The organism is Microbacterium sp. IEGM 1404 (assembly GCF_030056775.1).
Lineage (GTDB): Bacteria > Actinomycetota > Actinomycetes > Actinomycetales > Microbacteriaceae > Microbacterium.
On record NZ_JASHKP010000005.1, the window covers coordinates 1 to 219,073 of the forward strand.

Annotated in this window: 229 protein-coding genes, 1 tRNA gene and 1 pseudogene; 140 read left to right on the top strand and 91 right to left on the bottom strand. The window is 70.7% G+C overall.

Annotation, left to right across the window (positions count from 1 at the left end):
• The first annotated feature begins 790 nt into the window (after positions 1 to 790).
• The 18 genes from QM517_RS16630 (at position 791) to QM517_RS16715 (ending at position 17,755) form a co-directional block, all read left to right on the top strand.
• Complete coding sequence (locus QM517_RS16630; protein ID WP_083735209.1) at positions 791 to 1,438, top strand: tetratricopeptide repeat protein; 648 nt, start codon at positions 791 to 793, stop codon at positions 1,436 to 1,438.
• A complete protein-coding gene (locus QM517_RS16635; RefSeq protein ID WP_283289075.1) occupies positions 1,435 to 2,472 on the top strand; it encodes an HAD-IIA family hydrolase in 1,038 nt (345 codons plus the stop codon). The genes QM517_RS16630 and QM517_RS16635 overlap by 4 nt, the downstream gene beginning before the upstream one ends.
• A gap of 19 nt (positions 2,473 to 2,491) precedes the next feature.
• Positions 2,492 to 2,653, top strand: a complete 162-nt coding sequence (locus QM517_RS16640) for a hypothetical protein (RefSeq protein WP_278101303.1) — start codon at positions 2,492 to 2,494, stop codon at positions 2,651 to 2,653.
• Positions 2,650 to 3,450, top strand: coding sequence for a TlyA family RNA methyltransferase (locus tag QM517_RS16645; RefSeq protein ID WP_283289078.1), 801 nt, complete (start codon positions 2,650 to 2,652; stop codon positions 3,448 to 3,450). Before QM517_RS16640 ends, QM517_RS16645 begins: the two co-directional genes overlap by 4 nt.
• A complete protein-coding gene (locus QM517_RS16650; protein WP_077052614.1) occupies positions 3,447 to 4,367 on the top strand; it encodes an NAD kinase in 921 nt (306 codons plus the stop codon). Before QM517_RS16645 ends, QM517_RS16650 begins: the two co-directional genes overlap by 4 nt.
• Positions 4,364 to 6,064 carry a DNA repair protein RecN gene (gene recN, locus QM517_RS16655; protein WP_283289082.1) on the top strand — a complete coding sequence of 567 codons (1,701 nt, stop codon included), beginning with the start codon at positions 4,364 to 4,366 and terminating at the stop codon, positions 6,062 to 6,064. The genes QM517_RS16650 and recN overlap by 4 nt, the downstream gene beginning before the upstream one ends.
• Positions 6,065 to 6,196: 132 nt before the next feature.
• Positions 6,197 to 7,906 (top strand): CTP synthase, encoded by a 1,710-nt coding sequence (locus tag QM517_RS16660; protein WP_283289461.1) that lies wholly within the window; start codon positions 6,197 to 6,199, stop codon positions 7,904 to 7,906.
• A 1-nt stretch (position 7,907) separates the two neighbouring features.
• The gene (locus QM517_RS16665) at positions 7,908 to 8,486 is read left to right on the top strand and encodes an NUDIX domain-containing protein (protein WP_283289084.1); all 579 of its coding nucleotides are present in this window, start codon (positions 7,908 to 7,910) and stop codon (positions 8,484 to 8,486) included.
• Position 8,487: 1 nt separating this feature from the next.
• Positions 8,488 to 9,417, top strand: a complete 930-nt coding sequence (gene xerD / locus QM517_RS16670) for a site-specific tyrosine recombinase XerD (protein ID WP_283289086.1) — start codon at positions 8,488 to 8,490, stop codon at positions 9,415 to 9,417.
• 79 nt (positions 9,418 to 9,496) lie between these two features.
• Complete coding sequence (locus QM517_RS16675) at positions 9,497 to 10,399, top strand: ParA family protein (protein ID WP_202400785.1); 903 nt, start codon at positions 9,497 to 9,499, stop codon at positions 10,397 to 10,399.
• Positions 10,383 to 11,219, top strand: a complete 837-nt coding sequence (locus QM517_RS16680; RefSeq protein ID WP_283289090.1) for a segregation and condensation protein A — start codon at positions 10,383 to 10,385, stop codon at positions 11,217 to 11,219. The genes QM517_RS16675 and QM517_RS16680 overlap by 17 nt, the downstream gene beginning before the upstream one ends.
• Complete coding sequence (gene scpB / locus QM517_RS16685) at positions 11,209 to 11,808, top strand: SMC-Scp complex subunit ScpB (protein ID WP_077052608.1); 600 nt, start codon at positions 11,209 to 11,211, stop codon at positions 11,806 to 11,808. The genes QM517_RS16680 and scpB overlap by 11 nt, the downstream gene beginning before the upstream one ends.
• Positions 11,805 to 12,566, top strand: coding sequence for a pseudouridine synthase (locus QM517_RS16690; RefSeq protein ID WP_283289094.1), 762 nt, complete (start codon positions 11,805 to 11,807; stop codon positions 12,564 to 12,566). Before scpB ends, QM517_RS16690 begins: the two co-directional genes overlap by 4 nt.
• A 52-nt stretch (positions 12,567 to 12,618) precedes the next feature.
• Complete coding sequence (locus QM517_RS16695; protein ID WP_283289095.1) at positions 12,619 to 13,752, top strand: prephenate dehydrogenase; 1,134 nt, start codon at positions 12,619 to 12,621, stop codon at positions 13,750 to 13,752.
• Positions 13,745 to 14,485, top strand: a complete 741-nt coding sequence (gene cmk, locus QM517_RS16700) for a (d)CMP kinase (RefSeq protein ID WP_283289097.1) — start codon at positions 13,745 to 13,747, stop codon at positions 14,483 to 14,485. Before QM517_RS16695 ends, cmk begins: the two co-directional genes overlap by 8 nt.
• Complete coding sequence (gene der, locus QM517_RS16705; RefSeq protein WP_077052605.1) at positions 14,475 to 15,998, top strand: ribosome biogenesis GTPase Der; 1,524 nt, start codon at positions 14,475 to 14,477, stop codon at positions 15,996 to 15,998. The genes cmk and der overlap by 11 nt, the downstream gene beginning before the upstream one ends.
• A 206-nt stretch (positions 15,999 to 16,204) precedes the next feature.
• Positions 16,205 to 16,648 (top strand): DUF805 domain-containing protein, encoded by a 444-nt coding sequence (locus QM517_RS16710; RefSeq protein WP_077052604.1) that lies wholly within the window; start codon positions 16,205 to 16,207, stop codon positions 16,646 to 16,648.
• Between the two features lie 204 nt (positions 16,649 to 16,852).
• Positions 16,853 to 17,755: an NUDIX hydrolase gene (locus QM517_RS16715; protein WP_283289100.1), complete on the top strand. Its 903-nt coding sequence runs from the start codon at positions 16,853 to 16,855 to the stop codon at positions 17,753 to 17,755.
• Between the two features lie 92 nt (positions 17,756 to 17,847).
• Here the strand turns inward: QM517_RS16715 and QM517_RS16720 are convergent, their stop codons facing one another.
• Together QM517_RS16720 and QM517_RS16725 are read right to left on the bottom strand one after the other, a co-directional pair.
• The gene (locus tag QM517_RS16720; protein WP_283289102.1) at positions 17,848 to 18,231 is read right to left on the bottom strand and encodes an RNA-binding S4 domain-containing protein; all 384 of its coding nucleotides are present in this window, start codon (positions 18,229 to 18,231) and stop codon (positions 17,848 to 17,850) included.
• A gap of 39 nt (positions 18,232 to 18,270) precedes the next feature.
• Positions 18,271 to 18,849, bottom strand: a complete 579-nt coding sequence (locus tag QM517_RS16725; protein ID WP_283289104.1) for a GNAT family N-acetyltransferase — start codon at positions 18,847 to 18,849, stop codon at positions 18,271 to 18,273.
• Between the two features lie 144 nt (positions 18,850 to 18,993).
• On the opposite strand from QM517_RS16725, the gene QM517_RS16730 reads away from it, so the two are divergent.
• The 6 genes from QM517_RS16730 to QM517_RS16755 all read left to right on the top strand — a co-directional run bounded on the left by QM517_RS16730 (position 18,994) and on the right by QM517_RS16755 (position 25,074).
• Positions 18,994 to 19,067, top strand: a tRNA-Pro gene (locus QM517_RS16730).
• A gap of 374 nt (positions 19,068 to 19,441) precedes the next feature.
• A complete protein-coding gene (locus tag QM517_RS16735; RefSeq protein ID WP_283289106.1) occupies positions 19,442 to 20,011 on the top strand; it encodes a zinc finger domain-containing protein in 570 nt (189 codons plus the stop codon).
• A 264-nt stretch (positions 20,012 to 20,275) separates the two neighbouring features.
• Positions 20,276 to 21,073, top strand: coding sequence for a hypothetical protein (locus tag QM517_RS16740; RefSeq protein ID WP_283289108.1), 798 nt, complete (start codon positions 20,276 to 20,278; stop codon positions 21,071 to 21,073).
• On the top strand, positions 21,066 to 22,193 hold the full coding sequence (locus tag QM517_RS16745) for an XRE family transcriptional regulator (RefSeq protein ID WP_283289111.1): 1,128 nt from the start codon (positions 21,066 to 21,068) through the stop codon (positions 22,191 to 22,193). The genes QM517_RS16740 and QM517_RS16745 overlap by 8 nt, the downstream gene beginning before the upstream one ends.
• The gene (locus QM517_RS16750; protein ID WP_283289112.1) at positions 22,190 to 23,368 is read left to right on the top strand and encodes an SIR2 family protein; all 1,179 of its coding nucleotides are present in this window, start codon (positions 22,190 to 22,192) and stop codon (positions 23,366 to 23,368) included. The genes QM517_RS16745 and QM517_RS16750 overlap by 4 nt, the downstream gene beginning before the upstream one ends.
• On the top strand, positions 23,365 to 25,074 hold the full coding sequence (locus tag QM517_RS16755) for an ATP-binding protein (protein ID WP_283289115.1): 1,710 nt from the start codon (positions 23,365 to 23,367) through the stop codon (positions 25,072 to 25,074). The genes QM517_RS16750 and QM517_RS16755 overlap by 4 nt, the downstream gene beginning before the upstream one ends.
• Here QM517_RS16755 and QM517_RS16760 read toward each other — a convergent pair.
• Positions 25,053 to 25,556: a hypothetical protein gene (locus QM517_RS16760; protein WP_283289117.1), complete on the bottom strand. Its 504-nt coding sequence runs from the start codon at positions 25,554 to 25,556 to the stop codon at positions 25,053 to 25,055. The genes QM517_RS16755 and QM517_RS16760 overlap by 22 nt on opposite strands.
• A 154-nt stretch (positions 25,557 to 25,710) precedes the next feature.
• Here QM517_RS16760 and QM517_RS16765 point away from each other — a divergent pair, with 154 nt between their 5' ends.
• From QM517_RS16765 to QM517_RS16805, 9 genes are all read left to right on the top strand, one after another.
• Positions 25,711 to 26,805: an MSMEG_0568 family radical SAM protein gene (locus QM517_RS16765; protein WP_283289119.1), complete on the top strand. Its 1,095-nt coding sequence runs from the start codon at positions 25,711 to 25,713 to the stop codon at positions 26,803 to 26,805.
• On the top strand, positions 26,775 to 28,196 hold the full coding sequence (locus QM517_RS16770) for an MSMEG_0567/sll0787 family protein (RefSeq protein ID WP_308208920.1): 1,422 nt from the start codon (positions 26,775 to 26,777) through the stop codon (positions 28,194 to 28,196). Before QM517_RS16765 ends, QM517_RS16770 begins: the two co-directional genes overlap by 31 nt.
• A 101-nt stretch (positions 28,197 to 28,297) precedes the next feature.
• On the top strand, positions 28,298 to 28,825 hold the full coding sequence (locus QM517_RS16775; RefSeq protein ID WP_077052596.1) for an MSMEG_0572/Sll0783 family nitrogen starvation response protein: 528 nt from the start codon (positions 28,298 to 28,300) through the stop codon (positions 28,823 to 28,825).
• Positions 28,826 to 28,833: 8 nt separating this feature from the next.
• Positions 28,834 to 29,736, top strand: a complete 903-nt coding sequence (locus QM517_RS16780; RefSeq protein ID WP_283289123.1) for a carbon-nitrogen hydrolase family protein — start codon at positions 28,834 to 28,836, stop codon at positions 29,734 to 29,736.
• A 1-nt stretch (position 29,737) separates the two neighbouring features.
• Positions 29,738 to 30,028, top strand: coding sequence for an MSMEG_0570 family nitrogen starvation response protein (locus tag QM517_RS16785; RefSeq protein ID WP_303655743.1), 291 nt, complete (start codon positions 29,738 to 29,740; stop codon positions 30,026 to 30,028).
• Positions 30,025 to 31,281: an MSMEG_0569 family flavin-dependent oxidoreductase gene (locus QM517_RS16790; RefSeq protein ID WP_283289126.1), complete on the top strand. Its 1,257-nt coding sequence runs from the start codon at positions 30,025 to 30,027 to the stop codon at positions 31,279 to 31,281. The genes QM517_RS16785 and QM517_RS16790 overlap by 4 nt, the downstream gene beginning before the upstream one ends.
• 24 nt (positions 31,282 to 31,305) lie before the next feature.
• Entirely contained in the window at positions 31,306 to 32,163 is an 858-nt protein-coding gene (locus tag QM517_RS16795) for a carbon-nitrogen hydrolase family protein (protein WP_077052593.1), read from the top strand.
• Between the two features lie 28 nt (positions 32,164 to 32,191).
• Positions 32,192 to 33,298 carry an MSMEG_0565 family glycosyltransferase gene (locus tag QM517_RS16800; protein WP_283289129.1) on the top strand — a complete coding sequence of 369 codons (1,107 nt, stop codon included), beginning with the start codon at positions 32,192 to 32,194 and terminating at the stop codon, positions 33,296 to 33,298.
• Positions 33,298 to 34,758: an AMP-binding protein gene (locus QM517_RS16805; protein ID WP_283289130.1), complete on the top strand. Its 1,461-nt coding sequence runs from the start codon at positions 33,298 to 33,300 to the stop codon at positions 34,756 to 34,758. Before QM517_RS16800 ends, QM517_RS16805 begins: the two co-directional genes overlap by 1 nt.
• 233 nt (positions 34,759 to 34,991) lie before the next feature.
• On the opposite strand, the gene QM517_RS16810 is transcribed toward QM517_RS16805, so the two are convergent.
• Positions 34,992 to 35,456: a MarR family winged helix-turn-helix transcriptional regulator gene (locus tag QM517_RS16810; protein ID WP_283289131.1), complete on the bottom strand. Its 465-nt coding sequence runs from the start codon at positions 35,454 to 35,456 to the stop codon at positions 34,992 to 34,994.
• Between the two features lie 181 nt (positions 35,457 to 35,637).
• Here QM517_RS16810 and QM517_RS16815 point away from each other — a divergent pair, with 181 nt between their 5' ends.
• The gene (locus QM517_RS16815; RefSeq protein WP_303655744.1) at positions 35,638 to 36,471 is read left to right on the top strand and encodes a VOC family protein; all 834 of its coding nucleotides are present in this window, start codon (positions 35,638 to 35,640) and stop codon (positions 36,469 to 36,471) included.
• A gap of 18 nt (positions 36,472 to 36,489) precedes the next feature.
• Here QM517_RS16815 and QM517_RS16820 read toward each other — a convergent pair whose 3' ends face one another.
• Positions 36,490 to 37,743, bottom strand: coding sequence for a multidrug effflux MFS transporter (locus QM517_RS16820; RefSeq protein ID WP_303655735.1), 1,254 nt, complete (start codon positions 37,741 to 37,743; stop codon positions 36,490 to 36,492).
• A 46-nt stretch (positions 37,744 to 37,789) separates the two neighbouring features.
• Between QM517_RS16820 and QM517_RS16825 the strand changes: the two genes are divergently transcribed.
• Entirely contained in the window at positions 37,790 to 38,251 is a 462-nt protein-coding gene (locus tag QM517_RS16825; RefSeq protein ID WP_283289134.1) for a MarR family winged helix-turn-helix transcriptional regulator, read from the top strand.
• A gap of 115 nt (positions 38,252 to 38,366) precedes the next feature.
• The gene (locus QM517_RS16830) at positions 38,367 to 38,624 is read left to right on the top strand and encodes a hypothetical protein (protein ID WP_283289136.1); all 258 of its coding nucleotides are present in this window, start codon (positions 38,367 to 38,369) and stop codon (positions 38,622 to 38,624) included.
• Between the two features lie 13 nt (positions 38,625 to 38,637).
• Here the strand turns inward: QM517_RS16830 and QM517_RS16835 are convergent, their stop codons facing one another.
• The 7 genes from QM517_RS16835 to paaK are packed head-to-tail and all read right to left on the bottom strand — an operon-like array spanning position 38,638 to position 44,480.
• The gene (locus QM517_RS16835; protein WP_283289138.1) at positions 38,638 to 39,423 is read right to left on the bottom strand and encodes an enoyl-CoA hydratase/isomerase family protein; all 786 of its coding nucleotides are present in this window, start codon (positions 39,421 to 39,423) and stop codon (positions 38,638 to 38,640) included.
• 7 nt (positions 39,424 to 39,430) lie between these two features.
• Entirely contained in the window at positions 39,431 to 40,546 is a 1,116-nt protein-coding gene (gene paaE, locus QM517_RS16840) for a 1,2-phenylacetyl-CoA epoxidase subunit PaaE (protein WP_283289140.1), read from the bottom strand.
• Between the two features lie 2 nt (positions 40,547 to 40,548).
• A complete protein-coding gene (gene paaD, locus QM517_RS16845; protein ID WP_283289142.1) occupies positions 40,549 to 41,037 on the bottom strand; it encodes a 1,2-phenylacetyl-CoA epoxidase subunit PaaD in 489 nt (162 codons plus the stop codon).
• Positions 41,034 to 41,876: a 1,2-phenylacetyl-CoA epoxidase subunit PaaC gene (paaC, locus tag QM517_RS16850; protein ID WP_283289144.1), complete on the bottom strand. Its 843-nt coding sequence runs from the start codon at positions 41,874 to 41,876 to the stop codon at positions 41,034 to 41,036. The genes paaD and paaC overlap by 4 nt, the downstream gene beginning before the upstream one ends.
• On the bottom strand, positions 41,873 to 42,178 hold the full coding sequence (gene paaB / locus QM517_RS16855) for a 1,2-phenylacetyl-CoA epoxidase subunit PaaB (protein ID WP_283289146.1): 306 nt from the start codon (positions 42,176 to 42,178) through the stop codon (positions 41,873 to 41,875). Before paaB ends, paaC begins: the two co-directional genes overlap by 4 nt.
• Positions 42,178 to 43,134 (bottom strand): 1,2-phenylacetyl-CoA epoxidase subunit PaaA, encoded by a 957-nt coding sequence (paaA, locus tag QM517_RS16860; RefSeq protein WP_303655736.1) that lies wholly within the window; start codon positions 43,132 to 43,134, stop codon positions 42,178 to 42,180. The genes paaB and paaA overlap by 1 nt, the downstream gene beginning before the upstream one ends.
• Positions 43,135 to 43,187: 53 nt before the next feature.
• Positions 43,188 to 44,480, bottom strand: coding sequence for a phenylacetate--CoA ligase PaaK (paaK, locus tag QM517_RS16865; protein WP_283289151.1), 1,293 nt, complete (start codon positions 44,478 to 44,480; stop codon positions 43,188 to 43,190).
• A gap of 181 nt (positions 44,481 to 44,661) precedes the next feature.
• Here paaK and QM517_RS16870 point away from each other — a divergent pair, with 181 nt between their 5' ends.
• Complete coding sequence (locus QM517_RS16870) at positions 44,662 to 46,071, top strand: aldehyde dehydrogenase family protein (RefSeq protein ID WP_283289153.1); 1,410 nt, start codon at positions 44,662 to 44,664, stop codon at positions 46,069 to 46,071.
• Between the two features lie 33 nt (positions 46,072 to 46,104).
• On the opposite strand, the gene paaI is transcribed toward QM517_RS16870, so the two are convergent.
• From paaI to QM517_RS16895, 5 genes are read right to left on the bottom strand one after another with little or no spacing between them, the layout of a single operon-like run.
• A complete protein-coding gene (gene paaI, locus QM517_RS16875) occupies positions 46,105 to 46,506 on the bottom strand; it encodes a hydroxyphenylacetyl-CoA thioesterase PaaI (RefSeq protein WP_308208921.1) in 402 nt (133 codons plus the stop codon).
• On the bottom strand, positions 46,503 to 48,593 hold the full coding sequence (paaZ, locus tag QM517_RS16880) for a phenylacetic acid degradation bifunctional protein PaaZ (RefSeq protein WP_283289155.1): 2,091 nt from the start codon (positions 48,591 to 48,593) through the stop codon (positions 46,503 to 46,505). The genes paaI and paaZ overlap by 4 nt, the downstream gene beginning before the upstream one ends.
• Positions 48,593 to 49,474, bottom strand: a complete 882-nt coding sequence (locus QM517_RS16885; RefSeq protein WP_077052579.1) for a 3-hydroxyacyl-CoA dehydrogenase family protein — start codon at positions 49,472 to 49,474, stop codon at positions 48,593 to 48,595. Before QM517_RS16885 ends, paaZ begins: the two co-directional genes overlap by 1 nt.
• The gene (locus tag QM517_RS16890) at positions 49,471 to 50,223 is read right to left on the bottom strand and encodes an enoyl-CoA hydratase/isomerase family protein (protein ID WP_077052578.1); all 753 of its coding nucleotides are present in this window, start codon (positions 50,221 to 50,223) and stop codon (positions 49,471 to 49,473) included. The genes QM517_RS16885 and QM517_RS16890 overlap by 4 nt, the downstream gene beginning before the upstream one ends.
• The gene (locus QM517_RS16895) at positions 50,216 to 51,418 is read right to left on the bottom strand and encodes a thiolase family protein (protein WP_077052749.1); all 1,203 of its coding nucleotides are present in this window, start codon (positions 51,416 to 51,418) and stop codon (positions 50,216 to 50,218) included. Before QM517_RS16895 ends, QM517_RS16890 begins: the two co-directional genes overlap by 8 nt.
• Before the next feature lie 195 nt (positions 51,419 to 51,613).
• Between QM517_RS16895 and QM517_RS16900 the strand changes: the two genes are divergently transcribed.
• From QM517_RS16900 to QM517_RS16910, 3 genes are all read left to right on the top strand, one after another.
• Complete coding sequence (locus tag QM517_RS16900) at positions 51,614 to 52,237, top strand: TetR/AcrR family transcriptional regulator (RefSeq protein WP_077052577.1); 624 nt, start codon at positions 51,614 to 51,616, stop codon at positions 52,235 to 52,237.
• Positions 52,234 to 52,662: a PaaI family thioesterase gene (locus QM517_RS16905; RefSeq protein WP_283289159.1), complete on the top strand. Its 429-nt coding sequence runs from the start codon at positions 52,234 to 52,236 to the stop codon at positions 52,660 to 52,662. The genes QM517_RS16900 and QM517_RS16905 overlap by 4 nt, the downstream gene beginning before the upstream one ends.
• Positions 52,663 to 52,791: 129 nt before the next feature.
• A complete protein-coding gene (locus tag QM517_RS16910; protein WP_077052575.1) occupies positions 52,792 to 54,354 on the top strand; it encodes a GMC family oxidoreductase in 1,563 nt (520 codons plus the stop codon).
• A gap of 105 nt (positions 54,355 to 54,459) precedes the next feature.
• On the opposite strand, the gene QM517_RS16915 is transcribed toward QM517_RS16910, so the two are convergent.
• The 7 genes from QM517_RS16915 to QM517_RS16945 form a co-directional block, all read right to left on the bottom strand.
• Positions 54,460 to 55,494, bottom strand: coding sequence for a helix-turn-helix domain-containing protein (locus tag QM517_RS16915; RefSeq protein WP_083735205.1), 1,035 nt, complete (start codon positions 55,492 to 55,494; stop codon positions 54,460 to 54,462).
• 173 nt (positions 55,495 to 55,667) lie between these two features.
• Positions 55,668 to 56,015 carry a hypothetical protein gene (locus tag QM517_RS16920; protein WP_283289162.1) on the bottom strand — a complete coding sequence of 116 codons (348 nt, stop codon included), beginning with the start codon at positions 56,013 to 56,015 and terminating at the stop codon, positions 55,668 to 55,670.
• 163 nt (positions 56,016 to 56,178) lie between these two features.
• Entirely contained in the window at positions 56,179 to 56,967 is a 789-nt protein-coding gene (locus tag QM517_RS16925) for a dienelactone hydrolase family protein (RefSeq protein WP_077052573.1), read from the bottom strand.
• Positions 56,968 to 57,014: 47 nt separating this feature from the next.
• Entirely contained in the window at positions 57,015 to 57,473 is a 459-nt protein-coding gene (locus QM517_RS16930; protein WP_077052572.1) for an acyl-CoA thioesterase, read from the bottom strand.
• A 44-nt stretch (positions 57,474 to 57,517) separates the two neighbouring features.
• On the bottom strand, positions 57,518 to 58,507 hold the full coding sequence (locus QM517_RS16935) for a zinc-binding metallopeptidase family protein (RefSeq protein WP_283289165.1): 990 nt from the start codon (positions 58,505 to 58,507) through the stop codon (positions 57,518 to 57,520).
• A gap of 91 nt (positions 58,508 to 58,598) precedes the next feature.
• A complete protein-coding gene (locus tag QM517_RS16940; protein WP_283289167.1) occupies positions 58,599 to 59,078 on the bottom strand; it encodes a hypothetical protein in 480 nt (159 codons plus the stop codon).
• A gap of 28 nt (positions 59,079 to 59,106) precedes the next feature.
• Entirely contained in the window at positions 59,107 to 59,547 is a 441-nt protein-coding gene (locus QM517_RS16945) for a DUF2000 domain-containing protein (RefSeq protein WP_077052569.1), read from the bottom strand.
• Between the two features lie 48 nt (positions 59,548 to 59,595).
• On the opposite strand from QM517_RS16945, the gene QM517_RS16950 reads away from it, so the two are divergent.
• Both QM517_RS16950 and QM517_RS16955 read left to right on the top strand, forming a co-directional pair.
• Positions 59,596 to 60,372, top strand: coding sequence for a helix-turn-helix transcriptional regulator (locus tag QM517_RS16950; RefSeq protein ID WP_283289170.1), 777 nt, complete (start codon positions 59,596 to 59,598; stop codon positions 60,370 to 60,372).
• Positions 60,373 to 60,438: 66 nt separating this feature from the next.
• The gene (locus QM517_RS16955; protein ID WP_283289172.1) at positions 60,439 to 61,251 is read left to right on the top strand and encodes a shikimate 5-dehydrogenase; all 813 of its coding nucleotides are present in this window, start codon (positions 60,439 to 60,441) and stop codon (positions 61,249 to 61,251) included.
• A 49-nt stretch (positions 61,252 to 61,300) separates the two neighbouring features.
• Here the strand turns inward: QM517_RS16955 and QM517_RS16960 are convergent, their stop codons facing one another.
• Both QM517_RS16960 and QM517_RS16965 read right to left on the bottom strand, forming a co-directional pair.
• Complete coding sequence (locus tag QM517_RS16960) at positions 61,301 to 62,605, bottom strand: ABC transporter permease (RefSeq protein ID WP_077052566.1); 1,305 nt, start codon at positions 62,603 to 62,605, stop codon at positions 61,301 to 61,303.
• Entirely contained in the window at positions 62,602 to 63,309 is a 708-nt protein-coding gene (locus QM517_RS16965) for an ABC transporter ATP-binding protein (RefSeq protein ID WP_077052565.1), read from the bottom strand. Before QM517_RS16965 ends, QM517_RS16960 begins: the two co-directional genes overlap by 4 nt.
• 131 nt (positions 63,310 to 63,440) lie before the next feature.
• Between QM517_RS16965 and QM517_RS16970 the strand changes: the two genes are divergently transcribed.
• Both QM517_RS16970 and QM517_RS16975 read left to right on the top strand, forming a co-directional pair.
• Positions 63,441 to 64,649: a sensor histidine kinase gene (locus tag QM517_RS16970; RefSeq protein WP_283289177.1), complete on the top strand. Its 1,209-nt coding sequence runs from the start codon at positions 63,441 to 63,443 to the stop codon at positions 64,647 to 64,649.
• Positions 64,646 to 65,311 (top strand): response regulator, encoded by a 666-nt coding sequence (locus QM517_RS16975; RefSeq protein ID WP_283289179.1) that lies wholly within the window; start codon positions 64,646 to 64,648, stop codon positions 65,309 to 65,311. The genes QM517_RS16970 and QM517_RS16975 overlap by 4 nt, the downstream gene beginning before the upstream one ends.
• 8 nt (positions 65,312 to 65,319) lie before the next feature.
• Here QM517_RS16975 and QM517_RS16980 read toward each other — a convergent pair whose 3' ends face one another.
• The 3 genes from QM517_RS16980 to QM517_RS16990 all read right to left on the bottom strand — a co-directional run bounded on the left by QM517_RS16980 (position 65,320) and on the right by QM517_RS16990 (position 68,657).
• Positions 65,320 to 66,264 (bottom strand): hypothetical protein, encoded by a 945-nt coding sequence (locus QM517_RS16980; RefSeq protein ID WP_283289181.1) that lies wholly within the window; start codon positions 66,262 to 66,264, stop codon positions 65,320 to 65,322.
• Positions 66,265 to 66,302: 38 nt separating this feature from the next.
• Complete coding sequence (locus tag QM517_RS16985) at positions 66,303 to 67,259, bottom strand: alpha/beta hydrolase (RefSeq protein ID WP_077052561.1); 957 nt, start codon at positions 67,257 to 67,259, stop codon at positions 66,303 to 66,305.
• A gap of 195 nt (positions 67,260 to 67,454) precedes the next feature.
• Entirely contained in the window at positions 67,455 to 68,657 is a 1,203-nt protein-coding gene (locus tag QM517_RS16990; protein WP_283289183.1) for an MFS transporter, read from the bottom strand.
• A gap of 115 nt (positions 68,658 to 68,772) precedes the next feature.
• Between QM517_RS16990 and QM517_RS16995 the strand changes: the two genes are divergently transcribed.
• Positions 68,773 to 69,219, top strand: a complete 447-nt coding sequence (locus QM517_RS16995) for a MarR family winged helix-turn-helix transcriptional regulator (protein ID WP_077052559.1) — start codon at positions 68,773 to 68,775, stop codon at positions 69,217 to 69,219.
• A gap of 25 nt (positions 69,220 to 69,244) precedes the next feature.
• On the opposite strand, the gene QM517_RS17000 is transcribed toward QM517_RS16995, so the two are convergent.
• The 3 genes from QM517_RS17000 to QM517_RS17010 form a co-directional block, all read right to left on the bottom strand.
• Positions 69,245 to 69,472, bottom strand: a complete 228-nt coding sequence (locus QM517_RS17000; RefSeq protein ID WP_283289185.1) for a hypothetical protein — start codon at positions 69,470 to 69,472, stop codon at positions 69,245 to 69,247.
• A 39-nt stretch (positions 69,473 to 69,511) separates the two neighbouring features.
• Positions 69,512 to 71,254, bottom strand: a complete 1,743-nt coding sequence (locus tag QM517_RS17005; protein ID WP_283289187.1) for a Na+/H+ antiporter — start codon at positions 71,252 to 71,254, stop codon at positions 69,512 to 69,514.
• A 158-nt stretch (positions 71,255 to 71,412) separates the two neighbouring features.
• On the bottom strand, positions 71,413 to 72,204 hold the full coding sequence (locus QM517_RS17010) for an SDR family NAD(P)-dependent oxidoreductase (RefSeq protein WP_283289188.1): 792 nt from the start codon (positions 72,202 to 72,204) through the stop codon (positions 71,413 to 71,415).
• A gap of 58 nt (positions 72,205 to 72,262) precedes the next feature.
• On the opposite strand from QM517_RS17010, the gene QM517_RS17015 reads away from it, so the two are divergent.
• Positions 72,263 to 72,934 (top strand): TetR/AcrR family transcriptional regulator, encoded by a 672-nt coding sequence (locus QM517_RS17015; RefSeq protein WP_283289190.1) that lies wholly within the window; start codon positions 72,263 to 72,265, stop codon positions 72,932 to 72,934.
• Positions 72,935 to 73,014: 80 nt separating this feature from the next.
• Positions 73,015 to 73,329, top strand: a complete 315-nt coding sequence (locus QM517_RS17020) for a hypothetical protein (RefSeq protein ID WP_283289192.1) — start codon at positions 73,015 to 73,017, stop codon at positions 73,327 to 73,329.
• A 49-nt stretch (positions 73,330 to 73,378) separates the two neighbouring features.
• Here QM517_RS17020 and QM517_RS18745 read toward each other — a convergent pair whose 3' ends face one another.
• On the bottom strand, positions 73,379 to 74,284 hold the full coding sequence (locus QM517_RS18745) for an SbcC/MukB-like Walker B domain-containing protein (protein ID WP_283289194.1): 906 nt from the start codon (positions 74,282 to 74,284) through the stop codon (positions 73,379 to 73,381).
• Between the two features lie 170 nt (positions 74,285 to 74,454).
• Between QM517_RS18745 and QM517_RS18750 the strand changes: the two genes are divergently transcribed.
• A complete protein-coding gene (locus tag QM517_RS18750; RefSeq protein WP_283289196.1) occupies positions 74,455 to 75,312 on the top strand; it encodes a hypothetical protein in 858 nt (285 codons plus the stop codon).
• A gap of 754 nt (positions 75,313 to 76,066) precedes the next feature.
• The gene (locus tag QM517_RS18800; protein ID WP_374114707.1) at positions 76,067 to 76,630 is read left to right on the top strand and encodes a hypothetical protein; all 564 of its coding nucleotides are present in this window, start codon (positions 76,067 to 76,069) and stop codon (positions 76,628 to 76,630) included.
• Here QM517_RS18800 and QM517_RS18755 read toward each other — a convergent pair.
• The 4 genes and pseudogenes from QM517_RS18755 to QM517_RS17050 all read right to left on the bottom strand — a co-directional run.
• Positions 76,546 to 76,725, bottom strand: a pseudogene (locus QM517_RS18755) (ATP-binding protein); the annotation flags it as partial. The gene QM517_RS18800 and the pseudogene QM517_RS18755 sit on opposite strands and share 85 nt — an antisense overlap.
• A complete protein-coding gene (locus tag QM517_RS17040) occupies positions 76,722 to 77,456 on the bottom strand; it encodes a DUF4194 domain-containing protein (RefSeq protein WP_283289198.1) in 735 nt (244 codons plus the stop codon). The gene QM517_RS17040 and the pseudogene QM517_RS18755, both read right to left, overlap by 4 nt.
• Positions 77,449 to 78,924 carry a DUF3375 domain-containing protein gene (locus tag QM517_RS17045; RefSeq protein ID WP_283289201.1) on the bottom strand — a complete coding sequence of 492 codons (1,476 nt, stop codon included), beginning with the start codon at positions 78,922 to 78,924 and terminating at the stop codon, positions 77,449 to 77,451. The genes QM517_RS17040 and QM517_RS17045 overlap by 8 nt, the downstream gene beginning before the upstream one ends.
• Positions 78,925 to 78,973: 49 nt before the next feature.
• The gene (locus QM517_RS17050; RefSeq protein ID WP_283289202.1) at positions 78,974 to 79,627 is read right to left on the bottom strand and encodes a DUF1028 domain-containing protein; all 654 of its coding nucleotides are present in this window, start codon (positions 79,625 to 79,627) and stop codon (positions 78,974 to 78,976) included.
• Positions 79,628 to 79,757: 130 nt separating this feature from the next.
• On the opposite strand from QM517_RS17050, the gene QM517_RS17055 reads away from it, so the two are divergent.
• The 5 genes from QM517_RS17055 to QM517_RS17075 all read left to right on the top strand — a co-directional run bounded on the left by QM517_RS17055 (position 79,758) and on the right by QM517_RS17075 (position 85,715).
• Complete coding sequence (locus QM517_RS17055) at positions 79,758 to 81,317, top strand: ABC transporter substrate-binding protein (RefSeq protein ID WP_303655737.1); 1,560 nt, start codon at positions 79,758 to 79,760, stop codon at positions 81,315 to 81,317.
• Between the two features lie 106 nt (positions 81,318 to 81,423).
• Positions 81,424 to 82,389 carry an ABC transporter permease gene (locus QM517_RS17060; protein WP_308208922.1) on the top strand — a complete coding sequence of 322 codons (966 nt, stop codon included), beginning with the start codon at positions 81,424 to 81,426 and terminating at the stop codon, positions 82,387 to 82,389.
• A complete protein-coding gene (locus QM517_RS17065; RefSeq protein WP_283289204.1) occupies positions 82,386 to 83,357 on the top strand; it encodes an ABC transporter permease in 972 nt (323 codons plus the stop codon). Before QM517_RS17060 ends, QM517_RS17065 begins: the two co-directional genes overlap by 4 nt.
• Positions 83,354 to 84,979, top strand: a complete 1,626-nt coding sequence (locus QM517_RS17070) for a dipeptide ABC transporter ATP-binding protein (RefSeq protein ID WP_283289206.1) — start codon at positions 83,354 to 83,356, stop codon at positions 84,977 to 84,979. The genes QM517_RS17065 and QM517_RS17070 overlap by 4 nt, the downstream gene beginning before the upstream one ends.
• Before the next feature lie 142 nt (positions 84,980 to 85,121).
• Entirely contained in the window at positions 85,122 to 85,715 is a 594-nt protein-coding gene (locus QM517_RS17075) for a helix-turn-helix domain-containing protein (RefSeq protein ID WP_077052547.1), read from the top strand.
• Here QM517_RS17075 and QM517_RS17080 read toward each other — a convergent pair.
• From QM517_RS17080 to QM517_RS17095, 4 genes are all read right to left on the bottom strand, one after another.
• Positions 85,696 to 86,220, bottom strand: coding sequence for a hypothetical protein (locus QM517_RS17080; protein WP_283289208.1), 525 nt, complete (start codon positions 86,218 to 86,220; stop codon positions 85,696 to 85,698). The genes QM517_RS17075 and QM517_RS17080 overlap by 20 nt on opposite strands.
• A 91-nt stretch (positions 86,221 to 86,311) precedes the next feature.
• On the bottom strand, positions 86,312 to 87,667 hold the full coding sequence (locus QM517_RS17085; protein WP_077052545.1) for an APC family permease: 1,356 nt from the start codon (positions 87,665 to 87,667) through the stop codon (positions 86,312 to 86,314).
• A 217-nt stretch (positions 87,668 to 87,884) separates the two neighbouring features.
• A complete protein-coding gene (locus QM517_RS17090; RefSeq protein ID WP_077052544.1) occupies positions 87,885 to 89,279 on the bottom strand; it encodes an aspartate aminotransferase family protein in 1,395 nt (464 codons plus the stop codon).
• Positions 89,276 to 89,746, bottom strand: a complete 471-nt coding sequence (locus tag QM517_RS17095; protein WP_022878024.1) for an Lrp/AsnC family transcriptional regulator — start codon at positions 89,744 to 89,746, stop codon at positions 89,276 to 89,278. Before QM517_RS17095 ends, QM517_RS17090 begins: the two co-directional genes overlap by 4 nt.
• A gap of 168 nt (positions 89,747 to 89,914) precedes the next feature.
• On the opposite strand from QM517_RS17095, the gene QM517_RS17100 reads away from it, so the two are divergent.
• Positions 89,915 to 90,682 carry a HEAT repeat domain-containing protein gene (locus QM517_RS17100; protein WP_283289211.1) on the top strand — a complete coding sequence of 256 codons (768 nt, stop codon included), beginning with the start codon at positions 89,915 to 89,917 and terminating at the stop codon, positions 90,680 to 90,682.
• Between the two features lie 6 nt (positions 90,683 to 90,688).
• Here QM517_RS17100 and QM517_RS17105 read toward each other — a convergent pair whose 3' ends face one another.
• The 3 genes from QM517_RS17105 to QM517_RS17115 are packed head-to-tail and all read right to left on the bottom strand — an operon-like array spanning position 90,689 to position 94,985.
• Positions 90,689 to 92,113, bottom strand: coding sequence for an aminobutyraldehyde dehydrogenase (locus QM517_RS17105; RefSeq protein WP_283289213.1), 1,425 nt, complete (start codon positions 92,111 to 92,113; stop codon positions 90,689 to 90,691).
• Positions 92,110 to 93,471, bottom strand: coding sequence for an aspartate aminotransferase family protein (locus tag QM517_RS17110; protein WP_283289214.1), 1,362 nt, complete (start codon positions 93,469 to 93,471; stop codon positions 92,110 to 92,112). Before QM517_RS17110 ends, QM517_RS17105 begins: the two co-directional genes overlap by 4 nt.
• 26 nt (positions 93,472 to 93,497) lie before the next feature.
• Positions 93,498 to 94,985, bottom strand: coding sequence for a CoA-acylating methylmalonate-semialdehyde dehydrogenase (locus tag QM517_RS17115; RefSeq protein WP_283289216.1), 1,488 nt, complete (start codon positions 94,983 to 94,985; stop codon positions 93,498 to 93,500).
• A gap of 98 nt (positions 94,986 to 95,083) precedes the next feature.
• Between QM517_RS17115 and QM517_RS17120 the strand changes: the two genes are divergently transcribed.
• From QM517_RS17120 to QM517_RS17130, 3 genes are all read left to right on the top strand, one after another.
• A complete protein-coding gene (locus QM517_RS17120; protein ID WP_283289218.1) occupies positions 95,084 to 96,739 on the top strand; it encodes a helix-turn-helix domain-containing protein in 1,656 nt (551 codons plus the stop codon).
• A gap of 51 nt (positions 96,740 to 96,790) precedes the next feature.
• On the top strand, positions 96,791 to 98,461 hold the full coding sequence (locus QM517_RS17125) for a cellulase family glycosylhydrolase (RefSeq protein WP_283289220.1): 1,671 nt from the start codon (positions 96,791 to 96,793) through the stop codon (positions 98,459 to 98,461).
• A gap of 80 nt (positions 98,462 to 98,541) precedes the next feature.
• Positions 98,542 to 100,611: an ArnT family glycosyltransferase gene (locus QM517_RS17130; RefSeq protein WP_283289222.1), complete on the top strand. Its 2,070-nt coding sequence runs from the start codon at positions 98,542 to 98,544 to the stop codon at positions 100,609 to 100,611.
• 27 nt (positions 100,612 to 100,638) lie between these two features.
• Here QM517_RS17130 and QM517_RS17135 read toward each other — a convergent pair whose 3' ends face one another.
• The gene (locus tag QM517_RS17135) at positions 100,639 to 101,436 is read right to left on the bottom strand and encodes an alpha/beta fold hydrolase (RefSeq protein ID WP_283289223.1); all 798 of its coding nucleotides are present in this window, start codon (positions 101,434 to 101,436) and stop codon (positions 100,639 to 100,641) included.
• A gap of 57 nt (positions 101,437 to 101,493) precedes the next feature.
• Between QM517_RS17135 and QM517_RS17140 the strand changes: the two genes are divergently transcribed.
• From QM517_RS17140 to QM517_RS17160, 5 genes are all read left to right on the top strand, one after another.
• Positions 101,494 to 102,063, top strand: a complete 570-nt coding sequence (locus QM517_RS17140; RefSeq protein WP_283289225.1) for a mismatch-specific DNA-glycosylase — start codon at positions 101,494 to 101,496, stop codon at positions 102,061 to 102,063.
• 77 nt (positions 102,064 to 102,140) lie between these two features.
• The gene (locus QM517_RS17145) at positions 102,141 to 102,437 is read left to right on the top strand and encodes a DUF1905 domain-containing protein (RefSeq protein WP_077052533.1); all 297 of its coding nucleotides are present in this window, start codon (positions 102,141 to 102,143) and stop codon (positions 102,435 to 102,437) included.
• A gap of 4 nt (positions 102,438 to 102,441) precedes the next feature.
• Entirely contained in the window at positions 102,442 to 102,894 is a 453-nt protein-coding gene (locus tag QM517_RS17150; protein ID WP_283289228.1) for a prepilin peptidase, read from the top strand.
• Between the two features lie 88 nt (positions 102,895 to 102,982).
• Entirely contained in the window at positions 102,983 to 104,005 is a 1,023-nt protein-coding gene (locus tag QM517_RS17155) for a YhjD/YihY/BrkB family envelope integrity protein (protein WP_283289230.1), read from the top strand.
• A 28-nt stretch (positions 104,006 to 104,033) separates the two neighbouring features.
• A complete protein-coding gene (locus tag QM517_RS17160) occupies positions 104,034 to 104,741 on the top strand; it encodes an NAD(P)H-hydrate epimerase (RefSeq protein ID WP_283289232.1) in 708 nt (235 codons plus the stop codon).
• 40 nt (positions 104,742 to 104,781) lie between these two features.
• Here QM517_RS17160 and QM517_RS17165 read toward each other — a convergent pair whose 3' ends face one another.
• The gene (locus QM517_RS17165; protein WP_283289235.1) at positions 104,782 to 105,537 is read right to left on the bottom strand and encodes a glutamine amidotransferase; all 756 of its coding nucleotides are present in this window, start codon (positions 105,535 to 105,537) and stop codon (positions 104,782 to 104,784) included.
• Positions 105,538 to 105,605: 68 nt separating this feature from the next.
• On the opposite strand from QM517_RS17165, the gene QM517_RS17170 reads away from it, so the two are divergent.
• Positions 105,606 to 105,833 carry a response regulator gene (locus QM517_RS17170; protein ID WP_077052528.1) on the top strand — a complete coding sequence of 76 codons (228 nt, stop codon included), beginning with the start codon at positions 105,606 to 105,608 and terminating at the stop codon, positions 105,831 to 105,833.
• Positions 105,830 to 106,471: a CYTH domain-containing protein gene (locus QM517_RS17175; RefSeq protein WP_278101399.1), complete on the top strand. Its 642-nt coding sequence runs from the start codon at positions 105,830 to 105,832 to the stop codon at positions 106,469 to 106,471. The genes QM517_RS17170 and QM517_RS17175 overlap by 4 nt, the downstream gene beginning before the upstream one ends.
• 60 nt (positions 106,472 to 106,531) lie before the next feature.
• Here QM517_RS17175 and lpdA read toward each other — a convergent pair whose 3' ends face one another.
• On the bottom strand, positions 106,532 to 107,929 hold the full coding sequence (gene lpdA, locus QM517_RS17180) for a dihydrolipoyl dehydrogenase (RefSeq protein WP_283289237.1): 1,398 nt from the start codon (positions 107,927 to 107,929) through the stop codon (positions 106,532 to 106,534).
• Positions 107,930 to 107,938: 9 nt separating this feature from the next.
• Positions 107,939 to 108,580, bottom strand: coding sequence for a copper resistance CopC family protein (locus QM517_RS17185; protein WP_238592326.1), 642 nt, complete (start codon positions 108,578 to 108,580; stop codon positions 107,939 to 107,941).
• Positions 108,581 to 108,839: 259 nt separating this feature from the next.
• Here QM517_RS17185 and QM517_RS17190 point away from each other — a divergent pair, with 259 nt between their 5' ends.
• The 3 genes from QM517_RS17190 to QM517_RS17200 all read left to right on the top strand — a co-directional run bounded on the left by QM517_RS17190 (position 108,840) and on the right by QM517_RS17200 (position 110,659).
• Positions 108,840 to 109,334, top strand: a complete 495-nt coding sequence (locus tag QM517_RS17190) for an FHA domain-containing protein (protein ID WP_077049866.1) — start codon at positions 108,840 to 108,842, stop codon at positions 109,332 to 109,334.
• Positions 109,334 to 110,020, top strand: a complete 687-nt coding sequence (gene ftsR, locus QM517_RS17195; protein ID WP_283289240.1) for a transcriptional regulator FtsR — start codon at positions 109,334 to 109,336, stop codon at positions 110,018 to 110,020. The genes QM517_RS17190 and ftsR overlap by 1 nt, the downstream gene beginning before the upstream one ends.
• A 96-nt stretch (positions 110,021 to 110,116) precedes the next feature.
• Positions 110,117 to 110,659, top strand: a complete 543-nt coding sequence (locus QM517_RS17200) for a MerR family transcriptional regulator (protein WP_077049868.1) — start codon at positions 110,117 to 110,119, stop codon at positions 110,657 to 110,659.
• Between the two features lie 133 nt (positions 110,660 to 110,792).
• On the opposite strand, the gene QM517_RS17205 is transcribed toward QM517_RS17200, so the two are convergent.
• A complete protein-coding gene (locus QM517_RS17205; RefSeq protein ID WP_278101403.1) occupies positions 110,793 to 111,605 on the bottom strand; it encodes a ParA family protein in 813 nt (270 codons plus the stop codon).
• 69 nt (positions 111,606 to 111,674) lie between these two features.
• On the opposite strand from QM517_RS17205, the gene QM517_RS17210 reads away from it, so the two are divergent.
• The 3 genes from QM517_RS17210 to QM517_RS17220 are packed head-to-tail and all read left to right on the top strand — an operon-like array spanning position 111,675 to position 117,729.
• Positions 111,675 to 115,082: a pyruvate carboxylase gene (locus QM517_RS17210; RefSeq protein WP_283289243.1), complete on the top strand. Its 3,408-nt coding sequence runs from the start codon at positions 111,675 to 111,677 to the stop codon at positions 115,080 to 115,082.
• A gap of 47 nt (positions 115,083 to 115,129) precedes the next feature.
• Positions 115,130 to 117,241: a nucleotide-binding protein gene (locus tag QM517_RS17215; RefSeq protein ID WP_283289245.1), complete on the top strand. Its 2,112-nt coding sequence runs from the start codon at positions 115,130 to 115,132 to the stop codon at positions 117,239 to 117,241.
• The gene (locus QM517_RS17220; protein WP_278101405.1) at positions 117,238 to 117,729 is read left to right on the top strand and encodes a peptide deformylase; all 492 of its coding nucleotides are present in this window, start codon (positions 117,238 to 117,240) and stop codon (positions 117,727 to 117,729) included. Before QM517_RS17215 ends, QM517_RS17220 begins: the two co-directional genes overlap by 4 nt.
• A 66-nt stretch (positions 117,730 to 117,795) precedes the next feature.
• On the opposite strand, the gene QM517_RS17225 is transcribed toward QM517_RS17220, so the two are convergent.
• Positions 117,796 to 119,622: an AMP-dependent synthetase/ligase gene (locus QM517_RS17225; protein WP_283289248.1), complete on the bottom strand. Its 1,827-nt coding sequence runs from the start codon at positions 119,620 to 119,622 to the stop codon at positions 117,796 to 117,798.
• A 159-nt stretch (positions 119,623 to 119,781) separates the two neighbouring features.
• Between QM517_RS17225 and QM517_RS17230 the strand changes: the two genes are divergently transcribed.
• The 3 genes from QM517_RS17230 to QM517_RS17240 are packed head-to-tail and all read left to right on the top strand — an operon-like array spanning position 119,782 to position 122,780.
• Positions 119,782 to 120,717 (top strand): ROK family glucokinase, encoded by a 936-nt coding sequence (locus QM517_RS17230; protein ID WP_278101407.1) that lies wholly within the window; start codon positions 119,782 to 119,784, stop codon positions 120,715 to 120,717.
• A gap of 2 nt (positions 120,718 to 120,719) precedes the next feature.
• Entirely contained in the window at positions 120,720 to 121,433 is a 714-nt protein-coding gene (locus QM517_RS17235) for a lysophospholipid acyltransferase family protein (protein ID WP_077049875.1), read from the top strand.
• A 9-nt stretch (positions 121,434 to 121,442) separates the two neighbouring features.
• Positions 121,443 to 122,780 carry a class II 3-deoxy-7-phosphoheptulonate synthase gene (locus QM517_RS17240; RefSeq protein WP_077049876.1) on the top strand — a complete coding sequence of 446 codons (1,338 nt, stop codon included), beginning with the start codon at positions 121,443 to 121,445 and terminating at the stop codon, positions 122,778 to 122,780.
• Between the two features lie 62 nt (positions 122,781 to 122,842).
• Here QM517_RS17240 and pknB read toward each other — a convergent pair whose 3' ends face one another.
• Complete coding sequence (gene pknB / locus QM517_RS17245) at positions 122,843 to 124,789, bottom strand: Stk1 family PASTA domain-containing Ser/Thr kinase (protein ID WP_283289252.1); 1,947 nt, start codon at positions 124,787 to 124,789, stop codon at positions 122,843 to 122,845.
• A 54-nt stretch (positions 124,790 to 124,843) separates the two neighbouring features.
• On the bottom strand, positions 124,844 to 125,848 hold the full coding sequence (locus QM517_RS17250) for a LysM peptidoglycan-binding domain-containing protein (RefSeq protein WP_283289253.1): 1,005 nt from the start codon (positions 125,846 to 125,848) through the stop codon (positions 124,844 to 124,846).
• Positions 125,849 to 125,985: 137 nt separating this feature from the next.
• Between QM517_RS17250 and QM517_RS17255 the strand changes: the two genes are divergently transcribed.
• The gene (locus QM517_RS17255) at positions 125,986 to 126,330 is read left to right on the top strand and encodes an Rv2175c family DNA-binding protein (protein WP_278101410.1); all 345 of its coding nucleotides are present in this window, start codon (positions 125,986 to 125,988) and stop codon (positions 126,328 to 126,330) included.
• A 19-nt stretch (positions 126,331 to 126,349) separates the two neighbouring features.
• On the opposite strand, the gene QM517_RS17260 is transcribed toward QM517_RS17255, so the two are convergent.
• A complete protein-coding gene (locus tag QM517_RS17260; RefSeq protein WP_283289257.1) occupies positions 126,350 to 127,441 on the bottom strand; it encodes a polyprenyl synthetase family protein in 1,092 nt (363 codons plus the stop codon).
• Between the two features lie 64 nt (positions 127,442 to 127,505).
• Between QM517_RS17260 and QM517_RS17265 the strand changes: the two genes are divergently transcribed.
• From QM517_RS17265 to QM517_RS17355, 19 genes are all read left to right on the top strand, one after another.
• Complete coding sequence (locus tag QM517_RS17265) at positions 127,506 to 127,892, top strand: DUF3040 domain-containing protein (RefSeq protein ID WP_077049881.1); 387 nt, start codon at positions 127,506 to 127,508, stop codon at positions 127,890 to 127,892.
• Positions 127,893 to 128,191: 299 nt separating this feature from the next.
• Complete coding sequence (gene mraZ / locus QM517_RS17270) at positions 128,192 to 128,623, top strand: division/cell wall cluster transcriptional repressor MraZ (protein ID WP_076490712.1); 432 nt, start codon at positions 128,192 to 128,194, stop codon at positions 128,621 to 128,623.
• Positions 128,624 to 128,719: 96 nt separating this feature from the next.
• The gene (gene rsmH, locus QM517_RS17275) at positions 128,720 to 129,673 is read left to right on the top strand and encodes a 16S rRNA (cytosine(1402)-N(4))-methyltransferase RsmH (protein ID WP_077049882.1); all 954 of its coding nucleotides are present in this window, start codon (positions 128,720 to 128,722) and stop codon (positions 129,671 to 129,673) included.
• Positions 129,670 to 130,290, top strand: a complete 621-nt coding sequence (locus QM517_RS17280) for a hypothetical protein (protein ID WP_077049883.1) — start codon at positions 129,670 to 129,672, stop codon at positions 130,288 to 130,290. Before rsmH ends, QM517_RS17280 begins: the two co-directional genes overlap by 4 nt.
• A gap of 4 nt (positions 130,291 to 130,294) precedes the next feature.
• Positions 130,295 to 132,091: a peptidoglycan D,D-transpeptidase FtsI family protein gene (locus QM517_RS17285; protein WP_077049884.1), complete on the top strand. Its 1,797-nt coding sequence runs from the start codon at positions 130,295 to 130,297 to the stop codon at positions 132,089 to 132,091.
• Positions 132,092 to 132,143: 52 nt separating this feature from the next.
• Positions 132,144 to 133,556, top strand: a complete 1,413-nt coding sequence (locus tag QM517_RS17290; protein ID WP_283289285.1) for a UDP-N-acetylmuramoyl-tripeptide--D-alanyl-D-alanine ligase — start codon at positions 132,144 to 132,146, stop codon at positions 133,554 to 133,556.
• On the top strand, positions 133,553 to 134,659 hold the full coding sequence (mraY, locus tag QM517_RS17295; protein WP_283289287.1) for a phospho-N-acetylmuramoyl-pentapeptide-transferase: 1,107 nt from the start codon (positions 133,553 to 133,555) through the stop codon (positions 134,657 to 134,659). The genes QM517_RS17290 and mraY overlap by 4 nt, the downstream gene beginning before the upstream one ends.
• Complete coding sequence (gene murD / locus QM517_RS17300) at positions 134,656 to 136,176, top strand: UDP-N-acetylmuramoyl-L-alanine--D-glutamate ligase (RefSeq protein ID WP_077049887.1); 1,521 nt, start codon at positions 134,656 to 134,658, stop codon at positions 136,174 to 136,176. The genes mraY and murD overlap by 4 nt, the downstream gene beginning before the upstream one ends.
• Positions 136,177 to 136,193: 17 nt before the next feature.
• The gene (gene ftsW / locus QM517_RS17305) at positions 136,194 to 137,432 is read left to right on the top strand and encodes a putative lipid II flippase FtsW (RefSeq protein WP_283289291.1); all 1,239 of its coding nucleotides are present in this window, start codon (positions 136,194 to 136,196) and stop codon (positions 137,430 to 137,432) included.
• A 56-nt stretch (positions 137,433 to 137,488) separates the two neighbouring features.
• Positions 137,489 to 138,562 carry a UDP-N-acetylglucosamine--N-acetylmuramyl-(pentapeptide) pyrophosphoryl-undecaprenol N-acetylglucosamine transferase gene (locus tag QM517_RS17310; protein WP_283289294.1) on the top strand — a complete coding sequence of 358 codons (1,074 nt, stop codon included), beginning with the start codon at positions 137,489 to 137,491 and terminating at the stop codon, positions 138,560 to 138,562.
• 107 nt (positions 138,563 to 138,669) lie between these two features.
• Complete coding sequence (gene murC, locus QM517_RS17315) at positions 138,670 to 140,076, top strand: UDP-N-acetylmuramate--L-alanine ligase (RefSeq protein WP_283289297.1); 1,407 nt, start codon at positions 138,670 to 138,672, stop codon at positions 140,074 to 140,076.
• 3 nt (positions 140,077 to 140,079) lie between these two features.
• The gene (locus tag QM517_RS17320; RefSeq protein WP_283289298.1) at positions 140,080 to 141,003 is read left to right on the top strand and encodes an FtsQ-type POTRA domain-containing protein; all 924 of its coding nucleotides are present in this window, start codon (positions 140,080 to 140,082) and stop codon (positions 141,001 to 141,003) included.
• Between the two features lie 150 nt (positions 141,004 to 141,153).
• Complete coding sequence (gene ftsZ, locus QM517_RS17325) at positions 141,154 to 142,332, top strand: cell division protein FtsZ (protein ID WP_077049892.1); 1,179 nt, start codon at positions 141,154 to 141,156, stop codon at positions 142,330 to 142,332.
• A gap of 65 nt (positions 142,333 to 142,397) precedes the next feature.
• Positions 142,398 to 143,081: a YggS family pyridoxal phosphate-dependent enzyme gene (locus QM517_RS17330; protein WP_283289302.1), complete on the top strand. Its 684-nt coding sequence runs from the start codon at positions 142,398 to 142,400 to the stop codon at positions 143,079 to 143,081.
• Positions 143,082 to 143,112: 31 nt separating this feature from the next.
• On the top strand, positions 143,113 to 143,574 hold the full coding sequence (locus QM517_RS17335; RefSeq protein WP_077049894.1) for a cell division protein SepF: 462 nt from the start codon (positions 143,113 to 143,115) through the stop codon (positions 143,572 to 143,574).
• A 6-nt stretch (positions 143,575 to 143,580) separates the two neighbouring features.
• Complete coding sequence (locus QM517_RS17340) at positions 143,581 to 143,883, top strand: YggT family protein (RefSeq protein WP_022877736.1); 303 nt, start codon at positions 143,581 to 143,583, stop codon at positions 143,881 to 143,883.
• A 121-nt stretch (positions 143,884 to 144,004) separates the two neighbouring features.
• The gene (locus QM517_RS17345) at positions 144,005 to 144,622 is read left to right on the top strand and encodes a DivIVA domain-containing protein (protein ID WP_077049895.1); all 618 of its coding nucleotides are present in this window, start codon (positions 144,005 to 144,007) and stop codon (positions 144,620 to 144,622) included.
• A 9-nt stretch (positions 144,623 to 144,631) separates the two neighbouring features.
• Entirely contained in the window at positions 144,632 to 145,216 is a 585-nt protein-coding gene (gene lspA, locus QM517_RS17350; RefSeq protein ID WP_278101422.1) for a signal peptidase II, read from the top strand.
• Between the two features lies 1 nt (position 145,217).
• The gene (locus tag QM517_RS17355; protein WP_278101423.1) at positions 145,218 to 146,141 is read left to right on the top strand and encodes an RluA family pseudouridine synthase; all 924 of its coding nucleotides are present in this window, start codon (positions 145,218 to 145,220) and stop codon (positions 146,139 to 146,141) included.
• 9 nt (positions 146,142 to 146,150) lie between these two features.
• On the opposite strand, the gene QM517_RS17360 is transcribed toward QM517_RS17355, so the two are convergent.
• A complete protein-coding gene (locus tag QM517_RS17360) occupies positions 146,151 to 146,624 on the bottom strand; it encodes an NUDIX domain-containing protein (protein WP_283289308.1) in 474 nt (157 codons plus the stop codon).
• A 99-nt stretch (positions 146,625 to 146,723) separates the two neighbouring features.
• Here QM517_RS17360 and dnaE point away from each other — a divergent pair, with 99 nt between their 5' ends.
• The 5 genes from dnaE to QM517_RS17385 all read left to right on the top strand — a co-directional run bounded on the left by dnaE (position 146,724) and on the right by QM517_RS17385 (position 154,466).
• Positions 146,724 to 150,188, top strand: a complete 3,465-nt coding sequence (dnaE, locus tag QM517_RS17365) for a DNA polymerase III subunit alpha (RefSeq protein ID WP_374114713.1) — start codon at positions 146,724 to 146,726, stop codon at positions 150,186 to 150,188.
• Between the two features lie 98 nt (positions 150,189 to 150,286).
• Entirely contained in the window at positions 150,287 to 151,561 is a 1,275-nt protein-coding gene (locus tag QM517_RS17370) for a hypothetical protein (protein ID WP_283289312.1), read from the top strand.
• Between the two features lie 63 nt (positions 151,562 to 151,624).
• On the top strand, positions 151,625 to 152,926 hold the full coding sequence (gene hisD / locus QM517_RS17375; protein WP_283289314.1) for a histidinol dehydrogenase: 1,302 nt from the start codon (positions 151,625 to 151,627) through the stop codon (positions 152,924 to 152,926).
• A 12-nt stretch (positions 152,927 to 152,938) separates the two neighbouring features.
• Entirely contained in the window at positions 152,939 to 153,430 is a 492-nt protein-coding gene (gene nrdR / locus QM517_RS17380) for a transcriptional regulator NrdR (RefSeq protein ID WP_077049902.1), read from the top strand.
• A 10-nt stretch (positions 153,431 to 153,440) separates the two neighbouring features.
• Positions 153,441 to 154,466: a quinone-dependent dihydroorotate dehydrogenase gene (locus tag QM517_RS17385; protein ID WP_283289320.1), complete on the top strand. Its 1,026-nt coding sequence runs from the start codon at positions 153,441 to 153,443 to the stop codon at positions 154,464 to 154,466.
• Positions 154,467 to 154,582: 116 nt separating this feature from the next.
• On the opposite strand, the gene QM517_RS17390 is transcribed toward QM517_RS17385, so the two are convergent.
• The gene (locus QM517_RS17390) at positions 154,583 to 155,155 is read right to left on the bottom strand and encodes a DUF3043 domain-containing protein (RefSeq protein WP_077049904.1); all 573 of its coding nucleotides are present in this window, start codon (positions 155,153 to 155,155) and stop codon (positions 154,583 to 154,585) included.
• A gap of 46 nt (positions 155,156 to 155,201) precedes the next feature.
• Here QM517_RS17390 and QM517_RS17395 point away from each other — a divergent pair, with 46 nt between their 5' ends.
• The 6 genes from QM517_RS17395 (at position 155,202) to QM517_RS17420 (ending at position 161,063) form a co-directional block, all read left to right on the top strand.
• Positions 155,202 to 156,596 (top strand): dipeptidase, encoded by a 1,395-nt coding sequence (locus tag QM517_RS17395; protein ID WP_160897368.1) that lies wholly within the window; start codon positions 155,202 to 155,204, stop codon positions 156,594 to 156,596.
• Between the two features lie 72 nt (positions 156,597 to 156,668).
• On the top strand, positions 156,669 to 157,034 hold the full coding sequence (gene erpA / locus QM517_RS17400) for an iron-sulfur cluster insertion protein ErpA (protein ID WP_076490686.1): 366 nt from the start codon (positions 156,669 to 156,671) through the stop codon (positions 157,032 to 157,034).
• Between the two features lie 168 nt (positions 157,035 to 157,202).
• Positions 157,203 to 158,084, top strand: a complete 882-nt coding sequence (ctaC, locus tag QM517_RS17405; RefSeq protein ID WP_083734962.1) for an aa3-type cytochrome oxidase subunit II — start codon at positions 157,203 to 157,205, stop codon at positions 158,082 to 158,084.
• A gap of 2 nt (positions 158,085 to 158,086) precedes the next feature.
• Complete coding sequence (ctaD, locus tag QM517_RS17410; protein ID WP_077050115.1) at positions 158,087 to 159,850, top strand: aa3-type cytochrome oxidase subunit I; 1,764 nt, start codon at positions 158,087 to 158,089, stop codon at positions 159,848 to 159,850.
• 3 nt (positions 159,851 to 159,853) lie between these two features.
• On the top strand, positions 159,854 to 160,270 hold the full coding sequence (locus QM517_RS17415; protein ID WP_077049907.1) for a cytochrome c oxidase subunit 4: 417 nt from the start codon (positions 159,854 to 159,856) through the stop codon (positions 160,268 to 160,270).
• A gap of 4 nt (positions 160,271 to 160,274) precedes the next feature.
• On the top strand, positions 160,275 to 161,063 hold the full coding sequence (locus QM517_RS17420; RefSeq protein ID WP_283289329.1) for a PP2C family protein-serine/threonine phosphatase: 789 nt from the start codon (positions 160,275 to 160,277) through the stop codon (positions 161,061 to 161,063).
• Between the two features lie 104 nt (positions 161,064 to 161,167).
• Here QM517_RS17420 and QM517_RS17425 read toward each other — a convergent pair whose 3' ends face one another.
• From QM517_RS17425 to ctaE, 5 genes are all read right to left on the bottom strand, one after another.
• On the bottom strand, positions 161,168 to 161,590 hold the full coding sequence (locus QM517_RS17425) for a rhodanese-like domain-containing protein (protein ID WP_283289331.1): 423 nt from the start codon (positions 161,588 to 161,590) through the stop codon (positions 161,168 to 161,170).
• Between the two features lie 146 nt (positions 161,591 to 161,736).
• Entirely contained in the window at positions 161,737 to 163,563 is a 1,827-nt protein-coding gene (gene qcrB, locus QM517_RS17430) for a cytochrome bc1 complex cytochrome b subunit (RefSeq protein WP_077049910.1), read from the bottom strand.
• Positions 163,560 to 164,618, bottom strand: coding sequence for a cytochrome bc1 complex Rieske iron-sulfur subunit (qcrA, locus tag QM517_RS17435; RefSeq protein WP_077049911.1), 1,059 nt, complete (start codon positions 164,616 to 164,618; stop codon positions 163,560 to 163,562). Before qcrA ends, qcrB begins: the two co-directional genes overlap by 4 nt.
• Positions 164,619 to 164,656: 38 nt before the next feature.
• Positions 164,657 to 165,466 (bottom strand): cytochrome bc1 complex diheme cytochrome c subunit, encoded by an 810-nt coding sequence (gene qcrC / locus QM517_RS17440; RefSeq protein WP_077049912.1) that lies wholly within the window; start codon positions 165,464 to 165,466, stop codon positions 164,657 to 164,659.
• Positions 165,467 to 165,482: 16 nt separating this feature from the next.
• Positions 165,483 to 166,118: an aa3-type cytochrome oxidase subunit III gene (ctaE, locus tag QM517_RS17445; RefSeq protein ID WP_077049913.1), complete on the bottom strand. Its 636-nt coding sequence runs from the start codon at positions 166,116 to 166,118 to the stop codon at positions 165,483 to 165,485.
• A gap of 169 nt (positions 166,119 to 166,287) precedes the next feature.
• Between ctaE and trpD the strand changes: the two genes are divergently transcribed.
• Together trpD and QM517_RS17455 are read left to right on the top strand one after the other, a co-directional pair.
• Positions 166,288 to 167,349 (top strand): anthranilate phosphoribosyltransferase, encoded by a 1,062-nt coding sequence (gene trpD / locus QM517_RS17450; RefSeq protein ID WP_283289336.1) that lies wholly within the window; start codon positions 166,288 to 166,290, stop codon positions 167,347 to 167,349.
• A 2-nt stretch (positions 167,350 to 167,351) separates the two neighbouring features.
• Entirely contained in the window at positions 167,352 to 168,344 is a 993-nt protein-coding gene (locus tag QM517_RS17455) for a PHP domain-containing protein (RefSeq protein WP_283289339.1), read from the top strand.
• A gap of 7 nt (positions 168,345 to 168,351) precedes the next feature.
• Here the strand turns inward: QM517_RS17455 and QM517_RS17460 are convergent, their stop codons facing one another.
• Entirely contained in the window at positions 168,352 to 169,278 is a 927-nt protein-coding gene (locus tag QM517_RS17460; protein ID WP_283289341.1) for a 5'-3' exonuclease, read from the bottom strand.
• Between the two features lie 43 nt (positions 169,279 to 169,321).
• Here QM517_RS17460 and QM517_RS17465 point away from each other — a divergent pair, with 43 nt between their 5' ends.
• From QM517_RS17465 to QM517_RS17480, 4 genes are all read left to right on the top strand, one after another.
• Entirely contained in the window at positions 169,322 to 169,717 is a 396-nt protein-coding gene (locus QM517_RS17465) for a YchJ family protein (protein WP_283289344.1), read from the top strand.
• 71 nt (positions 169,718 to 169,788) lie between these two features.
• On the top strand, positions 169,789 to 170,172 hold the full coding sequence (locus tag QM517_RS17470; protein WP_063257004.1) for a PPOX class F420-dependent oxidoreductase: 384 nt from the start codon (positions 169,789 to 169,791) through the stop codon (positions 170,170 to 170,172).
• 1 nt (position 170,173) lies between these two features.
• On the top strand, positions 170,174 to 170,839 hold the full coding sequence (locus tag QM517_RS17475) for an SDR family oxidoreductase (protein WP_077049919.1): 666 nt from the start codon (positions 170,174 to 170,176) through the stop codon (positions 170,837 to 170,839).
• Entirely contained in the window at positions 170,836 to 171,612 is a 777-nt protein-coding gene (locus QM517_RS17480; RefSeq protein WP_283289347.1) for an isocitrate lyase/PEP mutase family protein, read from the top strand. Before QM517_RS17475 ends, QM517_RS17480 begins: the two co-directional genes overlap by 4 nt.
• Before the next feature lie 6 nt (positions 171,613 to 171,618).
• Here the strand turns inward: QM517_RS17480 and QM517_RS17485 are convergent, their stop codons facing one another.
• From QM517_RS17485 to QM517_RS17495, 3 genes are read right to left on the bottom strand one after another with little or no spacing between them, the layout of a single operon-like run.
• On the bottom strand, positions 171,619 to 172,281 hold the full coding sequence (locus QM517_RS17485) for an LON peptidase substrate-binding domain-containing protein (RefSeq protein WP_283289350.1): 663 nt from the start codon (positions 172,279 to 172,281) through the stop codon (positions 171,619 to 171,621).
• Between the two features lie 49 nt (positions 172,282 to 172,330).
• A complete protein-coding gene (locus QM517_RS17490) occupies positions 172,331 to 173,386 on the bottom strand; it encodes an FUSC family protein (RefSeq protein WP_077049921.1) in 1,056 nt (351 codons plus the stop codon).
• Between the two features lie 26 nt (positions 173,387 to 173,412).
• Positions 173,413 to 173,781, bottom strand: coding sequence for a winged helix-turn-helix transcriptional regulator (locus tag QM517_RS17495; RefSeq protein WP_308208923.1), 369 nt, complete (start codon positions 173,779 to 173,781; stop codon positions 173,413 to 173,415).
• 93 nt (positions 173,782 to 173,874) lie between these two features.
• Here QM517_RS17495 and QM517_RS17500 point away from each other — a divergent pair, with 93 nt between their 5' ends.
• Positions 173,875 to 174,723, top strand: coding sequence for an SDR family oxidoreductase (locus tag QM517_RS17500; protein ID WP_283289353.1), 849 nt, complete (start codon positions 173,875 to 173,877; stop codon positions 174,721 to 174,723).
• A 70-nt stretch (positions 174,724 to 174,793) separates the two neighbouring features.
• On the opposite strand, the gene QM517_RS17505 is transcribed toward QM517_RS17500, so the two are convergent.
• Positions 174,794 to 175,150 (bottom strand): DUF2834 domain-containing protein, encoded by a 357-nt coding sequence (locus QM517_RS17505; RefSeq protein WP_283289355.1) that lies wholly within the window; start codon positions 175,148 to 175,150, stop codon positions 174,794 to 174,796.
• A gap of 75 nt (positions 175,151 to 175,225) precedes the next feature.
• Between QM517_RS17505 and QM517_RS17510 the strand changes: the two genes are divergently transcribed.
• From QM517_RS17510 to QM517_RS17520, 3 genes are all read left to right on the top strand, one after another.
• Positions 175,226 to 175,567, top strand: a complete 342-nt coding sequence (locus QM517_RS17510; protein WP_077049925.1) for a TraR/DksA family transcriptional regulator — start codon at positions 175,226 to 175,228, stop codon at positions 175,565 to 175,567.
• Positions 175,568 to 175,595: 28 nt separating this feature from the next.
• Entirely contained in the window at positions 175,596 to 175,811 is a 216-nt protein-coding gene (locus QM517_RS17515; RefSeq protein WP_283289360.1) for an SCO4848 family membrane protein, read from the top strand.
• A 112-nt stretch (positions 175,812 to 175,923) separates the two neighbouring features.
• The gene (locus QM517_RS17520; protein ID WP_283289362.1) at positions 175,924 to 177,171 is read left to right on the top strand and encodes an MFS transporter; all 1,248 of its coding nucleotides are present in this window, start codon (positions 175,924 to 175,926) and stop codon (positions 177,169 to 177,171) included.
• Here the strand turns inward: QM517_RS17520 and QM517_RS17525 are convergent.
• Together QM517_RS17525 and QM517_RS17530 are read right to left on the bottom strand one after the other, a co-directional pair.
• Complete coding sequence (locus tag QM517_RS17525; RefSeq protein ID WP_077049928.1) at positions 177,126 to 177,884, bottom strand: YidC/Oxa1 family membrane protein insertase; 759 nt, start codon at positions 177,882 to 177,884, stop codon at positions 177,126 to 177,128. The genes QM517_RS17520 and QM517_RS17525 overlap by 46 nt on opposite strands.
• Positions 177,885 to 177,968: 84 nt before the next feature.
• A complete protein-coding gene (locus QM517_RS17530) occupies positions 177,969 to 178,256 on the bottom strand; it encodes a DUF6412 domain-containing protein (protein ID WP_077049929.1) in 288 nt (95 codons plus the stop codon).
• 65 nt (positions 178,257 to 178,321) lie between these two features.
• Between QM517_RS17530 and QM517_RS17535 the strand changes: the two genes are divergently transcribed.
• Entirely contained in the window at positions 178,322 to 178,831 is a 510-nt protein-coding gene (locus tag QM517_RS17535; RefSeq protein WP_283289367.1) for a glycine cleavage system protein R, read from the top strand.
• Here the strand turns inward: QM517_RS17535 and QM517_RS17540 are convergent.
• Positions 178,815 to 179,204: a DUF3054 domain-containing protein gene (locus tag QM517_RS17540; protein ID WP_077049931.1), complete on the bottom strand. Its 390-nt coding sequence runs from the start codon at positions 179,202 to 179,204 to the stop codon at positions 178,815 to 178,817. The genes QM517_RS17535 and QM517_RS17540 overlap by 17 nt on opposite strands.
• Positions 179,205 to 179,242: 38 nt before the next feature.
• Here QM517_RS17540 and QM517_RS17545 point away from each other — a divergent pair, with 38 nt between their 5' ends.
• Positions 179,243 to 179,746 (top strand): metallophosphoesterase family protein, encoded by a 504-nt coding sequence (locus QM517_RS17545; RefSeq protein WP_077049932.1) that lies wholly within the window; start codon positions 179,243 to 179,245, stop codon positions 179,744 to 179,746.
• A 7-nt stretch (positions 179,747 to 179,753) separates the two neighbouring features.
• Here the strand turns inward: QM517_RS17545 and QM517_RS17550 are convergent, their stop codons facing one another.
• On the bottom strand, positions 179,754 to 180,860 hold the full coding sequence (locus tag QM517_RS17550) for a fatty acid desaturase family protein (RefSeq protein ID WP_077050116.1): 1,107 nt from the start codon (positions 180,858 to 180,860) through the stop codon (positions 179,754 to 179,756).
• A 239-nt stretch (positions 180,861 to 181,099) separates the two neighbouring features.
• Positions 181,100 to 181,303 carry a cold-shock protein gene (locus QM517_RS17555; protein WP_026095524.1) on the bottom strand — a complete coding sequence of 68 codons (204 nt, stop codon included), beginning with the start codon at positions 181,301 to 181,303 and terminating at the stop codon, positions 181,100 to 181,102.
• A gap of 584 nt (positions 181,304 to 181,887) precedes the next feature.
• Here QM517_RS17555 and QM517_RS17560 point away from each other — a divergent pair.
• Positions 181,888 to 182,376 carry a pyridoxamine 5'-phosphate oxidase family protein gene (locus tag QM517_RS17560; RefSeq protein ID WP_283289373.1) on the top strand — a complete coding sequence of 163 codons (489 nt, stop codon included), beginning with the start codon at positions 181,888 to 181,890 and terminating at the stop codon, positions 182,374 to 182,376.
• A gap of 20 nt (positions 182,377 to 182,396) precedes the next feature.
• Here QM517_RS17560 and QM517_RS17565 read toward each other — a convergent pair whose 3' ends face one another.
• Positions 182,397 to 182,528 carry a hypothetical protein gene (locus QM517_RS17565; RefSeq protein ID WP_272918306.1) on the bottom strand — a complete coding sequence of 44 codons (132 nt, stop codon included), beginning with the start codon at positions 182,526 to 182,528 and terminating at the stop codon, positions 182,397 to 182,399.
• Between the two features lie 113 nt (positions 182,529 to 182,641).
• Between QM517_RS17565 and QM517_RS18805 the strand changes: the two genes are divergently transcribed.
• Both QM517_RS18805 and QM517_RS17575 read left to right on the top strand, forming a co-directional pair.
• Entirely contained in the window at positions 182,642 to 182,797 is a 156-nt protein-coding gene (locus QM517_RS18805; RefSeq protein WP_077050117.1) for a DUF2256 domain-containing protein, read from the top strand.
• Positions 182,794 to 184,263, top strand: a complete 1,470-nt coding sequence (locus QM517_RS17575) for a cryptochrome/photolyase family protein (protein WP_283289378.1) — start codon at positions 182,794 to 182,796, stop codon at positions 184,261 to 184,263. The genes QM517_RS18805 and QM517_RS17575 overlap by 4 nt, the downstream gene beginning before the upstream one ends.
• Before the next feature lie 83 nt (positions 184,264 to 184,346).
• On the opposite strand, the gene QM517_RS17580 is transcribed toward QM517_RS17575, so the two are convergent.
• The gene (locus QM517_RS17580; RefSeq protein WP_283289380.1) at positions 184,347 to 184,562 is read right to left on the bottom strand and encodes a DUF2945 domain-containing protein; all 216 of its coding nucleotides are present in this window, start codon (positions 184,560 to 184,562) and stop codon (positions 184,347 to 184,349) included.
• A gap of 172 nt (positions 184,563 to 184,734) precedes the next feature.
• Between QM517_RS17580 and QM517_RS17585 the strand changes: the two genes are divergently transcribed.
• The gene (locus tag QM517_RS17585; protein ID WP_283289383.1) at positions 184,735 to 186,264 is read left to right on the top strand and encodes a catalase; all 1,530 of its coding nucleotides are present in this window, start codon (positions 184,735 to 184,737) and stop codon (positions 186,262 to 186,264) included.
• Positions 186,265 to 186,286: 22 nt separating this feature from the next.
• Here the strand turns inward: QM517_RS17585 and QM517_RS17590 are convergent, their stop codons facing one another.
• Genes QM517_RS17590 through QM517_RS17600 form a run of 3 tightly spaced genes read right to left on the bottom strand, consistent with a single transcriptional unit; the run spans position 186,287 to position 188,432 of the window.
• The gene (locus tag QM517_RS17590) at positions 186,287 to 186,874 is read right to left on the bottom strand and encodes a hypothetical protein (protein ID WP_283289385.1); all 588 of its coding nucleotides are present in this window, start codon (positions 186,872 to 186,874) and stop codon (positions 186,287 to 186,289) included.
• Positions 186,871 to 187,698: an endonuclease/exonuclease/phosphatase family protein gene (locus QM517_RS17595; RefSeq protein WP_283289388.1), complete on the bottom strand. Its 828-nt coding sequence runs from the start codon at positions 187,696 to 187,698 to the stop codon at positions 186,871 to 186,873. The genes QM517_RS17590 and QM517_RS17595 overlap by 4 nt, the downstream gene beginning before the upstream one ends.
• Entirely contained in the window at positions 187,698 to 188,432 is a 735-nt protein-coding gene (locus tag QM517_RS17600) for a glycosyltransferase family 2 protein (RefSeq protein ID WP_283289391.1), read from the bottom strand. Before QM517_RS17600 ends, QM517_RS17595 begins: the two co-directional genes overlap by 1 nt.
• Positions 188,433 to 188,499: 67 nt before the next feature.
• Here QM517_RS17600 and QM517_RS17605 point away from each other — a divergent pair, with 67 nt between their 5' ends.
• From QM517_RS17605 to QM517_RS17615, 3 genes are read left to right on the top strand one after another with little or no spacing between them, the layout of a single operon-like run.
• Positions 188,500 to 189,240 (top strand): sulfurtransferase, encoded by a 741-nt coding sequence (locus QM517_RS17605; RefSeq protein WP_283289394.1) that lies wholly within the window; start codon positions 188,500 to 188,502, stop codon positions 189,238 to 189,240.
• A gap of 3 nt (positions 189,241 to 189,243) precedes the next feature.
• A complete protein-coding gene (locus tag QM517_RS17610; protein WP_283289397.1) occupies positions 189,244 to 190,197 on the top strand; it encodes a dipeptidase in 954 nt (317 codons plus the stop codon).
• Complete coding sequence (locus tag QM517_RS17615) at positions 190,194 to 190,694, top strand: GNAT family N-acetyltransferase (RefSeq protein WP_283289399.1); 501 nt, start codon at positions 190,194 to 190,196, stop codon at positions 190,692 to 190,694. Before QM517_RS17610 ends, QM517_RS17615 begins: the two co-directional genes overlap by 4 nt.
• 2 nt (positions 190,695 to 190,696) lie before the next feature.
• Here the strand turns inward: QM517_RS17615 and QM517_RS17620 are convergent, their stop codons facing one another.
• Genes QM517_RS17620 through QM517_RS17635 form a run of 4 tightly spaced genes read right to left on the bottom strand, consistent with a single transcriptional unit; the run spans position 190,697 to position 194,203 of the window.
• Positions 190,697 to 192,106, bottom strand: coding sequence for a hypothetical protein (locus tag QM517_RS17620; RefSeq protein ID WP_283289403.1), 1,410 nt, complete (start codon positions 192,104 to 192,106; stop codon positions 190,697 to 190,699).
• A gap of 1 nt (position 192,107) precedes the next feature.
• Positions 192,108 to 192,434, bottom strand: a complete 327-nt coding sequence (locus tag QM517_RS17625) for a YciI family protein (RefSeq protein ID WP_077049942.1) — start codon at positions 192,432 to 192,434, stop codon at positions 192,108 to 192,110.
• A 45-nt stretch (positions 192,435 to 192,479) separates the two neighbouring features.
• Positions 192,480 to 193,712, bottom strand: coding sequence for an NAD(P)/FAD-dependent oxidoreductase (locus QM517_RS17630; RefSeq protein ID WP_283289406.1), 1,233 nt, complete (start codon positions 193,710 to 193,712; stop codon positions 192,480 to 192,482).
• Between the two features lie 50 nt (positions 193,713 to 193,762).
• On the bottom strand, positions 193,763 to 194,203 hold the full coding sequence (locus QM517_RS17635) for an AAA family ATPase (RefSeq protein WP_283289409.1): 441 nt from the start codon (positions 194,201 to 194,203) through the stop codon (positions 193,763 to 193,765).
• A gap of 32 nt (positions 194,204 to 194,235) precedes the next feature.
• Between QM517_RS17635 and QM517_RS17640 the strand changes: the two genes are divergently transcribed.
• The 4 genes from QM517_RS17640 to QM517_RS17655 all read left to right on the top strand — a co-directional run bounded on the left by QM517_RS17640 (position 194,236) and on the right by QM517_RS17655 (position 196,314).
• A complete protein-coding gene (locus QM517_RS17640; RefSeq protein WP_283289412.1) occupies positions 194,236 to 194,841 on the top strand; it encodes a hypothetical protein in 606 nt (201 codons plus the stop codon).
• 50 nt (positions 194,842 to 194,891) lie between these two features.
• Positions 194,892 to 195,437, top strand: coding sequence for a hypothetical protein (locus QM517_RS17645; protein ID WP_283289414.1), 546 nt, complete (start codon positions 194,892 to 194,894; stop codon positions 195,435 to 195,437).
• Between the two features lie 77 nt (positions 195,438 to 195,514).
• Positions 195,515 to 195,913 carry a MerR family transcriptional regulator gene (locus QM517_RS17650; RefSeq protein WP_283289416.1) on the top strand — a complete coding sequence of 133 codons (399 nt, stop codon included), beginning with the start codon at positions 195,515 to 195,517 and terminating at the stop codon, positions 195,911 to 195,913.
• Entirely contained in the window at positions 195,910 to 196,314 is a 405-nt protein-coding gene (locus QM517_RS17655; RefSeq protein ID WP_077049948.1) for a carboxymuconolactone decarboxylase family protein, read from the top strand. Before QM517_RS17650 ends, QM517_RS17655 begins: the two co-directional genes overlap by 4 nt.
• On the opposite strand, the gene QM517_RS17660 is transcribed toward QM517_RS17655, so the two are convergent.
• The 3 genes from QM517_RS17660 to msrB all read right to left on the bottom strand — a co-directional run bounded on the left by QM517_RS17660 (position 196,311) and on the right by msrB (position 197,815).
• The gene (locus QM517_RS17660; protein ID WP_283289420.1) at positions 196,311 to 196,679 is read right to left on the bottom strand and encodes a GntR family transcriptional regulator; all 369 of its coding nucleotides are present in this window, start codon (positions 196,677 to 196,679) and stop codon (positions 196,311 to 196,313) included. The genes QM517_RS17655 and QM517_RS17660 overlap by 4 nt on opposite strands.
• A gap of 84 nt (positions 196,680 to 196,763) precedes the next feature.
• Complete coding sequence (gene msrA / locus QM517_RS17665; RefSeq protein ID WP_283289422.1) at positions 196,764 to 197,318, bottom strand: peptide-methionine (S)-S-oxide reductase MsrA; 555 nt, start codon at positions 197,316 to 197,318, stop codon at positions 196,764 to 196,766.
• Between the two features lie 38 nt (positions 197,319 to 197,356).
• Positions 197,357 to 197,815, bottom strand: coding sequence for a peptide-methionine (R)-S-oxide reductase MsrB (gene msrB / locus QM517_RS17670; protein WP_283289424.1), 459 nt, complete (start codon positions 197,813 to 197,815; stop codon positions 197,357 to 197,359).
• 186 nt (positions 197,816 to 198,001) lie between these two features.
• Between msrB and QM517_RS17675 the strand changes: the two genes are divergently transcribed.
• From QM517_RS17675 to QM517_RS17690, 4 genes are all read left to right on the top strand, one after another.
• Positions 198,002 to 198,829, top strand: a complete 828-nt coding sequence (locus QM517_RS17675; RefSeq protein ID WP_283289427.1) for an SDR family NAD(P)-dependent oxidoreductase — start codon at positions 198,002 to 198,004, stop codon at positions 198,827 to 198,829.
• Between the two features lie 81 nt (positions 198,830 to 198,910).
• A complete protein-coding gene (locus tag QM517_RS17680) occupies positions 198,911 to 200,338 on the top strand; it encodes a ferredoxin reductase family protein (RefSeq protein ID WP_283289429.1) in 1,428 nt (475 codons plus the stop codon).
• A 20-nt stretch (positions 200,339 to 200,358) separates the two neighbouring features.
• Positions 200,359 to 200,880, top strand: a complete 522-nt coding sequence (locus QM517_RS17685) for an FMN-binding protein (protein ID WP_283289432.1) — start codon at positions 200,359 to 200,361, stop codon at positions 200,878 to 200,880.
• On the top strand, positions 200,877 to 201,731 hold the full coding sequence (locus tag QM517_RS17690; RefSeq protein ID WP_283289434.1) for an FAD:protein FMN transferase: 855 nt from the start codon (positions 200,877 to 200,879) through the stop codon (positions 201,729 to 201,731). Before QM517_RS17685 ends, QM517_RS17690 begins: the two co-directional genes overlap by 4 nt.
• On the opposite strand, the gene QM517_RS17695 is transcribed toward QM517_RS17690, so the two are convergent.
• Genes QM517_RS17695 through QM517_RS17705 form a run of 3 tightly spaced genes read right to left on the bottom strand, consistent with a single transcriptional unit; the run spans position 201,684 to position 203,660 of the window.
• Positions 201,684 to 202,655, bottom strand: coding sequence for a sensor histidine kinase (locus tag QM517_RS17695; RefSeq protein ID WP_283289435.1), 972 nt, complete (start codon positions 202,653 to 202,655; stop codon positions 201,684 to 201,686). The genes QM517_RS17690 and QM517_RS17695 overlap by 48 nt on opposite strands.
• Complete coding sequence (locus tag QM517_RS17700) at positions 202,652 to 203,332, bottom strand: response regulator transcription factor (protein WP_077049957.1); 681 nt, start codon at positions 203,330 to 203,332, stop codon at positions 202,652 to 202,654. Before QM517_RS17700 ends, QM517_RS17695 begins: the two co-directional genes overlap by 4 nt.
• Positions 203,333 to 203,348: 16 nt before the next feature.
• Positions 203,349 to 203,660: a hypothetical protein gene (locus QM517_RS17705; RefSeq protein WP_283289437.1), complete on the bottom strand. Its 312-nt coding sequence runs from the start codon at positions 203,658 to 203,660 to the stop codon at positions 203,349 to 203,351.
• A gap of 97 nt (positions 203,661 to 203,757) precedes the next feature.
• Here QM517_RS17705 and QM517_RS17710 point away from each other — a divergent pair, with 97 nt between their 5' ends.
• From QM517_RS17710 to QM517_RS17730, 5 genes are all read left to right on the top strand, one after another.
• Positions 203,758 to 204,483 carry an NUDIX hydrolase gene (locus QM517_RS17710; protein WP_283289439.1) on the top strand — a complete coding sequence of 242 codons (726 nt, stop codon included), beginning with the start codon at positions 203,758 to 203,760 and terminating at the stop codon, positions 204,481 to 204,483.
• 63 nt (positions 204,484 to 204,546) lie between these two features.
• Positions 204,547 to 206,226, top strand: a complete 1,680-nt coding sequence (pgi, locus tag QM517_RS17715; protein WP_283289442.1) for a glucose-6-phosphate isomerase — start codon at positions 204,547 to 204,549, stop codon at positions 206,224 to 206,226.
• 418 nt (positions 206,227 to 206,644) lie between these two features.
• Positions 206,645 to 207,559: a hypothetical protein gene (locus QM517_RS17720; protein ID WP_283289443.1), complete on the top strand. Its 915-nt coding sequence runs from the start codon at positions 206,645 to 206,647 to the stop codon at positions 207,557 to 207,559.
• Positions 207,560 to 207,647: 88 nt separating this feature from the next.
• Positions 207,648 to 208,223: a PadR family transcriptional regulator gene (locus QM517_RS17725; protein ID WP_077049961.1), complete on the top strand. Its 576-nt coding sequence runs from the start codon at positions 207,648 to 207,650 to the stop codon at positions 208,221 to 208,223.
• 52 nt (positions 208,224 to 208,275) lie between these two features.
• Complete coding sequence (locus QM517_RS17730; protein ID WP_283289445.1) at positions 208,276 to 209,973, top strand: ABC1 kinase family protein; 1,698 nt, start codon at positions 208,276 to 208,278, stop codon at positions 209,971 to 209,973.
• 121 nt (positions 209,974 to 210,094) lie between these two features.
• On the opposite strand, the gene QM517_RS17735 is transcribed toward QM517_RS17730, so the two are convergent.
• The 6 genes from QM517_RS17735 to QM517_RS17760 all read right to left on the bottom strand — a co-directional run bounded on the left by QM517_RS17735 (position 210,095) and on the right by QM517_RS17760 (position 216,205).
• Entirely contained in the window at positions 210,095 to 210,283 is a 189-nt protein-coding gene (locus tag QM517_RS17735) for a hypothetical protein (protein WP_283289447.1), read from the bottom strand.
• 373 nt (positions 210,284 to 210,656) lie between these two features.
• Entirely contained in the window at positions 210,657 to 211,469 is an 813-nt protein-coding gene (locus QM517_RS17740) for a prolipoprotein diacylglyceryl transferase (protein WP_139340590.1), read from the bottom strand.
• Between the two features lie 3 nt (positions 211,470 to 211,472).
• Entirely contained in the window at positions 211,473 to 211,790 is a 318-nt protein-coding gene (locus QM517_RS17745) for a hypothetical protein (protein ID WP_077050122.1), read from the bottom strand.
• Positions 211,787 to 213,373 (bottom strand): radical SAM protein, encoded by a 1,587-nt coding sequence (locus QM517_RS17750; RefSeq protein WP_283289451.1) that lies wholly within the window; start codon positions 213,371 to 213,373, stop codon positions 211,787 to 211,789. Before QM517_RS17750 ends, QM517_RS17745 begins: the two co-directional genes overlap by 4 nt.
• A gap of 153 nt (positions 213,374 to 213,526) precedes the next feature.
• Positions 213,527 to 214,411 carry a hypothetical protein gene (locus QM517_RS17755; RefSeq protein ID WP_283289453.1) on the bottom strand — a complete coding sequence of 295 codons (885 nt, stop codon included), beginning with the start codon at positions 214,409 to 214,411 and terminating at the stop codon, positions 213,527 to 213,529.
• 279 nt (positions 214,412 to 214,690) lie between these two features.
• A complete protein-coding gene (locus QM517_RS17760) occupies positions 214,691 to 216,205 on the bottom strand; it encodes an MFS transporter (RefSeq protein WP_077049965.1) in 1,515 nt (504 codons plus the stop codon).
• Between the two features lie 106 nt (positions 216,206 to 216,311).
• Here QM517_RS17760 and QM517_RS17765 point away from each other — a divergent pair, with 106 nt between their 5' ends.
• The 3 genes from QM517_RS17765 (at position 216,312) to QM517_RS17775 (ending at position 218,922) form a co-directional block, all read left to right on the top strand.
• Positions 216,312 to 216,941 (top strand): TetR/AcrR family transcriptional regulator, encoded by a 630-nt coding sequence (locus QM517_RS17765; RefSeq protein WP_077049966.1) that lies wholly within the window; start codon positions 216,312 to 216,314, stop codon positions 216,939 to 216,941.
• A gap of 246 nt (positions 216,942 to 217,187) precedes the next feature.
• On the top strand, positions 217,188 to 218,642 hold the full coding sequence (gene rpsA / locus QM517_RS17770) for a 30S ribosomal protein S1 (RefSeq protein WP_283289459.1): 1,455 nt from the start codon (positions 217,188 to 217,190) through the stop codon (positions 218,640 to 218,642).
• Positions 218,643 to 218,748: 106 nt separating this feature from the next.
• A complete protein-coding gene (locus QM517_RS17775) occupies positions 218,749 to 218,922 on the top strand; it encodes a hypothetical protein (RefSeq protein WP_160897373.1) in 174 nt (57 codons plus the stop codon).
• Positions 218,923 to 219,073 lie beyond the last annotated feature (151 nt).

Consider the following 219,073-nt stretch of genomic DNA (forward strand, 5'->3'; position numbering starts at 1 on the left):
TTCTAAGACGAAATGGCCACCCAACGCTGGGTGGCCATTTCGCATATACGGACACTTTTCCGGGGGAAGGATCGTCATGTCGAACGACGACGCGAACGAGCGCAACGTCAACGGAGGTCGCTCCGACGACCGATCCCGACCCCGATCATCCTCGGGTGGCGGCTCCGACCGGGGCCGTTCAGCCCGTGATTCCTCCGCCCGCCCCTCCCGTGGAGCGGGCGAACGCAGCGCGCGTCCGCGCCGAGACGGTGATGATCGCGCACCGCGTCGCGCGGGTGACCAGCCGTATCGTCCCCGCCGGGACGGCGATGGCGGAGCACGTCCGTCGGGTGGCGATGGCCGTCCGCATCGTGACGGGCAGGGGCGCACGTCGAACGCCGGCGGTGCTGACCGACCGCGTCGCGACGGCGATTCCCGCCCCTACCGTCGCGAGGGCGGCGCCGCTGATCGGCCGCGTCGCGATGGCGACGCCCGTCCGTATCGTCCGCGTTCGGAGGGTGGGGATTCTCGTCCGTATCGTCCGCGTTCGGAAGGTGGGGATTCTCGTCCTTACCGCCCGCGCGGGGAGGCGGGAGATCGTCGGCCGTCTGGTGACCGTCGGCCTGGTGCCGGAGCGCCGCGCCGTTTCGACCGCACGGAAGGCCGCGCCACACGTCCGCCGCAGGATCAGCGGGAGCGTGGGCCGGAGATCCCCGAGGACGTCACGGCCCGTGACCTGCCCGGCGCGGCGCGCAACGAGCTCAAGACACTGAGCAAGGACAACGCGGAGAACGTCGCTCGACACCTGGTGATGGCATCCCGTCTGATCGACGACGACCCGGCCCTCGCACATCAGCACGCGTTGGCCGCATCGCGGAGCGCGGGACGCATCGCGATCGTGCGCGAGACGGTCGCGATCACGGCCTATGCCATCGGCGACTTCGCGCTCGCGTTGCGCGAGCTCCGCACCCACCGCCGGATCTCCGGATCGGACGAGCAGCTTCCGCTCATCGTCGACAGTGAGCGTGGTGTCGGGCGCCCGGACCGCGCGCTCGAAGAGGGGCGTGCCGTCGACCGGTCGACGCTGCCGACGGCCGTGCGTGCGCAGCTCGCCATCGCGATGTCGGGCGCGCGTCTGGATCTCGGAGAGCCGGAGCGTGCCCTCCAGGAACTCGACATCCCCGAGGCCGATCCCGATCGTGCCTTCGAATGGAGCCCCGCGCTGTTCGCGGCGCGTGCCGCGGTCCTCGAAGAACTGGGGCGCGACGACGAGGCTGCCGAGTGGTTCCGCCGCGCGGAGATCGCAGCCGAGGCGCTCGACGCGGCCGCGGGCGTCGCGGACCGCGAGGTCATCGTCGTCGAGGAGATCGATCTCGTCGATGACGAGGGCGGAGTGGACGTCGCATCCGGGGTGATCCCCGTGCAGGATGCCGGCGAGGACGAAGGCGAAGAACGATGATCTTCGGGCGAAGCAGGACGGAACGCACACCGCTCGACGGCGTCGATGTCGTGCTCGCCGACCTGGACGGCGTGGTGTACGCCGGCCCCGGCGCCTTGCCCCACGCCGTCGACAGTCTGAACCGCGCCGCCGCCGAAGGCCGCCGGCTCGGCTACATCACGAACAACGCCTCGCGCACGGACGCCTCGGTCGCCGAGCACCTCACTTCGCTGGGGTTGCACGTCGCACCCGAAGACGTCGTGACGAGCCCGCAAGCGGCGATGCGGCTGCTCGCGGAACTTGTCCCCGCCGGGTCGACGCTGCTCGTGGTCGGGGGAGAGGGTCTCGTCGTCGAGGTCGAGAAGGCGGGGTTCGTCGTCACCCGTAGCGCGGACGACTCACCCGCGGCCGTCGTCCAGGGCTTCGCCCCGGAGGTCGGGTGGAAGCAGCTCGCGGAGGCGGCGTACGCCCTCGCGACGCCCCTCGAGGACGGCGGCATCCCCTGGATCGCCACGAACACCGACTGGACGATCCCGCAGGCGCGCGGTATCGCGCCGGGGAACGGCACCCTGGTCTCGGCCGTGCACACGGCCGTCGGCCGACTGGCGACGGTGGCAGGCAAGCCCGAGCGACCGATCTTCGACGTTGCCGTCGCGAGGACCGGCGCCACGTCGCCGCTGTTCATCGGTGACCGTCTCGACACCGACGTGCAGGGCGCGCGCGGAGCGGAGATGGCGTCGGTGCACGTGCTCACCGGAATCGATCGGCCGAAGCAGCTCCTCGCCGCGGCGCCGAATCAGCGCCCCGACTACATCGTCGAGGACCTGCGGCAGCTGTTCGAACCGTACCCCGCCACGATCGTGAAGGGCGAGCGCACCCGCGTAGGCGACGCGATCATCGAGGTCGACGGCGTCGACCTGCGCATCGTGTCCGAAGGAAGCAGGCAGATCGACCTCCTGCGCGCGGGAGCGGCCGCGATCTGGAACTCGGGTCGCGCGATCTTCGGCTTCCGGGTTCCGGAGCAGTTGTACGCGGACCCGTTCCGCGTGCGGTGACGCCGATACGATGGCATCCATGTCGGATGACCGTGAGACCGATGCCGACGCCGAACTGATCGGCCGCCTCCGCATCATCGAGGAACAGCCGCTCGAGGCGCGCGCCGACGCGTACGCGGCGCTGCACGACGAACTCGCGCGTCGGCTCGAGTCGGGCGTCACCCCGTCGGCCGACGGATGACCGGGCGCCTGGATGCCGAGCTCGCCGCCCGCGGTCTGGCGCGCTCGCGTACGCACGCCGCACAGCTGATCGCGGACGGTCTGGTGACCGTCGACGGGCGCGGCGTGGTCAAGTCCTCGGTGCGCGTCGAAGACGATTCGCGCATCGAGGTGGCCGTCGCCGACCACTACGTCAGTCGCGGCGCTCACAAGCTGTTGGCCGCCCTCGACGCGTTCGAGCTGGATCCGTCCGGACGTGTCGCCCTCGACCTCGGTGCGTCCACGGGAGGCTTCACGCAGGTCCTGCGGGAGCGGGGCGCCCGCCCGGTGCTGGCCGTCGACGTCGGGCACGGGCAGTTGGCCCCCACCGTCGCCGGCGATCCCGGCGTCGTGTCGGTCGAGGGCTACAACGTCCGGTTCATGACCGCCGCGACCCTCGCCGCCGCGACCGGGGTCGAGGAGCGTCCGTCGATCGTGTCGGGCGACCTCTCGTTCATCTCCCTGCACCACGTGCTGCCGGCTGTCGCGGAGACGTCGGCGCCAGGCGCCGACATCGTCCTGCTGATCAAGCCGCAGTTCGAAGTCGGACGCACGGCGGTGAAGGGCGGACTCGTGACCGATCCCGCCCTGCGCGCCGACGCCGTGCACGGCGTGCTGTGGGCGGCGTGGGACGCGGGCCTGAGGACGGCGGGACTCATCTCGTCGCCGATCGTCGGGACCCACGGCAACCACGAGTACGTGGCGTGGTTCTCGGACGCCCGCGGCACCGACCCCTCAGAATGGGAGAGCACCGTGACCCGACTGACCGGAAGCCGATGACCCCCAGCGAACGCCGTATCCTCCTCGTCGTCCACGCGCGCCGCGACGACACCGTCGAGGCCGCGCAGCGCGTCCTGAACGCCGTGCGCGCGGCCGGGGCGATTCCCGTGGTGTCCGCCGAGGATCGCCCCGAGCTCGCGGAACGGCTGCCCCTCGACGGGGTCGAGACCCTGGGCGTCGACGTCGGGGTGGAAGACCTCGAGCTCGCGATCGTCCTCGGGGGAGACGGCACGATCCTGCGCGCCGCCGAGACGGTGCGCGGGGGCACGGCGCCGATCCTGGGCATCAACATGGGGCACGTCGGGTTCCTCGCCGAGATCGAGCGCGACGACATGGACGACGCCGTACGTCGCGTGATCGCCCGTGACTACCGCGTCGAGGAGCGCCTCGCTCTCGCGGTCAAGGTCCTCGATGCCGACGACCGCGTCATCTTCGAGACCTGGGCGCTGAACGAGGCGACGGTCGAGAAGGCGAGCCGCGAGCGCATGCTCGAGGTGGTCATGGAGGTCGACGGGCGGCCGCTGTCGTCGTTCGGATGCGACGGCATCGTCGTGGCGACCCCCACCGGGTCGACCGCGTACAACTTCTCCGCCGGCGGGCCCGTCATCTGGCCCACCGTCGAGGCCATCGCCGTGGTGCCGCTGTCGGCCCACGCGCTCTTCGCCCGTCCTCTCGTGGTGAGCCCCGACGCCACCGTCGCCGTGGAGGTGCTCGAACGCACGAGCGGGAGCGGCATCCTGTGGTGCGACGGACGGCGCTCGCACGAACTGCCGCCTGGAGCCCGTGTCGTGGCGCGCCGGTCGTCGCGGCCCGTGCGCCTCGCGCGCCTGCACCCCGCAGCCTTCACCGACCGGCTGGTGCGGAAGTTCCGGCTGCCGGTGACCGGGTGGCGTGGCGCGCTGGGAGGGACGCCGTGATCGAGGAGATGCGGCTGCGCGACCTCGGCGTGATCGCCGACGCGACCCTGCCGATCGGGCGCGGGTTCACGGCCATCACCGGCGAGACCGGCGCAGGCAAGACCATGGTCGTCACCGGTCTCGGGCTGCTGCTCGGCCAGCGTGCCGATTCGGGCGCCGTGCGATCGGGCGCGGCGCAGGCCGCGGTCGAGGGCGTGTGGCTCGTCCCCGAGGACGGTCCGGTGGCCGCGCGCGTGCGCGAAGCCGGGGGAGACGTCGAACCGCTCGGCGACGGCGCCGCCGAGCTGTACCTCGGACGCACGGTCTCGAGCGAAGGCCGTGGGCGCGCGACCGTGGGGGGCCGTACCGCTCCCGCGGGCGTGCTCGCCGACCTCGCGGACGACCTCGTGGTGGTCCACGGCCAATCCGATCAGCTGCGGTTGCGCTCGGCATCCGCTCAGCGCGACGCGCTCGACCGCTTCGGCGGAGATGCGGTCACCGCGGCGCGTGCCGTCTACCGGAGCGCGTGGGACACCTGGCGCGAGCTGGATGCCGAACTGACGACCCTGACGGCGGACCGCGACGGCCGCGCCCGCAAGGCGGAAGAACTGCGCGCGGCGATCACCGAGATCGAGGCGGCCGCGCCGATCGCCGGCGAGGAAGAGGATCTCGCCCGTCGCGCGGAGCGCCTCGCGAACGCCGAGGAGCTGCGGATCGCCGCGGTGAGCGCCCACGCGGTGCTCTCCAGCGACGACGACGGCCCCGACGTGGTCGTGCTGCTCGCGGAGGCGCGCCGCGCCCTGGAACGCGTGGCCTCGAGCGACGCGGAGCTCGCGTCCATCGGAGAGCAGATCGCCGACCTCGGTTACCGTGCCACCGACATCGCGGTCGCGCTGTCGGGCTACCTCGCGGACCTCGACGAATCCGGCCCGCACGAACTCGCCGCGGTCGACGAGCGGCGCGGAGTCCTGGCGGCGCTGGCTCGTGCCCACGGTTCGGTGGATGCCGCCATCGCCCTGCTGGAGACCGGATCGGCCCGGCTGCTCGAGCTCGACGACGACGGCGATCGCGTCGAACGGCTCGGCGTGCAGCGCGATGCGGCGGCCGCCGACCTGGATGCCGCCGCCGAGGCCCTCACCGCGGCGCGACTCGAGGCCGCCGCGCGGCTCGGCGCCGCCGTCACCGAGGAACTGCACGCCCTCGCGTTGCCCGACGCGAAGCTCGCCGTCGAGGTCACTCCGTCGTCGACGCCGGGGGCGCACGGGCGCGACGACGTCGCGATCCTGCTCGCACCCCACCCCGGCGCCGACCCGCGACCGGTCTCGCGCGGGGCGTCCGGTGGCGAGTTGAGCCGCGTGATGCTCGCGATCGAGGTCGTCATCGCCGGCGTCGATCCGGTGCCGACGTTCGTCTTCGACGAGGTGGATGCCGGGATCGGCGGCGCCGCGGCGATCGAGGTCGGACGGCGACTCGCCCGGCTGGCGGAGTCGTCGCAGGTCATCGCGGTGACCCACCTCGCCCAGGTCGCGGCCTTCGCCGGCAACCATCTCACCGTGGTCAAGGGCAACGACGGCGCGGTCACGGCATCCAGTGTCCGTCGTCTGGAAGGCGCCGAACGCGAGGCCGAGATGGCCCGTCTGCTCTCGGGACTCAGCGACTCCGACGCCGCGCTCACCCACGCGCGCGAGCTGCTGGAGACGGGCCGCGGCGCGCAGTGAACCCGCCCGGGCGACACGGGATCGTCACGTCCGGGTGACACGCGTGTCGGTGGTGGATGTCAGACTTCCTCCAACGCGCGGAGCGTTCCGCGCGGCCACCCTCCGAGACGACTGATAGGATCGAAGCCCGTGATGCAGACTTCGGACGCGGGACATTCAGACGACAACACCACGGCATCGACCTTCACGACGAAGCACATCTTCGTCACCGGAGGAGTGGTCTCGTCACTCGGCAAGGGCCTGACGGCGGCAAGCCTCGGCAACCTTCTCACGGCGCGTGGACTGCGCGTCGTCATGCAGAAGCTCGACCCCTACCTCAACGTGGATCCGGGCACGATGAACCCGTTCCAGCACGGTGAGGTGTTCGTCACCGACGACGGGGCCGAGACCGACCTCGACATCGGGCACTACGAGCGCTTCCTCGACATCGAGCTCAGCCAGGCAGCGAACGTCACGACCGGCCAGATCTACTCGCAGGTCATCGCCCGCGAGCGCCGCGGCGAGTACCTCGGCGACACCGTGCAGGTCATCCCGCACATCACCGACGAGATCAAGCGCCGCATGCGCCTGCAGTCGACCGAGTCGCCCCAGCCCGACGTGATCATCACCGAGATCGGCGGCACGGTGGGCGACATCGAGTCGCAGCCGTTCATCGAGTCCGCGCGGCAGATCCGCCACGAGCTCGGCCGCAAGAACGTCTTCTTCGTGCACGTCTCGCTGGTGCCCTTCATGGGTGCGTCGGGCGAGCAGAAGACCAAGCCCACCCAGCACTCCGTCGCGGCCCTGCGCTCCATCGGCATCCAGCCCGATGCGCTGGTCCTGCGCAGCGACCGGCCCGTCACCGAGTCGAACAAGCGCAAGATCGCGCTCATGTGCGACGTCGACGAGGACGCGGTCGTCAACGCCGTGGACGTGCCGAGCATCTACGACATCCCCACGATGCTGCACGACCAGGGACTCGACTCCTACATCGTCGACGCGCTCGACATCGACAAGGCCGCCGACGTCGACTGGTCGCGCTGGCAGCGGGTGCTGCAGGCGGTGCACAACCCCAAGCACGAGGTCACCATCGGACTCGTCGGCAAGTACATCGACCTCCCCGATGCCTACCTGTCGGTGACCGAGGCCATCAAGGCCGGAGGTTTCGCGCAGGAGACCCACGTCAAGATCACGTGGATCCCCTCCGACCTCTGCGAGACGCCCGAGGGCGCGGCGAAGGCCCTCTCGGCGGTGGACGGGATCATCGTCCCCGGCGGGTTCGGCATCCGCGGGATCGAAGGCAAGCTCGGTGCGCTGCGGTTCGCCCGTGAGCAGGGGATCCCGACGCTCGGCATCTGCCTCGGCCTGCAGTGCATGGTCATCGAGTACGCGCGCACCGTCGCCGGCCTCGAGGGAGCCTCGTCGAGCGAGTTCGACCCCGACACCGTGCACCCCGTCGTCGCCACGATGGCCGAGCAGATCGACATCCTGCAGAGCGGCGACCTCGGCGGCACGATGCGCCTGGGTCTCTACCCGGCCGACCTCGCCGAGGGGTCGCTCGCGGCCGAGGTGTACGGCGGGAACCGCGTGTCCGAGCGGCACCGCCACCGCTACGAGGTCAACAACTCCTACCGTCAGCAGCTGAGCGACGCGGGCCTGGTCTTCTCGGGGCTCAACCCCGACCTCGACCTCGTCGAGTACGTCGAGCTGCCGCGCGACGTCCACCCGTACTACATCGCCACGCAGGCCCACCCCGAGCTGCGGTCGCGCCCCACCGAGCCGCACCCGCTCTTCCGCGGACTGGTCGGCGCGGCGCTCGAGCGTCACCGTTCGAGCGAGCTGTTCGACGTCGAGGAGGACTGACATGGAGTCGCTGCGCGACGAGCCCGTCGACCTGGAGGTCGTCGCCAGCGACCTCGTCTTCCAGGGGGCCGTGTGGGACCTCCGCTCCGACACCGTGAAGTACGGCGACGGGGAGATGACCCGGCAGTACGTCGAGCACCCGGGCGCCGCGGCGGTCGTCGCCCTCGACGACGACGGCCGTGTGGTGCTCATCCAGCAGTACCGGCAGCCGATCAAGGAGCGCGACTGGGAGATCCCGGCCGGTCTCCTCGATGTCGCGGGGGAGCCGCCGCTCGAGACGGCGAAGCGCGAGCTGACCGAAGAGGTCGACCTCGTCGCCGAGCGGTGGCAGCAGCTGGTCTCGGTGCACACGACGCCGGGCGGCAACGATGAGATCGTCCACCTCTTCCTCGCCCGCGGCCTGTCCGAGGTCGTCACCGACTACGAGCGCGAGCACGAGGAGTCCGACATGCGCGTCGAGCGCGTGCCGCTGGCCGACGTGATCGACGGGGTGCTCGAGGGGCGCCTGCGCAACGGCATCCTGGCCACGGGTGTGCTCGCGGCGGCCGAGGTGCTGCGCCGCGAGGCCGCGTCGGCCTGACGTGGACCTCGGGCGCGCGGTCGAGACGTACCTCCGGCACGTCGCGCTCGAGCGGGGCCTGTCCGACCACACCGTCGCCGCGTACCGCCGTGACCTCGCCGTCTACACGGAATGGCTGGTCGCGCGGGGGATCGGCGACACGGATGCCGTGACCCCGGCGATGGTGGCCGAGTTCGCCGCCGAGCGCGCCTCGGCGGAGCCGCCGCCCGCCGCCTCGTCCCTCGCGCGACTTCAGTCGTCGGTGCGGGGGCTGCACCGCTTCCTCGTGCGCGAGGGACGCGCCGACGACGACCCGAGCGGGCGGCTGCGCCCACCGAAGGCGCCTCGCCGGCTCCCGAAGGCGCTGTCGATCGGTCAGGTCGAACAGCTCCTGGATGCCGCTGGCCCCACACCCGGGTCGGAGGACGCCACGGCGGCGGACCCGTCGGCCGTCCGCGACCGTGCGCTGCTGGAACTGCTGTACGCCACGGGCGCGCGCGTGTCGGAGATCGTGCAGCTCGACGTGGACGACACCGCGCACGGCGACGTGCTGCGGGTGCGGGGCAAGGGCGCGAAGGAACGGATCGTCCCGGTCGGGTCCTACGCCCGCGCCGCCGTGGAGGCGTATCTCACGCGGGTCCGGCCCGCGTGGGCGGCCAAGGGCAGGGCCACTCCGCGGCTGTTCCTCGGCGTCCGCGGGGCGCCGCTGTCGCGCCAGAGCGCGTGGCTCATCATCCAGGCCGCCGCTGAGCGGGCGGGGCTCACCGCGCACGTCTCGCCGCACACGCTCCGGCACTCCTTCGCGACGCACCTGCTGCAGGGCGGCGCCGACGTGCGCGTGGTGCAGGAACTCCTCGGTCACGCGTCGGTGGCCACGACCCAGATCTACACGCACGTCTCGGTCGACGCTCTCCGCGACGTGTACGCCACCGCGCACCCGCGGGCGCGGTGAACATCGGCGGCCGGAACGGCCATGCTCACCGCGTGGTCTCCCGGCGGGCGACGGGCCGGCGAGTAGACTCGACACCGTTATGACGAAGGCGGGAGACTCGGTGTCGGCGAGCACGAAGGGGACGGCGAAGAGCGCGGACGAGGTCATCATCGGACCCACCGGACGGCCGTACCGCGGATTCCCGACGCCCGCGAAGCTCGACAGCCACGGTCCCGCCCGCATCATCGCCCTCTGCAACCAGAAGGGCGGCGTCGGCAAGACGACGACGACGATCAACCTCGCCGCCTCGCTCGCGGGCTACGGCCGTCGCGTGCTCGCCGTGGACTTCGACCCGCAGGGTGCGCTGTCGGCGGGTCTCGGCATCCAGACGCACGACGTGCCCACGATCTACGATCTGCTTCTGGACACCAAGCGCGACCCGCGCGAGGCGATCGTGCACACCCGTGTCGAGGGCCTTGATCTGATCCCCGCGAACATCGACCTGTCGGCCGCCGAGGTGCACCTCGTCAACGAGGTCGCGCGCGAGACGATCCTCGCCCGCGTCCTCCGCAAGGTCGCCGCCGACTACGACGTCGTCCTGGTCGACTGCCAGCCGTCGCTCGGACTCCTCACCGTCAACGCGCTCACCGCCGCCCACGGCGTGCTGATCCCGCTCGAGTGCGAGTTCTTCGCGCTGCGCGGTGTCGCCCTCCTCATCGAGACGATCGACAAGGTGCGCGATCGCCTCAACCCCGCGATCGAGCTCGACGGGGTCCTCGCCACGATGTACGACCCGCGCACCCTCCACTCGCGCGAGGTGCTGGAGCGCGTGGTCGAGGCGTTCGGCGACGACGTCCTCGAAACGGTCATCGGACGCACGGTGAAGTTCCCGGATGCCTCGGTCTCGGGCATGCCGATCACGGAGTTCGCGCCCGAGCACGCCGCCGCACAGGCCTACCTGCGGTTGGCGCGGGAGCTGGTCGCCCGTGGCGCCGTCGCCTGACGACGGCATCGCCCCCGCGGCGCCGGAGGGCGTCGACTCCACCGGGTTCCGCGTCTCGCTGCCCGTCTTCGACGGACCGTTCGACCTGCTGCTGAACCTGATCTCGGCGCACGAGCTCGACATCACCGAGGTCGCGCTGAGCCGGGTCACGGACGAGTTCATCGCGCACCTCCGCGCGCTCGGCCCCGAGGGCGATCTGGACGAGGCATCCGAGTTCCTCGTTGTGGCCGCGACCCTGCTCGACATGAAGATCGCCGGTCTCCTGCCGCAGGGCGAGCTCGTGGATGCCGAGTCCGTGGCGTTGCTCGAAGCGCGCGACCTGCTCTTCGCGCGTCTGCTGCAGTACCGGGCCTTCAAAGAGGTGTCGGCGTGGTTCGCGCGCTGCCTCCAGCGCGAGGACCGACGGCACACGCGGAACGTGCGGCTGGATGCCAAGTACCGCAGCGCCGTCCCGGAGCTCGTGTGGACGCTCAGTGCCGAGGACTTCGCCGCGCTCGCCGTGGTCGCCCTGGCCCCGAAGCAGCCGCCCACCGTCGGCCTCGACCATCTGCACGCGCCGCTGGTGAGCATCCGCGAGCAGGCCGCCATCGTCGTGACGCTGCTGCGCGGATCGGGGACGCTGAACTTCCGCGACCTGGTCGCCGGAGTGACGCAGACCGGGGTCGTCGTGGCGCGGTTCCTCGCGATCCTCGAGCTGTACCGCCACGCCGCGCTGTCGTTCGAGCAACTCGAACCGCTGGGGGAGCTGACTCTGCGCTGGACCGCCGAGAGGTGGTCGGAAGAGAACCTCGCCGCCCTGGGAGCCGACTATGACCGATGACCCGACCGAGCCCGCCGCGCGCCCGAATGACACGGCATCCGTCGCCCGCCGGCTCGAGGCGATCCTGCTGATCCTCGACGAGCCGCAGAGCCTCGTGTCGCTGGCGGCGGCCGTCGCCGCACCGGTCCCGGCCGTGCGTCAGGCCATCGAGGGGCTTGTGGCCGACTACGACGGCGAGACCGGTGGCCCCCGCCGCGGCTTCGAATTGCGAGAGGTCGGGGGCGGGTGGCGGCTCTACGTCCGTGAGGAGTACGACGACGTCGTGGGGGAGTTCGTCAACACGCAGGCGCCCTCGCGGCTGTCGCAGGCGGCGCTGGAGACCCTGGCCGTGATCGCCTACAAGCAACCCGTGACGCGCGGGCAGGTGGCATCCATCCGCGCGGTGAACGTGGACTCGGTCGTCCGGACGCTCCTCGCGCGCGGACTCATCACCGAGGTGTTCACCGACCCGGACACGGGTGCGATCCACTACGGGACGACCGACCAGCTGCTGGTCAACCTGGGCATCAACTCGCTCGACGAGCTGCCCCACATCTCGCCGTTGCTCGACGACGGCGCGGACGGATTCGACGGAGAGGTGCTCAGATGAGCGAAGAGGGTGTACGCCTGCAGAAGGTGCTCGCGAACGCGGGGGTGGCTTCGCGCCGGGTCTCGGAGGAGATGATCGTGGCCGGCCGCGTGCGGGTCAACGGCGAAGTGGTCACCGAGCTCGGCTCGCGGATCGACCCGGAGACCGACCTCGTCGACGTCGACGGCACGGCGATCCAGCTGGACACGTCCAAGCGCTACGTCATCCTCAACAAGCCGACCGGCGTGGTCAGCTCGATGAGCGACGACCGCGGGCGCCCAGACCTCCGCCGCTTCACGAAGGACTGGGACGAGCGCCTGTTCAACGTCGGACGCCTGGATGCCGACACCTCGGGGCTCCTCGTCCTCACCAACGACGGCGACCTCGCCCACGTGCTCGCGCACCCCTCGTTCGGCGTGACGAAGGTGTACATCGCGAAGGTCGAGGGGCAGGTGCTGCCGCAGACGATCCAGCGACTGATCAAGGGCGTCGAGCTCGAGGACGGGCGCATTGCGGCCGACAAAGCGCGGCTCCTGGACTCCTCGCGCGGGGAGAGTCTGGTGGAGCTGACGCTGCACTCGGGGAAGAACAGGATCGTGCGACGCATGATGGCCGAGGTCGGCCACCCCGTCGTCGAACTCGTGCGGCGCCAGTTCGGCCCCCTCCACCTGGGAACTCTCCCGGTGGGGAAGGCCCGCGAGTTGACTACAGTAGAACGTGGCGCACTGCTCACGCTGTCTCGTCGAGACGGCGACACTCCGGCCGCTCCGGCCGAGTGACCCTCGGGCGCCGCGCGGTGCGAACGCCACCGCCAGGGCAGCAGGAGACCCGATGATCGAACCGAACGGAACGTCCGCGCGCGCGGAGGCGCCGTTGGCGACCCGTACCAGCGGCACGGTCCGCGTCGTCGGGTCGGGCCTCCTCGGGGCGAGCGTCGGCCACGCCCTCACCGCTCTCGGCGTCGACGTCGTGCTCTCCGACACGTCGCCGTCGCAGCTGCGCCTCGCGATCGACTACGGCGCCGGGCGCGCCGAGCGAGATGACGACCGGCCGTCGCTGATCGTCGTCGCCGTGCCGCCGGACGTCGTCGCCGACGTGGTGGAGCGCGAGCTCGCGGCCTACCCGGGGGCCGTGGTCACCGACGTCGCGAGCATCAAGCTCGAGCCGCTGCGGACGCTCCGCGCTCGCGGGGTCGACCTCACGCACTACATCGGGTCGCACCCGATGGCCGGACGCGAACGCGGGGGAGCGATCTCCGCGCGCGCCGACATCTTCGTCGGACGCCCGTGGGTGGTGTGCCGCGATGCCGAGACCTCGGCGCACGATCTGTCCCTCGTCGAGGGACTCGCCCTCGACCTGGGCGCCACGCTCATCGAGATGACGCCCGAAGAGCATGACGAGTCCGTCGCGCTGATGTCGCACGTTCCGCAGCTGGTCGCGAGCCTTCTGGCCGGCCGGTTCATCGAGGCGCCCGACGGCTCCCTGCGCCTCGCGGGACAGGGCGTGCGCGACACCACCCGCATCGCGGCATCCGCCCCCGAGCTGTGGGTGCAGATCCTCGGCGCCAACGCGGCTCCCGTGGTCGAAGTGCTCGACCAGCTCGCCGCCGACCTCGGCGACGTGGCCGCCGCACTGCGCGATCCGGACGCCCCCGGCGCCCGCCGCACGGTCGCCGACACGATCCGCCGCGGCAACGAGGGCGTCGAGCGTCTGCCGGGCAAGCACGGGCAGAACCGCCGGTTCGACACCTTCGTCGTCATGGTCGACGACACCTCCGGCCAGCTCGGCCGCCTCTTCGGCGAGCTGGGCGACCTCGACGTCAACGTCGAAGACCTGCGTCTCGAGCACTCGCCGGGGGCCCCCTTCGGCCTGGCCGAGATCAGTGTCGTCCCCGACGCCGTCCGCCGAGCCGTCGACGGGCTCCAGCAGCGCGGATGGCGGATTGCGAGCACCACCCATGACTGACCCCACCATCTTCCGGCCCGGCGTCGTCGCCCCCGCCGAGGGATCGGCATCCGGAGTTCCCGCCGTCGTCGCGATCGACGGTCCCGCTGGCAGCGGCAAGTCGAGCGTCTCGAAGGCCACGGCCGTGCGCCTCGGCTACGGATTCCTCGACACCGGGGCCGCCTACCGCGCCCTCGCGTGGCACGCGCTCGAGCACGGCAGCGACACCTCCGACGCCACCGCGGTGCTGGAGGTCTTCGGCGACTTCGACTACGCCATCTCGCTTGACCCGGCCGACCGCTGGGTCCGCGTCGGCGGCACCGATGTCACGACGGCGATCCGCGAACCGCGCGTGACCGATGCGGTGAGCGGCGTGGCCCGCGTCCCCGCCGTGCGACAGGCCGTGAACGACCTGTTCCGTCGGCTCGTGGCATCCTCGGGCCTGCGGGGTGTCGTGGTCGAGGGCCGCGACATCACCACGGTCGTGTACCCCGATGCGCCCGTGCGCATCCTTCTGACCGCGGCGCCCGAGGTGCGCGCCGCCCGCCGCAGCGCCGAGCTGACCACGCAGGACGCCGCCGCGGTCGCGGCAGCGCTGCACAAGCGCGATGCGGCTGATTCCACGGTCGTCGACTTCCTCACCGCCGCCCCCGGCGTGCAGGTCGTCGACTCGACCCACCTCGATTTCGAACAGACCGTCGACGCCGTGCTGAACGTCGTCGACTCCACGATGGGAGCCCGCGATGGGCGTTGACGACGAGTACGAAGGCGGGCCCGACCAGCTCGCCGAGAAGATGGCCGAGCTGGACGAGGTCCTGGCCGAACAGCGCGCGCAAGCGCTGCGCGCGGGCCTCGAGGACTTCGACCTCGACGAGGACGACGCGGCGCTGCTCGCGGGTCTCGCCGGGGGAGAGGACGGGATCGAGTTCCTGCCGGCGCTGCCGGTCGTGGCGATCGTGGGTCGCCCGAACGTCGGCAAGTCGGCGCTGGTGAACCGCATCCTCGGCCGCCGCGAGGCCGTCGTCGAGGACACCCCGGGCGTCACCCGCGACCGCGTGACCTACAAGGCCGAGTGGCTCGACCGCCGGTTCTCGCTCGTGGACACGGGCGGGTGGGAGCCGGACGCGCGCGGAATCGACCGCTCGGTGGCCGCGCAGGCCGAGGTGGCGATCGACCTCGCCGACGTCGTCCTGTTCGTGGTGGATGCCACGGTGGGCGCGACCGCGACCGACGAGCACGTCGTGCGGCTGCTGCGCAAGACCAAGAAGCCCGTGTTCCTCGTGGCGAACAAGGTCGACGACGCCCGCCAGGAGCCCGAGGCCGCGGCCCTGTGGAACCTCGGTCTCGGTGAGCCGCACCCCGTCTCGGCCATCCACGGCCGCGGTGTCGCCGACCTCCTGGACGAGCTCATGAAGGTGCTGCCCGAGATCTCGGCGGTCGCCAAGTACGAGATCGGCGGCCCGCGCCGCGTTGCGATCCTCGGCCGCCCGAACGTGGGCAAGTCGTCGCTGCTGAACAAGGCCGCCGGCGAGGAGCGCGTCGTCGTGAACGAGCTCGCGGGCACGACCCGCGACCCCGTGGACGAGGTCGTCGAGCTCGGCGGCAAACTCTGGACGCTCGTCGACACCGCCGGCATCCGTCGTCGCGTGCACCTGCAGCAGGGCGCCGACTTCTACGCGTCGCTGCGCACCTCGACCGCCCTGGAGAAGTCCGAGGTGGCCGTCGTCGTGCTCGACGTGTCGCAGTCGATCAGCGTGCAGGACCTCAACATCATCGACCTCGTGCTCGAGTCGGGGCGCGCGCTCGTGCTGGCGTTCAACAAGTGGGACCGTCTGAACGACGACGACATGGAGAACGCCGACCGTCGCCGCTACCTCGAGCGCGAGATCGAGCAGGACCTCGCGCACGTGACGTGGGCGCCGCGCGTGAACATCTCCGCCCGCACCGGTCGTCACCTCGACAAGCTCGTGCCGGCGCTCGAGACGGCGCTGGAGTCGTGGGATCAGCGCATCCCGACGGGCAAGTTCAACGCCTTCCTCGCCGAACTCGTCGCCGAGCACCCGCACCCGCTGCGCGGCGGCAAGCAGCCGCGCATCCTGTTCGGGACGCAGGCGTCGACGCGTCCGCCGACCTTCGTGCTCTTCACCACCGGGTTCCTCGACCCGGGCTACCGCCGGTTCATCCAGCGGCGCCTGCGCGAGATCTACGGTTTCGAGGGCACCCCGATCGTGCTGAACATGCGCATCCGCGAGAAGCGCCAGCGCTGAGTCGCCCCCACGAACGCCCCGGTTCCGGCCGGGGCGTTCGTGTTGTCCGGGGGTCTCGGCATCCCCGGGTTCCCGTCCGCCGGGTGTCCGGGCCGTCACAGTCTGAGAAATTCCTGGGCGCGGAGGCGGTCGGTCGGTAGTGTCCGTGAGGCGGGCGTTCGGCCCGCAGACGCGCATCCGTGGGGGATGCCGAAGGGGGAAGCATCATGTCCAGTTCCGTCAGCGCGCCGCCGCTCGACCAGCCGTACTACGGGGCTCCGCTGAGCGCGGCCGTCCGCCGGTTCTTCGCGAAGTACGCCACGTTCACCGGTCGCGCGAGCCGCAGCGAGTACTGGTGGTGGTGGCTCGTGGCCGCCGTCGTCAACTTCGTGCTGCAGATCCTCGCGCTGGTCACGGGAGGCCTCAAGGCCGGCTCGGACGGCGCCGTCGTCGTCGGCACGGGTCTCGGCATCGTCTTCCTCGTGCTGGTCATCGTCTGGGGGCTCGGGACGATCGTCCCCGGCATCGCGGTGCTGGTGCGGCGCCTGCACGACTCCAACCACAGCGGATTCTGGGTTTTCATCGGTCTGGTGCCGCTCGTCGGCGGTCTCATCCTGTTCATCTTCACGCTGCTCGGACCGAACCCCCAGGGTGCTCGCTTCGACCGGTAGTCCGTCGCGCGTCGTGCCGGGCGGCGGCCGGGGTCGCTGACGCGGGAGCCGCGAGACTGCATCCACCTGACATCGCCATTGCACACTGCAGTGGAATCGTCGGGGGGATGCAGTCTCGCCGTTCCGGCGGGGGTTTTCGCGGCGGACGGCGGCGTGTGACACGCGGGGCGTCTCGCGGGCTGTGGCTGTGCCAGGCTGGGGAGGATGACGATCCAACCCCCCGCCCCCGGTGAGCCGCGGCGTCCGCACGGACCCCGCGATCCCGGCGACGCCTGGGTCGAAGCGCCCACGGGCGAGCGCTACTGGGGACGCTTCGGCGCCGCAGGGCTGCTCGCCGTCGACGCGGAGCGCGGTGTTCTACTGCAGCATCGCGTTTCGTGGAGCCATTTTGGCGACACGTGGGCGTTGCCCGGTGGCGCGCGGCACCAGGGCGAATCCGCCCGCGACGGCGCGCTGCGCGAGTCGGCGGAGGAAGCGGGTGTCCCCGTGGATGCCGTGCAGCCACGGTTCGAGAGCGTCCTCGACCTTGGGATCTGGTCGTACTCGACGCTCGTCGCCGACGTGACCACGCCGTTCGAGCCGGTGATCAGCGACCCCGAGAGCGTGGCGCTCGAGTGGGTGCCGGTCGAGGAGGTGGCATCCCGTCCCCTGCACCCCGGGTTCGCTTCCGCGTGGCCGATGCTGCGCGACGCGCTGTCGGTGCGACCCGCGGTGATCGTCGACGTCGCGAACGTCGTGGGGTCAGTGCCCGACGGGTGGTGGAAAGACCGCGCCGGATCCGCCGAGCGGCTGTTGACGCAGCTCTCTCGGCTCGCGATCGACGGGATGGATGCCGAGCAGCTCGGCCTCTCCGCGACGCGCTGGTTCCCGTTCGTGTCGGCGGTGCTCGAGGGCGACGCGCGCGCGGCGGACGTGGACGCGGACCAGGTGGGCGTGTTCCGGGCTGCGGGTTCGGGCGATGACGAGATCGTCGCCGTCGCGCGCAAGCTCGTGGGGTCGTGGAACCCTGTCGTCGTCGTGACCAGCGACCGCGGGCTCGCGGCGCGTGTCGAGGAGCTCGGTGCGTCGGTGCGCGGGGTGCGGTGGCTGCGGGAGCAGTTGGGCTGAGGCCGGCGGCGTCGGCTCAGTGATTCGCCCGGGGGGAGTCGCGGGCGTGGGGTCGTGGCTGAGGTTGTGCGGATCGCTGAGGGTGCCCGGCTTCAGCCGAGGTCGCGCCCGCGGAGCTTCTCGATCTCGCGGCGGTCGCGCTTCGTGGGGCGTCCGGCGCCGCGGTCGCGGACGGGCACGAAGGGGGTGCTCTCGCGGGGCGGCGGCGGGGGAGTGCGGTCGTCGGCAGCCTCGGCGACGAGCGCGGCACCGACACGCTTCGCGATGGTCTTCTTCACCACGAGGATGCGGTCGAAACCCTGGATGCGCACGCGCAGCTCATCGCCCGGGCGGACCGGCTGGGCGGCCTTCGCGCGCTCGCCGTTGACGCGCACATGACCGGCGCGGCACGCCGTGGTCGCGGCCGACCGGGTCTTGTAGACGCGGATCGCCCACAGCCACGCGTCGACGCGCGCGGTGGGCGTGGCATCCGTCATCGAGGCTCCTTCGGGGAACCTCCATCGTAGGTGGGGGGATCAGTCGCGGAGCGTGAGGGACGCGAGCGCGCGGTCGGGCTGGGGGCGGTCGACCACGGTGAACCCCGCGTCTTCGAAGATCGACACCGTGCCGAGGTAGAGGTCGTTCACCGGGATCTTCGCCGCGGACGGGTCGCGCGGATACCCCTCGACGACGCGCGCGCCGCCCTCGCGGGCGGCGTCGACGGCGGCATCCAGCAGGTCGCGCATCAGCCCGCCACCGCGGTGGGCCTTGCGGACGACGAAGCACGTGACCGCCCAGACGCGGTCGTCGTCGAGCGGTTCGGTCGTGGAACCGGTGACGTTGCGTGTGCGGGCGAGTCGAGGCTGGGCCGTCCGCGGGCCGACACGCACCCACCCGGCCGGTTCGCCATCAACGTAGGCGATGAGTCCGGGTGGCAGGTCGCCGTCGAGTTCGGCGCGGAACATCTCGGTGCGGTCGGCGACCGACGCGTCCTTCCACGGACCGTTCGGCAGCAGCCACCACTGGCACTGGCACTCGGGACCGTCGCCGCTGTCGAGCGCCGTCTCGGCGTCGTCGAAGCGGTCGCCGGTCGCGGGGAGGATCTCGATAGCCATGCGGCGACCGTAGCGAGGGGGTCGGACACGGGCAAGGGATGCCGCGGGGGTTGCGGATCGGCGGGCGCACACGCCCGGGGCGCCGCTGGTTCGCGGGACGTGCGCGGAGCGGGTAAGATAATCGAGTTGCCCGCTCGCGGGCGACGGGATGTGGCGCAGCTTGGTAGCGCACTTGACTGGGGGTCAAGGGGTCGCAGGTTCAAATCCTGTCATCCCGACGGTTGAGGCCCGGATCCCCGCAGAAATGCGGGGGTCCGGGCCTCTTGACGTTGGTAGGCGACGCGGGTGCACGATGCCGCGAGCTGTCAGGTGATGGACACCCGCACCGACGGGCTGGCCCCGATCTAGGTCTCGAGCGGCGGGGAAGCTGCGGTAAGCTGCGGCGCGTATTCGATCGTTCTGGGGGAATCTGATGGTGGGAAGCCGAACCTGTTCGCACTGCGGGCGCTCTGGTCATGATCGTCGCACGTGCGATGTGCCTCCTAACGCGAGCGTGTGTAGCGTGTGCCACTTCCGAGGCCACGACAAGCGCAACTGCCCCCAGGCGTAGCTGGTCGGATCCCGGCGGTTCGTGTGAGGATCAGGGCGCTTCATGACGATCGGCTATGTCTACACCACCAGCAACGACATCAATGACTGGGTCTATGTCGGGCAGTCGACCCGGCTCGATCCGGACAACCTGCGGACCTATCTTGGTGGCGGGGACTACCTCAGAAACGCCATGGAAGAGCTGGGCCGCGAGCACTTTCACAAACGCATCGTCTCGTACCACGACACTCGAGAAGACCTGGACTACGCCGAGTTGCTGCTCATTGCGGAGATGCGCGCGGCCGGAGCGAACCTCCTGAATGGCGGCCGCGGTGGGCCGCGGTTTGAATGGCCGTTCATCAAGGCGATGTCAGAAAGGTTCGGCCCATCCGAATCGCGAGAGGGATGGCTCGCGACACTCAGAGACAACCAAGGAGAGGTGAAGCGGCTTCTCACCCTTGGCTATAGCGTGGCCACCGAAGCCGCCTACATCGAGCTTGAGATGCAGCTAATGGCCACCCAGAACCTCAGCGTGGCATGCGAGAAGTGCGGAGCCGACATAGGTGCTGTGTGCCGGACCAACACGGGAAACCCCGCGCGCAACCATGCGGCACGACGTTCAGCGTCGGTGTGAATACGCTTGCAAAATAGTCGCCCGACCGTGAGGTGAGCGAACTGCTCATGCTCCCCGCAGGGGTGCCAAGGTTTAGGCTCGCCACGGACTTGGCCGCCGTCGCGGCGGCGAGCACGTGACTTCGCGTCCGAAACTCGACCGGAGGTCGCTTGGGGCCCTTCGTCGCGATGCCTTGAAGAGTGTCTAGTTTGGGAGTAGTCCGATTTGACTCGCCCAGAGTGAAAAAAAACACGTGATGTACTGACCTCCGTGTATCTTTAGCGCATGACCGCAGAAGATGACACCCTCTCCGCTCTCCACGCCGCCGGGCTCCTGGATGTCCTGAAGTGGGGAGCACCGGTGGCGTTTGCTGCGACGGACCAGCTCTACGACGAGGACCAGGGGCACGATCAGGGTGTCGTGGGGTACCTCAACTTCAAGCACTTCAAAGACCTCATTGACCGGGCGACCGCGAATGGCCGCTTCAAGCTGGGTGAAGGGCTTGAGAGTCTCGGCGCTGATGTCCTCGAGCGTGGCATCACGCCGGAGGCGTTCAGCGCGATGCCGGTCCTGCCGACTGACGCGGTCGCTCGCAGGGACTACAAGCAGTCTCCGGGGTGGGCCATCGAGGACTACCGCGTCCTGCTGCAGTCCTATCCCTTCGGCAAGGTCGATGAGATCAAGTGGGGACAGCGCAGCACGGCAAAGAAGCGCGTGGCAGACCAGTTCTTCGACGACGGTAACGCGCTTTTCTCGCCCGAGGACTTTGGCCTCGAGACGATCCCGGGCATCCCAGACGACGACGACTTCGAGGGTGTCACCTTGATCGCGGCACACGCGTTCAATCCGACGACAAAGCAGTACGAGCTCTACATCGGTCAGAGCAAGAACCCAGTGTCCGCCGCCGACGCCTGCTGGTACTGGAGAGAGCCGCTGCTCTCCGGTGGCACTCCGATCGGCGGGACAGGTCTGCCGATCACGCCGCAGATGCCGACCGGTGGCGCGTCGACGGACGTCGAGGACGTGCCGGTGCGGATCAAGCGGACTGGCGCGGGCGAAGGGTCGGGCACCGCGAATGGCTGAGGTGCGTCGACCGTCCCAGACGCTCGCCACCGCAGCTTCGTTCTTCAACGGTGAGCGCCTCACCATGGCCCGTCAGCTCAAGGGGCTCAAGAAGTCCCACCTGGCAAGCCTTATCGAGATGTCGCCTGCCTCGGTGACGGCGTGGGAGAGCGGCGCCAAGCAACCCAACCGCGCGACGGTGGCGAAGCTTGCGCTGGCGCTCCGGGTCGAGCCGCAGTTCTTCGGGGGAGGTGCGCCCCCCAACGTCAGTAAGCCGAACTTCAGGTCGCTGCGCTCGACTCCGCAGGTTGCTCAGGATGAGGCCGAGGCGTACGGACGGTTCGTGGCAGAGATCACGGGAATGCTCGACAATGCCGTCGAATTCCCCGAGGCGCTCCTCCCAGATCTGCCAGTCGATTCTGACGAGCGGTCGATGACCCCGGAGCAGGCGGCACGGGAGGCCCGCGAGTACTTTGGCATCGCGCCGGGGCCGGTGCAGCACGTCGTGCGGCTTGCGGAGCGTAGTGGCGTTGTGGTGGTGTTCAGCGAGCCGGGTGTGGCCTCGATCGACGCGTACTCGCTGCACTCGGCAACTCGTCCGATCATCGTGCTGAACCCCGTGAAGGACGACTACTACCGACAGCGGTTCGACACCGCCCACGAACTCGGGCACTTGATCATGCATCACGATGCCGAGCCCGGTGGCAAGGTCGCAGAAGAGCAAGCTAACCGGTTCGCGTCCGAGTTCCTAATGCCGGCGGAGGAGATCGCGCCGTCGTTGCCTGCCTCCACTGCGGGAAAGGCGTGGGCCACACTTGCCGAGCTCAAGGAGTATTGGGGTGTCAGCCTCGCCGCGCTGCTCTATCGTTCTCGGGCCCTCGGGATCATGGGCGATGTCTCGTATCGGAACGCCGTCATCCGTATGTCGCAGAACGGTTGGCGCCGGGCAGAACCGGGACGGATCTCGTCGCTTGAGATGCCGTCGATGCTGCCGCGTGCTCGTGAGGTGCTGCGCGACGCTGGCGTCGACGAGGCGTCCTTCCTTGCAGGCTCGGGTCTGCCCGTCTGGCTTTATGCCATCGCGGCATCGAGAGTGCCTGCCTCCACGGTGACCTCGGAGAAAGAGAGCAGCACCGCATGACGCGCGATATCGAGGTGCTTGGCGGATACACCAAGGGCGCTTGGCAGTCGCTCGACGGAGCAAACGCGGGAGATCTAGATGCAATCGCTCTCCAGGAGGTGACGTCTCGCTCGCTCCGCGAAGAGCTCTCCTTGATCACGAATGCGGAGAATCTCGTGGTGCTCGCGGGTCTTGGCACCTCACTCGGGATTAAAAACTCGAAGGACGCAGGCAAGACTGCGCCAAAGATGTCGGACTTGTGGAGCGACGTAGAGAAGCTCAGTTCGTTCAAGTCGGCAAAGGCGACTCTCAATCCGGACCTCGTCAAGAAGCAGAACCTCGAGCATGTCCTATCTGATGCGCAGGCGCGCTTGGCGCTGAACCCTACGAGTGCCGAACTGGATGCGTTTGTTTGTGAAGCGGAGGACGTGGTTTGGCGGAGCTGCAGTTTCATCGACGATCACTCCGAGGTCGAGAGTCATGAGCTCTTCTTGCGGAAGGTCGCTCGCCGATCCACCCGCCTGCAGCGGACTCAGCTGTTCACGACGAACTACGATCTCGCGTTCGAACTGGCCGCTCGGCGGGCACGGTTCAATGTCATCGACGGTTTCGGCTATGGCGGCCAGGACTTCGATGGTGCGTCATTCGATCTCGACTACGTGCGCCGACGACCGCATGAGCCGCTCGCGCTGGAGCCCAGCGTGTTTCATCTTCTCAAGCTGCATGGCTCTGTGGACTGGGGAGCTACGGAAGCAGGTGTGAGCAAGGCTCCGGGACTTGAGAAGCCAGAGAATCCGGTGCTGATCTATCCGTCGTCTGCCAAGTATCAACTGTCGTATCAGCAGCCCCACCTCGAGTTCATGTCTCGGTTCCAGATCGCTCTTCGTCAGCCCGATGTCGGTTTGATCGTGGTTGGCTTCGGATTCAACGACGATCACTTGGTTGCGCCGATCGAAGCAGCGCTCCGCAGCAATATCGGCCTTCGCGCGGTCGTTGTTACCCCAGGAGCGCGCGACAAGAAGCGCTCCAGAACACTGGCCTGGTTCGAAGAGCTGATCGAACGCGGGGACCGGCGTCTCACCTTGCTTAACGGAACTTACGACGACCTCGTCAAGCTCCTCCCAGATATCCCTGCTCGCGACGAGAGAGACGCGCACGCCGACCGGGTGTCCGCGGACGGTGCCTCACGCTCATGATGGAGCTTCATCCGTTCAGCCCTGAGCGTCGGATCGGCCACGTCTACCAGGTGGAGGGGTCATTTGCTGACGTCGCGCTCATCGCGGCGAACAAGCTGCCGAGAGCCCACTTCGGTGAGTATCTCGGCCGTGGTGAGGTTGGCGAGTTTGTCGTCGTGGATGTCGGTGGCGTTGCTACTTTCGGGCGCCTGCTTCGCGTTGGTACCGCGCTCGGGCGTGCAGACGACGTCTCAGCTCAGGGCGACAAGAAGATTCCGATCGAAGGTCGAGTTCAGTTGCTTTCGACCCTCGAGCTAAGCGGGGCCACCACCCGAGGTATCTCGAAGTATCCGAAGGTCGGCGATGCCGTCTACGCCGCGAGTTCGGAGGCGATCCTCGCCGTCATCGGCGCCGCGTCTAGCTCGGATGCCGCAACGCTGCCGCTCGGGCGGCTATCCGTTGACGAGTCCGTTCCGGTTGCTGTTCCGCTCTCGCGCCTGTTTGGTAGGCACCTCGCAGTTGTCGGTGCAACTGGATCAGGCAAGAGCTGGACAGTCGGTCATCTTGCAGAGAGCGTTGCCGCGCTGCACGGCAAAATGATCCTGATCGATGCCACGGGGGAGTTCCGAACGCTCGCCGACAGGGCTACCCACCTGGCCTTCAGCTCGATAACAGGAGAGCCGCCAGGAACCGTCGCGGTCGGGATTCCCCACTACATGATGCGTGAGGCGGACAGGAATGCGTTCCTCAACCCCTCGAGTGGTTCTCAGCTTCCGCGACTGAGGGAAGCTGTTCGCTCCCTTCGACTGGCTAACGCAATCCGGGCGGATGGCGCCGCAGATCCTGCACATCAACGCATGGTTCAGGCCTCGGGCGAGATCGTCAAGCGCAATGGCACGATTGCAGTTCATCAGACCGCGTGCAACAAGTACATCGCAGCGGTAGAAGATCCAAACGCTCCTTTCGAAATTCGCCTGCTTGCTGCCCAGGTTCAGAACGAGTGCATCTGGGGCACGGATCGCAACAACGCGGCAAAGTTCGGTGACACCGACCAGGCATCTCTCGGCTACGTGGCATCGCTGGTCAGTCGAATCAGCGACTTGCTCCAGACGCCAGAGATCATGAACGTGATCGACCCTCCGGCGGGCGTGAGCAACGTCATTGAAGAGATCGAGAACTGGCTTAAGAACAAGAATCAGCATGTCCTACGCATCTCACTCAAGAACCTGACGTTCGCCAATCATCTGCGAGAGATTGTCGTCAATATCCTCGGGCAGACGTTGCTCACTTGGGCGAGGGGCGGTGCATATGCCTCGGCACCTGTCGTCGTTGCCGTGGATGAAGCGCACCAGTTCTTTGACGTCACAGTCGGGGACGAGTTCGCTAGCACTCACCTCAACGCCTTCGACGCGATTGCGAAGGAAGGTCGGAAGTACGGGCTCACCGTCTGCGTAGCCACTCAGCGGCCTGGCGACCTGCCAGCCGGCGTACTCAGCCAGGTCGGAATGACAATCGTGCACCGACTCGCGGATGGGCGTGATCGTCAGCGAGTTGAGCAGGCGGCTGCCGAACTTGATCACTCCGCCACGAAGCTTCTCCCGGGCCTCGTGCCTGGAGAGGCGATCTTGATGGGCGTCGACTTCCCCGTTCCTGTGAGCGTGCGGATTCAGAAGCCGGTGGCACCGCCAGCATCTGATGGCCCGAGCTACGACAGCTGGGGTGGATAAGTGAGGTGTGCACACTTATGCGGATTTGCCCGTGTCGGCTCACGTAGGACAACACCGGCCTTCAGGATGGCCGTCCGCATGGTCTCCTGGTTCACGTCGAGCCGCTTCGCGACCTGCGAGAGCGACAGCCCAGATTCGTAGAGGCGCGCTGCTTCACCGACTTGATCCTGCGTCAGCGGCTGTCGACGAACGACTACGCGTGCTTCTCGCAGAATCCGCAGGATCGTGGACTTGGCGACGCCGTAGTCCTGGGCCAATGCAGTCGATGTCACCCCGCTGCTGTATCTGCTGACCGCCGCGGCCTGCTGTTCTGCGCTCAGACGGTTCCAGCCGCGCTTCACGCGCGGTTGGAGCCTCCGCTCAGAATGCCCGATTCCAGCGGAAATCCGCTGAATCTCGGCGGCTGTAACAGAGGTCGTCGATTTATTGGAACAGAGGTAGACGATGTCGACAGTGGAGCCCTGATGAGGTGAAAATCTCATCAGGGCTTCGTCGTTTCTGGGGGCGGTGGAGACGCGGGACCCGCGCGGGCGCGAACCGGGCACCCCGCGGAAGCGACGCGGGCTGGCGACCGCGAAACGCGATCGCTATCCGACCGTCGTCGTATGGAAACACCGCGCGGTTCTACTGGACTGCATGGACAACGCGTCAGCCCTTGCACCGGTGGATCGTGACCGGGTCTCGACCCGTGTCAGCCTAGCTCTCCTCGGCGTCCGCAGCGACGCCCCCGTGCGCCGCACGGGTGGAGCGGGCCCCAGCGACGACGGTCACTTCGTCGTCGACGGGGAGGGGGCGGCAATCCCCCTCAACCCGAACAGTCCCTACGTGGTCACCGCGGCCGGCCGGCTGACACGCGACGGCGCCGACCTCGGATTCGACGTTGCGCCGGTGGTGCGGCCCCGGTTCTACGATCTCGAGACGGCCGAGGGGGTGGCCTACGACAAGATCGCGAAGCTGCACGGGAAGAACGTCCTCGCCACGACCGTCGTGCAGACGTGCGTGCGCTACGACGAGAGCGAGCGCTGCCGCTTCTGCGCGATCGAGGCGTCGCTCGACGCCGGCACGACCATCGCGGTCAAGACACCGGCGATGCTCGCCGAGGTGGCCGAGGCCGCGGTGCGTCTGGACGGTGTGACGCACATGGTCATGACCACCGGTACCTCCAACGGCTGGGACCGCGGCGCCAAGCATCTCGCCCGCTGCGTGCGTGCGGTGAAGGCCGCCGTTCCGGAGCTCGAGATCCAGGTGCAGTGCGAGCCGCCCGCCGATCTCCAGGCCATCACCGACCTCTACGACGCGGGCGCCCGGTCCATCGGCATCCATGTCGAATCGATGGACGACGACGTGCGTCGGCGATGGATGCCGGGAAAATCCCGCGTCAGCATGGACGAGTACCGCGCCGCGTGGCGTGAAGCGGTGCGGGTGTTCGGCTGGAACCAGGTGTCGACGTACCTGATCGTCGGCATGGGGGAGGACCCGGACGAAGCCGTGGAGGGTGCCCGCGAGCTCATCGAGATGGGCGTGTACCCGTTCGTCGTCCCCTTCCGTCCGCTCAAGGGCACGCTCGCGACCGACATCGACAAGGTCCCGGCTCCGCATCGCGCGGTCGTCGACGACATCACCTCGCGCGTGGCAGGACTTCTCCACGCCGCGGGGATGCGCGGCGAGGACCAGCGCGCGGGCTGCGCCGCGTGCGGGGCGTGCAGCATCCTCAAGACGGCGGGCGCGTGATGTTCGACGTGCCGGTGCTCACCGGTTCGCGCGCGCGGCTCGAGGTGCCGGCGTGGGAGATCCACGTCGCGGACGACGCCCGGACGCGCGCCTACCGCGCACTGCGGCGTGACGTCTTCGTCGACGAGCAGGGGCTCTTCGCCGCGAACGACCACGACGACATCGACGACGATCCGCGCACGGTGGTGCTGGTCGCGGTGACTCCGGCGGGAGACGTCTTGGGCGGGGTGCGTCTCGCCCCCGCGACGACGCGCGACATCGGATGGTGGACGGGAAGCCGTCTCGCGGTGCGGCGCGGCGCGCGCCACGCCGGGGGCATCGGATCCGCCCTGGTGCGCGCGGCGTGCCGCGAGGCCGTGGCCCGCGGGGTCATGAGATTCGAAGCGACCGTCCAGGACCGCAACGAGCCGCTCTTCCGGCACCTCGGGTGGGAGCGCTGGGGCGAGGCCACGGTCGCGGGTGCGCCGCACGTGCGGATGCGGTGGCCCATCGACCGGTTCGCAGCCCTCGTGCGGGCCACCAAGAACCCCCTCGGGGAGGTGCTGTCGGGGATCCGCGACGATCACCCCGACGGTCTCGGCGGCGCCGGCTGGATCGGTGACGACGGGGCCCTCGTCTCGGGAACCGACGTCGTCGTGGCGACCGACGCGATCCTCCCCGCCCTCATCGACAAGGACCCGGAGTGGGCCGGCTGGTGCGGGGTTCTCGTCAACGTGAACGATCTCTCGGCGATGGGCGCGCACGCGGTGGGACTCATGGATGCCGTGTCGGCGCCCACGGCATCCGCGGTCCGTCGCATCGTCTCGGGGCTGCGGAGCGCCGCGGTGGCCTGGGGCGTCCCGATCCTCGGCGGACACACCCAATGGGGAGGTGCGTCGTCGCTCGCGGTCACGGCCATCGGTCGGACGGCCCACCCCGTGCCCGGGGGAGGAGGACGACCTGGCCAGAGTTTGGGCCTCACGGTCGACCTGCATGGACGCTGGCGGCGCGGGTTCGAGGGCCGCCAGTGGGATTCGACCTCCACCCGTACTGGCGCGGAACTCCGCCATCTCGCGGGCGTCATTCCGGAGCATCGCCCCGCGGCGGCGAAAGACGTCAGCATGGCCGGGATCGTCGGGACGGCGGCGATGCTCGCCGAGGCATCCGGGACCGGTGCGCGCATCGACGTGGCCGAGGTCCCCGCCCCCGACGCCGCCGCGTTCGGCGACTGGCTCACCTGCTTCCCGGGCTTCGGCATGCTCACCGCGGACGCCCCGCCGATCTCGTCGCCGCTCGCGACGTCGTCGACGATCGGCTCGCTCACCGGTGCTCGCGGGGTGGTGCTGCGGTGGCCCGACGGCGTCGAGACCGTCGCCGTCGACGCCGGTGCCACCGGCCTCGGCCAGGCGTAACGCAACCTCATTCCGGCAGAAACCAATTCGAAACATCCCGCCGCGATTCTGATACCAGAACGCGCTCCATCCCCGGCTCCACCGACGTGAAGGACACGACCATGACCACCGACATCGACGCTCAGATCGCCGAGAACATCGCCAAGTCGCTCGGGGAGGTGCCCCACCCGGCCCTCCCGAAGGGCAGCAACATCTATGGCTCGACCAAGCTCTTCCCCGACTTCCAGGCCGAGGACGGCGAGACCTACTTCACGCTCATCCACGGCATCCCGCACGAGTCCTCGGTCAGCTTCGTCGCGATCCTCCAGGCGACGCGTGCTCTGCGCAAGGGCTTCGAGTCGGCGATCTACCTGTACGGCCCCGGCACCCTGGCCGCGACCGCCAACCGCGGCTTCCCGACCACGGGCGACGCGGGCTTCCCCGGCGAACTGAACATGAACAACTCGCTCGAGACGTTCATCAAGGAGGGCGGCACCGTCTACTGCTGCCGCTTCGGTCTCGCGCTCCACGGCATCCGGGAAGAGGACCTCATCGAGGGCGTCATCCCCGCGCACCCGCTCGACGTGCAGGACGCGCTCATCTACTACGCGCGCAAGGGCGCGATCATCAACTCGACCTACAACCTCTGAGGCCCGCCATGTCGATCACCGTCGCCTCCGTCTCGGCGAACTTCACCCGGGATCTGGAGCAGAACTACGCGCTCATCGCCGATCTGGTGGCCGAGGCGCGGGCCGCGGGAGTGTCGTTCCTGGCGTTCCCCGAGGCCGCGATCGGCGGGTACCTCTCGTCGCTCGGCAACCACGGCGACACGATCAAGACCACGACGAAGTCGATGCCGCCCGCCATCCGGCTCGACGGCCCCGAGATCGCCCGCGTGCAGGAACTCGTCGGCGACATGATCGTCACGATCGGGTTCTGCGAGCTGGCCGACGACGGCGAGACGCGGTACAACGCCGCGGTGTGCCTGGACGGCGAGAACATCTACGGCTCGTACCGCAAGGTGCATCAGCCGCTGGGCGAGAACATGTCGTACTCGGCCGGCGACACCTACCAGGCGTTCGACACCCCCGTCGGACGTGTGGGGATGCAGATCTGCTACGACAAGGCCTTCCCCGAGGCCGCGCGCATGCTCGCCCTCGATGGCGCCGAGATCGTCGTGAGCATGTCGGCCTGGCCGGCTGCCCGCACCGCGACCGCCGAGAACCTGCAGGACGACCGGTGGACCTACCGGTTCAACCAGTTCGACATCGCGCGCGCCCTCGACAACCAGGTGTTCTGGATGGCATCCAATCAGTCGGGCACCTTCGGGTCGCTGCGGTACGTCGGCAACGCGAAGGTCGTCGACCCGGGCGGCAACATCCTCGCCACGACCCTGCTCGGGACCGGGCTCGCGATCGCCGAGATCGACATCGAGGACACCTTCCGGGCGATGCGCGGGGGGATGTTCCACCTGCGCGACCGCCGCCCCGACGTCTACGGCCCGGTCGCCGAGACCACCGGCGCGCACGTCGAGGGATGGAAGGAGCTGGCCCGTGCCTGAGATGCGCTTCGCCGTCCGCTGGCCCGACGGCGCCGAGTCGTCGCACTACTCACCGAGCCTGGTGATGCACGACTACCTCTCGACGGGGGAGAGCTACGGCGTGGTCGACTTCGTCGCCCGCTCGAGCGAAGCGCTGGATGCCGCGGGCGAGCGCGTGCGCGCCGCGTACGGCTTCGCGTGCACATCCGCGATGGCATCCCGCGACGAGATCGCCCGGACGGCGGCCGCCTACGGCGCCGGCGAGGTCACGGTGCTCCTCATGGAACCGCCCCTTCCGGCGGTGGCGTCGTGATCCCCGTCGAGCTCCGGGCAGGAGACCACTATCCCGCCGTCATCGTCGGCGGCGGTCAGGCCGGTCTCTCGGTCAGCTGGCATCTCGTGCAGGCGGGCGTGGAGCACGTGGTCATCGAACGGGAGTCGGCGGCGCACGAATGGCGCGACGGCCGCTGGGACAACTTCACCCTCGTGACCCCCAACTGGCACTGCCGCCTCCCCGGCTACGCGTACGACGGTCCCGACCCCGACGGGTTCATGACACGCGACGAGGTCTACGCCTGGGTGCGCGGCTACGCCGACAGCTTCGACACGCCCCTCGCCGAGGGCGTGGAGGTGCGGCGGGTGGACCGCCGCGACGACGGGGTCTTCGTGGTGCAGACCAGCGTGGGGGAGATCACCGCCGACGCCGTGACCTCGGCGACCGGGGGATACCACCGGCCGATCACCCCGTCGTGGGCCGGCGCTCTGCCCGATCGGATCGTGCAGATGCACTCCCACCACTACCGCAACGCCGGGCAATTGCCGGGCACGGTGCTCGTGGTGGGCACCGGGCAGTCGGGGACGCAGATCGCCGAGGACCTCCACCTCGAGGGGCGCCGCGTGCATCTCGCCGTGGGGCGCGCCCCGCGCGTGGCGCGGTTCTACCGAGGACGCGACTGCATGACGTGGCTCGCCGACATGGGCGTCTACGACGTACCGGCGGGTGCGCAGGCCGCGGCGAAACGCGCCGCGACCAATCACTACGTCACCGGGCGCGACGGCGGTCGGGACATCGACCTGCGGACCTTCGCCGCACAGGGGATGGGTCTGCACGGTCGGGCCACGGGCGTCGCCCGCGGCGCCCTCGCCTTCGACGACACGCTCGCGGCCAACCTCGACCACGCCGACTCGGTGGCCGAGTCGATCAAGAACGACATCGACGCCTACATCGCCCGCGAGGGGATCGACGCCCCCACCGAGGAGCGCTACCGACCGGTGTGGGCGCCCGACGGGGGTCCGACGACGCTCGACCTCGACGACGTCGACGCCGTCGTCTGGGCGATCGGCTTCCGCGCGGACTGGTCGTGGCTCGGCGACCTCGGCGTGCTCGACGTCAGCGGCCACCCCCAGCACGAGCGGGGGACCACCGCGGTGCCGGGATTCTCGTTCGTCGGGCTGCCGTGGCTGCACACGTGGGGGTCGGGGCGCTTCCACGCGATCGCCCGGGATGCCGAACACGTCGCCGCCTCGATCGTCGCGGCGTCGCGGGACGTCCTCGCGGTGCGCTGAGCGGCTACCGCGTACTCTCGGGGAATGGCATCCGTCACGATGGCTGCGGTGGCGGCCCATTTCGGTCGCGACGTCGAACGCACGCTCGCCAAACTCCCCGGCATCGTCGAGGACGCCCGCGGGCGCGGGGTCGATCTGCTCGTGCTCCCGGATGCCACGATCGGCGGCTACCTGCTTGACCTCCACCACCCGGTGGAGGAAGGCGACGGCATCCCGCACTCGGTCGAGATCGACGGGCCCGAGACGGCGGCGATCATCGCCCTGGCCGGCGACATGACGGTGTGCTTCGGGATCGCCGAGCGCGCGGTCGAGAACGGTCGGGAGCGGCGCTACAACACAGCGGTGTGCGTCACCGGCGACGGCGTGCTCGGCGTACATCGCAAGGTGCACCTGCCGCTGGGGGAATCCGACGTGTACGCCGCGGGCGAGGAGTTTCGCGCGTTCGACACCCCGGTCGGACGGATCGGCATGCTCATCGACTTCGACAAGACGTTCCCCGAGGCGGCGAGGTCGGTGGCGCTGGACGGCGCGGAGATCATCGCGTGCCTGAGCGCGTGGCCGGCCAGCGTCACCGACCGCTCCGACCGCATCCGCAACGACCGCCAGGCGCACCTGTTCGACCTGTACGACTGCGCGCGCGCCGCCGAGAACCAGGTCTACCTGGTGTCGTCGAATCAGACGGGCGTCCTCGGCGGACTGCGGTTCCTCGGCCAGGCGAAGGTCGTCGACCCCGCGGGCGAGATCGTCGCCAAGACTTGGGCGAAAGGCGGCCTCGCCGTCGCCGAGGCCGACGTCTCCGCCGACGTCGCCCGGGCGCGACGCTCGCTCAACCACCTCGCCCAGCGTGCCGAGCACGCCTACCGGCTGACCGCACCGGCGTAGACCGCCCGCAGCCGCGGAAAGGACGATCATGCGCATCGCGCAACTGACCTACTCCACCAAACCCCGCGGCGGGGTCGTGCACACCCTGGCGCTCGCCGAGGCGCTCGCCGCGTGTGGCCACGACGTCGAGGTGTGGACGCTCGGGCGCGGCGACGACGCGGCGTTCTTCCGTCCGGTCGACCCGCGGGTGCGCGTTCGCGTGGTGCCGTTTCCTCCGCGTGACGGCGAGGGCGTGGGCGAGCGCATCGAACGGTCGATCGAGCTCCTGGCCGCCGCCCTCGACACCGCGGCGGACATCGTCCACGCGCAGGACTGCATCTCGGCGAACGCGGCGCTGCGCCGTGGCATCCCGGTCGTCCGGACGATCCATCATCTCGACGCGTTCACGACCCCCCAACTCGTCGCCTGCCACGACCGCGCCGTGATCGAGCCGGTGGCTCGCCTGTGCGTCTCGCACGCGGTCGCACGGGAGGTGGAGCGCGACTACGGCGTGCGTCCCGCGGTCATCGCGAACGGGGTGGATGCCGAGCGCTTCGGGGCCGCGGCCGGCGTCGACGGGGATGCGGGACGCGCCCGGTGGGCATCGCAGCTCGGCGACTACATCCTGGCGCTCGGGGGGATCGAACCGCGCAAGGGCTCGATCGATCTGCTCGAGGCGTACGCCCTGGTGCGGGAGACGCGCCCCGACGTCCGGCTGGTGTTCGGGGGCGGGGAGACGCTCTTCGACTACCGCGACTACCGCGCGCGGTTCGAAGCGCGGGCGGCGGAGCTCGGCATCGAGCCCACGGTCCTCGGACCCGTCGACGACGACGCCCTGCCCTCCCTCGTCGCCGCGGCCCGCGCCCTGGCGTTCGTCTCGACGAAGGAGGGCTTCGGTCTCGCCGCGATGGAGGCTCTCGCGGCATCCGTCCCCGTCGTGGCGCGCGATCTGCCGGTGATCCGCGAGGTGTTCGGGAACACCGTGCTCTACGCCTCGACCCCGACGGAGATCGCCGAGCGGTTCGACGCGCTGCTCGGCGGTGGCGCCGCGACGGACACCCCGGCGGGGGTCGCCCTCGCCCGCGCGCACACGTGGGACCGCGCCGCGCGCGCGCACGAGGAGTTCTACGCGCGCCTGCCGATCGGCAGCCACTGATGGCGACGCGCACCTTCTCGGCGATCCTCGCCGCCCGGGCCGCGGCCGACCCCGACGAGCCGATCGTCGTCGATGCGGAGGGAACGATGACGGCGGGGGAGTTGGATGCCGCGGCGTCGACGCTCGCGCACGCACTCGTCGACCGCGGTGTCCGGCAGGACGACCTCGTGTCGGTGTCGCTCCCGAACGGCCGCGACATGGTGACGGCCTGCTTCGGGAGCTGGCGGGCGGGGGGCACCCCGCAGCCGCTGTCGAGCGACCTCACTCCGTCGGAGCGGGCCGACCTCGAGGCGCTCGCTCGCCCGGCCGCCGCGATCGGCGTGCAGCCCTCGTCGGATCGCGTCGCCTGGCTGCCCGATGTGCGCCTGCCCGCGCGGACCGGCCCGCTTCCCGACCTGGCGGCGTCGTGTTGGAAGGCGCCGGCGAGCTCGGGATCGACGGGGCGACCGAAGATCGTGCGCGCGGCAGCACCCGCGACCCTCGACCCGTCGCGACCGGTCGCCGAGTTCCTTCCCCGGAGGGCGACGCAGATCGTCGCCGGGCCGCTCTGGCATTCCGCGGTCTTCACGTACGCGTTCCGCGGTCTGCTCACGCAGCATCGCCTGGTGATCCTCGACCGCTTCGACGCGGCTCGCTGGATCGACGCGGTCGAGGCGAATCGAGCCACGTGGGGACTGCTCGTGCCGTCGATGATGGCGCGGTTGTTGCGCCTCCCACCCGAGGTGCGCGCGGTCGAGCGGGTCGCGAGCATCGAGAGCGTGCTGCACATGGGCGCGCCGTGCGCTCCCGCCCTCAAGAGCGCGTTCCTCGACTGGATCGGACCCGAGCGCGTCGACGAGGTGTACGCCGGCAGCGAGTCCAACGGCCTCACCCGCATCACCGGGACGGAATGGCGGGAGCGCCCCGGGAGCGTGGGGCGACCGATCGCGGGAACCGAGATCCGCGTCCGCACCGAGAATGGCACCGACGTCTCCGCCGGCGAGAGCGGTCTGGTGTGGATGCGACGGGGCGACGCGGCGGCGTACTCGTACGTGGGCGCCTCATCTCGCCGTGACGACGACGGGTGGGACACGCTGGGCGACATCGGACACGTGGATGCCGACGGCTATCTGTTCCTGCACGACCGGGCGGACGACATCATCAATCGCGGCGGCGACAAGATCGCTCCCGCCCTGGTCGAGGCCGCGCTGGAGTCCCACCCCGCGGTGGAGGAAGCCGTGGCGTTTGGCGTCGCCGACGACGACCTGGGGCAGGTCGTGCACGCCGCGGTCCGCCTCTCCGACGCGGAAGCCCTTCCGCTCGTCCTGGCGGAGGCTCGGGCCGGGCTCGGCCGGCGGGCGCCCGTCGCCCTCCACCTGTGGCCGACGCCGTTACGGAACGCCGCGGGGAAGGTGCGGCGGTCGGCGCTCGCCGCGCGCATCGGTGGCGGCGGGGACGACGCGCTGACGAGCGACCGCTGAGGGGCGCGACGCGCGTGCTCGTGCGCGTCCCCCGGTGGCGATCGCGGCATCCATGTCTCGTTCCTCCTCTCCAATGAGCGTCCACGAGAACCGGCGCGACGCGCGTCGTCATGTGGCGACGTGGCGCAGGAACGCCTCCGTCGCGTCCAGGCATCGACGAGATCACGGGACTCGCGGAGCTGACCCACGACGCGCGGGGCAACCGCGTGCGCGCGATCTGAGAGTCCGACGCGTCAGTGAGCCTCGGTGGCCGACTCGGAGCCGCCCTCGAGCCGCCCCCGGATGACCGCCGTGATCTCGGCGAGGGCGTCGAGCTGCGCCGGAGTGAGCGCATCCACGACGAGTCGTCGCGCCGTCTCGATGTGCCGCGGGGTCGCGCGGATGAGGTCGCGGCGGCCGTCCGCGGTGAGGCGGACATCGGTCGCGCGCCGATCCTCCACGGAGGCGAACCGCTCGACGAGTCCGCGCTTCTCCAACCGCGCGCACACGTGCGAGAGGCGGGGGAGAGTGGATGCCGTCTCCGCGGCGAGCGCGGACATGCGGAGCGTCTGCTCGGGGGTGAACCGCAGCACCGTGAGCACGGTGAACTCGAAGTGGGTCAGTCGCGAGTCGCGCTGGAGCTGTGCGTCGAGCGCGGCCGGAAGAAGCTGGCTGACGGTGACCAGCCCCACCCACGCCGCCGACTCTTCGGGGGTCATTCGGGGTGCCTGGAATACCACGCGCCCATCCTAGGTTAGTTGTAGCGACAACCAATCGCCCGAGCGGTTGCGACGACACGGACACAGGGAGCGCCTCGTGGATCAGGCATCGACACACTCAGCCCCGTCGTGGAGCGCGCCGGCCGTGCCGACTCCCGGCGCGGCGCCGGACGGCACGCGCATGGACACCGTCGAGCTGCTCGTCAGCGACCTCGACGCGATGACCGACTTCTACCGGCGCGCGGTGACGCTCGACGTCCTCGACCAGACCGGAGCCACCGCGACCCTCGGGCGCGGCGGTCTCGCGTCGATCGTGCTGCGGCAGGAGAAGGACCTGCCGGGCCGCGACAGTCGTGGCGCGGGGCTCTACCACACCGCCATCGTGTTCCAGGATCAGGCGCGGCTCGCTTCCGCCCTGGCATCCATGGCCCAGCACGCCGGGCAGTTGTACGAAGGCTCCGCCGACCACCTCGTCAGTGAGGCGTTCTACTTCCACGATCTCGAGGGCAACGGACTCGAGCTCTACCGCGATCGCCCGCGCGACGAGTGGACGGTCCACGCCGACGGCAGGGTGCAGATGGGGGCGGAGTTCCTCGACCCGAACCAGTTCCTCCAGCGCTGGTACGACCCCGCGGTCGAAGAGAACGGGACGGATGCCACGGCCGCCATCGGACACGTGCATCTCCAGGTGGGGGACATCCCGACGGCGCGCCGCTTCTACCAGGGCATCCTGGGGTTCGACGTGACCGCGGACCTGGGGTCGGCGCTGTTCCTCTCCGCCGGCGGGTATCACCACCACCTCGGCATGAACACGTGGCACAGCGCCGGCGCCGGGCCCCGCGCCGCGACCCTGGGGCTCGGCGACGTGCGCATCCTCGTGCCCACTCGCGACGACGTCGAGGCGTTCGCCGAACGCGTGCGCGACCACGGCATCGCCGCGGCCGACGACGGTCGCACCCTGCGCCTCACCGACCCGTGGGGGACGCGCCTCGCGATCGCCCCCGAACTCGGGTGACGCCCGGCCGCGCCGCGGCTACTGCGCGCGCGTGACGCGGGTCGAGCGTCCCCGGGTGATCGCGAGGGCCACGACGGCGACGACGGCTGCCGCGAGCATGACGATCGCCAAGGGCGCCGCGGTGTCCTCGCCGCCGACGCCCACGAGCGGGGAGACCAGGGCGGCGAGTCCGAATTGCAGGGCGCCGAGCACCGCCGAGGCGCTGCCGGCGACCTGGGGCACCGCGCCGAGAGCCAACGCGGTCGCGTTGCCGAAAACCAGACCGAGCGACCCGATCGCCGTGAGCAACGGCACCGCGAGCCACAGCGCGGGCGCGCCCGAGAAGACGAGGATGGCGAACGCGATCGTCGAGGCCGTCACGAGCGCGAGCCCGAGCGTCAGCACGCTTTCGACCGACCGGGTCGCGGTGAGCTTGGACGACAGCACGCTCACGGCCATGAGCGCGAGCGCGTTCAGGCCGAACAGGAGCCCGTAGCCGACGGTGTCGAGCCCGAGCATGTTCTGGTACACGAACGGGGATGCCGAGATGTACGCCATCATCACCGCGAACCCGAAGGCGAACACCATCGTGTAGCCCAGGAACGCCCGCGATCGCAGCGCGCGCAGGGGCGACCCGGAGGCGGCACGCTCGGCGCGCAGCGCGTCGCGGCGCGTCCGCAGGTGCGTCTCCCGCACGACCACCAGCACGGAGACGAACATCGCGACCGACAGTCCGAGGACGATCCCCAGGAGCCCTCGCCAGCCGAGCGGCCCGGTGAGCAGTCCGCCCAGGAGCGGGGCAACGACCGGGGCGACGCCGCCGACGAGCATCATGAGCGAGAACGCGCGGGCGGCGGACTTCCCGGTGGCGAGGTCGGAGATGACGGCACGGCCGATGACCATGCCGGCCGCGCCGCCGAGACCCTGGAACAAGCGCGCGGCGATGAGGACGCCGACATTCGGCGCGAAGACGGCGACCACGCTCGCGACGACGCAGAGCGCGGCTCCGAACACGAGGGGCGGCACGCGACCGAATCGGTCGGAGAGCGGGCCGAAGACGAGCTGGCCGGCGGTCACGCCGACGAGGAAGGCGGTCAGCGTGAGCTGGACGGCCGTCGCGGACGCCGTCAGGTCGGTGGTCATCTGCGGGAAGGCCGGGAGGTACAGGTCGGTCGCGAACGGGGCGACAGCGCTCAGGAGGCCGAGGACGAGCAGGAGAGGCATCGTGATGTCTCTCGACGGCGAGGAGGAGGCGGCCGCGGGGATGCGGAGGGAGGCGGTGTTCGTCGTCATGGTTATGAAAGCATAACTGAATTCTCTCCGATGGTACAGTGGCCCGGTGAAGCCCGCGGTCTCCGATGGTGTCCTCGCCGCGTTCGCCGACGTCGTCATGCGTATCGCGCGTGAGATCGATCCGAACGGTCCCCACGGACTCGACATCGTTCCGCTCACCGGGACCGAAGCGCTCGTGATGCGATGGGTGCACCACAATCCGGGCACCTCGCCGAGCGCCGTGGCCGAGGCCACCGCGCTGCAGCGCAGCAACTGCAGCGTCGCGCTCCGCTCGCTGGTGGCGAAAGGCATGATCGAACGCCAGACGGCGCCGGATGACGCGCGGGCGGTCCGCCTGCTCCCGACCCCTCTCGCCGACCGGAGCGTGGAGAAGCTGCACGCCTACTGGGCCGACCGTCTGCGCGCCGCCCTCGACGACGACCAGAAGGGGTTCGCGGATGCCGCCGAGCTCCTGATCCGCGTCGAGGACGGGCTGCGCCGCCACCCCGCGGCACCCGTCTCGGACTGAGCCGGTTCCTCGGTGCGCCTCGCGCGGGTGTTACGTCCGGCTACGCCGCGGATCGCCCGCACCCACGGCATCCCGTAGCTTCATCTCACCGAATCCCTCGAAGGCAGGTGAAGCCATGTCCCGCACGATCTCGTCGACAGTCCACCCGATCCAGCGCTGCATGGCATCCGCCAACCCGAGCGCGTGGTGGGACGCTCTGGTCGTCGCCGCCGACAGCGCGGGCGTGACCCTCGCCCTGCTCGACGGATCGACGGTGCGCCTGCGGGTCGTCGGCCCGTCCGTCGACATCGCAGTGGGGGAGCCCGTGGCCTACCACCCGGTCGCGGAACTGCTCAGCGCGACGGCGGTCGTCACGACCGCTCGCGTGGCCTGAACGCGAAGCGGCGTCAGCGCCCGCGGAACGTCGGCTTCCGCTTTGCCTGGAACGCCGCGAACCCCTCGCGATAGTCGTCTGAGTCGCACAGCTCGGCCTGGGCGCGGTTCTCCAGCTCCAGAGCCTCCCAGAACCCGACCCGCGGGTCGCGCAGGCGGGCGACGAGCCGCTTGCTCTCGAGGAACGCGCGGGTGGGGCCGGATGCGGCCGTCGTCGCGGCACCGTGGGCGATCGCCTGCAGGTCGTCCGGGGGCAGTGCGCGCGAGAACAGTCCGGAGCGCACCGCTTCCTCCCCCGACATGAGCTGCCCCGAGTAGATGAGATCCAGCATCCGGTGCGCGCCGAGCCGGTCGAAGAACAGCGCGTGTCCGCCCGAGTCGAGCGTGGCGCCGAGGGCGGCGAACGGCGAGCCGATCTTGGCGTCGGCGGAGACGTACACGACATCCGTCGCGATGAGCAGCCCCAGTCCGACGCCGAGGCTCGCCCCCTGCGCCGCCGCGAACGTCGGTGCGGGGAACTCCGCCATGCGCCGCAGGAGCGGGGTGAGGAGGCCGTCGAGATACCCCCCTACGTCATCGCTCCGCGGGTCGACCTCCGAGATGTCGCGGCCGGCGCAGAACGCGCGGCCCTCGCCGCGCAGGAGCAGCGCACGCACGCCGTCGGCTTCGGCCCGCGCGTAGGCCGCGTCGAGATCGAGCAGGGCCTGCTCGTTCAGGGCGTTGAGCTTCCCGGGACTGTTCAGGGTGATCACGGCGAGCGTGGCATCCGTCCCGGCTTCTTCGAGGGCGTAGTCGATCACGGGAGCCTCACACGTCGTAGTCGACGACGACGCGATCGCTCGTCGGGTGGGACTGACAGGTCAAGACGTACCCGCGCTCGAGTTCGTCGGGTTCGAGCGCGTAGTTCTCGGTCATGTGGACGCTTCCGGACACCACCCGTGCGCGGCACGTGCCGCACACCCCGCCCGCGCACGCGAACGGAACGTCGGGACGTGCCCGCAGGGCCGCCGTGAGGATCGACTCGTGCGCGCTGACGGGCGATGTCACGGTGGCCGAGGTCCCGTCCAGGGTGACCTCGATCGACCGCACGGGTTCGTCGTCACGCACCACGACGGGTGTGCCGCCCGAGCCGCCCGACGGAGCCTCTCCGGTCGTGAACAGTTCGAAACGCACGTCCGCGGCGGCGACGCCGACGCTCGCGAGCACCTCGCGACACAGCTGGACGAGGTCGAGCGGGCCGCACAGGAACCACTCGTCGACGGTCTCGGGACGCACCAGCGACGACAGGATCAGGCGGAGCCGGTCCTCGTCGATCCGCCCCGAGAGCACGGGCGCGGTTCGCTGCTCGCGGGAGAGCACGTGGTGGATCGCGAACCGCGTCGGGTAGCGGTCCTTCAGGTCGGCCAGCTCGTCGACGAACATCACGTCGGTCGACGAGCGGTTCGTGTACAGCAGGGTGAACGTCGACGTCTCCGACACGGAGAGGAAGAATGCCGCGAGCGCCATGATCGGCGTGATCCCCGAGCCCGCGGCGATGCCGACGATGTTCCCCGTCGACACGTCGGGCCGCATCGAGACGAATGTGCCCTGCGGGCTCATGACGTCGATCTCGTCTCCGGGGCGCAGTTGCGTCTGCGCCCAGGACGAGAAGCGTCCGCCGGGGTCGCGTTTGATGCCCACCGCGAGCATCCCCGGGGTCGGGGGGCGGCAGATCGAGTAGGACCGCCGGACCTCCTGGCCGTCGATCCTCGCGCGGAGGGCGACGTACTGCCCGGGGGCGTAGTCGAAGGCGTCGGCGAGGGCCTCGGGCACGGTGAACGTCACCTCCACGGCATCCGCCGTCAGGGGTCGGACGTCGGCGACGCGCAGAGTATGGAATCGCGCCCGGCGGCGCCCGGTCGTGCGGACCTCGGTCAACGTCATGCTCAGTGCACCTTGAAGTGGTCGAAGGGTTCCCGGCACTCGACGCACTCGTACAGCGCTTTGCACGAGGTCGAGGCGAAGCGGGAGATCTCGCGGGTGTCGAGTGATCCGCAGCGCGGGCACCGGACGCCGATGCGCAGGCGGATGGGCCCCACGGCGGCGCGACCCGTCGGCGGGGCGATGCCGTACTCGATGAGCTTGCGCTTGCCGGCGTCGGTCATCCAGTCGGTCGTCCACGCGGGGGCGAGCACGGTGCGCACGCGCACGTCGTCGAAGCCGGCGTCGGTCAGGGCGAGGACGAGGTCGGCGCGGATGGTGTCCATCGCGGGGCACCCCGAATACGTCGGGGTGATCGTGACGACGACGGCGCCCTCGCGCATCTCGACGTCGCGCAGCACCCCGAGGTCGTCGATGGTCAGCACGGGAACCTCGGGATCGCAGACGGATGCCGAGACCCGGCGGGCCCGGTCGAGATCGGTGTCGGCGCTCACCACGTCGCTCCCGGGTGCTGCCGTGCGAGGACCTGCATCTCGGCGAGGAGGAAGCCGAGGGTCGGGAAGTGCCTTCCCTCGCGCCCCCTGCCCGAGGCGATCGGCGACCGGGGGACGTCGAGCCCCTCCTCGGCGAGCACCGCGTCGATGACGCCGTCGAACCGGCCCCGCAGACGCGACGGGCGCACCGCCACCCCCTCGAGGTCGTCGATGAGCGCGTCGTCGCGGAACAGCTCGTCGACGTACGGCCACATGTCCGTCAGGCCCGCGATCATGCGCTCGCGGGAGAACGCGGTGCCGCCGGCGAGGCGCAGGGTCCACTGCACGGCGTGATCGCGGTGGTAGTCGACTTCCTTCACGGCCTTGCCGGCGATGGCGGCGAGCCCGGGATCGGCGGATGCCGCGAGCTCGCTGTACAGCTCGTACTGGTACACCGAGGCGATCAGCTGACGTGCGATGGTGTGGGCGAAATCGCCGTTGTCCTGTTCGAACAGCCACGCGCACCGGAACTCGGGTTCGTCGCGGAAGTAGGCGAGATCGTCCTCGCTGCGTCCGTCGTACGACCCGGCGAAACGCAGGAGCGATCGGGCGTGTCCGAGCAGGTCGAGGGCGATGTTGCCCAACGCCACGTCCTCCTCGAGTTCGGGGGCGTTCGCGATCCAGCGCGAGAGCTGCTGCGAGAGGATCAACGCGTCGTCGCCGAGGCGCAGGGCGTACTCCGCGACCTCCGCGGTCCTCGCCCGCTCGGCCGCGCCCTGCAGCTCGTCGGACAGTGTGTGCACGTCGACGGACACGTCGCCGTGCGGATCGTCGATGTCGGTCGTGTCGTGAGCGGTCATAGGTGGGGCACCCCCTCCGACGCCGTGTAATGGACGGCGTGACGGTAGTTCTTGCCCGCGGGCGACTCGAAGAACGCGCCCTTGGATCCGGGATCGCTGGTCGTGACGGCATCCGAGGGGACGACCCAGATCGAGACGCCTTCGCTGCGCCGCGTATAGAGATCGCGGGCGTTGCGGACGGCGAGATCGGCATCGGGCGCGTGGAGCGAACCGACGTGCACGTGGCTCAGGCCGCGGTTCGCGCGGACGAAGACCTCCCACAGCGGCCAGGTCTCGGTGGGGTCAACGCCGGGCGTGGGCATCAGGCCGCCGCCTCGGTCATGACCGCGGACTTCTTCGCGGCGTACGCGGCGGCCGCTTCGCGCACCCAGGCGCCCTGCTCGTGCGCGTCGCGACGATTCTGGATGCGCACCGCGTTCATCGGCCCGCGACCGGCGATGACCTCGTGGAACTCGGTCCAATCGATCTCGCTCGTGTGCCAGCGCTCCTCCTTCTCGTCCCAGCGCAGTTCGGGGTCGGGGAGGGTGACGCCCAAGACCTCGGCCTGCGGGACGAGCATGCCGATGAACCGCTGACGCAGTTCGTCGTTGGAGAACCGCTTGATCTTCCACGCCGTGGACTGCGCCGAGTTCGGCGACTGGTCGTCGGGCGGTCCGAACATCATGAGCGAGGGCCAGTACCAGCGGTTCACGCTCTCCTGCGCCATCGCCCGCTGGGCGTCGGTGCCGCGCATCAGCGTCAGCAGGATCTCGAAGCCCTGCCGCTGGTGGAACGACTCCTCCTTGCAGATGCGGACCATCGCGCGTCCGTACGGCCCGTAGGACGCCCGGCACAGCGGCACCTGGTTGCAGATCGCGGCGCCGTCGACGAGCCAGCCGATCGCGCCCATGTCGGCCCAGGTGGGGGTCGGGTAGTTGAAGATCGAGGAGTACTTGGCGCGGCCCTCGATGAGCTGGCGGGTCATCTCGTCGCGGGTGATGCCGAGCGTCTGCGCGGCGGAGTAGAGGTACAGGCCGTGGCCCGCCTCGTCCTGGACCTTCGCCATCAGGATCGCCTTGCGCGCGAGGCTCGGCGCGCGGGTGATCCAGTTCCCCTCGGGCTGCATCCCGATGATCTCGGAGTGCGCGTGCTGGGAGATCTGGCGGATGAGCGTCTTCCGATACGCCTCGGGCATCCAGTCCCGGGGCTCGATGCGCTGATCGGCGGCGATGAGCGCGTCGAACTCGTCCTGGAGTTCGGTCGGAGTGGGTGCGGTCATTGTCTGCTCCTCGGTGGCGGTGTTCGACAATTTACAGAACGATCGTTCAGTTATCAAGCGCGCAGGTCGTAGACGCGCTTGTATTTCCCCTCGCTGCGGGCGAGGGTTCCGGGCTCCTCCACCCGCACGGCCACGGTCGTGCCGACGTGCACCTTGATGCGCTGACGCAGGACCTGGGCGGCTTGCTCGCACACCTCCCGTTCGAGGTCGGGATGCCGCTCGATGCGGACCGTCATGGCATCCATCCGCCCCTCGCGCGTGAGCTCGAGCACGAAATGCGGGGTGAGGGACTCGATGCCGATGACCAGCTCCTCGATCTGCGTCGGGAAGAGGTTCACGCCGCGCAGGATGATCATGTCGTCGTTGCGGCCCGTGATCTTCTCGATGCGGCGCATGGTCGGGTAGGCCGTGCCCGGGAGGAGGCGCGTGAGGTCGCGCGTCCGGTAGCGGATGACCGGGAACGCCTCCTTCGTGAGCGAGGTGAACACGAGCTCGCCGATCTCCCCGTCAGGGAGGGGCGTTCCGGTGTCGCCGTCGATCGTCTCCGGGAGGAAGTGGTCCTCCCAGACGTGCGGGCCGTCCTTGGTGAGCGCGCTCTCGCTCGCGACGCCCGGCCCCATCACTTCGCTGAGCCCGTAGATGTCCACGGCGTCGATGTTCAGGCGGCGTTCGATCTCCTGCCGCATCTGGTTGGTCCACGGCTCCGCACCGAGCACGGCCACGCGGAGCGACGTCTCGCGGGGGTCGAGGCCCGCCTCTTCGATGGCATCCGCGATCGTGAGCAGGTAGCTCGGCGTGCACAGGATCGCCGTCGGCTGGAAGTCGGTGATCAGCTGCACCTGCCGCGCCGTCTGGCCCCCGGACATCGGGATCACGGTGGCGCCGAGGCGCTCGATGCCCGCGTGCGCTCCGAGGCCGCCGGTGAACAGGCCGTAGCCGTAGGCGTTGTGCACCCGGTCGCCGGGGCGGATGCCCGCTGCGGCCAGGGAACGGGCGATGAGGTCCGCCCAGCGGTCGAGGTCGCCGGCGGTGTAGCCCACGACGGTGGGGCGGCCCGTCGTCCCCGACGAGGCGTGGATGCGGCGCACGTCCTCCATCGGCACGGCGAACATGCCGAACGGGTACGTGGCGCGAAGGTCCTCCTTCGTCGTGAAGGGGAGCAGTCGCACGTCGTCGAGGCTTCGGATGTCGGCGGGGGAGACCCCGGCGTCGTCGAACTTCGCGCGGTACAGCGGGACGTTCTCGTAGGCGTGGCGCACGGTCCACTGCAGGCGTGCGAGCTGCGTCGCCCGCAGCTCGGGGGAGGTCAGCGTGAGCGCGTCGGCGGGGGCGGCGGTCGTCGGCATGGGTGACTCCTTCATCACGGATGCCATTATCCAAACGATCGGTCAGGAAATCGAGTGGGCGGAGGGTGCACAGGAGTGTGCACGGCGTGCACGATGGGCGCCCGAGCCTGTGCACGTCCGCGCACGCTTCCTACCGTCGGACACAGCGGACGCCGTCGTCCGCCCGACAAGGAGGACCACTGTGAGCACCGCAGTCACGATCACCGAGTCCGTCTCGGTGCCCGAGGGCGAGGGCCGCCCGATTCCGGACGCCGCCACGCGAGAGATCATCGGCTACGCGCCGGTGCACACGCTCGCCGACCTGGACCGCGCCGTGGCGGCGGCGGAGGCGGCGCAGCCGGCCTGGGCCGCCCTCGGTCACGCGGAGCGCAGCCGCATCCTGAACGAGATCGCCGACGACATCGAAGCCCACGCCGAAGAACTCGCCCGGCTCCTCTCACGGGAACAGGGCAAGCCGCTCAACGGCCCCAACGCCCGATTCGAGGTCGGGGCGTGCGCCCTGTGGCTGCGCACCGCCGCCGACACCCCGCTCGAGCCCGAGGTGGTCTTCGAGCACGAGGGGTCTCGCGCCGAGGTGCACTACGACCCGCTCGGCGTCGTCGGGGCGATCGGTCCCTGGAACTGGCCGATGATGATCAGCGTGTGGCAGATCGGCCCGTCGCTGCGGATGGGGAACACCGTCGTCGCCAAGCCCAGCGAGTACACGCCGCTCTCGGTCCTCGCCCTCATCGAGGTCTTCAACCGGCACCTGCCCGAGGGCGTGCTGACCGGCATCTCCGGCGATCGCGAGGTGGGCGCCGCGATCGCGGGCCACCCGGGGTTCGCCAAGATCATGTTCACCGGATCGACCGCGACCGGACGCAAGATCGTGGAGTCGTCGGCGCACAACCTGGCCCGTCTGACCCTCGAGCTCGGCGGCAACGACGCCGGGATCGTCCTGCCGGGCACGGACGTCGCCGCGATCGCGGAGGGTCTGTTCTGGGGCATCTTCATCAACACGGGCCAGACCTGCGCCGCGCTCAAGCGGCTGTACGTCCACGAGTCGCAGTACGAAGACGTCGTCCAGGCGCTCGCGGGCCTGGCCGCGGCGATGCCGATGGGCAACGGCCTGAGCGAGGACACCGTCCTCGGGCCCCTGCAGAACGAGAAGCAGTTCGACATCGTCCGCGACCTCGTCGACGACGCCCGTGCGCGCGGCGCGCGGATCGTCGCGGGCGGTCGGCCGGCCACCGAGCTCGGCCCGCTGTTCTACGAGACCACCATCGTCGCCGACATCGAGGACGGCGCCCCGCTCGTCGACGAGGAGCAGTTCGGGCCCGTCGTGCCCGTGATCAAGTACACGGACATCGACGACGCCGTCGCCCGCGCCAACGCCTCCTCGCAGGGACTCGGCGCCTCGGTGTGGGCGAACGACCCGGAGGACGCGATCGCCGTCGCCGCGCGCGTTCAGGCCGGCACCGTCTGGATCAACCAGCACGGCGCGATCAACCCGCACGTGCCGTTCGGCGGCATCAAGGCATCCGGCTACGGCCAGGAGTTCGGCGTCGCAGGACTCAAGGCGGTCGCAGCGCCCAAGGTCATCCAGCGCTGAGGGACGCCACACCGTCGCGAGGGCGGGACCCGCTCAGTCCGGAGGCGTGCGGTTCGTCGTGACCGACCGCCCGCGCACCTCCGCGACGATCGCGCCGGATTCGTCCGAGACGCGCACGTCGTAGAGGCCGGTGCGCCCCGACCGCGCGCGCCGGACGGCGTGCGCGGTCAGGGTCTGGCCTGCCGTGGTGGAGCGGAGGAACGCGATGTCGGCCCCGGCGGCGACCGTCACCCGATCGTCCTCGTTGCACGCGATCGCGAAGGCGGTGTCGGCGAGGGCGAAGACGAACCCGCCGTGGGTGATCGCGAACCCGTTCAGCATGTCGGGGCGGACGGTCATCGTCACGAGCGCGTCCCCCGGCTCGGCGCGCTCGACGACCATCCCGAGCAGGGCGGATGCCGCATCCCGAGCCATCATGTCGGCGGCACCGCTCACGCCACGGCCTCCGCCGCGGTCGGCCACTCCTTCGCCACGAGGGTCAGGACGTCGTACTCGGCCACGAGCTCGTCGCGATCGTTGCGGATGACGGCATCCCACCGGACCTCGCCGTACTCGTCGGTCTCGCGCGGCGTGATCTGCTTCGCGGTGAGCGTCACGCGGATGCGGTCGCCGGGCACGACGGGGGTGACGAAGCGGAGGTTCTCCAGGCCCGAGTTGGCCAGGACGGGGCCCGGGTCGGGGTCGACGAACAGGCCCGCCGCCCACGACACGAGCAGGTACCCGTGGGCGACCCGCCCCGGGAAGAACGGGTTCGCGGCGGCCGCGTCCTCGTCCATGTGGGCGTAGAAGGTGTCACCCGTGAAGCGCGCGAACGTCTCGATGTCCGCGAGCGTCACCTCGCGCTCGGTCGAGTCGACGCGGTCGCCGATGCGGAGGTCTGTCAGCGGCTTGCGGAACGGGTGCGTTCCGGTCGCGTCGGCCGCAGCTCCGGTGTGCCACACCCCCGTGAGGGCGGTCAGCATGCGCGGCGTCCCCTGGATCGCGGTGCGCTGCATGTAGTGGAGGACGGCGCGGATGCCGCCCAGTTCCTCGCCGCCGCCCGCGCGGCCGGGGCCGCCGTGGACGAGGTGCGGCACGGGGGAGCCGTGCCCGGTCGAGGTGCGCGCGTCATCGCGATCGAGCACGAGCACGCGCCCGTTGTAGGCGCCGATGCCCGAGACGAGCGCGACGGCGACCTCCGGGTCGTGGGTCGCGACGCTCGTGACGAGCGATCCGCCACCGCGGCGGACGAGGGCGACGGCCTCGTCGATGCTCCGGTAGCCGAGCAGGCTCGTCACCGGCCCGAACGCCTCGATCTCGTGCACGGCGCTCCCCGCCTCGGCGTCGGCGGCGTCGAAGGACACCACGAGCGGCTCCAGGAACGCGCCCCCGTCCGCGGGGCCGGTGGTCCCGTCGGCACGGCGCACCGGCGGGTCCTCGAGCGATCCGACGACGAGGTGGCCGCCGGCATCCACCAGGGCGCGGACGCTCCGGCGCACCTCGTCGCGCTGCTCCGTCGAGACGAGGGGACCCATCGTCACCCCCTCGGCTCGGGGATCGCCGATCACCACGCGCGTGGAGATCGTCTGCGTCAGCGCCTCCACGATCGCGGGACGGACCTCTTCCGGCACGATCGCCCGGCGGATCGCGGTGCACTTCTGCCCGGCCTTGGTCACCAGCTCGGCGAACAGCTGCCGCACGTACGCATCGAACTCGGGGGTTCCGGGGGTCGCGTCGGGGCCGAGGACCGACGCGTTGATCGAGTCGGTCTCGCTGGTGAACCGCACCCCGTGCCGCACGCGCGAACGCAGACGCTCCGCCGTCGCCGCACTGCCGGTGAAGCCGACGCTGTCACCGAGGTCGAGCGCTTCGAGGAGCCCCGGCACGCTGCCGCTGACCAGCTGCAGAGAGCCGGCGGGCAGCAGCCCCGACTCGACGAGGATCCGCACCCACGCCTCGGCCACGTAGCCGGTCGGGGTCGCCGGCTTCACGATCGTGGGAACGCCGGCCAGGAACGCGGGGGCGAACTTCTCCAGTGCTCCCCAGACGGGGAAGTTGAACGCGTTGATCTGCACCGCGACCCCGGACAGGCGCGTGTACACGTGCCGTCCCAGGAACGAGCCGTCCTTCGACAGCGGCTCGGGCGGCCCGTCGACGATGATCCGGGAGTTGGGCAGCTCGCGCCGGCCCTTCGACGAGTACGTGAACAGCACACCGATGCCGCCGTCGACGTCGCTGAGGTTGTCGCGCGCGGTCGCTCCCGTGTGCGCCGAGAGCGCGTAGAGCTCCGCCTTGCGCTCGCTGAGCGCGATCGCGAACTGCTTCAGCAGCAGCGCGCGCTGGTGGAAGGTCAGGGCGCCGAGGCTGTCCTGGCCGACCGTGCGCGCGTGGGTCAGGACCGCGGGCAGGTCGAGGCCGGCGGTGCTCACCCGGCCGACCTCCTCACCCGTCGACGCGTCGCGCACGCTCGTCGCGTCGATGTCGTCGGTGTCGGCCGGCGACCACCAGGCATCCTGCACGTAGCTCTCCAACAGCCGGGTCATCACTCACTCCATTCGTAGAAGCCCGAGCCGCTCTTGCGGCCCAGGTGCCCTTCGGCGACGAGACGTCGCAGCAGTGCGGGAGGGGCGAAGCGTTCGCCGAACGCCGCCTCGAGTTCTTCGGCGATGCCCAGGCGCACGTCGAGGCCGACGATGTCGGTCGTGCGCAGCGGGCCCATCGGATGCCGGTACCCGAGCTCCATCGCGGTGTCGATGTCGGCGGCCGAGGCGACGCCCTCCTCGAGCATGCGGATCGCCTCGAGGCCGAGCATCACGCCCAGGCGGCTGGAGGCGAAACCGGGAGAGTCGCGCACCGTGACGGCGGTCTTGCCGATCGCCGCGACCCACCCGCGCGCCGCGTCGGCGAGGGCGGGGGCGGTGGCGCTGCCCAGGACCACCTCGACGAGCGCCGAGGTGGGCACGGGGTTGAAGAAGTGCAGCCCGAGCAGCCGGTCGGGGCGGCGGAGTGCGGCTCCCAGCGCGTCGATCGAGATCGACGAGGTGTTGCTGGCCAGAGCGGATGCCGCGGGCAGGGTGCGCTCGATCCGGGCGAGCGCATCCTCCTTGAGGGCGCGGTCCTCGGGCACGGCCTCGATGACGAGCTCGGCCGCGGCGAAGACGTCGAGGTCCGTGCCGACGGAGAGAGCGGCATCCACCTCGGCCGCGGATCTCGACGTGGCGCGGCGCTCGACGGAGCGGACGACGCTCTGGCGGATGCGGTCGGCCGCGGCCTCGGCGGACGCGCGGTCGCGCTCGACGACGTCGACGCGGCTGCCGGCGAGGAGGAAGGCGTGCGCGATTCCCGCTCCCATCCGTCCGCCCCCGAGAACGCCGACGCGGGCGGGGACGACGGCGGGCGTGTCCGTGGTGGTCTGGTCGCTCATCGCTGGTCCTTCCGTGCGCGCCGCTCCAGGAACGCGGTCATGCGGGCGCGCTTGTCGTCGCTGTCGAAGAGTTCGGCCTGCAGCTCGAGCTCGATCGCCGGATGAGCTTCCGGCGGCGCCAGCAGGGCGCGTTTGGTGAGTTCCGTCGCGCGGGGGCTGTTGCGTGCGATCCGGTCGGCGAGCTCGTGCGCGGCGGTCAGCAGCGCGGCGGGCTCGTGCAGGGCCGACACGAGCCCCCAGTCGAGGGCGGTGTCCGCGTCGACGGTGCGTCCGGTGAGGAGGAGGTCGCTCGCGCGGGCGTGACCGACGATCTCGGGCAGGCGCCAGGTGGCACCGGCGGCCGCGATGATCCCGAGGCTCGTCTCGGGGTTGCCGAACCGGGCGCGGGGCGTCGCGATCCGGATGTCGGCCGCGTAGGCGAGCTCGGCGCCACCCCCGAGCGCGTACCCGTCCACGGCGGCGATGACCGGCATCGGCAGGGCGCGGATCCGCCGGAAGACGGTGGAGTTGATGCCGCGCCGCGCGTCGGCGGCGGTGCGCTCGCGGAGCTGCGCGATGTCGGCGCCGGAGGCGAACACGCCGTCCGCCCCGGTGAGGATGAGCGTCTTCGGGGTGGTCTCGAGGTGCGCGCACAGGTCGTGCAGCTCGTCCACCATCCGCTGGTCGATCGCGTTGCGGGTGGCGGGTCGGTCGAGGGTCGCGACGACCCGATCGGCGCCCTCCTCGAGTCGCACGGAGGGGTCAGGCATCCCGGACCTCCGTCACGCGCTCGATGATGATCGCCTGCCCCTGCCCCACGCCGACGCACATGGTCGCGAGCCCGTAGCGGGCGTCTTCGCGTTCGAGGCGGCCCATGAGGGTGACGACGAGTCGCGAACCGCTCGATCCGAGGGGGTGGCCGAGGGCGATCGCGCCCCCGTCGGCATTGACGATGTCGGCGTCGAGACCGAGCCTCCGGATGGAGGCGAGCGACTGGCTCGCGAAGGCCTCGTTCAGCTCGACCGCGCCGAGATCGCCCACGCCGAGCCCCGCCTTGGCGAGCGCCTTCTCGGTGGAGGGGACGGGGCCGAGCCCCATGATCTCGGGTGCCAGCGCGGCGGCGGCGTGGGAGACGACCCGGGCCCGGGGGATGAGCCCGTAGCGCTGCACGGCCGCGGCGCTGGCCACGACGAGGGCGGACGCTCCGTCGTTGAGCGAACTGGAGTTGCCCGCCGTCACGACGTCCCCGCCCGCGACGACGGGGCGGAGCTTCGCGAGGACCTCGGCGGACGTGTCGCGGCGCGGGCCCTCGTCGGTGTCGACGGTTCCGCCCGCGGTCGGCACGGGCACGATCTCGGCGGCGAAGCGGCCCGCGTCGATCGCGGCGACGGCGCGGGCGTGGCTGCGCAGGGCGAACGCATCGGCGTCCGCGCGGGTCACGCCGTCGAGGCGCGCCACCTCTTCGGCGGTCTCCGGCATGGAGTACGCGGCCTTGTCGCGGGCCGTGAGCCGCGGGTTGGTGAAGCGCCAGCCGATGGACGTGTCGTACGCCTCGCCCGGCTTGGCCCACGCGCGGGCGGGCTTGGCCTGCACCCAGGGCGCGCGGGTCATGGATTCGACACCGCCGGCGACCACGATGTCGGCGTCGCCGGCGCGGACGGCGTTCGCGGCGAGGGTGATCGCGGACATGCCCGAGGCGCACAGTCGGTTGACGGTGATTCCGGGGATCTCGTCGGGCAGACCCGCCAGCAGCACCGCCATGCGCGCGACGTTGCGGTTGTCCTCACCCGCCTGGTTCGCCGCGCCGAGGATCACCTCGTCGATCGCGGCCGCCGGGACCCCGGCGCGATCGACCGCCGCGCGCACGACGAGGGCGGCGAGATCGTCGGGGCGGACCCCCGACAGCGCGCCGCCGTAGCGGCCGACCGGTGTGCGTGCGCCGCCGATCAGGTAAGCCTCGGACATCGTCATCCTCTCCGTCGCCCTCGACGCTTTGCAGAACGAGCGTTCAGTAATAGTGTCAAGAGTCCCGCTCCTCGGCAAGGACGGCCGCTCGGTCGACGTGACGGGGTGCGTGCGGGGCACACGATCGGGCGTCCCCGGCACAGTCGGGATGCCGCGACCGTCGGGCCCCGCCCGGCGAGGGGCCAGACTGGAGGCATGACGGTGGATGCGACGCAGGCCGCGGTACGCCGCGGCCGTCCCGGGTACGACCGCGAGCAGGTGATCACGATCGCCGTTCAGCTGTTCAACGACCAGGGCTACGACGCGACGAGCGTCGCGGACCTCGCCACGAAGCTCGGACTGACGAAGTCCGCGCTCTATCACCACGTCGAGTCGAAGGAAGCGATCCTGCGCGTCGCCCTCGACGATGCGCTCTCCGCCCTGGAGGGGGCCCTCGACGAAGCCCTCGCCGCCCACGACGTCGCCATCGACCGGTTGCGGCACATCGTCGCCGGCGCGGTCGCGGTCCTCGCCGCGAAGCTTCCCCAGGTCACCCTCCTGCTGCGTGTCCGGGGGAACAGCGACATCGAGCGCGCGGCGCTCGAGCGACGCCGCTCGTTCGACCACCGTGTCACCGCGATCGTCCGCGACGCCCAGGCGGAGGGCGCTCTCGCCGACGACATCGAGGCCTCCGTCGCCACGCGCCTCATCTTCGGGATGGTCAACTCCCTCACCGAGTGGTACCGACCCGGTGGACCGGTCACGCCGGACCGCCTCGCCGACGACGTCCTGCGTATCGCGCTGGACGGGCTCGACCGGGCGCCGCGAGGGGAATCGTGAGCGCCGTGGATGCCGAAGCGAAAGCCAGCCCGCAGGAGCCGTGGCGGATCGCTCTCGGCGCCCTCGACGAGAAGCTCGGGATCACCGTCGTGGAGCAGTCGGTCGCGGCGGTCGTGGCCACGATGCCCGTCGCGGGCAACACCCAATCCCTCGGCCGTCTGCACGGCGGGGGGAGTGCCGCGCTCGCCGAAGCGGTCGGATCCTGGGCGGCGCTGGTCTACGCCTCGACCCACGGCAAGGTCTGCGTGGGGGTGGACCTGAACATCACGCACCACCGCGGCGCACGGGCGGGGACCATCCGCGCCACCGCGACGCCGCTGCATCTCGGCGCGCGCTCCACGAGTCACCAGATCGTCATCGAGCACGAGGACGGCGCTCACCTCGCGACCGCCCGCATCACCAACTTCCTGCTCGATCCGCACTGATCGCCGCGCAGCCGGGTCCGATGCGCGTCGGGCACACCATCGTGCGCGCGAGGCGTACCCGGGCGGACCGGCCGCGCGCATTCTTCTAGGCACAGGGCGACAGCGCCCTCTGTTCAAGGAGGAACGACAATGGCAGATCTCACCGACACCGCCGACTACGTCGTCGTCGGAGCCGGCTCGGCGGGAAGTGCGATCGTGCGCCGGCTCGTCGACGCGGGCCACAGCGTCCACGTCATCGAAGCGGGCGGCGTCGACAGCAGCCCCCACATCCACTCCCCGCAGGGGTGGCCGGCCCTGCTCATGTCCGAGAACGACTGGGCGGTGATGACGACGCCGCAGGAGCACCTCGGCGGGCGCGTGGTGTACTGGCCCCGGGGGAGGACCCTCGGCGGATCCAGCTCGCTCAACGGCATGATCTACATGCGGGGAGATCGCAGCGACTACGACGGCTGGGCCGCGGCCGGCGCCGACGGGTGGTCCTGGAGCGATGTCCTGCCCTACTTCCTCCGGTCCGAGGACCACGCGGACGGGGCCGACGAGTACCACGGCAGCGGCGGACCTCTCCACGTCGAGCGGATCCCCGAGGACAAGCGCAACCCCGTGGCGGCCGCGTTCGTGGAGGCCGCGGTCCAGGCGGGCCTCGACCGCACCGATGACTTCAACCGCGATCGCCTGGACGGTGCGGGCTTCAACCACACCACGACCAAGGACGGTCAGCGCCACAGCGCGTGGCAGGCCTACGTCGCCCCGATCGCGGACAGCGATCTCCTGGCGGTCACCGCGGGAGCACTGGTCCACCGCGTCCTCGTCGAGGACGGCCGTGCCGTCGGCGTCGAGTACTCGGTCGACGGCGCGATCGCTCGCGCCTCCGCGCGATCCGAGATCATCGTCTCGGCCGGTGCGATCGGATCGCCCGCGATCCTCCTGCGCTCGGGCATCGGACCGCGCGAGCACCTCCAGGAGATCGGCGTGGACGTCGTCGCCGACGTCCCCGGCGTGGGGGAGAACCTGCACGACCACCTGCTGGTCAGCGTGCTGTACGAATCGACCGACCCCGTCCCCGCGGGTCAGTGGAACCTCCTGGAGAGCCAGTTCTACGCGCGCTCCTCGGAGTGGGACGGTCCCGCGCCCGACCTGCAGCCCCTGTTCATCCACCTCCCGTACCCGACCGACGGCGGCGCCGCCCCCGAGCAGGGGTACACGATCGTCGCCGGAACGGTGCGGCCGTACTCGCGCGGCACGATCCGGCTGGCATCCGCGGATGCCACGGTCGCCCCGCTCGTGGACCCGAACATCTTCGCCGACGAGCGCGACCTCGAGGCGATGGTCGACGCGATCGAGCTCTCCCGCACCGTGGGGGCTCAGGACGCCCTGGCTCCGTTCCGCAAGGCGGAGTTCGCGCCGGGTGCCGACGTCACGACGCGGGATGAACTGCGCGACTACGCCCGGCGGATGGTGGGCACCTATCACCACCAGGTCGGCACGTGCCGGATGGGCCAGGATGCCGGGGCCGTCGTCGATCCGGACCTGCGGGTGCGCGGCATCCAGGGCCTGCGCGTCGCGGACGCCTCGGTCATGCCCTTCGTGCCGAGTGCGAACACGAACGCGCCGTCGATCATGATCGGCGAGAAGGCCGCCGATCTGCTGCTCGGGGTCCCCGCTCCGAAGCACGAGGCGGCCGTCCTGGCCTGAGCCGGCCTCGAACACCGCGTCCCCCGGACCGCACGTGTGCGGGTTCGGGGGACGCGGTCTCGTCGCGTCCGGGAGACGCGGAGAAGACCGGTTCGCCCGCGCGGGTCAGGAGGCCCGGGTCGACTGCGAACGGTAGTCGCTGGGGGTCGAGCCGAACTCCTGGCGGAAGGAGCGGGCGAAGGCCGCGGCATCCGCGAATCCCCATCGGGCGCCGATGCTCGCGATCGGCTTCTGGGCGAGGGCGGGATTCCCCAGGTCACGGCGGATGGCGTCCAGCCGCGCGCGGCGGATCCACCCGCTGACGGTCGCGTCGCGCTCCTCGAAGAGCTTCTGCAGCGCGCGCACCGAGATGTGGTGCGCCGTCGCGATGCTCGCGACGGTGAGATCGGGATCGCCCAGATGATCGGCGATGAAGGATTCGATGCGCAGGAACATCGCGCGCCGGCGCACGTCCTCGGGCGTGCCGTGCGCGAGGTCGAGGCGTTCGCCGAGCGCGGCGGTGAGCAGATCGAAGACGGCGTCGGCGAGAGGCAGGCGGTTGCTGAGGGCGTCCCGGTCGAGCGCTTCGCTCAGCGAGTGCAGGAACGTCGAGACGATGCCGCCGAGGCCGTCCCGACCGGAGAAGCGCGACGCGGTGACGCTGCCCAGGTGCCCCCGATCGAATCGCAGGGCTTCGACGGGGAACATCACCACGAACATGCGGAACGTGGATCCGAAGTCGAGGGCGTACGGCCGAGTGGTGTCGTACAGTGCGAAGTCGCCGGGCGTGAGCACCGCGTCCCGGCCGTCCTGACTGATGGTGCTGCGGCCGTGGAGCTGCAGCCCGAGCTTGATGTGCCCGGGGTCGTCGCGGGCGATCTCGCCCCGCCCCCGACTCACCCGCACCGCGCGCCCCGAGACGGTGCTCGTGAACGTGGGACCGAGGGGCTGGGCGATGAGTCGCCCCTCGAAGCGTGCGCGTTCCTCGGGTCCGGCGGCGTGGGCACGCAGCGGCACGAAGCTCCGGCTCACGGCATCCGTCCACAGATCGAACGCGGACGTCGGCGAGGTGGGTGCCAGGCTGGAGCGGGAACACTCGACGAGGGTGCGCCCGGATGCGGGGGAGAGAGGGGAGTCGGGCTCAACGGCGTCGGCGGACACGGCACTCCTCGCGTCATTGCGTGGTCACGTCTGTGCCGCTCGGGTGCGGCGTTCGTTGATTTTACGTCGGCCGACCGAATTAATGAAGCATCGGTCAGGAAATGCTCGGGCGTCGCCGCGACTCAGGTCGTCGGGGCGCGACCCCGGGGCGGGGGCCGCGCCGCCGAGGGGCGTCAGGCGGCCATCGAGGCCATCATGGCCTCGCACTTCATGACCAAGTCGTCGCACGCCATGGCGCAGTAGCGGCACATCTCGTCCATGTCGGCGTGCATGCGGCACTCGTCGGCGCACGCCTTGCCCATGGTCATGCAGGCCATCATCATGGCCTTCATCACGTCCATGTCCATGCCGGCGGGGCGCATCATCATGTGCATCGTCGCCTGGGCCATCTCGACCATGTTCGAGCACATGGCGCAGCACTTCGCCATCTCGGCGCCGTGCATCATGTCGCTGCCGGCGCACATGGCCGCCGCCATCGCGCAGGCGTTCATCGACTGCAAGCATTCCTGCATGGCATCCATGTCCATGGTCATCTCGCCCATGGGCATCGACTTCATCATCATCATGGTGTCCATCCGGGTCTCCCGTATCGTCGCGTGAATGGCGAGGTCTCGCCGTCGGGTGCTTCTGTGACGGAATGTTACGCGCGAGGCTCCGAGGGCGACAGCACTCTCAGGAGAGTGATCAGCCGGCGAGGCGCTCGCGGAGGAACTCGACGACCAGCTCGTTCGCGCGATGGGTGGGGTGCCCCTGCACGGTGGCCGACGCGTCCGTGAGGACGGAGTGCGCGTTCGCGGGGATGCCGTCGGCATTTCCGGGGGAGGAGTCGATCTCGAACGCCCGCCACCCCTCGCCGAGCAGCCGCTCGAACGCCGCGAAACGCTCCGCCGGAACGCTCCGGTCGTCGGTGAACCGCAAACCCAGAGCGCAGAGCCCGTCGCCCGCGCGGCGGCGGACCGCCGCCTCTTCGGTGGGGCTCAGACCGGTCGCCGAGCGTCCGGCCCCGATCGCCGGGGGCACCGCGGGCTGGGAGACGACCGGCGCGAGCACGCTGGCATCGGCCGCCGTCGCCAGCGCGAAGCCGCCGGAGAAGCACATCCCGATGACGCCGACGCCGGGGCCACCGTGTTGGGCGTGCACGTCACGGGCCAGGGCGCGGAGGAATCCCGCGATCGGGCGGCCGGCGCGGCGGGCGAACGCCGCGAACTCCCGCGAGACGCACATGCGCAGAGCGGAACCGGCGAGGTAGCCACCGCTCACCGGTCGCCCCGGCGTCCCGATGATCGACGGGAGGACGACGTGGAATCCCGCCGCGACCAATCGCTGGCCGAGCGCGATCACCGCGGGCGTGGCGCCGGGGATCTCGGGGATCAGGATGACGCCGGGGCCGTCCCCGCGGCGGTAGACGTCGTGGGTGATGCCGTCGTGCGTGAACGGCGAGACGTTCCATCCGGCCAGGAGCTCCGTGGTCATGGGCTCAGTAGATCACCCCCGCGCCGGGCCAGGGGCGGTGCGAGCGACTAATCGAGCCGGATGCTCCCGGTCGCGGGGTGCTCGTGCGGCATGCGATCGCGGTCGTACGTGATGGCGGTGTAGCCATGCGGCTTGGGCTTGCCGTCTTCGTCGACGCTCACGAACACGAGGCGCTCGATCGTGAGGATCCTCTTGCGCGTGATCATGTTCCGCACGACCGCGCGCATCGTCAGCGACGTGCGACCGAAGTGCGTCGCGGTGAGCCCCATCTCGATCAGATCGCCCTGCAGAGCGGATGCCTCGAAGTTGATCTCCGAGATGAGCTTGGTGACCACCCGGTAGTTGCCCAGCTGGATGATCGCGTAGATCGCGGCCTCTTCATCGATCCAGCGCAGCAGGCTGCCGCCGAACAGCGTGCCGTTGGCGTTGAGGTCTTCGGGCTTGACCCACTTGCGCGTGTGGAAGTTGATGCCGTCGTCCGAGGGATGCCACTGGGGTTCGGTCACCCCTCCACGCTACTCCCGAGTCTCATCCGGCTCCGTCGCCGCCGTCAGCGCGCCGGGCGGAGCGACGCGACGAACTCCAGCTTGTCCAGCACCGGCTCCGGGATGACGAAGGGGTAGAGGTCGTCCTTCCCCATCGAACGGTTGATCGTGTTGAGGGAGGTGGCCAGTGGCATCCACACCCCGGTGACGACGTCGCGGAAGAGGGAGAAGGCGTCGACGCCGGCGACCGTGATCAGTCCGTAGGCCGTCGCCGTCTCGAGCGTGTCCGTGATGTGGAGGTAGTGCGCCCACGTCTCGGCGAAGTCTTCGTAGGGGTGCATCGTGGCGTACGTGGAGATGTAGCGCTCGGGCCAGTCCTTCGGCGGCCCCTCCGAGTAATGCCGGTCGATCTCGGCCTGATAGTCGGCGGTCTCGTCGCCGAAGAGCTCGCGGGCGCGGGTGATGCGGTCTGTCCCCTCGACGAGCACCCACTCGATGTAGTGCCCGACCTCGTGGCGGAAGTGGCCGAGCATCGTGCGGTAGGGCTCGCCGAGCTGCTTCTGCATCTTCACGCGGTAGGTGTCGTCGCTCTCGGCGAGATCGATCGTGATGACGCCCTCGTCGTGTCCGATCACGACGTCTTCGGCCACGCTCGACAGCAGGTCGAAGCACAGCCCCCGTTCCGGGTCGTCGGCCTTCCCGACGATCTCGAACCCGAGCCGGTCCAGTTCGAACAGCAGCCAGCGCTTGGCGCGCTCGGCCACCGGGTACTGCGAGAGGCCCTCGAGATCGGCGTCGTTCGGGCGCACCCGGGTGAGGTCGCACGCCGAGCACTGTCCGCCCTCGAGCGCTGCCAGCCACGTGCACCCCGACAGATCGAGGTTGCGGCAGACGTGCCAGACGAGCCCGGCGGAGTCGACGTACCGACCGCTCTGGTCGACCGGGACGATCTCGGCTTCGCCGCGGGAGAAACCGAGCGGCGTCCCGCAGGACACGCACACCGAGTTCTCGAAGTGGAGGGGAGCAGCGCACACGCGGCATCGGAACGACTTCACACCCCCAGCCTGTCAGGTCGCCGGCCGGGGTACGACGGGGTTGCGCCGGGGCGCGCAGTCGCCGGCCGCTGTGCGCGGCCGCGCCGTGCGACTATGCCGACACGAGCGCGATGGACGCGATCACGGTCTCCACCTCGGCTGCCGATGCCTCATCTCCGGTAGGCGAGGAGCCGATCACGATGAGACGGTTCACCCCCGGGGCCGCGCACGTCGCGACGAGCGCGCGATCGCCGGTCGTGCCGCGCATGACCGGAGCGCTCTCCCCGGCGAAATCACCGTATCCCCCGCCGAAGTCCCTACCCGTGGGTTCGAACGCGCGGACCACCCCGAACATCTCCGCGCCGTAGTCGCGGGCGGTCATGACGCCCACCTCGCGGTGGGCGATGACGCGGACGACGGCGTCCCGCCACCGCACGGTCAGCAACGGATCGTCGCCTCCCGCGCCGTCGGACACGTCGGCATCCAGCGGCACGTCGATCGTGAACGCCTCTTCCCCCGACTCCCACATCTCGTGCTTCGCCGTCTCCACGGTCGGCAGCAACTCGGGGGTCGTGAAGGTCATCGTGCGCACGGCATCCATCCTGTCGGACGCGCCCGGGTCAGGCGTGGAACACCGCACCCTTGGCGATGCGGTCGATGACGTTCCTCGGACCGCGCAGCGCCAGGCCGACGAGGTCGAGGTCGTCGGCGGCGATCGCGGCGACGGTCGCGCGGTTGGCGTCGTCGTGCATCGTGGCGAAGAGCTCGCGGGCGTAGATCGCCAGGGCGACGTCGTCGCGGGCGGCGGCCTTCGCGCGGGCGCGCGCCAGCAGTGCGGCGTCGCCGGTGAGCACGATGACGGGCTGCCGCAGCATCGGGAGGTACTCGGTGCCGTCGGCGTCGCGGTACGGCTCGCCCACGACGCCCGGGGCGCTCGTCGCGATGCCGGCGGCGAGGAAGGCGGTGACGTTGAGCTCCTGCCAGGCGGCGAGGTCGTCGCCGAGGATCACGACGATCTTCGTGTCGAACGTCGGGGCGGTGGAGGGGGTCGTGTCGGTCATTCCTCCAGCGTCCGCTCCCGGCGTCGCGCGGTCTTGTACGTTTCTTGCATGATCGAACGGGTGCGCGCGTGGCATCCGGACGTGCCGTTCCTGCGCGAGGTCTATCACGCGAGCTTCGACCACGCCTACCCGCTCCACACCCACGACGACTGGGCCGTGATGCTCGTCGACCGCGGCGCCGTGACCTACGACCTCGATCGGGTCGCGCACCGGGCCGCGCCCGGCGCCCTGACGCTGCTGCCGCCCGGCATCCCGCACGACGGGCGGTCGGCCGTCGCCGGCACCGGCTACCGCAAGCAGGTGCTGTACCTGCGCCGCGACTGGCTCCCCGACGACGCCGCCGACCGCGTGTCCCGGCGTCCCACCCTGGGGAGAGGATCCGCGGAATCCGCCGCCCGGCGCGTGCACGCCGCCCTGCGGTACCCGGGGGAGGAGATGGCCGCCGAGCACGCGCTGCTGGTGGTCCGCGATGCGATCCTCGCCCACACCGGCACGGAGGTCGCGGCCGTCCGCGATGCGCCGCTCGCCCGGCGCCTGCGCGGGATGCTCGACGACCGCTTCACCGAGTCGTTCACGATCGCCTCGGCGGCCGCGCACCTGGGCGCGCACCCCAGCCACCTCGTGCGCGAGTTCTCTCGCGCGTACGGCATGGCGCCCCATCGCTACCTCGTCGCACGCCGGGTGGACGCGGCGCGGCGGCTGCTGGTCGACGGAGGCCGCCCGGCCGAGGTCGCCGTCCGGACCGGCTTCCACGACCAGGCGCACCTGACGCGGCACTTCCGCCGCGTGTGGGGAGTGACGCCGGGGGCGTTCGCCCGCGGGTAGGCCCGCACGGCGCGCGTCCGCCGCCTCGTACGATCGAAGGATCGCCCGCGCACCCCGGAGGCCACCATGCCCGAACTGAGCAAGGACACCACGCTCTGCATCTCCCTGGCGGGTCGCCCGTCGAACATCGGAACCCGATTCCACAACTTCCTGTACGCCGAGCTCGGGATCGATTTCGTCTACAAGGCGTTCACGACCACCGACATCGCGGGAGCGATCGCCGGCGTGCGCGCCCTCGGCATCCGCGGCTGCTCGGTGTCGATGCCGTTCAAAGAGGCCGTGATCCCGCTGGTCGACCACATCGAGCACTCCGCCGCCGCGATCGGGTCGATCAACACGATCGTGAACGACGGGGGAGTGCTGACGGCCTCCAACACCGACTACGAGGCGATCGCGAGCCTCATCGAGAGCCATCGGCTCGACCCCGCGGCATCCGTGCTCGTGAGGGGATCGGGCGGGATGGCCAAGGCCGTCGTCGCGGCCTTCCACGACGCAGGGTTCAGGGATCTCACCGTCGTGGCCCGTAATCCCGACGCGGGCCCCGCGCTCGCGGCCGCCTACGGCTTCCGTTGGGTGCCCGACGACCCGGCGCCCGGAGCCGACATCATCGTCAACGTCACACCGCTCGGCATGAACGGGGCGGATGCCGACTCCCTGGCGTTCTCGCCGGAGCACATCGCCGCGGCGGCCACCGTGTTCGACGTGGTCGCCTTCCCCGCCGAGACCCCGCTGATCCGCGCGGCGCGCGAGGCCGGGCGGAACGTCATCACGGGCGCCGAGGTCATCGCCCTCCAAGCGGCGGGCCAGTTCGCCCGCTACACCGGTGTGACGCCGACGCCCGATCAGGTCGCTCGGGCCTCGGCGCACTCGCGCGCCTGACACGACAGGGCCCCGCGGTCGGAACCGCGGGGCCCTGTCGTCGTGACGGTCACTCGTACCGCAGCGACTCCACCGGGTCGGCCCGCGCGGCGCGCGCGGCGGGGAGGCTCCCGGCGAGGAACGCGATTCCCATGATCACCAGGGACGTCACGACGATCGACACGGGGTCGAAGGCGATCAGCTGCAGCCCCGGGAGGTCGCTGAACAACGTCCGCGTGAGGGCGGCGCTCACGGGCACGCCCACGGCGATGGCCACGACGGCGCCCAGCACGCTGCCGAGGAGCCCGAGCACGACCGCCTCCAGGCTGAACAGCGAGAACACGCGCCCGCTGCCCATCCCCATGGCCTTCATGAGGCCGATCTCCCGCGTCCGCTCCTGCACCGACATCAGCAGGGTGTTGACGATGCCGAAGCTCGCCGCCAGCAGCGCGATCACCGCGAACGCGTTCAGCACCAGCACGATGCCGTTGATGACGGCCTGGAACGTGCCGAGCTGATCGGCGACGGTGCGGCCGGTGTAGCCGGCATCCGACAGCGACGACTTGACGGCGTCGATCTCGGCCGCAGTCGCGGACGACGACACGGTCACGCTGGCGGTGGCGTAGCGGTCGAGCTCGTCCTGCGGCACGCCGGTGTTCTGCGCGGTGAACAGCGCGTCCTGGAGGGCGGTGTTCGTCGTGAGGGCCGTCGCCGTGGTGAACGCCTCCTGGGTGACGCCCGTGACGGTCGCCTCGACGAGGTGCTGCGTCCGCAGCGGATCCGTCACGGCGATCGTGACGGTCTTGCCCACCGCGTCGCCGTCGTCCGAGAAGCCCAGGGGCGCGACCAGCGCGGAGGGGAGCGCCACCTCGAGCGCATCGGCGGTGTTGTCGGGAGCGACGCCGACCGACAGCTGCGGCGTCTGGCCGCCGATGATGCCGCCCGCCGACGCGACGTACCGGTCGCCGCCGTCGTACTGCACGTAGTCGATGGTCGCGGAGCGGACCGGGGTCACGCTCTCCACCCCGTCGATCTGCCCGATCGCGGTGATGTCGTCGTCGGTCAGTGCCGACACGGAGCTCGACGCCCCGGGGCGACCGGGGCTCGTCTGCGCCGAGGCGATGGCATCCGGATCGTACTTCTGCGGGTCCGTGGACGTCGCGTCGCTCGTGGAGGTCTTCGACACCGTCAGCACGTTCGAGGCGCCGATCGACGACACCGTGCTGTCGATAAAGCCGTTGATTCCGGTGCCCAGACCGTTCGTCAGCGTGAGCGTGAACGCACCGACGAAGATCGCCAGGACGGTGAGGATCGTGCGCGTCTTCGAGCGGAACGTGTTCGAGAACGCGGTCGAGATCAGGTCGGTGGTCTTCATGCGGCGCGCCCCTCCTCGGCGACGATCACGCCGTCGCGGATCTGGATGCGGCGGTCGCACCGGGCCGCCAGGTCGTCGTCGTGCGTCACGACGATCAACGTGATGCCGTGTTCGCGGTTCAGGCGGAACAGGATGTCCTCGACCACCGCGCCGGTCTGGGAATCGAGGTTGCCGGTGGGCTCGTCCGCGAAGATCACCTGGGGGTCGTTGACCAGCGCGCGGGCGATCACCGCGCGCTGCTTCTGGCCGCCCGAGAGTGCCGTCGCCTTGTTCTTGGCCTTGTCCTGCATGTCGAGCTCGGTGAGGGCGGCGAGCCCGCGGCGCTTGCGCTCGGCGCGTCCGATCCCGGCGATCTTCAGGGGCAGGACCACGTTCTCCAGCACCGAGGCGTTCGGGGTGAGGAAGAACTGCTGGAAGACGAAGCCGAACGTCTTGTTGCGCGTGCGGTTGAGGCGACGGCCGCGGAGGGTGGCGGCATCCGTTCCGTCGAGGGCGACGGTGCCGGTCGTGGGGGCGTCCATCAGGGCGAGCAGGTGCATGAGGGTCGACTTGCCCGACCCGCTCTTGCCGACGATGGCGACGCTCTCCCCGCGCCGGATGTCGAGGGAGACGCCGCGCAGGGCGTCGAAGCGGGCGGATCCGCGGCCGTACGACTTGTGCAGGTCGACGACCGAGAGGAGCGGAGGTGGGGTGTCGGGTGTCATGCCCCCACTCTCGCCCGGGGCGTCGGCGGGCACGTCCCGCTCCCGGGGTGGATGCCTACCCCCACAGGGGGATCCGCGTCTGCCCCGGAACGGCGATGGCTCCGCGGCGCCCGGACCGCCAGACTGGGACGATGCCACCCGTCCCGACGATCGACGCGGCGCCGCGCCTGCTGCCCTCGGTCCCGCGGTGGGTTCGCGACGTGGTCGCCGCGGTGCTCGTGATCGTGCCCGTCTTCGCTCCCGTGCCGTTCCCCGAGCTGCGCCCCTCGAGCCCGCTCGTGTACGTGCTCGCGATCCTGCCCGCGGTGGTCCTTCCGTTCCGTCGGCGCTGGCCGCGTTCGGCGCTCGTGGTGTGCATCGGGCTCTATATCGCCGCCCTCGCCCTCGGCACGCTCGCGCCCGGGGCCGCCCTCGCCGTCGTCATCGCCGCGTACGGCGTTCCCGACCGGCTGGATCGCCGGGCGGCGGCGCCCGTGAGCATCGCCGCGGTGGCGTTCGTCGTCGGCGCGAGCATCGTCGTCGAACTCACGACGGGCATGGACACCCGGTTCCTCCAGATCGGACTCTCCGTCGCGCTCGCCGGGGCGCTGGGGGATGCCACCCGCTCACGCCGCGCCTACGTCCTCGCCGTGATCGAGCGCGCCCGCCGTGCGGAACAGACGCGAGAGGCCGAGGCGAGTCGCCGGGTCACCGAGGAGCGGTTGCGTATCGCCCGCGACCTCCACGACGCGGTGGCGCATCAGATCTCGGTCATCAGCCTCAACGCGGGGGTCGCCTCGTCCGCTCTCGAGACGCGGCCCGACCGGGCCCGCGAGGCGCTCGCCACGATCCGCACCGCGTCGCGCGAGGTCCTGGGGGAGATCGGTTCGATGCTGACGGTCCTGCGCACGCCCGACGAGGGAGGGATCCGCGAGCAGCCCGGGCTGGCGCGTCTGACGGACGTCGTGGAGTCGGTCCGCGTCGCCGGGTGGGACGTCGTCGTGCGGGACGAGAGGGACGCGGAGCCGGTGCCGCTCGGCGTCGACATCGTGGCGTACCGCGTGGTGCAGGAGGGGCTGACCAACGCCCTCAAGCACGGGACGTCCCGGCGCGTCCATGTGCTGCTGAGGCGTGACGGCGACGCGCTCGAGGTGGTCGTCACCAACCCCCTCGATCACGTGCCCGCCGACCCCGAGCTGCCGCCGTCGGGCTTCGGTCTGGTCGGCCTGCGCGAGCGGGTGGATTCCGTGGGCGGTGTCTTCGAGGCCGGTCCCGCCCCGGGCGGCTTCCGGCTCGCCGCCCGGCTTCCGCTCGCGCCCACGGCGGCCGGCGCCCGCCCCGCTTCCGGAGGTGTCGCGTGACCACGGTGCTCGTCGTCGACGACCAGGCCCTCATCCGGTCGGCGGTGCGCGACCTCCTCGACGCGGCGCCCGGCGTCGAGGTCGTCGGAGAAGCCGCGGACGGCGAGGCGGCCGTCGACCTCGCCCGCACCCTGCGCCCCGACGTCGTCGTGTGCGACATCCGGATGCCACGGATGGACGGCATCGAGGCGACCGGGCTCATCTGCGGCGACCCGGCACTGGGCGACACCCGCGTGCTCATCCTCACGACGTTCGAGGAGGACGACTACGTCGTCGCGGCGCTCCGCGCGGGTGCGAGCGGCTTCATCGGGAAGGGCGCCGAGCCGGACGACATCGTGCAGGCGGTCCACACCGTGCACGACGGCGGCGCGCTGCTGTCCGCCGCGGCCACACGCGCGATGATCGAGAAGTACGTGCGGGGAGCGGCATCCGATCCTCCGCGTCCGTCGCCGGCCCTCGACGTCCTCACCGACCGGGAGCGCGAGGTGCTCCGCCTCGTCGGCCGCGGGCGCTCCAACGACGAGATCGCGGGGGATCTGTTCATCTCCCCGCACACCGCGAAGACGCACGTGAAGAACACCATGATCAAGCTCGGCGCGCACGACCGGGCGCAGCTCGTGATCGCGGCCTACGAGAGCGGACTGGTGCAGCCGGGGCGGTGAGCCGGGCGTCAGCGGAGCCGGTGCAGGAGCCGCGCGGCGAGGTAGCGCGCGCGGCCCCGGGGCGAGAGCGGGTCGTAGCCGAGGGTGCGGGTCCACGTCTCGTGCCGCGCCTGCAGCGTGCTGTGGTGCAGCAGGAGCGTCGTGGCCGCGGATCGGATGCTGTCGCTGTCGACCACCACGTCGAGCGCGTCCCGCGTGCGCGCGTCGAGCGTGGCGAGGACCTCCACGTCGGGGTGCGCCTCGGGGGAGTGTTCGTGGGCGCGGGCCAGGCCGATGAGGACGCCGAGGTCGGCGGCGTCGACGACGGGATGCCGGACGTCGGTCAGGCGGAGGGCCAGGAGAGCGTCGGCGCACGCGCGCGGTATGCCGTCGAGATCGTCCGCGAGGCTCACGCCCGCGGGACCGGCCGGCGCCTGGCCGTCGCCCAGCCCGACCCAGACCGGCCCTCGCGGAGTCGCGAGGACGGTCGCAGGCCCGACGAACGGCTGCGGTCCCGGCGGGGGAGCCGCGACGATCCGGACCGGACCGTCGAGCTTCAGCCGGTGGGCCGCGGCCTGGCGATCCACCCGTGACGCGCCCGCGTCGATGACTCGATCCACGGCGCTCGTCGTCGGCGCACTGCGCATCTCCACGATCGCGAGGGCGAGACGCGCACGATCGAGGATCATCGCGTCATTGACGGTCGCCTCTGCGTCTCGCTCGAGCCAGACGCTCTCGGTCGGCGTCGCGCGATCGCCGTCCCCGTCGTCGACACGCGCGCCGTCGGCGTCGATGCGGACGACCCGTCCCCGGACGCGAGCCCCCGCGGTGGTCGCGCCCAGGATCGCCGCTGCCCGAACGATCGCCTCTGCCCCGGCGCCGCCGGCGACGAGCGCGTCGAAATACTCGATGATCTTCAGCGACTCGCTCGCCGCGGGATCGAGCACCGTCAGTCGGCCCAGCAGTTCGCGCATGAGGTCACCCCCGTCTCGCGCTCAGCTTAGGACCGCGCTCACCCCCACAGGCGTCGGATCCAGCGGTCGCGAGCGTCCACGGCATCCTGGGACAACGCCGCCTGCGGTGCCAGCCCGTCGAACGCGTGGAAGCCGCCCGGCCACACGTGCAGCTCGGCGACGCCTCCCGCCGCCCAGATCGCGGAGGCGTAGGCGACGTCCTCGTCCCGGAAGACCTCGGCGCTACCGCACTCGATGAACGCCGGGGGGAGTCCCGACAGATCGGTGGCGCGTGCGGGCGCGGCGTAGATCGAGACGGCGTCGGTGCGGACGCGGTCGCCGAGCAACGACGTCCAGCCGAGGATGTTGCTCCCGCGATCCCACACGCCCACGCCGTCGATGTCGTGGGTCGATCCGGTGGCATCCCGATCGTCGAGCATCGGGTAGAGGAGCACCTGCCCGGCGAGGTGCGGTCCGCTCCGGTCACGGGCGAGGAGCGCCACACCCGCGGCCAGACCGCCGCCGGCACTGCCCCCCGCGATGATCAGCCGGTCGGCTTCGATCCCGAGCTCGTCGGCGTGGGCCGCGGTCCAGACGAGGCCCGCGTAGCAGTCCTCGACGGGGTACGGGTCCGGGAACTCGGGGGCCAGGCGGTACTCGACCGTCACGAGGACGGCGTTGTAGGTGCGCAGCCACCCGGCGAAACCGAGCGCGGCGGTGAACCGGTCTCCGATGATCATGCCGCCGCCGTGGGTGTGGAAGATCCCCGGTCCGGTGCCCGTGCGGCCACGGACCTGGACGACGGAGACGACGATCTCGGCGCCCTCGTATCCCGGGATGACGATGTCGCGGGATTCCAGGTCGAGTTCGTCCATCTGCTCCTGCGGGGTCGGTATCCCCGGGACTCCGCCCTGTCGCATCGCGGGAATCATCTCGGCCGTGAGGGTCGGCGGCATCATCGCGGAGATCACCTCGAGCATCGGGGCGAGTTCGGGGTCGAAAGGGGGTCGCGTCATCGGGAATCCTTCCTCGGGAACGCCTCGTCGCGTTCCCCTCGATTCTCCGACGCACGCGAGACCGCCACCCCCGCCGGATGGCGGAGGATGTCGAGGGCGGACCCGACGACCGGCGGGGCGGCGTGCGCTTGTGGGGCTGTGGACCGGGCTGATCCCGCCGCGGCGGAGGGCAGGTGCCCCCGCCGCGGCCGCCGGTCAGCGCTGGACGGGTTCCAGAGCGGCGCCCTGCTCCTCACCGGAGGGTGCCGCCGTGTTTCGGCGCCCACGGGCCATCGTGGCGGCGAGCACGATGACCGCCGCCGCGGTGATCCCCGCGCCGATCCACAGCGGAGACGTATACCCGAGACCCGCCGCGATCCCGATTCCGCCGGCCCAGGCCCCCAGCGCGTTCCCGACGTTGAAGGCGCCGATGTTGGCGCCCGAGGCGAGCGTCGGCGCCGAGCCGGCGTACACCATCGTGCGGCTCTGCAGCGCGGGGACCGTCGCGAAGCCGAACCCGCCCATGAGGAACAGGGCGACGATCGCGGCGATGCCCGAGGTCGCGAGCGCCGCGAACGCGACGAGGACCACGAAGAGCACCGACACCGCGACGAGCAGCGTGCCGTCGATCGAGCGGTCCGCGAGGCGTCCGCCCACGGCGTTGCCGATGACGAGACCGATCCCGAACAGCACGAGCAGCCACGGCACCGCCCCGCTGTCGAAACCGCTGACCTCCGTCAGCGTGTAGGCGATGTAGGTGAACCCGCCGAACATCCCGCCGTACGCCAGGACGGTCACCACCAGCGACACCCACACCTGCCCCGAGCGGAACGCCCGCAGCTCGTGGCGGAGGCGGACGGCGGCATCCGGCCGGGGGAGCTTCGGGACGAGCGTCAGGATGCCGATGAACGCCAGGATGCCGATCCCGGCGATGACCCAGAACGTCGAACGCCACCCGAACTGCTGACCGAGGAAGGTGCCGAAGGGCACGCCGAAGACGTTGGCCGCGGTGAGGCCGGTGAACATCAGGGCGATCGCGCCCGCCTTCTTCTCGGGCGCGACGAGGCCGGCGGCCACGACGGCGCCGATACCGAAGAACGCCCCGTGGCAGAGCGCCGCGATGATGCGACCGATCATCGCGATGCCGTAGTCGGGAGCCAGCGCGGTGAGCGCGTTGCCCAGGATGAACAGCACGATCAGCCCCAGGAGCACGGGCTTGCGGGGGAGGCGGGTGGTCGCCGCGGTGAGTCCGAGCGCGCCCACCACGACGCTCAGGGCGTAGCCGGAGATGAGCCACCCGGCGGCCGACTCGGACACGGCGAAGTCCGTCGCGACCTCCGGGAGCAGGCCCATGATGACGAACTCCGTGAGTCCGATACCGAACGCGCCGACGGCGAGGGCGATGAGTCCTAGGGGCATGAGGGGTCTCCTGATACACTCGAAGTAGTTGCAGACGCGCTCTTTTGCAGCGCTGAGCAAAATGATTGCACACACAAGTAAAGCGCGCAAGCAAGTATCGAGAAGGAGTGCGCCCATGGGCATCGCTGATGACGCCGTCGAGATCCGTGCGCGCGGCTGGCGCACGCTGGCGGCCCTCCACGGACTCATCGAGGCCGAACTCGAGCGCGCGCTCGGCGTCGTCGAGCTGTCGGTCGTCGAGTACACGGTGCTGGACGCGCTCGACCGGCAGGACGGCTGGCACATGCGCATGCAGCAGCTCGCGCGGGCGGCGGCACTCAGCCCCAGCGCGACCACGCGCTTGGTGAACCGCCTCGAAGACCGCGGACTCCTGACCCGGGTGCTGTGCGCCGACGACCGACGCGGGATCTACACCGAGCTCACCCCGGCCGGCCGCTCACTGTACGAACGCGCGCGACCCGTCCACGACGAGGCGCTGGAGCGCGTGCTGGCGGACGCCGGGACGCAGCCGGAGCTCGCCCCGGTCGTCGACGCTCTCCACGGGGTCGCGCTTCCGGCGTGAGTCGCCCGGCCGTCGCCGGCCGCCGTCAGACGATGCCGCCGATCATGGCATCCCGTCGCAGCTGCGCGTGCGTGGCGTGGAACTTCCCGTCGGGGGTCCACCACGCCTCGTGCCCGGCGGCGTCGGGATGCTGCTCGACGACCGCCGGCCAATGGGCCTTGATGTCCTTGAGGTAGTAGCGGATCTCGCCGCCGATCGTGCGCTTGTCGACCTTGTCCGACGCTTCCAGCTGGTCCTGCGTGGGCTCGCTCATGGCGCCAGCCTAGGGGCGTGCGGCATCCTCGGGGCGGCCTCAGTCCGTGGCTTTCTCCATACCGCGCGCACGGATCTCCTCGATGTCGAGATCGGCGAGGATCCGGCGTGCGACCAGATCGTCGATGGTGCCCTCGCGGCGCAGGCGCAGCAGCACCTCGCGCTTCCGGTCCAGGATCGCCAGGCGCAGTCGCGTGGCCTCGCGGTGCCGGAGCAGGGGCGAGCGCTGCGTCACGTCGATGTCGTCGCTGACGGCGATCATCTCCAGCTGACCCGCGGGTCGGCGTCCGTCGTCCTCGCCGTCCGCCCCGGGCGGGATCGGGCCCATCCGGGACGCGGTGTCGTCGCCGTCGGCATCCCCGTCGTCGTCCGCGCGGTCGCGCTCCTCAGCGGCCCGCTGACGGGCGACCGCGCGGGCGTTGGCGAGTTCGAGACGCTCGTACCCCTCCTGGCGGGCCCGGTCCTTCACGACGTCGCTGATGCCGTGCTCGACGGCGAGGTCGTCGAGCGCGAGAAGCGCAGCCCCCGAGATCGCGCGCTGCGCGAGCTCGAACTCCTCGACCGCCGCGTCGTCGGTCGGGAGTTTCGCCCACTTGATGACGGCCGGCAGCAGCGGGCCCTGCACGAGCAGGGTCAGGACGATCACTCCGGCGGTGACGAAGACGACCGCGTCGCGCCCGGCGACGGGGGAGCCGTCGGCCGTCGTGAGCGGCACCGACAGCGCGATCGCGAGCGACACCGCCCCGCGGAATCCGGCCACCGTGCTGACCACCCGCGAACGATGTCGCAGCGACCGCGACGACGACGGTCCCGGGCGCGAGAACGGGGAGAAGAACCACTGGAACAGATACCGCACGAGCGCCAGCACGATCCAGGCCGCCACCGTGATGAGCAGCAGCATGCCGATCTCGGAGGGCGAGATCTCGTGCAGCACGAGTTGGATCTCGAGCCCGATCAGCACGAACAGGGCGCCGTTGAGCAGGTAGACGCCGAAGGGCCACGTGGCATCCGCGGCCCGTCGAGACATGGCGGTGGTGATGCGCGGGGCGATCCACGCGACGATGAGGCCCGCGAACACGACGGCCAGGACGCCCGATGCGTGGACGATCTCGGCGACGAGGAACGCGACGAACGGCACGAGCGTCAATGTGAGGTTGATCGTGAGCGTCGACTCCATGCGGCGCAGCGCGAGATAGGCGAGCGCGGCGACGGCGACACCCGCAGCGGCACCGCCGACGTACGACAGCAGCACCATGCCCGTGATCTGCCACGGCGTGATCTGGTCGCCGATGAGGAGCGACACGGCGATCGAGTACAGCACGAGCGCGGTTCCGTCGTTGGTGAGGCTCTCGGCCTTCAGCTTCATGAACGTGCGCTCGGGGAGCAGGCGTCCGAGGGCCGCGACGGCGGTGGCATCCGGGGGAGCGACCGCCGCGCCCAGCACGAGCGCGGCTTCCCACGGCACGCCCATCCACGTCGCGACGCCGGCGACGGCGAAGGCGGATGCCACGACCAGCAGCGTGCTCATCGGCACGATGTACCGCAGCGAACGGCGCACGGACCGCAGCGACGTCGTCCACGCCTCGCGGAACAGCAGGACGGGGAGGAACAGCAGCAGGACCGTCTCGGGCGGCAGCTCGATCTGCCGCAGTTCCGGTACGAAGCCGAGGGCGAGCCCGATCACCAGCAGGACCAACGGCGTCGCGACGCGCAGGCGTGGGGCCAGCACCGTGCCCACGAGCATCGCGAGCCCGAGCAGAACCGTGACTTCGAGTCCTTGCATCCCCAGCCGCCTTCCACCGTGCCCTCAGCACACAGCGTAGAGAGCGGTCACAGAATTCCCGAGGCCGCGTTCGCTGTCGGCGTGCGGCGAGCGGGTGCGGTCCGGGCGCCCTCCGCGTGCGGCGGCACGGGACGCCGGGACCGAGCGGGCGCCCGCGGTCAGGCGCGACGCGACGGGCGCATGGCCCGCTCGGCGACGGCGATCGCGACGCGTTCGGGGAGCACGGCGGCCAGGCGCGACGAGAACGCGTTCGCTGCGCCGTCGATGACCGTGGGCCGGCCGCGTCGGAGGCCGCGCAGGGCACTATCCACCACACCGTCGGGTGTGCGCCGCGGACCGAACGAGGCGTCGTCGCCCGCGGTCGCGAAGAAGGGCGTCGCGGTCGCGCCGGGGCAGATGGCCACGACGTCGACCCCGGTGCCGCGCGTTTCGCGCCATAGCGCGCGCGAGAACGACAGGACGTAGGCCTTCGTCGCGCCGTAGACCGACATGTGGGGCAGGGGTTGGAACGCGGCCGTGCTGGCGACGTTGACGACAGCGCCTCGCCGTCGGTCGAGCATACCCGGGAGCAGGAGGGCGGTGAGCTCGGTGAGGCTCGTGACGTTGACGGTGACCTGCGTCGTGATCGAGGCGAGCGGCTGGGTGGCGAGATCCCCGTGGATGCCGAGGCCGGCGTTGTTGATGAGGGCGTCGATCCGCAGGCCCTCGGTGTGCAGTCGCTCGGCGAGGGCCGCGGCAGCTCCCGGCGCGTCGAGATCGTGGGCGACCGCGACGGCCCGGATGCCGTGCGTCTGCGCGAGATCGTCCGCCAGGGCCGTCAGGGCGTCCGCGCTGCGCGCGACCAGGACGAGGTCTCCTCCGTCCGCGGCGATCCGTTCGGCGAAGGCGCGTCCGATGCCCGAGGAGGCGCCCGTGACGAGGGTGGTGGTTCCGCGGCCAATGCTGCGCATGTTGTCTCCTAATTAAACAAACCAGTCGGTCTATATAACTCGGAACTATACTGTTCGAATGACCTCGCGTCCAGACGAAGCCCCCGACGCGCCCCCGCGTCGCGTCGGTCGCCCCCGTGGTCGCACCTCCCAGGGGGCGGCGTCCCGGGACGGGATCATCGACGCCGCCGCGACGGTCTTCGCCCGTCTGGGCTACGACCGTGCCCGCATGGCCGACATCGTCGAGGCGAGCGGGCTGTCGAAGGGATCGGTCTACTTCCACTTCGACAGCAAGGAGGCGCTCGCGGTCGCGGTCCTCGCCGCGCGCCACGAGCGGTGGGTCACCGACGTGCGGGTCGCGCTCGACTCGGTCGAGCCCGGCGAGCCCCGACTGCGCGCCCTGTTGCCGGCCGTGCTGGCGCTGCACGACGGCGACCCGGATGCCTGGGTCATCTCCCGTCTGACCTGGGCCCTCGCCGATCAGGACGAGACGCGCGCATTCGCAGCCTCGCTCACGCGGCGGTGGATCGACGTCGTCGCCGAGGTCGTGCGGGACGCCGCGGCGGGTCGGCAGGGTGTCGACGCCGAAGCGGTGGCGACGGTGGTGGTCGGGGGGTTCGACGGACTCAAGACGACGGCCGCCGTGCTGCACTCCGACGATCCTGCCGCGGCCCACGACGCCCTCGTTAGGGCCGGGCGCGTGTGGGAGCGCATGGTCTTCGATCTCGTCCTGGGGACGCAGGGCGGCTGAACCGGTGCGCCCTTCGGTTGAGGCCACAGGGTGGAGAGTGGCTCTTTTGGCGCCCGGCGTTCGAGGGTCATTCTGGTCCAATGAGCCGCGAAACCCGCCAGATCGTCGATCCTGAGAGTCCAGTCTCCTTCGATTGGACCCTTGCCGAGCTGCTGGATTGGATCGCGATCGCCGACGCGCGGTGCCACGACGAGCGACTCCTCGGGGCGTTGGATGCCATCGACCGCGCGCTCGCTCCCACGACGGCGCCGACGCCGCCCGCGGTCGTCCTGGTGCGAGCGCTGGCCTCGCGCGTCGCCGCGGACCCGTCGCTGGGGCGGCGGCGGCTCGGGGATGTCATCGGGCAGCCCGCACCGGCCCTCGCCGAGAGTGCGCGGGCGCTCGTGGCGGTGTGAGGGCACGATCGCGGAGACGGCGCGGGCGCTGCCCCGCCCACCCGCGCGGTCAGGCCGGCAGCGCCACCTTCGCCTTCGCCCACGACCGCCCGCGGGTGTCCTTGAGGATGTCGTACTCGACGTCCACGTGCGGCTCGATCGCGCTGTACTTGTCGTTCGGCGCCCCGATGACCAGCTGGAACCCGAGGCCGCGCCAGGCGCCGATCGCCCGCTTGGTGAAGTGCGCGTCGGCCTTGATGAGCGCCTCGTCGAGGAACACCGGGGCGTAGCGCGGACGCTCGGCGCCGGCATCCCCGAGCTGATAACGCAGGGCCGCGCCGACGATGAACGCGATGAGCTCCTGCGATTCGCCGCCGGACTTCTCGCCGATGTGGTCGTACAGGGCGACGTGCTCGCCGGTCGCGGCGCGGAAGCGCTCGGCGCTGACCCGCACGTGGTTGCGGACGTCGACGAGGTCGGCGAAGTCGGGCGCGGTGGGCCGGATGCGGCCGATGAGCCGCGCCATCCGGCCGTACACGGCCTCGCGCTCCTCGTCGGTGGAGGCCGCGTCGATGGCGGCGCGGACGTCGCGCAGCTCGCGGCGGAACCGCCGCCGCACCTCGGACTGGCTCTCGCGGGGCACGATCTGCAGGCGGTGCTCGTCGTCGTAGAACGGCAGGTCGCGCATGATGTCGTTGATCGGTGCGATGCGGTCGCGGATCTCGCGCAGCGCCCGGGTGAGGGACGCGTCGAGGTTGGTGAGGTCGTTGCCCGAGAGGCGCAGCAGGCTGTCGCGCCACTCCGCCTCCAGCTCGTGCAGGCCGCTGGCCTCGAGGTCGGCGAGCATCCGCTCGAAGTCGCCGAGCGATTCGTCGGGGTCGGCGAGCAGGTTCGGGCTCGGCCACCGGTCGATGAACGCGGTGAGGGTGCGACGCAGGCTCTCGCGCTGCTCGCCCCAGTCTCCTGCGCGGCCCACTGGTCTTCCAAGAGGCGCTTGGATGCCGACTCGAGCGCGGCGTCGAAGCGCGCGAGACGCTGCGACGGCGACGCCGCGTCGTCCGTGGGCGCGACGAACAGCGCGTCGAGGTATGCGGCTTCGTCGTCGGTGAGCGTGAGCCCGGCGTCCTCGGCCTCCTCGAGACGCACATGGGCGGCATCCACCTCGTCGGTCACTTCGGCCCACCGGGCGGAGAGGCGCTGCTGCTCCGCCTTGGCGCTGCCGATCTCCTCGCGGAGACGCGCGGCGCGGGCGCGGGTGCCCGAGATCTGCTCCTGCAGTTCGGCGATGCGCGGGTTTCCGGCCGTGATCTCCGTGAGGGTTTCGTTCCAGCGCTCGATCTCACGATCCACGGATGCCGTGTCGACCTGCTCCCACGTGAGATCGGCGATCTTCTCGAGGGCGCTGCGGCGGTCGTCGAACGCGTCGAGCGCGGAGGCCGCCTCATCGACGGCGGTCTTCGCCCCGTCGAGGTCACGGCGGACGGTCGCGATCTCGTCGCCGAGCTCCGTGAGCCGCACCCGGCTGGAGAACCCGAGGATGCTCTGACGGATCGAACCGCCGTGCGCCCCGCGGGAGCCCTGGCTCGTCTGACCGGCGATCGTGAGCGCGAGGCGGTGCTGCGACAGCTCGCGGGCGGCATCCACGCAGACGAACGCGAACTGCTGCTCGAGCCGGTCCTGCAGCCAGCCGGTGAAGGGGGAGGGGCGGTAGTCGAGGCGCCCGGGGAGCGTCGCGGGGTCGAGGCCCGTGCGCTCGGGGAGACCGGTCGTCACGCCCTCGAACCGCAGACGCTCCGACAGGCGCACGCCGTCGATCGCGGCGCGGAAGGATGCCAGGTGCGCGGCGTCGACCAGGATCGTCGTCGCGAAACCGCCGAGGGCGAGCGTGAACGCCCCGCGCCACGGCTCGAACTCGGTGCGGACGTCGACGAGCTCGGCGACGAACGGCAGCTCGGCCGCGGTGAGACCCGCCGCCTCCGCCAGCGCCGCGCGCGCCTCGTGTAGGCGCGGCGGGATGTTGTCGTCGCGGGTCTGCGTGCGGCGGTGCTCCGCCTCGAGAGTCGCGAGCTGCTGGCGCAGGGCCGTGTGCCGGCTGCTCGCGGCGACGAACGCGTCGCGCACGGCGGACTTGGCATCCGTGTCGCCGAGGGTCCGGCGTGCCTCGTCGACGAGCCCCGCGAAGCCCTTCGCGTCGGCGACCTCGGTGCCGAGCGTTGCGAGCGCGGCGTCGAACCGGTCGCGGTCGCGCTGCATCCCGGCGCGGCGGCGTTCGAGCCCGCGGAGCTCGCGCTGCGCGGCGTCGAGCCGGTCGCCGCCCGCGGCGCGGAGGACATCGCCGAGGCCGTCGCGCTCGGCTTCCGCGGCATCGGCGAGCGCCTGTCGCTCGCGTACGAGCGCGTCGGTGGCGTGCGTCCGCTCGCGCAGTTCGTCCTCGACGGCGCCGAGCAGATCGATGCGGCGCTGCGCGCGCCACAGCGACGCGCGGGAGGAGGGGTCGCCGAAGCGTCCGAGCGCGTCGATGATGCGGACGCGCTCGGCGGCGTCGTCGATGCGGGTCTTGATGGTGCGGATCGGCTGCAGCGCCCGCACCTGCTGGCGCGCTTCGAGCATGCGCGTGCGGGTCGACTCGAGGCCGTCGAAGTGGGCGACGACGGCATCGGCGGTCGCGAGGGTCTCGGGCTCCTCCAGGACCATGCGCTTGTACAGGTCGTCGACGGTGGTGATCTGCTGGCCCGCCTGGATGCGGGCGAGCAGGCTCATGGCCTTCGCGCCCGACCCGGCGGCGCCGATCCCCAGCACCGCGTGCAGCCGCGCCGAGAACTCGCGGTCGGTCGCGAGGGTGTCGAGTCCGGTCGCGCGGACCGCGGAGTCGGAGAGGTGCTGGGATGCCGCCCGTTCGAGCCCGCGCAGGTCGAACGCGCCGTGGATCGTGCCGCGCACCTTCACGGCGTCGTCGAGCACGCGCGCGGCCGCGGGGATGTACCAGGCGCGCACCGCGGTGAAGCGGGCGCCGTCGTGGTCGACCCACGTCATCGCGATCGCCGTCCACGTGTCGGTGCCGTCGCCGCGCAGCACACGGACCTTCGTGCCCTCGTCGGTGCGCGACTCGTCGAGCTTGCCGCGGCCGTACGACAGGATGTTGCGCTGCTCCTGCCCGCGCGGGCGGCCGACCACCGCGCCGTTGGAGGCGCCGTTGAACGGGGTCGTGTGCGGCATCATCAGCGCGACGTACGCGTCCATCAGCGTCGACTTGCCCGAGCCCGACCCGCCGCACAGGAGCGTCGCGGTGGGAGCGAAGCGCACGCGGTGCTCGCCGTCGTAGCCGCCCCAGTTGATCAGCTGCAGTTCGTCGGCGACCCACTGCTGCCCGCGCGACGCGGCGGGGATCAGGCCGAACAGGGTCTCGAGCATCGTCATGCGGTCTGCTCCTCGGGAAGGGATGCCACGGCCTCGATCTCGTCGGAGGGCGCGGGCTCGGCATCCGTCGTCTGCTCGTCGAGCCACCGCTGCAGCTCGCGCAGCACCTCGGCGCTGAGGACGATCTCGATGAGCGGACCGATCCGGTACCGGCCCTCGGATTCCTCCTCGATGATGCCCTCGCGGTCGAGGCGGGCGATCGCGGTGCGCACGGCGCGCTGCTGGCTCGCGCGCGTGCCGTCGGATTCGGCGAAGTACGTGAGGACCGTCTGCTCGACCTCTTCGACGTCGACGCGGGCCGATGGCGCACCCGCGGTCGTCTCGCGCTGGAACACCGTCCGCAGGTACACGAGCACGAGCGTCTCGGCGCGCGAGTACGCCTCGTCCTTCAGCAGGATCGGCACGTCCACCTCGTCGCTGCGGACCTGCTCCTTGTACGCGACGCCCCGGTCGTGGTCGACGACGAGCCGCACGAACAGGTCGTTGAGGCGCGACTCGATCATCTGCTGGTGCTCCAGCAGCAGTTTCCACTCGGCGGGGGAGTTCTCGGCGAGCAGGAACCGGCGCTGCAGGATCCGCACGAGGACGCGTCGTACATCGGCATCCAGGATGCCGCGATCCCCGGCGAACAGCGCGTCGGGGTCGTTCTCCATCGCGACCGGGGCGATGAAGGCGGGGGTGTCGTCGCCTCTGACGGTGACGGTCGGGGCGGACGTGTCGACGTCAGTCATCGGCATCCGTTTCTATGGGGCGGACGGCGGTGACCGCCGTGAAAGCGAAGCGGCGGGTCGTGCCGTCGGGGCGGACCGCCTCGACGACGGAGACCTCCTCGCCCTCGGCGAGTCCGCGACGGTGGGCGATCTCGAGGAGGCCGACGAGATCGACGGGGCGGCGGGTGTACTCCTCCGCTCCGGCGAAGGCCTCGGCCAGGTCGAACCGGTCGCCGAGGGTCTCGACGTAGCGTTCCAGCTCGGCGTAGTGCGGGCCGCCCCACGCGCGCGTGTCCGCGTCGACGAACTCGACGTCGGACTCGTCGGATGCCAGCGGCTCGGGGGCTCCGGGCGGGCGCACGTCGCTGAGGGACCGGCGCAGATGGCCGATGTCGGCGAGCGGCAGGGTGCGCACGGGCTCGACGCGGCCCGGAGCCTTCGTCTGGCTCCACCGGTGCAGCCCCGCCATGACCGAGCGGAGCAGGTCGTCGACCTGGCGGTCGCGGATCGGATCGTGCGTCCTCACCTGCACCGTGATGACGTGCGAGGCGCGCCGCTGCGCCGTGAGCACCTCCCGCACACCCGCCTCGACGCGGCGGGCGATGGCATCCAGTTCTCCGCGCTGCTCGGGGGTCATCAGCCGCGCGAAGGGCTGGGTGAGCACGGCGTGCAGCTGGTCGGTGAGGTCGTCGATGTGCTCGGGGTCTCCGATCAGGCGCAGCGCGCCCTGGAACGCGCGCCCCTCGGGCGTGGCCTGCATGACGTGGCGTCCGCGCTCCAGGTACTCGCGCAGGACGTCACCGGTGGGGCGAGCGTCGCGCCGGAGCTCGGCGACGACGTCGCGCTGCATGGCCGCGATCGACTCGGCGACGCGGGAGAAGTCCGCGGGAAGCTCGCGGGCGAGGTGGATGACGTTCTCCGCCTCCTCGAGGAGATGCTCGTCGTCGAGGGGCTCGATGACGCCGTCGTCGAGCGCCGCGATCTCGGCATCCAGGGCCGCCCGCTCGGCGAGCAGGGCCTCGAGGCGCCGTTCGGGATCCGTCTCGGCGTCGCGCGCGAGCCGCTCGACGGCGTCGAGCAGCGTCCGCACCCGGGACCGCGACACGCGTGCGCGCCCGCCGCCCGCGCGCCCGGCGATCTCGAGCGCCCCGACGGCGTGGGCGGAGAGGCGGTACACCTCGACGTCGTCCTCGATCTGCAGGCTCAACCAGCCCACGCGCACCCACCCGCGGCAGATGTCGCGCGCCGACCCGGCGGGGAGGCGGCGGTCGTCGTCGGTGTCGTACCCCGCGGCGCGCAGTTCGTCCATCGCCTCGGCGACCTCGACGTGCGCGTCGGCGACCGCGACCGCGGGCCGGTCGGGCGAGAACACGTTCGACAGCACGGCCACGACGAACGGTGCGAACCGCCCGTGCAGCAGGTCGAGCATCGGGTTCTTGAACGCCGTGACCGAGCGCAGGTAAGCGGCTTCGGCGCGGGTGGTGGTCACTGGCTCGAGTCTACCGGCGGGGCGGGCCGGGCCCGAGTCGCACGCGGTTTCAGGGATAGCGCCGGCGCGCCCCCACGGCGCCGCGAGTCGGTGCCGACGCATCCGGCGTGACCGAAGCGAGTCGGCGTAGGCGCGACAGTTCCTCCACGGGGTCCGGGTGGTCGTCGACGCGGAGGTCGAGCACGACGTCGTCGTGCGAGGCGACCAGGACAGCCGCGCTCTGCCGGCCGCGGGCGTCGCCTCCGGCCCGTTCGCCCGCGGCCAGGACGTCGATCAGCCGATCGGCGAGATCCCGCCCGTCCGCCCTCCACGCCGCGGCCATCGCCGCGAGCACGTCGGGTCCGGCGAGGAGGTTGCCGATGAAGACGGCGTCGGGGGCCACGAGGTCCCCCGCCCACGCCGTGATGTCCGCACCCGAGCGTGCGGCGCCCGCACCCGACCACCCGAGCGCGGCGACCTGACGGAGCGCATGCCCGTCATCCCATCCCGGAGTGGCGGCCACCGCGTCGGCAGCCGAGCGTCCCTCGCGCATCGCTGCGAGCAACAGCCCGCGCAGCGCGCGATTCGTCCACGCCTGGCTGGCGACGACCCCGACGCCGGGGTCGACCGCGGTCACCCCCGCGCCGACGGCGAGGGATCGGCTCGCGGTGGCCGCGCCGATCAGGCCGTCGCGGGGGTCGCGGGCCAGCACGGTGAAGGTCATGGGCGCTCCTGAGGGGTCGGCGAGGCGCGGCGCGGCGCCGCGGGCGGGTTTGTGAAGATCGTGTTTCACCGCCGAGGTGGGGCTTGTGCCGACCCCCATGCTTGCACATACTGATCGAAACATCATCTAAATGATGGACACCTCACCCGATTGGCATCACATGAAACAGCGCATCACCCTCGGCATCGCCGGCGCGCTCGCCGCGACGCTCGCCCTCGCCGGTTGCTCCGCCGGTCAGAGCGTCGACATCGACGGCTCCGGCGGCAGTTCAGGTCAGACCCTCGTCGCCGCCATCGGCGGCGAGCCCGACCAGCTCGACCCGCAGAAGACGACGTCGTACTTCGCGTTCGAGGTGCTCGAGAACGTCTACGACACGCTCGTGCAGCCCGACGAGAACCTCGAGATGCAGCCCGCTCTCGCTGAGAGCTGGACCACCAGCGACGACCAGCTCACCTGGACCTTCACGCTGCGCGACGGGGTGAAATTCCAGGACGGCTCGGACTTCACGAGCGAAGACGTCGTCTACTCGTACCGTCGCATCATCGACGAGAAGCTCGCGAACGCGTGGAAGTTCTCCACGGTCACCGACGTCACCGCCCCCGATGACGCGACCGTCGTCATCACGGTCTCGCAGCCCACACCCAACCTGCTGTCGAACCTCGGTGGGTTCAAGGGCATGGCGATCGTGGAGAAGAGCAACGTCGAGTCGGGCGAGATCACGACTGCGCCGGTTGGCACGGGACCGTTCTCCGTCAGCGACTACGTCGCCGGCGACCACATCACGCTGACGGCCAACCCCGACTACTGGGGCGGCGCGCCCCAGCTCGGGGGAGTGGAGTACCGCTTCATCTCCGAGCCCGCCACCGCGCTGGCATCCCTGAAGGCAGGCGACATCGACTGGACCGACGTGGTCCCGCCCCAGCAGGTCGAGCAGCTGAAGAGCGACAGCTCGGTCACGCTCGGCCAGACGCCGTCGAGCGACTACTGGTACCTCGCCCTGAACGAGGCGAAAGCCCCGTGGAACGACGTGCGGGTCCGCCAGGCCATCGCGTACGCGATCGACCGGGATGCCATCGTTCAGGCCGTCAGCTACGGCACGGCCGAGGTCAACCAGCTCGCCATCCCGAAGCAGAGCGTCTGGTACACCGAGTACGACCAGTACTCCACCGACCTCGACAAGGCGAAGTCGCTGTTGGCCGAGGCCGGCTACACCGGTGGCACGCTGGACCTCCTCGCCACCAGCGACTACCCCGAGACGGTCACGGCCGCGCAGATCATCGCCGCCGAACTCGAACCGCTCGGCATCCAGGTGTCCATCCGCCAGCCCGACTTCTCGACGTGGCTCGACGAGCAGAACTCCGGCAACTTCGACATGCTCATGATGGGCTGGCTCGGCAACATCGACCCCGACGACTTCTACTACTCGCAGCACCACACCGACGGTGCCAGCAACGCGCAGAAGTTCTCGGATGCCGAGGTCGACCGCCTGCTCGACGCCGGTCGCGTCGAAACCGACACGGCGGCGCGCAAGGATCTCTACGCCCAGGCGGCGACGATCATCGCCGACAAGGCCAGCTACATCTACCTCTACAACCCGTCGGTGCTGCAGCTGTATTCGCCCAAGGTGTCGGGGTACGACACGCGTGCCGACCGCGCGATCCGGTTCGCCGGCGTCTCGTTGAGCGAGTGATCCGAGGCCGCGGGGGTCCGGCGTGCCGGTGCCCCCGCGGTCCCGCCCCGGGCCGTCCGGTCCGGTCTCTTCCGCCCCTCCCGTCCGCCTCGTTCAAGGAGACTCCGTGAGGATCGCCCCCGCGCAGATGCTGCGCTTCCTGGGCCTCCGGCTGCTGTCGTCGGCCGTCGTGCTGCTCGGTGTGCTGATCGTCGTGTTCGCCCTCGTGCACCTCGTGCCCGGTGACCCCGTGCGCCTCGCCCTCGGCACCCGGTACACGACCGAAGCGTACGAGGCGCTCCGCTCGGCGTCCGGTCTCGACCGCTCGCTGCCCGAGCAGTTCTTCTCCTACCTGGCCCGCGCGGTGACCGGTGACCTCGGCGTGAGCTTCCGAAACGGTCAGCCGGTGACGACCACCCTGCTGCAGCGCCTGCCCGCCACGATCTCGCTCGCGCTCGTGGGACTCGCGGTCGCCCTCGTGATCTCGGTGCCCGCGGGGGTGTACTCGGCGCTGCGCGAGGGGCGCGTGAGCGACGTGATCGTGCGGCTGACGAGCCAGTTCGGGGTCTCCGTGCCGGACTTCTGGCTGGGTCTGCTCCTCATCTCGCTCTTCTCCGTCACGCTGGGTCTGCTTCCGGCCAGCGGGTACGTCGCCCTCGCCGAGGACCCCGCGGGGTGGGCACGCCAGGTGACCTTGCCGGGGCTCACCGTCGGTCTCGTCGCCGGGGCGATCATGACGCGCTATATCCGTGCCGCCGTCATCGACGTGGCCTCGTCGGGGTACATCCGCACCGCGGTGTCGAAGGGGCTGCCCCGCCGCGTTGTCGTGTCCCGCCACATCGTGCGGGGAGCCCTCGTTCCGGTGCTGACGATCGCCGGCATCCAGTTGGCCACGATCCTCGGCGGCGTCATCGTGGTCGAGGTGGTCTTCGCCTGGCCGGGCCTCGGTCGTCTCGTGTACGACGCCGTCGCCGCGCGCGATTACCCGCTCATCCAGGGCGCGGTGCTGCTGGTGGCCGTGATGTTCATCGTCGTCAACCTGATCGTGGACGTGCTGTACGCCGCCGTCGACCCGAGGATCCGTGCCGCATGAGCTCCGTCGAACCCACCCCCGGGCCCGCTGTCGCCTCCGCCCCCGCCCCCGGGCGCGTGGCGTCCTGGCGTCTGCTCGCGAGCAATCCGCTGACGGTGGCCGCGGCCGTCGTCCTGGCGATCGTCGTCCTCGCGGCCGTGCTGGCGCCGTGGGTCGCGCCGTACGGGGTCAACCAGATCGACGTCGCCAACGCGCTGACGCCGCCGAGCCCCGCGCACTGGTTCGGGACCGACGAACTCGGCCGCGACGTGTTCTCGCGGGTGCTGCTCGCCGGTTCCACCTCGCTCATGATCGCCGTCTCCGCCGTGACGATTGCGCTCGTCCTGGGGCTCGTGCTCGGCGTCGTCGCGGGCTACGCGGGCGGGTGGGCCGACGCGGTGCTCATGCGCGTCGTCGACGTCATGTTCGCTTTCCCGGTGCTGCTTCTGGCCCTGGCGATCATCGCGATCTTCGAGCCGGGGGCGCTCACCACGACGATCGCGATCGGCGTCGTCTACACGCCGATCTTCGCCCGCGTCGCCCGGGCCAGCACGCTGGCGCTCCGCTCCTCGCCGTTCGTGCAGGTGTCGCGCACGATGGGCACGCCTCCGGCATCCATCCTGCTCCGGCACGTGCTGCCGAACATCGGTGGTCCGATCGTCGTCCAGACCTCGCTGTCGCTCGCGTTCGCGATCCTCTCGGAGGCCGCCCTGTCGTTCCTCGGGCTCGGCATCCAGCCACCGTCCCCGTCATGGGGAGGCATGCTCTTCACCGCTCAGGGTTTCCTCGCCCAGGCGTGGTGGATGAGCGTGTTCCCCGGGGCGGCGATCTTCGTCACGGCGCTGGCCTTCAACCTGCTCGGCGACGGTCTGCGCGACGGCCTCGATCCGCGCCAGCGCACGATCATCGAGGCACGGCGGGGGGAGCGTCGCCGTAACGGGCCGCCGCGCCTCCGGCGGGACACGATCAGCACGGAGGTGCGGCCATGAGCGTCCTGGAGGTGCGGGATCTCCGCGTCGCGATCGGCGAGACGTCGATCGTCCGAGGGCTCGACTTCTCGGTGGACCGGGGTCAGACCCTCGGCATCGTGGGCGAGTCGGGCTCGGGCAAGTCGTTGACGGTGCTCGCGGCGACCGGCCTCATCGATGCCCCCGGGCGACGGGTCGACGGCTCGAGCGTTCTGCGGACGGACCCGGATGCCCGGGGCGTCGAGCTCGTGGGAGCGTCCGACCGCGTGCTGCGCTCGGTGCACGGCGACGCGGTCGGGTTCGTCTTCCAGGACCCGTCGACCTCCCTGAACCCTTATCTGACGGTCGGGCGGCAGATCGCCGAGTCTCTGGAGGCGCACCGCGGCCTGTCGCGTCGGGCCGCGCACGCCCGGGCGATCGCGCTGCTGGAGGCCGTCGGCATCCCGGACCCGGCGGTCCGTGTCGACGCGTACCCGCACCAGTTCTCGGGCGGTCAACGCCAGCGCGTCATGATCGCGATCGCCCTCGCGTGCGACCCCGCCCTTCTCGTCGCCGATGAGCCGACCACCGCGCTCGACGTCACCACCCAGGCGCAGATCATCGACCTCGTGCAGCAGTTGCAGCACGACCGCGGGACCGCGGTGGTCTGGATCAGTCACGACCTCGGGGTGATCGGCCAGGTCGCCGACGATGTTCTGGTGCTGCGCCACGGCGAGGCCGTCGAGCAGCGACCGCTCCTCGACGTCTACGCCGATCCGCAGCACGCCTACACGAAGGAGCTGCTCGCGGCGCGTCCGCGCGTGGTCGCCGGATCCGGTCCGACGCCCGAGCCCGGCGCGGCTGCGCTCCTCGCCGTCTCCGGTCTGGACGTGCGCTTCGTCCTGCAGACGCCCGCAGGTCCGCGTACCGTGCACGCCGTCGACGACGTGTCGTTCACGGTGCGCCGCGGGACGACCCTCGCCCTGGTGGGAGAGTCGGGGTCGGGGAAATCGACGATCGCGAACGCCTTGACGGGGCTCGTGGCCCCGCACGCCGGGACCGCGACCCTGGCGGATGCCGAGGGCGAGGGCGTCCGCGACGCGCTCCGCGCGAAGCGTCGCGACCGTCGGCGCATCGCCATGGTGTTCCAGGACCCGTTCGCCTCCATCGACCCGCGTCGCACCGTCGCCGACGCGATCACCGAACCGCTGCGCGTGCACCGCCTCGGCGGTTCAACCCCCGCCGCCCGCGCCGCCCGCGTGCGGGAGCTCCTGGAGCTCGTCGACCTCGACCCCGCATTCGCCCAGCGCTACCCGCACGAGTTGTCGGGCGGGCAGCGTCAGCGAGTGTCGATCGCGCGCGCGCTCGCGCTCGAGCCCGAGCTGGTCATCCTCGACGAGGCCACGGCCTCCCTCGACGTCTCGGTGCAGGCCCGCGTGCTCGCCCTGCTCCGGCGTCTGCAGGTCGAGCAGGGGCTGACGTACCTCTTCATCGCACACGATCTCGCGATCGTGCAGCAGATGAGCCATGACGTCGTAGTGCTTCGCGACGGGAAGGTGGTCGAGACGGCTCCTGCGGCCGAGCTGTTCGCGCACCCGCGGCAGGAGTACACGCGCGATCTGCTGGCCGCGGTGCCGCCCGACGGCCCGCGGGTGCGTTCGTGATCCCGCTGACTTCGGGCGAACGTACGTCGGCTGCCCCCGCTGACGTGCATTCCCCCGAAGTCAACGGTGGGGTGGAGCGGGGGAGGGCGCCACACGCGCGTGAGCGCGCGCCACACGTCCACGGCGCTACGCTGACACGGTCATGACACGAGCCACGGATGCCGACGAGCAGCGCACCGTCGAGACCCTCGGCGCCGCGGTGCGCGACGCCCGCAAGCGGCTCGGCTTGAGCGTGCAGGCGCTGTCGGAGAAGGCCGGGGTGAGCTTCGGCCTCGTCAGCCAGCTAGAGCGCGGCCTCGGCAACCCGTCGCTGCAGTCGCTCCAACGGCTCGCCGGGGCCCTCGGCATCCCGGTCACCCAGTTGCTCGACGAGCCGGCGGTGCCTCTGGCGGTCGTGACGCGCGCGAAGCGGCACATCATGCCGGTGGCCGCGGACGCCCCGCCGCACCAGCGCGCCGAGCGCGAGCTGCTGACACCGCGCGGGGAGTCGATGCTCCAGCTGATCCGCTCGACGCTGCCGCCCGGCTTCACGAACGAGGCCAGCCCGTTCCGCCACATCGGCACCGAGACGGTGACCGTCGAGTCCGGCGTGCTGGTCGTGTGCCAGTCGGATCGGCGGGTCGAACTGCACGCCGGCGACACCGTCACCTACGGCTGCTCGGCCCCGCACTGGTGGGCGAACGGACACGACGGCGAAACCGTGGTGCTGGGCGCGGTCACCCCGTTCGAGCGCTGAGGCCCCGGGGCACCCGGAACGCCGGTCGCTCGCCCGGCCCCGCGACGTACTCGTCGTCGCACCGGAAGCCGCGCAGCCACGGCTCACCGTCGATGACGCGCAGGTAGAAGCCCCTCGGATAGTCGTGGTCCGCGCGCAGCGCGGGGGTGGCGACCTGCAGCGACGCGGTGGGCGCGCGACCGGTGCTGAGGATGCTGTCGGGAGCGACCTCCTGGTCGAGCCACACCAAGCGCAGGTACGGGGCGGTGTCGGGTGGGCACAGCGCGAGGCCGTTCGCCTCCGCCGCCGCGTGCACCTGCGCGAGCGTGCCCCCGTCCGCGAGACCGAGGTCTGCGACCGAACGCTCGACGATGTCGATGGTTTCCGCGGCGCGGGTGTCGAACACGGGGTCGGCCAGCAGTACCTCGGCATACGGATTACGTCGGATGCCGGCGGCATCGAGCTGCCGGACCAGCTCTTCACGGGCGATCCCGCCGACGTCCAGGGTCCAGGTGCGCGCACTCACCGCAGCAGGCTACGCCGCACGTGCACCGCGCAACGCGAAGGCCGCGGCATCCCTCCCAAAGGAACGGATGCCGCGGCCCAGGCGATGCGGGTCAGATCTCCGAGCGCGGACCGGGGACGGTCTTGTTCACCCCGGTGACCGGCTGGTTCTCGTCGAACGAGGCGATCGGCCGCTTGAAGCCGCGCGTCAGGACGATCAGGTACACGACGCCGATGCTGGTCCAGATGAGACCGCCGATCAGTGCGTGCATGTCGAGGTTCACCCACAGGAGGCCCGTGAGCAGCATGCCGATCGCGGGCATCACGATGTACCGGAAGATGTCTCCCGGCGTCTTGCGCAGGCCCTTGCGGATGGCGAACCAGGCGATCACCGAGATGTTGACGAAGGTGAACGCGATGAGCGCGCCGTAGTTGATGTAGGCCGCGATCTGCTCGAGCGTGAACGCGATGGCCAGGAGGCTCACCACGCCCACGATGATGATCGACAGCGTCGGGGTGTGCGTCTTCGGGTTGATGAAACCGAAGATCCGACGGGGGAGCACGTTGTTGCGGCCCATCACCATCAGCATGCGCGAGACCGAGGCGTGGGAGGCCAGCCAGGACGCGAGCGTCGCGGCGAAGCCGGCCGCGGTGAGCACGGCCTGCAGCACCGGGCCGCCGACCTGGACGCCGATCTCGGGCAGCGTGCTGTTCTCGATCGCCTCCGGCGGGAAGGCGGCGGAGTCGGGGAAGCGCAGCTGCGTGAAGTACGACGCCACGAGGAAGATCGCGCCACCGGCCACGAGGGTCAGCAGGATCGCGCGGGGCATGATCTTCGGCGACTTCGCCTCTTCCGAGTACATCGACACCGCATCGAACCCGATGAAGGAGAAGCACACGATGGTGGCTCCGGCCAGCACCGCGCCGAACTGCACCTCGCTGTGGGCGAAGGGGGCGAGGGACACGACCGTACCGGCCCCCGCGCCGCCCACGAGCTGCACCGCGACCATCACGACGAACACGGTCATCACGAGGATCGAGAACACCAGCAGGATCATGTTGACGTTCGAGGTGCCGCGCATCGTGAGGTAGATGACGCCCGTGACGCCGGCGGTGAAGACGACGACCCAGATCCAGCCCGGGATGTCGGGGAACAGCGCCTCCATGTAGCTGCGCAGGATGAGGGCGTTGACCATCGGCAGCAGCATGTAGTCGATGAGGGCCGTCCACCCGACGACGAACCCGACGCCGGGGTGGATGGACTCACGGGCGTAGGTGTAGGCGGATCCTGCACTCGGGATGACGCGGACCATCTTGCCGTAGCTGATGGCGGTGAACACCAGCACGACGAGCGCCACGGCGTAGGCCGCGGGGACGACGTTGTTGGTCTCCTCGGCGACGAGGCCGAAGGTGTCGAAAACGACGGTCGGGGTCATGTAGCCCAGGCCGAGGCCCACGATCGACCACAGGCCGAGGGTGCGGGCGAGCTTGGCTCCCGAGCTGGACGCGGGCGCCTGCGTGGCGCCGATCTTCTCGTTCGTGGCTTCTCCTAGAGGGGCGGGTCGGGATCGGGCGGATCCGACCGAGCGGATGATGTCGGGTGGAGCTTCGGGTGCACCGCTCCGGGTGGGGGCGGGGGAGGAAGAAGCGGATGCCGCCGGGGTGGGGCGGCATCCGCTTCGCGGGTCAGAGGCGCGTCCAGGCCTCGGTGAGCGTCGAGCGCAGGATCTGCTCGATCTCGTCGAACTCGGACGGGCCGATCGTGAGCGGCGGAGCGAGCTGGATGACGGGGTCGCCCCGGTCGTCCGCGCGGCAGTAGAGACCTGCGTCGTACAGCGCCTTCGACAGGAAGCCGCGCAGCAGGCGCTCGGATTCGTCGTCGTCGAAGGTCTCCTTGGTGGTCTTGTCCTTGACCAGCTCGATGCCGAAGAAGTAGCCGTCGCCGCGGACGTCGCCGACGATGGGCAGGTCGAGCAGCTTCTCCAGCGTCGAGCGGAAGACGGGGGAGTTGGCGCGGACGTTCTCCAGCAGCCCCTCCTCCTCGAACACGTCGAGGTTCTCCATCGCGACGGCGGAGGACACGGGGTGGCCGCCGAAGGTGTAGCCGTGCGGGAACGACGCGTCGCCGTGCGCGAACGGCTCGTACACGCGATCGCTGACGATCGTGCCGCCCAGCGGCGAGTAGCCGCTCGTCACAGCCTTGGCGAACGTGATCATGTCGGGCTGGTAGTCGTAGGCCTCGGCGCCGAAGTAGTAGCCGAGCCGGCCGAACGCGCAGATGACCTCGTCGCTGACGAGGAGCACGTCGTACTTGTCGCAGATCTCGCGCACGCGCTGGAAGTACCCGGCGGGCGCCGGGAAGCAGCCGCCGGCGTTCTGCACGGGCTCGAGGAACACCGCGGCGACGGTCTCGGGACCCTCGAACTGGATCATCTGCTCGATGCGGTCCGCCGCCCACAGGCCGAACTCCTCGGGCGTCCCGCCGCCGAAGCCGGACTCCGCGGCGCGGTAGTAGTTCGTGTTCGGCACGCGGAAGCCGCCGGGGGTGACGGGTTCGAACATGTGCTTCATCACGGGGAGACCGGTGATGGCGAGGGCGCCCTGCGTGGTGCCGTGGTAGGCGATCGCGCGGGAGATGACCTTGTGCTTGGTGGGCTTCCCCTGGGTCTTCCAGTACTGCTTGGCGAGCTTGAACGCCGTCTCGACGGCCTCGCCTCCGCCGGTGGAGAAGAAGACGTGATTGAGGTCGCCGGGGGCCAGGTGGGCGATGCGGTCGGCGAGCTCGATCGCGGCCGGGTGGGCGTAGGACCACAGCGGGAAGAACGCGAGCTCCTCGGCCTGCTTCGCGGCGGCCTGGGCGATGCGGCGGCGGCCGTGGCCGGCGTTGACGACGAAGAGGCCCGAGAGGCCGTCGATGTAGCGCTTGCCCGCGGCATCCCAGATGTGGTGCCCCTCGCCCTTGACGATGATCGGGACGCCGGGTCCTTCGGTCATCACGGACTGGCGGGCGAAGTGCATCCAGAGGTGGTCGCGGGCTTTCGCCTGGAGGTCGGTCTGCAGGTCGATTTCGTGAAGCGTCATCGCGTTCCCCAGTTGTAGAGCTGTCGGTGGAGTTTCAAGTACACGAACGTCTCGGTCGCCACGACGTCGGGCAGCGACCGGATGCGGTCGTTGAGGAGGTCGATGAGGTCGTCGTCGCTCTCGCAGACGACCTCGACGAGGAGATCGAAGGATCCCGCCGTGGAGACGACGTAGATGACGCCCGGGAGCTCGGCCATCTCGGCCGCGATCACCCGGGTGTCTCCCGACACGCGCACCCCGATCATCGCCTGGCGGGCGAAACCGAGCTGGAGCGGGTCGGTGACGGCGACGATCTGCAGGACTCCGGCGTCCTGCAGTTTCTGCACCCGTTGCCGTGTGGCGGTCTCGCTGAGGCCGACGGCCTTGCCGATCTCGGCGTACGAGCGGCGGCCGTCCTCCTGCAGCTGCTCGACGATGGCCTTCGACACGCTGTCGAGGACCGGACGCCGTTCCGCGGAGATGCTCATGATGGGGCGACGGTATCAGCGCTCACACATCTTGCTCAATGGTGAAATCGAGACTTATTGCGCCGTAACAACGCGGAAACCGTCGTTTTGAGGACTTCCCGTGCAGAACGGGTCTCCTCGTCCCGGCGCGTGTCAAGCTGGGCGGGGCGACGAACGGGAGGGCCGCGCATGGCGGAGGGCGACATCACGGCGGGGCTTCGAGCCGCCCTGGATCGCGACGACGCGTCGCTGCGCCTGCGCGCGGCCATGGATGCCGGCACCCGACCGAACGACGCGTTCATCGCCGTGCTGGTCGATCGCTGCGCCGTCGAGCCCGACTTCTTCGTCCGCGACATGCTCACCTGGGCGCTCACCCGTCACGACGCGTCGCTCGTCGTCGACGCGATCCTGCCCGAGCTCGGCTCGCCCTTCCCCCAGGCACGCAGTCAAGGGCTGCACACGCTGTCGAAGATCGGCGACCCACGCACGTGGAACGCCATCACCCCCGCGCTCCTGGACGACGAGGAATCGAGCGTCGCCCGGGCGGCGTGGCGGGCCGCGGCCGGACTCGTCCCGGACACCGAGCGGGCGGCACTCGCCGCCGCGCTGGCGCGTCACCTCGGCCGGGGCGACATCGAGACGCGCCGCAGCCTGAGCCGCGCGTTCGTGATGATCGGCGAGGAGTCCGGGCCCGCGGTCGACGCCGCGACGGAGGCGGACGACGAGGCCGTGCGCGTCCACGCCCTCGCGACGCGCGCCTTGATGGACGACCCGGATGCCGGGTTCGAGGGCGCCGTCGATCATGCGCGGCGCGTCAACGCCCAGCGCCACGCGCCGGCGGGACCGGACGCCGACCCGGTCGCGGAGCAGCAGGCGCCGGACGCCCCCGAGGCGGGGACGCCCGACGCGGAGCAGCAGGCGCCGGACGCCCCCGAGGCGGGGACGCCCGACGCCTGAGCCGCATCAGGCGAGGCTCGACATCACGTGCTTGAGGCGCGTGTAGTCCTCGAAGCCGTAGACCGAGAGGTCCTTGCCGTAACCCGAGTGCTTGAACCCGCCGTGGGGCATGTCCGAGACGAACGGGATGTGGGCGTTGATCCACACGCACCCGAAGTCCAGATCGCGGCTGAAGCGCAGCGCGCGGCCGTGTTCGCGGGTCCAGACGGATGCCGCGAGCGCGTAGGGGACGTCGTTGGCCATCTGCAGCGCTTCGGCGTCCTCGTCGAACGCCTGCACCGCGAGGATCGGACCGAAGACCTCCTGCTGGACGAGCTCGTCGTCCTGCCGGAGACCCGTCACGATCGTGGGGGCGAAGAAGAAGCCGGTGTCGCCCACGCGGTGTCCGCCGGTCGCGACACGCGCGTGCGCCGGGAGACGGTCGACGAATCCCTGCACGCGCGCCAGCTGATCGGGGTTGTTCACGGGGCCGAAGAACGCGTCGGGGTCGTCCGGTGCGCCGACCTTCACGCTCTCCCCGACGTAGGAGACCAGGCGCGCGACGAACTCGTCGTGCAGCGACGCGTGCACGAGCACGCGGGTCGCGGCCGTGCAGTCCTGACCGGCGTTGAAGAACGCCGCCTGCGCGATCCCCGCCGTCGCGGCATCCAGATCGGCGTCCGGGAAGACGATCGCGGGCGCCTTCCCGCCGAGCTCGAGGTGCACGCGCTTGACCTGCCGCGCCGCCGACTCCGCGACCTGCATGCCCGCGCGCACCGACCCGGTGATCGCGACGAGCTGCGGGGTGGGGTGCTCCACGAGCGCCCGCCCGGTCTCGCGGTCGCCGAGGACGACGTTGAGCACGCCCGCCGGGAGGATCTCCGCGGCGAGCTCGGCCAGACGCACGGTGGTCTGCGGCGTCGTCTCGCTGGGCTTCAGCACGACGGTGTTCCCCGCCGCGATCGCCGGGGCGATCTTCCAGATCGCCATGTTGAGCGGGTAGTTCCACGGCGTCACCTGCGCCACGACGCCGATCGGCTCGCGTCGCACGTAAGAGGTGAACCCCTCGGCGTACTCCGCGGCGGCGCGGCCGTCCAAGTCGCGCGCGGCACCGGCGAAGAAGCGCAACTGGTCGACCGACTGATCGATCTCGTCCGCCACGAGGGTCGCGCGGGGCTTCCCCGTGTCCTCGGACTCCAGGTCGGCGAACTCCTCGGCGTGGTCGGCGAGGGCGTCGGCGAGCCGGAAGAGCGCGAGCTGGCGCGCGGCCGGGGTCGTCAGCCGCCACGACGCGAAGGCCCGGGATGCCGCCTGGAAAGCGGCATCCACCTCCTCCTCGGTCGAGCACGGGGCCTGGGCGTACACCTCGCCGGTGACGGGGCTGACGAGGTCGAGGAGCCGCCCGGTCGACGGCGACGAGACGCCGTCGACCAGGTTGGTCAGCGTCCTCACGCCGAGGCCGCCTCGTCGGCGACGGAGAGGGCCTCGTCGATGATGTCGAGGCCGCGTACGAGGTCCTCCTCCGAGATCACCAGCGGCGGGGCGACGTGCACGCGGTTGAAGTGCGTGAACGGCCACAGGCCCGCCTTCTTGCACGCCGCGGCGAAGGCCGCCATCGGAGCGGCGGCAGGACCCGCGGCGTTGAACGGCACGAGGGGTTCGCGGGTCTCGCGGTCACGGACGAGCTCGATCGCCCAGAACAGGCCGCGACCGCGGATCTCGCCGATCGACGGGTGCTTCTCGGCCATCTCGCGCAGGCGCGGTTCGACGACGCGTTCACCGAGGTCGCGCACCCGCTCGAGGATCCCGTCTCGGCGGAACACCTCGAACGTCGCGATGCCGGGGGCGCACGCGAGCGGGTGCCCCGAGTACGTCAGGCCGCCGGGGAAGGTCACGGTGTCGAAGTGGCTGGCGATGGCATCCGAGATCACCACTCCGCCCAGCGGCACGTAGCCCGAGTTCACGCCCTTGGCGAAGGTGATGAGGTCGGGCGTGACGTCGAACGCGTCGACGGCGAACCACTCGCCGATGCGGCCGAAGCCGACCATGACCTCGTCGGCGATGTAGACGATGCCGTACTTGTCGCACAGCGCGCGGACGCCGGGGAGGTATCCCGGCGGCGGCACGAGCACGCCGTTGGTGCCGACGACGGTCTCGAGGATGATGGCGCCGATCGTCGATGCGCCCTCCAGGATGATCGTCTGCTCGAGGTGCTCGAGCGCGCGGGCGGTCTCCTCCTCCTCGGATGCCGAGTGGAACGCGGAGCGGTACGCGTACGGGCCGAAGAAGTGCACGACCGAGGCGTCGGCGGGCTCGTTCGCCCAGCGCCGGGGGTCGCCGGTCAGCGTGATGGCCGTGGAGGTGTTGCCGTGGTAGCTGCGGTACATCGCGAGCACCTTGCGCTTGCCCGTCACCAGGCGCGCCATGCGGACCGCGTTCTCGTTGGCATCCGCTCCGCCGTTGGTGAAGAACACCTTCGAGAAGCCCGCGGGGGCGACCTCGGCGATGAGGCGCGCGAGTGCGCCGCGCGTGCCGTTCGCCATGGCCGGCTGGATCGTGGCGAGATCGCCCGCCTGGCGCTGGATGGCCTCGACGAGGTCGGGGTGCTGGTGCCCGAGGTTCAGGTTCACCAGCTGCGACGAGAAGTCCAGGTAGCTGTTGCCGGCGTAGTCCCAGAACGTCGCGCCCTCGCCACCGGCGACCGGCAGCGGGTCGATGAGCGCCTGGGCGCTCCAGGAGTGGAAGACGTGGGCGCGGTCGTCCGCGCGGACCTGCGCGTCAGCGGCGAGGTCGGGGGAGGTGAGGGTCATGATCGTTCCTTTCCGGATGCCGCGGGTCAGTGGTTGCTGGGGAAGCCGAGGCTGATCTGGCTCTCGCTCGGGTCGGGCCAGCGGGTCGTGACGACCTTGCTGCGCGTGTAGAAGTGGATCGATTCGGGGCCGTAGATGTGCGAGTCGCCGAAGAGCGAGTTGCGCCATCCGCCGAACGAGAACGCGCCGACCGGGACCGGGATCGGGACGTTCACGCCGACCATGCCGACCTCGATGTCGAACTCGAACTGGCGGGCGGTGCCGCCGTCGCGCGTGAACACCGCCGTGCCGTTGGCGAAGGGGCTGGAGTTGATCAGCTCCACGGCCTCGTCGTACGTCTTCACTCGGACGACCGAGAGCACGGGTCCGAAGATCTCGTCGTCGTACACCTTCATGCCGGGGGCGACGCGGTCCACGAGCGAGACGCCGACGAAGAAGCCGTCGCCCTCGAACTGCTGCGTCGTGCCGTCGACGACGACCTCGGCGCCCTCGGCTGCGGCTCCCGTGACGTAGGAGGCGACCTTGTCGCGGTGCTCGCGCGTGATGAGCGGACCCATCTCGCTCGCGGCATCCGTTCCCGGGCCGATCTTCAGGCCCTCGATGCGGGATGCCACCTTCTCCACCAGCGCGTCGGCGACGTCGTCGCCCACGGCCACGAGCACCGACACGGCCATGCAGCGCTCACCGGCGGAGCCGTAGGCGGCCGAGACGGCGGCGTCGGCGGCGGAGTCGAGGTCGGCGTCGGGCAGGACGACCATGTGGTTCTTCGCCCCGCCGAGGGCCTGCACGCGCTTGCCGTTCTCGGCGGCGCGCGAGTAGATGGACTTCGCGATCGGCGTCGAGCCGACGAAGCTCACCGCGCGGACGTCGGGGGAGTCGAGCAGCGCGTCGACCGCGACCTTGTCGCCGTGCACGACGTTCAGCACACCGGCGGGGAGCCCGGCCTCCTCGAACAGCTTCGCGAGGAAGAGCGACGCCGACGGGTCCTTCTCGCTCGGCTTCAGCACGACGGTGTTGCCGCACGCGATCGCCGAGGCGGTCATCCACAGCGGCACCATGACGGGGAAGTTGAACGGTGTGATCGCCGCGACCACGCCGACCGGCTGCTTGACGGAGTGCACGTCGACGCCGCGGCTGACCTGTTCGGCGTGCTCGCCCTTGAGGAGGTGCACGAGGCCGGCGGCGAACTCGACGTTCTCGATGCCGCGGCTGATCTCGCCCTTGGCATCCGAGAGCACCTTGCCGTGCTCGGCCGCGATGATGGCGGCGAGCTCGTCGGTGCGCTCGACGAGGAGGTGGCGCAGGCGGAAGAACACGTCGGCGCGCTTGATGAGGCTCGTCGCCCGCCACGCGGGGAGGGCGGCCTTGGCGACGGCGATCGCCTCGTCGACCTCGGCGGTGGTGGCGAACGCGACCTGCGCCTGCACGCGTCCGGTGGCGGGGTCGAACACGTCGCCCGTCCGCTCCGCGGCACCGCGGGCTTCGCCGTTGATGTGGTGGTGGATGACGGTCATGCGGATCCTCCTGGGTCATCGGCCATCCGGACAGATCGACCGGGAGCGCCGTAGGGTGTTCACTGCCGATTCTGCGCCACGAAGAGGGGAATGCGCCCATGGCTGATCGTCGCGAAGACGAGCGCTCCCGGACAGATCGTCCGGATGCCGTCGAGGCGACCGGCGACCGGGGGCTCCCCACGCTCGCCGAGGTTCTCGACTCGCCCGCGCTCGCCGTCGGAGCCCCCGAGGTGCTGGTCGGCGGAGTCGCGCTGTCGGTGCCCGTGCGGTGGGTGCACGTGTCCGACAGCCCCGGAGTCGCCCGCCTGCTGGAGGGAGGGGAACTGCTCCTGACGACCGCGTCCGCGTGGCCCTCGGAACCCGTCGACCTGCGCGCCCTCGTGCGCGAGTTCGTGCGCGCGGGGCTCGTCGGGATCGTGATCGAGCTGGGCGCGCACTACCGTTACGTCCCCGCGGTGGTGGTCGAGGCGGCCGCCGGCGCGGGACTCCCGCTGATCGCGCTGCACCGCGAGATCAAGTTCGTCAGCGTCACCGAAGAGGTGCACCGGCGGATCATCGACGACCAGACGGCGGCGCTGCGGGCGCGCGACGAGGTGCGGACGCTCTTCACCTCGCTCGCACTGCGCGGCGCGCCCGCCGACTACGTCGTGGAACGCCTCGCCCACACGCTCCGCGCTCCCGTCGTGCTGGAGTCGCTCGCGCACGAGGTGATCGTGGCCGAGCTCGCGGATGCCGACCCCGCGGTGCTCCACGACTGGCAGGAGCGGTCGCGTCGGTTCGGCGACGACGGCGACGACGGCCGGTCCGTCGTGCCGGTGGAGGCGCGCGGCATCCGCTGGGCGACGCTGGTGGCGCTCGCCGGTCCCGGGCATCCCGCCGGACGACGGGCGGTGCTCGAACAGGGAGCCACGGCCCTCGCCCTCGGGCGCCTGGCCGACCCCGAAGGTGAGGACTGGGCGCGCCTCGGCCGTCGCCGGCTCATGGATGCGCTGCTGGGCGGCCGGTACGGCTCGGCCGACGAGGTGACGGCGCTCCTCGGCGCGGCGCGCCTCGATCTGCCCGGGGCGGCGCTCTTCGGGCTCGCGGCCGACGGCGCGACCGCCGCCGACGTGGAGGCGGCGGCGATCGAGCTCGGCGGACGCGCCCTGTGCGGCACCACGCGCGGGGCGGGCGAGCGCGCGGAGGGATGGATGCCGGTCCTCCTCGCCGTGCCCGCTCCCACGACCTTCGCTGGCGGGGCGGCCGAACGCTTCCGCGCGCGCCTGCGCGGTGCGGGGCGGGATCCCCGCCTCGCCGTCGGCCCGCGCGTCGACGGCGGCGCGGGCGCTGCCGCGGTGCCCCGGCTGCTGGACTCGCTCGAGCAGGCGCTCGACCTCGCCGACGTGGGCGACCTGCCCGAGGGGGCGGTGCACTGGGTCGTCCGGCATCCGCTCCTCCGCTTCGTGTCGTCGCTGCGGGGCGACCACCGGCTCCTCGAACACAGCGAGGACCTGCTGGCACCCGTCCTCGCCGCCCCACCCGCCCGTCGACGCGATCTGCTCGCGGCGTTGGGGGCGATCGTCGCCCACCCGGGCAACCGCACGGCGGCGGCCGCCGCGGCGCACGTGTCGAGGTCGGTGTTCTACCAGCGGCTCGATCTCGCCGAGCGGGTGCTGGGCGTGGATCTGGACGACGGCGAGGTGCTGGCAGCGCTGCACCTCGCTCTCGTGGTGCATCGCGCGCATCGCTCGCCGGACGGCCCCGCGACGCGCTGACGGCCGCCCGAGTCGCCCGCTACGATGACCGGAACGGGCGGGGGAGTGCGCATGAGGGAGTGGTCGACGCGTCTGCGTCGTGCGCGGATGCGGGTGGCCGCGTGCGCCGCGGCCGCGGGACTTCTGATCGCGGGGGCGATCACGGCGCCGGCCGCATCGGCGGCGACGCTGCCGGGGTGGCTGTCGACCAGCGGATCGACGATCGTCACCTCGACCGGCGCCCCGTACACGATCAAGGCGGTCGCCTGGTTCGGCATGGAGACCTCGAACTGCGCGCCGCACGGCCTGTGGTCGATCTCGCTCGACGAGGGGCTGAAGAGCATCGCCGCGATGGGGTTCACCACCCTGCGCCTGCCGTTCTCGAACGAGTGCCTCGCGGCGAAGCAGACCAACTCCATCAACGCCAACGCCAACCCCGGGCTCACCGGTCTCACGCCGCTGCGCCTCCTGGACACCGTGATCGCCCGGGCCAAGGCCCACGGGCTCTCGGTGATCCTCGACCGCCACCGCCCGGACTCGGGCGCGCAGAGCGAACTCTGGTACACCGCGCAGTACTCGGAGAAGCGGTGGATCGACGACTGGACGATGCTCGCCGCGCGATACAAGGCAGACTCCACCGTCATCGGCGTCGATCTGCACAACGAGCCCCACGGCCCCGCCTGCTGGAACTGCGGTGATCCCGCTCGCGACTGGCGAGCCGCGGCGACGCGCGCGGGCAACGCCGTGCTCGCGGTCAACCCCCGGCTGCTCATCATCGTCGAGGGCGTGGAGCGGCAGAACGACGGCACCAGCACCTGGTGGGGCGGCGGTCTGAAGGATGTCCGCTCCGCCCCGGTCACGCTGTCGGTGAAGAACCGCGTCGTCTACTCGCCCCACGACTACCCGGCCTCGGTGTACGCGCAGAAGTGGTTCACGGCTCCCGGGTACCCCGCGAACCTGCCGGCGCTGTGGGATGCCAACTGGGGGTACCTCGCGAAGGAGAACATCGCGCCCGTCCTCCTCGGCGAGTTCGGCACCAAGCTCGAGACCGCGAGCGACAAGGCGTGGCTGACCGCGCTCGTCGACTACCTCGCGCAGCGGAAGATCAGCTACGCCTACTGGTCGTTCAACCCCAACAGCGGCGACACGGGCGGCCTGGTCGCCGACGACTGGCGTACCCCGCAGACCGCGAAGCTCGCCGCGCTGAGGCCCATCCTCACGCCCGTGCCGCAGCCGACCCCGACCGCGACGCCGAAACCCACGGCCACGGCGACGCCGAAACCCACGGCGACCGCAACGCCGAAACCGACGGCGACCGCGACGCCGAAACCGACGGCGACCGCGACACCGAAACCCACGGCCACGGCGACGCCGAAACCGACGGCCACGGCGACGCCGAAACCCACGGCGACCGCGACGCCGAAGCCGACCGTGAGCACCGCGCCGGCCGCGGTCACGGCGACCTGGATCCCCCAGAGCGCGTGGGGCGAGGGGTACGTCAGCGAACTGACGGTGACCGCGGCGACGCCCGTGGCCGGGTGGACGGTGTCGTGGGAGTCTCCCGGTGCCACCGCCGTGACGAACGCGTGGGGCATGACGTGCCTCCTCCGCTCCTCGACGGTGACCTGTCGGGGCGAGGGATGGGCGGGATCCCTCGCATCGGGGCAGACGGTCCGGGTGGGGCTGCAGATGGCCGCGACCGCGGCTCCGGCCGCTCCACGGCTGAGCGTTTCGGCGAACTGATCGCGGCGCGGGCGGCATCCATACCCCGCCCATAGGTCTCCCAGGGCGGCCGTTAGTGGTGGGGTGCCTACGATGCCGCGGTGACCGCCACCCTGAGCATTCCGCAGACCCCGCTCGCTCGGCCCGCCGCGACGTCTCGTCCGCGCGGCCGCGCGTGGCCGTGGGGGCTCGCGGCGGTCGGTCTCGTGGCGCTGGTCCTCACCGCGTGGCAGGTGTGGGACGGCGCGCCGTCCGCGTACTACGCCTCGATCGCCCTGTCGATGAGCCAGTCGTGGTCGAACTTCTTCTTCGGCGCCATGGACCCCTCCGGCACGGTCACGCTCGACAAGATCCCGGGCTCGTTCTGGGTGCCGGCGCTCTTCGTCCGGGTCTTCGGGTACTCGACATGGGCCGTGATCCTCCCCAACGCCCTCGCCGCCGTCGGCGCGGCGCTGATCACCGCGGTCGCGGCCCGACGCCTGGCCGGGGTGCGCGCGGGGCTCCTGGCGGGGGCGATCGTGGCGGTCACCCCGATCTTCGTGGCGGTCTCGCGTTCGAATCAGCCCGAGTCGTTCTTCGTCCTGGGACTGTCGATCACGGCATGGGCGGCCATCCGCGCGATCCAGCAGCGCAGTTTCGGCTGGCTCGTCGTGGCCGGCGCGGCGATCGGTCTGTCGTTCCAGTTCTACATGCTGGAGGCGTGGGCGGTCTGGCCGGCGCTGGCCGCCGCCTACCTCGCCACCGCGCAGTCGTGGGCGCGTCGCATCGGGCACCTCCTCGTCGCGGGCGCCGTCAGCGTGATCGCGTCGCTGTGGTGGGTGGCGATCGTGGCGCTGATCCCCGCGGGCAGCCGCCCGTACATCGGCAGCACGCTCGGCGACGACCCGTGGGAGATGGTCTTCGGATACAACGGGCTGGGGCGTTTCGGCGCCACGAGCGACAGTTCCGCCTACGAGTCGTTCACCCCGCCGTTCTCGGGGGAGCCCGGGGTGTTCCGCCTGTTCAACGCGCAGCTGGCCGGTCAGATCGCGTGGCTGATCCCCGCGGCGATCGTGGCGCTGGTGGTGCTGTGGCTCCTCCGCTTCCCCCGTCCGCTCGCCCTCCTGCTCACGGTGTGGCTCGCCACGTTCGGCGCGATGTTCTCCGTCGTCGCGGGCATGCACCAGTTCTACACGTCCGCCCTCGCCGTTCCTCTCGCTCTCGCGGTGGCGGCCGCGCTCGCGTGGAGCGCACGCGCAGGGAAAGCCTGGCCGGCGGTGGCGATTCTCGCGACCGCGGCGGTCACCGCGGTCGGCATCGCGTTCTCGGTCGGCGGGTACAGCATCCCCGTCGCGATCGTGCAGGCTCTCATCGGGGTCGTCGCCATCGTGCTGCTGCTCTCGCGCCATCGCGCGCGGATGGTGACGACCGCCGCGATGGTCGTCGGGCTGCTCCTGACCCCGGCGGTGTGGTCGGCCGTGACGATCGCGCACCCCAACTCGATCAACCCGGTGGCCGGAGGGGTGTCGGAGATGGCATCCGGGTTCGGCGGTCGAGGCGGTACTGCCGGCGGCGCGCAGACGGGCGGAGCGGGCGGGTTCGCCGGCGCCCCGGGCGGCGCCCCGGGAGCCGGGGGAGCGGGCGGGATGGCCGCGCCCAACGGCGGCGGGGGAGCACAGGACGGGACGCGGGACGGTCGCGGCGCTCGCTCCGGATCCGGGACGACGGACGGCCAGGGCGCGACCGGCGGCGCGCCGGGCGGGACCGGCGGGTTCACGGCCGGGGCGGGCGGCTTCGGCGGCGACCAGACCGCACTGCTGTCGTGGCTCGAGCAGAATCGCGGCGGCGCGACGTACCTCGCGGCCACCTTCGGCGCGCAGAGCGCCGCGCAGCTCATCGTCGCCTCGGACGGCGAGGCCGTGCTCCCGATCGGCGGATTCAACGGAACGGATGCCGTGCCGACCCTCGACCGGTTCATCTCGCTGGTCGAGAGCGGGCAGCTGCGCTACGTCATCGCCGGACAGGATCGTGTGGGCGGCCCCGGGGGAGCGTCGGTCGGTGCGGGCGACTCGTCGACCGGTACCGTGTCGGCTCAGATCCGCTCGTGGGTGGAGCAGAACTGCACGACGGCGGCCGATGCCCCGAGCACGGTCTACGTCTGCGGAACGGTCACGGACGGCTCCGGAGCGTAGCGGCGGCCGCAGTGGAGCGGCGGCCGGTCAGAGGTCGCGGGAGAGGAACGCCACGCCCGCCTCGCGGAACGCGCGGGCGCCGGGGGCGTTGACGTGGTGCCGGCCGGGGATGTCGACGAATTCGCCCTGCGGGAGGAGACTCGCCAGGCGCGCGGACTGGTCGTGGATCGGATCCTCGGTGCCGGTGGCGATGAGCACCGGCTGCGGCGGGGGCGACGCGGGGTCCGGATCGGTCTGCCCGAGCCGCATGCCCTCCGCGATGGCGACGAGGGCGCGCAGGTCGTTGCCGGGCACGCGCTCGGCGAGCGACATGTAGCGCTGGGTGGTGGCATCCTGAACCGGCTCGCCGTGATCGAGGAAGGCCCGCGCCTGGTGGACCTGGAGTCGCGCGAGGGGACGACCGTCGGGGATGCCGCCGAGCACCGCCCGCTCGACGTGCTCGGGGGCGTCGACCGCGAGCTGCCAGCCCACCCGGCCGCCGAGGGAGTACCCGAGGTAGCGCACCTGGTCGACGAGGTAGGTGTCCAGCACCGCGACGAGGTCGGCGACGAGCGCGTCCATCCGGTACGACGCGGCGTCGTGGGGCTTGTCGCTCAGACCGTGGCCGCGCTGATCGACCGCGAGCACCCGGAATCCCGCCCGGAGGAGGTCTCGCACCCAGCCGGTGTTGACCCAGTTGTCCCGCGTCGACGACCCGAAGCCGTGGACGCACAGCACCGGCGGCGCGTCGTGGTCGCCCCACGAGTACGTCGCGAGGCGGATGTTGTCGCCCACGATCACGAACTGCGCAGGGGGGACCTCGGTGAGCGCGGGCACGGCATCCATTCCGCCGATCCTGGCACAGCGGGGCGTCCCCCGCCCGGATGTGGTCATAGTGGTCGCATGGGGTATTCGCGCGCCGAGTTGGAGTCGTTCCGGGATGCCACGATCCCCGACCTCACGGGGCCGGGGCTGCGGCTGCTGTTCGTCGGGATCAACCCGGGCCTGTGGACGGCGGCGACCGGGACGCCGTTCTCCCGCCCCGGCAACCGGTTCTGGCCCGCGCTGGTCGAGGCGGGGATCCTGCCACGTCTGCCCGCCTACACCGGCCCCCTGGATGCCGCCGACCGCGCGATGATCTTCGAGGCGGGCGTGGGCGTGAGCAATCTCGTGGCCCGGGCGACGGCGCGCGCCGACGAGCTCGACCGTGACGAACTCCGTGCGGGAGCAAGGGCGCTGGAGGCGCGCGTCACGGCGCTCTCGCCGCGCGCGGTCGCGGTCGTCGGTCTCACCGCCTACCGCCAGGGCTTCGACCGCGCCGCGGCCGTCGCAGGCCGGCAGGACGAGAGCATCGGGGGAGCGCCGACGTGGGTGCTGCCCAACCCCAGCGGGCTGAACGCCCACGACACCGTCGCGTCCCTGGCGCGGGCGTACGCGGCGCCCGCGCGGGCCGCGGGCATCCTCCCCGCGTGACGGTTCCTCCCCAGGGGAGAACGCCGACGACGTGTCCGGGCCCGCGGGTAGGGTGACGGCGGCGGAAGGAGACGCGCATGATCGTGGAGTTCGAGGGAGAAGTCTTCCGGTGGGCGGCGCGGCTCGACAGCGACTGGTACTTCGCCGCGCTGCCGCTCGACCTCAGCGCGGCCGTGCGCGAGACCCAGACGTACCGGCGCGGATTCGGCGGCGTCCGGGTCGAGGCCACCATCGGCACGTCGACCTGGCGGACCTCGGTGTTCCCGCAGTCCGACGGCGCGTACGTCCTGCCGCTCAAGCGCGCGGTCCGCGACCGCGAGGGCATCGAGCCCGACGCGATCGTCCTGGTCCGGCTGTCCGTCCTCGACGCGTGACCCCGTGCTCGGGGTCGCTCTCGCGGTCTTCGCGGCGATCTCCGTCGCTCTCGCGGTCGTCGACGTCCGTCGTCATCGACTGCCCCATGCGCTCGTCCTGCCCGGCCTCGCGCTCGGTCTGACGCTGCTGACGTCGGCGGCGTTCGTCGCCGACGAGGCCGACCGCGTGCCGTGGGTGTGGGGCGGAGCGGCATCCGCGTTCCTCCTCGGCCTCGCGCTCCATCTCGCCCGGCCCGGCGACTTCGGCGGCGGAGACGCGACACTGGCGGCGCTCGTGGGCGCGCACCTCGGCTGGTTCGGCGCGGAGGCCGTCGGCGCGGGGCTCGTGCTCGGGTTCGCGTGCGGGGGAGCCGCCGCGGCGGGCGCACTGCTCGCCGGCGCACGACGCGCCGAGATCGCGTTCGGTCCGCCGCTGCTGCTGGGGACGTGGTGGGTGCTGCTGGGCGAGGTCACCTGAGCCCATCTCCGGCCCATGCCGTTCCGCGATCCGCGACCCCCGGTCAACCCCGCACCGCGAATCCGCGGAGCCCGCATAGCCTGGGGAGATGGCTGACCTCCTCCGTCGCGTCACCGCGTGGGCGCTGCAGCGGCGTCTCGTCCGCGCCTACCTCGTCTACTCGGGGCGGCGCGGACCGATGCTCGCCGACAGCGTGACCTACCGCACCCTCTTCAGCGTGTTCGCCGGCGTGTTCATCGGGTTCTCGTTCGCGGCCCTCTGGCTCGCGGGCAATCCCGACGGCCTCGCCGCCCTGGTGCGGTCGGTGGACAGCGTCATTCCCGGCCTCGTCGGCCCCGGCGGTCTCATCGACGTCGACAAGATCGAGGCCCCCGCCGGCTTCACGATCGCCGGCATCCTCGGATCCCTCGGTCTGCTCGGCGCGGCCATCGGCGCCGTCGGGTCGCTCCGCTCCGCCCTGCGGCAGATCGCCGACGTCACCACCGAGGACACGCTGATCGTCTGGGTGCTGCTGCGCAACCTCGCACTCGCGATCGGGATCGGCGTGGCGCTGGCCGCGGCCGCGGCCGTGACGTTCCTCGCCACCGCGGGCCTCACGGTGGTGCGCGACTGGCTCGGCATCTCGGCGGACTCGTGGATCACCGGCATCCTGACCTGGCTCATCTCCACCGTGGTCGTGCTCGCCCTCGACACGGCGGTCGTCGCGGTGGCGTTCGCGGTGCTGTCGGGCCTTCGCGTGCGGCGTGCGACGCTGCTCCGCGGCGCGCTTCTCGGCGGCATCGGGCTCGTCGCGCTGCAGCAGCTGTCGGGGCTCTTCGTCGGAGGCGCCGGCAGCAATCCGCTCCTGGTGACCTTCGCAGCCCTCATCGCACTGCTGCTGTGGCTGAACCTCTCCAGCCAGGTGATCCTGCTGGCCGGCGCGTACGTGACCGTGGGGCACGAAGAGGACGAGGACCGGGTGCGCGCGAAGTACGCCGCGACGACGCTCGTGCAGTTCCGCGTCCAACGCGCCGAGCGGGCCGTGCAGGCGGCCGTCGGCGAACTGGATGCCGCCCGCGAGGCGGACGCGAAGGAGCGGGAGACGATCGCGAAGAGTACCGCTCGCGGGTGATCGGGCCGGACGCGTCTAGGGTGGCCACATGACCGAGCGCACCGTCGCGTACACCGCCGATGCGATCCGCGCGGCGGAGGCGCCTCTCCTCGCCGCCGGACGCCCGCTCATGCGCGAGGCGGCGCGGGCCCTGGCTGCCGTCGTCGTCGACGAACTCGCCCGCACACCCGGCCCGGTCCTCGTCCTGGCCGGGTCCGGCGACAATGGCGGCGACGCGCTCTTCGCCGCCGCCGATATCGCCCGCGCGGGCACCCGCGTCGACGTCGTGCTCACCCGGGACCGCGTGCATCGCGAGGCGCTCGACACGGCCCTGGCGGCGGGCGCTCGGCTGCGGGACGCGTCCGAGATCTGCGCGTCCGATCCCGACCACGTCCTGGTACTCGACGGCATCCTCGGCATCGGGGCCTCCGCCGATCCGCGGCTGCGGGGCACCGCGCGCGCGGTCGTGGAGGCCCTGCTGCCGGCGGTGGTCGCGGGGCGGGTGCGGGTCGTGGCCGTGGACGTCCCCAGCGGACTCCACCCCGACTCGGGCGAAGCGGATGCCGCCGTCCTCCCCGCCGAGACCACGGTGACGTTCGGCGCCGTCAAGGCGGGTCTGCTCCGCGGGCACGGCCCCCGGCTCTCCGGCCGTCTCGTGCTGGTCGACCTCGGACTCGAGCCGCAGCTGCGGCGCGTGCACCCCGCGATCACGGCGGCCGTGCCGGTCGTGCGGCGCTGCTCGCCCGAGCGGGCCTAGCGCCGCGCGACGTGGGGTCGTCGGGGTGCCGGGGCGCCGTTCAGCGCGCGTAGCGCTCCACGAACGTGCGGAGGATCCGTCCGGTGGCCGTCACCGGGGAGCGCCGGACGGCGGCGAGGGTGAGGTCGAGCTCGTCCGCCGCGAAGTACCCGTACGACGCGTACGCGTGGATCCGCGTGACGATGCCGTCCAGATCGAGCTCGGGGTGGAACTGCGTGGCGTAGACGTTCTCTCCGACGCGGAACATCTGGACGGGGCACGTGGGGGAGGAGGCGAGGAGCGTCGCCGTGTCCGGCAGGGACGAGATCGCCTCCTTGTGTCCGACGAAGGCGGGGAAGGTCGTGGGGAGGCCGGCCAGCAACGGATCGGTGCGCCCGGCTTCGGTCAGCGACACGTCCACGACGCTGATCGGCTCCGAGTAGACGCCGTCGATCGGCGCGCCCAGGTGGGTGCCGAGGGTACCGGCGCCGTAGCAGGCCCCCAGGAACGGCGCGTCGCGGGCGACGACGCGATCGACGAGGGCCGCCATCTCGGCTTCGACCCGCCGCTGCACCGCGGACTTCTCGTCCCACGGGTCGGAGGCGTTGAACGGGCTTCCGCCCACCAGGATGCCCGCGACGTCGTCGAGGTCGAACTCGGGCAGGGGCTCGCGCTCCAGCCGGACGCGCCGCAACCGCTCGGGCGGGAGGCCGGTGAAACGGAGGAAGAGCGCGTACTCCTCGTCGGCGGGGACGTCCTGCGCGCGGGTCGCGAGGAGCACGAAGGGCTTGTCGCCGGGGAGGTCCGCGCTCGTCACCCGAGCGAGTCTAGGGGAGGGGTGTCAAGGCGCGGGCCGCGGCGAAGGGGCCGGTCTACGCTGGGGCCATGGCTATTGCACGACTGACCGGAGGCCCGCTCGACGGGCAGGTGATCCCGCTCGAGAACGAGTCCGACGACTCGCTGATCCTTCCCTACAGCGAAGGACAGCTCGTCTACCGCCGGGACGGCGGCCTCGAGCACACCGGCGATTCCGACGGACCCACGCAGGCTGTCTTCGCCTACGTCGAGGAGACCGAGGACATCAACCCGGACGCCGACGGACGCGACGATTGAGCAAGAGCGCGCCGGGTTCGTCGTCGGTCGAGATCGAGTCGAAGTACGACGTCGACACCGACACGCCCCTCCCGGATTGGTCGGGGGTTCCCGGCGTCGCCCGCGTGGGTGAGGCCGAGCCGCGCGACCTCGACGCGCGGTACGTCGACACCGCCGGAGCCGACCTGGCGCGCAACGGCGTCGCCGTGCGCCGTCGGCAAGGCGGCCCCGACGAGGGGTGGCACATCAAGGCCCCCGCCGAGGGCGGTCGCTCCGAGACGCAGTGGCCGCTCGGCGACCTCGGCGATCCCGACGCCGATCCGGTCGTACCCGACGAGATCCAGGATGCCGTGGCGGCGTGGGCGCGAGGACCGTTCCTGCCGCTCGCCCGCGTCCGCAACCACCGCACCGCGTACGCCCTGCTCGACGCCGAGGGCGGAGTCGTCGCCGAGTTCGTCGACGACCGCGTCCGCGCCCGGGACGAACGCCGCGGCGTGGAGTCCGCCTGGCGGGAGTGGGAGGTCGAGCTCGGCCCCGCCGGTCCCGCAGACCAGGCGGGTCGCGCGGCGCTGTTCACGGCGGTGGATGCCGCCGTCTTCGCGGCCGGCGGTCGGCCCGCGGCATCCGGGTCGAAGCTGGCCCGCGCACTCGGCCACTGACCTCTCGAGAACGACGAAAGCCCGCCCGGCGAACCGGGCGGGCTTTCGTCGTTCTGAAGATCAGAGGTTGATCATGTGGCCGACGAGGCCGTGGAAGGCCTCCTGCAGGCCCTCCGAGAGCGTCGGGTGCGTGTGGACGTTGCGGGCTGCCTCGAGGGCGGTGAGGTCCCACTTCTGCGCCAGCGTCAGCTCGGGGAGGAGCTCGGACACGTCGGGGCCGATCAGGTGGCCGCCGATGAGTTCGAGCGTCTCGGCGTCGGCGACGAGCTTGACGAAGCCGACGGGCTCGCCGAGGCCGTTCGCCTTGCCGTTGGCCGAGAAGGGGAACTTCGCGACCTTGATGTCGTGGCCGGCGTCGCGGGCCTGCTGCTCCGTGAGGCCGAAGGAGGCGACCTGCGGGTTGCAGAAGGTGGCGCGGGGCATGTTGCGGTAGTCCCCGAGGGTCTGCGTCTCGGCGCCCGCGATGGTCTCGGCCGCGACCACGCCCTGCGCCTCGGCGACGTGCGCGAGCTGCAGCTTGGCGGTGACGTCGCCGATGGCGTAGATGTGCGGGACGTTGGTGCGCATGTGGTCGTCGATGTCGATCGCGCCGCGCTCGGTGAGCTTCACGCCCGTGTTCTCCAGGCCGAACCCGTCGACCTTGGGGGCGAAGCCGATCGACATGAGCACGCGGTCGGTGTCGATGGAGCCCTGCGCACCGTCCTTGCCGGTGTACGTGACGGTGACCTTGTCGCCGTGGTCGGTGACCGACTCGACCTTGGTGGAGGTGAGGATGTCGACGCCGTAGCCCTTGTACTGCTTCTGGATCTCCCTGGAGACCTCGGCGTCCTCGTTCGGGAGGGCACGGTCGAGGAACTCGATGATCGTGACCTTCACGCCGTAGTTCGTCAGGACGTACGCGAACTCCATGCCGATCGCGCCGGCGCCGACGATGACGATCGAGCCGGGGAGGTCGCGGTTAAGGATCTGCTCCTCGTAGGTGACGACGTTCTCGGAGAGGGTCACGCCGGGGAGGAGGCGCACCGTGGAGCCGGTGCCGATGATGACGTTGTCGAAGGTGACCTGCTCCTTCGAGCCGTCCGCCTTGGTCACGTCCAGCGTGTGGGCGTCGACGAAGTGTCCGCGGCCCTCGTATTCGGTGACCTTGTTCTTCTTCATCAGGTAGTGGATGCCCTTGACGTGGCCGGCCGCGACCGAGCGCGAGCGGTCGAAGGCCTTGCCGAAGTCGAAGTGCACGTCGCCGGAGATGCCGAACAGGTCGGCCTTCGCGTGGAACGTGTGCGCGAGGTCGGCGTTGCGCAGCAGCGCCTTGGAGGGGATGCAGCCGACGTTGAGGCACACACCGCCCCAGTACTTCTCTTCGATGACCGCGACCGACAGCCCCAGCTGCGCGCCGCGCACGGCTGCGACGTACCCGCCGGGACCCGCACCAAGAATGACCAGATCGTAATGAGGCATGCTCTCAGCCTACCGTCCGGCGGTCCCCGCGGAGCCGCTTCCCGTGGAGCCCCGGCGGCCACGGACGACGAACAGCCAGACCACGAGTCCGACAACGATGAGGAGGGCCACGGCCAGCAGGATCCACGGCAGGGGAGAGGCCTCCGAGGTGTTCTCGGTCGGGGCGCTCGTGGCCGTCACCGTGACCGTGGGCTCGGGCGTCGGCGTCGCCGACGGGGTCGTGGTGGGGGTGGCCGTCGGGGTCGGGGTCGGGGCGGCCGGGACCGTGAACGAGAAGGTGCCGTCGATGGGGTGGCCGTCGCTGGAGACGACGCGCCACACGACGGTCACGGCGCCGGATGCCGTTCCCGCCAGACCCTGGGTGACCACCGTGCCCGACACCGTCGGCGCCCCGTCGGTGAGAGAGGTGCCGGCGGCATCCGTCACCTGGATCACGGTCGCGCCCTCGGAATCGAGGATGTCGGCGCTGTAGCTCAGGGTGATCTGCGCCGGCAGGGCGTCCAGCACCGCGTCCGCGGAGGGATCGGAGGACACCAGTTCGTCGTGCGCGAAGGCCGGCGATGCCGGGACGAGAAGCGCCGCGAGGGCGACGGCGGCCGCTGCGAGGACGGCGGGCAGGGTGCGCCGACGCGGCGCGGAGGTCGTGGTCACGCCCCCGACCCTAGCGAGATCGTCCGGGCGAGTCCTGACAGCGGGCGTCGCCGACGGATGACGCGCGGGGTGACCTGGACTCGACAGGGCCGACCCGGGGTGGATAGGTTCGAGTGTCCCCCGTCGCACCGAGCCGCTACCCGAAAGCGGTCCGCACCGTCGACGTGGGAAGAACACATACATTCCATGGCCTGTGCGAGGGTCGAACGGCCACTCCGGCTCGGAGTCGGTCGACTATGGTGGAAATGAAGGAGAAGCCGTGGACGAGACCCGCAGATTCGAGCGCGACGACATCCGCCGCGCCGCGGACGCCTCCGCGTCCGACCGCTCGAACGACACGACGCAGACGTTCGGTCACGATGCCGACCTGTCGTTCGTCCCCTTCGGCGCCGACCTCAACGAGGCCGAGCTCGAGGCCATCGAGGCGCTGCCCTCGGGTGCCGCGCTCCTGATCGTCCGCTCCGGTCCCACGACGGGTGCGCGCTACCTGCTCGACACCGATGTGACGACCGTGGGTCGCCATCCTGAGGCCGACATCTTCTTCGACGACGTCACCGTCTCGCGTCGTCACGCCGAGATCACCCGGGCGGGATCCGCCTTCGAGATCGTCGACCAGCGCTCGCTCAACGGCAGCTACGTCAACGGCGAGCGCGTCGACCGCTCCGCGCTGGTGAACGGCGCCGAGGTGCGCATCGGCAAGTTCCGTCTGAACTTCTTCGGTTCGCCCGTCGATCTCCCGTCGGCAGAGCACTGATGGCGGCAGCCCCCGCCCGCGGTCGTACGGCGGCCTCGGGGCTGTTGAGCATCGGACAGGTCCTCGCGCGGCTCACTCCCGAGTTCCCCGCGCTGTCCTCCAGCAAGCTGCGGTTCCTCGAGGTGCAGGGGATCGTCTCCCCGACGCGCACCGACTCCGGCTACCGCAAGTTCTCGCCGGCCGACCTCGAGCGCCTGCGTCTCGCGCTCACGCTGCAGCGCGACCACTATCTTCCGCTCGCCGTCATCCGCGAGTACCTCGCCGACGTCGACGCGGGCCGCAACCCCGCACCCCCGACCGCGATCGCGTCGATGACGAACGCCCCGCGACGCTATCGCCGTGACGAGCTGCTCTCGGCCGCGCGGGCTGCGCCCCAGCTCCTGAACGACGCCATCAGCACCGGCGTGATCACCGGGGCCGAGACCTATCCCGAGCAGACTGTGTCGCTGCTGCGTACGCTCGTCGCCCTCGACCGGCACGGCATCGAGCCGCGCCACGTGCGCTCGCTCCGGCAGAGTGCCGAGCGCGAGGCGGCGCTCGTCGAATCCGCCCTGTCCGCGTTGCTGCGGCGACCGGATGCGGCATCCCGTGCGCGCGCGAGCGAGCTCGCGCCCGAGTTGGCGGCGCGTCTGGACGAGGTCCGGACCCTGTTCGTGCGCGAAGCGATCGACCGGATCCTGTCCTGATCGCGACACGCCGACCTCCGCGCGTCGGATGTCGTTGCCGGGGGACCCTGGCTGATCTAGCGTGGAAGCAACGAGCCGATGAGGAGGAACGCGAGCATGAACGCTGGCGACGCACTCGGTGAACCACGGTTCGCCACCGATCTCCTCTTCACCGACGGTCTTCCCGAGATGGACGACGACACGGGCTACCGCGGCGCGGTGGCCGCCCGGGCCGCCGGCATCACCTACCGCCAGCTCGACTACTGGGCCCGCACCGAACTCGTGGTCCCGACCGTCCGCGGAGCGAGCGGTTCCGGCTCGCAGCGGCTGTACGGTTTCCGCGACATCCTCGTCCTGAAGCTCGTCAAGCGTCTGCTCGACACGGGCATCTCGCTGCAGCAGATCCGCACCGCGGTCGATCAGCTCCGTGCGGCCGGCATCCGCGATCTCGCGGGCACGACGCTGATGAGCGACGGCGCATCGGTCTACCTCTGCACGTCGAACGACGAGGTCATCGACCTCGTGAGCCGCGGCCAGGGTGTCTTCGGCATTGCCGTCGGCAAGGTGCTGCGCGAGGTCGAGTCGACCCTCGTCGACTTCGAGTCCGCGACCGAGGCCGTCGACGAACTCGCCGCCCGTCGCGCGGCTCGCACCGCCTGACAGCCCCCTTACGTAAGACCCCCGGATGCCGCGGCATCCGGGGGTCTTACGTTTCCTCAGGCGTGAGGAGTCAAATTATTGTCGCCTGCAGGTCTCCGCAGGCGACAATAATTGACCCCTCACGCGCGCGGCGCTACGCCTGCGGAGCGTCGGAGGCCACCGGGATGCGGCCGGTGCGGACGATGCGGTCCAGCAGGGCGTCGAAGTCGGCGGCCAGCTCCTGCGCGGAGTCGCCGGGCCAGACGTGCAACGGCTTGGCCGCTCCCTGCGCCTGCTGCAGCGACGTGCGCTCGGGGAGCTGCGGGTTCAGCACGAGCGGCCCGAACATGTCGCGCAGCTCCTTGATGCGGAACTGGTGCTCGATCGACTGCGGACGCACGCGGTTGACCACGACGCCGAGCGGCTGGAGGCGCGGGGAAAGGCCGCGACGGATCTCCTCGATGGCGCGCAGGGCGCGGTCGGCGGCGGCGACGGAGAAGAGGCCCGGCTCGGTCACGACGATGACGCGATCGCTGGCGGCCCACGCCGTGCGGGTCAGCGCGTTCAGCGACGGCGCGCAGTCGATCAGCACGAGGTCGTACTCGGACTCGATCGTCGCGAGGGCCTCCTCGAGCTTCCAGACGTCGCGCACGCTCGGGTGCGGACCGTCGAAGTTGATGGCCGACGGGCTGCCGATGAGCACGTCGATCGTGCCGGGGTGGACCTTCGCCCATCCGCTGGAGGTGATCGCCTGACGGACGACCTTCTCCTTGGGGTTGGCCAGGACGTCGGCGATGTTCAGCCGGCCGGCGACCTGGATGTCCATACCGGTGGACACATCGGACTGCGGGTCGAGGTCGACGACGAGAGTGCGAACGCCACGTGCGAAGGCGGCGGAGGCCAGCCCGAGCGTCACGGTCGTCTTGCCGACCCCGCCTTTCAAAGAGCTGACGGAGAGTACGTGCACGAGCGTCTACGTTACCTTCCCCTAGGCTGTGAGCACATTCAGCTCCGCCGCATTGACGTGAGGGTGTGCATGTTCTCGAAAATCCTGGTCGCCAATCGCGGAGAGATCGCCATCCGCGCGTTCCGCGCCGCCTACGAGGTGGGAGCCCGCACCGTCGCGGTCTACCCCTACGAGGATCGCGCGTCGCTGCACCGACTGAAAGCCGACGAGGCGTACCAGATCGGGGAGCGCGGGCACCCGGTGCGCGCCTATCTCGACGTCGATGAGATCATCCGCGTCGCCCGCGAGTGCGGGGCGGATGCCATCTACCCCGGCTACGGATTCCTGTCGGAGAACCCCGAGCTGGCCGAGAAGGCTGCCGCGCACGGCATCACCTTCATCGGCCCGCCGGCCGACGTGCTCTCGATGGCCGGCAACAAGGTGACGGCGAAGGAGCACGCCGTCGCCGCCGGAGTGCCGGTGCTGCGCTCGACGGCGGCCTCCGACGACGTGGACGCGCTCGTCGCCCAGGCGGACGAGATCGGGTTCCCGCTCTTCGCGAAAGCCGTGGCCGGCGGCGGCGGGCGCGGCATGCGCCGCGTGGAGTCCCTCGGCGAGCTCGCTCCGGCCCTGGCCGAGGCGATGCGCGAGGCCCAGAGCGCGTTCGGCGACCCGCGGATGTTCCTCGAGCAGGCCGTGCAGCGTCCGCGTCACGTCGAGGTGCAGATCTTGGCGGATGCCGCGGGCGAGACGGTCCATCTCTTCGAGCGGGACTGCTCGGTGCAGCGCCGTCACCAGAAGGTGATCGAGATCGCGCCGGCCCCGAACCTCGACGACACCGTGCGCGAAGACCTGCACCGGTACGCCGTCGCGTTCGCGCGCTCGATCGGCTACCAGAACGCCGGCACCGTGGAGTTCCTGCTCGAGACGGCGGGACCCCGGACGGGCGAGGTCGTCTTCATCGAGATGAACCCGCGCATCCAGGTCGAGCACACCGTGACCGAGGAGGTCACGGACGTGGATCTCGTCCAGTCGCAGATGCGCATCGCCGCGGGCCAGACGCTCGCCGACCTCCAGCTCACGCAGGATCAGATCCGCCTCCGCGGTGCCGCGCTGCAGTGCCGCATCACGACGGAAGACCCCACGCAGGGCTTCCGTCCCGACACGGGCAAGATCACCACCTACCGCTCGCCCGGCGGCGCCGGTGTGCGTCTGGACGGCGGCACCACCGCGGCGGGGTCGCAGATCAGCCCCCACTTCGACTCGATGCTGTCCAAGCTCACGTGCCGCGGACGCGACTTCCCGGCCGCGGTCGCCCGTGCCCGTCGCGCACTCGCGGAGTTCCGCATCCGCGGCGTCTCGACGAACATCCCGTTCCTGCAGGCGGTGCTGGACGACCCCGCGTTCGTCGCGGGCGACCTGAGTACGTCCTTCATCGACGAGCGCCCCGAGCTGCTTCGCGGCCGCGAATCGAAAGACCGCGGCACGAAGGTGCTGTCGTGGCTCGTCGACACCACGGTCAACCGCCCCAACGGCGACAACCCGCTCTCCGTCGAGCCGGGCAGCAAGCTCCCCGTCATCGATCTCGCCGCCCCGGCTCCCGCCGGCTCGCGTCAGCGCCTCCAGGAGCTGGGTCCCGCGGGCTTCGCGCGGGCGCTGCGCGAGCAGACCGCCCTCGCCGTCACCGAGACGACGTTCCGCGACGCGCACCAGTCGCTCCTCGCGACGCGCGTGCGCACGCGCGACCTCGCGCGGGTCGCCCCCTACGTCGCCCGGCTCACCCCGCAGCTGCTGTCCGTGGAGGCGTGGGGCGGGGCGACCTACGACGTCGCCCTCCGTTTCCTCGGTGAAGACCCGTGGGAGCGTCTCGACGTGCTCCGTCAGGCTCTGCCGAACGTGGCCATCCAGATGCTCCTGCGCGGACGCAACACCGTCGGCTACACCCCGTACCCGACGGAGGTGACGGACGCGTTCGTCGCCGAGGCCGCGGCATCCGGGATCGACATCTTCCGGATCTTCGACGCGCTCAACGACGTCTCGCAGATGCGTCCCGCGATCGACGCGGTCCTGGCCACCGGCACCGCCGTCGCCGAGGTCGCCGTCTGCTACACCGGCGACCTGCTCGACCCGGGCGAAGACCTTTACACGCTCGACTACTACCTGCGTCTGGCCGAGCAGATCGTCGAGGCGGGCGCGCACATCCTCGCGGTCAAGGACATGGCGGGTCTCCTGCGTCCCGCCGCGGCGGCACGACTGGTGACGGCTCTGCGCGAGCGGTTCGACGTGCCGGTGCACGTCCACACGCACGACACCGCCGGCGGTCAGCTCGCGACCCTGCTGGCCGCCTCGGCGGCAGGGGCGGATGCCGTGGACGCGGCGGCCGCGCCCATGTCGGGCACCACGAGTCAGCCGTCCTTGTCGGCTCTCGTCGCCGCTCTCGCGCACACCGAGCGGGACACCGGTCTCGATCTCGCCGCGGTGTCCGACCTCGAGCCGTACTGGGAGGCGGTGCGCCACCTGTACCGCCCGTTCGAGTCGGGTCTGCCCGGCCCCACCGGTCGCGTGTACCACCACGAGATTCCGGGCGGGCAGCTGTCGAACCTCCGGCAGCAGGCCATCGCGCTCGGTCTCGCCGACGACTTCGAGCTCATCGAGGACATGTACGCGGCGGCGAACCGGATCCTCGGTCGCGTCCCGAAGGTCACCCCCTCGTCGAAGGTGGTGGGAGACCTGGCGCTTCACCTGGCCGCGGTGAAGGCCGACCCGGACGACTTCGAGCGCAACCCGGAGAAGTACGATGTCCCCGATTCGGTGGTGTCGTTCATGGCGGGCGAGCTGGGCGACCTCCCCGGCGGCTGGCCGGAGCCGTTCCGCTCGAAGGTGCTCGCGGGTCGTGACGTGAAGCCCGGTGTCACACCGCTCACGCCTGAGGACACCGCGGCCCTCGCCGGCGACGCGGCGACCCGACGCGCCCGCCTGAACGCGCTGCTGTTCCCCGCTCCGACCCGCACGTTCCTCGAGACGCGGGCGGCCTACGGCGACCTCAGCGTGCTCGACACGGCCGACTACCTCTACGGTCTCCGTGCCGGCGAGGAGCACACGGTCGAGATCGAGCGCGGCGTGCAGTTGTTCGTCGGTCTCGAAGCCATCGGCGACGCGGACGACAAGGGCATGCGTACCGTCATGACCACCCTGAACGGCCAGCTGCGGCCGGTGTTCGTGCGGGACCGCTCGATCGACGTCCAGGCGCGCCAGGCCGAGAAGGCCGACACGTCCAAGCCCGGCCAGGTGGCCGCCCCGTTCTCCGGTGTGGTCACCCTGAAGGCCGCCGCGGGGGACCGCGTCGCCGCCGGGCAGGCGGTCGCCTCGATCGAGGCCATGAAGATGGAGGCGGCGATCACGAGCCCGGTCGACGGCGTCGTCGAGCGACTCACCGTCGCACCTACGCAGCAGGTGGAAGCGGGCGACCTTTTGCTCGTCGTCCGTCCCTCGCAGTAGCCTGAAAGGGGGCGCTGTTCGCGCCCTCTTTTTCTTTGGAGACGGCAGTGACCCCCGACCGCACCGACGAGACCCCCGACGACGGCGCCGAACACGGTGTCCTCGACGACAGCGGAAACCTCGACACCACCAGCATCAGCATCCTCGGCGAGCACATCGCGCAGGTCAACGTCGACCTGCCGGTGTCCGACGACGATGACGTCGACGACGACGTCGTCGAGGACGAGATGCCGGTCATCGACCCCGAGTCCCGCGCCTTCGAGGTCGTCGGCATCGTGCATGTGCCCGACGCCGACGAGCTCCCGCTTCTCACGCACGTTCCCGAACCCGAGGTCGCTGCTCCCGCGGACGACTCGGAGCTCGGCGAACCGCCGACCGGCGACATCGTCCTCGAGCCGCACGAGGGTCCCGCGGACGACGACGCCGAGGTCCACGAGGCCGAGATCGTCCACGACGACGACGACGTCGCAGCCGAGGACGAAGCCTCGGTCGAGCCTCTCCCCGAGCGCGCGGAGGCGGATGCCGAAGCCGAGGACGCCTCGGGCGTGACGCCGGTGGACGAGGATGACGACGTCGAGGTGCTCTCCGTGGACGGAAGCGACGACGATCTCGACGCCGCCGAAGAGCAGCCGGTCGCCGCAGAGCCGGAGCCCGCGGTCGCGGACGCGGACAGCGCCCCGGTCACCGCCGTCGACGAACCCCACGACCTCGCCGACGGCGACGACGCCGGAGACACGATCGAACCGCCGACCGCGCAAGGGACGGATCAGGGGAGCGAGCAGCAGGCCGAGACCCGTGAGGACGAGCCCGGCGCCTCCGTCGTGGCGGAGCCCGCGACCGAGCAGGAGCCGGCCGCCGACCCCGTCGCGGTGCACGAGCCCGAGTCGGTGGTGGAGGACGAGAGCGCCCTCGCCTCGGAGCCGGTCGCCGCGGAGCCGCAGCCCGAGCCCGTCGCCATCGATTCGCAGCCCGCTTCCCCGGCCGCCACCGACGAGGGGGACGCCCCCGCGCCCTCCACCGGGCCCGTGCCCCGTACCCGCGCCGAACTGGCCGCCACGGGAGTGATCGGCACCGTTCCCCTCACACGTCGAGAGGTGCACCAGGCCGACGAGGCCGCGCGCGTCGGCCGTGTCCACGCGACCGAGCGGGTGCGCACCCCGGGTGCCGACGTCACGCTGGCCTCCAAGCGCCTCGGCGAGATCGACGACACGCGCGAGAGTCCCGACCTCCTCACCGCCGACCGTCTCCTCGACCCGCGCCAGATCGCCCGGCCCGAGCCCGAAGGATTGTGGCAGCAGCTGGTGTACTCGGTGTCTCGCCACCGCATCAACCTCGGTGACGGCCGTCGCGCCCGTGCCCGCAAGGACCTCGACCGTCGGATCGGCGCGCCGCTGGCGGGCGAGGCCCGTTTCGTCCCGGTCCTGTCGCGCAAGGGCGGTGTGGGGAAGACCACGGTCACCTCGCTCCTGGGCATGGCCCTCGCCGACGCGCGCGACGACCGTGTGATCGCCGTGGACGCCAACCCCGACCGCGGTACCCTCGCCGACCGTGTCGGTCGCGCCAACGGCCGTACCGTACGCGATCTCGTGCGCGCCCACGACGAGGTCGAGGGCTACAGCGACGTGTCGTCGATCGTCGCCCGCGACTCGACGCGTCTGGACGTGCTGGCATCCGATTCCGATCCCCGCGTCTCCGAGGCGTTCAGCGACGAGGACTACCGCCGGGTCGCCGACGTCGCCGCCCACTACTACTCGATCGTGCTCACGGACACCGGCACGGGAATCGTCCACTCCGTCATGGAGGCGACGCTCGAGCTCGCCGACTCGCTGGTCGTGGTGGCAGGGCTGTCCGTCGACGAGGCCCGCCTCGCCTCCGAGACGCTCACTTGGCTGGAGACCAACGGGTACGCCGAGCGCGTGCGCGGCGCCGTCGTCGTGCTCAACAACGCCCGGCCGGGCGTCCCGCTCGTGCGCGAGAGCGAGCTCGAGGCGCACTTCCGCAGCCGCGTCCGCGCCGTCATCCGGATGCCGTACGACAGCCATGTCGCCGCCGGGAGCGCGATCGCCTTCCGCGATCTGCAGCCGGCGACGCGGCAGGCCGCGCGCGAACTCGCCGCCGCCGTGGTGGAGGGACTCCGGACCCCGGCGGCCGTCGCATGACCGTCCGTCCCATCCGTCTCTTCGGCGACCCCGTCCTGCGCGCGCCCAGTGCGCCGATCGAGACGATCGACGACGGCATCCGGGCCCTCGTCCGCGACCTGGTCGACACGGTCGAGCCTCCGGGGCGCGCCGGTGTCGCCGCCCCGCAGATCGGTGTCGGCCTCCGGGCGTTCAGCTATAACATCGACGGCGACATCGGCTACGTGCTGAACCCCGTCCTCGTCGAGACGCGCGGCGAGCCGGAGCTGGTGGGGGAGGGATGCCTCTCCGTCCCCGGCATCTGGCACGAAGCCCTGCGCTACCCGTGGGCGAAGGTCGTCGGCATCGACCTCGACGGTGACGAGGTCGTGCTCGAGGGCGAGGGTCTCCTCGCTCAAGCGTTGCAGCACGAGACCGACCACCTGGACGGCAAGCTCTACCTTTCGCGCCTGCCGGCCGAGAGCCGGCGGGAAGCGATGCGGCAGATCCGCGAGAGCGACTGGTTCTGACGCGTCTCCCCGACAACGGAACGGCCCGGCCCCTGTGTGGGGAGCCGGGCCGTTCCGTTTTCCGCGTCAGGGCAACGAGACGTTCGTGGTGTTGATCGGAACGGCGTAGATGTCCTCGATCGCGTCGGCGAAGTCGGAGACGATGACGTTGCGCTTGATGCTCATCTTCGGCGTGAGGTGACCGCTCGCCTCCGTCCACTCCGTGGGGAGGATCGTGAACTTGCGGATCGACTCCGCACGGGAGACGCGGGTATTCGCCCGGTCGATCGCCCCCTGCACCTCGGCGCGCACCTTCTCGTTCGTCGCCGCGTCGGCGAGCGACAGGTCGGCCGGAAGCCCGTTGTTCGCGAGCCAGGTCGGCAGCATCTCGGGATCGAGGGTCACGAGCGCGGAGATGAACGGCTTGTGGTCGCCGACGACGACGACCTGACCGACGATCGGGTTGGCGCGGATGGGGTCCTCGAGCGCGGCGGGGGCGACGTTCTTGCCGCCGGCCGTGACGATGATCTCCTTCTTGCGGCCCGTGATCGAGAGGAAGCCGTCGGCGTCGAACGCTCCGATGTCGCCGGTCTTGAACCATTCGCCGTCGAACGCCTCGGCGGTGGCCTCGGGGTTGCGCCAGTATTCGGCGAACACGTTGATGCCGCGCACCTGGATCTCGCCGTCGTCCGCGAGGCGCACGCCCACGCCCGGCAGGACGGGGCCCACGGTGCCGATCTTCGACTTCGTCGCCAGGTTCACGGTCGCGGGAGCCGTCGTCTCGGTGAGGCCGTAGCCCTCGAGGATCACCACGCCGAGGCTGCGGAAGAAGTGCCCCAGTCGCGGGCCGAGGGGGGCCGAGCCCGAGACGGCGTAGACGATGCGCCCGCCCATGGCGGCGCGGAGCTTCGAGTACACCAGCCGGTCGAACAGGGCGAACTTGATCTTCAGCAGGAGGGGGATCGACTTGCCCTGTTGCTCGCGCTCGGAATGCTCGATGGCCGCCGCGGCGGCGGCGCGGAAGATCTTGCCCTTGCCGCCGGCTTCGGCCTTCTGCTCGGCCGAGTTGTAGACCTTCTCGAACACGCGCGGAACGGCCAGGAGGAACGTCGGCTGGAAGGATCCGAGCGCGGGGAGCAGCTGCTTGGTGTCGGGCTGGTGGCCCGTCTTCACGCCGGCGTGCACGTTCAGCAGGGAGATGAAGCGGGCGAACACGTGCGCGGTGGTGATGAACAGCAGAGTGGAGGCGCCGGGCGTCTCGACGACCTCGTGCAGCGCCTTGGCGGAGTTGCGGGCGAGCTCGACGAAATTGCCGTGCGTGAGCACGCAGCCCTTCGGGCGACCGGTCGAGCCCGAGGTGTAGATCAGCGTCGCGATGTCGGAGCTGTTGGCGATCGCGCGGCGACGGGCGATCTCGGCATCCTCGACGTCCTTCCCGCGCGAGACGAGCGCATCCAGGTCGCCGGCGTGCATGGCCCACACCTCGCGCACCAGCGGGAGGTCGCTGCGCACCTCGTCGAGGCGCTGCGCGTGTTCGGGGGACTCCACGATCGCGGCGGTCGCGCCGGAATCGGAGAGGATCCACGAGATCTGCGTGGGCGAGCTCGTCTCGTACACGGGCACCATGACGGCGCCGGCGTAGAAGAGCGCGAAGTCCACGAGCGTCCAGTCGTAGGTCGTGCGCGCGATGAACCCGACCTTCTCGCCGGGTTGGATGCCGGCGGCGACGAAACCCTTCGCGAGGGCGACGACCTGCTGCTCGAAGTCGCGGGCGGAGACGTCGCGCCAGCCGGAGCCGTCGGGAACGGCGAACAGCGCCCGGTCGGGCGTCGCCGCCACCCGGTCGGCGAGCAGGTCGGACGCGTTCGCGGACGGGTCGGCGGGAACGACGGGAGGGAGGTCGAACTGGATCACGGCAACTCCTTTGTGTACCGGAAAGAAGGTCGATCGGTCCGACGAGTCTAGTCGTACGCCGCCGCCGCCCTCGGCGGCCCCGGCGGTGTCGGCGCGGTTCCGCGCTGATGACTAGACTGCTGCGGGCCGAGCCGCGGGGCTTGCCGGGAGGGGAGCGCGGTGCGCAACATCGGTATCGACATCGGCGGCACGAAGATCGCCGGGGGCGTGGTCGACGAGGACGGCACGATCGTCGAGAAGCTCCGGGTGGACACCCCTATCGATCCCGCCGCGCTCGTGGATGCCGTCGTCGACATGGCCGATCACCTCCGCCGCTCGTACGAGGTGCACGCCATCGGCGTCGCCGCGGCCGGGTTCATCAGCCGCGACCGCAGCACCGTCATCTACGCCCCGAACATCGACTGGCGCGACGAGCCGTTGCGCGCCCGCCTCGAGGGGCGCCTGGACACGCCGGTGACGATCGAGAACGACGCCAACGCCGCCGGGTGGGGCGAGTACCGTTTCGGCGCCGGTCAGGGCGTCCGCGACATGGTCATGCTCACCATGGGCACGGGCGTCGGCGGGGCCGTCGTCTCCGACGGCGAGCTGTTCCGCGGAGGCCACGGCATCGGCGCCGAGCTCGGCCACCTGCGCTTCGTCCGCGGCGGGCACCCGTGCGGATGCGGACAGAACGGATGCCTCGAGCAGTACGCCTCCGGCCGCGCGCTGCAGCGCGAGGCCAACGCGATCGCCGACGAGGGCGGCATCGGAGCGGCCCTGGCCGCCGTCCGTGCGGAGAAGGGGGCGATCCCAGGACCTGCGGTCTCGCGCCTGGTGCTCGCCGGCGACGCCGGTGCGCTCGAGGCGCTGCGGCGCGTGGCGACGGCCCTCGGCGAGGCGTGCGGTGGTTTCCAGGCGGTCCTCGACCCCGAGCTGTTCGTGATCGGCGGGGGAGTGGCGCAGCTGGGCGCCGACCTGCTCGTGCCGGTGAAGCTCGCGTACGAGACCTCCCTCCCGGGGTACGGTGAACGTCCGGTGGCGGAATTCACGATCGCGCGGCTGGGCAACGACGCCGGTCTCATCGGGGTCGCCGACCTCGCCGGGAAGGAGCGCTGACGATGTTCTACTGGCTCATGAAGTACGTGGTCATCGGACCGGTCATCAAGGCCGTGTTCCGTCCGTGGATCGTGGGCCGACGGAACATCCCCGGCGACGGCGCGGCGATCCTCGCCAGCAACCACCTGTCGTTCTCGGACTCGATCTTCCTCCCGCTCATGATCGACCGGCGCATGGCCTTCCTCGCCAAGAGCGACTACTTCACGGGGCGCGGCCTGAAGGGCTGGGCGACGCGCCTGTTCTTCACGGCGACGGGGCAGCTTCCGATCGACCGCTCGGGCGGCAAGGCCTCCGAGGCCTCGCTGAACACGGGCCTCGGCGTCCTGGGCCGCGGCGAGCTCCTCGGGATCTACCCCGAGGGCACCCGCAGCCCTGACGGCACCCTGTACCGCGGACGCACGGGGATCGCGCGCATGGCGCTCGAGGCGCGCGTGCCCGTCATCCCCGTCGTGATGGTCGACACCGGTGCGGTCATGCCGATCGGCCAGCGCCTGCCGCGCGTCGGACGGGTGGGGATCGTCATCGGCGAACCGCTCGACTTCTCGCGGTTCGAGGGGATGGAGAGCGATCGCTACATCCTCCGCTCGGTCACGGACGAGATCATGGTGGCCCTGCAACGGCTCGGCGAGCAGCGGTACGAGGACGTGTACGCCTCCACGGTGAAGGACCGTCTCGCCAGTGCGCAGGCGGCGAAGGCGCCGTCGGCCCGCCACTAGACTTCAGGGGTGAATCAGCAGCTCCACGACCTCGACCACTGGCGGACCCTGCCCATCAAGCAGCAGCCCCAGTGGTATGACGAGGCCGCGGTGGCCGCGGCATCCGCCGAACTGGCCACCCTTCCGCCGCTCGTCTTCGCCGGCGAAGTCGACATCCTCCGCGACCGTCTGGCCCGGGCCGCCGCCGGCCAGGCCTTCCTCCTCCAGGGCGGTGACTGCGCCGAGACCTTCGCCGGTGCCACCGCGGAGCAGATCCGCAACCGCATCAAGACGGTGCTGCAGATGGCGGTCGTCCTCACCTACGGCGCGTCGATGCCCGTGGTCAAGATGGGCCGGATGGCGGGGCAGTTCGCCAAGCCCCGCTCCAGCGACACCGAGACCCGCGGCGACGTGACCCTCCCCGCCTACCGCGGCGACATCGTCAACGGGTACGACTTCACCGAGGAGTCCCGCAAGGCCGATCCCGCGCGCCTGCTGAAGGGCTACCACACCGCCGCCTCGACGCTGAACCTGATCCGCGCGTTCACGCAGGGCGGCTTCGCCGACCTCCGCGAGGTCCACAGCTGGAACAAGGGCTTCGCGTCCAACCCCGCCAACCAGGCGTACGAGAGCATGGCGGCCGAGATCGACCGTGCGATCAAGTTCATGGAGGCCGCCGGCGCGGACTTCGACGAGCTGACGCGCGTGGAGTTCTACACCGGCCACGAGGGTCTGCTCATGGACTACGAGCGCCCGATGACCCGCATCGACTCGCGTACGGGCCTGGCGTACAACACCTCGTCGCACTTCCAGTGGATCGGCGAGCGCACCCGCGAGCTCGACGGCGCGCACGTCGACTACTTCTCGAAGATCCGCAACCCCATCGGGGTCAAGCTGGGCCCGACGACGACGCCCGAGACGGCGCTCGCCCTCATCGACAAGCTCGACCCCGAGCGCGAGCCCGGTCGGCTCACGTTCATCACGCGCATGGGCGCGGGCAAGATCCGCGATGCCCTGCCGCCGCTGCTCGAGGCCGTGCGCGCGTCGGGCGCGACGCCCCTGTGGGTCACCGACCCGATGCACGGCAACGGCATCACCACGCCGACGGGGTACAAGACGCGGCGCTTCGACGACGTCGTCGACGAGGTGCGCGGGTTCTTCGAGGCGCACCGCTCCGTGGGCACGCACCCCGGTGGCATCCACGTCGAACTCACCGGAGACGACGTCACCGAGTGCCTCGGCGGCTCGGAGCAGATCGACGAGGCCACCCTCGCGACGCGCTACGAGAGCCTGTGCGATCCGCGTCTGAACCACCGTCAGAGCCTCGAGCTCGCGTTCCTCGTGGCCGAGGAGCTCGAGAACCGCTGACCCGGCTGCACGACAGACGCCCCCGATCCGTGTGATCGGGGGCGTTTCTCGTGCGGTGAGGGCTACAGCGTGGGCGTCAGCGTGACGGTGCTGCCCTGTGGCGCGTTCGTTCCCGCCTTGGGGTTGGTCGACCGGACCTTGTAGATGTCCCAGTACTTGAAGCCGAGGGGGAGCGTGCCGTCGTCGATCCCGGCGTTGACCTCGAAGCCGAGGCCCTGCAGCGTGGTGACGGCCTCGCGGATCGTCATCCCGACGACGTTCTCGGGGATCTGCACCGGTCGGGGCCCGATCGACACGCGGAGGGTGACGGTGTCATTCGGGCGCCAGTTGCCGCCGCCGTCGCGATCGCCGATGCCGATGACCGTGCCCGACGGAACGGAGTTGCTGTACTCCTCGGACGTGGTGGTCTGCAGCTGCGCGTCGCTCATCGCCCGCTCGGCCTGCGCGGTGGTGAGCCCCACCACGTCGGGGATCGGGCCCAGCGACGTCACGAGCGCGGCCGCATCGCCCTCGAGCACGGTGCAGCCCTGGGTGCAGTCGATCGCCTCGCCACCGGCGCGCGGGGTGATGCTGACCCCGAGCACGGTTCCCGCCCCCGCGTCCGTGAACTCCGACGTCGTGCCGGACACTCCGACGTAGGCCGACTCGAGGATGCCGTTGACCTCGTCCGTCCCCTTGCCGGCGAGGGCGGGAAGGTCGTGCGAGGCCGGGCCGATCGAGACGAAGACCGTGACCACGGTGCCCTTGTCGAGTCGGACGTCGACCCCGGGGTCGGACCCGACCGTGGTGCCCGCCGGGATCTCCCGATCGTTGACCTCCTGCGCCTGGGCGCCGAGCTGCTCCTGCGTCAGCAGGGCCTCGGCCTGGGCGAAGCTCATCCGCGAGACGTCGGGCACGGCCACGAGCGATCCCGGACCGGACCCGAACCACCACCCGGCGGTCGCGGCGCCGGCGGCGAGCATCAGCACCAGCGCGAAGAGCCAGATGCCGCGCGTGGTGCGGCGACGCGTGCGCTGGCTCAAGCGCGTGGCGTTGTCGACGTCGTCCTGCGGGGTGGACGGCACGACCGCGGTCTGCGGCAGCACCTTGGTCAGTTCGCGGGACTCCTCGGCGCTGGCCGCCACGGTGCCGACGGCGACGGCCCGCGCCACCTGCGGCGCGAGGCCCAACTCCTTCTCGATGTCGCGCAGACGGGCGAGCATCGCTCCCGCGTCCAGCGGGCGCTCGGCGGGCTCGCGCTCGGTGGCCCACAGGACCAGCTCGTCGAGCTGCTCGGGGACTCCCGGGTTCTTCGCGCTCGGGCGCGGAACCGAGTCCGTGGCGTGCTGATACGCGATCTGCATCGGCTGCTCGCCCTTGTAGGGCTGCTCGCCGACGAGCATCTCGTAGAGAACGATGCCGAGCGAGTAGATGTCGCTGCGCGCGTCCGCGGTGCCGCGCGTGACGAGCTCGGGCGCCAGATACGCGATCGTGCCCATCAGCTGCGCACCGCTGGCGGTGTTGGCGGTGGTGGCGCGCGCGAGTCCGAAGTCGCCGATCTTGATCCGGCCGTCCTCGGCCAGCAGGACGTTCTCGGGCTTGACGTCGCGGTGGACGATGCCGGCGCGATGGGCGGCCGCGAGGCCCGAGAGGATGGCATCCATGATCGTCAGGGTCTGATCGACCGTGAGGCGCTTGTGCTCGCGCAGGAGCTCGCGCAGCGTGATCCCGGGCAGGTACTCCATGACGAGGTACGCCATGTCGCCGTCCTGGCCCTGGTCGAAGACGTTGACGACGTGCGGGTCGGACAGTCGCGCAGCCGACCGCGCCTCCTGGATGAAGCGGCTCTGGAACACGGTGTCGTCGCTGAGATGGCCGTGCATGACCTTCAGCGCGACCCGGCGCTCGAGCCGCAGGTCGGTCGCGACGTACACGGTCGCCATGCCGCCGCGCGCGATGCGCGCGCGCACCCGGTACCGGCCGTCGACGAGACGGCCGATCAGCGGGTCGGCCTGCTGACTCGTGCTCACGGGACGAGTCTACGGAGCGCCCCCTGGGAGCCCGGGGAGCGGCTCACCTTCGCATCAGCCGAGAACCGCGATCCAGGCGGTCGCCGGCGACTCCCACTGCGCGTAGCGATCGGGGTACGCCGAGATCTGCACCGCCTGCGCGGCGTCGGCGTAGGCCATGCCCTCCCATCCGGGGATGTCGAGCAGGCCGCGGGTCGCCGAGCCGTTGGGGTCGCCCGAGCCGCCGTAGAAGACGCGCGTCGCGCGTTCGCGGTCGAGGATCTGATCGGGCGCTCCCCAGCCGCTGCTCGGTCGCTGCTGGAACAGGCCCAGCGAGTCGCGGTCGCCCCAGTCGAGGTTGCGGAGCCACGATTCCTGCATGGCGGTGCCGAGGGCGATCGCGATGCCGCGGTCCGAGACGCCCAGCTCCCGGCCGATACGGATGATGAGCCGGGCGTTGTCCGCCTGTTCGGCGTCGAGTCCGGGCGCGGTCGCCGGACCCGCGGATGCCGCGACCCCGGTCGCCGCGGCGGATTCGGCCGAGGGGATCTGGAGCGTCTCGCCCGGGTAGATGATCGACGCGCGGGTCAGGCCGTTCGCCGCCAGGACCGCGTCGATGGAGACGCCGTTGGCGGCGGCGATGGCCGACACGGTGTCGCCCGGGCGCACCTCGTGCGTGCGCCCGCTCGGCGCGGGAGCAGGGGGTGCCTCCGTGGTCGCCGCCGGGGGAGGCGCCGGTGCGGCGGGGACCAGCGCGAGCACCTGTCCCGGCCGGATGATGCTGCCCGCCTCAAGGCCGTTCGCCGCGAGGACGGCGGCGGTGTCCAGCCCGTGCGCGCGGGCGATCGCCCAGACGGTGTCGCCGGGCTGCACGGTGTACGACACCGGGGGCGCTGCGCTCGCGAGGACGGGGGAGCCGAGCGTCGCGGGTGCGGGGGGTACGGCGGACAGGGCGGGCGACGGCGGGGCGGCGTGCGCCGCGTTCTCGCCGGAGAGGGCGAGCGCGATCGTGCCGGCCACGGCTGCGGGCCAGACGGTCAGGCCGCGCGGGCGCGCGGGCAGGGGAGGGAGTCGTCGCATGGTGGGGGATCCGTTCTTCCGACTGCCCGCCACCGTCGCACGCGACGTGACGGATGTCAACGCATGAGGTTGTTGGGACGGGTGTGACGGATGTGGTTCGCGTGCTCGTTCCCGGGCCGGGATGAGATAGTGGCAGGGTGACCGACACGCCCCGCTTCGCGACCGAATGGCTGACCCTTCCCGACCTCGTCGAGGTGCTCGGGGAGCCTCTCGGGCGCGTCCGCCGACTGCTGGACGACAACTACCTGGTGGGCACGCGACGCGACGGCGTCCTGCGGGTGCCGGCGGTGTTCATCGTCGACGGTCGCCCGCTGCCGTCGCTGCGCGGCACGATCATCGTGCTCCACGACGTCGGGTTCGACGCCGACGAGACCATCGACTGGCTCTTCACGCCGGAGGAGACCATCGGAGTCGCTCCGATCGAAGCGCTCCTGGCCGGACGCAAGAGCGAAGTGCGCCGCGTGGCGGCCGCGCTGGCCTGATCCCGATCCGTCGACCGCGTCAGGACGTGCGACGCGTCGCGGCGCGGGCGAGTTCCCGGAGTTCCGCGACGGCTTCCCGGCCCAGGCGCGCCCCGTCGAGAGCGGCTTCGGCCTGACGCTCGTACTCGGCGATGAGCTCCTCGGTGCGTTCGAGCGCACCCGTGTCCACGATCGTCTGCTGCAGGTCGCCGATGCGCCCGGCATCCAGGGTCCGGTCCCCGAGCAGGGCGTCGAGCTGCGCGCGGCGCTCGACGGACAGCGCCTGGCGGGCGTACGCGACGAGGACGGTGCGCTTGCCTTCGCGCAGATCGTCGCCCGAGGGCTTGCCGGTCACCGCGCTGTCGCCGAACACTCCCAGGACGTCGTCGCGCAGCTGGAACGCCATGCCGATGTCGTGCCCGAACCGTCCGAGCGCGTCGAGCTGGGCGTCGTCGGCACCCGCGAGAGCGGCTCCGATCTGCAGCGGTTTCTGGATGCTGTAACGCGCCGACTTGTAGGACGCGACGCGCAGCGCGCGATCGGCGTGGTCGTCGTCGTCGTGGACGGCGTACGCGGACTCCTCCGCGACGTCGAGGAACTGCCCGATCGTGACATCCCGACGCATGTCCGCGTACTGTCGCCGGGTCGCCGGGGCCGTGGCGAGGTCGACGAGGGATTCCTCGAGCAGGTCGTCGCTCCATGCGACGAGCAGGTCGCCCAGCAGGATCGCCGCGGAACGGCCGAATGCCTCGGGATCGCCGGCCCAGTGCGCGTCGACATGGGCGGCCTGCAGGGCACGATGGGCCGCGGGCTGTCCACGCCGCGTGTCCGAATTGTCGATCAGGTCGTCGTGGACGAGGGCCGCCGCCTGGAACACCTCGAGGGCCGCCGCGACTCCGACGGCGGCGGTGTCCGGAGCCGTCGTGGCGCCCGAGGAGACCTCGTCGACGGCACGGCGACCGGTCAGCAGGAAGCGGGCGCGCAGACGCTTGCCGCCCCGAAGCGAAGAGGCCCCGGCGCGGGCCATCTTCTCGGCCTCGGACCCCAGCGCGGAGGCGTACGATATCTGTTCAGACACGAACTTGTCGAGTCGCTGAGAAACGGCTTCGATCGGTTCCGGGGAGGTCGACACGGGCCTAGCCTAGTGATCCACGCCCCGCGTAGAATCGAACGTACTGAGCAATAGAGGGGGACGCATGCCACTCTCCGAACAGGAGCAGCGTCTGCTGGACGAGATGGAACGCCATCTCATGAGTAACGACGCCGACGTCGTCACCGCTCCGAGTCGCGCGCTCAGTTATCGCAACATCGTCCTCGGGTCGATCCTCGTGCTCGCCGGTCTCGGCGCCCTCATCGCGGGCGTCTCGATCGGATTCAACACGGGCGTCCTCGGTATCGCGGTGGGTGTGGTCGGCTTCCTGGTGATGGTCGGCGGCGTGGTCTTCGCCGTCACCCCCACGCGCAGCTCCTCGCGACTCCCGTCGGCCCGCGCCGCCTCGGGTGCGCGTGCCCCCCGCGCGTCCGGTGCCTCCTTCATGGATCGCATGAACGATCGGTGGGACCGCCGCAACGAAGGGCACTGACCCTCCTCCTCGCTTCACCTGAACACCGGCTCTTCGGAGCCGGTGTTTTTTTGCGTCCGCGGTGACCGCCGCGAGCGGCGTGAGAATCGCTCCCTTTCCCTCCACGCGGGGGCCCGCTCGTGTCGCGCGCGATCGGATGCCGCGGATCGACGCAGATGTCGGACCCCGCCGTCGAGCGGGGCAAGACCATACACGTCATGGATTCCCCGCGGAAGACCCGCATTTTGATGGCGAAGTGGAGGGCAGTGGAGTAAAGTGGGGGAAACTTCGCAGGCCGGACGAAGGGGGTGGACGCCCGAATGCTGCTCGGCACGCACACTCCCAAGCTCGACGACAAAGGGCGCGTCATCCTGCCCGCGAAGTTCCGTGACGATCTCGGAGCCGGAGTGGTGATCACCCGGGGGCAGGACCGCTGCCTCTACGTGTTCAGCACCGAGGAGTTCGAGCGCGTGCACGAGCGGATCCGCGAGGCTCCGCTCAGCAACAAGCAGGCCCGCGACTTCCTGCGCATGTTCCTCTCCGGGGCCAGCGCGGAGAAGCCCGACGGGCAGAACCGCATCACCGTCCCCCCGGCGCTGCGCGCGTACGCCGGCCTCGATCGGGAATTGGTCGTCACCGGTGTCGGCGCCCACGCCGAGATCTGGGACGCCACGGCCTGGAACGCCTACGCCGAGAGCAATGAAGAGACCTACGCCGAGATGGAGCAGGAGGTGATCCCGGGACTGTTCTGATCGCGGGCTGTGATTCCCAGCCGCACGCCCTGACGCACTTCCCCGGCGCCAGGTCGAGCGGATGGGGATCAGAGCCCGCGACCTCCCCCCGTCATCATGGACATCCGCGACATTCACACCCCCGTCCTGCTCGAGCGCTGCGCCGAGCTGCTCGGCCCGGCCCTCCAGCGCGAGGGAGCCGTCTTCGTCGATGCCACCCTCGGTATGGGCGGCCACTCCGAAGCGTTCCTCGAGCGGTTCCCGACCGCCCGTCTGATCGGCCTGGACCGCGACACCGACGCCCTGCGCATCGCGGGGGAGCGGCTGGCCCGGTTCGAAGGCCGTACGACGTTCGTGCACACCGTCTACGACGGCATCGCGGATGCCGTGGCCTCGGCGGGCGTCGACAAGGTCGACGGCATCCTGTTCGACCTGGGGGTGTCCTCGCTCCAGCTCGACGAAGCCGCGCGCGGGTTCGCCTACGCGCAGGACGCCCCGCTGGACATGCGCATGGACCAGACCTCCGGCGTCACCGCCGCCGAGGTGCTCGCGACGTACGGCGAGGGCGACCTCCGCCGCATCTTCGAGCGCTACGGGGAAGAGAAACTGGCGGGGCGCTACGCCCGGGCGATCATCGCCGCGCGGCAGCAGGCGCCGCTGGAGCGTTCGGGCCAGTTGGTCGACGTGCTCCAGGCGGCGACGCCGGCCGCGGTGCTGCGGGAACGGCATCCCGCCAAACGCGTCTTCCAGGCCCTGCGCATCGAGGTCAACGCCGAACTGTCGGTGCTCGAACGCGCGATCCCGGCGGCCCTGAGCGTCCTCGGCGTCGGGGGGCGCATCGTCGTGCTGTCCTACCAGTCGCTCGAGGACCGCCTGGTCAAGCGGGTGTTCGCCGAGGCGTCGGCATCCACCGCTCCTCGCGGCCTGCCGGTCGAACTCCCCGAGCACGCCCCCAAGTTCCGGCTGCTCGTGCGCGGCGCCGAACTCGCCGGCGATGAAGAACGCGCCGCCAACCCGCGTGCCACCCCCGTGCGTCTGCGTGCGGCCGAGAGGATCCAGGAGGACGCATGAGCGCTCCCCAGACCATCGACGCGGCGTTCCTTCCGGAGTTCCCCGTCCCCGTCCGCGAGCCCCGACGGCTCCACGCGGTCGACGCGCCCGCGCGTCGACGTGTGCCGCGACGCGCCTTCGGCGTCATCGCGGTGCTCGGCGCGGTCCTGATCGCGCTCGTGCAGATGGGGCTGTCGATCCTCACCACGCAGAGCTCGTTCGAGATCTCGTCGCTCACCCAGCAGCAGCGGGACCTCACATACCAGAAGCAGATCCTCTACGACGAGGTCGCCGGGCTGAACTCGCCCCAGTACCTCGCCGCGAACGCCGCCGCGCTCGGGATGGTGATCGACGAGACGCCGACCTACCTGCGACTGAGCGACGGTGCCGTCATCGGCGCCGGCAAGCCCGCCGAGGGCGCGTCCTCCGTGGACGCCATCGGTCGCGGGTCCGTTCGCAACGCCCTCATCGCGGGGGTCCCCCTCGTGACCGACCCGCAGCAGGCCGCGGGGCCCGCGACCGACGCCACGACCGACGCCACGACCGCCGACGCGGCCACCGATGCGACGGCTCCGGCGACCGGATCCGCGACACCCCCGCCGATCAGCGACGGTCTGCCGACGCCCGCGACACGATAAGCCCATGACGACGACGCTTTCCCGCTCCCCGCGACGTCGCACGGTGGTGGCCCTCTCGGTCGTGCTGATCGTGCTCATCGCCTTCGTCGTCCGACTGGTCGACATCCAGGTCGTGAACGCCCGCGAGCACGTGGACGAATCGCTGGCCATGGGCCTGCAGAACTCCCGCGTCGAGTACGCCTCGCGGGGGTCCATCGTCGACGAGAACGGCGTCACGCTCGCGTCGAGCGTGCACCGCTACGACGTCCAGGTCGACCCGATGCTCGCCGCTCAGGGGCTGGTCTCCCGCGACGACGACGGCACGACCCGCGTCGAGGCCACGTGGCCCGACCTGGCCGCGAAGATCGCCGACGTCCTCGGTGAGGATCCCGCGGCGGTCGAGAAGGTCGTGACGGATGCCGTGGCCGCCGACCCCGCCTCGCGCTACGCGATCATCGCGAAGGACGTCTCCACCGAGCAGTACCGAGGTCTCGCCGACCTCGGGCTGCCGTTCCTGGTGTTCCCGCCCAAGGCGGGGCGGGTGTATCCCGACGGCGCGGTCGGCGGCAACCTGCTCGGGTTCGTCGGCGGCGACGGGCAGGCGCTCGCCGGGCTCGAACTCGCCGACGATTCCTGCCTCGCCTCCCAGGACGGCAAGGTCGTGTTCCAGCAGGGCCGCGACGGCGTCGTGCTGCCCGGCACCGAGGTGCAGACCGAGCCCGCCGTCGACGGCGGAACCCTCAAGCTCACGATCGACCGCGATCTGCAGTGGTACATGGGCCAGCTCATCGCCGAGCAGGTGCAGAACACCGGCGCGGTCCGCGGCGCGATCACCGTCGTCGAGGCCAAGACGGGCAAGGTCCGGGCCCTCGCCGAGTACCCGACCGTCGACCCCAACGATCCGACCGCGACTCCTGAGGACGAGCGCGGCAGCTGGACGTTCACCGATCCCGTCGAGCCGGGCTCGACGTTCAAGGCGCTCACCGCGGCGATCGGACTGGACAGCGGGTCGTTCGCCGAGGGGACCACCGTCACGGCATCCTCGAGCGAGACGCTCCGCGGCGGCGCCCGGGTCACCGACGCCTTCGCGCACGGCGCGAACAACTACACCCTGACCGGCGTGCTCATCGACTCCTCGAACGTCGGCATCTCCAAGTTCGCCGAGATGATCCCCGCCCAGACGCGCTTCGACTACCTGCAGAAGTTCGGCATCGGCTCGACCACGGCGATCGACTTCCCGGGCGAGTCCGCCGGCATCCTGCATCCCGTGGGCGACTGGGGTGACCAGACGTTCTACAACACCGCGTTCGGTCAGGGCCTCGCCGTGACCATCCCGCAGCTCGTCAGCGCCTACCAGACGATTGCGAACGGGGGAGTGCGCGTGCCGCTCTCGCTCGTGGAGAGCTGCACGGCCGCGGACGGCACCGTCACCGACGTGCCCTCGACCGAGGGCCAGCGCGTCGTGTCGGCCGACACCGCCACGAAGGTGTCGCAGATGCTCGAGAACGTCGCGACGCAGGGCACCCTCGCGTCCCAGGTGAGCATCCCCGGGTACCGCGTCGCGATCAAGACCGGTACCGGTGAGAAGACCGACCCCGCCACCGGTGCGTACAAGCCCGACGCCTACTTCACCACCATGATCGGCTTCGCGCCCGCCGACGACCCGCAGTACATCGTCTCGGTCAACCTCGACGAACCGCGGACGGTAAAGTCGTCTGCGGCCACGGCCCCCGCCTTCCAGAAGGCACTCACCCAGGTGCTCAAGAACTACCGGGTGATCCCGTCCGGAACCACTTCCCCCGAACTGCCCAAGTTCGGCTGACACGCCGGATGCCGGTCTCCTCCCGACACGGAAAGGGCGTCCGTACACAGCAATGATCTCCACCAGCCTCTCCCACATCGCCTCCGTGCTCGGCGGCCGCCTCGTACTCCGCGGCGACGACACCCCCGAGACCACCGTCAGCGGACTGGTCGACACCGATTCGCGGCTCATCGAGCCCGGCGGGATCTTCGTCGCCAAGCCCGGCGAGACCACCGACGGCCACCTCTTCGTCCCCGCCGCGATCGAGCGGGGCGCGGTGCTGGCCCTGGTCGAACGCGAGCTCGACGAGCCGGTCAGCCAGGTCGTCGTGCCGGATGTCGTCGAGGCCCTGGGCGAGCTCGCCCGCGACGTCGTCGCGCGCGTGCGCGCCACAGGGAACCTCCGCATCGTCGGCATCACCGGCTCCAACGGCAAGACGACGACGAAGAACCTCCTCGCGCGCATCCTCGAGGACGAGGGATCCACCGTCGCTCCGCGCGCCTCGTTCAACAACGAGGTCGGCGCGCCGTTGACGATGCTGCGCGTCACCGACGACACGCGCTTCCTCGTGAGCGAGTTCGGTGCGAGCGCTCCGGGCGCCATCGCCCGGCTCGCCGGTCTCGTCACCCCCGACATCGGGGTGGTGCTCATGGTGGGCATGGCGCACGCCGGCGGCTTCGGCGGGATCGAATCGACCTTCCACGCCAAGAGCGAACTCGTGCGCGCGACCCGCGAGGGCGGACTCGCCGTGCTCAACGCGGACGATCCGCGCGTCGCCGCGATGGAGCCCCTCGCCCGCGAACGCGGCCAGGAGGTGCGCTGGTTCGGTCGGGGCGAGCGGGCTCAGGCGCGTGCCCTCGACGTCGAGGTCTCGGCATCCGGCACGCGCGCTCAGCTGGTCGTCGACGGCGAGGAGCACACGCTCGAGCTGCGGGTCCTGGGCGAGCACCACGTCATGAACGCCCTCGCCGCGATCGCCGCCGCCACGGCGCTGGGCGTCACGGCGGAGGAGGCGATCGCGCGCCTGTCGACCGTCGAGCTCGCCGAGCGGTGGCGCATGCAGCCCCTCGGGTCCGATCGCGTACGCATCATCAACGACGCCTACAACGCCAGCCCAGACTCGATGTCCGCGGCTCTGCGCACGCTCGCCCAGATCACCGGGCCCGATGAGCGCACGGTCGCGGTGCTCGGCGCGATGAGCGAGCTCGGCGAGTACGCCGACGAGGAGCACGACCGCGTCGGTCTGCTGGCGGTGCGTCTGCGCATCCAGCGGATCGTCGTCATCGGACAGGACGCTCGACGCATGTACCTCGAGGCGATCGCCCAGGGATCCTGGGACGGCGAGGCCGTCTTCTTCGCGGATGCCGACGCGGCCTACGACTACCTCCGGGACGAGCTCCGCGACGGCGATCGCGTGCTGGTGAAGTCCTCCAACTCCGCAGGGCTCCGGTTCCTCGGCGACCGTCTGGGAGAATCGTTCGCGTGAGATCACTTCTGACATCGGCGGGGATCTCTCTGGCCTTCACGCTCTTCCTCACTCCGGTGTTCCTGCGGGGCTTCCGGAAGTGGGGCTGGGGACAGGTCATCCGCACGCCCGAGAACGTGCACAACCCCTCGCACGGGGCCAAGCGTGGAACGCCCACGATGGGCGGCACGATCTTCATCCTCGGCACCATCATCGGCTACCTCATCGGGGCGTACGCGGGCAACAACCCGCCGACCGTGTCGGGCCTGCTGGTGCTGTGGCTCATGCTGGGCTTCGGAGTCGTCGGATTCATCGACGACTACATGAAGGTCCGGTTCCAGAACAGCCTGGGGCTCTCGGGGTGGCGCAAGATCGCCGGGCAGGTCATCGTCACCGTCCCTTTCGCGATCGTCGCCCTCAACTTCCCCAACGCCTTCGGGCAGACGCCCGCGTCGCAGTACGTCTCGATCTTCCGTGACATCCAGGTGCTCTCGCTCTTCGCGCTGGGTCCGATCGTCGGATGGCTGCTGTACCTGGCGTGGATCTCGCTCATCGGCACTGCGGCATCCAATTCGGTCAACGTGGCCGACGGACTCGACGGTCTCGCCGCCGGCTCGGGCATCTTCGTCGTGGGCGCATACAGCCTCATGGCCTTCTGGCAGAACAAGCAGATGTGCGCCGATGTGCTCGAACCCGCCGTTCAGGCCGGATGCTATGCCGTCCGCGATCCGTTCGACCTCGCGATCGTCTCGGCCTCGTTCGTCGGCGCGCTCGTCGGATTCCTGTGGTGGAACGCTCCCAAGGCGAAGGTCTTCATGGGCGACTGCGGCTCGATGGCGATCGGCGGCGTGATCGCCGCGATGGCGATCCTGACGCGCACCGAGCTGCTGCTCGTCCTCATCGCCGGTGTGTACGTGATCGCCTCCGGATCGGTGATCCTGCAGCGCATCTACTTCAAGATCACGCGCGGGAAGCGGCTCTTCCTCATGAGTCCGCTGCACCACCACCTCGAGATGCGCGGGTGGCCCGAGGTGACGATCGTCGTGCGCATGTGGATCATCGCGGGCCTGCTCGCCGTGTCGGGCGTCGGCTTCTTCTACGTCGAATGGCTGGCCCGGGTATGAGCGCCGAGCGGGTGGCATCCCTGCACAGCTGGTACGCCGAGTGGCGGGGCCTGAAGGTCGCCGTGCTGGGCCTGTCGGTGACCGGTTTCTCCGCCGCGGACACGCTCGCGGAGCTCGGCGCCGACGTGCTCGTCGTCACGGAGAAGGCCGACCCTGAGTACGCGCGCCTGCTGCCCGTCATCGGCGCGGAACTGCACGTGGGTCCGCTTCGCACCGTGCCGGACGCGCTCGCGGGCTTCGGGCCCGATGTCGTCCTCGCTTCGCCCGGCTTCCCCCCGTCGCACCCGCTCATCGTCTGGGCGCAGGAGAGCGGCATCCCCGTGTGGGGCGACGTCGAGCTGGCGTGGCGCGTGCGCGACAAGGTCGTGCGGCCCGACGGGCGTCCGGCGGACTGGGTCCTGATCACGGGGACCAACGGCAAGACCACGACCACGCGGTTGACGGCCGAGATGCTCGTCGCCGGGGGGCTGCGGGCCGTCCCGGTCGGCAACATCGGCACGCCCGTGCTCGACGCGATCCGCGACCCCGCGGGGTTCGACGTGCTCGTCGTGGAGCTCTCGAGTCATCAGCTCTGGTACCTCAACCTCCAGTCCGGGCCCGAGGCGCTGTCGCCGCACGCCGCGGTCTGCCTCAACCTCGCCGACGATCACCTCGAGTGGCACGGCAGCTTCGCGGCGTACCGCGACGCCAAGGCCGGTGTGTACGCCCGCACGCGCGTCGCCTGCGTCTACAACAAGGCCGACGTCGCCACCCGCGAGATGGTCGAGGAGGCCGAGGTGGTGGAAGGGGCGCGAGCCATCGGGTTCGACCTCGGCGTCCCGGGTCCGAGCGACCTCGGCGTCGTCGACGGCATTCTGGTCGACCGCGCATTCCTCGAGGAGCGTGCGACCTCGGCGCTCGAACTGACGACGGTCGCGGACCTGGCCGAGCAGGGGCTCTCCGCCCCGCACGTCGTGTCGAACATCCTCGCGGCGTCCGCGCTCGCCCGATCCCTCGGTGTGGCTCCCGCCGACATCCACGACGCCCTGGACCGCTTCCGGCTGGATCCCCACCGCATCCAGGTCGTCGCGGCGCATCGCGGTGTCACGTGGGTCGACGACTCCAAGGCGACGAACCCGCACGCCGCGGGGTCGTCGCTCGCGGCGTACCCCGGTGCGGTGTGGGTCGTCGGCGGGCTGCTGAAGGGCGTCGACGTCGCCGACCTCGTGCGGGCGCGCGGGGCGGGTACGCGCGCCGCGATCGTGATCGGCACGGAGCGGGGCGAGATCGTCGCCGCGTTCGAGCGACACGCGCCCGCGGTTCCGCTGTTCGAGGTGGACCACACCGAGACTGAAGACGTCATGGCACGGGTCGTCGAACTGGCGGCCGACGTGGCCCGGGACGGAGACACCGTGCTCCTGGCTCCCGCGGCGGCGTCGTTCGATCAGTTCGCCTCCTACTCCGACCGCGGCGAGCGTTTCGCTCGGGCGGTGCGGGAGTGGATCGCGGGCCAGGACGAGGGATCGGCCCGAACGTAGGACGAGGGGAACACCGCGTGACCACCACCGCACCCCCGCCCCGTCAGGCACCCGAGGACGAACCCGCCCGCAAGGGACTGGCCGCACGCGTCTCCCTCGGGCGGGCGTTCCAGCCGGTGCCGAGCGAATTCCTGCTCATCGCCTCCGCGGCGCTGCTGCTCACCGGATTCGGACTGGTGATGGTGCTGTCCGCGACCTCCGCGCTCGACGGGGGTCAGAACCCTTTCGACCACGTCCTCAAGCAGGGCATCTTCGCGGTCGTCGGCATCCCGCTCATGTTCGTCCTCAGCCGCGCCCCGATGCAGTTCTGGAAACGCATCGCCTGGCCGACGCTGATCCTGGCCACGATGTTCCAGCTGCTGGTGTACGTCCCCGGGCTCGGCATCGCCTCGTACGGAAACCGCAACTGGGTGCAGATCGCCGGGTTCCAGTTCCAGCCGGCCGAGTTCCTCAAGCTCGCCCTGGCGTTGTGGATGGGCGCGGTGCTCTATCGCAAGCGCCGCCTGCTGACCTCGTGGAAGCACGTGTTCATCCCCGTCGTGCCCGTTGCTGTGCTCGTCATCGGCACCGTGCTCGGTGGGAAAGACCTCGGCACCGTGATGATCCTCGTGCTCGTGGTGCTCGGGGCGCTGTTCTTCGCGGGGATCAAGCTGCGCATGTTCATCGTCCCCGCGGTGCTGTCGGTCGTCGTGGTCCTCGCCTCCGCGTTCGGCAGCGAGAACCGCATGGCGCGCATCGCCAGCCTCTTCGACCCGGACGACGCCTCCTGCTACTACACGTCCTGCTATCAGTCGCTCCACGGCGTGTGGGGTCTGGCCAGCGGCGGAGTGCTGGGTCTGGGCCTGGGCAACTCGAAAGAGAAGTACGACTGGCTTCCCGCGGCCGCGAACGACTACATCTTCGCGATCATCGGCGAGGAGCTCGGGCTCATCGGATGCCTCGTCGTGCTGACCCTGTTCGCGTTGTTCGCCGTCGGCGCGTTCCACATCATCCGTCGTACCGACGACTCCTTCGTCCGGATCGTGGCCGGCGCGATCACGCTGTGGATCGTCGGCCAGGCTCTGGTGAACATCGGCGTGGTCCTGCGCATCTTCCCGGTGCTGGGCGTGCCCCTGCCGTTCATGTCGCAGGGCGGCACGTCGCTGCTGTCCGTGCTCATCGCGTGCGGTGTGCTGCTCTCGTGCGCCCGGACGCTGCCCGACCGCCGCGCGATGCCGACGCCCCCCGCGCGGACGCCCGCGCGGCGCCGCCGCTGAGTTCTGCGCCGCTCGTGCGGTGCGACCGGTGGCGTCCCGCTGGTTAGGGTCGAAGGGTGACGACCACGCTTCTGGCCGGCGGCGGGACCGCCGGCCATGTGAACCCCCTGCTCGCCGTGGCCGACGGACTCCGCGCCCGTGATCCCGACGGCGAGGTGCTCGTGCTCGGCACCCGCGAGGGGCTCGAGGCGCGCCTCGTCCCGTTGCGCGGGTACGAGCTCCTCTTCGTCGACAAGGTGCCGTTCCCGCGTCGGCCCGACCGCGCGGCCGCGGCCTTCCCCTCCCGTTTCCGCCGCGCGACCGCGCAGGTGCGGCGAGTCATCCGCGAGCGCGGCGTCGACGCCGTCGTCGGTTTCGGCGGCTACGCGTCGGCGCCGGCGTACGTGGCGGCGCGCTGGGAGCGCATCCCGTTCGTCGTGCACGAGGCCAACGCGCGCCCCGGGCTCGCGAACGTGCTGGGCGCCCGGGCGGCGGCCGGGGTGGGGGTGGCGTTCGAGGGGACGCCGTTGCGCGGCGCGCGCGTCGTCGGCATGCCGCTCCGCCGCGAGATCGTCGACCTCGACCGCGCTGCCCGGCGTGGCGAGGCGGCCGCGCACTTCGGACTGGATGCCACGGCCCCCACGCTCCTCGTCTTCGGCGGGTCGCTCGGGGCGCAGCGCCTGAACGAGGCGTTCGGCGGGGCGTGGCGCGATGTGCTCGACGCCGGCTGGCAGCTGCTGCACGTCACCGGCGAGAAGTCCGACCTCGCCGATCCGGGCGTGCCCGGCTACGCGCTCGTGCGCTACGTCGACCGCATGGATCTCGCGTTCGCCCTCGCGGATTTCATCGTGTCCCGTTCTGGTGCGGCCACGGTGAGCGAGATCAGTGCCCTCGGGATCCCCGCCGTCTACGTGCCGTACGCGGTCGGCAACGGCGAGCAGAGCCTGAACGCCGCGGCCGCCGTGCGCGCGGGCGCCGCACGCCTCATCCCCGACGCGGAGTTCACCGCCGACCGTGTCCGGGCCGAGATCGTCCCGCTCCTCCGCGACGGCGACCGGCGGGATGCCATGCGCGCCGCTGCGGCGCGGACGGGGACGCGCGCGGGCACCGAGAACGTCATCGCCCTCCTCGACGCCGCCCTCGCCCGCTGACCCTCGCCCGCCGGCGCCGCCGCATCCGGGACGCCGGCCGCGGAGGCCCTGACCCCCGGGCGCGCCGGGGCCGAGCCGTCGCCCACGCGACGTAGGATCGCAAGGTCATGATCAGACCCGACCTGAGCCTCCCCATCCCCGAGTCCATCACCTCCGCGCACTTCATCGGAGTGGGCGGCTCGGGCATGTCCGGGCTCGCGCGCATGTTCCTCGACCGCGGCATCCGGGTCTCCGGCTCCGACCGCGCCGACAGTGCGGCGTTGCGCGATCTCGCCGCCCGCGGCGCGACGGTCCACGTCGGGCACGACGCCGCCCACCTCGGCGACGCCGACACGGTCGTGCACACCGGTGCCATCTGGCCCGAGAACCCCGAGTTCGTCACGGCGAAGCAGCGCGGACTGCACGTCATCCACCGCTCGCAGGCGCTGCACTGGCTCATCGGCGGGCGTCGCCTCGTCTCGGTGGCGGGCGCGCACGGCAAGACCACCTCGACCGGCATGATCGTGACCGCGCTGCGCGCGCTCGACGTCGACCCGACGTTCGTCAACGGCGGGGTCATCGCCGACCTCGGCGCCTCCAGCGGCACCGGCTCCGACGAACTGTTCGTGATCGAGGCCGACGAGTCCGACGGCACCTTCCTGCTGTACGACACCTCCGTGGCGCTCATCACCAACGTCGACCCCGACCACCTCGACCACTACGGCTCGCGCGAAGCCTTCGACGCCGCGTTCGCCCGCTTCGCCGACGCGGCCCGTGAAGCGGTCGTCATCTCGGCCGACGACGCCGGCGCCCGGGCGGTGCGCGAACGCATCACCCACCCGAACGTCGTCACCTTCGGCGAGGATGCCGCGGCCGACGTGCGGCTGACCGACGTCCGCACCGACGGGCCGGTGTCGTTCACCGTGTCCGCGGGCGAGGAGAGCGCCGACGTGCGTCTGCGGGTGCCCGGGGCGCACAACGCGGTGAACGCGGCCGGCGCGGTCGCCGTGCTCACCGTGCTCGGCTACGGTCTCGCGGACGCCGCGAAGGCCGTGGAGGGGTTCGGCGGCACCGTCCGCCGCTTCGAACTGCACGGTGTCCAGCGCGGGGTGAGCGTCTACGACGACTACGCCCACCATCCCACCGAGGTCGCGGCGGCGCTGTCGGCGGCGCGGACGGTCGTCGGTGACGGGCGCATCATCGCGATCCAGCAGCCGCACACGTACTCCCGCACGCAGGAGATGTACCGCGAGTTCGCGGAGGTGCTCGAATCCCTCGCGGACCACACGGTCATGCTCGACGTGTACGGCGCGCGCGAAGACCCCGTGCCGGGCGTGACGGGGGAGCTCGTCAGCGGCGCGTTCGCCGATCCCGCGCACGTGCACTACGTGCCCGACTGGCAGAGCGCCGCGGAGTACACCGCGGCCATCGCCCGACCCGGCGACTACGTCATCACCCTCGGGTGCGGCAACGTGTACCAGATCATCCCGCAGGTGCTCGAGGCGCTTTCCCGCACCGAGGCCGCGGCGGTCTGAGCCGTGCGCCGGCCCTCGCCCCTGCCCCCGACCCCCGGGTCGTCGTCGGGCTCTCCCCGCGATCCCGAGCCTCCCGCGCCGGCCGGTCGTGAGGCTCGTGAGGCGGAGGTCGTCGCGCTGCCCCTGCCGCCCGCGGGCGGCGAGTCCGAGCCGGATGCCGCAGAGCTGGGGCTCCGCGACGTGTGGCGCGCGTCGCGTGCGCGTCGTCGCGCACTGCGCGCGGAGGTCCGCCGCTTCACCGTGCGCCAGCGCCGCCGTCGCCGGGTGTGGATCGGCGTCGGCATCGCCTTCGTGGTGATGGTCCTGGGGACAGCGGGCGCCGCCTACAGCCCGCTCTTCGCGGTCGAACGGGTCGACGTCGTGGGCACGTCCCAGTTGGATGCCGCGACGGTCGCGGACGCTCTGAGCAGTCAGGTCGGCACGCCGCTGGCGATGGTGGACGACAGTGCCGTGAAGGCGGCGCTGGTGCGCTTCCCGCTCGTGGAGTCGTACACGCTCGAGGCGCGACCACCCCACGATCTCGTCGTCCGCATCGTCGAGCGCACCCCCGTCGGAGTCGTTCAGACGCCCGCCGGATACACCCTCGTGGATGCCGCCGGGGTCGTGCTGTCGACCACTCCGACCGCGCCCGACGGCCAGCCGGTGATCGATGCGGCGGGCGGCACCGATGCGGAGCCGTTCCACGCCGTCGGACGCGTCATGCGCGCTCTGCCCGACGGCATCCGTTCGCAGGTGACGGCGGTGTCCGCGACCACCCCCGACGACGTGACGCTGACCCTCGGAGCCACGGGTACGAAGGTCGTGTGGGGGAGTGCCGACCGCTCCGCCGAGAAGGCGCGCGTGCTCGACCTGCTGATGCAGAAGAGCCCGCCCGATCGCACCAAGGAGTACGACGTCACCTCGCCCGAGGCGGGCGTGCTCCGCTGATCCGCACCGCGATAATCCGACACGCCGCGTGTCGGGCGGGTTGGGCCGGTGCGTCCGCCTACCTTCGAGCTAAGGAATTGCATACCGGGCAATTCTTTAACCCTCAACATGAGGTTTAGAGTTTCAGGTTCGGGGATAACGGAGGCCGGCATGAGCCAGAACCAGAACTACCTCGCCGTCATCAAGGTCGTCGGTGTGGGCGGAGGCGGCGTCAACGCCGTCAACCGCATGATCGAGCTCGGCCTGCGCGGCGTGGAGTTCATCGCGATCAACACCGATGCGCAGGCGCTGCTGATGAGCGACGCCGACGTCAAGCTCGACGTCGGCCGCGAGCTCACGCGGGGCCTCGGCGCCGGTGCGGATCCCGAGGTCGGCCGCCGCGCGGCCGAGGACCACGCCGAGGAGATCGAGGAGGCGCTGCGCGGCGCCGACATGGTCTTCGTGACCGCGGGCGAAGGCGGCGGAACCGGCACGGGCGGCGCGCCCGTCGTGGCGAAGATCGCCAAGTCGATCGGCGCCCTGACCATCGGCGTCGTCACCAAGCCGTTCTCGTTCGAGGGTCGACGCCGTCAGAGCCAGGCCGAGGCCGGTGTCGGGCGCCTGAAGGAAGAGGTCGACACCCTCATCGTGGTGCCGAACGACCGACTGCTGGAGATCAGCGACCGCGGCATCTCGATGATCGAGGCCTTCGCCACGGCCGACCAGGTGCTCCTTGCCGGTGTGCAGGGCATCACCGACCTCATCACGACCCCGGGTCTCATCAACCTCGACTTCGCCGACGTCAAGTCGGTCATGCAGGGCGCGGGTTCCGCGCTCATGGGCATCGGCTCGGCGCGCGGCGCCGACCGCGCGATCAAGGCCGCGGAGCTCGCCGTCGAGTCGCCGCTCCTCGAAGCCTCCATCGAGGGAGCGCACGGTGTCCTGCTGTCGATCCAGGGCGGATCGAACCTCGGCATCTTCGAGATCAACGACGCCGCCCAGCTGGTGAAGGAGGCCGCGCACCCCGAGGCCAACATCATCTTCGGAACGGTCATCGACGACACGCTCGGCGACGAGGTGCGCGTCACGGTCATCGCGGCAGGTTTCGACGGGGGCGAGCCGTCGCTGCGCATCGATCCCGTCGGCGCCCAGCGTCCCGTCGCCGCACCGGCCGTCCCGGCGATCCCGGCCGACGACGTCGCGCGCGACCTCGACGCCGCCGAGGAGCAGAAGGCACAGGCCCCCGAGCGCAAGCCCGAGCCGGCCCCCGTGGCCGCACGCGTGCCCGACACGTCGTACGACTCCGGCTTCGCGGACGACGACCTGGACGTGCCCGACTTCCTCAAGTGAGCACGAACGGCTGACGCAGCGGGTCCGGTCTCCACCGGGCCCGCTGCGTCGTCGAAGGAGTACCCATGGACACCGCCCTCGCCGACCGGCTGGCATCCGTCGACGCGCGCATCGTCGACGCGGCGCGAGACGCCGGCCGCGACCCCGCCGAGATCACGCGCATCGTCGTCACCAAATTCCACCCGGCGTCGCTCATCACCGACCTGTACGCCCTGGGCGTGCGCGACGTCGGCGAGAACCGCCAGCAGGAGCTGACGGCCAAGCACCGCGAACTCGGGGCCCTCGAGGGTCTCCGCTGGCATTTCATCGGCCAGGCTCAGACCAACAAGGCCCGTGCCGTCCGCGCCGCCGCCGACGTGGTCCACTCCGTCGACCGGCCGCGCATCGCGGACGCCCTGGATGCCGCCGGCGACGGCGCCGTCCTCGACGTGCTGCTGCAGGTCAACTTGACGGACGATCCCGGTCGCGGCGGTGTCGTTCCCGCCGAGGCGGAGGCACTGGCCGCCCACGTCGCCTCGCTCGGAACGCTCCGGCTCCGCGGTGTCATGGCGGTCGCGCCGCTGGACGAGGAGCCCGCGCCGGCGTTCGCGCGGCTCCGGGCCTGCGCGGACGAGGTCCGGCGTGTCGTCCCCGACGCGACGTGGATCTCCGCCGGAATGACGGGGGATTTCCCGGAAGCCGTCGCGATGGGCGCGACACACCTGCGGATCGGCTCCGCAATCACGGGTCCGCGCCCCGCGCGCGACTAGCCTCGAAACAGACGAGCGAACGGAGGATGCGATGTCGAACCCGCTCAAGAAGACGATGGTGTACCTGGGCCTCGCCGACGAGGAGGAGACCTATGAGGAGACTGCTCCGCAGCCGGTCGCGCGCAAGCAGCCCGCGGCTGTCGAGAAGGCCGCTCCGGTGACGCCGCTCCACCGCCCTGCCGTGGTGCGTCAGCCCGCCGCCGGCCCGGTGAGCGAGATCCTCACCGTGCACCCCAAGCAGTACCGCGACGCGCAGACGATCGCCGAGAACTTCCGCGAGGGGATCCCGGTCATCATCAACCTGTCGCAGATGAGCGACGCCGACGCGCGCCGCCTGATCGATTTCGCGAGCGGCCTGTCGCTCGGTCTGTACGGACGCATCGAGCGGGTCACGAGCAAGGTCTTCCTGCTCTCGCCCGAGAACATCGCCGTGTCCGGCGACGGTGCGATCGCGCAGGCCGACCCCGAGGCCGCGCCCTTCGCGTCCCAGTAATCGATCGTGGCCGTCCTGAGCCTGGTCGGCTCCATCCTCAGCGCGCTCCTGTTCATCTACATCGTTCTGCTGCTGGCACGCCTCGTGCTGGAGTACATCCCGATGTTCAACCGTGAATGGCGTCCCCGCGGCGCCATGCTGGTGGTGGCCGAGATCGTCTACACCGTCACCGACCCGCCGATCCGACTTCTTCGGCGGGTGATCCCTCCGCTTCGCATCGGCGGGATCGCGATCGATTTCGCGTTCGCGATCACGATGTTCGCGTGCTTCCTGCTGCTCAGCGTCACGCGGTCGCTCGCGGCACTCTGACCCCTGCACAGCCGTCGCCCTTCGACACCGGAGAAGGGCGGCGGCTATGCTGTTCCGAAGCGGTGTGCCCCGGTGCGACACCCCCCAGTTCCGATTCAGAGCTCTCGAAAGAGGAAACACCATGGCACTGACCCCCGATGACGTCGTCACCAAGCAGTTCCAGCACGTGCGCTTCAAGGAGGGCTTCGACCCCGACGAGGTCGACGACTTCCTCGACGAGATCGTCGTCGAATGGCGCAAGACGATCGCCGAGAATGAAGAACTGAAGGCCAAGCTCGCCGCCTTCGAGTCCGGTGAGGCAGCCCCCGCGGCTCCCGCCGCCGAGGCGCCCCAGGCCGAGGAGCCCGTCGTCACCGAGGTGCCGGCCCCCGCTCCGGCCGCGGCTCCCGCCGCCGAGTCCGACGCGGCACCCGCCGCCCAGAGCGCCGGGATCATCGAGCTGGCCCAGCGTCTGCACGACGAGCACGTCGCCGAGGGCAAGGCCCAGCGCGATCAGCTCATCTCCGAGGCTCAGGCCCAGGCGGCATCCATCGTCGCCGAGGCCGAGAAGCAGGGCCGCGAAGAGCGCGCCCGCCTCGAGAAGGAGCGCACCACGCTCGAGGGTCGCATCACGGAGCTCCGCAACTTCGAGCGCGACTACCGCTCGCAGCTGCGTTCCTACATCGAGGGTCAGCTCCGCGACCTCGACACGGCCGGTTCGTCGTCGGGCTCCACGCCCGTGTCGGCGATCGGTCTGTAGGCCGACTCTTTGCGCAGTCGATCTCCTCTGCGTTCGGCGGCGGCCGGCGCCCTCGTCGCGATTCTCGCGGCGGTGGTGCTGGCCGCCGACCAGTTGGCGAAGACGATCGCCATCGACAATCTCCCCCCGGAGCGTGTCGTGCCGGTGATCGGCGAAGCGCTGCAGTTCTACCTGGTTCGAAACCCGGGAGCCGCGTTCTCCCTCGGTGAGAGCGTGACCTGGATCTTCACGATCGCGCTCGCGGTCGTCGCGGTCATCATCGTCTTCCTCGCCGTGACGCGCGTCCGGTCCCGCCTGTGGGCGATCGTGCTCGGACTGCTGCTCGGCGGTGTCCTCGGAAACCTCACCGACCGCCTCCTGCGTGAGCCCGGGTTCCCCGTCGGGCACGTGGTCGACTTCATCTCGACGCCGTGGATGATGCCCGCGATCTACAACGTCGCCGACGTGTTCATCGTGTCGATGATGATCTCCGTCGCGCTGCTGGTGCTGTTCGGTCTCCGCCTGGACGGCACCCGCGAGACCCGCGCGTCGCGCGCGTCCGCCGCCGCATCCGACGACGCGGTCGAGACGTCCGGCGAATCCGGCGTCCGCTGACATGGACTCGCGGAGTCTTCCCGTCCCGGACGGGCTCGAGGGGGCGCGCGTCGACCAGGCCCTCGCCAAGATGCTGGGCTTCTCGCGCACGTTCGCGGCGGAGGTGGCCGACGCCGGCGGAGTGACGGTCGACGGGCGCACGGTCGGTCGGTCCGATCGGTTGCGCGCGGGCACGTGGCTGAGCGTCGAGTGGGAGCCCAAGCGCGACCCGGAAGTGGTGCCCGTCGCCGTGCCCGACCTCGGCATCGTGTGGGACGACGACGACATCGTCGTCGTCGACAAGCCGTCCGGGGTCGCCGCGCATCCGTCGGTGGGGTGGGAGGGGCCGACCGTCCTCGGTGCGTTGGCCGCCGCGGGATTCCGGATCGCCACGAGCGGGGCCGCCGAGCGGCGGGGAATCGTCCACCGCCTCGACGTGGGCACGAGCGGTCTCATGGTCGTGGCCAAGACCGAGCGGGCCTACACCGTGCTGAAGGCGGCCTTCAAGGACCGGACCGTCGACAAGATCTACCACGCCGTCGTCCAGGGGCACCCCGATCCGCTCGCCGGAACGATCGACGCCCCGATCGGGCGGCATCCGCATCATTCGTGGAAGTTCGCCGTGACCCCCGACGGCAAGGACTCCGTCACCCACTACGAGACCCTCGAGGCGTTCCCGCGGGCGTCGTTGCTGGAGATCCACCTCGAGACGGGCCGGACGCACCAGATCCGCGTCCACATGGCCGCGCACCGGCACCCGTGCGCGGGCGACCCGCTGTACGGCGCCGACCCCACGCTGTCGGCCCGGCTCGGTCTCACGCGCCAGTGGCTGCACGCCCACCGGCTCGCCTTCGCCCACCCGGCGACGGGGGAGTGGGCGAGCTTCGAGTCGCCCTACCCGGCCGATCTGCAGCACGCCCTCGACGTGCTGCGCGACGGCGCCTGAGGCGACGGGTCAGCGGCCGCCCTCGAACCGGGCCGGTCCGGGCGTGAGCGCCGCGCGCACGCGCGCCGCCATCTCGGCATCCAGGATCCGGTCGATCTCCGAGACGGGATGCCACCCGACCTCGGTCATCTCGCCGTCCACGGGCTCGGGCTCGCCGTCGACCCAGGTGCACGCGAACGTCAGGTCGAGGTAGTCGCTCCGGTCGCCGTTGGCGTAGGTGACGCGGGGGATCTGATGCACCCAGGCGAGCCGCTCGACGCGGATGCGGACACCCGCCTCCTCCTCGGCCTCGCGAACCGCGGCGTCGGCGGGTTCCTCGCCGGGATCGACGATGCCGGTGACGGGCGTGAGCCGGCCCGTGTCGCTGCGGCGGCCCAGGAGGAGCTCGTCCCCTCGGACCACGACGGCGGTCACTCCCACCAGCGGCAGGGGCATCGTGCCGACGTGGCGGCGCAGTTCCAGGACGAAGTCGGGAGTGGGCACGCGCCCACGCTAACCCAGGCCGATGTCGGGGGAGGAACGTACACTCGACGGGTGGCAGCAGACTCCTTCGTTCACCTTCACGTGCACAGCGAGTACTCCATGCTCGATGGGGCCGCGCGCATCGGACCCATGGTGCAGGAGGCCGTGAAACTGGGCATGCCGGCGATCGCGGTGACCGATCACGGCAACACCTTCGCCGCCTACGAGTTCTACAAGACGGCGAAGGATGCCGGCATCAAGCCGATCATCGGCATCGAGGCCTACGTGACGCCCGGCACCCATCGCTCCGACAAGTCGCGCGTGCGGTGGGGGACGCCCGAGCAGCAGAGCGACGACGTGTCCGGTTCCGGCGCGTACACGCACATGACGCTGCTGTCCGAGACCACCGAGGGCATGCACAACCTGTTCCGGCTGTCGTCGCGGTCGAGCATGGAGGGCTACTACTTCAAGCCCCGCATGGACCGCGAGCTGCTGCAGACGTACAGCAAGGGCCTCATCGCGACGACCGGGTGTCCCTCGGGCGAGGTCCAGACGCGCCTGCGCCTAGGGCAGTACGACGCGGCCAAGGCGGCCGCGGCCGAGTTCCAGGACATCTTCGGCAAGGACAACTACTTCGCCGAGATCATGGACCACGGTCTGTCGATCGAGCGCCGCATCATGTCGGATCTGCTGCGGCTCGCCAAAGAGCTCGACATCCCGCTCCTGGGCACGAACGACCTCCACTACACGCACCAGCACGACGCCACGAGTCATGCGGCTCTGCTGTGCGTGCAGTCCGGCTCGACGCTCGATGACCCCAAGCGCTTCAAGTTCGACGGCGACGGCTACTACGTCAAGTCCGCCGCCGAGATGCGGCAGGTGTTCCGCGACAACCCTGAAGCGTGCGACAACACGCTCCTGATCGCCGAGCGATGCGACGTCGAGTTCAACACCTCGGCCAACTACATGCCCCGCTTCCCGGTCCCCGACGGCGAGACCGAAGACAGCTGGATGATCAAAGAGGTCGAGACCGGGCTCCACGACCGGTACCCGGGCGGCATCCCCGACGAGGTGCGCAAGCAGGCCGAGTACGAGACCGGCGTCATCCTCCAGATGGGGTTCCCGGGATACTTCCTCGTCGTCGCCGACTTCATCAACTGGGCCAAGGACCACGGCATCCGCGTGGGACCGGGCCGCGGTTCGGGCGCCGGCTCGATGGTCGCGTACGCGATGAAGATCACCGACCTCGACCCCCTGCAGCACGGCCTCATCTTCGAGCGCTTCCTCAACCCCGACCGCGTGTCGATGCCCGACTTCGACGTCGACTTCGACGACCGGCGTCGCGGCGAGGTCATCCAGTACGTGACCGAGAAGTACGGAGACGAACGCGTCGCCCAGATCGTCACGTACGGCACGATCAAGGCCAAGCAGGCGCTCAAGGACGCGGGTCGCGTCCTGGGGTTCCCGTTCAGCATGGGCGACAAGCTCACCAAGGCCATGCCGCCCGCCGTGATGGGCAAGGACATGCCGCTGGACGGCATGTTCAACCCCGAGCACCCGCGGTATAAGGAGGCGAGCGAGTTCCGCACGCTGATCGAGACCGACCCCGAGGCCAAGACGGTGTTCGACACCGCCCTGGGACTCGAGAACCTCAAGCGCCAGTGGGGTGTGCACGCCGCCGGTGTCATCATGTCGAGCGAGCCGCTGATCGACATCATCCCGATCATGCGCCGCGAGCAGGACGGCCAGATCGTCACGCAGTTCGACTACCCCGCGTGCGAGTCCCTCGGGCTCATCAAGATGGACTTCCTGGGGCTGCGCAACCTCACGATCATCAACGACGCGCTCGACAACATCGAGGCGAACCGCGGGCACCCCCTCGTGCTCGAAGACCTCGACCTCGACGACGCGGCATCCTACGAACTCCTCGCGCGCGGCGACACGCTAGGCGTCTTCCAGCTCGACGGCGGACCCATGCGGTCGCTGCTGCGCCTCATGCGCCCCGACAACTTCGAGGACATCTCGGCGGTCCTCGCGCTCTACCGACCCGGCCCGATGGGCGTGAACTCGCATATCAACTACGCGTTGCGCAAGAACAAGCAGCAGGAGATCGAGCCGATCCACCCCGAGCTGGAAGAGCCGCTCGCCGACATCCTCGACACCACGTACGGCCTGATCGTCTATCAGGAGCAGGTCATGGCCGTGGCCCAGCGCGTCGCCGGCTACACCCTCGGTCAAGCCGACCTCCTCCGGCGCGCGATGGGAAAGAAGAAGAAGAGCGAACTCGACAAGCAGAAAGAGATCTTCTTCGGCGGCATGACCGAGCGCGGCTTCGGCGACGTGGCTCAGCAGACGCTGTGGAAGGTGCTCGAGTCGTTCGCCGACTACGCGTTCAACAAGGCGCACACCGCCGCGTACGGTCTGGTGTCGTACTGGACGGCCTACCTGAAGGCCCACTATCCCGCCGAGTACATGGCCGCCCTGCTCACGAGCGTCGGCGATTCCAAGGACAAGATGGCGGTGTACCTCAACGAGTGCCGCCGCATGGGCATCAAGGTGCTCCCGCCCGATGTGAACGAATCGATCCGGTTCTTCGCGGCCGTCGGGGAAGACATCCGCTTCGGTCTGGGCGCCGTCCGCAACGTCGGCACCAACGTCGTCGACGGGATCGTCGCGGCGCGTCAGGAAGCCAAGTACACGTCGTTCCACGACTTCCTGTCCAAGGTGCCGCTGCACGTGGCCAACAAGCGCACGGTGGAATCCCTCATCAAGGCGGGGGCGTTCGACTCCCTCGGGTCCACGCGCCGTGCGCTCGTCGAGATCCACGAGGACGCCTGCGAGGGGGCCGTGCTCGACAAGCGCCGCGAGGCGAACGGCGAGGTGGGCTTTGATTTCGACTCGCTGTGGGACGAGCCGCAGCAGGTCGTGAAGGTCCCCGAACGTCCGGAGTGGACGAAGAAGGACAAGCTGGCGTTCGAGCGGGAGATGCTGGGGCTCTACGTCTCGGACCACCCGCTGGCCGGGCTCGAGGTGCCCCTCGCCAAGCACGCGTCGACTTCGATCCACGACCTGCTCGCCTCCGACGACGTGCAGGACGGTGACCAGGTCACCGTCGCGGGTCTGCTCACCAGCGTCCAGCACCGCGTCGCGAAGCAGAGCGGCAACCCCTATGGCATGGTCACTGTCGAGGACTTCAACGGCGAGGTGACCGTGATGTTCATGGGCAAGACCTACGCCGAGTTCGCTCCCGTGCTGCAGGCGGACTCGATCCTCGTCGTCCGCGGCCGCGTGTCCCGTCGCGACGACGGTCTGAACCTCCACGCGCAGTCGGCGTTCGTGCCCGACCTCGAGGGCTTCGACGCGATGAGCGGTCTTACACTGGTCGTCCCCGAGCAGCGGGCGAACGAAACGCTCGTCGGCGAGCTCGCCCAGATGCTGCGTCGGCACGCCGGCGACACGGAGGTGACTCTCAAGCTCCACAAAGGTGGCACCGCCAAGGTCTTCGAGGTGCCCATGCCGGTGCGGGTGACCGCTGATCTCTTCGGAGAGCTCAAGGGCCTGCTCGGCCCGAACTGCCTGGGCTGACGCCCCGGCCGTGCTGTCAACCCGGGGTCCTCCCCGGGACGACGCGGCCAGTCTCACAGTGACGACGGGTGCCGAGGCACTCGAACGAAAGGACCATCGTGACCGATCGCTACGACGACCTGCCCGCGCACGACGCGGGCTCGGCGGCGGAGGACGACTCCGTGTACCAAGAGAACGGCCACGCTCCCGCGGTCGCCCCGGATGCCGCGGACGAGCCGCGGAGCGCGCGCCCCACCGCCGGCGCCGATGAGGTCGACCACGACGTGGACGACGACGCGTCCTCCGGGCAGCAGGTGGGTGCACGCACGCACGTCAACGCCCGCCGCTCGACGCACACCGAGCTGCCCGACGCCGACGAGCACGCCGCACACGCTCCGCGCGACGCGTCCGCATCGGCCGACACCGCACCGCAGTACGGCGTCGGCCCCTTCTCGATCCGCGAGATCGCTCTGCTCGGGATCTGGGCCGTGATCTTCCTCATCTCGTTCTTCCCGACCAACAACCTGCCCGCGAACGTCCGCGTCCTCGGCGGCGGCGACAACGTCTGGCTGTCCGGCGTGTGGTGGATCCCCACGGTCGCCCTCCCGACGATCGCGGTGGGGCTGCTGGTTCTCCGCCGGCTGTCTCCCCAGGGCATCCGACGGGTCGGGTCGTTGGGGATCGACCAGTTCGCTTCGGTGGCCTTCTCGGTCGCCGCTCTCGTGTGGGTCGCGTGGGTCTGGGACGCCGTGTCCGTGGCGGCCGAGACCGGCCTCTGGACCCGCACCTGGGTCGTCTGGGTCGGTGCCGTGTTCGCGCTGGCCGGTGTCGTCCTCACGGTCTTCGCGCCGATCATCCCGCCGTTCGAGCAAGACTTCCAGGAGCGTCCCGACGCGCCCGCCCACCGCAACGCCCGCCCGGTCCGGGCGGTGGCGAAGCGTCCGGCCCGTCCTCGCCCGGTGCGCACGCCGTCGGCGCCCGCTCCCGCTTCCGCTCCCGAGGGCCACGAGGCGACGGACGACCACGGCCCCGTGCCCGGGAGCTACACGGGATCGACCGACCTTCCACGCACCGACGCCGAGCCGGCGACCTCCGTGTTCCCGACGCACGGCGACACCCACGACACCGACGTGATCGGTGCGGAGGCATCCCCGGCATCCGCCGATCGCACGCGCGAGCACGAGGCCGCTCCACGGCACCCGCAGCCGCAGGCGTTCTGGGCGTTGGCCCCCGAGGAGCGCGACGTCGTCGACGACTACGGCACCCCGATCTTCCGCGTCGGTCCCACGGCGTGGGCTCTCGTGATCGAGGACCGCGGTGAGACGTTCGTCGTCCGCCACGACGACGGACGCATCGGGTACCTGCACGACGTCACGGGCATCACGCGCGGCTGATCACCGTCTGCGAGCCGCCCGCCGCACGGCGGGCGGCTCGCCTTCGGGCGGTAGCCTGGAGGAATGCTCCGCACCATCGATCTGCGCGGTCGCGCGCTCTCGCCGGCCGAGTTCCTCGCCGTTGTTCCCCGTGCCGACGCAGCCCGTGATGAGGCGCTCGCGACGGCGGCGCGCATCGTCGAGGACGTCGCCCGCCGGGGCGAAGAAGCCCTCCGCGAGCAGGCCGAGACGTTCGACCGCGTCAGCGGTCACGCCATCGCCGTGCCCGCCGCGCACCTCGACGAGGCTCTCGCAGATCTGGATCCCGGCATCCGCGCCGCCCTCGATGAGGCGATCCGTCGCGTGCGCGCCGCGTCCGCCGCACAGGTCCCCGCGCCCGTGGTCACCGAGATCGGCCCCGGGGCGCGGGTCACGCAGCGCTGGCAGCCGGTCCGGCGTGTCGGTCTCTACGTCCCGGGCGGCAAGGCCGTCTACCCGTCGAGCGTCGTGATGAACGTCGTGCCCGCCCAGGTCGCCGGCGTGCGCGAGGTGGCGCTCGCTTCGCCGCCGCAGTCCGAGTTCGGCGGTCGCGTCCACCCCGTGATCCTCGCCGCGGCGAAGCTGCTCGGGGTCAGCGAGGTCTACGCGATGGGTGGGGCCGGCGCGATCGGCGCGTTCGCGTGGGGGGTCCCGTCGCTGGATCTGCACCCGGTGGACGTGGTGACTGGTCCCGGCAACAACTTCGTCGCGTCGGCGAAGCGGGCCGTGGCCGGACGCGTGGGCACGGACTCGGAGGCCGGTGCGACCGAGATCCTCATCGTGGCCGACGGGACGGCCGACGCCGCACTGGTCGCCGCAGACCTGGTCAGTCAGGCCGAGCACGACGAGCAGGCCTCGGCCGTCCTCGTCACCGATTCCGCCGAGCTCGCCGAGGCCGTCCGCGCCGCGCTCGAGCCCCGTGTCGCCGGTACCCGCCACACCGAGCGGGTCCGGGCGGCCTTCGGTGGGCCGCAGTCGGCGATCGTGCTGGTCGACGACATCGCCCAGGCCACCGAGTTCAGCAACGCCTACGCGCCCGAGCACCTCGAACTGCACCTGGCCGATCCGCGCCCCGAGGACTACGTCAACGCCGGCGCGGTGTTCGTCGGCCCGTACACGCCCGTCAGCCTCGGCGACTACCTCGCCGGCAGCAACCACGTGCTCCCCACCGGCGGGCAGGCCCGCTACGGTGCGGGTCTCTCGGCCGCCACCTTCCTCCGGCCGCAGCAGGTCGTCGAGTACGACCGGGCCGCCCTGGAGGCGGTGCACGAGTCCATCGTCACCCTCGCCGAGGCCGAGGCCCTGCCCGCGCACGGCGAGGCCGTCACGGCGCGTTTCGCCGACTGATCGAGGTCTCCCATGCATTGCCCGTTCTGTCGCAATCCCGATTCCCGCGTCATCGACTCCCGCACGAGCGATGACGGGCTCAGCATCCGTCGGCGCCGGCAGTGTCCGAAATGCGGCGGCCGATTCTCCACCGTCGAGACCGCGAGCCTGAACGTGATCAAGCGGTCCGGCGTCGTCGAGCCCTTCAGCCGCGAGAAGGTCATGTCGGGCGTCCGGAAGGCGTGCCAGGGGCGGCCGGTGACGGATGCCGATCTCGCCATGCTCGCGCAGCAGGTCGAGGAGGCGATCCGCCAGACGGGGTCGTCGCAGATCGAGGCCAACGAGATCGGCCTGTCGATTCTGGGCCCGTTGCGGGAGCTCGACGAGGTGGCGTTCCTCCGTTTCGCGAGCGTGTACCAGGCGTTCGAGTCGCTGGACGACTTCGACGCGGCCATCGCCCAGCTGCGCGCCGACCACGCCTCCCGGCCGACGGTCGAGCCCGCGGCGCTCGACGACGTCCAGTAGCCTGGCGGGGATGTATCCCCTTCTCTTCCGCTCGGTCCTGAGCCGCCTCGATCCCGAGTTCGCGCACCACCTCGGTGCTCTCGTCATCCGCGCGGCGGGCGTGGGTCCGGTGGCATCCGCGGTCCGGACCGCGACGGCGGCCGACCCGTCTCAGCGCGTGTGGGCTCTGGGCCTGACCTTCGAGTCGCCTTTCGGCGTGGCTGCCGGGTTCGACAAGAACGTGACGATGGTGCGCGGCCTCCGTGCCCTGGGGTTCGGGCACGTCGAGGTGGGGACGATCACGGCCCTGCCGCAGCCGGGCAATCCGAAGCCGCGCCTGTTCCGTCTGGTCGCCGACCGTGCCGTGATCAACCGCATGGGATTCAACAACGAAGGTGCCGACGTCGCCGCACGCCGTCTGCGGGCTCTCCGCCGATCGCGTCGGCGTCCGGTGATCGGGGTCAACATCGGCAAGAGCCGGGCGGTGGCGGTCGAGGATGCCACGACCGACTACGTCCGGAGTGCGCGCCTGCTCGCACCGCTCGCCGACTACCTCGTCGTCAACGTCTCGTCGCCGAACACCCCGGGTCTTCGCGGGCTGCAGGCGGTGGAGACGCTGCGGCCGCTGCTGACCGCGGTGCTCGAGGCCGCCGGCGCCACCCCCCTCCTGGTGAAGATCGCTCCCGACCTCGCCGACGACGAGGTGGGCGACATCGCCCGACTCGCCGTGGACGTGGGTCTGTCGGGGATCATCGCCACCAACACGACCATCGCCCGGGACGGGCTGCGGACGCCGGCCTCGACGGTCGAGGCGGCCGGTGCCGGCGGGCTGTCGGGCGCGCCGTTGAAGCAGCGCGCCCTCGAGGTCCTGGATCTCGTCCGCGCGGCGGTCCCGGCGGACTTCGTCGTGATCTCGGCCGGGGGAGTGGAGACCGCCTCCGACGTCCGTGAGCGTCTCGCCCACGGGGCGACCCTGGTCCAGGGCTACACCGCCTTCCTCTACCTCGGCCCCCTGTGGGCGCGGCAGATCAACCGCGGGCTCGCCGCTCGCGGCTGACTCGCACGGTCGGCCGCCGCGGACGCGCGATGCGCGGGTCGACGGCTCCGCCGCCGGTGCGGAAGACGACGACGGCGGCGTGCCCCGAAGGACACGCCGCCGTCGAAGAGTCGCGGTCAGGCCGGGTACTGGCCCCGCTTGACCTGTGCCTTGGGCAGGCGCATGAACCGCATCTGCACGGTGCGCATCGCCGAGTACCAGCCGAGACCCTTCTCGAGTCGGTCCTCGCCGAACTTCGCCTTGGCCGCACGCTTCACGCGGATCGAGGTGATGATCATGTCGCCGATGACGAAGAGGATGAAGATCCACAGCGCCACGAACGACCAGTATTGGAAGAAGCCGTTCGGCACGAGCGTCAGCACGATGACGAGGATCATGAAGGGCATCACGCCCTCGCCGAGGTGCCATCCGGCGTCGACGAAGTCGCGCGCGAAGCGGCGCTGCGGACCCTTGTCGCGGACCGGGAGGTAGCGCTCGTCGCCGGCGGCCATTCCCACGCGGGCCTTCTCGCGCTGCGCGGCCAGGTCGGCGCGGGCGCGGGCCTTCGCCTCCTTGGTGTCGGCCACGAGGGGGCGCTTGCGCGCGGCCTCCTGCTCGGCCCGAGACGGTGTCGCGCGCCCCTTGCCCGCGGCGGTGGCATCCGACGCGACGGGGGTGTCGTTGGGGACGGGGGCGGGGGACTTGGCCACGGATAACCTCGAGAGCTCACTGGATCGGAGATTTAAGATTACCCGCATGACCCCTGACCTGTCCCGGCAGGATGCCGTACGCGCCACCGCGTCCGACGGCATCCCCGCAGCCCTCGCCGACCTCGGTGCGCTGGTGCGCATCCCCTCCATCGCCTGGCCCGCGTTCGACCAGTCGGGGGTGGCCCGCAGCGCCGAGGCGGTCGCCGAGCTGCTCCGCGGCACGGGGGTGTTCGAGCGGGTCGATGTGGCGCGCGCCGCGATCGCCGACGCCGACGAACTCGGACAGCCCGCGGTCCTGGCATCCCGTCCGGCCCGGAACGGCCGCCCCACCGTCCTCCTCTACGCCCACCACGACGTCCAGCCGCCGGGCGACGAGGCGCTCTGGGACTCGCCCCCGTTCGAGCCCACGGTCCGGGACGGCCGCCTCTACGGACGCGGAGCCGCCGACGACAAGGCCGGCATCATGGTGCACGTCGGCGCGATCCGCGCCCTCGCCGATGCTCTCGGCGACGACCTCGACCTCGGCATCGCCGTGTTCATCGAGGGGGAGGAGGAGTACGGTTCCCGCTCCTTCGCGCAGTTCCTCCAGGACCACGCCGACGTCCTCCGCTCCGATGTCATCGTCGTGGCCGACTCGGGGAACTGGGACGACCGCACCCCCGGACTGACGGTGTCGCTGCGCGGGAACGCGCGGTTCACCCTCACTGTCCGCACTCTCGCGCACGCGTCCCACTCCGGGATGATGGGCGGCGCGGTTCCGGATGCCATGCTCGCCACGGTCAAGCTCCTCGCGACGCTGTGGGACGACGAGGGCGCCGTCGCGGTCGAGGGCCTCGCCGTGCGCGACGCCGAGACGCCGGGGTACGACGAGGCGACCCTTCGCGCGGAGTCCGGGCTGCTCGACGGCGTGTCGCCGATCGGCCGCGACAGCATCCTCAGCCGGATCTGGAACAAGCCGTCCGTCACCATCACGGGATGGGATGCCACGCCCGTGGAAGCGGCGTCGAACACCCTGGCGCCCGAGACGCGTGTCGTCATCAGCGCGCGCGTCGCACCCGGACAGCCGGCGGCGGAGGCCTTCGCCGCGATCGAGGCGCACCTGCGTGCCCACGCGCCCTTCGGTGCGCAGCTGGAGTTCACGGACGTGGACTGCGGCGACGCGTTCCTCGTCGACACCGCGGGATGGGCCGTCGAGGACGCTCGCGCCGCCTTCGCCGACGGGTACGGCGTCGATGCGGTCGACGTCGGCATCGGCGGATCGATCCCGTTCATCGCCGACCTCGTGCGGGAGTTCCCCGGTGCGCAGATCCTGGTGACCGGTGTCGAGGACCCGCACGCCCGTGCCCACAGCCCGAACGAGTCGCTGCACCTCGAGACGTTCCGCAACGCGCTGGTCTCCGAGGCCCTGCTGCTGGAACGTCTGAACCGCCGCACCGTCTGATCGGCTCCGCGGGGACGAGGCGGGCGTAGAATCGACTCGTCCCCGCGACCGAACGACCCGAAGGGCCACGCCATGACCGACACGACACTGTCGTCCGACGCCGTCACCCGCGAGCACGGAGTCGCCCTGACCGACGCCGCCGCCGACAAGGTGAAGAGCCTGCTGTCCCAGGAAGGACGCGACGATCTGCGACTGCGCGTCGCCGTGCAGCCGGGCGGATGCTCGGGCCTGATCTACCAGCTCTACTTCGACGAGCGCTACCTCGACGGCGACAAGGTCGCCGACTTCGACGGTGTCGAGGTCATCGTCGACGACATGAGCGTCCCGTACCTCGACGGTGCGAGCATCGACTTCAAGGACACGATCTCGGAGCAGGGCTTCACGATCGACAACCCCAACGCGCAGGGCTCCTGCGCGTGCGGCGACAGCTTCCACTGAGCCGCGCCACGACGCTCCGGCGCCGAATTCGACGACCCCCGGGAACCGCGGATCACACCGCGAAAACCGGGGGTTTTCGATGCTTCGGTGCTGGACGATTGGCCAGAGAACCGTAAGAGGTTGCTCTAGACTGTCGAGAGCAACATCCACGACCCGGAAAGGTGCACTGTGCCCTCCAAACGTCGCCTTCGTTGGGCAGCCGTCCCCGTCGGGATCGCTTCCGTCGCACTCCTTTCGGGCTGCACCACGTCGCAGCTGCACGGATTCCTCCCGGGGTTCGTCGATGACGGGACGCCTGCGACGAACCACACCGACATGGTGGCCGGTCTGTGGGTGAACTCGTGGATCGTGCTGCTCGCGGTCGGCGTCATCACATGGGGCCTGATGCTGTGGGCCGTCATCGCCTACCGCCGTCGCAAGGGCCAGTCCGGCCTGCCGGTGCAGCTGCGCTACAACATGCCGGTCGAGATCTTCTACACGGTCGTGCCGCTGATCCTCGTGATCGGGTTCTTCGCGTTCACCGCTCGTGACCAGAACACCCTCGAGACCCAGTACGACAACCCCGACGTGTCCATCACGGCCTACGGCAAGCAGTGGGCGTGGGACTTCCAGTACAACGGCACCCGCGAGGACAACTCCGACGCCGTGTACTCGATGGGCGTCCAGGCCAAGGCGACCGGCGACGGATACGACCTGCAGGACGTCCCGACGCTGTACCTCCCGGTCAACAAGACGGTGAAGATCGACCTGCGCTCGCGCGATGTCATCCACTCGTTCTGGATCATCGACTTCCTCTACAAGAAGGACATGTACCTCGGCCGCGAGAACGAATGGTCGTTCACGCCGACGCGCGAGGGCACGTACGAAGGCAAGTGCGCCGAGCTCTGCGGCGAGTACCACTCCGCGATGCTCTTCAACGTCAAGGTCGTCAGCGAGGCCGAGTACGAGGCGTACCTCGACTCGCTGCGCGAGGCCGGCGATGTCGGCGACATCAGCGATCTGTCCCGCCTGCAGAACCTCAACACGGCCGGCGCCGAAGGGAACAAGTGATCATGGCCACGACGCTTCCGCTCCAGGGAACGGGTCCTTCGCGCCCCACGACCCTCCCGCCCCGCCAGGCCGCGCTGCTGAGCAGCACCCGCGTCGAGGAGAAGGGCAACCTGGTCGTCAAGTGGATCACCTCCACCGACCACAAGACGATCGGGTACATGTACCTCATCTCGTCGGTGCTCTTCTTCATGCTCGGCGGCGTGATGGCCCTCATCATCCGTGCCGAACTGTTCGAGCCCGGGATGCAGATCATCCCCACCAAGGAGCAGTACAACCAGCTCTTCACGATGCACGGCACGATCATGCTGCTGATGTTCGCGACGCCGCTGTTCGCCGGTTTCGCCAACGCGCTGCTGCCGCTGCAGATCGGTGCTCCCGACGTGGCCTTCCCGCGTCTGAACGCCTTCGCGTTCTGGCTCTTCCTCTTCGGCTCCACGATCGCGGTGTCGGGCTTCCTCACCCCGCAGGGCGCCGCCGGCTTCGGCTGGTTCGCGTATCAGCCGTTGGCGAATGCGAGCTTCTCTCCGGGTGTCGGAGGCAACCTCTGGATGCTGGGTCTGGGCATCAGCGGCTTCGGTACGATCCTCGGCGCCGTGAACTTCATCACCACGGTCCTCACCATGCGCGCGCCGGGCATGACCATGTGGCGCATGCCGATCTTCTCGTGGAACACGCTGATCACGAGCATCCTGATCCTCCTGGCGTTCCCGGTCCTCGCGGCCGCCATCTTCGCCGCCGCCGCCGACCGCGTGCTCGGCGCTCAGATCTACAACCCCGAGAACGGCGGCGTGCTGCTGTGGCAGCACCTCTTCTGGTTCTTCGGTCACCCCGAGGTGTACATCATCGCCCTGCCGTTCTTCGGCATCGTCTCCGAGATCTTCCCGGTGTTCAGCCGCAAGCCGATCTTCGGATACAAGACGCTCGTCTACGCGACGATCGCGATCGCGGCCCTGTCCGTCGCGGTGTGGGCGCACCACATGTACGTCACGGGCGGCGTCCTGCTCCCGTTCTTCGCCCTCATGACGATGCTCATCGCGGTGCCCACCGGCGTGAAGATCTTCAACTGGATCGGAACCCTCTGGCGCGGATCCGTGACCTTCGAGACCCCGATGGTCTTCGCCCTCGGCTTCCTCGTCTCGTTCGTCTTCGGTGGCCTCACCGGCGTCATCCTGGCCTCGCCGCCGTTGGACTTCCACCTGTCGGACTCGTACTTCGTCGTCGCGCACTTCCACTACGTCGTCTTCGGCACGGTCGTGTTCGCGATGTTCGCCGGCTTCTACTTCTGGTGGCCGAAGTGGACCGGAAAGATGCTCAACGAGCGCCTCGGCATGGTCCACTTCTGGATGCTCTTCATCGGCTTCCACATGACGTTCCTCATCCAGCACTGGCTGGGTGTGGACGGCATGGTCCGTCGCTACGCCGATTACGCCGCCGCGGACGGGTTCACCTGGGGAAACCAGCTGTCCACCGTGGGATCGATGATCCTCGGCGCCTCGATGATCCCGTTCCTCCTGAACGTCTGGATCACGGCCCGCAAGGCGCCGCGCGTGACGGTCGACGACCCGTGGGGCTACGGCGCCTCGCTGGAGTGGGCGACGTCCTGCCCGCCCCCGCGCCACAACTTCACGTCCATCCCGCGCATCCGCAGCGAGCGTCCCGCGTTCGACCTGAACCACCCCGAGGCCGGCATCCCGGTCGGTGTGGGCCCCGCGAAGGATGCCCCCGACGCGCCTGTCGTCGATGCCGCAGCCGGAGAGGTCAAGTAACCCATGCGTACCAATGTCGGACTCTGGTGGCTGCTCACGGGCTTCGCGTTCTTCATCGGCATCGTCTACGCGGTGTGGAACGTCATCAGCCACGGCTCCGTGGAGTGGGTGGGCACGGTTGCGCTGATCTTCATGGGCTTGATGAGCGCCATGATCGCGTTCTACATCAGCCGTGTCGTCAAGGCGCAGCGCGGCGAGCTCCCCGAGGACTCGCTGACGGCGGACATCGACGACGGTGACCCCGAGATGGGCGAGTTCAGCCCCTGGTCCTGGTGGCCCATCGTCCTCGCGGGCTCGGCGGCCATCGCCGTGATCGGCCTGGCGGTCGGCAGCTGGCTCGTGCCCGTCGCCTTCGCCATCTTCGCGATCGCCATCGTCGGCTGGGTGTACGAGTACTACCGCGGGTACTTCGCGCGCTGATCTCGTGCCTCTCCGGTTGAACACCGCGGCCGTCTCCGACGCCGGCGCCCACCGTCCCACCAATCAGGACGCCGCTTTCGCGGCATCCTGGGGTGCGGCGGTGGCCGACGGCGTGGGGGGTGGCCCTTCCGGCGATCTCGCCTCGGCGGCGCTGGTCCACCGTCTCGTGGCCACCCGCGACACCGGTCTCGACGCCGACGGTCTGCTCGTCCGCATCCGCGAGGCCAACTGGGACATCCGCGCCCACGTGGAGCGCGACCCGGCCCTCCAGGGGATGGCTACGACCTTCACCGGCGTCTTCCTCGGCGTCGAGTCCGAATTGCTGCTCGCCCACACCGGTGACTCCCGCGCGTATCTGCTCCGGGACGGCGAGTTCACACGTCAGACGCGCGACGACTCCTACGTGCAGGCGCTCGTCGACCACGGCATCATCTCGCCGGAGGCGGCTGCGGCGCATCCGCGTCGCAACATCATCACGGCGTCGCTCGGGGGCTCGGAAGGCGATGTGGTGTCGGTGGCGTCTCACGCGCCGCGACCGGGCGACCGATGGGTGCTCTGCAGCGACGGACTCACCGACTACGTGCCGGAGGGCGACGTCGCCCATCTCGTCGCCAGCGCCGAAGATCCCCGTTCTGCTGCGGCATCGGCGGTCGCGCTGGCGCTCGAGGCCGGTACGCGCGACAACGTCACGGTCGTGGTGTGCGACGTCGTCGACGACGACGTCCCGCCGAGCGAACCGGTCTTCTTCGGGTCGGCGGCGCGCTGGTTCACCGAGGACATCGAGACCGCCTGACCCGGCTACGGCCGCGGATACCCTGACCCGGCGACGACCACGAATGCGCTGACGCGGGGCGACGGCCGCGGGTCCACCCGGGCAACGGACACCCGGCCCGGGCTTCAGGCGGGCCTGTGTCCGCCGCGGACGACCATGACGGTGGGATCGAAGACCCGCTCGAGCGCTCCTCCATCGTTCTCGAACGGCTGGCCCTCGCGCACCCAGTACTCGTACCCGCCGATCATCTCGCGGACCGCGTAGCCGAGACGGGCGAACTCGAGCGCCCCCTTCTGCCCGGCGTTGCAGCCCGGGCTCCAGCAGTACACGACCACGGGCACGCCACGGTCGAGTTCGATGGGCGCACGCTCGGCGATGTCCCGGTACGGCATGTGGATCGCGCCGGTGATGCGTCCCTGCGCCCACGCCTCGTCTCCGCGCACGTCGACGAGGACGAACACGTCTCCCGCCTTCTGCGCGGCGTACACGTCGGAGGGATCGGTCTCGAAAGCCAGCCGGTTCGAGAAGTAGGTTTGCGCGTCGATCATGCCCCCACGCTAGATCCCGGGTGCGCTCGGGGGAGAGGGGGAGGGATGCCAGACGTCGATCGCTTCCTGCCACTCCACCGTGCCCGTGGTCGCGCCAATGAAACGACGAAACCCCGGTGCCGAGGCACCGGGGTTTCGTGGACTGACTACGCGCTCTTGTCGCCGTCCGGGCCGAGACCCTTCGGGGCGGGGAATTCGACCTCGACACGCTCGCCGACCGCGTTGTGAGGGCGACCCTCGGCGTCGGCACGAGCATCGGCGCCGGCGATCTCGTCGGCCTCCTCGTGATCGATGTGATCGAGCTCGTGGTGCTGGTGGGCCACCGCGGCATCGAGCTCAGCCTGCGTGAGCGGGGTGAGCCGATCCTCGAAGAACCAGCGCGACACGGAGGCGCGGAAGTTCTGCAGAGCCGAGATCTGACCCTTGGCGTTGGGGCGCACCACCAGGGGCTCGTAGGTCTCGTTGTCGACCAGCTTCCAGCGCTCGTACTCGTCGACGGGCTGGTGCACCTCGATGTACTCGCCGCCGGGAAGGCGGACGATGCGACCCGACTCGTACCCGTGCAGCGCGATCTCGCGATCCTTCTTCTGCAGCGCGATGCAGACGCGCTTCGTGACGAAGTAGGCGACGATCGGTCCGAGGATCAGCAGCGCCTGCAGGGCGTGGATGACACCTTCCATCGTGAGGTGGAAGTGCGTCGCCATGATGTCGGACGAGGCTGCCGCCCACATGACCGCGTAGAACGTCACACCGGCGGCGCCGATGGCGGTCCGGGTGGCGGCGTTCCGGGGACGCTGGGCGATGTGGTGCTCGCGCTTGTCGCCGGTGATCCACGCCTCGATGAAGGGGTAGATCAGGACGAGGACGATGAACAGACCGAGGACGCCGACCGGGATGATGATGTTCCACGACCAGGTGCGGTCCCAGAGCACGAACTCGAGGTGCGGCGGGATGAGGCGCAGCATTCCGTCGGCGAAGCCGATGTACCAGTCGGGCTGAGTACCGGCCGACACCGGCGACGGGTCGTAGGGGCCGTAGTTCCAGATGGGGTTGATCGTCACGAGCGCCGCGATCAGGACGATCACACCGAACGTGATGAAGAAGAACCCGCCCATCTTGGACGCGTACACGGGCAGGATCGGGTAGCCCACGACGTTGCTGTTCGTTCGGGCGGGGCCGGCGAACTGCGTGTGCTTGTTGATGATCATGAGCATCAGGTGCACGGCGAGCAGCGCGACGAGGATCGCCGGGAGCAGCAGGATGTGCAGCGTGTACAGGCGGCCGACGATCGCGGTACCGGGGAACTCGCCACCGAAGAGGAGGAACGAGGTCCACGTGCCGATCACGGGCAGACCCTTGATCATGCCGTCGATGATGCGCAGACCGTTGCCCGAGAGCAGGTCGTCGGGGAGCGAGTATCCGGTGAAGCCCTCGGCCATGGCGAGGATGAACAGGATGAAGCCGACCACCCAGTTGAGCTCGCGCGGCTTGCGGAACGCGCCGGTGAAGAACACGCGGAGCATGTGCACGCCGATGCCGGCCACGAACACCAGAGCCGCCCAGTGGTGGATCTGACGGACGAGCAGGCCACCGCGGAGGTCGAACGAGATGTGCAGCGCCGACTCCATGGCGGCGGACATCGCGATGCCGCGCATGGGCTCGTACGCACCGTTGTAGTGCGTCTCGACCATGGAGGCCTGGAAGAAGAACGTCAGGAACGTTCCCGACAGCAGGACGACGACGAAGCTCCACAGAGCGATCTCACCGAGCATGAACGACCAGTGGTCGGGGAAGATCTTGCGACCGAGCTCCTTGACGATGCCCGAGATGCTGGTGCGCTCGTCGAGGTAGTTCGCCGCGGCGCCGACGAAGCGGCCACCGAGGGGCTTGCCCTGCAGGTCTGCCTTGGGAGGACCCGAGTAGACCGCCGGTTCGGTGGTGATGTTCTCCGCGGGGTGGGTGGCGGTGCTCATGAGCGCTCCCAGAAGCTGGGGCCGACGGGCTCTTCGAAGTCACTCTGTGCGACGAGGTAACCCTCGGCGTCGACGGTGATGGGGAGCTGCGGCAGGGGACGGGCAGCCGGGCCGAAGATGACGGCCGCTCCGTTGGCGACGTCGAACTGCGACTGGTGGCAGGGGCACAGGAGGTGGTGGGTCTGCTGCTCGTAGAGCGCGACGGGGCAGCCGACGTGCGTGCAGACCTTGGAGTAGGCGACGATGCCGTCGTACGTCCAGTCCAGGCGGTTGGTCTCGGGGTTGAGCGACTCGGGCTGCAGACGCATCAGGAGAACGATGGCCTTGGCCTTCTCTTCGAGGTAGCCCTCGTCGTGGCCGACTCCGGCGAGCTCTTCCGGAATGACGTGGAAGGCCGAGCCGAGCGTGACGTCGGCGGCGCGGATCGGACGGCCCGACGGGTCGTGCGCGAGGCGCATGCCGCCCTTCCACATCGTGTGGCTGAGCAGCTTCACCGGATCGGCATCCTGCGGAGCGAGGCCGCGGAACAGCGTGATACCGGGGATGACCGAGGCGAGGAGCGCCGCGAACATCGAGTTGCGGATGATCTCGCGACGACCGAAACCGGAGTCCTTCTCGGCCTCGACGAAGACGTTGACCGCACCCTCACGGGTGGCATCGCGGCCACGGGTCGCGTGGCGGTCTTCGATGTGCTCCTTGTCGGACATGACGGCCTTGGACCAGTGGATGGCGCCGATGCCGATCGCGAGCAGCGCGAAGGCGATGCCCAGACCGATGAACAGGTTGTTGTTCCGGATGTCGACCAGGGCGCCCGACTCGATCGGGAAGATCATGTAGGCGATGCTCGCCCAGATGCTCGCCGCGACGGAGAAGTAGAACAGCGTGTAGACCGTGCGTACCGCACGCTTCATCGCCTGCGGGTCCTGATCGGTCATGCGCTGGCGGTGCCCCGGGAGACCGGGGTTCTGCACGGGGTCGGGAACCGCGACGGCGAGCCCGGAGCCGGGCTTCCATGAAGCCCTCTCGTGCTCGAGTGCGTCTTCCTCGTGTGCCATGGTGCTCCTCGTACGTTACGTAATGTCGATGACGACGATCAGTTGGACTTCGCCGTGATCCACACGGTGAGCGCGATGAGCGCTCCGATGCCGAAGATCCAGATGAACAGACCCTCCGAGACCGGACCGAGCGATCCGAGCGCGAAGCCGCCGGGGGACTCGGACTTCTGAAGGAACATCAGGTACGAGATGACGTCGCGCTTGTCTTCGGGGGTCAGATTGAGGTCGTTGAAGACCGGCATGTTCTGCGGGCCCGTGACCATCGCCGCATACATGTTGAGCGGAGTGACCGTGTGCAGGTCGGGGGCCCACTTGCCCTCGGTGAGCGCGCCGCCGGCGCCGGCCACGTTGTGACACATGGCGCAGTTGATGCGGAAGAGCTCGGCACCGTGCGACACATCGCCCTGGCCGTCGAGGATCTCGTCGGACGGGTAGGTGGGGCCGGGGGCCGCGGACTGCACGTAGGCGGCGATCGCGTTGACCTGCTCCTCGGTGAACTGCACCGGCTTGACCGGAGCCTGCGGGCCCTGCGCCTGCAGCGGCATGCGGCCGGTCGAGACCTGGAAGTGGACCGCGAGCTCGCCGACGCCGAACAGCGACGGGCCCTGCTGGCTGCCCTCGAGGTCGAGCCCGTGGCAGGTGGCGCAGTTGGCCTGGAAGAGCTTCTTGCCCTCCTCGACCGTGCTGGCCGAATTGGACGCGCTCGTGGGGGTGTCGGTGGCGGCCATCGCGGCCGACGCGCCGGCGTAGATGCCACCCGTCAGCAGCAGACCGATTCCGATCAGCGCGGCGGCGGCCAGGGGGCTGCGGCGTCCGTTCGAGCGACGCGGCTTCTTCTCTCGTGCCATGTGAGGTACAGCTCTCTTACTTCAGGAAGTAGATGACGAAGAACAGCGCGATCCAGACGACGTCGACGAAGTGCCAGTAGTACGACACGACGATCGAGGTGGTCATCTCTTTGCGACCGAAGTTCTTCACGGCGTACGCGCGGCCGATCACGAGGAGGAAGGCGATGAGGCCACCCGTCACGTGCAGGGCGTGGAAGCCGGTGGTCAGGTAGAAGGCCGAGGCGTAGGGGTTGGCGCTGATCGGCATGCCTTCGGTCACCAGCGTCGCGTACTCCCACACCTGGCCGGACACGAAGACCGCGCCGAGGATGAAGGTGAGGTAGAACCACTCCACCATTCCCCAGCGCTTCCAGAAGCTGTTCGACTTGACCGTGTACGGCTGGTACCGCTCGGCGGCGAACACGCCCATCTGGCACGTGACCGAGGACATCACGAGGATGAACGTGTTCACGGCAGCGAAGGGGACGTTGAGCAGCTGCGTCTCTTCGGCCCACAGGGGCGCGGACGTGCTGCGCAGTGTGAAGTAGATCGCGAACAGGCCCGCGAAGAACATGACCTCGCTGCCCAGCCACACGATGGTGCCGACGGCGACCGGATCGGGTCGCTTCACGGCGCGCACGGCCTGGGAATACGTCGCTGGTGTCGTCACCATCCCATTATGCGCGATCCGACGCAGCGATATTCCCATCTCCAGCCTGAGATATTCCATCATCGAGACTTAGGGAAGCCTAAGAATCCGCAAGGAATCCCCGGTGCGGAACGGGTTCCCGCCCGGCTTCGAACGACCTCGCCCGACACGCCGCGTGTGGAAGGATCGTGGCATGGCGGAACGCTTCACCTGGCCCGATCTGCTCACCACCCTGCTGCAGGGCCGCGACCTCAGTGTCTCGAAGTCGACGTGGGCGATGCGGCGCGTCATGGCGGGGGAGGCCACGCCCTCGCAGCTGGCCGCATTCCTCGTCGCGTTGCGCGCGAAGGGCGAGACGGTCGAGGAGATCGTCGGCTTCCGCGACGCCATCCTCGAGGCGGCGGTTCCGCTTCCGGTGCGCGCGGAGGTCCTCGACATCGTCGGCACCGGCGGCGACCGTTTCGGCACGGTCAACATCTCCACGATGGCGGCCGTGGTGGCGGCGGCATCCGGGGTCCCCGTGGTCAAGCACGGCAACCGGGCCGCGAGCTCGGCATCCGGCTCCTCCGACGTGCTCTCCGCTCTGGGGATCGCTCTGACGCTCGATCCCGAGGCGGTCGCCGCGACGCTGGAACGCACCGGGATCACCTTCGCCTTCGCCGCCGCTTTTCACCCGGGCTTCCGCCACGCCGCCGCGACGCGTTCGGAGCTCGGTGTGCCGACGGTCTTCAACTTCCTCGGACCGCTCTGCAACCCCGCACGCGCCGAAGCCAACGCGGTCGGTGTCGCGCACCTGGACCGCGTCCCCCTCATCACCGGCGTCTTCCGCACGCGCGGCGCGACGGCGCTGGTGTTCCGCGGCGACGACGGTCTCGACGAGCTGACGACGACCGGGCACAGCCGTGTGTGGGAGATCAGCCGCGGAGACGTGCACGAGCACGATCTGGATCCGCGGGATCTCGGCATCCCCCTCGCCGACATCGACGACCTCCTCGGCGGTTCGCCCGACCACAACGCCGAGGTCGTGCGGCGCACGCTCGCCGGTGAGACCGGCCCGGTCCGCGACATCGTGCTGCTGAACGCGGCCGCGGGGCTCGTGTCGTACCGGTTGTTCCAGGATGCCGCCGAGGTGCAGCGTCCGATTCTGGAGCGTCTCGCCGAGGCGATGTCCGACGCCTCCGCCGCGGTCGACGACGGCCGCGCGCTCGCGAAGCTCGACGACTGGGTCGCCGCGACCCGCGAGTTGGCGGGCTGAGCATGCACCCGCTCGACGCGCTCACCGAGATCGCGTATCTGCTCGAGCGGGAGAGGTCGTCGCGCTACAAGTCGAAGGCGTTCCGCACGGCGGCCGCGGCCATCGAGGGACTGAGCGACGAGGAGTTGCGCGATCCCGGGCTGCGGCGGCGTCCGGGGATCGGGGACTCCACGTTCGCGGTGATCCGGGAAGCGCTGGACGGCGGTGTGCCGGAGCGGTTGGCGACGCTCCGCGCGGAGGCGGGCCTCGGCGGTGGGGGAGAACTGCGGTCGGCGCTCCGGGGCGACCTGCACAGCCACAGCGACTGGTCCGACGGCCTGACACCGATCGAGCCGATGGTCGAGGCGGCGCGGCGGCTCGGTCACGAGTACCTGGCCCTCACCGACCATTCGCCGCGGCTGACGGTGGCGAACGGTCTGTCGCCCGAGCGCCTCCGCTCGCAGATCGAGGTCGTCAGCGGGCTCTCCGGCGACGGGTTCACGCTCCTGACCGGCATCGAGGTCGACATCCTGGACGACGGTGCCCTCGACCAGGAGGACGCTCTCCTGCGCGAACTCGATGTGGTCGTGGCATCCGTGCACTCGAAGCTGCGGATGGAGGCCGGCCCGATGACGCGCCGGCTGGTGGCGGCGGTCAGTGACCCGCGCGTCGATGTTCTCGGCCACGTCACGGGGCGCCTCGTCGAGGGAGCGCGCGGGACCCGGCCGCCGTCGGAGTTCGACGCGCGGGAGGTGTTCGCGGCGTGCGCCGCATCCGGTGTGGCGGTCGAGATCAATTCGCGCCCCGAACGTCAGGACCCGCCCGACGACCTGCTCGCTCTGGCGCTGTCGGAGGGATGCCTGTTCTCGATCGACTCGGATGCGCACGCTCCGGGTCAGCTGTCGCTGCTCGACTACGGCGCGGTCCGCGCGGAGGCGGCGGGGGTCCCGGCCGAGCGGATCATCACGACGTGGCCCCTGCCCCGGCTGCGGGAGTGGCTCGCCCGCGACCGCTGAGCCGCGCTCAGCCGCGCAGGGCGGCCAGTGCCCGGGTCATCGACGTGCCGAGGTTCGAGCGCGCGGCGAGCGCGGTGGCGGCTTCCGCCCGGCCGTCGTCCACCGCGATGCGGTCGTCGGCGGGCGCGAGATCGAGGTCGCGGACGACTCCGACGACGGTCGGCGCGACGTCGAGGTAGTCCGCGGCGGCGAGGATCTTGGCCCGCTGCGCGGGGGAGCCGGCCGTCCCCTCCGCCGCGGCGGAGCGGATGCCGTCGAGGTCGCCCGCCGCGGCCAGGAGCGCGGCCGCGGACTTCTCGCCGATCCCCGGCACGCCGGGCAGGCCGTCGGAGGGGTCGCCGCGCAGCGCCGCGAAGTCGGCGTACTGAGCCGCGCGGATGCCGTATCGGGCCTGTACGGCCGCGTCGTCGATGATCTCGAGGTTGCTCATTCCCCGGGCCGTGTAGACCACCCGGATGCCACGGTCGTCGTCGACGAGCTGGAAGAGGTCGCGATCGCCGGTGACGATGTCGACGGGCACGTCGGCGCGTGTGGCGAGCGTGCCGATGACGTCGTCGGCCTCGTGCTCGGGGGCTCCGACGATCGCGAGGCCGAGTGTCTCGAGGGTCTCGCGGATGAGGGGGATCTGTGCGGTCAACGCCGCCGGGACCTCCTCGACGTCGGGTCCGCTCTCGACGGTCTCCACGACCCGGTGGGCTTTGTAGGTCGGGAGGAGATCGACCCGCCATCCCGGGCGCCAGTCGTCGTCCCAGCAGGCCACCAGCCGCGTCGGTTCGTACGTGGTGACGAGCTTCGCGATGATGTCGAGGAGTCCCCGCGCGGCGTTGACGGACGTGCCGTCGTCGGCCTTGACCTTGTCGGGCACGCCGTAGAACGCGCGGAAGTACAGCGACGCGGTGTCGAGCAGGAGCAGCTTATCCGGACGGGATGCCATGTGCCCAGGCTAGTGAGGACGCCCGAGAATCTAGAGTGTCGGGGTGTCCTTCGGTGCCCGGCCCCTCCGCCCCTCCGCCTCCGCTCCGTGCCCGTGCGGGCGCGCGGCGTTCGGCGAGTGCTGCGGTCCGCTCCTCGACGGCGTCGCGGCGCCCTCGGCGGAACGGCTCATGCGGTCGCGCTACACCGCGTTCGCGGTCGGCGACGCCGATCACCTCGTGCGGACGTGGCATCCGCGTACCCGTCCGGAGGACATCGACCTCGACGACACGGTCTGGGAGGGGCTCGTGATCGACGATGCCGTCGAGGTCGGGGATGCCGCGACGGTGGCGTTCGCGGCATCGTGGCGGCGCCGGGGCGAGCGGGGCGTGCTGTCGGAGCGCAGCAGATTCGTCCGGCGCGGGGGCCGCTGGGTGTACGTCGACGGCGACGTCGCCTGAGCCGTCAAGCCCGGCATCCGTGTCGGAAGCGGTGCGTAGGCTCGCGGCTGGAACCCGATGAGAGGACACGCATGATCCCCGATGCGCTTCGTGACCTGCTCGAGAATCCGAACTACGGCGCCCTGGGCACCGTCCGTCCCGACGGCACGGTGCAGGTCAACCCCATGTGGTTCGAGTTCGACGGCGAGCACGTGCTCTTCACCCACACGACGACCCGGCAGAAATACCGCAACCTGCAGGCCAATCCGTCGATGAGCTTCATGGTCTTCGACCCCGACCAGCCGTACCGCTACATCGAGGTGCGCGGACGGTTGGTGGACGAGGTCCCCGATCCCGAGGGGGCGTTCTACGTGCGCCTGGGTCAGCGCTACGGCAATGCGGGGCAGCAGCCCCCGCCCGATCGCGCGAACCGCGTGATCCTGAAGATGTCGGTCGAGAAGGTCGGAGGACAGTGACATGGAACGCATCGTGATCATCGGTGGACACGGCAAGGTCGCCCTGCACCTGGCGGGTCTCCTCGCCGAGCGCGGCGACGAGGCGGTGTCGGTGGTGCGCAACCCCGACCACCGCGCCGACGTCGAAGCCGCGGGCGGGCAGCCGCTCGTGCTCGATGTCGAGAAGGCGGACGTCGACGAGATGGCCGCCGCCTTCGACGGCGCGGACGCCATCGTGTGGTCCGCGGGCGCCGGCGGCGGTTCCGCCGAGCGGACGTACGCGGTCGACCGCGACGCCGCGCAGCGCGCCGTCGACGCGGCCGCGAAGGCGGGCGTGCGCCGGTTCGTGATGGTGTCGTGGATCGGCTCGACGCCGGACCACGGCATCCCGGAGGACGATCCGTTCTTCGCCTACGCCGACGCCAAGCTCCAGGCCGACGACCACCTCCGGGCCAGCGACCTGGACTGGACGATCCTCGGCCCCGGCACCCTGACACTCGACCCGCCCACCGGTCGTATCACGACCGCCCCGCAGGGCAAGGGCGAGGTAGGTCGCGCCGACGTCGCCGCCGTCGTCGCGGCGACCCTCGTGCAGTCGGCAACCATCGGGCGGTTCATCCGCTTCGGTGCGGGCGACACCCTCATCGCTGAAGCACTCGTATCCGACTCCGAAGGAGCATCCGCATGACCGATCTCACCGCCCGCGCCGAGACCTTCGCGTCTCTTCACCACGCCCCCGAGATCCTGCGCGTCGTCAACGTATGGGACGTCGTCTCGGCGCGCGCGATCGCCGACCTGCCGCAGACCCGGGCGCTCGCGACCGCCGGCCACTCGATCGCCGCGACCTTCGGCTACGAGGACGGCGAGAACATCCCGCTCGACCTCATGCTCGACATGGTCGGGCGCATCGTCGCGGCCGTCGACGTTCCGGTCTCCGCCGATCTCGACGCCGGGTACGGCGACCCGGGCGAGACCGTGCGCCGCGCGATCGGCGTCGGCGTCGTCGGTGCCAACGTCGAGGACCGTCTGCGGCCGCTCGCGGACTCCGTCGCCGCGGTCGAGGCGATCGTCGCCGCGGGTGCGGCCGAGGGCGTGCCCTTCGTCCTCAACGCGCGCACCGACGCCGTTCTGAAGGGCGGCGACCGTCCCCTCGACGAGAAGCTCGAGGATGCCATCGCCCGCGGCCGCGCGTACCTCGACGCCGGAGCCACGACCGTGTTCGTCCCGGGCCTCCTGGACGCGGACGCGACGCGTCGCCTGGTCGAGGGCATCGGCGAACGGAAGGTGAGTGTGATCGGCGTGCCCGGCGCGCTGACCGCCGCCGAGTACGAGGCCCTCGGGGTGGCGCGGATCTCCTACGGACCGCAGACGCAGCGGGTCGCACTCACCGCCCTGCAGGACCTGGCGATCGACCTGTACGGCTCGGGCGTCATCCCGTCCACGGTGCGCGCCCTGAACTGAGCCGCGTCAGTCGTCGTCCTCGGCGTCGTCATCGGGGTCGTCCACGACCACGATGACGCCGTCGGGGATGGGGTCGCCGAGCAACGGCTCGGCGGCGAGAGTGAGATCCACCGTCGCTCGCAGCAGCCCGCCCATCGTGGGGGACCGCAGCAGCTGCATCTGATCGAGTTCGCCCAGCGGTGCGATCGCGGCGATCTGCCACGCGCGTTCGAGGGGCGCCTCCGACAGCTCGACGTCGGGGTCCCACCGGGCCACCCCGAATTCGCGCGCGCGCCCGAGGACGCGGCGTACGACGCCTTCGGCTTCCTCCAGGAGCGGCGCGAGGTCGTCGTTCCACTCGAGGTCGGGAAGCGGACGCACCTCGGCCCGGGGATACGGGGCGTCGTCGAGCCACTCGACGATCTCGAACCGCTCCGCTCCGCGGGCGACGATCGACATCTGTCCGGCCTGCGGCACGACGTGGCTGAGGCGCGCCATCGTCCCGAACGCGAAGCGCTGGTCGCCGCCGCCGGTCTCGACACCGCGCTCGATCAGGACGACGCCGAACTCGGGGTCGACCTCGTCCAGCAGCATCCCCAGCATGACGAGGTAGCGCTCCTCGAAGATCCGCAGCGCCAGGGGGGTGTGCGGGAAGAGGACGGTTCCCAACGGGAACATCGCGGTACCCATGGCACCAGTCAATCAGCGCTGCGGGCGACGAGGGCCGTCTCCGCGGTGTTCACGCCGGCTCGTCCCGCAGGCTCTCGTGGATGCGGTGGAGGTCCATCAGCAGCGAGCCGATCAGCACCCAGTGCTCGGTCGAGGGGGTGCGGATCTGCAGGGGCCGGGTGAGGGCCGGCTCCTCCGCCATCGGCGCCGGCTCGGTGCTCGGATCGAGCGAGAACTCGAGGCGGACGTCGTGGGCCGCCCGGTGCAACTGCTCCGCGATCGCGCGCACCGAAGGATCGTCGGTGATCGACGGGGTGTATCCGTCGTACACCGCCCGCGTCATGCCCACTGTCTGCGTGACCACGGGGGTGAACCGGTCGAGGCGCGCCTGCATCTCCGCGAGGTCGGCGCGGTGGCGGGAACTGCGCGGGTTGAGCGAGAGCGAATCGGCGCCGTCGCGGATCGCCTCGGCCGCGGCATCCCGGACCGGGCGCAGGAGGCGCGCTTCCAGGAGGAGACCTTCCAGCGACTCGCGGCTCTGCGGGGTCTCGAGGGCATCGGCGAGACGTTCCAGCGCGGCGGCGAGCTCGCGCCCGAGGACGTCGAGCTTCTCGCGCGCCGGGGGGACGAGGACCGGGGGGACGAGGGCGGTGTTCACCAGGATGCCGATGACCGCACCGATGACCGTCTCCAGCACGCGGTCGAGGGCGTAGTTCGGGGTCGCCGTGCCGAGCGCGAGGACGAGCACCGCGCTGATCGCCACCTGGTTGGTCGCGCCCGGTGACATCCGCAGCGCCCACGCCACGCCGAGGGACACCGCGCCGGCCAGCAGGATCACCCAGGTGGGGGACCCGAGCACGATGCCGAGCAGGGAGGCGATGACGACGCCGACGATCACGCCGACGCTGCGCTCGACGGCGCGGGCGAAGGACTGATTGATGCTCGGCTGCACGACCAGGACGGCGGCGATCGCTGCGAAGATCGGGGGCGGTCCGGGGACGAGCGCGCCCGCGGCGATCCAGGCGGCGATCATCGCGACCGCGGATTTCGCGACCTGCAGGAACGGTCCCCGCCGCGCAGCGCGGAAACTCAGGCTTTCACGCGGGAGTCGGAGCGGGAATCGCATGAATCGAGCGTAGGCCGAGGGTGCCGTCACTTCGGCCGGTCCAGCATGGCATCCGCGTTATCGGCGACCCACGCCATCAGCGGCAGCATGCGCTCCATGAGGTCGTGTCCGAGATCGGTCAGGGCGTACTCGACGCGCGGGGGGACCTCGGGATACGCGGTGCGGCGGACAAGACCGTCGGCTTCGAGGGTCTTCAGAGTGCTCGCGAGCATCTTCTCGCTGATGCCGGTGACGTTCCGGCGCAGTTCGCCCCACCGCTGCGTCCCGTCCGAGAGGGCGACGAGGACGAGGACTCCCCACTTGCCCATCACGTGGTCGAGCACGGTTCGGGTGGGGCACCCGTCCGAGAAAACGTCGGGACGTTCGGCGCGCAGATCCGCAAGACTCACCATCACGTGAGTACCTAACCGGAAAGTGGGTACCCGCATTCCGGAATGCATCCGGTCCGGCCACGTTGGCTTCGGCGTACCGACCGAAAGGACACTCCCATGACCCTCCTCGTCTCCGCCGCCTCCGGGCACCTTGGCCGCCTCGTGATCGACGCGCTGCTCGCGCGCGGCGTCGCGGCATCCGACGTCGTCGCCGGCGTCCGCACCCCCGCCAAGGCCGACGACCTCGCCGCGCGCGGCATCCGCGTCGTCGAGTTCGACTACGCCCGACCCGACACGCTGACCGCGGGTCTGGAGGGTGTGACGGGCGTACTGCTCATCTCGGGGACCGATGTCGACCGCGTCGCGGGACACCGCAACGTCGTGGAGGCCGTGCGCGCCGCCGGTATCGACCGCCTCGTCTACACGAGCGCGCCGCGCGTCGACGAGATCGACTACGCGCTCGGCGCCGACCACCTCGCCACCGAGCGCGCGATCGCCGAGGCGGGCCTGGATGCCACGATCCTCCGCAACAACTGGTACACGGAGAACTACTTCGATTCCGTCGCGCGCGCGGCGGAGTCCGGCGTGATCGTCGCCGCGGTCGGTGACGCGCGCGTCGCGAGCGCCAGCCGTCGCGACTACGCCGAGGCGGCCGCCGTGGTCCTCACCACGGACGACTTCCGCGGCCGGACTCTGGAGCTCGCCGGCGACGTCGCCTGGACGTACGACGAGCTGGCCGCCGCGGCCGCAGAGGTGCTCGGCCGTGAGGTCGTCTACCAGCCGGTGACGCTGGAGCAGCTCACGGCGGGACTCGAGCAGGCGGGCCTGGATGCCGGGACCGCAACGTTCGTCGCCGGCATCGACGACGCGATCGCCCGCGGCGCGCTGTCGCAGACCGACGGCGCTCTGGCCCGCGTGATCGGCCGTCCGACCACGCCGCTCGTCGCCGGCTTGCGCGCGCGCTGACGCGCACCGAGCGCGTGAGTCGCCAGGATGTGTCGCCTGAGCCCTGCTCGAAGCGACGAATCTTGGCGACTCACGCGTTTGCGCGAGAGGAGCGAGCGCCGGTCCGCTTCCGCTCGCGCATTGCGAGGAACAGCGGGAAGGTGAACGCGAAGGCGGTGAGGCCGGACAGGACGACGTACAGCCACGCGTGCCGCATGCCCTGGCGTCGCCCCTCGACGAGGATGAAGATGCTCCCGGCGACCGCGACGACCAGCAGGTCGACGGTGATCGACGACACGGCCGGGCCGCTGGAGACCAGATCGCCGAGGAAGTCGGCCATCTGCACGATCGCGAAGACGTTGAAGGTCCAGGTCCCGACGAGCCCGAGGATCGACAGCACGAGGAACGCGACCGACAGCGGTGTCCAGTGCTTGAGGAGGTCAGCCATGCGCCGATCCTGGCGGCTGCGCGCTCCGCGATCCAGCCCCGTTCCGATGTCGCCGCCGCGCAGTAGCGTCGAGGAATGGATGCCACCCGCGCCACGGCCCTGCTCGATGAGCTCGAGCGCGCCGTCGACCGGCGCCTGCGACATCTGACGGCCGACGCGGAGAGCCTCCGGCACGACCGGGCGGATGCCACGGCGGACGACGAGCACGACCCCGAGGGCTCCACGCTGTCGGGGGAGTGGGCGCAGGTCGACGCGCTGGCCCGCGCGTCGGTCGCCGAGCGCGACGAGATCCGCGCGGCGCGGGAGCGCGTGGCATCCGGGACCTTCGGGGTGTGCGAGGTGTGCGGGCGTCCGATCGCCGACGCGCGCCTGGAGGCCCGGCCGACGGCACGGCGCTGCATCGTCTGCGCGACCTGAGTCCCGGGCGCCGCCGTAGGCTCGGAGGGTGGAACCGCTGCTGATCGTCCTGCTCTTCTCCAACGCCGTCTTCAACGCGGTCGTGTGGCCCCGGTTCTACCCGCGGATCGCGAAGGATCCCCGCGCCCGGGATGCCGCCGGCAAGCCCACGGCGTTCCTCGTGGTGCACACGGTGCTGATCGCCATCGCCCTGGTGCTGGCGCTCGCATCGGTGATCGCCGCGATCGCGGCCCTGGTCTCCTAGGCCGTCGCGCGCGCGGGCTCTGTAGAATGGGGGCGCGGGTTCGCCCGCCGCACCTCGTGCATCTACCTACCGGACCGGCAAGGCGGCACCGCCCCACGCCCCGGAGATCCCCATGCACCACCCCGTCCCGTCCACTGCGCAGCGCCCCCTGATCCACCACACGGGTTTCTGGTACTTCCCCGTCGCCTTCATCGCGCGTCTGCCGTTCGCGATGATGACGGTCGGTGTCCTGGCGCTGGTCGTCTCGGTGCGCGGGTCGGTCGCGCTCGGCGGGCTCACCTCCGCGGCGGTCGGCATCGGCGTCGTCATCGCCGGGCCCGTGCTCGGCGATCTCGCCGACCGGTTCGGTCAGTCGCGGGTGCTGGTGCCGACGGGGCTCGCCAACGGCATCCTGCTCGCGCTCTTCCCCGTGGTCGTGGGGTCTCCCGCCGCCGACTCCCTCGTGCTCGCGAGCGCCGTCGCGATCGGTCTCACCGGCCCGCAGACCGCGGCGATGTCACGCAGCCGCGTCATGGCGCTCATCGGCGCGCGGATCGAGGCCGACCGGCGCGAGCGCACCTTCTCACGCGCGATGGCGTACGAGTCGGCGGCCGACGAGACGGCGTTCGTGATCGGACCGTTCGTCGTGGGCGTGCTCGCCGCGGTCGTGGCGCCGTGGGCGCCGATCGTCGCGGCCGCCGCGCTGAGCTTCGTCTTCGTGACCGCGTTCGCGCTGCACCCCACCGGTCGCGTGGTCCCCGTCGCGTCCGAGCGCGGCACGATGGCTCCCGCCCGCGAGTTGCTCCGGCCGCGGATGCTCATGCTCGTCGCCGCGGTCTTCGGCGTCGGCGCGTTCTTCGGTTCAACGCTGACGTCGCTGACGGCGTTCATGGAGGCCCGAGGGGCGCCCGAGGCCGGGGCTCTGCTGTACGGCGTGATGGGCGTCGGCTCCGCGGTGCTCGCCCTGGCGGTGGCGGTGCTGCCCGCCCGCTTCTCGTTGCGGTGGCGGCTCGTGGCGTTCGCGATCCTCCTCTTCGCCTCGGCGGGCGCGTACTCGGTGGGCGGTTCGGTGCTGACGGTCACGGTCGTGCTGTGCCTCATGGGCATCGGCGTCGGACCCTCGCTCGTGACGTTGTTCAGCCTCGCCGGGCACCGCGCGCCGGCGGGGCGCGCCGCGACCACGATGACGCTGCTCGCCTCGGCGCTCACGCTCGCGCAGGCGCTGTCGTCCGCGGTCACCGGCGCCGTCGCCGAGCGCGCCTCGGTCGAGTCGGCGATGCTGATCCCCGCGGGTGCGGCGCTCCTCGTGCTCGCCATGGCCGCGGTGAACCTCGTTCACGCTCGACGGTGGGATGCCGTCGGCCCGTCGTCGATCGGGTAGAACCGCCGCAGGATCCACCGCTGGCCGAAGGTCCAGACGGTGGTGACGGCGAGGTAGAGGGCCGCGGCGAGCGGCACGAAGATCGCCACGAGCGCGGTGCTGAAGGGCAGCACCGCGGTCATCACGACCACCGACCTCGGCGTGGCCGGGTCGTACGGCGGTCGCAGGAACCGCCGTGTCAGTTCACCCGCTCCGGCGATGACCGCGACGATGAGCCCGAACAGGGCGAAAGTCAGGGCATCCGCCGATCCGCCGGTGAGCGCGGTCAGCAGACTCGACCCGAGCGGAACGCCCGCGAGATGTTCGGTGAGCAGGCCGTTCGCGTGCCCCGCGACCGTGGGGTGCAGGAACACGGCGTACAGCAGTCCGACGACCGGCGCCTGGGCGAGCACCGGCAGGCAGCCCGCGAACGGCGATACGCCCGCGTCGCGATAGAGCTGCATCGTCTCCCGCTGCAGGCGTTCGGGGTTCTTCCCCCATCTCTCGCGGAGCGAGCGCAGGCGCGGAGCCAGTCGCGCGCGGTCGCGTTCGGCGCGGGCCTGCGACACCCCCACGGGGATGAGTGCGGCGCGGACGACGAGGGTGACGAGGACGACCGCCAGCGCGGCGGCTGCGGCTCCGGCGGCGGGGGAGAGGAGGGCGGTGAGGGCCAGCAGGCCCCGAGTGGTCAGGTCGAGCAGGGCCGCGAGCGGCGGCAAGGCGAAGAGGTCCAAAGAAGTGTCCGTTCGTGGGGGCGATCAGGGAGCGATCGGCCACGGAGGGATGCCGAGGCGGCGCCGTCGAGGGCGCCGGGCGGTCTACGCGGCCGGGGCCGCGCGTCCGGGAGCTCGCGGGCGCGGGTGGCCGGCGGCGTCGGGATCGCTCTGCGCGAGCGGAGCGGAGGGATCGATGGGGCGCGTCGGCCGTGCCGGCGGGGCATCCGCCAGGAGACGGAACACGAGGACGGCGACGGCGACGGTCAGTACGACGGCGGCCGCCAGCGCCAGGGCCAGCAACGGCGCGGGGGAGGCGCCTCCGTCGGGGGTGAGCGCGACCTCTGCGGCGACGAGCAGAAGGTTCAGGGCGGTCAGGAACGACGCGATCATCCCCTGCCCCCTCTCCTCGGTCGAGCCCTCACGCTACCAGCGGGTCGGTGGCTACGCTGTCGGGCATGACGACTCTCGTGATCACCGTGGTGGGCGACGACCGCGCCGGGCTCGTGGCATCCCTCGCCGACATCGTCGACGCGCACGGCGGCAACTGGGAGACCAGCGAGCTGGCGGAACTCGCGGGTGCCTTCGCCGGGATCGTCGAGGTCTCGGTGGCCGCCGAGCGCTCCGACGATCTGCGCGCGGCGCTCGAGGCGGCGGCGGGCACCCTCCGGGTCACGGTGCACGGTCCCGCTCCGGTCCCCGCGACGGCGGCGCGCACCGTCGCGTTGACGGTGATGGGCAATGACCGCCCGGGCATCGTGCGGGAGATCACGGGGGCGCTGAGCGCCCGCGGGGCCAGCATCGACCGGATGTCCACTCAGACCACGGATGCCGCGATGGCGGGCGGTCGGCTGTTCGAGGCCACGCTGACCGCGACGCTCGCCGGCGGGGGCGGGGTCGACGAACTGGTGGAGGACCTTCAGAACCTCGCGGCCGAGATCCAGGTCGACGTCACGCTGACCGACTGACCCGCGCGCGGGCCGCGATCGCGGCGACCGTGCGCCAGCCGACCAGGAACAGCGCCAGGGTGATCGCGGCGACGATGACGAACGCCACGGCCACACCCTGGCCGCTCACCGCGCGCAGCAGTATCCCGGCCGCCAGCGTCACACCCCACACCGGCAGGCCGGTCCGCAGCGGTGCGAGCGGGCGTCGCCAGCCGAGGCTCACGACCCACCCGAGGAGCAGGCCGACGACGAACGGCCACGCGGTGGTCGCCAGGCCTGCGCCCGCGGGACCCAGCACGTCGCCGTCGTGGGTGGCCCGGCCGATCGCGGCGAACACGACGACGAGCACGATGTCGAGGATCAGGGCGAACAGGGCGGGGCGGCGAGAAGTCACGTTCCCATCCTCGCAGCACCGCGGGTAGCGTGAGCCCGATGACGACGCGACTGCTCCTCCTCGCGGACACGCACGTCCCGAAGCGGGCGCGCAGCCTTCCGGAGGCCGTGCGCCGAGCGGCATCCGAGGTCGACCTCGTCGTGCACGCCGGCGATTGGGTGACCGCCACGGTGCTCGACGAGCTCGAGTCCCTCGCCCCCGTCGTGGGTGTGTGGGGGAACAACGACGGCGCCGACCTCCGGGCGCGACTGCCCGAAGTGGCCCGGACGGAGGTCGATGGGGTCCGAATGGCGGTGGTCCACGAGACCGGTCCGGCCGCGGGGCGGGAGAGGCGGATGGATGCCGCGTTCCCCTCCGTGGATCTGGTGGTGTTCGGTCACAGCCACATCCCGTGGGACACCGTCACGCCCGCCGGGATGCGGTTGGTCAATCCCGGGTCGCCGACAGACCGCCGCCGCCAGCCGGCGTGCACCATGATGATGCTCGCTCTGGCTGACGGCGGGGTCCGCTCGCTCGACGTCGTCGAGGTGGAGCGGGACTGACTGCGGGTCAGATGCGCCGTGCGGCCGACGTCATCGGGCACTCGAACGGATCGCGGGCGGCGAGCCCGACGCGGTTGAGGTACGCGATGACGATGCCGTACGACTGGAACAGCGTCGTCTCGACGTAGGGGACCTGCAGCGTCTCGCAGTGCTCGCGCACGATCTCGCGCGCACGGCTCAGGTACGGCCGCGGCATGTTCGGGAACAGGTGGTGCTCGATCTGGTAGTTCAGGCCGCCCATGAGCCACGTGGCCCACCAGCCGCCGGAGATGTTGCGGGAGGTGCGCACCTGCTTGCTGAAGAAGTCGAGCTTCGCGCCCGGGGCGATGACGGCCATGCCCTTGTGGTTCGGGGCGAAGGATGCGCCCATGTACACGCCGAACACCGCGAGCTGCACACCCAGGAAGGCGAACGCCATCCCAAGGGGCAGGAAGATGAAGACGGGGGCCACGAACACCGCGAAGCGCAGAGCGATGAGCCCGAGCTCGGTCCAGCGGCCCTTGACCTCGCCGCGCGAGAGCAGGTGGCGGATGGCCAGCACGTGGAGGTTCAGGCCCTCGAGCGTGAGGAGGGGGAAGAACAGCCAGCCCTGCCGCTGCGTGATCCACCGCTGGACGCCGCGGGCCTTGGCGGCATCCTCGTCGAGGAAGGAGATCGTGTCGATCTCGATGTCGGGGTCCTTGCCGACGCGGTTGGGGTTCGCGTGGTGCCGCGTGTGCTTCGTGGCCCACCACGACTGGCTCATCCCGACGACGCCGTTGCCGATCCACAGCGCCAGGCGGTCGTTCGCCCGGCCGGACGCGAGGATCTGCCGGTGGTTGGCTTCGTGGGCGAGGAAGGCGACCTGGGTGAACAGGATGCCGAGCGCTGCGGCGATGAGCAACTGGAACCAGCTGTCGCCGAGGAGCACGAACCCGGTGATCGCTCCACCGAATCCGAGGACGACGGCGGTGCCGACGAGGGCGTAGAAGACGGGGGTACGGGCGAGGAGCCCGCTTTCGCGGACGACCTGGGACAGCTCTGTGTAGGCCTTCGCGATCGGGGGGAATTCAGTGGTGCCGGAATAGGTCTGACGAACGGGGCCGAGACGGGACTCGACGATGGTGGAGGCGATGAAGAAGCTCCTCGGGAGTGGTGACCGTGGTCGGGAGCCGGGGCGGCTACCCGGGCTGCGGCCCACACTACGGCGGGGTGTATGGGCTCACCGGAATACGAGTGCATCCTCGGCATACTCACCGGAACCGGTCATCTACCCGACACCCCTCCTGCACCGGGAGAAACCCGGGCGCAGACGCGGCGAAGGCCGGGAAGCCGCCGAAGCGGCCCTCCCGGCCTTCGCTGAGGAGCGTCAGCTCAGAGGGGGCGAATGTTCGCCGCCTGCATGCCCTTGGGGCCCTGCTCGGCGTCGAATTCGACCTTCTGTGCTTCCTGCAGCTCCTTGAAGCCATTGCCCTGGATCGCGCTGAAGTGCGCGAACAGGTCGGCCGAGCCGTCGTCGGGTGCGATGAACCCGTAGCCCTTCTCGGAGTTGAACCATTTCACGGTGCCAGTGGCCATCGTGTTCTTCCTTTTTCTTTTCGGGCCGCGATTACGGCCGGGTGCGCCGCTCCGACGCATGCGGAGCGGACGGGGACGCCGCGCGACCGGGAGGGTCGTGCGAACGTGTTGGGCGTCGACGGCGGCACGGGCCGCGTCGACGGAGTCGTGGATGCCGAGGTCTTCGCCGAGCGGTCCCTGGGCTTCGAAGCCCAGGGGGACGGCGCCGACGAAACCGGCGTACGCCGAATCGACCGTCGCGACGAACACGTCGAGATCGGCCTGGCGCCACGACAGGGGCAGGGGGAGAAAAGCAGACACGCGGACTTTCCGCGGCCGACGGGAGACCGGATGGTCGCACCCGAGTGGGCCGCGCGGAGATGAGGAGGGAATCGCATCGATGACGGCTCGGTGCCGTGCGCCCGGCATCTCAGCGATGAGGCGGACGTCGATGAAGCAGGTCCCAGAACGAATACCCAACGGTACCACGGAAGGATCGGCGCGCACAGACCCGGCGAGATCAGACTCTCGACACGGCGTCAACCGGTGGCGGGCGGTGGTCCGAGCGAGTGGGCTGAACACCTCCCCACGAGAAGGAGGACACCGTGTCCGACACCGTTTCCGAGCTGGACAAGCTCAACGAACTGCTCCCGAAGTTCCGCTTCGCGATGGTCACCACGCGGGCGGAGGAGGGTGATCTCCACGCCCACCCGCTCACGGTGCAGGAGTCGGAGTCCGACGGTGACCTGTGGTTCATCGTCGGCACGCACGCCTCGGCGGTGGAGCACGTCCGACGCGACCCGAAGGTCGGCCTGTCTTTCAGTTCCGACGGACTGTGGCTGTCGCTCGCGGGCGAAGCGGAGGTGATCGACGACCTCGCGAAGCTGAAGGATCTGTGGTCCACCACCGTCGAAGCCTGGTTCCCCGACGGTCCCGAGTCACCGGGCATCACTCTGCTGAAAGTCTCCGCGCTGAGCGGCGAGTACTGGGGGAGCGCCGGCGGTCGCATCGCCACCGCGGTGGCCCTGGTGGCATCCAAGGTCACCGGCGAGCGACCGCGCGGCGAGAACGAGAAGTTCGACCTGCCCGCCTGACCGGGCGGACAGGCGCGGCGTCAGCCCCCGGACGGGTTGTCGACGGGGGCGTCGTCGTCGTCGGTTCCGGCGGGGATCTCGGGCAGGTCCGCTGTCTCCAGCTCGTCCGGCTGGTCGGCGGTGTCGGGGGTGCTCTGCGGTGTCGTGTCCATGGCAGCCACTCGATCAACGGGTTGCGCTGCGCGCACGACCCTTGCGCGAGAGCCTTCCCTGTGCAGGGCGCAAGCCCCCAATCCGACGTGTGTCGCGCTGGCACCATGACGCCATGGCACGAGCCCCGCTGCGCACCAAGCCCTGCGCCTATTGCGGCAGACCCTTCTCCGATCGCAAGCGCTGGAGCGGGCGCGACCAGTGGGACGAGGTCCTTTACTGCTCGCGCGGGTGCCGCGCCAGCGCCGCCAAGCAACGGAGACGCGCGTGAGGGCCGCGCTGATCCTCGCGACGCAGCAGTTCGCGGAGCATCCGGCCTTCGCCGACGACGACGTGGACGAGTTCTTCTTCATCGAGTCCGCTCCGCGATTCGCGAAGCTGCCCTACCACCGGCACAAGATCGTGCTGCTGCTCTCGGCGATGCGGCACACGGCGGCGCGGCTCGAGGCCGAGGGGCGGACGGTCCGACGCATCGCGCTGTCCGACGACCTCACGTTCCGCGCGGGCCTCGACCGTCTCTTGACGGAGCACCGCGTCACCGAGCTCAGGTGGATGAGCGACCCCAACCGGCCGGTCGACGAGCGGATCTCGGCGATCTGCGCGGCCCACGGCGTCGAGCCCGACATCCTCCCGGACGGCCTGTTCCTCACCCCCGAGGAGGAGGTGGACGGGTGGTTCGCGGAGCACCCCACGCCGTTGATGGAGGACTTCTACCACTGGCAGCGTCGGCGCACCGGCATCCTGATGGACGGCGGGAAACCCGCCGGGCGCCGCTGGAACTTCGACGCGGACAACCGCAAGCCCCTGCCGAAGAAGGGCGTCGAGATCCCGCCGTTGCCGACGCCCGCGCACGACGACATCACCGCCGCGGTCATCGCCGAGGTCGACGAGCGCTTCCCCGACCATCCCGGCGCAGCGACGGAGTTCTGGCTCCCCGTCACCCCCGAGGAGTCGCACGCCTGGCTCGAGGTCTTCGTCGCCGAACGCCTGCACGACTTCGGCCGGTACGAGGACGCCATGAAGGCCGACGAGCCTTTCCTCTTCCATGCGGTCGTCTCCCCGCTGCTGAACATCGGGTTGCTCACCGTCGACGACGTGATCGCCGCCGTCACGCGGACCGATGCGCCGCTGGCATCCGTCGAGGGGTTCGTCCGGCAGGTGATCGGCTGGCGGGAGTACATGCGCGGGATGTACCGGGCGCACCCGGAGCTCGAGCGCGTGAACGCGCTGCACCTCGAGAAGCGCGTGCAGAAGTACTGGTACTCGGGGGAACGGATGCCGTCCGACCTGCCGGTGCCGGTGCGGACCGTCCTGGAACGCGTGCACCGGTGGGGCTACGCGCACCACATCGAGCGGCTGATGGTGCTGGGCAACTGGTTCCTGCTGCAGGGGTACGCGCCGCGCGAGGTCAACCGCTGGTTCCTGGCCCTCTTCGTCGACGCGTACGACTGGGTGATGGTGCCCAACGTCATGGGCATGAGCCAATTCGCCGACGGCGGCTTCGTCGCCACGAAGCCCTACGTCTCGGGCGGGGCGTACCTGCAGAGGATGGGGGCGTGGTGGCCGTCGGCCCAGGCCGCCAAGGACTCGGTCTTCACCGACGCGTACTGGGGGTTCCTCGAACGGCACGAGGACGTCCTCGCCGGCAACCACCGGCTCTCCCTCGCGCTCGCGCAGATGCGCCAGCGGCGCGACGCCGCGGGGTCGACCGGCGCGGGCGGCGAGCGAAACTCCTGAGAAACCGGGTGCGCGGGGCGGTTGCGCGCCGGGGCGGGTGGGATGCCGCAGAAGAATCAGGAGTTTCGCACGCCTCGCGGCCGTCAGCTCTTCAGCTTGTTCAGCCCCGAACCCTTGTGCGCGGCGGTGGCGTCGGTCTTCTCCGACTTCACGATGTAGGCCGGCTCGTCCTCGGATGCCGTGAACTTCTGACCGTCGTGCTGGAAGTCCTTCGTCTTCTTCTCCACGACCTCACCCTGGGTGCGCCCCTGCGGGGTGTCCCAACTGACCCGGTCGCCCTTGGACAGATCCTTCGACATGTGCGTTTCCTTCCGTTCGGTCCCGCCATGGTCGCGAGCGGCGGGGTCGTGGAGCCGGGGATTGACAGCCGCGGGACCGTACGCGCTCGTGACGAGTTGTGCAATGCCTCGTCCGGCCGGGGCGCCGTGCGTAGCGTCGAAGACGTCCCCGGATTTCCACGTGAGGAGCGCCATGTCCGAGCCCACCACCGCCAACAACGGATCTCCCGTCGCCAGCGACGAGCATTCCCAGAGCGTCGGGGCCGACGGCTCCATCGCCCTGACCGACCACTATCTGATCGAGAAGCTCGCGCAGTTCAATCGCGAGCGCGTGCCCGAGCGCGTGGTGCACGCGAAGGGCGGCGGCGCGTTCGGGACGTTCCGCACCACCGGAGACGTTTCGGCCTACACGCGCGCAGCGCTTTTCCAGCCCGGTGTCGAGACCGAGATGCTCGCGCGCTTCTCCTCGGTCGCGGGCGAGCAGGGGAGCCCGGACACCTGGCGCGACCCGCGCGGGTTTTCGCTGAAGTTCTACACGACCGAGGGCAACTACGACCTCGTCGGCAACAACACCCCGGTCTTCTTCGTCAAGGACGGGATCAAGTTCCCCGACTTCATCCGGTCGCAGAAGCGCCTTCCGGGCAGCCACCTGCGCGACAACACGATGCAGTGGGACTTCTGGACCCTGTCGCCCGAGAGCGCGCACCAGGTCACCTGGCTCATGGGCGACCGTGGCATCCCGGCCTCGTGGCGGCACATGAACGGGTACGGGTCGCACACCTACCAGTGGATCAATGCCGCGGGCGAACGGTTCTGGGTGAAGTACCACTTCCACACCGACCAGGGGCACAAGACCCTGACGCAGGACGAAGCCGACCAGATCGCAGGTCAGGACGCCGATTTCCACATCCGCGACCTCTACGCCGCGATCGAGCGCGCCGAGTTCCCGACGTGGACCCTCAAGGTGCAGGTCATGCCGTACGAGGATGCCAAGACCTACCGCTTCAACCCGTTCGACCTGACGAAGGTGTGGCCGCACAGCGACTACCCCGAGATCGAGGTCGGCACGATGGAGCTCAACCGCAACCCGGGCAACTACTTCGCGGAGATCGAGCAGGCGGCCTTCGAGCCGTCGAACTTCGTGCCCGGTATCGACGGCAGCCCCGACAAGATGCTGCAGGCGCGCATCTTCAGCTACGCCGATGCGCACCGCTACCGCGTCGGCACGAACTACCAGCAGCTGCCGGTGAACCGTCCGCACACTGAGGTGCACTCGTACTCGAAGGAGGGCGCGATGCGCTACGAGTACAACCCGCCCGAGGTGCCCGTCTACGCGCCGAACTCGGCCGGCGGCCCCGCCGCCGATCCGCGACGCGCGGGCGACGGCGGGTGGCAGAGCGACGGCGAGCTCGTCCGGTCGGCCGCGACGCTGCACCCCGAGGACGACGACTGGGGCCAGGCCGGCACGCTCGTGCGCGAGGTGATGTCGGCGGATGCCCGCGACCGGCTGGTGGAGACGATCACCGGGCACGTCGGCGGCGTCACCCGCGCCGAGGTGCGCGACCGGGCCGTGCAGTACTGGAAGAACGTGGATGCCGAGATCGGCGCGCGTGTCGAGGCCGGCCTCCCGCCGCTCGAGGACTCGACGGCCCCCGGCGAGCAGCTCAGCGAGCCCAACCCCGACGGCGACCTCGTCGGTCGGGACGTCGCGGGACGCGTCTGATCCGACGCCGGCGGGATCGCGTTCACACCATGGCGCGGTCCTGCCGGGTCAGGCGGAATCGGGATGCCAGCACCCCGGCGACCAGCGCTCCGAGCCCGCCGGCGACCATGTCGCCGATGGTGTCGTCGTACGTGACGAAGATACTGTCGGTGATGAAGCGGTAGCCGAACCACTCCACCATCTCCCAGACCGCGCTGAGAGCCAGACCCGCGGTCGTCGCGACGACGATCGGTGTCCTGCGGGCGCCGGTGGGCACCATCACCCGCGTGTCGTCGAGCACCACGAGCGCGACGGCGGCGAGCACCCCCGTGCACACCGCGTGAACCAGGAGATCCCAGCCCGTCCAAGCGCGGTACAGGTCGATCACGTTGCTGCCCGCCGCAACGATGACGGTCAGGCAGATGGCGAGATCGAGACCGGAACGCAGGCCCAGCATTCGCGAGAGCATCACCGCCGGCAACGTCATCGAAAGCACGGCGGTGTCGGTGGCGGGAAGCGCGAAGGCGGCGACCAAGACCCCGACGATCGCGATGGCGCGCACGGCATCCGCGATCCACTCCGTCGCTGTCCGGGGCGGCCGCTTCAGATTGGCGTACAGCGCTGCGATCACCGCGGCACCGGGATGCGCACGACGGCCTGTACCGGCAGGTGGTCGGACGGCCAACTCGTGCCCGTCGGGCGCGGGTCGATGCCTGTCGCGCGGACGCCGACGTCGGGCGTCGCGAGGATCGCGTCTATGCGGCGAGCGCCAACCCGCGGCCTCCGGTAGTTGTTGAACGTCCCCCATTCGACGGTCCGGCGGGCGGGGGCGTACGCCCACGTGTCGATGAGACCGCCGTCCGCGAACATGTCCGCGAGCTCGGCCGAGCGGATGGGGGCGTTCACATCGGCCGTGAACAGCAGAGGAAGGTCCTCGGCGGCGACGAGCTCGGCGAGCCAGCGGGCGGAACGACGCCGCGCGCGGCGGGAGAACGCGTCGAAGTGGCTGTTGACGAAGGCGAACGGGGCGCCCGTGGCCGAATCGACGAACCGCGCGATGACCGCGATGCGCGGAATCGTATTGCCCCAGCCGACCGAGCCGTCGATCGCCGGGGTGTCGGACAGAGCCACCTGCGTCCAATCGAGCAGTTCGAGCCGGTCGCGGTCGTAGAAGATCGGCGTCCCCTCGCCGTCGCGGTCCCGCCCGCGGCCGTGGCCGATGCGGCCGTAGGCGCTCCCGAGCGACTGCTGCACCCACCGGGCCTGGTCGGGTCGCGCCTCCTGCGAACCGAGCAGGTGCGGCGTGTTCGCGCCGAGGAACACGCGCAGTCGTTCCTTGCGAAGGGCCCACCGGTCCTCGGGCGGCCAGGTCAGCCGTTCGAACCGGCGGCGGATGTTGAAGCTCATGACGTGCAGGTCGGGGGCCTCGACGTTCGGGAACAGCACCCCGCCCATCAGCGCCGCCCCAGACGGCGCGCCCACCGCAGCGGCGGGATCTCGCGCGGCCAGTGCGCGAACACGGTGCCCATGCCGCGCGAGAAGCTCTTCGCGAAGCGTCGCGGGCGGACCGTTCGCGACGAGACGCGCATCTGGGCGTGCCCCGGCACGATCCGGATGCGGTGCCGTTCGCCGAGGTGGAATGCGAGGTCGAGATCGTCGTGGAGCTCGGGGTCGAGGTGGACCCTGTCCCGGACCGCCAGCCACGCCGTCCGCCGGAAGGCCATGTTCGACCCCCAGAGCGGTGCGTGCCCGAGCGCCGGATACGCGAACGCCGTGTATGTGCCGAGGAACGCCCACGCCATCGGACGTCGGCCCCGCGCGGGCCCGTCGTGGAAGACGGCGGCGGCGGTGACGGCATCCACGTCGGGGTCGGAGAGCGCGGCGGTCATGTACGCGATCCAGCCCGGGCCGGGGAGGCTGTCGGCGTCGAGGCGCAGGATCAGGTCGCCCGTCGCGGCGTCGTAGCCGGCGGCCGCGGCGGCGGGGATGCCGCGCTCGCCGCAGAACACCACGCGCGCGCCCGCGGCGCGGGCGACGTCGGCGCTGTCATCCGTCGAGGCATTGTCGACGACGACGATCTCGTCTGCCGGACGGGTCTGCGCGGCGAGGGCGGCGAGGCACCCGGCGAGGGGCACGGCGTCGTCTCGGACGGGGATGACGACCGAGACGGTCGGGGCGGCGAGAGTCATCTCGTGTCACGCTAGCGGCCGCCGCCTCCGGCGCGAGGTGCCTTGCGCTCTGCGTACCCTGGATGCCATGGCATCCGCGGCATCCGTCCTCAACGTCTCGGCGTATCTGTTCACTCGGATCGACGACCCCGCGGCGCTCCGGCTCGTGCTGCGCGAGCGCGCCGGGGACGCGGGGCTGCGCGGGACGATCCTGCTCGCCGAGGAGGGCATCAACCTGTTCCTCGCGGGTGCGCCGGATGCCGTGCGAGGTTTCGTCGAGGGACTCCGCGCGGACTTTCCTGCTCTCCAGGCCAAGGAGAGCTGGTCAGATGCCGTGCCCTTCGGTCGGCTGCTCGTGAAGGTCAAGCGCGAGATCATCCGCATGGACCGGCCCGAGGTGCGCCCGCAGGACGGCCGCGCGCCTGCGGTGACTCCCGCGACGCTCCGCCGCTGGCTCGACCGCGGAGCCGACGACGAGGGACGCGAGGTCGTGCTCGTCGACACGCGGAACGCCTTCGAGGTCGACTACGGCACGTTCTCGGGCGCCCGCGACTGGCGCATCGAGCGGTTCACCCAGTTCCCGGATGCCGCGAGCGCCCACCGCGACGAGCTCGACGGCAAGACCGTGGTGAGCTTCTGCACCGGGGGTATCCGGTGCGAGAAGGCGGCCCTGTACCTGCGCGACCAGGGTGTCGACGCGTACCAGCTCGACGGCGGCATCCTCGGCTGGTTCGCCGCCGAGGGCAACGCGCACTGGGACGGCGACTGCTTTGTGTTCGACGAGCGCGAGGCCCTCGACCCGGCGCTGTCCGCCCGCGCGGGCGCCTGATCCATGCTGTGGGATCAGCACGCGTGCGCCGAACTCGTCGAGACCGCTGACCTGACGGAGCTGCACCGCTACCGTCCGGCGGGTGGCGGACTCGTGTCGCTCAACGCCGGCTATGCGCCCCACGGCCCCGAGGTCGCGGCATCCATCCTTCGCGCGTTCCGTGCGCAGGTGACCGCGATCGATGGACTGGAGCTCGCCGCGACGGTCGCCGACGTCGATCGGATCGCCGCAGCCGGTGACACCGCCGTCGTCTTCGACCTCGAGGACGCAGCGCCCCTCGGGGGCGACCTCGATGCCGTCGCAACGCTCGTCGCTCAGGGCGTCCGCACGCTCGGCCCGGTCTACAACTACGCGAACGCGGCCGGGGGCGGATGCCTGGATGCCGACGACCCGGGTCTCTCGCGCTGGGGCCGAGACCTCGTCGCCGAACTGAATCTCCGCGGCATGGTGGCGGACGGTTCGCACGTCGGCGCCCGGACCTCGCTCGACATGTGCGCAGTATCCACGCGGCCCGTCGTCTTCAGCCACTCGTGCATGAGGGCCGTGTGGGACCACCCCCGCAACATCACCGACGACCAGGCGCGCGCGGCCGCCGACACCGGGGGAGTCGTCGGCATCACCGGCGTCGGCATCTTCCTCGGCCCCAACACGCCCACGCTCGAAGCGATGGTGCGTCACATCGAGTACGCCGTGGAGGTCGTCGGCATCCGGCACGTCGGGGTGAGCACGGACTTCTCGTTCGACTGGGAGACGTTCCAGACCACGCTGGCCGAGAGCCCCGCGCTGTACGACGCGAGCTACACCGCGTGGGGCCCGGTCGAATGGATGCCACCCGAGACCTTCATCGGCCTGGGCGCGGCGCTCCGCGACCGCGGGTGGGACGACATCGACATCGCGGCGGTGCTCGGCGGGAACTTCCGCCGCGTCGCCCTGGAGAGCTGGGAGCCTCAGCCATGACCGAACTGACCGACGGCGCCGTGCTGCGCCCCGCCCGCCCCGGCGACGAGGCCGGGATCCTCGCCTGCATCCAGGCGCTCGCCGATTACGAACGCGAACCGGATGCCGTCGACAACACCGTCGACATGCTCACGGCCACGCTCTTCGGTGACGACCCGCGCGCCTTCGCGTTCGTCGTCGACGGGGGAGACGGCGAGATCCGCGCGATCGCGATCTGGTTCCTCACCTACTCGACCTGGACCGGCAAGCACGGCATCTGGCTCGAAGACCTCTACGTGCACGAGCAGTACCGATCGAACGGGTACGGGGTGGCGCTGCTGTCCGCGCTCGCCGCGGAATGCCTCGCGCAGGGGTACCCGCGGCTGGAGTGGACGGTGCTCGACTGGAACGAGCCCGCGATCGGGTTCTACCGCGCGCTCGGTGCCGAGGCCATGGAGGAGTGGACGACGCGGCGCGTCACCGGTGCGGCGCTCGAGGCGCTGGCGACGCGGGGCTGACGTCACCGCCGCGAGCGTCGGGCGAGGAACCAGGCGATCCGCGCGACCGCGAGGAGTTTCCGCAGCCGCCCGGGGCGCCGCACGGTGCCGAAGGCCGCACGGTCAGGGGCGTCCGCGAGGTGGCGCTGGAGCGCGCGGAAGCTGTCGATCTGGCGGGCGAGGAGATCGAGATCGATTGCCGCGTGCGCCGTCTCCGCCAGAAGCGAGACGGGGCCGGTCACGAGGGCGATGGCGGGGATGCCGTTCTCCCACAGCGGCTCGCCCTCGCCGAGGTGCACGACAGCGCCCGGCCGCACCGGCCGCACCGCGGGGTTCCGCCATTCGGTGCGGACGAGCGCGTCGAACTCGCGGGTCGTGGCGTACAGCAGCTCCGGTTCGGCGGTGTCGCCTCCGGCATCCATCGAGGGGTCGTCGTCGCGGCGATGCTTCGCTCCGAGGTGTTCGATGACGAGTCCCGCCACGGCCGTCAGCCCGCCCGCCGCGGGCGACCACAGCTCGGGATGCGCGTGCAGCCAGGCCGTCGTGGCCTGGCCGTGCCTCGTCACCGCCGGGATGCGCAGGTGCCCGGCCACGAAGACGAACACGATCGTCCGGTCGTGCGGGGTGTCGGCCGCGTCGCGGGCGAGCTCGAGGAGACCGATGAACCCGTTCTCCTCCACGGCGTTGCCGCCGTCGCTGTGCGTGACGACGAGGAGGCTCTCGTCGGCGTGCGGGCCCGTGCCCGGCGACACCGCCCAGACGGTGTCCATCGTCGCATCCGGGTGGCGGGTGGCATCCAGGACGAGCGTCGCGGTCGCACCCCGGCGGGCGGCGGCGACGAGACCGTCGCCCTCGGACTCGGGCACCCAGACGGCGGGGAGACCCTGGTGAGGACGGGTGAAGGGCAGGTACTGGCCACGAGCCTCGTGGTCGTCCAGACCCCGCCAGACGGCGACCACGCCGACGACCCCCGCCGCCCGCGCCGCCGTGAGGTCGGTGCCCGCGAGCTCCGACGAGATGACGGGGTTCGCGACGGCGTCGAAGGGGAACCGGCCGTCCCACGACTCGAGGACGAGGGATGCCGGAGCCTCGACGTTGTCGACCTCGATGACGGCGATGCGACCCGCGGCCGACGCCCAGCGCTTCCGCCGACCCGGGAGCAGGATGAGGGGAGCGGTGACGCCGGATGATCCGGTCTCACCGGAGTACGGCCACGCCGAGGCCACCTCGACGGCGTCCCCGTCCACCGTGAGCGACACGGCATCGTCCGCGGCATCCCAGCGCTCGAACGAGTGGGTATCGCGTTCGACCCGGTAGCCGAGCATGGCGAGCTCAGCGGCGACCTCGTCGGTGAGCGTGCGATGGGCGTCGTTCCCGGAGCGTCGAGGCCCGAGCGCGTTGAGACGGTCGATGTGTTCCGCGTACGTCGGCATGTCAGCCGAGGAAGGGACGCAGCTCGACGCGGCGACCGCAGGCGCGCGAACCCTCGATCGCGAGGTCGCGCGCGGTGTCGACATCGGCCGCGTCGATGATCCAGAAACCGGCGACCCACTCCGCGGTGTCGTTCACCGGCCCCGGGGTGACCGTCGGCTCCCCGGACCGCGCGTCCACCACGGTCGAGTCGGCGGGGTGGGCGACGCCGGCGGCGAGGACCCACCGCCCCTCCGCGACGAGGCGGTCGTTGAACGCGTCGATCGCCGCCCCCTCGTCGTCGGTCGCGGAAGAGCTGCGGTCGTCGATGACGTTGAGAAGGAATCGCATGCGGCCACTGTGACACCGACCTCGGACATGCCGAAAGGGGGCGTGTCACCCGAGGTCGCGCAGCACCGCCTCGGCCGCGCGCTGCCCGGAGACGAGCGCGCCCTGGATCGACGCGGTGTCACGGTGGTCGCCGGCGACGTAGCGCCCGTCTCCCAGGCGGACCGGGCGCCGTAGGTGCAGCGGCGGGTCCTGCGCGGGGAGCGCCGCCGCGATGTCGTCGCGCCGCAGCAGCCGCCAGGGCCGGGTATCGGTGCCCCACAGCTCCTCGAGGTGCCGGCGGACGTCCGCCTCCGTCGCGGTGGTCGGTATCACGACGGTCGCCTCGACCAGGTGCTGCCCGCGCGGCGCGTAGGTCGGTGCGGTGTTCGTGATGATCGCGGTGTGGACGATCGGTCCTCGGCGCAGCCCGTCCACGCGCAGTGCGCCGTCGTCGTTGTGGCGCTCGTCGGTGGCGAACCACCACGTCTGAAGGCCCCGCGGGCGGGGGAGCGGGACGTCCAGACCGGGGGTCAGACCGGTGGCCAGGACGACGGCGCGGGCGTCGACGGCATCCGCGTTCTCGATCTCCACGCGCCACCCTCGACCGTGCGGCCGCGTGGCGGTCACCCGATGGGAGAGACGGATGCCGGCCCCCGCCCGTCGCGCGGTGTCGGCCAGCTGCGCGGGGAGAGCGCCGATGCCCGCGGCGGGAACGCCGGGGGTGCCGAGCGCGAAGCTGCGGACCAGCAGCCGCACGAAGATGTCCGAGGACTCCTGATCGTCGTCGGCGAGGACGCCCGCGAGGAACGGTTCGAGGACGCTTTCGCGCAGGGGTCCACGCAACCCGGCCCGGTCCCACGCCTCGGCGAGACGGCGATCGGGACCGCGCTTCACCGCGCGCGGATTCGCGAGGACGGGAAGCGCCCATCGTGCGAGGGGCAGCAGGTCGGTGGGACGTACGAGCCCGCTCCCGAGCGAGGCGGGGATTGTCGCCGGGTGGCGGAGGGGGTGGGCGATGCGGGCCACGCCGTCGTCGAGCCGCACGGAGAGGGCCACCGGGAACCGGCGCAATGCCAGCGCGCCGACGTCCACCCACCGCCGCACCGCCGGATACGCCGGGTTGAGCACGTGGAAGCCGCGGTCGAGGCGGAACCCGTCGACGACGTCGGTACGCTCGCGCCCGCCGACGGCGTCCTCCGCCTCGAGGACGACGACGTCGCGTCCCGCCTCGGCCAGCCGGGTTGCGCACCGCAACCCCGCGAGTCCCGCACCGATCACCACGACGTCGTATCCGCTCACGTTTCGAGCGTATGGAGGGCACGTGGCCGGGGAGCGGGGGTTGCGGCCGCTCAGATGAGCGCCTCGACGGCGTCGGCGAGCTCGGCGACCGGCCGGCGGCCGTCCAGCTCGACCGTCGCCATCCGCCGGAGCGCCGGCTCCACGTCCCGCACGTATCGCCGGATCTCGTCCTGCTGCGCGGACGTCCGACCGTAGGGATTGTCCGTCCGGGTGCGAACGCGCTCGATCAGGACGTCGACGGGAGCACTCAGGAGCACGACCTGATCGAAACGCTCGCGGAACCGGCCCTGATTCTCCGCCGTTCCGCACACGACCACGTCCGGATGGCTGTCGAGCAGGACCGTCATGCGATCTTCGTCCCACGGTCCGCCGTTCCCGTCGGTCCATCCGTCGAGGTCGGTCTCGATGGTGCGGTGACCGCGGCGCGCGAGCTCTGCGAGCAGGGTCGACTTGCCCGCGCCCGACATGCCCGTGAGCAGGATCCGCGCCATGTCCTCACGCTATCCGCCGCTAGGGTGGCGGCATGCGTATGCGACCCCGGGGGCGGGGGCTGTCCATCATCGCCGGCGTGATCCTTGTCGGTGTCCTCGCGGGATGCGCCACGCCGGTGGGGAGCGCCGATCCGTCGCCGACACGCAAGGGCCCGCCGCCCGCGTCGGAAGAGGTGCCAGCGACGGTCGCGACCCCCACGGTCGACGCCGGTGCGATCGCCCGCGCTCACACGTGGCTCGACTCCGCCTCGGTGCCCGACGGGGCCGTCCGCGTGGAGGCGGGAGACGTCCCGGCGTTCCACTCCTACGTGGGGTGGCCGTGCACGCCGGTCGCGACTCTGACGGGGTATTGGCGGATCCCGGATGCCGACGCCGTCGACACCGTGAACTGGATGGCCGCGAACCCGACTCCCGGTCTGACGGTTCCTTTCATGCCGCACTACCCGGCCGGGAGCACGGGCGAGATGGCGGTGGGGCAGCTCCCGACGCCGGACAGCCAAGAGGGCATCGTGTTCGACGTCATGCGCATCTCCGACGGCTCCGTCGTCATCCGTGCCCAGGTCGCCGCGCTCGCCGCGGATGCGACGTGCGCCGACCCGGGCCCGGGTTCGCGCTGGGGTGCTCCCGGTCAGGGGTGAGTCACGGCGCTGGCGCCTGCCATCCGTGCGGGTCGCGGGAGAGGGGGAAGATGGCCAAGACAGCCGCCGACCGTGACCAGCTTCGCGTCATTCGAGACGGGGCGCTGGACGTCGTCCGAGGTGTGTGGTCCGTGATCGCACCGTTCATCGTGTGGTGGGCGGGGCTGTGGTTCTGGCGACAGGTCGACGGCTGCGGGCGTCTCGCCCCGATGCTCGCCGTCCTCCTCATCCTCTCGAGCGTGGCCGCGGTGGTCGTCGTGGGTGCGGTCCCGTGGCTTCCTTTGCTTCGTGGCGCTGGTTCGCGGTGGCCCATCTATCTCGGGGTCGCGACGTCGGCGGCCGTTCTCGCGCTCTATGCCATCGTGATGTCCGCCGCCGTCGCGTTCCCTCTCGTCGGTGGATCATCCCGCGCGGGCGAACTGATCGCATCGGCTGCCCTGGCTCTGGTTCCGTCGCTGACGCTCGCCGGGGCGAACAGTATCGGGCTTCTGACACGACGTTCCGGGAAAGATCGGCTGGCTGTCGCGGCCGCGTGGACGGGGGCGGTGTCGAGTGCCGCCCTGATCGCGTACGCGGTCACGCGGTCCGCATGTTGACCGCCGAAGTGGGCAACCAGGGAGTACCCCGAGCCGGGGTTTGACTTCGAGCGCGCTCGAACTCCTAGCCTGCAGATGTGGCAGAGGACGAGACGGATCTGACGGTCGCGCAGATGAGCGTGGCGACCGGGGTGACGGCGCACACGCTGCGGTACTACGAACGCGCCGGACTGATCCTCCCCGTGGCGCGGAGTTCCGCCAATCAACGGCGTTACTCCGTCGCCGACGTGGAGTGGGTGCGGTTCCTCCTGCGTCTGCGCGAGACCGGGATGCCGATCGCCCGGATGCGCGAGTACGCGGCGCTCCGTGCCGAAGGGCCCGACACGACGGAACTCCGCCTGCGTCTGCTGGAGGCGCACCACGCGGGGCTGCGAGACCAGATCGCACGACTCCGCGCTCACGAGCAAGCCCTGGTCGAGAAGACCGCCACCTACGAAGCCGAACTCGCGGCCCCCACAAAACGGAAGCACCCATGACCGAGACGATGGAACGAGAGCAGCGTTACGCCTCCGGCCGGGCGGTTCTCGACGACATCGACGGGGCCGCCGGGGCGAACGTCATCGATGCCCTCGCCGACATTTCGCCCGAATTGGGCCACCAGGTCGTCGCTTGGGGGTTCGGCGAGATCTATGCCCGGCCGGGACTCGCGCCGCGCGATCGGCAACTCGTGACCCTCGGTATGCTCACGGCGCTCGGCGGCTGCGAACCGCAGCTCGAGGTCCACATCAACGCTTCTCTGAACGTCGGGCTCACGCCGGAGCAGATCGTGGAGGCTCTGCTGCACGCGTCCGTGTACTGCGGCTTTCCTCGTGCGCTGAACGCGACGTTCGTCGCCAAGAAGGTCTTCGCCGAGCGCGGACTGCTGCCCGTCGGTTAGCGCCCCATCTCGTTCCCCAACGCCGCACGCGCAAGGTCCAGCGCATCCGACGGCGCGACACCGAGGTCGCGCATCGCGCGTGCGAACGCGGCGGCGGCGTCCGCGGCGCGGGCGCGCGTGGCATCCGTCCCCGCCGAGACGAACGTTCCGGCGCGGCCGCGGGTCTCGACGAAGCGCGCCTCTTCCAGCTCCTTATAGACGCGCGCCACGGTGTTCGCGGCGAGGCCGAGGTCGGTCGCGAGGGTGCGCACGGGAGGCAGTCGCGTCCCGGTCGGCAGCTCGCCGCCGTCGATCAGCGCGATGATCTGCGCGCGCACCTGCGCGAACGGCGGTGTGGCGGAGGCGGCGTCGACGCGGATGTCCATGGTGCCGCCACCGTACCAACCGTCGGCGCGCGGGGAACGGGAGAGGGCCCGGATGCCATCGCATCCGGGCCCCCTGTTCGAGACTTACGCGGTCGCGTCCTCGCGCTTGGGCAGCACCCAACCGGGGCGCACGAAGTGGCACGTGTAGCCGTTGGGGATGCGGATCAGGTAGTCCTGGTGCTCGGGCTCGGCCTCCCAGAAGGGAGCCTCGGGCTCGATCGTGGTGACGACCTTCGCGGGCCAGATGCCCGACGCGTCGACGTCGGCGATGGTGTCGCGCGCGACCCGCTCCTGCTCGGGGGAGAGCGGGAAGATCGCGGAGCGGTAGCTCGTGCCGATGTCGTTGCCCTGACGGTTCAGGGTCGACGGGTCGTGGATCTGGAAGAAGAACGCCAGGATGTCGCGGTACGTCGTCTTGGTGGGGTCGAACACGATCTCGACGGCCTCGGCGTGGCCGGGGTGGTTGCGGTAGGTCGCGTGATCGTTCGATCCGCCGGTGTAGCCGACGCGCGTGTCGAGCACGCCGGGCTGGCGACGGATGAGGTCCTCGACGCCCCAGAAGCAGCCGCCCGCGAGGACGGCGGTTTCGGTGCCGGGGCGGCGGGTGATCTCGCCGGAATCAGTGGGTCCGCTGGTCATGGTGTTGCTCCTTTTGCGGTTGCGGAAGGGGAAGAGGTTCATGAGGCTCGGGTCTCGCGGAACAGGGACAGGAAGTCGCCGTAGCCCTGCGTCTCGAGCTCCGCCACGGGCACGAACCGCAGCGCCGCCGAGTTCATGCAGTATCTCAGCCCGCCGGCCTGGCGCGGGCCGTCGTCGAAGACGTGGCCGAGGTGGCTGTCGGCGCCGCTCGAGCGCACCTCGGTGCGCTTCATCCACAGCGTCCGGTCGGTCTTCTCCACGACCGCGGTCGCGTCGATGGGCTTGGTGAAGCTCGGCCAGCCCGACCCGCTGTCGAACTTGTCCGTCGAGGAGAACAGCGGCTGCCCCGACACCACGTCGACGTAGATGCCCTGCTCGTGGTTGTCCCAGTACTCGTTGCGGAACGGCGGCTCCGTCGCGTCGTCCTGCGTGACGGCGAACTGGCGGTCGGTGAGGCGGCCCAGCGCCTCCGACGTCTTGCGGTACTCCGTGGTCACGGTGTGGTCCTTTCGCCTGCGATGCCGGTTCAGGCATCACTGAGGAGAACGCGCGGCCCTGCGGTTTTGGTCCCGCGGGGCTGGGAGCGCGCTGTGAGTTCTCGGGCCTCCCGGATGCCGTGGGCAACCCCCCGACCCGGCAGAGGCGCGCTCGCTACCGTGGCGTCCGACACCCCAGGAGGATTCATGCCCCGCACGATCGTCATCACCGGAGCCAGCGACGGAATCGGCGCGGCCGCCGCTCGGCAGCTGCACGAGATCGGCGAGGAGGTCGTGGTCGTCGGACGCAACCCCGACAAGACCCGTCATGTCGCCGACGCGCTCGGGGTGCGCTCCTTCACCGCGGACTTCTCCGACCTCGCGCAGGTGCGCGAACTCGCCGAGACGCTGCGTGCCGAGTATCCCCGCATCGACGTCCTCGCCAACAACGCCGGCGGGATCTTCGGCGAGCGCACGCTCACGGGCGACGGGTACGAGGTCACGTTCCAGGTGAACCACCTCGCGCCGTTCCTGCTGACGAACCTCCTGCGCGAGGTGCTGATCGAGTCTCGGGCGTCGGTGATCCAGACCTCCAGTGCCGCGGCGCGTCTGTTTTCCCGCTTCGCCGTCGACGACCTGCAGGGCGCACACCGCTACTCCGCGTCACGCGCCTACGGCAACGCCAAGCTCGCGAACGTGCTGTTCACGAAGGAACTGAACCGCCGGTTCGGCGACGCGGGACTTTCCGCGGTCGCCTACCACCCGGGTGTGATCGCGTCGAGCTTCGGGTCGACCGGCAGCGGGTCGTGGAAGTTCCTGTACGGCGGTCCGCTCGCGGAGCGCTTCATGACCTCGACCGACGTCGGCGGTGCCCGCCTGACCTGGCTCGCCCTGGGCAAGCCCGGGGTCGACTGGCAGCCGGGCGGTTTCTACGCCAACAACAAGCCCGCCCGGACGCACCGGCGGGCCGACGACCCCGCGCTGGCCCGGCTGCTGTGGGACCGGAGCGCCGAACTGGTGGGGCTCGCATCCTGACAAGCTGTCCATTCCCTATGCGAAGGCCCAGGATGCCGCTTTCTTGGTGAACTCTGGGAGGCCCCCCGCCACGCTGGGCGCATGACCGCCACCACCACCGTTCCTCTCGGCGTGGACCACCTCTCTTCGCCGATCCGACGTGCGCGCACGGCCCGCCGGCGCGGTCGCCTCGGCTGGACCCTCGCCGCGACCGCGCTGATCTGGCTCTCGAGCCTCGCGGTGGTGGCGCTGTGGGTCGCCGGTGGCGGCATCCAAGCCCTTTTCGGTATGGATGCCGAAACCCTCAACACCCTCGGTCGGCTCTGCGGACTGGTGTCGGCGAACCTGCTGCTCTACCAGGTGCTGCTCATGGCCCGGGTGCCGGTGTTCGAACGCGGCTTCGGCCGTGACGGGATCACCCGGATGCACCGGCTCGTCGGCTTCTGGTCGTTCGCGCTGTTCTCGGCGCAAGTGCTGCAGACCCTCGGCTACGCCGAATCCGCGGCGGTGAACCCGATCGTGCAGCTGTGGGAATTCGTGTGGGACTACCCGGGCATGCTGCTGGCCACCGCCGGAACGGGTCTGCTCCTCCTGGTCGTGGCGACCTCGATCCGGAAGGCGCGGAAGCGTCTGCGCTACGAGTCGTGGCACCTCCTGCACCTGTACGGCTACCTCGGGGTCGGGCTGGCCGTGCCGCACATGCTGTGGACCGGTGCCGACTTCACCGCCCACCCCCTCGCCACGGTGTACTGGTGGGTGCTGTGGGGCGCGACGGCGGCGGCGGTGCTCGTCTTCCGCGTCGGTCTGCCCCTGCTCCGTTCGCTGCGGCACGGGCTCCGCGTCTCGACGGTCCACCGGGACGGCGACCGCGGTGTCGCCGTCACGATGACCGGGCGGGGCCTGCACCGGATGCCGGTGCGCGCGGGTCAGTTCTTCGTGTGGCGGTTCCTCGACGGTCCCGGCTGGACCCGTGGCCACCCGTTCTCGCTCGCCGCGGCCCCCGACGGCCGATCGCTGACGATCGCGGCGCGGCTCGTGGGCGACGGCACCTCGCGGCTGGCATCCGCGCGTCCGGGGACGCGCGTCCTCATCGAAGGGCCCTACGGCGAGCTGACGGCGGACGAGCGCACCGGGCGCAAACTCCTCCTCATCGGCGCGGGCGCCGGCGTCGCACCGCTGGTCGCGCTCGCCGAGGGTTCCGCGTGGTCTCCGGGTGAGGCGACGCTCCTCGTGCGCGACCACGCGGAGGGCGACGCTCTGCGCCGCGACGCCATCGGGCGCCTCGAACGCGACCGCGGCCTGCGCTACGCCGCCCTGGTGGGACCGCGTGCTCCCGGAGCCTCGCCGTGGCTGTCGGCCGGCCACGCCGCGTGGAACGGCGTCGACCTCTTGCGCTACGTCGCCCCCGACCTCGACCAGTACGACGTCTACCTCTGCGGTCCGGGGGCGTGGATGGATGCCGTGCGCGCCGACCTGCGCCGCGCGGGGGTTCCGTCGGACCGCGTCCACGCCGAGTCGTTCACCGTCTGAGACCTGAGAGGAAGACAGGAATGAAGAAGATCTTCTACGCCCTGATGGCGACACTCACCGGCCTCGTGCTGCTGTTCAGCTACCGCACGTCCCTCGGCGGCGGCGAGACGGCGGTCGCCCTGCCGGCCACGACCCCGGCACCCGCCTCGGCCCAGCGCGCCACGCCATCGGCGTCGCCCTCCGCCTCCGCGTCGGCTTCGCCGTCGGCCTCGGCGCCGTCGGCCGCCGCCCCGACGCAGGCGGCCCCGGCGTCATCGGGTCTGGCCGACGGCACCTACACCGGCTCGGCCGCGAACACCCGCTTCGGCCCCGTGCAGGTTCAGATCACGGTGTCCGGCGGAGTCGTCACGGACGTGCAGGTCCCCGTCTACCCGTCCGAGAACGGCCGCGACCAGCAGATCAACTCGCGCGCCGTGCCGATCCTCGTGAAGGAGACCCTCGCCGCGCAGTCGGCCGAGATCGACATGGTCTCGGGCGCCACGTACACCAGCACCGGATACCGGACCTCCCTACAGGCCGCGCTCGACGAGGCGCACGTATGAGTGCCCTCCCCGCCGTCACGGTCGTCGAGCCGGTCATGGGGACGGTCGTGACCGTGCAGGTCCGCGGGCGTGCGACGACCGACGCCGCGGTTCGTGCGCAGGTCGACACCGCCATCGCCGCGGTCGTCGCCCGCATGCGCGACGACGAGAGCGTGTTCTCGACCTATCGCGCCGACTCCGACGTGAGTCTGCTGCGCGACGGCCTCCGCGGGCTCGACGACGTCGACCCCCGCGTGCGCGAGGTCGAGGGGCTGTGCCGTCGCCTCCGAGACGACACCGGCGGCGTCTTCGACGCGTGGTGGCGCGGATGGTTCGACCCCACCGGCGTCGTCAAGGGGTGGTCGGTGGATGCCGCGTCCGCCGCGCTCGTCGACGTCCTCGCGCTTCCGGGGGTGGAGGCCGCGGCGGTCAACGCCGGCGGCGACATGCGCCTTCTCCGGGCTCCCGGGAGCGGGCACGTGTGGAACGTCGGCGTCGCCGACCCCGAGGACTCCGCGGGTGTCCTCTCCACCATCGCCCTCGCCGAGGGGGCCGTCGCGACGTCCGGGACGGCCGAGCGCGGGACGCATCTGATCGACCCGCGCTCCCTGCGGCCGGTGCCCGGACTCGTGTCGGCGACCGTCGTCGCCGACACCCTCACCGTGGCGGACGTCTGGGCCACGGTGGCGGCCGTCGCGGGCGTCGACGACCTCGAGGCCGTCCGCACCGCGCCGGTCGCCTCCGGGATCGTCTGGGCCGACGGACGCGTCCGCCGGTGGGCGGGTGGCATCGAGATCGACCGTTTCCAGAGCCTCGTCGACCCGTCAGCGGGCGCGGGGGAGCCGGAGCAGGAAGATCGTGCCTTCGGCTGAGGTGCGTTCGACGGCGATCGTGCCTCCGTGCCGCTCGGCGGCCTCGCGGACCAGCGCCAACCCGAGACCGAATCCCCGGCGACGCCCCGACTCCGCGCCGCGCGCGAACCGCTCGAAGATGCGCTCCTGATCCTCGGGGCGGATGCCCCCACCCGCGTCGATCACCCTAATCTCGACGGTGTCGCCGGCGACGCCCGCGGTGACGCGCACGGCGCTGCCGCCGGGGGCGTGGCTCACAGCGTTGTCGATGAGCGCGATGCCCACCCGCGTGAGAGTGACCGTCGGCATGGCGACCCGGAGACCCTCCGGTCCCCCGTCGACCTCGACCACGACCCCCGCCTCCGCGGCGAGCGGTGCCACCACCGCCTCCGCGGACCGGAGGCCGTCGGCCACGGCCGCGGTCCCGTCCGCGGACGCCGCCCCCTCCGCCGACAGCAGCATGTCGGTGAGGACGTCGTCCATGAGGTCGGCGTCGCGCCGCAGCCGGTCGAGGGTGTCGTCGAGCGGTTCGCCGCGCGCGAGACGCCGCTGCGCGATCTGCACGCGGCTGCTGAGCGCCGTGAGGGGCGTCCGCAGTTCATGGCTGGCATCCGAGACGAAGGCCCGCTGGCGTCGGAGCGCTTCGTCGAGCGGTCGGACCGACCATCGGGATGCCGCCCACCCCACGACGCCGATCACGGCGACGCCGAGCAGCCCGAGGCCGAGCACCCACGGCAGGACGTCGTCGAAATCGACCACGACGCGATCGCCCGGGAGGCCGCCGCGACCCCCGTGGTGGTCGGTCTCCCTCCGCGCGCCGGTCAGCAGCACGCCGACCAGGATCGCCACGCCGATCGTCAGCGCGACCGCGGAGGCGCCCCCGACCAACAGGCCGACCCGCGCCCCCGCCCGCCGGACGACCCGACGGTCCTCCGCGGCGCTCACCGGGCACCGCCCGCGCGGTAGCCGCGTCCTCGGACGGTCTCGACCACGTCCGGGGCGCACTTGCGCCGGAGATAGTGCACGTAGGTGTCGACGGTCGTGACCGCGTCCACGGAGGAGAAGACGTCGCGGGCGATCTGCTCGCGCGAGAACACGTGGTCGGGGCTCGAGGTGAGCAGGTCCAGCAGAGCGTTCTCGGTGGCGGTGAGCGTCACCCGCGCACCGGACGGGGCGTACACCGCCGCGGCATCCGGCACGTACGTCCAGTCCGCCACGGCCCGCCGGCGGCCCTCGGCGCGGAAGCCGCGCAGCAGGGCGCGCAGACGCGCGAGCAGCTCGTCGTAGTCGAACGGCTTGACGAGGTAGTCGTTCGCGCCGGCATCCAGGCCGTCGACGCGGTCGGCCACCGACCCCAGGGCGGTGAGCAGGAGAACCGGGGTGGTGATGCGCGCCGTGCGCAGAGCCTGGACGATGTGCTCTCCGTCGAGTCGGGGGAGCCGTCGGTCCAGGACGATGAGGTCGAACCGTTCGCGCAGCGCCCGGTCGCGCGCGGCCACCCCGTCGCTCTCGTGCGTGACGTCATACGCCTCGGCGAGCACCTCGGTGGTCATGGCCGAGATCTCGCCGTCGTCCTCGACGTAGAGCAGGCGGGGCCGCCGGGTGTCGTCGGGGGTGCTCATCGGGCCCCGCTCACGCTCACCGCGCGCCCCGGCGGGGCCGTTCGACGGTCCAGCCCAGCCTCTCCAGGGCGGCGTGCAGCCGATGGGCCTGCGCCCACGCGACCTCGCCGGAGACGTCGGAATAGACGTCGATCGCGAACGGCGGCGGATCGGCGAACTTCGGGATCTCCACCTCGGCCCACGCGTGGGGGGCCAACCACACGCGCGGGTGCGATGTGCGGGCGTCGTCCACCCCGCCGTCGGCGGCGAAGGCGATCACGTCGAGGGCGTCGATCTTGGTGATGGGCATGTCGACGACGAGGGTCACGGCGTGGAGTCTTTCGATCATCGGGCACCTCCCGGGTTCATCCTCACACGTCCCGCCCCGCCGGGGGCAGGGACGGGAACGCGCAGCCCCGTCGGTCGCCCGGGGCTACCCTCGATCCATGCCCTCCCCGCGCGACGACCTCCGCACGGTCGTCGAGGACGCGACGGGGGAGATGTTCGCCGACCTGCGCGCTCTCCCGGTGGAGGAGGGTGCCCGCGACGCAGCCGTGCTCATGCTCTTCGGCACGCTGGATGCCGTGCCCGCGGCGCACACCGCCGCGTCCGTGCCGCCCGATCTGGACGTCCTGCTCCTCTCCCGCGCCGACACCCTCCGTGCGCACCCCGGGCAGATCGCGTTCCCCGGCGGCCGAGTCGATCCGGGGGATGCCGGCCCGGTGGACGCGGCGCTCCGAGAGGCGCGGGAGGAGACCGGCCTCGATCCCGCCGGGGTGAACGTCATCGGCACGCTTCCGCGCGTCCCCCTGGCGTACTCGCGGCATGTCGTGACGCCGGTGGTCGCCTGGTGGGATCGGCCCACCCCGGTGCGCGCGGTCGACGCCGCCGAGTCCGCGGCGGTGTTCCGCGCGCCGGTGGCGGATCTACTCGACCCGGCGCGGCGCGGAACCACGAGCATCCATCGCGACGGCCGCGAGTGGCGCGGTCCCGCGTTCCTCGTCCCGCACGCGACGGGAACCCACGTGGTGTGGGGCTTCACCGCGATGCTCCTCGACGGCCTGTTCGATCGTCTCGGCCGGACCGAACCCTGGGATGCCACGCGGGAGATCGCTCTTCCGGTGCCCGGTCCCGGGACCTCGGCGACTCCGCCCCGAGCGTCCGTCTCCTAGCGTTTTCCTCCCGGTTCGTCACGCCGCGCGCGGGTGTCGCCCGGGGTCGCTAGCGTGGGGGTCGTGACTGCTCCCGTTGACCCCACCACCACGTCCGCCTGGACCCGCCTCACGGCCCTCCGCGAGAGCTTCGACCCCGACCTGCGCGGATGGTTCGCCGCAGACCCCGGCCGCGTCGAGAGCCTCACCCGCACCGTGGGAGATCTGCACGTCGACCTCTCGAAGAACCTCGTCACCGCCGAGGTCCTTGACGCTCTGGTCGCGCTCGCCGACGAGACGGGGGTGCGTGAGCGGTTCGCCGAGATGCTCCGGGGCGCGCACCTGAACACGAGCGAGGACCGCGCCGTGCTGCACACGGCTCTGCGTCGCCCCGCCGACGCCACGCCCGCCCTGCACGTCGACGGCCAGGACGTGGACCACGACGTCCAGGCGGTGCTGTCGGCCATGGCGACGTTCGCGGAGCGTGTGCGCAGCGGGGAATGGCAGGGCGTGACGGGCAAGAAGGTCACGCACGTCGTCAACATCGGCATCGGCGGCTCCGACCTCGGCCCGGTGATGGTGTACGAAGCGCTCAAGCCCCTGGCGGATGCCGGCATCCAGGCCCGGTTCGTCAGCAACATCGACCCGACCGACATCGCCGAGAAGACCGCCGACCTCGATCCCGAGACGACGCTGTTCATCGTGGCGTCCAAGACCTTCACCACTCTGGAGACCCTCACGAACGCGCGTCTCGCGCGGGACTGGCTGTGGGCCGGTCTCGCGGGTGCGGGCGCCATCGACGACACCGACCAGGCGCGCGTCGACGCCGTCGCGCATCACTTCGTCGCCGTTTCCACCGCGCTCGACAAGGTCGAGGCCTTCGGCATCGACCCGGCCAACGCGTTCGGTTTCTGGGACTGGGTCGGCGGGCGCTACTCCGTCGACTCCGCGATCGGTCTGTCGCTCGCGATCGTCTTCGGCCCGGCGGCCTTCCGCGAGCTGCTGAGCGGTTTCCACACCGTGGACGTCCACGTGGCGACCACGCCGGTCGAGCAGAACGTGCCCGTCCTGATGGGGCTCCTGAACGTCTGGTACACCAACTTCCTCGGCGCGCAGTCGCACGCGGTCCTGCCGTACGCCCAGCAGCTGAGCCGCTTCGCGGCGTACCTCCAGCAGCTCACGATGGAGTCCAACGGCAAGTCGGTGCGCTGGGACGGCTCGCCGGTCACGACCGACACGGGCGAGATCTTCTGGGGTGAGCCCGGCACCAACGGTCAGCACGCCTTCTACCAGCTCATCCACCAGGGCACGCGCCTCATCCCCGCGGACTTCATCGCCTTCGTGAACCCGGCCTATCCGTTCACCGACGGCGGCCGCGACGTGCACGGTCTGTTCCTCGCGAACTTCCTCGCGCAGACGAAGGCCCTGGCGTTCGGCAAGACCGCCGAAGAGGTCGAGGCCGAGGGCACGACCGGTGCGCTCGTGGCGGCGCGCACGTTCCCCGGCAACCGTCCGACGACATCGATCTTCGCGCCGGCGCTCACCCCCGCGGTGCTCGGCCAGCTCATCGCGCTGTACGAGCACATCACGTTCACGCAGGGCACCGTCTGGGGCATCAACTCGTTCGACCAGTGGGGCGTCGAGCTCGGCAAGCAGCTGGCTCTGCAGATCGCCCCCGCGATCGAGGGCGACGATGACGCTCTCGCATCTCAGGATGCCTCGACGGCGGCCCTGCTGCACTACTACCGCGCTCACCGCGCCTGATCCCGGGCGGGCGGGCTTCGCCGCCCTGCCGGAGGTCCGACGACTTCGGAGCGTCACGAGGCGGGTCGATTCGCGAGATTTTTTCTCGCCGGATCGGCCCGCCTCGTCGTTGGTGGTCGGTCTGCCCTCCCGCTCCGGCGCTCGGAAGGCTCTCGCGTCACGCCGACTCTCGCATAAATGCCTGATCAGAGCGATATTCGTAGCTCTCGACCCGGGCGCTCTGGAACCCGGTCCGTGCCCCTGCCGTGACGTGGGCGGGTGCGGCCGGCTGAGACGGCGGCGTGCACGAGCCTTTCAGGTAACGAATAGATAACGTCCAGAAGAGCACCTCACACTCGGGGTCCTGTGCCGACCCGACGGCACAATTTCGCGCTCGTGCCCGACGAGACGCGCCCGATGACGAAAGACTCCTCACGTTTTGCTGCGTTCCGATCTGAAGCTCACCCATGTCCACCGCGCCCGCCGCACCCTCGCCACCGCCGCCACGTGCGCTGGAGTGGCTCTGGGGATCGTCGCTCTGACCGGGGTCGCTGCGGCGGCGCCGCTGTCGCTCCCCGATGCGGCGGCGTCCTCGTTCGCCGCTCCGGCCTTCCGCGCGGCGCCATCCTCCGTCGCGACGTCCCCCACGCTCGAGGGCGTCGTCGGCGACGCCGACGCCGCGCTCACCCGGGCCCAGGCCACGCTCGCGGATGCGGCGACGGTCGAATCCGACATCCAGACGGCCGGTCTGCCGCTCGCCGTCGGCGACGCGTCGGTGGACACCTCGGCGCTGGAGACCGCGACCGATCGCCTGTCGTCCTCGGATCTGCTGCCGGTCGTGCTCGTGCCGGCTCTGAGTCAGAACGCCAGCAGCGAGGCCGAGCGGGTCGCCGAGCGGGTCGCCGTCCTCCGCGGCAGCCTGAACGACGCCGTCGCGGCGAAGGAGGCTGCGGATGCCGCGGCCGAGGCCCAACGCCAGGCCGAGGCGGCTGCGGCGGCGGAGGCGCAGCGGCAGAAGGAAGCCGCCGAGGCATTGGCGCGGGTCAACACCCCCGAGGGGGCGAAGGAGTTCGCCCAGTCCTACGCGTCCGAGCAGTACGGGTGGGGCTCCGACCAGTTCTCCTGCCTGGTGTCGCTGTGGACCAAGGAGTCCGGCTGGAACTACCAGGCTTACAACCCGAGCGGCGCGACCGGCATCCCGCAGTCCCTCCCGGGGAGCAAGATGGCCACATTCGGCGACGACTGGCAGACCAACGCCGCGACGCAGATCAAGTGGGGTCTCGACTACATCTCCCGCGGTTACGGCACCCCCTGCAGCGCGTGGGCGCACTCGCAGGCGACCGACTGGTACTGATCGGCAATTCCCAGGCTCGGTTCCTCCTCAGCGATATATCGTTGTATATCGCTGGACTCATCGGGAGTCCGCTTTTCGGGAGGTCATCATGAGTGGTTCGTTCCTGGGAGACGCCTTCGGCGCCCGCGGTGCCGCCGGGCAAGGCTGGCCGATGTCGAACATCCTCGACGCGATGGAGCAGCTCCGCGCGCAGTTCGAGCAGAAGACCTCGGGCGGCTCGCGGATGAACAAGGGCGACGTGCGCTCCGCCGTGCTGTCCCTGCTCCTCGAGCAGCCCATGCACGGATACCAGATCATCCGTGAGATCGAGGAGCGCAGCGGCGGCTCGTGGAAGCCCAGCCCCGGCTCGGTGTACCCCACGCTGCAGCTGCTGACCGACGAGGGCCTCGTGCGCGCCGAGGAGTCCGGTGGGCGCAAGACCTACTCGCTCACCGAGGAAGGGCGCGCCGCAGCGGGCGACGAGACCACCGAGCGCACCGCTCCGTGGGAGTCGGCGACCACGCGCGACGGCGGCCGCATGACGGCGCTGCCGAAGGCCGGTGTCGAACTGGCGCAGGCGGCGGCCCAGGTGGCCCGCACGGGTGACAAGGAGCAGGTCGCGCAGGCCGTCGAGATCCTCGACGAAGCCCGCCGTAAGCTCTACTCCATCCTCGCCCAGAGCTGAGGGTGCCCGATCCCGACGGCCTTCGTGGGGGCATCGGCATCCCGGAGATCCGATGACCGACGACGCCCTCACGCGCGCCCGCTATCGGCGCATCACGCGGTTCGCCGCGCGCTATCTCGTCCAGGCCTGGTGGTACGAGCTGTTCCTGCCGCGGCTCGGCCTCGAGCGGATCTCCGCTCGGGGCCGCACCCGCCGGCTGCAGATCATCGCGCGCCGATTCCACGGACTCGCGATCGAGCTCGGCGGCCTGATGATCAAGGTCGGACAGTTCATGTCCTCGCGCCTCGACGTCCTGCCGCCCATCATCACCAAGGAGCTCGAGGGTCTGCAGGACGAGGTGCCGTCGGTGCCGTTCGCCCAGATGCGGGCGCGTGCCGAGGAAGAACTCGGGATGCCGCTGGAGCGGGCGTTCGCATCGATCGACGAGCGCCCGCTCGCGGCCGCCTCACTGGGGCAGGCGCATCGCGCCGTCCTCACCGACGCGCTGGCCGAGGACACGGGGCTGCGCGATGTCGTCGTCAAGATCCAACGCCCCGGGATCGACCGGATCGTCGACGTCGATCTGCGAGCGCTCCGCAAGGTCGGCGGTTGGTTGAGTCGGGTCGCCCTCGTCCGTGACCGCGTCGACATGCCCGCTCTCGTCGAGGAGTTCGCCGCGACGAGCCTGGAAGAGATCGACTACCTCCACGAGGCGGCGAACTCCGAACGCTTCGCCGAGGACTTCGGCGGCGAAGGGGGAGTGGCCGTCCCGGAGGTGGTCTGGGAGCGCACGACTCGACGGCTGCTGACCCTCCAGGACGTCACCGCGATCAAGATCAACGACGTCGACGCCCTTCGCGCGGCGGGGATCGATCCCGCCGAGGTCGCCCGGCGTTTCGCCGCCGTCATGTTCGACCAGCTGTTCGACGACGGGTTCTTCCACGCCGACCCGCACCCGGGGAACGTCTTCGTGACACCGCTCCCCGGCTCCACGGATGCCGGCTCCCCGGCCTGGCGGTTCACGTTCATCGACTTCGGGATGATGGGCGAGGTGCCGCCGAACCTCCGCAAGGGTCTGCGGCGCGTGCTGATCGCCGCCGCGTCGCGCGACGGCAAGGGTCTCGTCGACGGCATCCGCGACGTCGGCGTGCTGCTCCCCTCGGCCGACACGGTTCAGCTCGAGCGGGCCATGACCCAGCTGTTCTCCCGTTTCGGCGGGATGGGTTTCGCCGAGCTGCAGGAGGTGGACCCGCGGGAGTTCCGTGCCTTCGCCGTCGAGTTCGGTGACGTGGTGCGGGCGCTGCCGTTCCAGCTGCCCGAGAACTTCCTCCTCATCGTCCGGGCGATGTCTCTGACGAGCGGGATGTGCAGCGGGCTCCATCCGGCTTTCAACATCTGGGATGCCGTCGAGCCGTACGCGCAGCGCCTCATCCGCGAGGAGAGCGGGAACACCGTTCAGGCGCTAGCGCGCGAGGCCGCCTCGGTCGCGGCCCTCACCGCACGTCTGCCGCGGCGCCTCGACGCGCTCATCTCCCGGGTCGAGGAGGGCGGCGTGTCTGCTCAGGTCCCGCGGGTGGAGCGCCGTCTGCGCGACCTCGAGCGCATGATCCGTCGGGTCGTCTCGGCGGTGCTCTTCACGGGGCTCCTCGTGGGCGGCATCCTGCTGCAGGCCGAGCAGGCCGTGTTCGGCACGATCCTGATGGTGATGTCGATCGGCCCGGCCGCGCACGCGCTCTTCGCGGGGATCGTCGCACGACGCAGCGGTCGCTGATCGTCGGCCTCCGCGCGCGTCGCGGGGCGGAGCGGGGGCCGACCGTCCGCCGCCCCGTTGCGTGACGCGCCGGCCGCGGAGCCAGTCGCCGCCTCGCTGCCCGGCCCGTCGGCCGCCGACCTCAGCCGCCCAGGAGCGCGACGCACGGGCCGAGGAAGACGATCCACGCGGCCGCACTGACGATGAGGACCCCCGTCGAGACCTTCCGGCTGGCCTCGGAGAACATCCCGACGATCGCGGCCAGCCCGATGACGTAGAACGGCCAGAGCGCACCCCAGATGCCCGCGGCGCTCATCAGGGTGATCAACATCAGGGGAAACGCGATCACGTGTGCGACGCACCCGAGACCGACGCCGACGCCCACCCCCGGCCCGCGGCCTGCCGCAGGCGGGGCCGCGGGGGCGCCGGATCCGGCCGGCGCTCCGGGCTCCTCCGGCGGAGCGGTGTCCCGAGGCGGCGAGGGAACGACGCCGTCGTCTGTCGCCGCGGGGCCGCTGGGGTACGCAGGGCCGGCTGCCGGGGGAGGCCACTCCTGTTGCGCGGGAGCGGAGGGCGGCGCGGGCGCGGCATCGGGCGCATCCGGCTGCGCGCCGCGCTCCGGCTCCGGTGTGTCGTCCCGCGGTGAGACGCCGTCCGGTGCCTTCGTCTCCTCCGGGGGAACATCCTCGTGTTCGTCGGGCGCGTCAGGCTGCTGTGGCATCGGTGAGCCTCTCTGGTCGGGGGGAACCGGACGTGAAGTCGCCGCGCCGTGCCATCCACACGAGCCGCGCGAGCAGGAGGGGGATCGACACGGCGAGGAACAGTTGCGGCCGGGTCAGTCCCGCCCAGGCCACGTCGTTCCCGCGGACGAACTCGACGCCGAACCGGAAGATCGCGTAGGCCGCGATGAAGAGGGTGAGCGTCTCGCCGGCGGCGATGGGGCGATGCCGCAGCCAGAACCACAGAACGCAGAATGCGACGACGTGGAAGACGATCTCGTACACGAAGCTCGGATGCAACGGCACTCCCGCGGGCGCACCCACCCGGGCCGCGGCGGCGGGGTCGAGCACGATGCCCCAGTCGCCTCCCGTCGGGGTCCCGGGCTTCTCGGTGAGCAGGCATCCGATGCGGCCGATGGCGAGCGCGAGAGCGACGGCCGGGGCGAAGAGATCGCCGCTGCGGTGGGGATAGCGCACGATGCGCTTGGCGACATGGACGCCGGCCCATGCGCCGACCAGCGCCGACAGCATCGACGCGTTCCCGCGCGCGAGCTGGTCGACGAGGCTCAGATTCTGGGACGGATCGAGGTGCTGTGCCCACGTGCCCAGGCGGGAGAAGATGGCCGCGCCGACGAGGGCGCCGAGCACCAGGTAGACGATCCGCGGGTCGTCGACCTGGCGCCGACGCTTCTCGATGAGGAACACGATGCCCGCGGCGACGAGCGCGATCATGACCAGCGTCGAGTGGGTGTCCCATGGCGGCAGCCAGGGCGCGAGATCTTCCAGGAGGGGGAACACGGGCTAGCTCCAGACCCGGATCCACAGGAGCACCCAGAAGGGGATCCCGACCACCGCGAGCACCTCGACGGTCCAGAGGTAGGCCAGCACCACGCGGGTGTCGCCGAGCTTGCACCGGGAGCGCAGGAGACCTCCCCGCCGGGCTGCGCGATACCCCGCGATCGCCACGCCCGCGAAGACGGCGACGGCGACCGGGCCGAGGAGCGCGCTGATCACGGCGATCGTGGTGAAGACGCACAGCCGAAGCGGGTCGAAGCCGGTCGGCGGGGCCGGCACCGACGGATCGCGTTGGTTGAGGTGCAGGAACTCCGACGCGCTCATCGCACCGTCACCGGGATCGGGCGACGACCGGTCGCCGTCGAGAGGCGGGTGCGCGACAGCGGCGCCCACGCCTGCACCGCGCAGAAGGGGGCGCACTGATGCGCGTCGGTCGTGGCGTTGACCGTCGCGACGTGCACGCAGCACTGGGTCAGGCGCTCCTCGATCATCGTGTTCATGTCCATGAAGGGCTTGACGGTGACGCGCAGCACCCGCTCGCCGAGCATGGAGCGCAGCCGCGCGTGCTGGCCCGGGAGTTTCGAGGCCGCGAGGGTCGCGAGCGTCCCGATGCCCAGGTCGCAGTTGCGGCAGATGTCGCCCCAGATGGATGCCATGGACGGGTGCGACAAAGAGGACTGCTCGCTGAGCAGGTCGAGCAACGACGTCTTCACGACCTCGCGGATCGCCTTGTTCACGTTCGAGTCGGCGATGCGGTTCGCCACCAGGTCGGGGGAGAGGTCGAGGAACTCCTTGAGCCGCTCCTGGCCGATGAGTCCCACGAGGGACTTCCATTCGCCCGAGTCGTCCTTCAGGAAGTACCCCACCGAGCAGCAGTGCGGGTGACTGCACGGCAATGCCGTCAGGTCGCGCCACGTGATCTCGCCGTCGGTCTGCGGTCCGAGGCGCGCGAGGACGCCCGTGTGCGTCAGTCGGTCGTTCGGGTCGATGCCCGAGCCTCGCCCGGAGCCGAAGACCGGCTGGATCGTGACGCCGCCGACGTACGGCGTGTTCTGCGCCCGACGGATGACGGCACCGATCTCGTCGTCGTTGACGCCGAGCGTCGCGGTCATCGTGAGGGTCGTGAAGACCCCGGCGTCAGACAGTCGCTCGAGCGCGCGCTCCTTGAAGCGGCGGATGTCGGCGCCGCGGTGGAAGCTCGACGACTCCGCCGACTCGCCGTCGTACTGCAGGTAGATCTCCACGCGCTGCCGGTGCTTCTTCAGAACCTCGACGAACGCGTCGTCCTGGGCGATCCGCAGCCCGTTCGAGTTGATGAGGATGCGCACGACCGGTCGGGCGACGAGGTGCTCCAGCAGCTGCTCCAACCACGGGTACAGCGTCGGTTCGCCGCCGGAGAGCATCAGGACGTCGATCCGGTCGTTCTCCTTGGCGAGGCGTGCATCCACCGATGCGAGCACCTCCGCCAGAGGAGCCACAGTGGATGCCGCGGGCCCGGACTCCGCGAAGCAGGTCGGGCAGCGCAGGTTGCAGTGGTCGGTGAGGTCCTCCAGCAGGATGCAGGTGTGCTGCGTCTGCATCGCGGGCAGGCCGTCCTGGTACGCCGAGGGCACCGGAGCGAAGTTGCCGGCGATGTCGGGCGTGTGCACCTTCGTCGGTGCCGTCCATTGCTCGAGATAGGTGAGGACCTCCGCGGACTCGTCGTAGAGCGTCCGCACGAGTCCGTGTGTCGCGCATCCGCGCTCCAGCCACACCGTGCCGTCGCGGTCGGCCAGCCACCCCGACAGTCGCTGCACCTGGTCGAGCGGCCGCTCGGGGTCCTCCTCATGGCACAGCGGGCAGAATGCGTTGACGTATCGATGGATGCGGTAGTCCCGCAGGGGCATTCCTGTTCCGGGGGGAGTCATCCGCACACCCTAGCCATGCCGTCGCGTCGCTCACCAGACCTGTCCACAGCACGCTCGCTGTGGAGGAGGGGTCGCGCCGGAGAAGACGGAAGGGCCGCACCGGCATCACCGGTGCGGCCCTTCGCGGGGTGTCGCGGGTCAGTACCACCCGGTCTACTGCGAGTGGCCCCAGGCGCCGCACGGGCTGCCGTAGCGACCCGAGATGTAGCCGAGACCCCAGGAGATCTGGGTGGCGGCGTTGGTCTCCCAGTCGGCGCCGGCCGAGCCCATCTTGCTGCCGGGGAGGGCCTGCGGGATGCCGTATGCGCCGCTGCCGGCGTTGTAGGCGCGGACGTTCCAGCCGGACTCCTTGTTCCACAGCGAGACGAGGCAGGAGAACTGGTCGTCGCCCCAGCCGAACCCGGCGAGCATCCCGCGCGCGGTGGCCTGGGCGCCCCCGGGGCTGTTGTCCCCGGAACCCCCGCCGGAGGCGACGACCGGAGCCGAACCGCCCGACGACGACGAGGACGACGATGACGAGGATGCGGCTGCGGCTTCCTGCTCGGCCTTCGCCTGAGCGGCCGCTTCGGCCTCCTGGCGCGCCTTCTCGGCGGCTTCCTCGGCCTGCTTCTTGGCGACGGCGGCGTCGAGGCTGCCGCGCAGAACGGCGACGCGTTCGCTGACGGCCGAGGTGGCGGCGGTCACGCGGTCGGTGAGCTCGGGGAGGAAGGTCGAGGGAAGCGTCTGGGCGTCCGTCAGGCGCTCGGTCGCGGCGGTGAGCTCCGACGTGTCGACGTCGGCGGTCTGGCCGATGTCCAGGCCGGACGCCGCGATGTCGTTCTGCACCGCGGTCGCGGCCTCGGACGTGGTGCCGGCGGCGGTCACCGCGGCTCGTGCGGCCACGGCCTCGGGAGCCGCTGCCGCGCTCGGCGCGGAGAAGCTCGCGAGGCGGAAGGAGGCCGACGCCAGATCGTCGGACGGGGTGGCGGATGCCAGGGGAGCGGTGCCGGTGAGAGCGGCGGTGGCGAGCACTCCGACGGCGAGGACGCCGGCAGTCAATGCAGGGCGGCGACGTGCCCGGCGGGAGGCCAGGCGGCGGTCGCGGCGGTGGGATGAGGGCGTCGAATCAGAGCGCATAAAACCGGTTTCGTGTCAGGAGGACGGCGCGGGTATCGCACGTCCGGTCCGCGAAAAGCGGGCACGAAACGGGGAGCCTGGCACGCCTGTCTGGACGGAACCTGGGCGGAGCGCGGTTTCCAGGGGGAGGAAAACGGCTGATCCGTGGCTCTTCCACCGCCGGGTCGGGACTCTCGACGGAGTGTCCCGACCCGGCTCGGTTCAGGCGGCGACGACGGGTTCGGAGGGATGCTCCGCGGTCGCCGTGGACGTGAGCGAACCGCGTGCCCGGCGTCGGAACAGGAGCGCCGCGAGGAGTGCGCCGCCCGCGAAGAACGCCGCCCCCCACGTGAAGGCCGTGGTGTAGCCGGCGACGGCCGCGGGGCCGAGCGCGCCCGGTCCGTCGGCGACGTGGTCGGTGAGATAGGCCGTGGTGGCGGTCGCGGCGATCGTGTTCAGGAGTGCCGTGCCGATCGAGCCGCCGACCTGCTGGCTCGTGTTCACCATCGCGGATGCCACTCCCGCGAAGTGGCGGTCCACGCCGAGTGTGGCGGTCTGCATCGACGCGGGCATGATCGACCCCATCGCGAGGCCCAGCAGGATCAGGCCCGGCAGCACGTCGCTGACGTACACGCTGTCGACGGTGAGACGGGTCAGGAGCAGCATGCCGCCGGTGCCGAGCAGCATTCCGAGGGGAACCATGACCTTCGCGCCGAGGCGGGGGAACAGGAGGTTCGTGGACAGCTGCGCGGCCAGGACCAGCATGGCGACCATCGGGAGGAATGCGAGTCCGGTCTGGATCGGGCTGAATCCCAGCGTCGCCTGCAGGAAGTAGGTGACGAAGAGGAAGATCCCGAACATGCTCGCGCCCGCGATGAGGATGGACAGGTAGGCCGCGGCACGGTTGCGATCGGTCAGGATGACCAGGGGGAGCAGGGGGTGTGCCGTCCGACGCTGCCAGAGGACGAAGGCGGTCAGGAGGACGGCGGCGGAGGCGAGCGGGATCCAGCTGAGCGGTGAGTCCCATCCCTCGGTCTCGGCGTTGGCGAACCCGTAGACGACGCCGAACAGACCGGCGGACACTAGGACGGTTCCGGGGAGGTCCAGTCGCGGACGTGGACCGTCGCTCTCCACCCGCCCGACGAACAGGAGCGTGCCGATGATCGCGATGATCGCGAAGACCACGTTGATGTAGAGGTTCCAGCGCCAGTCGAGGCTCTCGGTGAGGAAGCCGCCCAGCAGGAGCCCGACGGCCCCGCCTGCGCCGGCGATCGCACCGAAGACCCCGAACGCGCGGGCGCGCTCCCGCGGGATCGTGAACGTCGTGGTGAGGACCGCGAGCGCGGTTGGAGCCAGCAGCGCGCCGAACACGCCCTGCAGAGCGCGCGCGGCCACGAGGACGCCGAAGTCGGGTGCCGCGCCCCCCAGTGCCGAGGCGGCGGCGAAGCCGATGAGCCCGGCGATGAACGTGCGCTTGCGGCCGAAGAGGTCGGAGAGCCGCCCGCCGAGGAGGAGGAGTGATCCGAACGCGAGGGAGTAGGCGGTGACGACCCACTGGCGGTCACCGTCGGAGAAGCCGAGATCGGCTTGGGCGGAGGGGAGGGCGATGTTCACGACGGTCGCGTCGAGCACGACCATCAGCTGGGCGATTCCGACGATGGCCAGTGTCAGCCACCGTCGGCGGGACGGGGTCGCGGGTGCCGCCGTGGTGGGCTGCGCGGCAGGGGAGGAGGTCATGGCGACAACATATACGGAACGAATGAGTTTCGGAAATGAAATGTTCCTGAAACACGATGTTCCGTAATGACGTAGGGTGAAGGGCACCCCGACGTAAGGACGTGCGATGACGACGGCCCCCGAGCAGACGGCGACCGGCACACCGCGACTCGGTCGCAAGCGCGACCTCAGCCGCGATCCGGAGATCCTCGAGGCGGCTCTCGATGTGCTCGCCGAGACGGGCTTCGAGCGGATGACGATCGACGAAGTCGCCGCTCGCGCCCGCGCCGGAAAGGCCACGCTCTACCGCCGGTGGCCGTCCAAGTCCGAACTGGTGATCGACGCGGTCGCCTGTATGAAGCGGGGGGCCTACGACCTCTCGTCGCTTCCGGATACGGGCACGTTGCGCGGCGACCTCCTCGCGATGATCAAAGAGCCGTCGATCGCCGACGCGGAGCGCAAGATGCAGGTGATGGCGGGCATCGTGTCGATGCTCTCGAAGTCGCCCGAGCTCGCGGACGTCGCAGAGGAGGCGCTCGTGGCGCCGCGTCGTGCCGCCAACCGCGTGCTCATCGAGCGGGCGATCGCCCGCGGCGAGGTTCCCGCGGACGTCGACATCGACCTCATCGCCTCGGTCGGTTCCGCCATGGTGGCCCACCGCCTGCTGGTGGAGCGCCGGCCCGTCACGCGCGCTTTCCTGGTGTCGGTCGTCGACGCGATCGTGCTGCCCGCGCTCGGCCTGAGCGAGAAGCGCTGACCGACGGGATGCCGACCCCGCCCCGCGAGCGGGGCTCTGATTCTGGTAACCTCGAGTGTCACTCGTGTGGCTCGTTCCGCACGCCCGGCTTCAGGCCCAGTGGCATCGCACGAAAAAACTCCGCTTCGCTTCGGCTCGCGGCATCCGTTCGCCCTCGGGCGGGGGGTGCTCCGGCCGGCGGGATCCATCCGGGTCGCGTCGTAAGAGTCGAAGCCCGACACCAATCCAACTAGGACAACCCACTACATGACTACCGCAACGACCGCCCCGGCCATCAAGCAGGTCGCGATCAACGACATCGGCTCTGCTGAAGACTTCCTGGCCGCGGTCGAGAAGACCCTGAAGTTCTTCAACGACGGCGACCTCATCGAAGGCACCGTGGTGAAGATCGACCGCGACGAGGTCCTCCTCGACGTCGGTTACAAGACCGAGGGTGTCATCCCCTCGCGCGAGCTTTCGATCAAGCACGACGTCGACCCCAACGAGGTCGTCAACGTCGGCGATCACGTCGAGGCCCTCGTTCTCCAGAAGGAGGACAAGGAAGGCCGTCTCATCCTGTCCAAGAAGCGCGCCCAGTACGAGCGCGCGTGGGGCGACGTTGAGAAGATCAAGGAGAACGACGGTGTGGTCACCGGTTCCGTGATCGAGGTCGTCAAGGGTGGTCTCATCGTCGACATCGGCCTCCGCGGCTTCCTCCCGGCTTCGCTCATCGAGCTCCGCCGCGTGCGCGACCTCACGCCCTACCTGGGTCAGGAGATCGAGGCGAAGATCCTCGAGCTCGACAAGAACCGCAACAACGTCGTGCTCTCCCGCCGCGCTCTGCTCGAGCAGACGCAGTCCGAGTCGCGCACCACGTTCCTCAACAACCTCCACAAGGGCCAGGTCCGCAAGGGCACGGTGTCGTCGATCGTCAACTTCGGTGCGTTCGTCGACCTGGGCGGCGTCGACGGTCTCGTCCACGTCTCCGAGCTGTCGTGGAAGCACATCGAGCACGCGTCCGAGGTCGTCGAGGTGGGCCAGGAGGTCACCGTCGAGATCCTCGAGGTCGACCTCGACCGCGAGCGCGTGTCGCTCTCGCTCAAGGCGACGCAGGAAGACCCGTGGCAGGTCTTCGCCCGTACTCACGCGATCGGTCAGATCGCTCCGGGCAAGGTCACCAAGCTCGTTCCCTTCGGTGCGTTCGTCCGCGTGGCCGACGGCATCGAGGGCCTCGTGCACATCTCCGAGCTGTCGGGCAAGCACGTCGAGCTCGCCGAGCAGGTCGTGTCGGTCGGCGAAGAGGTCTTCGTCAAGATCATCGACATCGACCTCGAGCGTCGCCGCATCTCGCTGTCGCTCAAGCAGGCCAACGAGTCGGTCGACCCCAACGGCACCGAGTTCGACCCGGCCCTGTACGGCATGGTCACCGAGTACGACGAGCGTGGCGAGTACAAGTACCCCGAGGGCTTCGACCCCGAGTCGGGTGCCTGGCTCGAGGGCTTCGACGCTCAGCGCGAGCAGTGGGAGCAGGAGTACGCCGCAGCCCAGGGTCGCTGGGAGGCTCACAAGGCCGCCGTCGCCAAGGCCCTCGAGGCCGAGGCAGCCAACCCGATCGACTCGGGTTCGTTCGGTGGATCCTTCTTGTCCGAGTCGCCTGCCCAGGGCACGCTCGCGGACGACGAGTCCCTTGCCGCACTGCGGGAGAAGCTCAGCGGTCGCTGATCCTCTCGTCCTCACCGAAGGCCGGTACCTCTGCGGAGGTGCCGGCCTTCGGTCGTTCCTGCGCAACCCCCCGACCTCCCGTGACGCGGTTCGGGAGGATGGGCGCATGATCTCTCGACTTCCCCTGCTCCTCGCCATCGCCGGCGCCGCGGTTCTCTTCCTCGCGATCGCGTTCGTGTACGTCCTGGTGATCGGTGCCCTGTTCTTCGGCGGCATCCAGTTCACCGGGGGAACGGTGGATGCCGCGGCCTCGCTGCCGTGGATCCCCGTCCGGATGTGACCTTCGGAGGGGCCACGACGCCGTCTGAGCCCCGAACGTCGAAGTTCCGCGTTTTTACGCGGTTTCGGGGGTGCGACACGCCCGGGCTGCGGTGTGGATTGGACGAGTCGGCCGTATCCGCGTAACTTATTACTTGTTCGCCCCACAGGGG

What these genes read in the sequence shown, in the direction of transcription:
- cmk (WP_283289097.1), top strand. Translation starts at nt 13,745, where the DNA reads ATGACTGACCCCACCATCTTCCGGCCCGGCGTCGTCGCCCCCGCCGAG.
- QM517_RS17000 (WP_283289185.1), bottom strand. Translation starts at nt 69,472, where the DNA reads ATGAGCGAGCCCACGCAGGACCAGCTGGAAGCGTCGGACAAGGTCGAC.
- QM517_RS17585 (WP_283289383.1), top strand. Translation starts at nt 184,735, where the DNA reads ATGTCCGAGCCCACCACCGCCAACAACGGATCTCCCGTCGCCAGCGAC.
- QM517_RS16760 (WP_283289117.1), bottom strand. Translation starts at nt 25,556, where the DNA reads ATGAGATTTTCACCTCATCAGGGCTCCACTGTCGACATCGTCTACCTC.
- der (WP_077052605.1), top strand. Translation starts at nt 14,475, where the DNA reads ATGGGCGTTGACGACGAGTACGAAGGCGGGCCCGACCAGCTCGCCGAG.
- QM517_RS16640 (WP_278101303.1), top strand. Translation starts at nt 2,492, where the DNA reads ATGTCGGATGACCGTGAGACCGATGCCGACGCCGAACTGATCGGCCGC.
- QM517_RS17505 (WP_283289355.1), bottom strand. Translation starts at nt 175,150, where the DNA reads ATGGCTGACCTCCTCAAGCACTGGACACCGCTGTCGGTCGCGTTCCTC.
- msrA (WP_283289422.1), bottom strand. Translation starts at nt 197,318, where the DNA reads ATGACCAGCGGACCCACTGATTCCGGCGAGATCACCCGCCGCCCCGGC.
- paaA (WP_303655736.1), bottom strand. Translation starts at nt 43,134, where the DNA reads ATGACCGCACCCACTCCGACCGAACTCCAGGACGAGTTCGACGCGCTC.
- QM517_RS16695 (WP_283289095.1), top strand. Translation starts at nt 12,619, where the DNA reads ATGATCGAACCGAACGGAACGTCCGCGCGCGCGGAGGCGCCGTTGGCG.
- QM517_RS17620 (WP_283289403.1), bottom strand. Translation starts at nt 192,106, where the DNA reads ATGCCGACGTACGCGGAACACATCGACCGTCTCAACGCGCTCGGGCCT.
- murC (WP_283289297.1), top strand. Translation starts at nt 138,670, where the DNA reads ATGATCAGACCCGACCTGAGCCTCCCCATCCCCGAGTCCATCACCTCC.
- QM517_RS16970 (WP_283289177.1), top strand. Translation starts at nt 63,441, where the DNA reads ATGCCACCCGTCCCGACGATCGACGCGGCGCCGCGCCTGCTGCCCTCG.
- QM517_RS17655 (WP_077049948.1), top strand. Translation starts at nt 195,910, where the DNA reads ATGACCGAGACGATGGAACGAGAGCAGCGTTACGCCTCCGGCCGGGCG.
- QM517_RS16630 (WP_083735209.1), top strand. Translation starts at nt 791, where the DNA reads ATGGCATCCCGTCTGATCGACGACGACCCGGCCCTCGCACATCAGCAC.
- QM517_RS17535 (WP_283289367.1), top strand. Translation starts at nt 178,322, where the DNA reads ATGACGACTCTCGTGATCACCGTGGTGGGCGACGACCGCGCCGGGCTC.
- erpA (WP_076490686.1), top strand. Translation starts at nt 156,669, where the DNA reads ATGACCGACACGACACTGTCGTCCGACGCCGTCACCCGCGAGCACGGA.
- QM517_RS16800 (WP_283289129.1), top strand. Translation starts at nt 32,192, where the DNA reads ATGCGCATCGCGCAACTGACCTACTCCACCAAACCCCGCGGCGGGGTC.
- QM517_RS16675 (WP_202400785.1), top strand. Translation starts at nt 9,497, where the DNA reads ATGACGAAGGCGGGAGACTCGGTGTCGGCGAGCACGAAGGGGACGGCG.
- QM517_RS16635 (WP_283289075.1), top strand. Translation starts at nt 1,435, where the DNA reads ATGATCTTCGGGCGAAGCAGGACGGAACGCACACCGCTCGACGGCGTC.
- QM517_RS17020 (WP_283289192.1), top strand. Translation starts at nt 73,015, where the DNA reads ATGAGCCGCGAAACCCGCCAGATCGTCGATCCTGAGAGTCCAGTCTCC.
- qcrC (WP_077049912.1), bottom strand. Translation starts at nt 165,466, where the DNA reads ATGGCACGAGAGAAGAAGCCGCGTCGCTCGAACGGACGCCGCAGCCCC.
- QM517_RS17510 (WP_077049925.1), top strand. Translation starts at nt 175,226, where the DNA reads ATGGATGCCACCCGCGCCACGGCCCTGCTCGATGAGCTCGAGCGCGCC.
- QM517_RS17250 (WP_283289253.1), bottom strand. Translation starts at nt 125,848, where the DNA reads ATGCGACGACTCCCTCCCCTGCCCGCGCGCCCGCGCGGCCTGACCGTC.
- QM517_RS17745 (WP_077050122.1), bottom strand. Translation starts at nt 211,790, where the DNA reads ATGAGCGCGTCGGAGTTCCTGCACCTCAACCAACGCGATCCGTCGGTG.
- QM517_RS17235 (WP_077049875.1), top strand. Translation starts at nt 120,720, where the DNA reads ATGTTCTACTGGCTCATGAAGTACGTGGTCATCGGACCGGTCATCAAG.
- QM517_RS16815 (WP_303655744.1), top strand. Translation starts at nt 35,638, where the DNA reads ATGGACACCGTCGAGCTGCTCGTCAGCGACCTCGACGCGATGACCGAC.
- QM517_RS16750 (WP_283289112.1), top strand. Translation starts at nt 22,190, where the DNA reads ATGACGCGCGATATCGAGGTGCTTGGCGGATACACCAAGGGCGCTTGG.
- QM517_RS17710 (WP_283289439.1), top strand. Translation starts at nt 203,758, where the DNA reads ATGCCCTCCCCGCGCGACGACCTCCGCACGGTCGTCGAGGACGCGACG.
- QM517_RS17675 (WP_283289427.1), top strand. Translation starts at nt 198,002, where the DNA reads ATGCCCCGCACGATCGTCATCACCGGAGCCAGCGACGGAATCGGCGCG.
- QM517_RS17285 (WP_077049884.1), top strand. Translation starts at nt 130,295, where the DNA reads ATGACGACGACGCTTTCCCGCTCCCCGCGACGTCGCACGGTGGTGGCC.
- QM517_RS16890 (WP_077052578.1), bottom strand. Translation starts at nt 50,223, where the DNA reads ATGCCTGACCCCTCCGTGCGACTCGAGGAGGGCGCCGATCGGGTCGTC.
- QM517_RS16945 (WP_077052569.1), bottom strand. Translation starts at nt 59,547, where the DNA reads ATGACCGACACGACCCCCTCCACCGCCCCGACGTTCGACACGAAGATC.
- QM517_RS17660 (WP_283289420.1), bottom strand. Translation starts at nt 196,679, where the DNA reads ATGGACATCCGCGTCGACGCCGCCTCCGCCACACCGCCGTTCGCGCAG.
- paaC (WP_283289144.1), bottom strand. Translation starts at nt 41,876, where the DNA reads ATGACCGCTCACGACACGACCGACATCGACGATCCGCACGGCGACGTG.
- qcrA (WP_077049911.1), bottom strand. Translation starts at nt 164,618, where the DNA reads ATGGCACACGAGGAAGACGCACTCGAGCACGAGAGGGCTTCATGGAAG.
- QM517_RS16885 (WP_077052579.1), bottom strand. Translation starts at nt 49,474, where the DNA reads ATGAGCGACCAGACCACCACGGACACGCCCGCCGTCGTCCCCGCCCGC.
- QM517_RS17065 (WP_283289204.1), top strand. Translation starts at nt 82,386, where the DNA reads ATGAGCTCCGTCGAACCCACCCCCGGGCCCGCTGTCGCCTCCGCCCCC.
- QM517_RS17520 (WP_283289362.1), top strand. Translation starts at nt 175,924, where the DNA reads ATGCACCACCCCGTCCCGTCCACTGCGCAGCGCCCCCTGATCCACCAC.
- QM517_RS17155 (WP_283289230.1), top strand. Translation starts at nt 102,983, where the DNA reads ATGGCTGACCTCCTCCGTCGCGTCACCGCGTGGGCGCTGCAGCGGCGT.
- lpdA (WP_283289237.1), bottom strand. Translation starts at nt 107,929, where the DNA reads ATGCCTCATTACGATCTGGTCATTCTTGGTGCGGGTCCCGGCGGGTAC.
- QM517_RS16895 (WP_077052749.1), bottom strand. Translation starts at nt 51,418, where the DNA reads ATGTCCGAGGCTTACCTGATCGGCGGCGCACGCACACCGGTCGGCCGC.
- QM517_RS16665 (WP_283289084.1), top strand. Translation starts at nt 7,908, where the DNA reads ATGGAGTCGCTGCGCGACGAGCCCGTCGACCTGGAGGTCGTCGCCAGC.
- QM517_RS17610 (WP_283289397.1), top strand. Translation starts at nt 189,244, where the DNA reads ATGCTGTGGGATCAGCACGCGTGCGCCGAACTCGTCGAGACCGCTGAC.
- ftsR (WP_283289240.1), top strand. Translation starts at nt 109,334, where the DNA reads ATGGCGGCAGCCCCCGCCCGCGGTCGTACGGCGGCCTCGGGGCTGTTG.
- QM517_RS17730 (WP_283289445.1), top strand. Translation starts at nt 208,276, where the DNA reads ATGACCGACGACGCCCTCACGCGCGCCCGCTATCGGCGCATCACGCGG.
- dnaE (WP_374114713.1), top strand. Translation starts at nt 146,724, where the DNA reads ATGCTCGATGGGGCCGCGCGCATCGGACCCATGGTGCAGGAGGCCGTG.
- QM517_RS17115 (WP_283289216.1), bottom strand. Translation starts at nt 94,985, where the DNA reads ATGACCGTCATCCACCACCACATCAACGGCGAAGCCCGCGGTGCCGCG.
- QM517_RS16715 (WP_283289100.1), top strand. Translation starts at nt 16,853, where the DNA reads ATGACGATCCAACCCCCCGCCCCCGGTGAGCCGCGGCGTCCGCACGGA.
- QM517_RS16965 (WP_077052565.1), bottom strand. Translation starts at nt 63,309, where the DNA reads ATGACACCCGACACCCCACCTCCGCTCCTCTCGGTCGTCGACCTGCAC.
- QM517_RS17290 (WP_283289285.1), top strand. Translation starts at nt 132,144, where the DNA reads ATGATCTCCACCAGCCTCTCCCACATCGCCTCCGTGCTCGGCGGCCGC.
- QM517_RS17200 (WP_077049868.1), top strand. Translation starts at nt 110,117, where the DNA reads ATGAACGCTGGCGACGCACTCGGTGAACCACGGTTCGCCACCGATCTC.
- QM517_RS16950 (WP_283289170.1), top strand. Translation starts at nt 59,596, where the DNA reads ATGATCGAACGGGTGCGCGCGTGGCATCCGGACGTGCCGTTCCTGCGC.
- QM517_RS17145 (WP_077052533.1), top strand. Translation starts at nt 102,141, where the DNA reads ATGATCGTGGAGTTCGAGGGAGAAGTCTTCCGGTGGGCGGCGCGGCTC.
- nrdR (WP_077049902.1), top strand. Translation starts at nt 152,939, where the DNA reads ATGCATTGCCCGTTCTGTCGCAATCCCGATTCCCGCGTCATCGACTCC.
- QM517_RS17460 (WP_283289341.1), bottom strand. Translation starts at nt 169,278, where the DNA reads ATGGCATCCCGTCCGGATAAGCTGCTCCTGCTCGACACCGCGTCGCTG.
- paaZ (WP_283289155.1), bottom strand. Translation starts at nt 48,593, where the DNA reads ATGACCCGGCTGTTGGAGAGCTACGTGCAGGATGCCTGGTGGTCGCCG.
- QM517_RS16765 (WP_283289119.1), top strand. Translation starts at nt 25,711, where the DNA reads ATGGACAACGCGTCAGCCCTTGCACCGGTGGATCGTGACCGGGTCTCG.
- QM517_RS17480 (WP_283289347.1), top strand. Translation starts at nt 170,836, where the DNA reads ATGACCGATCTCACCGCCCGCGCCGAGACCTTCGCGTCTCTTCACCAC.
- scpB (WP_077052608.1), top strand. Translation starts at nt 11,209, where the DNA reads ATGACCGATGACCCGACCGAGCCCGCCGCGCGCCCGAATGACACGGCA.
- QM517_RS16810 (WP_283289131.1), bottom strand. Translation starts at nt 35,456, where the DNA reads ATGACCCCCGAAGAGTCGGCGGCGTGGGTGGGGCTGGTCACCGTCAGC.
- QM517_RS16650 (WP_077052614.1), top strand. Translation starts at nt 3,447, where the DNA reads ATGACCCCCAGCGAACGCCGTATCCTCCTCGTCGTCCACGCGCGCCGC.
- QM517_RS17455 (WP_283289339.1), top strand. Translation starts at nt 167,352, where the DNA reads ATGCACCCGCTCGACGCGCTCACCGAGATCGCGTATCTGCTCGAGCGG.
- QM517_RS17500 (WP_283289353.1), top strand. Translation starts at nt 173,875, where the DNA reads ATGACCCTCCTCGTCTCCGCCGCCTCCGGGCACCTTGGCCGCCTCGTG.
- QM517_RS17425 (WP_283289331.1), bottom strand. Translation starts at nt 161,590, where the DNA reads ATGATCGACGCGCAAACCTACTTCTCGAACCGGCTGGCTTTCGAGACC.
- QM517_RS17700 (WP_077049957.1), bottom strand. Translation starts at nt 203,332, where the DNA reads ATGAGCACCCCCGACGACACCCGGCGGCCCCGCCTGCTCTACGTCGAG.
- QM517_RS17685 (WP_283289432.1), top strand. Translation starts at nt 200,359, where the DNA reads ATGAAGAAGATCTTCTACGCCCTGATGGCGACACTCACCGGCCTCGTG.
- QM517_RS16900 (WP_077052577.1), top strand. Translation starts at nt 51,614, where the DNA reads ATGACGGTGGATGCGACGCAGGCCGCGGTACGCCGCGGCCGTCCCGGG.
- QM517_RS16645 (WP_283289078.1), top strand. Translation starts at nt 2,650, where the DNA reads ATGACCGGGCGCCTGGATGCCGAGCTCGCCGCCCGCGGTCTGGCGCGC.
- trpD (WP_283289336.1), top strand. Translation starts at nt 166,288, where the DNA reads ATGGCGGAACGCTTCACCTGGCCCGATCTGCTCACCACCCTGCTGCAG.
- QM517_RS17640 (WP_283289412.1), top strand. Translation starts at nt 194,236, where the DNA reads ATGCGTATGCGACCCCGGGGGCGGGGGCTGTCCATCATCGCCGGCGTG.
- QM517_RS16690 (WP_283289094.1), top strand. Translation starts at nt 11,805, where the DNA reads ATGAGCGAAGAGGGTGTACGCCTGCAGAAGGTGCTCGCGAACGCGGGG.
- QM517_RS17765 (WP_077049966.1), top strand. Translation starts at nt 216,312, where the DNA reads ATGACGACGGCCCCCGAGCAGACGGCGACCGGCACACCGCGACTCGGT.
- QM517_RS18805 (WP_077050117.1), top strand. Translation starts at nt 182,642, where the DNA reads ATGGCACGAGCCCCGCTGCGCACCAAGCCCTGCGCCTATTGCGGCAGA.
- QM517_RS16720 (WP_283289102.1), bottom strand. Translation starts at nt 18,231, where the DNA reads ATGACGGATGCCACGCCCACCGCGCGCGTCGACGCGTGGCTGTGGGCG.
- QM517_RS17070 (WP_283289206.1), top strand. Translation starts at nt 83,354, where the DNA reads ATGAGCGTCCTGGAGGTGCGGGATCTCCGCGTCGCGATCGGCGAGACG.
- QM517_RS17330 (WP_283289302.1), top strand. Translation starts at nt 142,398, where the DNA reads ATGGACACCGCCCTCGCCGACCGGCTGGCATCCGTCGACGCGCGCATC.
- QM517_RS17600 (WP_283289391.1), bottom strand. Translation starts at nt 188,432, where the DNA reads ATGACTCTCGCCGCCCCGACCGTCTCGGTCGTCATCCCCGTCCGAGAC.
- QM517_RS17750 (WP_283289451.1), bottom strand. Translation starts at nt 213,373, where the DNA reads ATGACTCCCCCCGGAACAGGAATGCCCCTGCGGGACTACCGCATCCAT.
- hisD (WP_283289314.1), top strand. Translation starts at nt 151,625, where the DNA reads ATGCTCCGCACCATCGATCTGCGCGGTCGCGCGCTCTCGCCGGCCGAG.
- QM517_RS17345 (WP_077049895.1), top strand. Translation starts at nt 144,005, where the DNA reads ATGGCACTGACCCCCGATGACGTCGTCACCAAGCAGTTCCAGCACGTG.
- QM517_RS17055 (WP_303655737.1), top strand. Translation starts at nt 79,758, where the DNA reads ATGATGGACACCTCACCCGATTGGCATCACATGAAACAGCGCATCACC.
- QM517_RS17210 (WP_283289243.1), top strand. Translation starts at nt 111,675, where the DNA reads ATGTTCTCGAAAATCCTGGTCGCCAATCGCGGAGAGATCGCCATCCGC.
- QM517_RS17135 (WP_283289223.1), bottom strand. Translation starts at nt 101,436, where the DNA reads ATGGATGCCGTGCCCGCGCTCACCGAGGTCCCCCCTGCGCAGTTCGTG.
- QM517_RS16785 (WP_303655743.1), top strand. Translation starts at nt 29,738, where the DNA reads ATGCGCTTCGCCGTCCGCTGGCCCGACGGCGCCGAGTCGTCGCACTAC.
- QM517_RS16925 (WP_077052573.1), bottom strand. Translation starts at nt 56,967, where the DNA reads ATGACCACGGAGCTCCTGGCCGGATGGAACGTCTCGCCGTTCACGCAC.
- QM517_RS17075 (WP_077052547.1), top strand. Translation starts at nt 85,122, where the DNA reads ATGACACGAGCCACGGATGCCGACGAGCAGCGCACCGTCGAGACCCTC.
- QM517_RS17735 (WP_283289447.1), bottom strand. Translation starts at nt 210,283, where the DNA reads ATGTTGATCACCCTGATGAGCGCCGCGGGCATCTGGGGTGCGCTCTGG.
- QM517_RS18750 (WP_283289196.1), top strand. Translation starts at nt 74,455, where the DNA reads ATGGGCGGCATCCACCTCGTCGGTCACTTCGGCCCACCGGGCGGAGAG.
- ctaD (WP_077050115.1), top strand. Translation starts at nt 158,087, where the DNA reads ATGGCCACGACGCTTCCGCTCCAGGGAACGGGTCCTTCGCGCCCCACG.
- QM517_RS17490 (WP_077049921.1), bottom strand. Translation starts at nt 173,386, where the DNA reads ATGCGATTCCCGCTCCGACTCCCGCGTGAAAGCCTGAGTTTCCGCGCT.
- QM517_RS17415 (WP_077049907.1), top strand. Translation starts at nt 159,854, where the DNA reads ATGCGTACCAATGTCGGACTCTGGTGGCTGCTCACGGGCTTCGCGTTC.
- rpsA (WP_283289459.1), top strand. Translation starts at nt 217,188, where the DNA reads ATGACTACCGCAACGACCGCCCCGGCCATCAAGCAGGTCGCGATCAAC.
- QM517_RS17680 (WP_283289429.1), top strand. Translation starts at nt 198,911, where the DNA reads ATGACCGCCACCACCACCGTTCCTCTCGGCGTGGACCACCTCTCTTCG.
- paaK (WP_283289151.1), bottom strand. Translation starts at nt 44,480, where the DNA reads ATGCCGACGACCGCCGCCCCCGCCGACGCGCTCACGCTGACCTCCCCC.
- QM517_RS17725 (WP_077049961.1), top strand. Translation starts at nt 207,648, where the DNA reads ATGAGTGGTTCGTTCCTGGGAGACGCCTTCGGCGCCCGCGGTGCCGCC.
- QM517_RS17005 (WP_283289187.1), bottom strand. Translation starts at nt 71,254, where the DNA reads ATGCAAGGACTCGAAGTCACGGTTCTGCTCGGGCTCGCGATGCTCGTG.
- QM517_RS16985 (WP_077052561.1), bottom strand. Translation starts at nt 67,259, where the DNA reads ATGACGCGACCCCCTTTCGACCCCGAACTCGCCCCGATGCTCGAGGTG.
- QM517_RS17705 (WP_283289437.1), bottom strand. Translation starts at nt 203,660, where the DNA reads ATGATCGAAAGACTCCACGCCGTGACCCTCGTCGTCGACATGCCCATC.
- QM517_RS17615 (WP_283289399.1), top strand. Translation starts at nt 190,194, where the DNA reads ATGACCGAACTGACCGACGGCGCCGTGCTGCGCCCCGCCCGCCCCGGC.
- QM517_RS17335 (WP_077049894.1), top strand. Translation starts at nt 143,113, where the DNA reads ATGTCGAACCCGCTCAAGAAGACGATGGTGTACCTGGGCCTCGCCGAC.
- ctaE (WP_077049913.1), bottom strand. Translation starts at nt 166,118, where the DNA reads ATGGTGACGACACCAGCGACGTATTCCCAGGCCGTGCGCGCCGTGAAG.
- QM517_RS17010 (WP_283289188.1), bottom strand. Translation starts at nt 72,204, where the DNA reads ATGCGCAGCATTGGCCGCGGAACCACCACCCTCGTCACGGGCGCCTCC.
- qcrB (WP_077049910.1), bottom strand. Translation starts at nt 163,563, where the DNA reads ATGAGCACCGCCACCCACCCCGCGGAGAACATCACCACCGAACCGGCG.
- QM517_RS17265 (WP_077049881.1), top strand. Translation starts at nt 127,506, where the DNA reads ATGCCACTCTCCGAACAGGAGCAGCGTCTGCTGGACGAGATGGAACGC.
- QM517_RS17170 (WP_077052528.1), top strand. Translation starts at nt 105,606, where the DNA reads ATGGCTATTGCACGACTGACCGGAGGCCCGCTCGACGGGCAGGTGATC.
- QM517_RS16805 (WP_283289130.1), top strand. Translation starts at nt 33,298, where the DNA reads ATGGCGACGCGCACCTTCTCGGCGATCCTCGCCGCCCGGGCCGCGGCC.
- QM517_RS17090 (WP_077052544.1), bottom strand. Translation starts at nt 89,279, where the DNA reads ATGACGCTTCACGAAATCGACCTGCAGACCGACCTCCAGGCGAAAGCC.
- QM517_RS16780 (WP_283289123.1), top strand. Translation starts at nt 28,834, where the DNA reads ATGTCGATCACCGTCGCCTCCGTCTCGGCGAACTTCACCCGGGATCTG.
- QM517_RS17565 (WP_272918306.1), bottom strand. Translation starts at nt 182,528, where the DNA reads ATGGACACGACACCGCAGAGCACCCCCGACACCGCCGACCAGCCGGAC.
- QM517_RS16980 (WP_283289181.1), bottom strand. Translation starts at nt 66,264, where the DNA reads ATGCGCGAACTGCTGGGCCGACTGACGGTGCTCGATCCCGCGGCGAGC.
- QM517_RS17050 (WP_283289202.1), bottom strand. Translation starts at nt 79,627, where the DNA reads ATGACCTTCACCGTGCTGGCCCGCGACCCCCGCGACGGCCTGATCGGC.
- QM517_RS17355 (WP_278101423.1), top strand. Translation starts at nt 145,218, where the DNA reads ATGGACTCGCGGAGTCTTCCCGTCCCGGACGGGCTCGAGGGGGCGCGC.
- QM517_RS17395 (WP_160897368.1), top strand. Translation starts at nt 155,202, where the DNA reads ATGACCCCTGACCTGTCCCGGCAGGATGCCGTACGCGCCACCGCGTCC.
- QM517_RS17280 (WP_077049883.1), top strand. Translation starts at nt 129,670, where the DNA reads ATGAGCGCTCCCCAGACCATCGACGCGGCGTTCCTTCCGGAGTTCCCC.
- QM517_RS16660 (WP_283289461.1), top strand. Translation starts at nt 6,197, where the DNA reads ATGCAGACTTCGGACGCGGGACATTCAGACGACAACACCACGGCATCG.
- QM517_RS16960 (WP_077052566.1), bottom strand. Translation starts at nt 62,605, where the DNA reads ATGAAGACCACCGACCTGATCTCGACCGCGTTCTCGAACACGTTCCGC.
- QM517_RS17095 (WP_022878024.1), bottom strand. Translation starts at nt 89,746, where the DNA reads ATGAGCATCTCCGCGGAACGGCGTCCGGTCCTCGACAGCGTGTCGAAG.
- QM517_RS17625 (WP_077049942.1), bottom strand. Translation starts at nt 192,434, where the DNA reads ATGCGATTCCTTCTCAACGTCATCGACGACCGCAGCTCTTCCGCGACC.
- QM517_RS16740 (WP_283289108.1), top strand. Translation starts at nt 20,276, where the DNA reads ATGACCGCAGAAGATGACACCCTCTCCGCTCTCCACGCCGCCGGGCTC.
- QM517_RS17120 (WP_283289218.1), top strand. Translation starts at nt 95,084, where the DNA reads ATGGCTGATCGTCGCGAAGACGAGCGCTCCCGGACAGATCGTCCGGAT.
- QM517_RS16775 (WP_077052596.1), top strand. Translation starts at nt 28,298, where the DNA reads ATGACCACCGACATCGACGCTCAGATCGCCGAGAACATCGCCAAGTCG.
- QM517_RS16795 (WP_077052593.1), top strand. Translation starts at nt 31,306, where the DNA reads ATGGCATCCGTCACGATGGCTGCGGTGGCGGCCCATTTCGGTCGCGAC.
- QM517_RS16735 (WP_283289106.1), top strand. Translation starts at nt 19,442, where the DNA reads ATGACGATCGGCTATGTCTACACCACCAGCAACGACATCAATGACTGG.
- QM517_RS16710 (WP_077052604.1), top strand. Translation starts at nt 16,205, where the DNA reads ATGTCCAGTTCCGTCAGCGCGCCGCCGCTCGACCAGCCGTACTACGGG.
- QM517_RS17485 (WP_283289350.1), bottom strand. Translation starts at nt 172,281, where the DNA reads ATGGGTACCGCGATGTTCCCGTTGGGAACCGTCCTCTTCCCGCACACC.
- paaB (WP_283289146.1), bottom strand. Translation starts at nt 42,178, where the DNA reads ATGCCCACGCCCGGCGTTGACCCCACCGAGACCTGGCCGCTGTGGGAG.
- paaE (WP_283289140.1), bottom strand. Translation starts at nt 40,546, where the DNA reads ATGACGTTGACCGAGGTCCGCACGACCGGGCGCCGCCGGGCGCGATTC.
- QM517_RS17140 (WP_283289225.1), top strand. Translation starts at nt 101,494, where the DNA reads ATGGGGTATTCGCGCGCCGAGTTGGAGTCGTTCCGGGATGCCACGATC.
- rsmH (WP_077049882.1), top strand. Translation starts at nt 128,720, where the DNA reads ATGGACATCCGCGACATTCACACCCCCGTCCTGCTCGAGCGCTGCGCC.
- QM517_RS16955 (WP_283289172.1), top strand. Translation starts at nt 60,439, where the DNA reads ATGCCCGAACTGAGCAAGGACACCACGCTCTGCATCTCCCTGGCGGGT.
- QM517_RS16725 (WP_283289104.1), bottom strand. Translation starts at nt 18,849, where the DNA reads ATGGCTATCGAGATCCTCCCCGCGACCGGCGACCGCTTCGACGACGCC.
- QM517_RS17580 (WP_283289380.1), bottom strand. Translation starts at nt 184,562, where the DNA reads ATGTCGAAGGATCTGTCCAAGGGCGACCGGGTCAGTTGGGACACCCCG.
- QM517_RS18800 (WP_374114707.1), top strand. Translation starts at nt 76,067, where the DNA reads ATGGCCTTCGCGCCCGACCCGGCGGCGCCGATCCCCAGCACCGCGTGC.
- QM517_RS17040 (WP_283289198.1), bottom strand. Translation starts at nt 77,456, where the DNA reads ATGACTGACGTCGACACGTCCGCCCCGACCGTCACCGTCAGAGGCGAC.
- QM517_RS16820 (WP_303655735.1), bottom strand. Translation starts at nt 37,743, where the DNA reads ATGACGACGAACACCGCCTCCCTCCGCATCCCCGCGGCCGCCTCCTCC.
- QM517_RS16910 (WP_077052575.1), top strand. Translation starts at nt 52,792, where the DNA reads ATGGCAGATCTCACCGACACCGCCGACTACGTCGTCGTCGGAGCCGGC.
- QM517_RS17690 (WP_283289434.1), top strand. Translation starts at nt 200,877, where the DNA reads ATGAGTGCCCTCCCCGCCGTCACGGTCGTCGAGCCGGTCATGGGGACG.
- QM517_RS17220 (WP_278101405.1), top strand. Translation starts at nt 117,238, where the DNA reads ATGACCGTCCGTCCCATCCGTCTCTTCGGCGACCCCGTCCTGCGCGCG.
- mraZ (WP_076490712.1), top strand. Translation starts at nt 128,192, where the DNA reads ATGCTGCTCGGCACGCACACTCCCAAGCTCGACGACAAAGGGCGCGTC.
- QM517_RS17475 (WP_077049919.1), top strand. Translation starts at nt 170,174, where the DNA reads ATGGAACGCATCGTGATCATCGGTGGACACGGCAAGGTCGCCCTGCAC.
- QM517_RS17530 (WP_077049929.1), bottom strand. Translation starts at nt 178,256, where the DNA reads ATGATCGCGTCGTTCCTGACCGCCCTGAACCTTCTGCTCGTCGCCGCA.
- QM517_RS17470 (WP_063257004.1), top strand. Translation starts at nt 169,789, where the DNA reads ATGATCCCCGATGCGCTTCGTGACCTGCTCGAGAATCCGAACTACGGC.
- QM517_RS16920 (WP_283289162.1), bottom strand. Translation starts at nt 56,015, where the DNA reads ATGGATGCCATGCAGGAATGCTTGCAGTCGATGAACGCCTGCGCGATG.
- QM517_RS17605 (WP_283289394.1), top strand. Translation starts at nt 188,500, where the DNA reads ATGGCATCCGCGGCATCCGTCCTCAACGTCTCGGCGTATCTGTTCACT.
- QM517_RS17015 (WP_283289190.1), top strand. Translation starts at nt 72,263, where the DNA reads ATGACCTCGCGTCCAGACGAAGCCCCCGACGCGCCCCCGCGTCGCGTC.
- QM517_RS17595 (WP_283289388.1), bottom strand. Translation starts at nt 187,698, where the DNA reads ATGGGCGGGGTGCTGTTCCCGAACGTCGAGGCCCCCGACCTGCACGTC.
- QM517_RS17775 (WP_160897373.1), top strand. Translation starts at nt 218,749, where the DNA reads ATGATCTCTCGACTTCCCCTGCTCCTCGCCATCGCCGGCGCCGCGGTT.
- QM517_RS17555 (WP_026095524.1), bottom strand. Translation starts at nt 181,303, where the DNA reads ATGGCCACTGGCACCGTGAAATGGTTCAACTCCGAGAAGGGCTACGGG.
- QM517_RS16990 (WP_283289183.1), bottom strand. Translation starts at nt 68,657, where the DNA reads ATGCCCCTAGGACTCATCGCCCTCGCCGTCGGCGCGTTCGGTATCGGA.
- QM517_RS17635 (WP_283289409.1), bottom strand. Translation starts at nt 194,203, where the DNA reads ATGGCGCGGATCCTGCTCACGGGCATGTCGGGCGCGGGCAAGTCGACC.
- murD (WP_077049887.1), top strand. Translation starts at nt 134,656, where the DNA reads ATGAGCGCCGAGCGGGTGGCATCCCTGCACAGCTGGTACGCCGAGTGG.
- QM517_RS17645 (WP_283289414.1), top strand. Translation starts at nt 194,892, where the DNA reads ATGGCCAAGACAGCCGCCGACCGTGACCAGCTTCGCGTCATTCGAGAC.
- QM517_RS16755 (WP_283289115.1), top strand. Translation starts at nt 23,365, where the DNA reads ATGATGGAGCTTCATCCGTTCAGCCCTGAGCGTCGGATCGGCCACGTC.
- QM517_RS16745 (WP_283289111.1), top strand. Translation starts at nt 21,066, where the DNA reads ATGGCTGAGGTGCGTCGACCGTCCCAGACGCTCGCCACCGCAGCTTCG.
- QM517_RS17100 (WP_283289211.1), top strand. Translation starts at nt 89,915, where the DNA reads ATGGCGGAGGGCGACATCACGGCGGGGCTTCGAGCCGCCCTGGATCGC.
- QM517_RS17385 (WP_283289320.1), top strand. Translation starts at nt 153,441, where the DNA reads ATGTATCCCCTTCTCTTCCGCTCGGTCCTGAGCCGCCTCGATCCCGAG.
- QM517_RS17760 (WP_077049965.1), bottom strand. Translation starts at nt 216,205, where the DNA reads ATGACCTCCTCCCCTGCCGCGCAGCCCACCACGGCGGCACCCGCGACC.
- QM517_RS17160 (WP_283289232.1), top strand. Translation starts at nt 104,034, where the DNA reads ATGACCGAGCGCACCGTCGCGTACACCGCCGATGCGATCCGCGCGGCG.
- QM517_RS17125 (WP_283289220.1), top strand. Translation starts at nt 96,791, where the DNA reads ATGAGGGAGTGGTCGACGCGTCTGCGTCGTGCGCGGATGCGGGTGGCC.
- ftsZ (WP_077049892.1), top strand. Translation starts at nt 141,154, where the DNA reads ATGAGCCAGAACCAGAACTACCTCGCCGTCATCAAGGTCGTCGGTGTG.
- QM517_RS17545 (WP_077049932.1), top strand. Translation starts at nt 179,243, where the DNA reads ATGACGACGCGACTGCTCCTCCTCGCGGACACGCACGTCCCGAAGCGG.
- QM517_RS16830 (WP_283289136.1), top strand. Translation starts at nt 38,367, where the DNA reads ATGTCCCGCACGATCTCGTCGACAGTCCACCCGATCCAGCGCTGCATG.
- QM517_RS17110 (WP_283289214.1), bottom strand. Translation starts at nt 93,471, where the DNA reads ATGACCCTCACCTCCCCCGACCTCGCCGCTGACGCGCAGGTCCGCGCG.
- QM517_RS16995 (WP_077052559.1), top strand. Translation starts at nt 68,773, where the DNA reads ATGGGCATCGCTGATGACGCCGTCGAGATCCGTGCGCGCGGCTGGCGC.